The sequence below is a fragment of the Acidovorax sp. NN32 genome, assembly GCF_057597245.1.
In genome coordinates, this window is record NZ_CP199679.1 from 3,922,523 (window position 1) to 4,151,658 (window position 229,136).

Annotated in this window: 198 protein-coding genes and 1 tRNA gene (2 of these 199 running past the window's edge); 107 read left to right on the plus strand and 92 right to left on the minus strand. The window is 64.8% G+C overall.

What is annotated here, in order from left to right:
- From ACT89O_RS18090 to queF, 4 genes are all read left to right on the plus strand, one after another.
- Positions 1-929: the 3' portion of an Rne/Rng family ribonuclease gene (locus ACT89O_RS18090; RefSeq protein ID WP_487260768.1), read on the plus strand. 2,203 nt of this gene lie to the left of the window's left edge; only the last 929 of its 3,132 coding nucleotides appear in the window; its start codon lies off the left edge, out of view; the stop codon is at positions 927-929.
- 218 nt (positions 930-1,147) lie between these two features.
- Positions 1,148-1,933, plus strand: coding sequence for a peroxide stress protein YaaA (gene yaaA, locus ACT89O_RS18095; protein ID WP_487260769.1), 786 nt, complete (start codon positions 1,148-1,150; stop codon positions 1,931-1,933).
- Between the two features lie 33 nt (positions 1,934-1,966).
- Positions 1,967-2,881, plus strand: coding sequence for a 2OG-Fe(II) oxygenase (locus ACT89O_RS18100; RefSeq protein ID WP_487260770.1), 915 nt, complete (start codon positions 1,967-1,969; stop codon positions 2,879-2,881).
- Positions 2,882-2,938: 57 nt separating this feature from the next.
- Positions 2,939-3,784, plus strand: a complete 846-nt coding sequence (queF, locus tag ACT89O_RS18105; RefSeq protein ID WP_487260771.1) for an NADPH-dependent 7-cyano-7-deazaguanine reductase QueF — start codon at positions 2,939-2,941, stop codon at positions 3,782-3,784.
- A 25-nt stretch (positions 3,785-3,809) separates the two neighbouring features.
- Here the strand turns inward: queF and ACT89O_RS18110 are convergent, their stop codons facing one another.
- The 11 genes from ACT89O_RS18110 to amaB all read right to left on the minus strand — a co-directional run bounded on the left by ACT89O_RS18110 (position 3,810) and on the right by amaB (position 16,224).
- Positions 3,810-4,076, minus strand: coding sequence for a hypothetical protein (locus tag ACT89O_RS18110; RefSeq protein ID WP_121505738.1), 267 nt, complete (start codon positions 4,074-4,076; stop codon positions 3,810-3,812).
- A gap of 100 nt (positions 4,077-4,176) precedes the next feature.
- Positions 4,177-5,736 (minus strand): methyl-accepting chemotaxis protein, encoded by a 1,560-nt coding sequence (locus ACT89O_RS18115; protein WP_487260772.1) that lies wholly within the window; start codon positions 5,734-5,736, stop codon positions 4,177-4,179.
- Between the two features lie 242 nt (positions 5,737-5,978).
- Positions 5,979-6,467 (minus strand): tetratricopeptide repeat protein, encoded by a 489-nt coding sequence (locus ACT89O_RS18120; RefSeq protein WP_121420787.1) that lies wholly within the window; start codon positions 6,465-6,467, stop codon positions 5,979-5,981.
- Between the two features lie 150 nt (positions 6,468-6,617).
- Entirely contained in the window at positions 6,618-7,400 is a 783-nt protein-coding gene (locus tag ACT89O_RS18125) for an anti-sigma factor (protein WP_487260773.1), read from the minus strand.
- Positions 7,397-8,035: an RNA polymerase sigma factor gene (locus ACT89O_RS18130; protein WP_487260774.1), complete on the minus strand. Its 639-nt coding sequence runs from the start codon at positions 8,033-8,035 to the stop codon at positions 7,397-7,399. The genes ACT89O_RS18125 and ACT89O_RS18130 overlap by 4 nt, the downstream gene beginning before the upstream one ends.
- 117 nt (positions 8,036-8,152) lie before the next feature.
- Positions 8,153-9,391 carry a Y-family DNA polymerase gene (locus tag ACT89O_RS18135; RefSeq protein ID WP_487262883.1) on the minus strand — a complete coding sequence of 413 codons (1,239 nt, stop codon included), beginning with the start codon at positions 9,389-9,391 and terminating at the stop codon, positions 8,153-8,155.
- Positions 9,392-9,544: 153 nt separating this feature from the next.
- On the minus strand, positions 9,545-11,230 hold the full coding sequence (locus ACT89O_RS18140) for a thiamine pyrophosphate-binding protein (protein ID WP_487260775.1): 1,686 nt from the start codon (positions 11,228-11,230) through the stop codon (positions 9,545-9,547).
- Between the two features lie 23 nt (positions 11,231-11,253).
- Positions 11,254-12,480 (minus strand): pyridoxal phosphate-dependent aminotransferase, encoded by a 1,227-nt coding sequence (locus ACT89O_RS18145; RefSeq protein ID WP_487260776.1) that lies wholly within the window; start codon positions 12,478-12,480, stop codon positions 11,254-11,256.
- Positions 12,477-13,394: an amino acid ABC transporter substrate-binding protein gene (locus ACT89O_RS18150; RefSeq protein WP_487260777.1), complete on the minus strand. Its 918-nt coding sequence runs from the start codon at positions 13,392-13,394 to the stop codon at positions 12,477-12,479. The genes ACT89O_RS18145 and ACT89O_RS18150 overlap by 4 nt, the downstream gene beginning before the upstream one ends.
- A 74-nt stretch (positions 13,395-13,468) precedes the next feature.
- The gene (locus ACT89O_RS18155; RefSeq protein WP_487260778.1) at positions 13,469-14,665 is read right to left on the minus strand and encodes an NAD(P)/FAD-dependent oxidoreductase; all 1,197 of its coding nucleotides are present in this window, start codon (positions 14,663-14,665) and stop codon (positions 13,469-13,471) included.
- A 23-nt stretch (positions 14,666-14,688) separates the two neighbouring features.
- Complete coding sequence (amaB, locus tag ACT89O_RS18160) at positions 14,689-16,224, minus strand: L-piperidine-6-carboxylate dehydrogenase (protein WP_487260779.1); 1,536 nt, start codon at positions 16,222-16,224, stop codon at positions 14,689-14,691.
- 244 nt (positions 16,225-16,468) lie between these two features.
- Between amaB and ACT89O_RS18165 the strand changes: the two genes are divergently transcribed.
- Positions 16,469-17,380 (plus strand): LysR family transcriptional regulator, encoded by a 912-nt coding sequence (locus ACT89O_RS18165; RefSeq protein WP_487260780.1) that lies wholly within the window; start codon positions 16,469-16,471, stop codon positions 17,378-17,380.
- A gap of 359 nt (positions 17,381-17,739) precedes the next feature.
- Here the strand turns inward: ACT89O_RS18165 and ACT89O_RS18170 are convergent, their stop codons facing one another.
- Both ACT89O_RS18170 and ACT89O_RS18175 read right to left on the minus strand, forming a co-directional pair.
- Entirely contained in the window at positions 17,740-18,078 is a 339-nt protein-coding gene (locus ACT89O_RS18170; RefSeq protein WP_487256253.1) for a carboxymuconolactone decarboxylase family protein, read from the minus strand.
- A 434-nt stretch (positions 18,079-18,512) separates the two neighbouring features.
- A complete protein-coding gene (locus ACT89O_RS18175) occupies positions 18,513-18,902 on the minus strand; it encodes a TipAS antibiotic-recognition domain-containing protein (protein WP_288850907.1) in 390 nt (129 codons plus the stop codon).
- A 454-nt stretch (positions 18,903-19,356) separates the two neighbouring features.
- On the opposite strand from ACT89O_RS18175, the gene ACT89O_RS18180 reads away from it, so the two are divergent.
- Both ACT89O_RS18180 and ACT89O_RS18185 read left to right on the plus strand, forming a co-directional pair.
- Complete coding sequence (locus ACT89O_RS18180; protein ID WP_487260781.1) at positions 19,357-19,962, plus strand: TetR/AcrR family transcriptional regulator; 606 nt, start codon at positions 19,357-19,359, stop codon at positions 19,960-19,962.
- A gap of 9 nt (positions 19,963-19,971) precedes the next feature.
- A complete protein-coding gene (locus tag ACT89O_RS18185; protein ID WP_288850904.1) occupies positions 19,972-20,769 on the plus strand; it encodes an alpha/beta fold hydrolase in 798 nt (265 codons plus the stop codon).
- Positions 20,770-20,904: 135 nt separating this feature from the next.
- Here ACT89O_RS18185 and ACT89O_RS18190 read toward each other — a convergent pair whose 3' ends face one another.
- Entirely contained in the window at positions 20,905-21,771 is an 867-nt protein-coding gene (locus tag ACT89O_RS18190) for an IclR family transcriptional regulator (protein WP_288850903.1), read from the minus strand.
- 285 nt (positions 21,772-22,056) lie between these two features.
- On the opposite strand from ACT89O_RS18190, the gene ACT89O_RS18195 reads away from it, so the two are divergent.
- From ACT89O_RS18195 to ACT89O_RS18230, 8 genes are all read left to right on the plus strand, one after another.
- Positions 22,057-23,166, plus strand: a complete 1,110-nt coding sequence (locus ACT89O_RS18195) for an ABC transporter ATP-binding protein (RefSeq protein ID WP_228896687.1) — start codon at positions 22,057-22,059, stop codon at positions 23,164-23,166.
- Positions 23,163-24,035, plus strand: coding sequence for an ABC transporter permease (locus ACT89O_RS18200; RefSeq protein WP_228896684.1), 873 nt, complete (start codon positions 23,163-23,165; stop codon positions 24,033-24,035). Before ACT89O_RS18195 ends, ACT89O_RS18200 begins: the two co-directional genes overlap by 4 nt.
- Positions 24,036-24,039: 4 nt before the next feature.
- Positions 24,040-24,834, plus strand: a complete 795-nt coding sequence (locus ACT89O_RS18205) for an ABC transporter permease (protein WP_487260782.1) — start codon at positions 24,040-24,042, stop codon at positions 24,832-24,834.
- A 15-nt stretch (positions 24,835-24,849) separates the two neighbouring features.
- Positions 24,850-25,146, plus strand: a complete 297-nt coding sequence (locus ACT89O_RS18210) for a (2Fe-2S)-binding protein (RefSeq protein WP_487260783.1) — start codon at positions 24,850-24,852, stop codon at positions 25,144-25,146.
- A complete protein-coding gene (locus ACT89O_RS18215) occupies positions 25,143-26,543 on the plus strand; it encodes an FAD/NAD(P)-dependent oxidoreductase (RefSeq protein WP_487260784.1) in 1,401 nt (466 codons plus the stop codon). Before ACT89O_RS18210 ends, ACT89O_RS18215 begins: the two co-directional genes overlap by 4 nt.
- Positions 26,540-27,697, plus strand: a complete 1,158-nt coding sequence (locus ACT89O_RS18220) for an NAD(P)/FAD-dependent oxidoreductase (RefSeq protein ID WP_487260785.1) — start codon at positions 26,540-26,542, stop codon at positions 27,695-27,697. The genes ACT89O_RS18215 and ACT89O_RS18220 overlap by 4 nt, the downstream gene beginning before the upstream one ends.
- Positions 27,698-27,747: 50 nt before the next feature.
- Positions 27,748-28,818: an ABC transporter substrate-binding protein gene (locus ACT89O_RS18225; RefSeq protein WP_487260786.1), complete on the plus strand. Its 1,071-nt coding sequence runs from the start codon at positions 27,748-27,750 to the stop codon at positions 28,816-28,818.
- A gap of 180 nt (positions 28,819-28,998) precedes the next feature.
- Complete coding sequence (locus tag ACT89O_RS18230; RefSeq protein WP_487260787.1) at positions 28,999-30,051, plus strand: c-type cytochrome; 1,053 nt, start codon at positions 28,999-29,001, stop codon at positions 30,049-30,051.
- 258 nt (positions 30,052-30,309) lie between these two features.
- Here ACT89O_RS18230 and ACT89O_RS18235 read toward each other — a convergent pair whose 3' ends face one another.
- Together ACT89O_RS18235 and ACT89O_RS18240 are read right to left on the minus strand one after the other, a co-directional pair.
- The gene (locus tag ACT89O_RS18235) at positions 30,310-31,629 is read right to left on the minus strand and encodes a tetratricopeptide repeat protein (RefSeq protein WP_487260788.1); all 1,320 of its coding nucleotides are present in this window, start codon (positions 31,627-31,629) and stop codon (positions 30,310-30,312) included.
- Between the two features lie 14 nt (positions 31,630-31,643).
- On the minus strand, positions 31,644-32,183 hold the full coding sequence (locus ACT89O_RS18240; RefSeq protein ID WP_055400622.1) for a hypothetical protein: 540 nt from the start codon (positions 32,181-32,183) through the stop codon (positions 31,644-31,646).
- Positions 32,184-32,365: 182 nt separating this feature from the next.
- Here ACT89O_RS18240 and ACT89O_RS18245 point away from each other — a divergent pair, with 182 nt between their 5' ends.
- Together ACT89O_RS18245 and ACT89O_RS18250 are read left to right on the plus strand one after the other, a co-directional pair.
- Positions 32,366-38,338 carry an alpha-2-macroglobulin family protein gene (locus tag ACT89O_RS18245; RefSeq protein ID WP_487260789.1) on the plus strand — a complete coding sequence of 1,991 codons (5,973 nt, stop codon included), beginning with the start codon at positions 32,366-32,368 and terminating at the stop codon, positions 38,336-38,338.
- A gap of 52 nt (positions 38,339-38,390) precedes the next feature.
- Positions 38,391-38,759 carry a hypothetical protein gene (locus ACT89O_RS18250; RefSeq protein WP_487260790.1) on the plus strand — a complete coding sequence of 123 codons (369 nt, stop codon included), beginning with the start codon at positions 38,391-38,393 and terminating at the stop codon, positions 38,757-38,759.
- Positions 38,760-39,286: 527 nt separating this feature from the next.
- On the opposite strand, the gene ACT89O_RS18255 is transcribed toward ACT89O_RS18250, so the two are convergent.
- From ACT89O_RS18255 to ACT89O_RS18295, 9 genes are all read right to left on the minus strand, one after another.
- A complete protein-coding gene (locus ACT89O_RS18255; protein WP_487260791.1) occupies positions 39,287-40,939 on the minus strand; it encodes a GTPase in 1,653 nt (550 codons plus the stop codon).
- An 11-nt stretch (positions 40,940-40,950) separates the two neighbouring features.
- Positions 40,951-42,774, minus strand: a complete 1,824-nt coding sequence (locus tag ACT89O_RS18260; RefSeq protein ID WP_487260792.1) for a dynamin family protein — start codon at positions 42,772-42,774, stop codon at positions 40,951-40,953.
- Positions 42,775-42,786: 12 nt separating this feature from the next.
- Complete coding sequence (locus ACT89O_RS18265) at positions 42,787-43,386, minus strand: hypothetical protein (RefSeq protein ID WP_487260793.1); 600 nt, start codon at positions 43,384-43,386, stop codon at positions 42,787-42,789.
- A 10-nt stretch (positions 43,387-43,396) separates the two neighbouring features.
- Positions 43,397-44,218, minus strand: a complete 822-nt coding sequence (locus tag ACT89O_RS18270) for a GTPase (protein ID WP_487260794.1) — start codon at positions 44,216-44,218, stop codon at positions 43,397-43,399.
- Positions 44,219-44,634: 416 nt separating this feature from the next.
- Positions 44,635-44,967, minus strand: coding sequence for an SHOCT domain-containing protein (locus ACT89O_RS18275; RefSeq protein ID WP_116749259.1), 333 nt, complete (start codon positions 44,965-44,967; stop codon positions 44,635-44,637).
- Between the two features lie 56 nt (positions 44,968-45,023).
- Positions 45,024-45,881, minus strand: coding sequence for a helix-turn-helix transcriptional regulator (locus tag ACT89O_RS18280; protein WP_487260795.1), 858 nt, complete (start codon positions 45,879-45,881; stop codon positions 45,024-45,026).
- A gap of 398 nt (positions 45,882-46,279) precedes the next feature.
- Positions 46,280-47,269, minus strand: coding sequence for a hypothetical protein (locus ACT89O_RS18285; protein WP_487260796.1), 990 nt, complete (start codon positions 47,267-47,269; stop codon positions 46,280-46,282).
- Between the two features lie 4 nt (positions 47,270-47,273).
- Positions 47,274-47,618, minus strand: coding sequence for a hypothetical protein (locus ACT89O_RS18290; protein ID WP_116749262.1), 345 nt, complete (start codon positions 47,616-47,618; stop codon positions 47,274-47,276).
- A 12-nt stretch (positions 47,619-47,630) separates the two neighbouring features.
- A complete protein-coding gene (locus ACT89O_RS18295) occupies positions 47,631-48,182 on the minus strand; it encodes a TM2 domain-containing protein (RefSeq protein WP_116749263.1) in 552 nt (183 codons plus the stop codon).
- Positions 48,183-48,426: 244 nt separating this feature from the next.
- Between ACT89O_RS18295 and pbpC the strand changes: the two genes are divergently transcribed.
- From pbpC to ACT89O_RS18355, 12 genes are all read left to right on the plus strand, one after another.
- On the plus strand, positions 48,427-50,769 hold the full coding sequence (pbpC, locus tag ACT89O_RS18300) for a penicillin-binding protein 1C (protein ID WP_487260797.1): 2,343 nt from the start codon (positions 48,427-48,429) through the stop codon (positions 50,767-50,769).
- An 84-nt stretch (positions 50,770-50,853) separates the two neighbouring features.
- Entirely contained in the window at positions 50,854-53,139 is a 2,286-nt protein-coding gene (locus tag ACT89O_RS18305; RefSeq protein WP_055400615.1) for a bifunctional diguanylate cyclase/phosphodiesterase, read from the plus strand.
- Between the two features lie 240 nt (positions 53,140-53,379).
- A complete protein-coding gene (locus tag ACT89O_RS18310) occupies positions 53,380-54,543 on the plus strand; it encodes an alpha-hydroxy acid oxidase (RefSeq protein WP_055400613.1) in 1,164 nt (387 codons plus the stop codon).
- A 148-nt stretch (positions 54,544-54,691) separates the two neighbouring features.
- Complete coding sequence (locus ACT89O_RS18315) at positions 54,692-55,267, plus strand: RNA polymerase sigma factor (RefSeq protein WP_121420810.1); 576 nt, start codon at positions 54,692-54,694, stop codon at positions 55,265-55,267.
- Positions 55,268-55,283: 16 nt separating this feature from the next.
- Positions 55,284-56,075 carry an anti-sigma factor gene (locus ACT89O_RS18320; protein WP_121420811.1) on the plus strand — a complete coding sequence of 264 codons (792 nt, stop codon included), beginning with the start codon at positions 55,284-55,286 and terminating at the stop codon, positions 56,073-56,075.
- A gap of 168 nt (positions 56,076-56,243) precedes the next feature.
- Positions 56,244-57,797: a DUF4331 domain-containing protein gene (locus ACT89O_RS18325; protein WP_218300516.1), complete on the plus strand. Its 1,554-nt coding sequence runs from the start codon at positions 56,244-56,246 to the stop codon at positions 57,795-57,797.
- A 16-nt stretch (positions 57,798-57,813) separates the two neighbouring features.
- Complete coding sequence (locus ACT89O_RS18330) at positions 57,814-58,065, plus strand: hypothetical protein (RefSeq protein WP_487260798.1); 252 nt, start codon at positions 57,814-57,816, stop codon at positions 58,063-58,065.
- A 99-nt stretch (positions 58,066-58,164) separates the two neighbouring features.
- Positions 58,165-59,307 carry a hypothetical protein gene (locus tag ACT89O_RS18335; protein WP_487260799.1) on the plus strand — a complete coding sequence of 381 codons (1,143 nt, stop codon included), beginning with the start codon at positions 58,165-58,167 and terminating at the stop codon, positions 59,305-59,307.
- Positions 59,307-60,599, plus strand: a complete 1,293-nt coding sequence (locus tag ACT89O_RS18340; protein ID WP_487260800.1) for a HupE/UreJ family protein — start codon at positions 59,307-59,309, stop codon at positions 60,597-60,599. Before ACT89O_RS18335 ends, ACT89O_RS18340 begins: the two co-directional genes overlap by 1 nt.
- Positions 60,600-60,723: 124 nt before the next feature.
- Positions 60,724-61,656 (plus strand): DUF3034 family protein, encoded by a 933-nt coding sequence (locus ACT89O_RS18345; protein ID WP_487256265.1) that lies wholly within the window; start codon positions 60,724-60,726, stop codon positions 61,654-61,656.
- Between the two features lie 12 nt (positions 61,657-61,668).
- Positions 61,669-62,127, plus strand: coding sequence for a group I truncated hemoglobin (locus tag ACT89O_RS18350; protein ID WP_487260801.1), 459 nt, complete (start codon positions 61,669-61,671; stop codon positions 62,125-62,127).
- A 10-nt stretch (positions 62,128-62,137) separates the two neighbouring features.
- On the plus strand, positions 62,138-62,884 hold the full coding sequence (locus tag ACT89O_RS18355; RefSeq protein ID WP_487260802.1) for a cupredoxin domain-containing protein: 747 nt from the start codon (positions 62,138-62,140) through the stop codon (positions 62,882-62,884).
- A gap of 138 nt (positions 62,885-63,022) precedes the next feature.
- Here ACT89O_RS18355 and ACT89O_RS18360 read toward each other — a convergent pair whose 3' ends face one another.
- Positions 63,023-64,489 carry a rhomboid family intramembrane serine protease gene (locus tag ACT89O_RS18360; protein ID WP_487260803.1) on the minus strand — a complete coding sequence of 489 codons (1,467 nt, stop codon included), beginning with the start codon at positions 64,487-64,489 and terminating at the stop codon, positions 63,023-63,025.
- A gap of 226 nt (positions 64,490-64,715) precedes the next feature.
- Here ACT89O_RS18360 and ACT89O_RS18365 point away from each other — a divergent pair, with 226 nt between their 5' ends.
- Positions 64,716-66,842 carry a catalase gene (locus ACT89O_RS18365; RefSeq protein ID WP_487260804.1) on the plus strand — a complete coding sequence of 709 codons (2,127 nt, stop codon included), beginning with the start codon at positions 64,716-64,718 and terminating at the stop codon, positions 66,840-66,842.
- A gap of 41 nt (positions 66,843-66,883) precedes the next feature.
- Positions 66,884-67,492 (plus strand): hypothetical protein, encoded by a 609-nt coding sequence (locus ACT89O_RS18370; RefSeq protein ID WP_055400597.1) that lies wholly within the window; start codon positions 66,884-66,886, stop codon positions 67,490-67,492.
- Positions 67,493-67,627: 135 nt separating this feature from the next.
- On the opposite strand, the gene arsA is transcribed toward ACT89O_RS18370, so the two are convergent.
- The gene (gene arsA / locus ACT89O_RS18375) at positions 67,628-69,445 is read right to left on the minus strand and encodes an arsenical pump-driving ATPase (RefSeq protein ID WP_487260805.1); all 1,818 of its coding nucleotides are present in this window, start codon (positions 69,443-69,445) and stop codon (positions 67,628-67,630) included.
- A 119-nt stretch (positions 69,446-69,564) separates the two neighbouring features.
- Positions 69,565-70,584 (minus strand): AraC family transcriptional regulator, encoded by a 1,020-nt coding sequence (locus tag ACT89O_RS18380; RefSeq protein ID WP_487260806.1) that lies wholly within the window; start codon positions 70,582-70,584, stop codon positions 69,565-69,567.
- Positions 70,585-70,834: 250 nt separating this feature from the next.
- Here ACT89O_RS18380 and ACT89O_RS18385 point away from each other — a divergent pair, with 250 nt between their 5' ends.
- A complete protein-coding gene (locus ACT89O_RS18385) occupies positions 70,835-72,508 on the plus strand; it encodes an IPTL-CTERM sorting domain-containing protein (protein WP_487260807.1) in 1,674 nt (557 codons plus the stop codon).
- A gap of 26 nt (positions 72,509-72,534) precedes the next feature.
- Here ACT89O_RS18385 and ACT89O_RS18390 read toward each other — a convergent pair whose 3' ends face one another.
- Entirely contained in the window at positions 72,535-73,371 is an 837-nt protein-coding gene (locus tag ACT89O_RS18390) for a ZIP family metal transporter (protein ID WP_121420823.1), read from the minus strand.
- 286 nt (positions 73,372-73,657) lie between these two features.
- Complete coding sequence (locus tag ACT89O_RS18395) at positions 73,658-74,554, minus strand: dienelactone hydrolase family protein (protein WP_487260808.1); 897 nt, start codon at positions 74,552-74,554, stop codon at positions 73,658-73,660.
- 150 nt (positions 74,555-74,704) lie between these two features.
- Between ACT89O_RS18395 and ACT89O_RS18400 the strand changes: the two genes are divergently transcribed.
- Together ACT89O_RS18400 and ACT89O_RS18405 are read left to right on the plus strand one after the other, a co-directional pair.
- On the plus strand, positions 74,705-77,098 hold the full coding sequence (locus ACT89O_RS18400) for a sensor domain-containing diguanylate cyclase (RefSeq protein ID WP_487260809.1): 2,394 nt from the start codon (positions 74,705-74,707) through the stop codon (positions 77,096-77,098).
- 110 nt (positions 77,099-77,208) lie between these two features.
- Positions 77,209-78,099, plus strand: a complete 891-nt coding sequence (locus ACT89O_RS18405) for an NAD-dependent epimerase/dehydratase family protein (protein ID WP_121422815.1) — start codon at positions 77,209-77,211, stop codon at positions 78,097-78,099.
- Between the two features lie 25 nt (positions 78,100-78,124).
- Here ACT89O_RS18405 and ACT89O_RS18410 read toward each other — a convergent pair whose 3' ends face one another.
- The 3 genes from ACT89O_RS18410 to ACT89O_RS18420 all read right to left on the minus strand — a co-directional run bounded on the left by ACT89O_RS18410 (position 78,125) and on the right by ACT89O_RS18420 (position 80,868).
- The gene (locus tag ACT89O_RS18410; RefSeq protein WP_431150164.1) at positions 78,125-79,087 is read right to left on the minus strand and encodes an amino acid ABC transporter substrate-binding protein; all 963 of its coding nucleotides are present in this window, start codon (positions 79,085-79,087) and stop codon (positions 78,125-78,127) included.
- Between the two features lie 101 nt (positions 79,088-79,188).
- Positions 79,189-79,965, minus strand: a complete 777-nt coding sequence (locus ACT89O_RS18415; RefSeq protein ID WP_055401531.1) for an aspartate/glutamate racemase family protein — start codon at positions 79,963-79,965, stop codon at positions 79,189-79,191.
- 12 nt (positions 79,966-79,977) lie between these two features.
- Positions 79,978-80,868, minus strand: a complete 891-nt coding sequence (locus ACT89O_RS18420) for an amino acid ABC transporter substrate-binding protein (protein WP_121420826.1) — start codon at positions 80,866-80,868, stop codon at positions 79,978-79,980.
- A gap of 313 nt (positions 80,869-81,181) precedes the next feature.
- On the opposite strand from ACT89O_RS18420, the gene ACT89O_RS18425 reads away from it, so the two are divergent.
- Complete coding sequence (locus ACT89O_RS18425; protein ID WP_487260810.1) at positions 81,182-82,399, plus strand: D-amino acid dehydrogenase; 1,218 nt, start codon at positions 81,182-81,184, stop codon at positions 82,397-82,399.
- 20 nt (positions 82,400-82,419) lie between these two features.
- Here ACT89O_RS18425 and ACT89O_RS18430 read toward each other — a convergent pair whose 3' ends face one another.
- From ACT89O_RS18430 to polA, 5 genes are all read right to left on the minus strand, one after another.
- A complete protein-coding gene (locus ACT89O_RS18430) occupies positions 82,420-83,346 on the minus strand; it encodes a LysR family transcriptional regulator (protein ID WP_121420828.1) in 927 nt (308 codons plus the stop codon).
- An 86-nt stretch (positions 83,347-83,432) separates the two neighbouring features.
- On the minus strand, positions 83,433-84,065 hold the full coding sequence (locus tag ACT89O_RS18435; protein ID WP_487260811.1) for a glutathione S-transferase family protein: 633 nt from the start codon (positions 84,063-84,065) through the stop codon (positions 83,433-83,435).
- Positions 84,066-84,086: 21 nt separating this feature from the next.
- Positions 84,087-84,986 carry a glutathione-dependent disulfide-bond oxidoreductase gene (gene yghU, locus ACT89O_RS18440; protein WP_487260812.1) on the minus strand — a complete coding sequence of 300 codons (900 nt, stop codon included), beginning with the start codon at positions 84,984-84,986 and terminating at the stop codon, positions 84,087-84,089.
- 167 nt (positions 84,987-85,153) lie between these two features.
- The gene (locus tag ACT89O_RS18445) at positions 85,154-85,759 is read right to left on the minus strand and encodes a hypothetical protein (RefSeq protein ID WP_487260813.1); all 606 of its coding nucleotides are present in this window, start codon (positions 85,757-85,759) and stop codon (positions 85,154-85,156) included.
- Between the two features lie 108 nt (positions 85,760-85,867).
- Positions 85,868-88,666, minus strand: a complete 2,799-nt coding sequence (gene polA / locus ACT89O_RS18450) for a DNA polymerase I (RefSeq protein ID WP_487260814.1) — start codon at positions 88,664-88,666, stop codon at positions 85,868-85,870.
- 53 nt (positions 88,667-88,719) lie between these two features.
- Between polA and ACT89O_RS18455 the strand changes: the two genes are divergently transcribed.
- The 4 genes from ACT89O_RS18455 (at position 88,720) to ACT89O_RS18470 (ending at position 91,883) form a co-directional block, all read left to right on the plus strand.
- Positions 88,720-89,079 (plus strand): hypothetical protein, encoded by a 360-nt coding sequence (locus tag ACT89O_RS18455; protein ID WP_055401044.1) that lies wholly within the window; start codon positions 88,720-88,722, stop codon positions 89,077-89,079.
- A 114-nt stretch (positions 89,080-89,193) separates the two neighbouring features.
- Entirely contained in the window at positions 89,194-90,144 is a 951-nt protein-coding gene (locus tag ACT89O_RS18460) for a homoserine kinase (RefSeq protein WP_121420833.1), read from the plus strand.
- Between the two features lie 124 nt (positions 90,145-90,268).
- Positions 90,269-91,111, plus strand: a complete 843-nt coding sequence (locus tag ACT89O_RS18465) for a BPSS1780 family membrane protein (RefSeq protein WP_487260815.1) — start codon at positions 90,269-90,271, stop codon at positions 91,109-91,111.
- Entirely contained in the window at positions 91,068-91,883 is an 816-nt protein-coding gene (locus ACT89O_RS18470) for a FecR family protein (protein WP_487260816.1), read from the plus strand. The genes ACT89O_RS18465 and ACT89O_RS18470 overlap by 44 nt, the downstream gene beginning before the upstream one ends.
- Positions 91,884-92,010: 127 nt before the next feature.
- Here ACT89O_RS18470 and ACT89O_RS18475 read toward each other — a convergent pair whose 3' ends face one another.
- Positions 92,011-94,236: a PhoX family protein gene (locus ACT89O_RS18475; protein ID WP_487256279.1), complete on the minus strand. Its 2,226-nt coding sequence runs from the start codon at positions 94,234-94,236 to the stop codon at positions 92,011-92,013.
- Positions 94,237-94,558: 322 nt separating this feature from the next.
- Between ACT89O_RS18475 and ACT89O_RS18480 the strand changes: the two genes are divergently transcribed.
- The 4 genes from ACT89O_RS18480 to ACT89O_RS18495 all read left to right on the plus strand — a co-directional run bounded on the left by ACT89O_RS18480 (position 94,559) and on the right by ACT89O_RS18495 (position 99,672).
- Positions 94,559-95,764: an imelysin family protein gene (locus tag ACT89O_RS18480; protein WP_487260817.1), complete on the plus strand. Its 1,206-nt coding sequence runs from the start codon at positions 94,559-94,561 to the stop codon at positions 95,762-95,764.
- A 2-nt stretch (positions 95,765-95,766) separates the two neighbouring features.
- A complete protein-coding gene (locus ACT89O_RS18485) occupies positions 95,767-97,269 on the plus strand; it encodes a di-heme oxidoreductase family protein (RefSeq protein ID WP_487260818.1) in 1,503 nt (500 codons plus the stop codon).
- Between the two features lie 164 nt (positions 97,270-97,433).
- Positions 97,434-98,540, plus strand: a complete 1,107-nt coding sequence (locus ACT89O_RS18490; protein WP_487260819.1) for an imelysin family protein — start codon at positions 97,434-97,436, stop codon at positions 98,538-98,540.
- Entirely contained in the window at positions 98,530-99,672 is a 1,143-nt protein-coding gene (locus ACT89O_RS18495; protein ID WP_487260820.1) for a DUF1513 domain-containing protein, read from the plus strand. Before ACT89O_RS18490 ends, ACT89O_RS18495 begins: the two co-directional genes overlap by 11 nt.
- Before the next feature lie 81 nt (positions 99,673-99,753).
- Here the strand turns inward: ACT89O_RS18495 and ACT89O_RS18500 are convergent, their stop codons facing one another.
- Positions 99,754-100,668: an AraC family transcriptional regulator gene (locus ACT89O_RS18500; RefSeq protein ID WP_228896617.1), complete on the minus strand. Its 915-nt coding sequence runs from the start codon at positions 100,666-100,668 to the stop codon at positions 99,754-99,756.
- A gap of 116 nt (positions 100,669-100,784) precedes the next feature.
- On the opposite strand from ACT89O_RS18500, the gene ACT89O_RS18505 reads away from it, so the two are divergent.
- Complete coding sequence (locus ACT89O_RS18505; protein ID WP_228896616.1) at positions 100,785-101,549, plus strand: SDR family oxidoreductase; 765 nt, start codon at positions 100,785-100,787, stop codon at positions 101,547-101,549.
- 52 nt (positions 101,550-101,601) lie between these two features.
- Here ACT89O_RS18505 and ACT89O_RS18510 read toward each other — a convergent pair whose 3' ends face one another.
- Both ACT89O_RS18510 and ACT89O_RS18515 read right to left on the minus strand, forming a co-directional pair.
- Entirely contained in the window at positions 101,602-102,090 is a 489-nt protein-coding gene (locus tag ACT89O_RS18510; RefSeq protein WP_487260821.1) for a hypothetical protein, read from the minus strand.
- 37 nt (positions 102,091-102,127) lie between these two features.
- On the minus strand, positions 102,128-104,590 hold the full coding sequence (locus tag ACT89O_RS18515; RefSeq protein WP_487260822.1) for a UvrD-helicase domain-containing protein: 2,463 nt from the start codon (positions 104,588-104,590) through the stop codon (positions 102,128-102,130).
- Between the two features lie 44 nt (positions 104,591-104,634).
- On the opposite strand from ACT89O_RS18515, the gene ACT89O_RS18520 reads away from it, so the two are divergent.
- Both ACT89O_RS18520 and ACT89O_RS18525 read left to right on the plus strand, forming a co-directional pair.
- Positions 104,635-105,354 carry a hypothetical protein gene (locus ACT89O_RS18520; RefSeq protein ID WP_487260823.1) on the plus strand — a complete coding sequence of 240 codons (720 nt, stop codon included), beginning with the start codon at positions 104,635-104,637 and terminating at the stop codon, positions 105,352-105,354.
- Positions 105,355-105,579: 225 nt separating this feature from the next.
- Positions 105,580-106,557 carry a GMP reductase gene (locus ACT89O_RS18525; RefSeq protein ID WP_121420842.1) on the plus strand — a complete coding sequence of 326 codons (978 nt, stop codon included), beginning with the start codon at positions 105,580-105,582 and terminating at the stop codon, positions 106,555-106,557.
- A 30-nt stretch (positions 106,558-106,587) separates the two neighbouring features.
- On the opposite strand, the gene ACT89O_RS18530 is transcribed toward ACT89O_RS18525, so the two are convergent.
- The gene (locus ACT89O_RS18530) at positions 106,588-107,469 is read right to left on the minus strand and encodes an alpha/beta hydrolase (RefSeq protein ID WP_228896605.1); all 882 of its coding nucleotides are present in this window, start codon (positions 107,467-107,469) and stop codon (positions 106,588-106,590) included.
- A 129-nt stretch (positions 107,470-107,598) separates the two neighbouring features.
- Here ACT89O_RS18530 and ACT89O_RS18535 point away from each other — a divergent pair, with 129 nt between their 5' ends.
- The 4 genes from ACT89O_RS18535 to ACT89O_RS18550 all read left to right on the plus strand — a co-directional run bounded on the left by ACT89O_RS18535 (position 107,599) and on the right by ACT89O_RS18550 (position 111,353).
- Positions 107,599-108,483 (plus strand): NAD(P)-dependent oxidoreductase, encoded by an 885-nt coding sequence (locus tag ACT89O_RS18535; RefSeq protein WP_487260824.1) that lies wholly within the window; start codon positions 107,599-107,601, stop codon positions 108,481-108,483.
- Positions 108,484-108,567: 84 nt separating this feature from the next.
- Positions 108,568-108,643: transfer RNA gene (locus ACT89O_RS18540), tRNA-Lys, on the plus strand.
- A 228-nt stretch (positions 108,644-108,871) separates the two neighbouring features.
- Positions 108,872-110,038, plus strand: coding sequence for a cellulose synthase complex periplasmic endoglucanase BcsZ (gene bcsZ, locus ACT89O_RS18545; RefSeq protein WP_487260825.1), 1,167 nt, complete (start codon positions 108,872-108,874; stop codon positions 110,036-110,038).
- Positions 110,039-110,120: 82 nt separating this feature from the next.
- Complete coding sequence (locus ACT89O_RS18550; RefSeq protein WP_487260826.1) at positions 110,121-111,353, plus strand: multidrug effflux MFS transporter; 1,233 nt, start codon at positions 110,121-110,123, stop codon at positions 111,351-111,353.
- Between the two features lie 383 nt (positions 111,354-111,736).
- On the opposite strand, the gene ACT89O_RS18555 is transcribed toward ACT89O_RS18550, so the two are convergent.
- From ACT89O_RS18555 to orn, 3 genes are all read right to left on the minus strand, one after another.
- Positions 111,737-113,203, minus strand: a complete 1,467-nt coding sequence (locus ACT89O_RS18555; RefSeq protein ID WP_305000483.1) for a sensor domain-containing diguanylate cyclase — start codon at positions 113,201-113,203, stop codon at positions 111,737-111,739.
- Between the two features lie 143 nt (positions 113,204-113,346).
- A complete protein-coding gene (locus ACT89O_RS18560) occupies positions 113,347-115,230 on the minus strand; it encodes a DEAD/DEAH box helicase (protein ID WP_487260827.1) in 1,884 nt (627 codons plus the stop codon).
- Positions 115,231-115,540: 310 nt separating this feature from the next.
- The gene (gene orn, locus ACT89O_RS18565; protein ID WP_008904975.1) at positions 115,541-116,119 is read right to left on the minus strand and encodes an oligoribonuclease; all 579 of its coding nucleotides are present in this window, start codon (positions 116,117-116,119) and stop codon (positions 115,541-115,543) included.
- Between the two features lie 37 nt (positions 116,120-116,156).
- Between orn and ACT89O_RS18570 the strand changes: the two genes are divergently transcribed.
- From ACT89O_RS18570 to rsgA, 3 genes are read left to right on the plus strand one after another with little or no spacing between them, the layout of a single operon-like run.
- Entirely contained in the window at positions 116,157-117,464 is a 1,308-nt protein-coding gene (locus ACT89O_RS18570) for a M48 family metallopeptidase (protein WP_228896597.1), read from the plus strand.
- The gene (locus ACT89O_RS18575; protein WP_121505674.1) at positions 117,461-117,796 is read left to right on the plus strand and encodes a 4a-hydroxytetrahydrobiopterin dehydratase; all 336 of its coding nucleotides are present in this window, start codon (positions 117,461-117,463) and stop codon (positions 117,794-117,796) included. Before ACT89O_RS18570 ends, ACT89O_RS18575 begins: the two co-directional genes overlap by 4 nt.
- A gap of 29 nt (positions 117,797-117,825) precedes the next feature.
- Positions 117,826-118,770, plus strand: a complete 945-nt coding sequence (rsgA, locus tag ACT89O_RS18580; RefSeq protein WP_121420850.1) for a ribosome small subunit-dependent GTPase A — start codon at positions 117,826-117,828, stop codon at positions 118,768-118,770.
- Positions 118,771-118,893: 123 nt separating this feature from the next.
- On the opposite strand, the gene ACT89O_RS18585 is transcribed toward rsgA, so the two are convergent.
- The 6 genes from ACT89O_RS18585 to rpsP form a co-directional block, all read right to left on the minus strand.
- Positions 118,894-119,880, minus strand: a complete 987-nt coding sequence (locus ACT89O_RS18585) for a CobD/CbiB family protein (protein ID WP_055403047.1) — start codon at positions 119,878-119,880, stop codon at positions 118,894-118,896.
- Positions 119,881-119,937: 57 nt separating this feature from the next.
- Positions 119,938-120,657 (minus strand): CoA pyrophosphatase, encoded by a 720-nt coding sequence (locus ACT89O_RS18590; RefSeq protein WP_055403048.1) that lies wholly within the window; start codon positions 120,655-120,657, stop codon positions 119,938-119,940.
- A gap of 83 nt (positions 120,658-120,740) precedes the next feature.
- Positions 120,741-121,130 carry a 50S ribosomal protein L19 gene (gene rplS / locus ACT89O_RS18595; protein WP_055403050.1) on the minus strand — a complete coding sequence of 130 codons (390 nt, stop codon included), beginning with the start codon at positions 121,128-121,130 and terminating at the stop codon, positions 120,741-120,743.
- Positions 121,131-121,258: 128 nt separating this feature from the next.
- The gene (gene trmD / locus ACT89O_RS18600; RefSeq protein WP_487260828.1) at positions 121,259-122,017 is read right to left on the minus strand and encodes a tRNA (guanosine(37)-N1)-methyltransferase TrmD; all 759 of its coding nucleotides are present in this window, start codon (positions 122,015-122,017) and stop codon (positions 121,259-121,261) included.
- Between the two features lie 29 nt (positions 122,018-122,046).
- Positions 122,047-122,616: a ribosome maturation factor RimM gene (rimM, locus tag ACT89O_RS18605; RefSeq protein WP_055403096.1), complete on the minus strand. Its 570-nt coding sequence runs from the start codon at positions 122,614-122,616 to the stop codon at positions 122,047-122,049.
- 75 nt (positions 122,617-122,691) lie between these two features.
- Positions 122,692-122,943 carry a 30S ribosomal protein S16 gene (gene rpsP / locus ACT89O_RS18610; protein WP_008904984.1) on the minus strand — a complete coding sequence of 84 codons (252 nt, stop codon included), beginning with the start codon at positions 122,941-122,943 and terminating at the stop codon, positions 122,692-122,694.
- Between the two features lie 147 nt (positions 122,944-123,090).
- On the opposite strand from rpsP, the gene ACT89O_RS18615 reads away from it, so the two are divergent.
- Both ACT89O_RS18615 and ACT89O_RS18620 read left to right on the plus strand, forming a co-directional pair.
- Positions 123,091-123,612, plus strand: a complete 522-nt coding sequence (locus tag ACT89O_RS18615; protein WP_487260829.1) for an N-acetyltransferase family protein — start codon at positions 123,091-123,093, stop codon at positions 123,610-123,612.
- A 106-nt stretch (positions 123,613-123,718) separates the two neighbouring features.
- A complete protein-coding gene (locus tag ACT89O_RS18620; protein WP_055403056.1) occupies positions 123,719-124,165 on the plus strand; it encodes a TM2 domain-containing protein in 447 nt (148 codons plus the stop codon).
- A 113-nt stretch (positions 124,166-124,278) separates the two neighbouring features.
- Here ACT89O_RS18620 and ACT89O_RS18625 read toward each other — a convergent pair whose 3' ends face one another.
- From ACT89O_RS18625 to ACT89O_RS18675, 11 genes are all read right to left on the minus strand, one after another.
- Positions 124,279-125,289 carry an inorganic phosphate transporter gene (locus ACT89O_RS18625; protein ID WP_055403058.1) on the minus strand — a complete coding sequence of 337 codons (1,011 nt, stop codon included), beginning with the start codon at positions 125,287-125,289 and terminating at the stop codon, positions 124,279-124,281.
- A gap of 18 nt (positions 125,290-125,307) precedes the next feature.
- Positions 125,308-125,955, minus strand: coding sequence for a DUF47 domain-containing protein (locus tag ACT89O_RS18630; protein WP_063461305.1), 648 nt, complete (start codon positions 125,953-125,955; stop codon positions 125,308-125,310).
- 148 nt (positions 125,956-126,103) lie between these two features.
- Entirely contained in the window at positions 126,104-126,472 is a 369-nt protein-coding gene (locus ACT89O_RS18635) for a DMT family protein (protein WP_487260830.1), read from the minus strand.
- 216 nt (positions 126,473-126,688) lie between these two features.
- The gene (locus ACT89O_RS18640) at positions 126,689-127,417 is read right to left on the minus strand and encodes an ABC transporter ATP-binding protein (protein ID WP_055403062.1); all 729 of its coding nucleotides are present in this window, start codon (positions 127,415-127,417) and stop codon (positions 126,689-126,691) included.
- A gap of 2 nt (positions 127,418-127,419) precedes the next feature.
- Positions 127,420-128,214, minus strand: a complete 795-nt coding sequence (locus ACT89O_RS18645; protein ID WP_055403064.1) for an ABC transporter ATP-binding protein — start codon at positions 128,212-128,214, stop codon at positions 127,420-127,422.
- 20 nt (positions 128,215-128,234) lie between these two features.
- The gene (locus ACT89O_RS18650) at positions 128,235-129,311 is read right to left on the minus strand and encodes an ABC transporter permease subunit (RefSeq protein WP_055403066.1); all 1,077 of its coding nucleotides are present in this window, start codon (positions 129,309-129,311) and stop codon (positions 128,235-128,237) included.
- A gap of 13 nt (positions 129,312-129,324) precedes the next feature.
- Complete coding sequence (locus ACT89O_RS18655) at positions 129,325-130,254, minus strand: branched-chain amino acid ABC transporter permease (protein ID WP_055403068.1); 930 nt, start codon at positions 130,252-130,254, stop codon at positions 129,325-129,327.
- Positions 130,255-130,567: 313 nt separating this feature from the next.
- Positions 130,568-131,920 (minus strand): replication-associated recombination protein A, encoded by a 1,353-nt coding sequence (locus ACT89O_RS18660; RefSeq protein WP_487260831.1) that lies wholly within the window; start codon positions 131,918-131,920, stop codon positions 130,568-130,570.
- Positions 131,921-132,014: 94 nt separating this feature from the next.
- Positions 132,015-132,647, minus strand: a complete 633-nt coding sequence (gene lolA, locus ACT89O_RS18665) for an outer membrane lipoprotein periplasmic chaperone LolA (RefSeq protein WP_487260832.1) — start codon at positions 132,645-132,647, stop codon at positions 132,015-132,017.
- Positions 132,648-132,693: 46 nt separating this feature from the next.
- On the minus strand, positions 132,694-135,030 hold the full coding sequence (locus ACT89O_RS18670) for a DNA translocase FtsK (protein ID WP_487256291.1): 2,337 nt from the start codon (positions 135,028-135,030) through the stop codon (positions 132,694-132,696).
- A gap of 59 nt (positions 135,031-135,089) precedes the next feature.
- Entirely contained in the window at positions 135,090-135,767 is a 678-nt protein-coding gene (locus ACT89O_RS18675) for a Crp/Fnr family transcriptional regulator (RefSeq protein WP_121505666.1), read from the minus strand.
- Positions 135,768-135,958: 191 nt separating this feature from the next.
- On the opposite strand from ACT89O_RS18675, the gene trxB reads away from it, so the two are divergent.
- The 3 genes from trxB (at position 135,959) to rpmG (ending at position 137,514) form a co-directional block, all read left to right on the plus strand.
- A complete protein-coding gene (gene trxB / locus ACT89O_RS18680) occupies positions 135,959-136,912 on the plus strand; it encodes a thioredoxin-disulfide reductase (RefSeq protein ID WP_055403077.1) in 954 nt (317 codons plus the stop codon).
- 186 nt (positions 136,913-137,098) lie between these two features.
- A complete protein-coding gene (rpmB, locus tag ACT89O_RS18685; RefSeq protein ID WP_007859763.1) occupies positions 137,099-137,332 on the plus strand; it encodes a 50S ribosomal protein L28 in 234 nt (77 codons plus the stop codon).
- Positions 137,333-137,343: 11 nt separating this feature from the next.
- The gene (rpmG, locus tag ACT89O_RS18690; protein ID WP_008904999.1) at positions 137,344-137,514 is read left to right on the plus strand and encodes a 50S ribosomal protein L33; all 171 of its coding nucleotides are present in this window, start codon (positions 137,344-137,346) and stop codon (positions 137,512-137,514) included.
- Positions 137,515-137,599: 85 nt separating this feature from the next.
- Here the strand turns inward: rpmG and ACT89O_RS18695 are convergent, their stop codons facing one another.
- On the minus strand, positions 137,600-139,105 hold the full coding sequence (locus tag ACT89O_RS18695; RefSeq protein WP_487260833.1) for an aminotransferase-like domain-containing protein: 1,506 nt from the start codon (positions 139,103-139,105) through the stop codon (positions 137,600-137,602).
- A gap of 235 nt (positions 139,106-139,340) precedes the next feature.
- Here ACT89O_RS18695 and ACT89O_RS18700 point away from each other — a divergent pair, with 235 nt between their 5' ends.
- Complete coding sequence (locus tag ACT89O_RS18700; protein ID WP_487260834.1) at positions 139,341-139,754, plus strand: hypothetical protein; 414 nt, start codon at positions 139,341-139,343, stop codon at positions 139,752-139,754.
- A gap of 62 nt (positions 139,755-139,816) precedes the next feature.
- Here the strand turns inward: ACT89O_RS18700 and ACT89O_RS18705 are convergent, their stop codons facing one another.
- From ACT89O_RS18705 to ACT89O_RS18715, 3 genes are all read right to left on the minus strand, one after another.
- Entirely contained in the window at positions 139,817-141,031 is a 1,215-nt protein-coding gene (locus ACT89O_RS18705; RefSeq protein ID WP_121505663.1) for a DesA family fatty acid desaturase, read from the minus strand.
- A gap of 134 nt (positions 141,032-141,165) precedes the next feature.
- Positions 141,166-142,440 carry an RsmB/NOP family class I SAM-dependent RNA methyltransferase gene (locus ACT89O_RS18710; RefSeq protein WP_487260835.1) on the minus strand — a complete coding sequence of 425 codons (1,275 nt, stop codon included), beginning with the start codon at positions 142,438-142,440 and terminating at the stop codon, positions 141,166-141,168.
- An 81-nt stretch (positions 142,441-142,521) separates the two neighbouring features.
- Entirely contained in the window at positions 142,522-144,375 is a 1,854-nt protein-coding gene (locus ACT89O_RS18715) for a M48 family metallopeptidase (RefSeq protein WP_487260836.1), read from the minus strand.
- 68 nt (positions 144,376-144,443) lie between these two features.
- On the opposite strand from ACT89O_RS18715, the gene ACT89O_RS18720 reads away from it, so the two are divergent.
- The gene (locus ACT89O_RS18720; RefSeq protein WP_121420860.1) at positions 144,444-144,698 is read left to right on the plus strand and encodes a DUF1653 domain-containing protein; all 255 of its coding nucleotides are present in this window, start codon (positions 144,444-144,446) and stop codon (positions 144,696-144,698) included.
- A gap of 11 nt (positions 144,699-144,709) precedes the next feature.
- On the opposite strand, the gene ACT89O_RS18725 is transcribed toward ACT89O_RS18720, so the two are convergent.
- Together ACT89O_RS18725 and ACT89O_RS18730 are read right to left on the minus strand one after the other, a co-directional pair.
- Positions 144,710-145,825, minus strand: a complete 1,116-nt coding sequence (locus ACT89O_RS18725; RefSeq protein WP_487260837.1) for an ATP-binding protein — start codon at positions 145,823-145,825, stop codon at positions 144,710-144,712.
- Positions 145,813-146,541 carry a response regulator gene (locus ACT89O_RS18730; RefSeq protein WP_055398505.1) on the minus strand — a complete coding sequence of 243 codons (729 nt, stop codon included), beginning with the start codon at positions 146,539-146,541 and terminating at the stop codon, positions 145,813-145,815. Before ACT89O_RS18730 ends, ACT89O_RS18725 begins: the two co-directional genes overlap by 13 nt.
- Positions 146,542-146,778: 237 nt before the next feature.
- Here ACT89O_RS18730 and xopAW point away from each other — a divergent pair, with 237 nt between their 5' ends.
- Entirely contained in the window at positions 146,779-147,762 is a 984-nt protein-coding gene (xopAW, locus tag ACT89O_RS18735) for a XopAW family type III secretion system calcium-binding effector (RefSeq protein ID WP_487260838.1), read from the plus strand.
- 255 nt (positions 147,763-148,017) lie between these two features.
- On the opposite strand, the gene purN is transcribed toward xopAW, so the two are convergent.
- Complete coding sequence (gene purN, locus ACT89O_RS18740; protein ID WP_121420864.1) at positions 148,018-148,599, minus strand: phosphoribosylglycinamide formyltransferase; 582 nt, start codon at positions 148,597-148,599, stop codon at positions 148,018-148,020.
- A 283-nt stretch (positions 148,600-148,882) separates the two neighbouring features.
- Between purN and ACT89O_RS18745 the strand changes: the two genes are divergently transcribed.
- The 4 genes from ACT89O_RS18745 to ACT89O_RS18760 all read left to right on the plus strand — a co-directional run bounded on the left by ACT89O_RS18745 (position 148,883) and on the right by ACT89O_RS18760 (position 153,431).
- The gene (locus tag ACT89O_RS18745) at positions 148,883-149,593 is read left to right on the plus strand and encodes a YceH family protein (RefSeq protein ID WP_426304881.1); all 711 of its coding nucleotides are present in this window, start codon (positions 148,883-148,885) and stop codon (positions 149,591-149,593) included.
- A gap of 45 nt (positions 149,594-149,638) precedes the next feature.
- Positions 149,639-150,820, plus strand: a complete 1,182-nt coding sequence (locus ACT89O_RS18750; RefSeq protein ID WP_008905006.1) for an acyl-CoA dehydrogenase family protein — start codon at positions 149,639-149,641, stop codon at positions 150,818-150,820.
- Positions 150,821-150,832: 12 nt separating this feature from the next.
- Positions 150,833-151,948 carry an acyl-CoA dehydrogenase family protein gene (locus tag ACT89O_RS18755; RefSeq protein WP_426304882.1) on the plus strand — a complete coding sequence of 372 codons (1,116 nt, stop codon included), beginning with the start codon at positions 150,833-150,835 and terminating at the stop codon, positions 151,946-151,948.
- An 88-nt stretch (positions 151,949-152,036) separates the two neighbouring features.
- A complete protein-coding gene (locus ACT89O_RS18760; protein ID WP_487260839.1) occupies positions 152,037-153,431 on the plus strand; it encodes an alpha/beta fold hydrolase in 1,395 nt (464 codons plus the stop codon).
- Between the two features lie 413 nt (positions 153,432-153,844).
- Here ACT89O_RS18760 and ACT89O_RS18765 read toward each other — a convergent pair whose 3' ends face one another.
- Positions 153,845-154,402, minus strand: coding sequence for an HNH endonuclease (locus tag ACT89O_RS18765; protein WP_055401504.1), 558 nt, complete (start codon positions 154,400-154,402; stop codon positions 153,845-153,847).
- Between the two features lie 167 nt (positions 154,403-154,569).
- On the opposite strand from ACT89O_RS18765, the gene ACT89O_RS18770 reads away from it, so the two are divergent.
- From ACT89O_RS18770 to ACT89O_RS18815, 10 genes are all read left to right on the plus strand, one after another.
- Entirely contained in the window at positions 154,570-155,619 is a 1,050-nt protein-coding gene (locus ACT89O_RS18770; RefSeq protein WP_487260840.1) for a bifunctional riboflavin kinase/FAD synthetase, read from the plus strand.
- Between the two features lie 109 nt (positions 155,620-155,728).
- On the plus strand, positions 155,729-158,608 hold the full coding sequence (ileS, locus tag ACT89O_RS18775) for an isoleucine--tRNA ligase (protein ID WP_487260841.1): 2,880 nt from the start codon (positions 155,729-155,731) through the stop codon (positions 158,606-158,608).
- Complete coding sequence (gene lspA, locus ACT89O_RS18780; RefSeq protein ID WP_121420870.1) at positions 158,608-159,111, plus strand: signal peptidase II; 504 nt, start codon at positions 158,608-158,610, stop codon at positions 159,109-159,111. The genes ileS and lspA overlap by 1 nt, the downstream gene beginning before the upstream one ends.
- A gap of 160 nt (positions 159,112-159,271) precedes the next feature.
- Positions 159,272-160,291 carry a LacI family DNA-binding transcriptional regulator gene (locus tag ACT89O_RS18785; protein ID WP_487260842.1) on the plus strand — a complete coding sequence of 340 codons (1,020 nt, stop codon included), beginning with the start codon at positions 159,272-159,274 and terminating at the stop codon, positions 160,289-160,291.
- Positions 160,292-160,308: 17 nt separating this feature from the next.
- Positions 160,309-161,322, plus strand: a complete 1,014-nt coding sequence (locus tag ACT89O_RS18790; RefSeq protein WP_487260843.1) for an ABC transporter substrate-binding protein — start codon at positions 160,309-160,311, stop codon at positions 161,320-161,322.
- A gap of 19 nt (positions 161,323-161,341) precedes the next feature.
- Positions 161,342-162,175, plus strand: coding sequence for an ABC transporter permease (locus ACT89O_RS18795; protein WP_487260844.1), 834 nt, complete (start codon positions 161,342-161,344; stop codon positions 162,173-162,175).
- 8 nt (positions 162,176-162,183) lie between these two features.
- Entirely contained in the window at positions 162,184-162,981 is a 798-nt protein-coding gene (locus ACT89O_RS18800; protein ID WP_121420874.1) for an ABC transporter permease, read from the plus strand.
- Complete coding sequence (locus tag ACT89O_RS18805) at positions 162,971-164,032, plus strand: ABC transporter ATP-binding protein (RefSeq protein WP_487260845.1); 1,062 nt, start codon at positions 162,971-162,973, stop codon at positions 164,030-164,032. Before ACT89O_RS18800 ends, ACT89O_RS18805 begins: the two co-directional genes overlap by 11 nt.
- A 37-nt stretch (positions 164,033-164,069) precedes the next feature.
- The gene (locus tag ACT89O_RS18810) at positions 164,070-164,897 is read left to right on the plus strand and encodes a phosphodiesterase (RefSeq protein WP_487260846.1); all 828 of its coding nucleotides are present in this window, start codon (positions 164,070-164,072) and stop codon (positions 164,895-164,897) included.
- Between the two features lie 320 nt (positions 164,898-165,217).
- Positions 165,218-166,870: a Na/Pi cotransporter family protein gene (locus tag ACT89O_RS18815; RefSeq protein ID WP_121422825.1), complete on the plus strand. Its 1,653-nt coding sequence runs from the start codon at positions 165,218-165,220 to the stop codon at positions 166,868-166,870.
- Between the two features lie 121 nt (positions 166,871-166,991).
- Here ACT89O_RS18815 and ACT89O_RS18820 read toward each other — a convergent pair whose 3' ends face one another.
- Positions 166,992-167,903 (minus strand): LysR family transcriptional regulator, encoded by a 912-nt coding sequence (locus ACT89O_RS18820; RefSeq protein ID WP_487260847.1) that lies wholly within the window; start codon positions 167,901-167,903, stop codon positions 166,992-166,994.
- A 95-nt stretch (positions 167,904-167,998) separates the two neighbouring features.
- On the opposite strand from ACT89O_RS18820, the gene ACT89O_RS18825 reads away from it, so the two are divergent.
- On the plus strand, positions 167,999-169,048 hold the full coding sequence (locus ACT89O_RS18825; RefSeq protein ID WP_055401484.1) for an NAD(P)H-binding protein: 1,050 nt from the start codon (positions 167,999-168,001) through the stop codon (positions 169,046-169,048).
- On the opposite strand, the gene ACT89O_RS18830 is transcribed toward ACT89O_RS18825, so the two are convergent.
- Together ACT89O_RS18830 and ACT89O_RS18835 are read right to left on the minus strand one after the other, a co-directional pair.
- A complete protein-coding gene (locus tag ACT89O_RS18830) occupies positions 169,002-169,859 on the minus strand; it encodes an NUDIX hydrolase (RefSeq protein WP_487260848.1) in 858 nt (285 codons plus the stop codon). The genes ACT89O_RS18825 and ACT89O_RS18830 overlap by 47 nt on opposite strands.
- Positions 169,856-170,839 (minus strand): quinone oxidoreductase family protein, encoded by a 984-nt coding sequence (locus ACT89O_RS18835; protein ID WP_121505643.1) that lies wholly within the window; start codon positions 170,837-170,839, stop codon positions 169,856-169,858. Before ACT89O_RS18835 ends, ACT89O_RS18830 begins: the two co-directional genes overlap by 4 nt.
- A 140-nt stretch (positions 170,840-170,979) precedes the next feature.
- Between ACT89O_RS18835 and ACT89O_RS18840 the strand changes: the two genes are divergently transcribed.
- Positions 170,980-171,879, plus strand: a complete 900-nt coding sequence (locus ACT89O_RS18840; protein WP_121505642.1) for a DMT family transporter — start codon at positions 170,980-170,982, stop codon at positions 171,877-171,879.
- Positions 171,880-171,891: 12 nt separating this feature from the next.
- On the opposite strand, the gene ACT89O_RS18845 is transcribed toward ACT89O_RS18840, so the two are convergent.
- The 3 genes from ACT89O_RS18845 to ACT89O_RS18855 form a co-directional block, all read right to left on the minus strand.
- Entirely contained in the window at positions 171,892-174,573 is a 2,682-nt protein-coding gene (locus tag ACT89O_RS18845; RefSeq protein WP_436129912.1) for a bifunctional diguanylate cyclase/phosphodiesterase, read from the minus strand.
- Positions 174,570-175,679, minus strand: a complete 1,110-nt coding sequence (locus ACT89O_RS18850; RefSeq protein ID WP_228896551.1) for a TRAP transporter substrate-binding protein — start codon at positions 175,677-175,679, stop codon at positions 174,570-174,572. Before ACT89O_RS18850 ends, ACT89O_RS18845 begins: the two co-directional genes overlap by 4 nt.
- Positions 175,680-175,987: 308 nt before the next feature.
- Complete coding sequence (locus ACT89O_RS18855; protein WP_487256306.1) at positions 175,988-176,818, minus strand: SDR family oxidoreductase; 831 nt, start codon at positions 176,816-176,818, stop codon at positions 175,988-175,990.
- 64 nt (positions 176,819-176,882) lie between these two features.
- Between ACT89O_RS18855 and ACT89O_RS18860 the strand changes: the two genes are divergently transcribed.
- Positions 176,883-177,494: an SH3 domain-containing protein gene (locus tag ACT89O_RS18860; RefSeq protein ID WP_121505639.1), complete on the plus strand. Its 612-nt coding sequence runs from the start codon at positions 176,883-176,885 to the stop codon at positions 177,492-177,494.
- A gap of 10 nt (positions 177,495-177,504) precedes the next feature.
- Positions 177,505-178,482, plus strand: a complete 978-nt coding sequence (locus tag ACT89O_RS18865) for a M48 family metalloprotease (RefSeq protein WP_487260849.1) — start codon at positions 177,505-177,507, stop codon at positions 178,480-178,482.
- Positions 178,483-178,524: 42 nt separating this feature from the next.
- On the opposite strand, the gene ACT89O_RS18870 is transcribed toward ACT89O_RS18865, so the two are convergent.
- The 9 genes from ACT89O_RS18870 to ACT89O_RS18910 all read right to left on the minus strand — a co-directional run bounded on the left by ACT89O_RS18870 (position 178,525) and on the right by ACT89O_RS18910 (position 189,325).
- On the minus strand, positions 178,525-179,454 hold the full coding sequence (locus tag ACT89O_RS18870) for a DMT family transporter (protein ID WP_487260850.1): 930 nt from the start codon (positions 179,452-179,454) through the stop codon (positions 178,525-178,527).
- Between the two features lie 179 nt (positions 179,455-179,633).
- Positions 179,634-181,256: a gamma-glutamyltransferase family protein gene (locus ACT89O_RS18875; RefSeq protein WP_487260851.1), complete on the minus strand. Its 1,623-nt coding sequence runs from the start codon at positions 181,254-181,256 to the stop codon at positions 179,634-179,636.
- Positions 181,257-181,402: 146 nt separating this feature from the next.
- Positions 181,403-182,659: a DUF3422 family protein gene (locus ACT89O_RS18880; protein ID WP_228896822.1), complete on the minus strand. Its 1,257-nt coding sequence runs from the start codon at positions 182,657-182,659 to the stop codon at positions 181,403-181,405.
- Positions 182,660-182,822: 163 nt separating this feature from the next.
- On the minus strand, positions 182,823-184,334 hold the full coding sequence (locus ACT89O_RS18885) for a tripartite tricarboxylate transporter permease (protein WP_055401467.1): 1,512 nt from the start codon (positions 184,332-184,334) through the stop codon (positions 182,823-182,825).
- Positions 184,335-184,349: 15 nt separating this feature from the next.
- Positions 184,350-184,838: a tripartite tricarboxylate transporter TctB family protein gene (locus tag ACT89O_RS18890; RefSeq protein WP_055401465.1), complete on the minus strand. Its 489-nt coding sequence runs from the start codon at positions 184,836-184,838 to the stop codon at positions 184,350-184,352.
- 285 nt (positions 184,839-185,123) lie between these two features.
- On the minus strand, positions 185,124-186,917 hold the full coding sequence (gene tfpB, locus ACT89O_RS18895) for a type IV pilus assembly ATPase TfpB (protein WP_487260852.1): 1,794 nt from the start codon (positions 186,915-186,917) through the stop codon (positions 185,124-185,126).
- A gap of 40 nt (positions 186,918-186,957) precedes the next feature.
- Positions 186,958-187,722 (minus strand): class I SAM-dependent methyltransferase, encoded by a 765-nt coding sequence (locus tag ACT89O_RS18900; protein WP_487260853.1) that lies wholly within the window; start codon positions 187,720-187,722, stop codon positions 186,958-186,960.
- Between the two features lie 9 nt (positions 187,723-187,731).
- On the minus strand, positions 187,732-188,382 hold the full coding sequence (locus ACT89O_RS18905; RefSeq protein ID WP_487260854.1) for a DNA-deoxyinosine glycosylase: 651 nt from the start codon (positions 188,380-188,382) through the stop codon (positions 187,732-187,734).
- 115 nt (positions 188,383-188,497) lie between these two features.
- Positions 188,498-189,325 (minus strand): TatD family hydrolase, encoded by an 828-nt coding sequence (locus ACT89O_RS18910; protein WP_487260855.1) that lies wholly within the window; start codon positions 189,323-189,325, stop codon positions 188,498-188,500.
- Positions 189,326-189,456: 131 nt separating this feature from the next.
- On the opposite strand from ACT89O_RS18910, the gene ACT89O_RS18915 reads away from it, so the two are divergent.
- Genes ACT89O_RS18915 through ACT89O_RS18930 form a run of 4 tightly spaced genes read left to right on the plus strand, consistent with a single transcriptional unit; the run spans position 189,457 to position 193,528 of the window.
- Positions 189,457-190,398 (plus strand): S1C family serine protease, encoded by a 942-nt coding sequence (locus ACT89O_RS18915; RefSeq protein WP_487260856.1) that lies wholly within the window; start codon positions 189,457-189,459, stop codon positions 190,396-190,398.
- Between the two features lie 24 nt (positions 190,399-190,422).
- Positions 190,423-191,442, plus strand: coding sequence for an AAA family ATPase (locus ACT89O_RS18920; protein ID WP_228896529.1), 1,020 nt, complete (start codon positions 190,423-190,425; stop codon positions 191,440-191,442).
- Positions 191,423-192,448, plus strand: coding sequence for a DUF58 domain-containing protein (locus tag ACT89O_RS18925; protein ID WP_487260857.1), 1,026 nt, complete (start codon positions 191,423-191,425; stop codon positions 192,446-192,448). The genes ACT89O_RS18920 and ACT89O_RS18925 overlap by 20 nt, the downstream gene beginning before the upstream one ends.
- Positions 192,449-192,484: 36 nt before the next feature.
- Entirely contained in the window at positions 192,485-193,528 is a 1,044-nt protein-coding gene (locus ACT89O_RS18930) for a VWA domain-containing protein (protein ID WP_121420892.1), read from the plus strand.
- Between the two features lie 208 nt (positions 193,529-193,736).
- Here the strand turns inward: ACT89O_RS18930 and ACT89O_RS18935 are convergent, their stop codons facing one another.
- Together ACT89O_RS18935 and ACT89O_RS18940 are read right to left on the minus strand one after the other, a co-directional pair.
- Complete coding sequence (locus ACT89O_RS18935; protein ID WP_218300448.1) at positions 193,737-195,845, minus strand: sensor domain-containing diguanylate cyclase; 2,109 nt, start codon at positions 195,843-195,845, stop codon at positions 193,737-193,739.
- Between the two features lie 317 nt (positions 195,846-196,162).
- The gene (locus ACT89O_RS18940) at positions 196,163-196,786 is read right to left on the minus strand and encodes a Crp/Fnr family transcriptional regulator (RefSeq protein ID WP_121420894.1); all 624 of its coding nucleotides are present in this window, start codon (positions 196,784-196,786) and stop codon (positions 196,163-196,165) included.
- 264 nt (positions 196,787-197,050) lie between these two features.
- Between ACT89O_RS18940 and ACT89O_RS18945 the strand changes: the two genes are divergently transcribed.
- The 4 genes from ACT89O_RS18945 (at position 197,051) to ACT89O_RS18960 (ending at position 201,439) form a co-directional block, all read left to right on the plus strand.
- Positions 197,051-198,895 carry an EAL domain-containing protein gene (locus ACT89O_RS18945; RefSeq protein WP_487262884.1) on the plus strand — a complete coding sequence of 615 codons (1,845 nt, stop codon included), beginning with the start codon at positions 197,051-197,053 and terminating at the stop codon, positions 198,893-198,895.
- A gap of 436 nt (positions 198,896-199,331) precedes the next feature.
- Positions 199,332-199,739, plus strand: coding sequence for a DUF6896 domain-containing protein (locus tag ACT89O_RS18950; RefSeq protein WP_487260858.1), 408 nt, complete (start codon positions 199,332-199,334; stop codon positions 199,737-199,739).
- Between the two features lie 707 nt (positions 199,740-200,446).
- Positions 200,447-200,830, plus strand: a complete 384-nt coding sequence (locus tag ACT89O_RS18955; protein ID WP_487260859.1) for a RidA family protein — start codon at positions 200,447-200,449, stop codon at positions 200,828-200,830.
- A gap of 174 nt (positions 200,831-201,004) precedes the next feature.
- Positions 201,005-201,439: a DUF2267 domain-containing protein gene (locus ACT89O_RS18960; protein ID WP_487260860.1), complete on the plus strand. Its 435-nt coding sequence runs from the start codon at positions 201,005-201,007 to the stop codon at positions 201,437-201,439.
- Positions 201,440-201,506: 67 nt separating this feature from the next.
- On the opposite strand, the gene ACT89O_RS18965 is transcribed toward ACT89O_RS18960, so the two are convergent.
- Together ACT89O_RS18965 and xdhC are read right to left on the minus strand one after the other, a co-directional pair.
- Positions 201,507-202,748: a urate hydroxylase PuuD gene (locus ACT89O_RS18965; RefSeq protein ID WP_487260861.1), complete on the minus strand. Its 1,242-nt coding sequence runs from the start codon at positions 202,746-202,748 to the stop codon at positions 201,507-201,509.
- A 212-nt stretch (positions 202,749-202,960) separates the two neighbouring features.
- A complete protein-coding gene (gene xdhC, locus ACT89O_RS18970) occupies positions 202,961-203,791 on the minus strand; it encodes a xanthine dehydrogenase accessory protein XdhC (RefSeq protein WP_487260862.1) in 831 nt (276 codons plus the stop codon).
- Positions 203,792-203,858: 67 nt separating this feature from the next.
- Here xdhC and ACT89O_RS18975 point away from each other — a divergent pair, with 67 nt between their 5' ends.
- Complete coding sequence (locus ACT89O_RS18975; RefSeq protein WP_121505624.1) at positions 203,859-204,401, plus strand: energy transducer TonB; 543 nt, start codon at positions 203,859-203,861, stop codon at positions 204,399-204,401.
- Positions 204,402-204,570: 169 nt separating this feature from the next.
- Here ACT89O_RS18975 and uraH read toward each other — a convergent pair whose 3' ends face one another.
- Entirely contained in the window at positions 204,571-204,921 is a 351-nt protein-coding gene (uraH, locus tag ACT89O_RS18980) for a hydroxyisourate hydrolase (RefSeq protein ID WP_487260863.1), read from the minus strand.
- 108 nt (positions 204,922-205,029) lie between these two features.
- On the opposite strand from uraH, the gene ACT89O_RS18985 reads away from it, so the two are divergent.
- From ACT89O_RS18985 to ACT89O_RS19000, 4 genes are all read left to right on the plus strand, one after another.
- Complete coding sequence (locus ACT89O_RS18985; RefSeq protein ID WP_055394876.1) at positions 205,030-205,707, plus strand: GntR family transcriptional regulator; 678 nt, start codon at positions 205,030-205,032, stop codon at positions 205,705-205,707.
- Between the two features lie 24 nt (positions 205,708-205,731).
- Positions 205,732-206,682 (plus strand): allantoinase PuuE, encoded by a 951-nt coding sequence (gene puuE, locus ACT89O_RS18990; RefSeq protein WP_426304915.1) that lies wholly within the window; start codon positions 205,732-205,734, stop codon positions 206,680-206,682.
- A gap of 77 nt (positions 206,683-206,759) precedes the next feature.
- Complete coding sequence (gene uraD, locus ACT89O_RS18995) at positions 206,760-208,538, plus strand: 2-oxo-4-hydroxy-4-carboxy-5-ureidoimidazoline decarboxylase (protein WP_487260864.1); 1,779 nt, start codon at positions 206,760-206,762, stop codon at positions 208,536-208,538.
- A complete protein-coding gene (locus tag ACT89O_RS19000; protein WP_487256319.1) occupies positions 208,535-209,779 on the plus strand; it encodes a M20 family metallopeptidase in 1,245 nt (414 codons plus the stop codon). Before uraD ends, ACT89O_RS19000 begins: the two co-directional genes overlap by 4 nt.
- 60 nt (positions 209,780-209,839) lie before the next feature.
- Here ACT89O_RS19000 and ACT89O_RS19005 read toward each other — a convergent pair whose 3' ends face one another.
- Positions 209,840-211,180 carry a glycerate kinase type-2 family protein gene (locus ACT89O_RS19005; protein WP_487260865.1) on the minus strand — a complete coding sequence of 447 codons (1,341 nt, stop codon included), beginning with the start codon at positions 211,178-211,180 and terminating at the stop codon, positions 209,840-209,842.
- Positions 211,181-211,400: 220 nt separating this feature from the next.
- Here ACT89O_RS19005 and ACT89O_RS19010 point away from each other — a divergent pair, with 220 nt between their 5' ends.
- From ACT89O_RS19010 to otnI, 15 genes are all read left to right on the plus strand, one after another.
- The gene (locus tag ACT89O_RS19010) at positions 211,401-212,729 is read left to right on the plus strand and encodes a C4-dicarboxylate transporter DctA (protein WP_055394897.1); all 1,329 of its coding nucleotides are present in this window, start codon (positions 211,401-211,403) and stop codon (positions 212,727-212,729) included.
- On the plus strand, positions 212,726-213,430 hold the full coding sequence (locus ACT89O_RS19015) for a GntR family transcriptional regulator (RefSeq protein WP_055394866.1): 705 nt from the start codon (positions 212,726-212,728) through the stop codon (positions 213,428-213,430). Before ACT89O_RS19010 ends, ACT89O_RS19015 begins: the two co-directional genes overlap by 4 nt.
- Before the next feature lie 200 nt (positions 213,431-213,630).
- Positions 213,631-215,118 (plus strand): nucleobase:cation symporter-2 family protein, encoded by a 1,488-nt coding sequence (locus tag ACT89O_RS19020; protein ID WP_487260866.1) that lies wholly within the window; start codon positions 213,631-213,633, stop codon positions 215,116-215,118.
- Between the two features lie 178 nt (positions 215,119-215,296).
- A complete protein-coding gene (locus ACT89O_RS19025) occupies positions 215,297-217,603 on the plus strand; it encodes an NADP-dependent malic enzyme (protein WP_487260867.1) in 2,307 nt (768 codons plus the stop codon).
- A gap of 293 nt (positions 217,604-217,896) precedes the next feature.
- Positions 217,897-218,928, plus strand: coding sequence for an ABC transporter substrate-binding protein (locus ACT89O_RS19030; RefSeq protein WP_487260868.1), 1,032 nt, complete (start codon positions 217,897-217,899; stop codon positions 218,926-218,928).
- A gap of 163 nt (positions 218,929-219,091) precedes the next feature.
- Entirely contained in the window at positions 219,092-219,916 is an 825-nt protein-coding gene (locus tag ACT89O_RS19035) for an ABC transporter ATP-binding protein (protein WP_121943596.1), read from the plus strand.
- A gap of 18 nt (positions 219,917-219,934) precedes the next feature.
- Entirely contained in the window at positions 219,935-220,702 is a 768-nt protein-coding gene (locus ACT89O_RS19040; RefSeq protein ID WP_055394856.1) for an ABC transporter permease, read from the plus strand.
- A 269-nt stretch (positions 220,703-220,971) separates the two neighbouring features.
- Positions 220,972-222,060, plus strand: a complete 1,089-nt coding sequence (locus tag ACT89O_RS19045) for a patatin-like phospholipase family protein (protein ID WP_487260869.1) — start codon at positions 220,972-220,974, stop codon at positions 222,058-222,060.
- Between the two features lie 109 nt (positions 222,061-222,169).
- Positions 222,170-222,949 (plus strand): FadR/GntR family transcriptional regulator, encoded by a 780-nt coding sequence (locus tag ACT89O_RS19050; RefSeq protein WP_487256324.1) that lies wholly within the window; start codon positions 222,170-222,172, stop codon positions 222,947-222,949.
- A gap of 308 nt (positions 222,950-223,257) precedes the next feature.
- Positions 223,258-224,634, plus strand: a complete 1,377-nt coding sequence (locus ACT89O_RS19055) for a GntP family transporter (protein ID WP_218300438.1) — start codon at positions 223,258-223,260, stop codon at positions 224,632-224,634.
- Between the two features lie 37 nt (positions 224,635-224,671).
- Positions 224,672-225,583, plus strand: a complete 912-nt coding sequence (gene ltnD, locus ACT89O_RS19060; protein ID WP_487260870.1) for an L-threonate dehydrogenase — start codon at positions 224,672-224,674, stop codon at positions 225,581-225,583.
- Complete coding sequence (gene otnK / locus ACT89O_RS19065) at positions 225,580-226,851, plus strand: 3-oxo-tetronate kinase (RefSeq protein WP_055394848.1); 1,272 nt, start codon at positions 225,580-225,582, stop codon at positions 226,849-226,851. Before ltnD ends, otnK begins: the two co-directional genes overlap by 4 nt.
- 17 nt (positions 226,852-226,868) lie before the next feature.
- Positions 226,869-227,558, plus strand: coding sequence for a class II aldolase/adducin family protein (locus tag ACT89O_RS19070; protein ID WP_487262885.1), 690 nt, complete (start codon positions 226,869-226,871; stop codon positions 227,556-227,558).
- A gap of 56 nt (positions 227,559-227,614) precedes the next feature.
- Positions 227,615-228,682: an alpha/beta fold hydrolase gene (locus tag ACT89O_RS19075; protein WP_487260871.1), complete on the plus strand. Its 1,068-nt coding sequence runs from the start codon at positions 227,615-227,617 to the stop codon at positions 228,680-228,682.
- Positions 228,683-228,706: 24 nt separating this feature from the next.
- Positions 228,707-229,136: the 5' portion of a 2-oxo-tetronate isomerase gene (gene otnI / locus ACT89O_RS19080; RefSeq protein WP_487260872.1), read on the plus strand. It continues 368 nt past the right edge of the window; 430 of the gene's 798 nt are visible here — the first part of the coding sequence; it begins with the start codon at positions 228,707-228,709; the stop codon falls past the right edge of the window.

The window sequence follows — 229,136 nt, forward strand, 5'->3', positions numbered from 1 at the left end:
ACGCTGGCAACCCCGGCAACAGCACAGAAGGCCAACCCACCCAGCAGCCCCGTGGCGAACGCGGCCCACGCCGTGAACGTGGTGATCGCGGCAACCGTGGCGAACGTGGCGAGCGCACACCCCGCGCGGTGGAAGCCCAGGAAACAGCCGCTGCCGCAGTGCCTGGCGACTTTGCCGACACAGCGCCACTGGCTGCCTTGCCCGATCTGGACCTGTCCGGCAACGACGCTCAGCCCAACGGCAATGGTGCCGCTGCAGAAGAACAGCGCCGCGAGCGCCGTTCGCGCGACCGCTACGGCCGTGACCGCCGCGAGCGTGGCGAACGCGGTCCGCGCGACAACAACGGCAATGCCGAAGCCGCCGCACCGGCGATGCTGGATTTCGACCCCACGCAGGCCGAGCCAGCACCCGCGCAGGACGAAGCGCCACGCCGCAGCTACTTCACGGCCCCTGTAGCGGAGCCAGCGGCAGCGGCACCCGCTCCAGCGCCTGTGGCAGCACCCGTGCCCGCCCCGGCCCACGCACCGGCCCCCGTTGCTGCACCTGTCGCCGCGCCGGTAGCAGCCCCGGTGGCGGCTGCGCCGGCACCTGTGGCGGCACCAGCGCCTGTTGCAGCACCTGCACCCGCTGCGGCACCCGTCGCACCGGTGGTACCCGCTGCGAACGGTCTGCCCCGCGTCCAGGCGTTCGCACTGCCCATCGACGAGCTGCAGCAAGTGGCTGCCGCGTCGGGCCTGCAGTGGGTCAACTCCGACATGGACAAGATCGCTGCTGTGCAAGCTGCGATTGCCGCCGAGCCCAAGCCCATCCGCGTGCCACGTGAGCGGCCACCTGCGGTAGTGCTGGATGAAGGCCCGCTGGTGCTGGTGGAAACTCGCCGCGACCTGTCTGCCATGAAACTGCCGTTTGAGCAGACTCCCTCGGCCTGATGCGCTGAAAACGGCTGCTGCCCCTCCGGGTGCCGCAGCTATGCAAAAAGAAGGCGGCCCAGGCCGCCTTCTTTTTTTTGCGGGAGCCTGCCAATGCCCGCAAGGGCGCGAAGACAGTCCTTCAACAGGTACCATTTCAAGCCACCGCCTCCCCAGAATCGCAGCAGCCCACCCGGCCACCTGCTTCACCTTCCGAGATCCACGGACCTTCTGCCTCCATGCTGTTCCTGCTGTCTCCCGCCAAATCGCTCGACTACGACACGCCCTTGCCCGAAGGCCTGCCACACACCACGCCCCAGTTTGTGGCGCAATCCACCGCGCTCATTGAGGTGCTGCGCGAGCAATCTCCGCAGCAAATCGCTTCGCTGATGGACCTGAGTGACAAGCTTGCCCTGCTGAACGTGGCGCGCTACCAGGCCTGGCGCCCCCGTTTCACGGCCGCCAACTCGCGCCAGGCGCTGCTGGCCTTCAACGGCGATGTGTACGAGGGACTGGACGCCCGCACGCTCGCCCCGCAGGAACTGGACTGGGCACAAAGCCATGTGGCCATCTTGAGCGGCCTCTATGGCGTGCTGCGGCCGCTGGACCGCATGCAGCCCTATCGCCTGGAAATGGGCACGCGCCTGGCCACCAGCGCAGGCAGCAACCTGTACCAGTTCTGGGGCAGCCAGATTGCCGAGCACCTCAACACCCGCCTGCGCGCCGACACGACCCCCGTGGTGGTCAACTTGGCATCGCAGGAGTACTTCAAGTCCGTCGACCGCAAGGCGCTCAAGGCCCGTGTCATCGAATGTGTGTTCGAAGACTGGAAAGGCGGCGCTTACAAGATCATCAGCTTCCATGCCAAACGTGCGCGGGGCCTGATGGCGCGCTATGCGATCACGCACCGCGTGGCCACGCCGCACAAGCTCGAAGGGTTTGATCTGGACGGCTATGCCTTTGCCCCGGCATCATCCGAGCCCGAGCGCCTGGTCTTCCGGCGCAAGACCCTGCCCACCGCCTGACTCTGCTAACCCCATTCACGTTGAAGGACCGCCATGGCATCGCGTTCTGAGCAGCACCCCGACAGCAGCACCCCAACCACCCACCAGCGCGCCAGCACCGCGCGGCAGGCCATCACGCCCGAGCTGCGCCGCTGGATCATCGAACAGGCCCAGGCCGGCTACGCCGCGCCCGTGGTGCTGCAGTCCATGCGCGATGCGGGCTGGGATGAAGACGTGGCCGCCGACGCCTTGGAGGTCACGCTGCAGGACCACCTGAACGAACTGGCCGTACAACAAGGCCAGCCCGCCGCCGTGCCTGTGCCCGAGCCCCAGCTGGATGCATCGCCCGCCCAGGTGGACTGTGGCGACCGCACCGTGAATGTGCTGCTGGCCATGGCCCAGCCGCGCATCGTGGTGTTTGGCAACCTGCTCTCGCCCGAAGAATGCGACGCCCTCATCGCGGACGCTGCGCCGCGCATGGCGCGCTCGCTCACCGTGGCCACCAAGACGGGCGGCGAGGAAATCAATGACGACCGCACCAGCGACGGCATGTTCTTCCAGCGCGGCCAGAGCCCGCTGATCCAGCGCATCGAAGAACGTATTGCGCGCCTGCTGAACTGGCCCATCGAGAACGGCGAGGGCCTGCAGGTGCTGCACTACCGCCCAGGCGCCGAGTACAAGCCGCACTACGACTACTTCGACCCCGCCGAGCCCGGCACACCCACCATCGTCCAGCGCGGCGGGCAACGTGTGGGCACACTGGTGATGTACCTGAACACCCCCCAAAAAGGCGGCGGCACCACCTTCCCCGACGTGCACCTGGAGGTCGCGCCGCAGCGCGGCAATGCGGTGTTCTTCAGCTATGAGCGCCCGCACCCGTCCACCCGCACGCTGCACGGCGGTGCGCCGGTGATCGCGGGCGAGAAGTGGATCGCCACCAAGTGGCTGCGCGAACGGGAATTCAAGTAAAAACAGGCTCTAGCGCTTATCCATAAGGCGCTATTAGCTATAAATTTAATAGCACCTATGAACACCCCGGAACAATCCCAACTCGGCAAGTCCTCCGCCTACGTGGACCAGTACGACGCATCGCTGCTGTTCCCCATCCCCCGCTCTAGCAAGCGCGCCGAAATCGGGATCACCGGCGCCGCGCCGTTCTTCGGGGCCGACCTGTGGACAGCGTTCGAGCTGTCGTGGCTGAACCTGCGCGGCAAGCCGCAGGTGGCGCTGGCGCACATCACCGTGCCGTGCGAGACGCCCAACATCGTGGAGAGCAAGTCGTTCAAGCTGTACCTCAACAGCTTCAACAACACCCGTTTTGCCGATGCGGCCGAAGTGCAGGCCCGCATCCGCACCGACATCAGCGAAGCCGTGTGGCGCGGCGCCGACCACCCGGCCACCGTGGGCGTGAAGCTCATCGCCCCCGAGCTGTTCGACCAGGAACCCGTGCACGAGCTGGACGGCCTGAGCCTGGACCGCCTGGATGTGGAATGCACGCAGTACCAGCCAGCCCCCGAATTGCTGACAGCCACGTTCAACGAAGCACCCGTGACCGAAACCCTGACCAGCAACCTGCTCAAAAGCAACTGCCTGGTGACCGGCCAGCCCGACTGGGGCAGTGTGCAGATCAGCTACAGCGGCCCGCAGATCAACCAGGAAGGGCTGCTGCAGTACCTGGTGAGCTTTCGCAACCACAACGAGTTCCACGAGCAGTGCGTGGAGCGCATCTTCATGGATGTGTGGACGCGCTGCAAACCCATCAAACTGACTGTGTACGCGCGCTACACGCGCCGGGGCGGGCTGGACATCAACCCGCTGCGCACCAGCCACCCGCAGGGCCTGCCGCGCAACGTGCGCACGGCACGGCAGTAGGCCCAGCCGCCGTCAGTCGCGACCATCAGCTCCGCGCATCGATCCAGTCGCACCGCAGGGTGTGGCGCAGGTGTGCACGCGTTCGCCAGGTGACATAGAGGCTGGGCCCGAAGATACCCATCAGGCACAGCGGCGCAGTCCACGGCTCGCCAAAAGCGATGATGGGAAACCAGCCCACCCAGCCCAGCATCCAGACCGTCAACACCAGGTCCCACAGGTGGTATTCGAGCGGGTGGTCTGCCTTGTGCGCGACATGCCACTGCTTGATGCGTTGCAGCTCGTTGAGGGTCATGGTGATCTCCCGGAAAACGGGAAAATCACTGTAAGTTACGAGTAAGCATTCGTCAAGGTCTGCGTGGCTGGCGGTCGCTCGCCACAGCACCCGTTACCCGTTACCCCAGCCGGAACACATCCACCGAGCGGCCCAGCGACACCGCACTCTCCTTGAGCCCCTGCGCCGCCGCCGCAGACTCCTCGACCAGCGCCGCGTTCTGCTGCGTCACGGTGTCCAGCTGCGTCACCGCCTCGTTGACCTGGGCGATGCCTTGCGACTGCTCTTTGGTTGCACTGCTGATCTGCTGCACCAGCGTGCTCACGCGCTCCACTGCATCGACCACGCCCTCAATGGTGGTGCCTGCATGGCCCATCTGCTGGGCACCGCTGGCGATCTGGTTCACCGTCACGCCGATCAGACCGCTGATCTCCTTGGCGGAGCTGGCGCTGCGCTGGGCCAGCGCCCGCACCTCACCCGCCACCACCGCAAAACCCCGCCCCTGCTCACCGGCACGGGCCGCCTCGACGGCGGCGTTCAGGGCCAGCAGATTGGTCTGGAAGGCGATGCCCTCGATCACGCCCACGATTTCGCTGATCTTGGTGGACGACAACTTCATCTGCTGCATGGCGGCGCCCACCTCTTGCACCGCTTGGCCGCCGCGCTTGGCGATGTCGCTGCTCTGTGCGCTCTCGCGCGAGACCTTGGCGGCAGTCTCGGAGGTCTCCAGCACCGTGCTAGCCAGTTGCTCCATGGCCGCAGCAGTCTCTTCCAGACTGCTGGCCTGCGATTCGGTGCGGGCCGACAGGTCGAGGCCGCCGCGCGAGATCTCGTCGGCCGATTCAATGAAGTTGCGCACCTCGGTGCGCACATCGCCCACCACTGCGCGCAGGTTGACCTGGGTCTGCAGCAGGCGCTGCATCAGCGCGCCCAGGGGTTGGGGATAGTCAGTGCCCACCGACGTGGCCAGGTTGCAGGCCGAGATGTCGGACGCGAAGCGGGTGGCATCGTGCACGCCCTGCAACACGGTGGCCTGAAAGCGCCACAGCGTCCACCCCGCCCCCAGCAACAGCAACACCAGGCGGGCTACCCAGGCGGTGGTGCCTTGCAGACCCATCACATCGGGCAACAAGGCCAGCAGCACCGTTACCAGCAGCAGGATCGCCATGCGCGGCAGCAACGCCATCTGCGCCAGGTGCTGCTGCCAGCCACGCACTCCCCGGTAGCGCACATTGCCCGAGTCCAGGTAGAAGCTGCTCGCGCCCGATGCCGCCTCGCTGCGCATCTGGGCATACAGGGCTTCGGCAGCAGAAATTTCTGCCGCGCTGGGCTTGGTGCGCACCGACATGTAGGCACGTGGCTTGCCGCCCTCCATGATGGGGGTGACATTGGCGCGCACCCAATAGTGGTCGCCGTTCTTGCGGCGGTTCTTGACCAGGCCCGTCCAGGGCTCCCCCCGGCCAATGGTGCGCCACATGTCCTTGTAGGCCTCGGCGGGCATGTCGGGGTGGCGGATGAGGTTGTGCGGCTGGCCAATGAGTTCGTCGTAGCTGTAGCCGCTCACGCGAACGAACGCTGGGTTGCAGTGGGTAATCTCGCCCTTGGTGTTGGTGCTGGACACCAGCAGTTCATCGCCGGAATAGTCGAAGTTCTGCTGGGTCACGGGCAGGTTGATGCGCATGTTGGCTCCTGATGGGCCTGCAGCATGGGCAGGCAGCGCGGCACGCTTTTCGTTACCGCTTGATACCAATCAAGTCTAACGGGCCAACAGGGCCTTACACACCAAAAAACCAGGCGCCTGAAAACGATATAGAGCGGATAACAAAACCCAGCGCAGCGGTTCTGGCGAGGCGCCACGTCGCAGGCAGTACGGGTAGTACGACAAGACGCAGCAACGACGCCAGAAGGGTTTTTTAGCCGCTCTTACTGCGCCGGCTTGTAGGCCGCAATGGCCTTGGCCAGATCGGTGGTCTCCTCGCACTGCGCGCAGATGGCCTGCAGCTTGGCGAGCTGGGCTTCGGCCTGCGCCTTCTGGCCAACCTTGAGGTAGCCCATGCCCGAGTATTCCAGCGCTCCCTTGTGGCGGGGGTCCAGCGCCAGTGCCTTGTTGTAGGCCGCAAACGCCTCGTCGTATTTGCCGAGCCAACGGTTGGAGTAGCCCAGCAGGTTGTAGGCATCGGCGTTCTGCGGATTCTGGGCCACCACCTTGCTGAAGCTGCTGGCCGCCAGCGCCCAGTTCTTGGCTTCGATGGCTTTTTTGCCCACGGCAAAATCATCGATGCGTGCGTTCTCCACTGGCGTGGTGGGCATATCGGCCGCGTGGGCCATGGGCAGTGCCAACACGGGCACCAGCACCAGCGCCAGGCTCAGCAGGGGCGCAGACATCAAGGGGCGAACAGGGAATGAAGGCATGGGAAGCTCCTGAAAACGTGAAGTTGGAATGGTCGGAGGCCGCGCTGGCCCCATGCCGGAGACCGGCACCTCAGATAAACGACACGGAATGCAAAACGGATGCAGCGCTGGACAGTTATTTTTGCAAAGCCGACGGGAGCCTCGCGCCGCTCACCACAGCTTGGCGCAGTTGCCGGTGAAAAACACGGTGCTGCTGGGCACCTGCGGCGTTGCCGATGTCTCCAGCGTCACCATGAGTTTGCTGACCTTGAGCAGCAGCTTCTCCGACGTATCGGGCAACACCGACACCGCAGAACCTGCCACCGGCACCGTGCCCAGCACAAACGGGGCACCGTCAGCTGGCACCGCCCACAGCACGAGCTGGGGGGCTGCACCCGCCATCGTCGCTGGCTTCGCTGGCATCGCTGGAAGCGTGATAGGCCCGATGACCTTCACCGTCAGCGTGCGTCCATGGCGCAGCGAACTCACCAGCACCTTGCCGTTGCCCGCCTCGTCCGTCAGCAGGCCCACATAGGCCTGCGGCAGTTTGTCCCCTGCGCGCAAGGCCACCTGGTCGCTCGACACAAACAAGGTTGGCACCGCAGCCACCAGGGCCACGGTGGCCACCACACCCAACACCACACCCGCCAAGCCCTGCAACACACCATGGCGCCGCCACAGCACACCGGCCCAACCGCCCTGCGGGGCTGCGTCTTTCACATCGCGCGGCCGGGTGCGCGCCTCTATGGCGGCCCACACGCGCTGCGGTGGCTGTTGCACCGGCACCGAACGGGCCAGCATCCCCAGCCGCCCTTCCCACTGCGCCACCAGCAACTGCACGTCGCCGCGATCGCGCAGCAGCCGCTCGAAGCGGCGGCGCGCGCCACCGCCCAGCGTGCCCAGCACATAGGCAGACGCCAGGTGGTCCAGCAGCGCGGGGTGGGTGTACCTCATGCGCCCACCCCTTGCGCGGACAGGCAGCTTTTCAGGCGCTCCAGGCCCCGCCGGATCCACGCCTTGACCGAACCCAGGGGCGCGCCCATCTGCGCCGCCACCTCGGAATGCGACAGGCCCTGGTAGTAAGCCAGTGCCAGGCTTTGCCGGTAGCTTCCGTCCAGCGCATTCATGCAGCCTTCGATGCGCAGCGCCTGGGTGGCCTGCTCCAACAAATGCATCGCGCTGGGTGCGGGGGCCAATGCAGACGCAGCACCCGGCGGCGCGTCGCGGCCATCCCCATCACTGCCTGCAAGCTCTGTGGTGTCGTTCCAGGCGCTTTCAGGCCGCCGGGCGCGGGCACGCAAGGCGTCCAGCGCCTTGTTGCGCACGATGGCAATCAGCCACGTCATGGGCTGGATAGGCTGCCCGCCCACTTCGCTGCGGTAGCTCCCAGCGTTCTTCCAGATGCTCACATACGCCTCTTGCAGCACATCCTCGGCCGCCTGTCCTTGTCCCAACATACGTACGGCAACGCCGAACAGATGCACGTGGGTGCGCTGGTAGATCTGCGCGAAGGCGGCATGGTCTCCCCCGGCTGCGGCGCGGATCAACGCTTGCAGGTTGGCGGAAGGAACATCGGTGGCAGTGGCCATATGCGGGCGAGTATAGGAACGCAACAGGCGGTGCAGGCAGGTCCCACTCTGGGTGTTTACGCCGATTGCCACGACCCCACCGGGCCGTGAACTGGCAGGAAACGACGTCAACCCGCGCTAAAAAAGCTGCGCCGTGCCACCCACACCCTCTGCGCCATCTGCGCGATCTGCGGAGCCTGGCTCGCGTCGGCGCGCTTCTGCCGTTGCCCCAGCCCGTGGCTCCAGCACGGGCTCTTCGCCCCGCCGCGCCAGCGTGCTGGCCCGCACGCCCAGCAGCCGCAGGCGCTTGTCCAGCGGCACGCGTTTGAGACACTGCCCGGCCAGCTGGCGGATGGTGGCGCCGTCGGCCGTGTAGAGGTTCGCCGTGTGGTCGCGCGTGGCGATCTTGAAGTCGTCGTAGCGCAGCTTGATGCCGATGGTGCGCGCCACATAGCCCTTGCGCTGCAGGTCTTCTGCCAGGCGCATACACAGGTCGGTGAAGATCGCGCCCAGTTCAGCGCGGTCTCGCACTGCGTGCAGATCGCGGTCGAACGTGGTCTCGCGGCTCATGCTCACGGGCTCGCTCTCGGTCACCACCGGGCTGTCGTCCCGCCCCCAGGCCACCCGGTGCATCCACGCCCCGGTGGACTTGCCAAAGTGGCCCATCAGCCATTGCTCATCCTGCGCCGCCAGCTGCCCGATGGTTTCGATGCCCAGCCGTGCCAGCTTCTCACCGGCCTTGGGGCCAATGCCATTGATTTTGCGCACATTGAGCGGCCAGATCCTGGTCTGCAGGTCTTCCTCGTAAACGATGGAGATGCCGTTGGGCTTGTTGAACTCGCTGGCCATCTTGGCCAGCAGCCGGTTGGGCGCCACGCCAATCGAGCAAGTCAGCCCGGTCACGTCAAAGATGCTCTTCTGGATGAGCCGCGCCAGCACCCTGCCCCCTTCGCGCTGGCCGCCGGGCACGTCGGTGAAGTCGATGTACACCTCGTCCACGCCCCGGTCTTGCATCACGGGGGCTATCTCCATGATGGTGCTTTTGAACAGGCGTGAAAACCGCCGCACCTCGTCAAAATCCACCGGCAACACAATGGCCTGCGGGCACAGCTTGGCGGCCTTCATCATCCCCATGGCCGAGCCCACACCAAACTGCCGCGCGGGGTAGGTGGCGGTGGTGATCACGCCCCGGCCCACATAGTCCTTGAGCAGCGGAAAGTCCTCCACCGGGATGAAATGCCGCTCCCGCAAGCCCGTGCCATCCGGTCCTTGCAGCAACAGTTCATCCACCTTGCGCCGCCCGCCCCCAATCACCACGGGCAGGCCCTTGAGCTGCGGGTAGCGCAGCAGTTCGACAGATGCGAAAAACGCGTCCATGTCGAGGTGGGCGATGCGGCGCAGCCGCTGCCCCTGGCGCTGAGGCGGGGCTGCAGTTGCGGGGTCGGTATCGGGGAAATCGGGCGCTGAAACGGTCACGCCCGCTATTGTGCGCGGCAGAGTGACAGACTGCTGCCACCGGGCATGACGGGACTATCGCCTGGCCATCGCCGCGCTGCGAATGCCCTGCAGCGTGCCCGTGGGCGTGATCGCCTCGGGGTCGATCAGGCAGTGCAACACGCTGGGCAGGCCGCTGGCGCGTGCACGGGCAAGAGCCGGTGCGAAGTCTTCGGTGTGCTCTACCCGCTCTCCATGCCCGCCAAAGGCCTGGGCGTAGGCTTTGAAGTCCGGATTCCTGAGCTGGGTGGCGCTGATGCGGCCGGGGTACTCTCGCTCCTGGTGCATGCGGATGGTGCCGTACATGGCGTTATCGAGCAGCACCACGATGATGGGCAGGCCGTACTGCACAGCGGTCGCAAACTCCTGTCCGTGCATCAAGAAGTCGCCGTCGCCCGCAAACACCACCACCTCGCGCTGCGGCCACAGGCGCTTGGCACCCACACCCGCAGGCAGGCCGTAACCCATGGAGCCACTGGTGGGCGCCAGCTGGCTGGCATAGGTGGTGAACGGCCAGAAGCGGTGCACCCAGGTGGCAAAGTTGCCTGCGCCGTTGCAGAAGATGGTGTTGGCAGGCAGCGTGGACTTGAGATGCTGCATGACCTGGCCCATCTGCAGCTCGCCGGGAATCTGGATGGGGTTGGTGTCGCTCCACAGGATGTACTCGGACCGTGCCATCTCCGCATGGGCATGCCAGGCCACCGCCCCCGCTGGCCGCACACCCGCCAGCGCCGCCGTGAATGCCTGCGGCGTTGCGTGGATGGCCTGCGCGGGCCGGTACAGCTTGCCCAGCTCATCGGCATCGGCATGCACATGCACCAGCGGCTGCGTGGGGTTGGGGATGGCAAACAGCTCGTAGCCCTGCGACGGGATCTCTGACAGGCGCCCGCCCACCACCAGCACCAGATCGGACTCGCGGATGCGTGCCAACAGGCGCGGGTTCACCCCCAGGCCCAGGTCGCCGCCATAGCAAGCGTGGTTGGCCGGGAAGAGCATTTGTCGCCGGAACGAGCAATACACCGGCAGCGACCAAGCCTCGGCAAACGCCACAAACTCGCGCACCGCCTGCTCGGACCAGCGGCTGCCGCCCAGAATGGCCACGGGCTGGTGCGCGGCCTTCAGGCGCTGGGCCAGCTCGGCCATCTGCGCAGCCCCTGGGTGCGTCTCGGTCACTTGGTAGGGCAATGCATCGGCCACGCTGGCGGCTTCGGTCAGCATGTCTTCGGGCAGCGCCACCACCACCGGGCCGGGGCGGCCCGAGGTGGCGACGTGGAAGGCGCGCGAGATCAGCTCGGGCACACGGGCCGGGTCGTCAATCTGCACCACCCACTTCGCCATGGTGCCAAACACCGCGCTGTAATCCAGCTCCTGAAACGCCTCGCGCCCCATGGCACCGCGTGCCACCTGGCCCACGAACAGGATCAGGGGGGTCGAGTCCTGGTGCGCGATGTGCACACCGGCCGACGCATTGGTGGCGCCGGGCCCGCGCGTCACAAAGCAGATGCCGGGCTGGCCGGTGAGCTTGCCCTGCGCCTCGGCCATCATGGCCGCACCGCCCTCCTGGCGGCACACGGTCACGCCGATGTCGGCATCGTGCAGCGCATCGAGCACGGCCAGGTAGCTTTCGCCGGGCACGCAGAAGAGCTGCTTCACACCATGGGTGATGAGCTGCTGCACCAGGATCTGGCCGCCGGTGCGGGGGGTGAGGGAGGTCGTTGTCATATCAGCGGTATCGGGTCAGGAAATCAGAACAGGGCCTGGCAGGCACGCTGAATGCGCGCGCAGGCTTCTTGCAGGTCGGCCGTGGACGCAGCGTAAGAGATACGGAAGTACGGCGCCAGCCCCAGCACGCCGCCGGGCACCACGGCCACATGGTGCTCGCGCAGCAGGTAGGCGCAAAAATCAGCATCGGTGCGCAGCAGCAAACCGCCTGGTGTGGTGCGGCCCAGCAAGCCTTCGCAGCTCGCAAAGGTGTAGAACGCGCCCTCCGGCACGCGGCAGCGCAGGCCGGGCGATGCATTGAGCGACGCCACCACCAGGTCACGCCGGTCTTGGAACGCTTGGCAGCGCTCGCGCACCACGTCTTGCGGCCCCGTCAGCGCCGCCACGGCCGCCGCCTGGCTGATGGACGAGGGGCAGGACGTGGCCTGGCTCTGCACCACCGCCATGGCGGCAATCAGCGCCTTGGGCCCTGCGCCGTAGCCCAGGCGCCAGCCCGTCATGGCATAGGCCTTGGAGACACCGTTCACCGTCAGCGTGCGATCGCGCAGCGAGGGCAGCACAGCGGCGGGCGTGGCAAAAGCGCGGCCGTCGTACAGGATGTGTTCGTAGATGTCGTCCGCCAGCAGCCACACCTCCGGATGGCGCTCCACCACCTCCAGCACCGGCCACAGCTGCTCGGCGCTGTAGGCCGCGCCGCTGGGGTTGGAGGGCGAGTTGATGAACACCCACCGCGTGCGCGGCGTGATGGCGGCCTCCAATTGCTCGGGCGTGATGCGAAAGCCGTTGGCCTCGGTGCAGGGCACCACCACCGGCACGCCGCCCGCAATCAGCACCATGTCGGCATACGAGGTCCAGTACGGCGCGGGCAGGATCACCTCGTCGCCAGGGTTCACCGAGGCCATCAGCGCGTTGTAGAGGATCTGCTTGGCACCCGCGCCTGCGGTGATCTCGTTGAGCTGAAAGTCCAGGCCGTTGTCATGCTTGAACTTGTGCTGAATGGCGGCCTTGAGTTCGGCCGTTCCGTCCAGCACCGTGTAGTGGGTCTCTCCCCGCGCCATGGCCTGCTGCGCGGCCTCCAGGATGTGCGCGGGCGTGTCGAAGTCGGGCTCGCCCAGGCCCAGCACGATCACGGGCTGGCCCTGGCGCTTGAGCTGGTTGGCCTCTTGCGTCAGGCGCACGATTTCCGAGACGCCGATGGCGCCGAGGCGGTCGGCCGCGCGGAAGGCCGTGGCGGGGATGGCAGCATTCATTGCTGGTAAGTCTCCAGGGGCTTGTCGTTGGGGGTGGCGAACAGCTGGCGCAGCGTGGTACCCAGCGGCAGGTTCAGGCTCATGTTCTTGGGCGGGATGGGGTTTACAAACCACTTGGTGTAGATCTTTTCCATCTCGCCGCTTTGCATGAGCTTGGTGAGAACACCGTCCACCGCGGCCTTGAAGGCGGGGTCGTCCTTGCGAAACAGCAGCGCAATGGGCTCGGCACCCAGCGGCTCGCCCACGATGCGGTAGGCCGAGGGGTCCTTGGAGTTGGCAATCATCCCGGCCAGCAGGTTGTCATCGAGCACAAAAGCGTCGGCGCGGCTGGTTTCAAGCAGCAAGAAGCTCTCATGGTGGTCCTTGCCCAGCACGGTCTTGATGGGCGCGCCACCCAGCGCGCGCTCTTGCTTGCGCAGCAACTGCACGGCGGTGGTGCCGGTGGATGCCGCAATGGTGCGGCCTGCGAGCTGGCTGATGGACTTCAGGTCCGAATCCTTGCGCACCGCCATGCGCACTTCGCTCACATAGGTGGTCACCGCAAAGGCCACCTGCTGCTGGCGCGCCGTGTTGTTGGTGGTGGGGCCGCAGCCGATGTCGAGCGTGCCGTTTTGCACCAGCGGCAGCGTGTTTTGCGCCGTCACGGCCATGTATTCAAGCTTGGCGTCGGGCGCGACTTCTTTCAGCACGCGCTCGCACAGCTCCACGTGATAGCCCACGTATTTTTCGTTGGCGCCCAGCGCGTAGGCCATGGGTGGCGAAGTCTCGCGCACGCCCAGCACGGCCTTGCCCGATGCCTTGATCTTCTCCAGCGTGGGCTGGGTGACCGTCTGCGCCAGCGCGGGGGCCGTGGCCATGCAGGCCAGGGCCAGGCCTGCTGCGAGCGCAGTGAAGGTCTTGCGGAAAATTGCCATGTCGTTGTCTCCTGGTGTGTTGTAGTTGGCAGGTTGAGAAAAGGGTGAGGGAAAACTGGCGGTACCGATGGCGCTCAAATCACGTTCTTTTCGAGCAGCGGCGCGTTGCGCGCGATGCGTTCAATGGACAGCGGCGACAGGTCCAGGCTTTGGTAGCGGCCCGTGAGCAACAACTCGGCCACGCCCCGGCCCACGGCAGGGCACTGCTGCAGGCCGTGGCCCGAAAAGCCGTTGGCAAACACCAGGTTGTCGCAAGCCGGGTGCAGGCCCACGATGGCGTTGTGGTCAAAGGTGTTCATCTCGTAGTAGCCCGCCCAGGCGCCCTGCATGCGCAGTGCTTCAAAGCCAGGGATGCGCTCAGCCAATGTGGGCCAGATGTGGTTGTCAAACGCGTCGTACTCGGGCTCCAGCGGGGCAAAGTCGGCGTCGTTGTCCGCATCCGGCGCAAAGCCGCAGATGAAGCCTTTGCCCTCGGGCCGCAGCCAAATGCCACTGGTGTCGATGAGCAGTGGGCAGCCCGGCAGCGCTGCGGGGCTGGCCAAGTTGAAGACCGTGCGGCGCTTGCCCACCACGGGCAAATCAATGCCCGCCCAGCCCGCAATGGCTGCCGCCCAGGGGCCACCGGCGTTCACGGCGTAGCGGCACGGCAGCACGGCGCCGCTTTGCAGGCGTACTGCGTTCACATGCAACACGCCGTCGCTGGCCGCAGTGTCCAGCCCCACAGCCTCATCGGCCACATAGCGCACGCCCTGGTTCTGTGCCTTCTTGCGCAGCGCTGTCAGCAGCAGGTAGCCATCAAACCAGCCTTCGCCCGACAGGCCCAGCGAGCCCAGCGCCACGTCCTGCAGCGCCAGCCAAGGAAAGCTCTCTGCCAGTTGCTGCGGGCTGAGCAGCGCCACATCGGCGCCGTGCTGCTTTTGCAACGCATGGTTCTCGCGCAGCGTGGCCTCGCCTGCCTGCGTGGCCAGGTACAGGTAGCCGCCTTCGTGCAGACCGATGTTGGGCACATCGCCGTTGCAGGCCAGGAGCGTGCCCACGTTGCGCAGAAAGCCAATGCCGTAGGCCGATATCTGGATGTTGATGTCGGTCGAAAACTGCTGGCGGATGGAGCTGGCCGACAGCGCCGACGAAGCGCGCGCATAGGTCGGGTCGCGCTCGACCACCACCACCTCGCAGCCCGGTTGCTGCAGCGTGAGGAAGTACGCAATCGCACTACCAATGACACCACCGCCGATGATGACGATGGGGTGTGATTCCTTAGCGATAGACATGAACGGTGCAACCAGCGCGTGGGTTACACGTCAAACGTCACGCCCTGCGCCAGCGGCAGTGCGGTGGAGTAGTTGATGGTGTTGGTCGCGCGGCGCATGTAGGCCTTCCAGCTGTCTGAGCCCGCTTCGCGGCCACCGCCGGTTTCCTTCTCGCCACCAAACGCGCCGCCAATCTCGGCGCCGCTCGGGCCAATGTTCACGTTGGCAATGCCGCAGTCCGAACCCGCGGCCGACATGAACTGCTCGGCCTCGCGCACATTGAGCGTGAAGATGGACGATGACAGGCCCGCTCCCACGGCGTTGTTCATGGCAATGGCTTCGTCGATGGTGCTGTAGCGCACCACGTACAGGATGGGCGCAAAGGTTTCGTGCAGCGCGGGGCCTTCATGGGCTTTCAACTCCACCAGAGCGGGGCGCACGTAATACGCATCCGCACCGCCCACGCCTTCCACGCGGCCACCACCGTGCACCGTGGCGCCCAGCGCGCGGCTTTGCTCCAGCGCTTTTTGCATGCCGTCAAACGCAGGGCGGTCTATCAGCGGGCCCACCAGCGTGCCGGGCGTGCGCGGGTCGCCCACCTGCACGTTGGCGTACACCTTGGTCAGCTGGGGCACCAGCTGGTCGTAAATGCTCTCGTGCACAAACAGACGGCGCAGCGTGGTGCAGCGCTGGCCCGCCGTGCCCATGGCGGCGAACGCAATGCCGCGCAGGGCCAGGTTCAAATCGGCCGAGGGCGCCACGATGGCGGCGTTGTTACCGCCCAGCTCCAAGATGCCGCGCGCAAAACGCGCTGCAAGGCGCGGGCCCACGGCGCGGCCCATGGCGGTGGAGCCCGTGGCCGACAGCACGGGCACGCGGGCGTCATCCACCAGCACCTCGCCAATGTCGCGCTGGCCCACGATCAGCTCCAGCAGGCCTTCGGGTGCGTCGGCACCAAAACGGGCGATGGCACGCTGCGCAATCGCGTGCGTGGCCAGGGCCGTGAGGGGTGTTTTCTCCGACGGTTTCCACACCACCGAATCACCGCACACCAGTGCCAGCGCGGCGTTCCACGACCACACGGCCACCGGGAAGTTGAAGGCCGAGATCACGCCACACACGCCCAGCGGATGCCAAGTTTCCATCATGCGGTGGCCGGGGCGCTCGGTGGCAATCGTCAGGCCATACAGCTGACGCGACAGGCCCACGGCGAAGTCACAGATGTCGATCATCTCCTGCACCTCACCCAGGCCTTCGGACGGGATCTTGCCCGCCTCGATGGTCACCAGCAGGCCCAGGTCGGCCTTGGCGGCGCGCAGCTCTTCGCCCAGCAGGCGCACCAGCTCGCCCCGGCGCGGTGCGGGCACATTGCGCCACGCCTGGAAAGCCGCATGCGCGCGGCCGATGGCGGCCGTGGCATCGGTCGCGCTTTGCTGTGGCACCTGGGCCAGCACCTCGCCCGTGATGGGCGAGCGCGCCGCCAGCGTGCCGCCGGTGTACGCCGTGCGGGGCACGCCCAGGCGTTGCAGCAGTTGATCGACTTCGGACACGAGGGAGGTGGCGACAGGGGTGGCGGACATGGCGGCTCGCTAGCTTGGATGGAGGCAGAGAAAGGGAAACAACGTGGGAAATCACACGCAGTGAATGCGCCAATATCCGCCAATCGCGCCGCGCTGGATAGCAAAAAAATGGAACTACTTAATCACAAATCAGCATGAAGTACCTGAAAATATCAGGACCGCCACCCTATACCCAATGGGCGACAGGGGCTCAAAAGGCTCAATTTTTGGCGTCACCCATCATTCCCCCAACGCATGACCCAGTATGACCCTGCTGCGCCGAACCTTCCTGCCCTCTACCGCCGACCTGCTGGCCTTTGAGGCCGCCGCCCGTCACCAGAGCGTGTCGCGCGCGGCTGAAGAGCTGCACCTCACCCAAAGTGCCGTGTCGCGCCAGATCCGCCAGTTGGAAGAGCAAATCGGCACCGCCCTCTTCCACCGCGTGCGCCAGCGCGTGGTGCTGACCGACGCGGGCCGGGTCTACGCGGCCGACGTGCAAAACGTGCTGCAGCAGCTGTCAGCCAGCACACAAAAAGCCATGGCGTTCTCCAGCACCGACGGCCTGCTCAACCTGGCCGTGCTGCCCACGCTGGGCACCCGCTGGCTCATCCCGCGCCTGGGCGGCTTCATGGCACTGCACCCCGAGGCCATGGTCAACTTCTCGGCCCGCACCGAGCCGTTTGACTTTGCGGGCACGCCGTTTGACGCCGCCATCCACTTCGGCACCCCGCACTGGGCAGGTGCCGTATGCGAATACCTGATGCACGAAGAAACCGTGCCCGTGTGCAGCCCCACCTACCGCGACCGCAACAACATTCACACACCGCAAGACCTCACGCGCGTGGTGCTGCTGCAGCAAAGCACCCGCCCCACCCAATGGGCCGAATGGTTTGAGCTGGTGGGCGTGCCCACGGCCCTGGCCCTGCGCGGCCCGCAATCCGAACACTTCGCCATGATTGCGCAGGCTGCAGTCTCGCACCTGGGGGCGGCGCTGCTGCCACGCTTTTTGATTGAGCAGGAGCTGGCTGCCGGGAGTTTGGTGGAGCTGTCAGACCAGGTGCTGACGAGCACCGATGCGTACTACTTGGTGTACCCGGAGGCACGGGCGCAAACACCGTTGGTGAAGGCGTTCAGGGATTGGGTGGTGGGGGAGTGCGGGGGCCAACGCCCTACTTAACCCTGCGCCCCGAGGCTGAAATGGGAAACATGGGGAAAAAATGGCGCTAGCACTTAGGGGCAAAGCGCTAGAAGCTATAAAAATTAGAGCGCCATTAGCCACTGTATCGGTGGCGTGGTTCGGGCACAAAGCAACGGCCGATGGGCCAACGTGCAGGGATTGTCTCGACACTGGCGCGGCCATTGACGGTGGCCGGAAGCGCGCTTCAACCGGTATAGATTGAACAGCCGGATGTGCTCATCGGCATCGCCAAAAAATTCTATTGATGTCGACGCTGCAGAACATGCCGTCAACGTTGAAATGCGAGGCGAAGCCCGCCACCCCGGGTGGTGTCTTCTCGATGGCAGGGTTGGGCCGCTTCAGTTGCTCTGTGCATTGCCAAATAGTCGAAGTGCGAGCAGGCCGTGCCCGACAGCTGCACCTGCCTGCAGAGCAGAAGCAATGAAGATGGCTTCGGCGAGCTCTTCACCGGTGACACCTGCTTTGACTGCATTCTTGGTGTGAGCTTCAATGCAATACGGGCATTGCGTGGTGATCGCCACTGCTACGGAAATGAGCTCACGGTACTTCGGCGGAATTTTCCCATCTGGCCTCTCAGCAGCAGCTTTGAGGTTGAGAAACGCCTTGGCTTCAATGGATGCTAGCTGTACGAGTTTTTGCGCGTACTGAAGATCTTGAGGTTGTTGATAGCTCGACATGATTGAACCCAGAGTCACGGGAATAGCCCCAGGGACTAAGAGGCGGCTTCGCGGTGTTTGGATTCATAGTCGCGAGAATTTGGTGGGCGCAGACTTTGAGAGCGGCCTGGTCTAGCTACGACTGGCGGGCTGTGGGCTGGCGGACCCCAGCCTACAGGACGTCTGTGCAAACCTCATCCCAGAGAACTGGGCCAGCGGGCCACACCATACCGGCCAAGACAGCGCCGAATGCCCGACGGTGGCCGAGGTGGCAGTGCGCTATCGGCGTTGCCGATTCAGGCGGTCAGCAATCGCCCCCACTCTCAGCGCCGCCACGGTACGGCCTTCGTGGTTGCAGCTGGGCTCGGCCACGCCGTCAACGCCTTGGAGCAAGCCCATGTCGTGTCCCGTTACGCCGGCTGTCGCACGCTCGATTCGGCCCGCAGTCTCTCGTGCTACTTCAGGCTCTGCTGCGCATACGCGTACACCGCATCCCCCAAAAACTCCACCATCCGCGGGTGGTACGCGTTGTGAAACGCCTTCATGTCCGCGTTGTCTTCATAGAACAGCGCGGTGCCCACATACGCGTCGCCCGACGGCGCGTAAAAGCGCGATGCGATGGCGTAGTGCTGGGCCATCAGTGCCTGGATGGTGCGGGACGCAGGCTCGTTCGCGTCGATCAGCGGGGCCAGTTCTTTGTAGAACGCATCGAAATCGGCATGCGCCTGGGCCTTGTCAACGTGCGCCCAGTTGTTGGTGCTGGCCAGGGATTGCGCTTGCTCGGCGCCCTGTGCGGCGCGGCATTGTTCGAGGTATTCGGGGGTGGCTTGTTGAAGAAGACCCATGGTGTTGTGTGTTCGTTTACGAAGATGTTGAGTGCTCTGCGGCGTGCGCCATTGTTGGCAATGCGGCGCAGACGCGGAAGAGCGCGGACTATAGCGGCGCATCTGCGCAAGCCACAACCGCATTGGCAAGCCGTGCTTTTCAGGCCACAGGACTCGCGCGAATGGGTGGCGGGTGTTGCGGGCTGAGCCACCACCCGCTCGCACAGCACAGCACAGCACGGCGCAACGCGATGGGTCACGCTTCAGTCGAGTTGCCGGAATCCTGCAACGCGGTCTGTGCCGGGCGAAACCCGCTGCCGTGGCGACTAGCCCGCCAAGCCCTGCGCAGGCCTTCTCAACGTCGCATCAAACGGATTGATCTTCCGCCCAATAGCCGCCGCCTCGGAGCTTGAGTTCTTATTGCATCAAAGTAATTTACATTGTACATTTACATCGTAAATTACATGGAGATGCGATGCCGAAGGCGTTGACAGAAGCAGAGGTTCAGGACTTTCGCCTCCGGCTACTTTCAGTGGCCGAGCGTGCATTTGCCGATCACGGCGTCGAGGGGGTCTCCGTGCGGCAGCTTGCGCAGGAATTGGGCTGCAGCGCGATGACGCCCTACAGGTACTTTCGCGACAAGAACGAAATCCTTGCCGCTGTCACGGCCGCCGCACTCGACCGCTTTTCAGAATCCCTGGAGCTTGCCTTTGCCACAGAGGCGGGCGCCTGGGAGCGTTCAGCCGCTGTGCGGCAGGCATACCTTCGCTTCGCGTATGAAAACCCCAGGGCCTACAAGCTGATGTTCGATCTTCCGCACCCTGACGTGGCGGGATTTCCAGACCTTGCGCGCGCCGCCCTGCGTGCCGAACAAATCATGACTGCGCCCATGGAGCTTCTGGTGAAAGGCGACTTCCTGGCCGGAGACTCGCGCCTTCTGGGGCGGATTTTCTGGAGCGCCATCCACGGAGCCGTTTCGCTGCAGTTGGCCGGAAAACTCGATTCCGACCCGGCCTTTGAACATGTTCTTGAGAACATGCTGCGCTTTCTCGTTGCTGGCGCCCGTGCTGGCCACCCATAAGGAGCCGGAATGTTGAATGTCGAAGGAAGCCAGGTGCACCTGGTGGACAAGGGCATGGGGCCCCCCGTGTTATTTCTGCACGGCAACCCAGACACCTCTGAAGTGTGGAGCGGCCTCATCGAACACATCCAGTCGGAGCACCGGTGCCTTGCACCTGATCTGCCAGGCTACGGACGATCCATCGCTGCGCCGCACTTCAACTGCTCGCTGGAGCACTTGGCAGGGTTCGTTGATGGTCTGCTCTTGCAAGCGGGGCTGACGGAGCCGCTTCATCTGGTGGTCCATGACATTGGCGGCCAATTTGGCTTGGCGTGGGCCGTCAAGTGGCCTGAAAAGGTCAGGTCGCTCACCATCTTCAACACGGCGTTCTCGCCGGACTATCAATGGACAACGCTACACAAGATCTGGCGCACGCCCTTCGTCGGTGAACTGGCCCAGCGCCTGACAAGCCGCCGGGCCTTCACGCGCGAGATGAAGAAAGGCGCCAGCCGGCTCTCCACCGCGCAAATCGATCAGATCTACGACCGGATCACCCCCGCGATGAAGAAAATGGCGCTGCGCTTCTTTCGCGCCAGCGAACTCTCTCACTTCCGAGGGTGGGACACGCAGTTGTGCGATCTTGCGTCTCGCATTCCCTCTCAGGTGTTGTGGAGCGATGACGATCCCTACATCGCCCCCACGTTCGCGGATCGCTTCGGCGCGCAGGTAGTACACCGATATCCGGGCTATGGACATTGGCTCGCGCTGGAGGCGACAGACCTTGTGGGTCGTGAATTGAAAGCGTTTCTCGCGCGGACACGTGGTTGACGCCAAGGGCGCGGGTTACCTGTCGATTGGAGGAAGGACCACGCAATCTGTACACGTTCTTTGGAACAGCTGTTTTTGAACTGTTTGTGAGATCGGCGACCGACTCAAAACAGCGTCCCTGGGCGCCACTTTCGATCAATCCCTTTGCGTGGAGGTTGCCATCCCGACAGGGTTGATCTGCCGTTCTCCACTCCCGCCTGACAGACTTTGCGCAGGCCGCCTCAACGTCGCATCAAACGGATTGATCTTCGGCCCGATCGCAGCCGCCTCGCGCTTGAGCAACTCCACCACCGTGGGAAGTCGGTCGTCGTTCAGTCGCGCAGAGATGGTGCCCACGCTCAGCGCCGCCACCGCACGGCCCTCACGGTCCAGGATAGGCACAGCCACACCGGCCATGCCTTCGAGCAAGCCGGTATTGCGGCCCGCGTACCCCAGCTGGCGCACCCGCTCGATCTCGGTACGCAGATACACCTCGTCAAACACACCGTACTCGCGCACGCGCGAGAGGTTGAAGCGGATGACCTCTTCGCGCTCGGCCTCGGGCAAGAAGGCCAGGATGGCCAGCGCACCCTGCCCCACGCCCAGGGCCACGCGGCCGCCGATGTCGCCGGTGAAGGAGCGGATGGGGAAGGGTCCCTCGCTGCGGTCCAGGCACACGGCATCGAACCCGCTGCGCACCAAGAGAAAGATGCTGTCGCCCAGGCTGGCGCACAGGCGCAGCAGCGCGGGGCGGCACAGGCTGCGCAGGTCGCCGGGGTTGCCCGCTTTGGCAGCCAGGGCGAAGAAGTCCATGCTCAGTCGGTAGAGCTTGCTGCGCTCGTCCTGCTCGACCATGCCCTCTGCCACCAGCGATTGCAGCAAACGGTGCGTAGTGCCCTGCGTCAGGCCCACAGCACGCGCCAATTGGGTGACTCGCCCGCCCTCGGCCTGCACGGCCGACAGGGCCCGGATGACGGCAAACACCCGGGGTACGCCGCCGGTGGCGGTGGATGCGGCTTCCATACCTCGCTCCTGTGGAATTCGTTGATCAAACTGAAGGCATCATATTTCATTGAACGGAATAAATTCAATAAAAATTCTGTTTAATGGAATACCCGAAGCATTCTGGTTTGTTTATTGCAATAGATTCAATTGAATCGAGCGGCTGTTCCAGCTTTTGTATGGCACTTGCACCACCCCGGTGCACGCACACCGAAGGCCCGCAGCCCATCCCTGCAACTCCACAGCAGGTGGCACGCATGGCCCCCAGGCAAACCGTGCGATGCCACTACCGGAAAGGCTTTCGCCATGTCGTTTCTCAAGCTCACGGATGTGACCAAGTTCTATGGCAGCACCTGCGCGGTGCAGTCCATGAACCTCACGGTGCAAAAGGGTGAATTTGTGTCGCTGCTGGGCCCTTCGGGCTGCGGCAAGACGACCACGCTGCAGATGGTGGCGGGGTTTGAGGCCGTGACCAGCGGGCGCATCGAGCTCGATGGCAAGGACATCACCCACGCCAAGGCCAACACGCGCGGGCTGGGCGTCGTGTTCCAGAGCTATGCGCTGTTCCCGCACATGACGGTGGCGGCCAACGTGAGCTTTGGGCTGGAGATGCGCAAGGTGCCCAAGGCCGAGCGCGCCGAGCGCGTGGCCCAGGCGCTGGCCCTGGTGCACCTGGAAAAGCATGCCACGCGCTACCCGCGCGAGCTGTCCGGCGGCCAGCGCCAGCGGGTGGCGCTGGCCCGTGCGCTGGTGATCGAGCCGCCCGTGCTGCTGCTGGACGAGCCCCTGTCCAACCTCGACGCCAAGCTGCGTGAGGAGATGCAGTTTGAGCTGCGGCAGATTCAGCGCAAGGTGGGCACCACCACCATCATGGTCACGCACGACCAGAGCGAAGCCATGTCCATCAGCGACCGTGTGGTGGTGATGGAAGCCGGCCGCGCCACGCAGATCGACCACCCGCACCGCGTATACGAGCACCCGCGCACGCGCTTCATCTCCACCTTTGTGGGCAAGGCCAACCTGCTGCCCGGTCAGGTAACGCATGCAAGCGGCATGCACACGCAGGTGAAGGTGGGCGCCCTCACGATGGAGGTGGACGGTGCCCGCTACCGCCCCGGCGCCGCCGTGCTGCTGAGCGTGCGGCCTGAAAAAGTGCAACTGGTGCCCGCCGTGCAGGGCCGGATGGATGGTCAGGTGTGCGAGCGGTTCTTCCTGGGCAGCCAGTGGCTGTACCGTGTGGGCACCCCCGTGGGCGACCTGATGGTGCTGGTGCCCAACGACGGCCGCGCTGCGCTGGCCGAGGGCGAGCACACGGGCGTGGACTGGCCCGACCACTGCATGCGCCTGCTGCCCGCCGATGAAACCGCCATGGCCGAGCTGGAGGCCGAAGACACCGCCGCCGAGGTGACGCCATGAGCTTGGCCACCACCTTGCTGCACAAAAAGGCCGCGCCCTGGTGGTTGTCCGGCCCGGCGCTGCTGCTGTTCACGGTGCTGTTGCTGGTGCCGCTGGCACTCACGGCCGTGCTGTCGTTCAACGCGTTCGACCCGGCCACGGGGGTGAAGGCGGGCGAGTTCACGCTGGAGCACTACGCCCATGTGTTCACCGATTCTTACTACCACGCCATCTTCTGGCGCACGTTCTGGATTGCGGGGCTGGTCACGCTGATCTGCGTGCTGATTGGCGCGCCCGAGGCCTACATACTGAGCCGCATGGGCAACCCGTGGCGCTCCATCTTGCTGCTGGTGGTGCTGGCACCGCTGCTGGTATCCGTGGTGGTACGGGCCTTTGGCTGGAGCATGCTGCTGGGGCCTGAGGGGCTGGTGAATGGGTTGTTCGGGCTACTTGGATTCGGCCCCGTGAAGATGCTTTACACCGAGATCGCCGTGGTGATTGCGCTGGTGCATGTGATGCTGCCGTTCATGGTGATCCCGGTGTGGACATCGCTGCAAAAGCTCGACCCGGGTGTGGAGAACGCCGCCCTGTCGCTGCAGGCGACGCCCTTCACCACGCTGCGACGCATTGTCTTGCCGCAGGTGCTGCCAGGCATTTTGTCGGGCAGCCTGATCGTGTTTGGGCTGGCGGCCAGTTCGTTCGCCATCCCCGGCCTGCTGGGCGGGCGGCGCCTGAAGATGGTGGCTACGGTGGTGTACGACGAATACCTGCACGAGCTGAACTGGCCCCTGGGCGCAGCGATTGCGCTGACGCTGCTGGTGGCCAACCTGGTGGTGATGCTGAGCTACAACCGGCTGGTTGAGGGCCGGTACAAGAAAGCGTTGGGCTGAAGTTATGCAGAAGAACGGACCTTTGGCCCTCGCGTTCAACGCGCTGGTCATCACCTTCATGCTCGCCCCGCTGCTGGTGGTGTGCATCGTGGCGTTCACGCCGCACAACACGCTGACGCTGCCCACCACTGAGTTCTCGCTGCGCTGGTTCAAGGCAGTGTTCGCGCATTCGGACTTTGTGCAGTCGTTCTGGAACAGCCTGTGGCTGGCGCTGGCATCGGCCACGCTGGCCACGGTGCTGGCCGTGCCGGCGGGCATTGCCATCACACGCTACGAGTTTGCGGGGCGCGGCTTTCTCAACGGCCTGTTCCTGTCGCCGCTGATCATTCCGCACCTGGTGCTGGGTGTGGCCCTGCTGCGCCTGTTTGCACTGCTGGGGGGCACGGGCAGCTTTGGCTGGCTGGTGTTTGCGCATGCGCTCATCGTTACGCCCTACACGCTGCGGCTGGTGGTGGCCGCACTGGTGGGGTTTGACCGCAGTGCCGAGCATGCCGCGCTGTCGCTGGGTGCCAGCCAGGCCACGGTGTTCACACGCATCACGCTGCCGATGATTTTGCCCGGCGTGACGGGCGGCTGGTTGCTGGCCTTCATCAACAGCTTTGACGAAGTGACGATGTCGATCTTTGTCACCTCGCCCAGCACGGTGACGCTGCCGGTGCGCATGTACATGTACGCCACCGAGTCGATTGACCCGCTGATGGCGGCGGTGTCGGCGCTGATGGTGGGCCTGACGGCCTGCGCGATGGTGATTCTTGACCGCGTGTACGGCCTGGACCGTGTGCTCGTAGGGCGCAAATAAATGGGCACGACTTCCATGACTGTGAACACAGCCCTGCTCCACCGCGTGGCCGAGAAAGACCGCGCGCCCGTGCCCTTCCTGCTCGACGGCGAACCCGCCACTGCGCTTGAAGGCGACACGGTGCTCACGGCCATCCTCACGCACCGCGCCCAACTGCGCCGCAACGAGTTCAGCCATGAGCCGCGTGCCGGCTTTTGCCTGATGGGTGCGTGCCAGGACTGCTGGGTGCAAACCGCCACGGGCGAACGCCTGCGGTCTTGCGCCACATTCGTGAAGGCAGGCATGCAACTGACCACAGGGGAGCCCCAATGACCGCCCCCACCTTGCAACCCGTGATCGTGGGCGCAGGCCCTGCGGGCATCCGCGCTGCGCAAACCCTGGTGGCGCATGGCGTGCGGCCCGTGGTGATCGACGAGGCCGTGCGCGGCGGCGGTCAAATCTACCGCCGCCCACCCGCGCACTTTGCCCGCAACGCACAAACGCTGTACGGCACCGAGGCATCACGCGCCACGGCGTTGCACAGTACCTTCGACGGGCTACGGTCCCACATTGACTACCAACCCGACAGCCTGGTGTGGAACGCCCAGGGCGGCCAGCTTGATGTGCTGCACGGCCCCACACAAACCACGCGCACGGTGCCCTACGGCCAGCTCATCGTCGCCAGCGGCGCTACCGACCGCGTGTTGCCCATACCCGGCTGGACGCTGCCCGGCGTGTACACCCTAGGTGGCTCGCAGGTGGCGCTCAAGTTCCAGGGCTGCACCATTGGCCGCAATGTGGTGCTGATGGGCACCGGGCCGCTGCTGTACCTGGTGGCGTACCAATATGCCAAGGCGGGTGCCAAGGCGGGCGTGAAGGTGGCTGCAGTGCTAGACACCGCCCGCTTTGCCGACCAACTGGCCGCGCTGCCCGGCATGCTCACCCAGCCTGCCGTGCTGGCCAAAGGGATGTACTACGTGGGCTGGCTGCGCGCGCATGGCGTAGCGGTGCACACCGGCGTGCGGCCTTTGCGCGTGGAGGGCGAAACGCGGGTGAATGCCGTGGTGTGGAGTGACGGCCAGGCCGAGCACACCGTGCCCTGCGATGCCGTTGGCTTTGGCTACGCACTGCGGTCCGAAACCCAACTGGCAGACCTGCTGAGCTGCCGCTTTGCCTGGGCGCCCATGCACCGCGCCCACCTGCCCGAGCGCGACAGCGCAGGGCGCACCAGCGTGGCAGGCGTGTACCTGGCGGGGGATGGCGCGGGCATCATGGGCGCCGATGCGGCCGAATGGGCGGGTGAGCGCGCTGCGCTGGCGCTGCTGGCAGACCATGGCGTGAAGGTGGATACCGCACGCGCTGCAGAGCTGGAACGCAAGCTCGCGGACTTGATGCCCTTCCGCCAAGGGCTGGAGCGCGCCTTCCCCTTCCCTTCAGACTGGGCAACGCACGCCCCCGACGCGCTGGTGGTGTGCCGCTGCGAGAACATCACGGCCGGCGAGCTGCGCGCCTGTGCCCGCGATGCGGGCGCAGACGAGATGAACCGTCTTAAAGCCCTGACCCGCGTGGGCATGGGCCGCTGCCAAGGCCGCATGTGCGGTGTGGCCGCTGCAGAAATTCTGGCCCACGCCACAGGCAAGCCGATTGACACGGTAGGACGGCTGCGCGGACAGGCGCCGATCAAGCCGATTCCCATCCACCTGCAACGCCAGGCGGAGGCCCGCGCATGACCGCCACCCCAACGATTGACACCGACGTCGCCATTGTGGGCGGCGGCATCATGGGCGCATCGGCCGCACTGGCACTGCGCCGCAAAGGTGTGGCGGTGGTGCTGCTGGAGCGCGACCTGTGCGGCTCGCGCTCCAGCGGCGTGAACTACGGCGGCGTGCGCCGCCAGGGCCGCCCGGTGAGTCAGCTGCCGCTGGCGCAGCGCGCTCACAAGGTGTGGGCCGACCTGCCCGCGCTGATTGGCACCGATGGCGAATACCAGCGCAGCGGGCACTTCAAGATCGGGCGCAGCGAGGCGGACGTGGCTGCGCTGGAGGCCTATGCCAACCTGAGCCGCGACTTCGACCTGGGCATACAACTCATCTCGGGCACCACGCTGCGCGAGCGCTGCCCTTGGCTGGGCGGGCGCGCCGTGGGTGGGTCGCTGTGCCCTGATGACGGGCAAGCCAACCCGCGCCTGGTGTCGCCTGCGTTTGCGCTGGCGGCCAAGCGCGCGGGAGCGCAGATTCTGGAGCGCACACCGATGACCTCGGTGGAGCACGACGGGCAGCTGTTTACCGTGCGCTCCGGCACCACCGTGGCGGTGCGTGCGCCCGTGCTCATCAACTGCGCTGGTGCCTGGGCCGGTGCGCTGGCCGCGCAGTTTGGCGAGGCTGTGCCTATCCATTCCGGCCATCCGGCCATGGCCGTGACAGAGCCCCTGCCCTTTTTCATGCACTGGAGCCTGGGTGTGGAAGGCGGCGGCATCTACTGCCGACAGGTAGCGCGTGGCAATCTCGTTCTGGGTGGTGGCGCAGGTGTGGCGCTGGATGCCGACCGCGCCCGCTCCGAGCGCAGCGCCATCGCTACCTTGGCAGTGCAGGCCGTAGAGCTGTTGCCCGCCCTCAAGAATGCGCATTTCATTCGCACCTGGAGCGGCACCGAAGGCTATCTGCCTGACCGCCAGCCGGTGCTGGGCAAGAGCCACACCACGCCCGGCCTGATCCATGGCTTTGGCTTTGCGGGTGCAGGCTTTCAGATCGGCCCCGGTGTGGGCGAGGTGCTGGCAGAGCTGGCACGCGATGGCCGCAGCACCACGCCGATTGATGCCTTCGCGATTGAGCGATTTCTCCCAACGACGGTGGCTGACGTGGCCAGCACTGCCGCTGCCCACTGACCCCGTTTGCCACCGAAAAAACTCCCCTCCCCACCAGAAAGGAAACCACCATGACCTTCTCCCCCCGCTTTGCCAGCCGCACCCGCAGCGCCCTTGTGACGGCCGCTGCACTGACCGCCGTGGCCGCCACAGGCACCGCCACCGCGCAGACCAAGACGCTGTACATCGGCATGAATGGCGGCACGATGGAGAAGGCGTACACGCAGTACGTGTTCCCGGCGTTTGAAAAGCTGCATGGCGTAAAGGTGGTGGTGGTGCCTGGCACGTCCTCGGACATCCTGGCGAAGGCCCAAGCCAACAAGGACAAGCCGCAGATGCACGTGATGTTTCTGGACGACGGCATCATGGTGCGCGCCATGGGCATGGGCCTGTGCGAAAAGCAAAAACCCAACCCGCACCTGAACGACATCTACCCCGCCGCCCGCTTCAAGGACGACCTGGCCAGCGGAGTCAGCGTGGGTATGACGGGCATCGCCTACAACACCAAGATGTTTGCCGAAAAGGGCTGGGCCGCGCCCACCTCGTGGATGGACTTTGCCGACCCCAAGTACAAGGGCAAGGTGGTGTTCCAGTCCATGCCCTCCTCATCGTTCGGGCTGCACGGCTTCTTGATGTTCAACCGCATCCAGGGCGGCAACGACAAGAACGTGGAACCCGGCTTTGCCAACTGGGCCAAGACCATCGGCCCCAACGTGCTGGAGTACATCCCGAGCTCGGCCAAGATTTCGGAGATGGTGCAAACGGGCGAGGCCGCGATCTTCCCGCTCACGCCCACGGCCGTGGCTGCACTCAAATCCAAGGGCATTCCGGTGGAATACGCCCAGCCCAAGGAAGGCTCGGTGGTGCTGATGACAGGCCAGTGCGTGATCGCCAAGAACAGCGAGCCCGAGCTGGCGCAAAAACTGGCCGAATTTCTGCTGAGCCCCCTGGCGCAGGCCAACGTGCTGCAGTTTGGCGCGCAGATCCCCACCAACCCCAAGGCCCCGGCCGTGGGTGAAGGCGCCGAGCAGGTGGCCAAGATCAACCAGTGGATGAAAAACGCCGTGACCCTGGACTGGGACAGCGTCAACGCCAACCGCCCGGCCTGGAACACGCGCTGGAACAAGACCATCGAGCGCTGAGCAACGGGGCCGTTGACGCGCGCCGCACCACACTGGCGGCGCGTTTGTGACAAATGTCACCGGCTGCGCCACGCCCTGCGGCAGGAGGGTGTCACAAACCGCTTCTTCGAATCCAGAATCCGGCGCCTGAACACGCTGATTCGTTCAGTTGCCATTCATTCGAAGAAGAGGGATACCACCATGAAACGCTGGATCAAATGGACCGCAGGCGGCGCGCTGCTGCTGGGCGTGGTCGTTGTGGCCACAGCCACCAGCGGCCTGTACCTGGCCGAGCAAAAGCGCAACCGCTACATCGACATCAAGCCGCGCCCCGTGGCCTACACCACCGACGCGCAGACCATTGAGCGCGGGCGGTACCTGTATGCGTCGCGCGGCTGCACCGACTGCCACGGCGCGCAAGGCACGGGCCGCGAGTTTGTGAACGATGGCAAGGGCACGCGCATCGTGGGCCCCAACATCACCCCCGCTGGCGTGGTGGCCCGCTACCAGCCCGAAGACTGGAACAGCGTGATCCGCCACGGCGTCAAGCCCAATGGCCGCCCGCTGCTGGTGATGCCCAGCGAGGACTACAACCGTTTTACCAACGACGACCTGAATGCCCTGGTGTCCTACGTACGCCAGTTCAAGCCGCAGGAGGGCACGCAGGCCGTGGTGGAACTGCCCCGCCCTGCCTGGGTGCTGTACGGCCTGGGCGCGATCCCCGACGCAGCCGCGCGCATCGACCACCAGCTGGCGCCATCGCGCCCCGTGCCTGCGGGTGTGACGGTGGCCAACGGCCAGTATGTGGCCAACATGTGCATCGGCTGCCACGGCGCAGACCTGTCGGGCGGCAAGATCCCGGGCGGCCCGCCGGACTGGCCCGCCGCTGCCGACATCCGCCCCGGCGCCAACAGCGCCATGGCCCGCTACCCCAATGCCGCCAGCTTTGTGGCGATGCTGCGCACTGGCAAGCGGCCGGATGGCACACCGATCCAGGTGATGCCGTTTGAGTCGCTGGGGCAGTTGAGCGACGTGGATGCGAAGGCGCTGTATCTGTTCTTGACAGCCCCTGGTGCCCTTGCCAAGGCGGGGGGCGCCGGGGCGGGCGTGGGCCATGCACCGGCGAGTGGGGAGGTGGGGCTGAACGGTGGAGTTGCAGACGCGCATCTGGTGCGGGTGGAGCAGCCAAAGGGGCCGCAGCATCGGCCGTCGAACGTGCCTTCGGTGTCTTCGGGGTTGCGGATGCCGGGGTGATGTTTGGTCTTGTATTTTTGATGTTTTAGGCCGCTAGCGCTTGTGTATAAAGCGCTAGCAGCTACTATTTTTATAGTGGTCGCGGGTAGGTGCCCCGCCCGTTCGGGCCGAGCTTGCCGAAGCCGGGATGGCTTGCTGGTTTGTGAGGCGTGCCTGTTCAGAGCACAAGCCCGGCCGGTTCAGTGAACATCCGGCAGTCACTATCAATACCATAGCTGCTCACGCTTTATAGATAAGCGCTAGAGCCCCATAGCACCCTTAAACCCCCGCTGCCCCCTGCGGCACATGGTTGCGCAGCAGCCACCGCGTTTCCCGCGTGGCCTCGGTGTCTGGGTGGCGGGACTCCAGCGTGGCCAGCACGCGCAGGGCCATGTCGGCGCGGTTCATGCCTTGCAGCAGCACGCGGGCCACCAGTTCATAGGCGGCGGGCACGCTGTCGTGGTTTTTGAAGCGGCGGTCAAAGCCCTGCAGCAGGGCCAGCGCGTCTTTGGCGTTGTTGGCATTCCAGGCGGCTTTGGCCAGGTTGAGGGTGGCGTTGGCGTCCTGCAGCGCAAACTGGGCGTCCTGGGCCCGGCAGGTTTGAAAGACCTTGAGCGCTTCGCCGCCCTGGCCCGAGCGCAGCAGCAGCGGGATGTAGCGCTGGGCATGGTCCAGCAGGGTGGCGGTTTTGCCTTCGGCCAGCGTCAGCACACGGTGGTAACGGCGCTGTGCGGGCACTTCGTCGCTGCGGGTGCGCTGGTCTTCGTAGGCTACACCCAGGGCGCCGACCATGTCGCCCGCGGTGATCAGTGCGGCCACGTGTGCGTCGGTGGCGTCTTGCTCGATCTGGCGGGGGCTGCGGCGGTCCACAGGGGCGCCGTCGTCGTCCAGGCCTGCGCCGGGCAGCAGGTCAATGCCAAAGGCTGCATGGTTCTGGTACATCGCGTAGCCCAGCAGGCTGGCCATGACCCAGCTGAAATAGATCAGCAGCCAGTTGACGATGGGCAGCAGGATCCAGCCCTTGAAGATGGGCACCAGCATGCCCAGTGCGATGAAGGTGCCCTGGCTCAGCAGGAAGAGGAACAGGCACAGCAGCAGGTAGGGCCAGCCAATGGTGCGCACGGCGTTCCAGGCGTTGGCGGGGTTCAGGGTTTCGGTAAAGCTGCAGGTCTGCACCAGCACGATCTGCGTGGCGGGCAGCAGGAAACACATGGCCAGCCAGGCCAGCGTGCCCAGCACGGGGTTCAGGCGCTGCAGCCAGCCCACGGCCATGGCTTGCACGATCAGGATGGCGAACAGCTTCCAGGGCAGGTTCTTCCAGTCCGGGTCCAGCTCGGAAGGGTAGTCCTCGGCCTTGTAGATGCCGCGCGAGCCCAGGGCCGTGACTTTGAATCCGTAGCGCGATGCGGCCAGCAGGATGCCGATCTCCACGATCAGGATGCCCAGGGCGTCGGGCACAAAGAAGATCAGCTTGAACAGCAAGCTGGAGAGCGCCAGCAGCACGCTGTACATCAGCGGCTTGGGTTGCAGCGGAAACGCGAAAAAGGTGTTGATCTGGTGCCAGAACGGGCGGGGCGTCTTTGCGGTTTCGCGCTGCATGGGGTGCCCCGGGCTTATTTGGAGAAGAAGTCGGACTGCGACATCCCGCGCCCGCCCGCCATGCGCACCACGGTGCGCTGGTCGGAGCGCAGGAGCTTCATTTGCCCCATTTCGCGCACGAGTTGCTCGTTGAAGGTGGAGCTGAACTGCATGACGGTTTCTCCCATCTTCAGCAGGCTGGTGCCTTTGACCTTGGCGCTTTTGCGGCCCGGTTCGATCTCGATGCTGTCGATGTGGAATTCGAACTCGACCGTCAGGATGCCGCCCATGCGGTCACCGATCTGCTCGAACATCTGCATGCTGGCCTTGAAGGCCTCGCACTGCTGGTCGTGGTTGAGTGTGCTGCGCTGCGTCTGGCCGTTCATCACCGTCTCGTCCTGGATGATGGCCTTGCTGCTGAGCTGTTTGCACATCAGCTCAGCGTCTCGCTTGTAGAGGGCGTGCGCGCTCTGGTCGTAGTAGGCGCGCACCATTTTTTCGTCCAATGTGCGCCCACCGACAAAGTAATACCAGGCGCCCGCGCACAAGGCCGCCAACAAGACGATCTTTTTCATGATTCCCTCTCTCCCGCTTTATTTTGCGGCGCAGTATACCGGTGGGGTTTGTGCGCACTGCCCGCCAGCCTTGGCGCGCGGGGGCTGCGAACGAGTTGTTACCTTCCGTGTCATCGCAGCAGGGGGCGGTCCCCGGCATATCGGCTACCCTCGCGGTCGAGTCGGATAGAGGGATGTCAAAAATGAATGTCTTGCAACGTGCCCTGGTGTTGTTGTCGGGGGCTTTGGTTTCCATGGGCGCACACGCCCTGCAGATCACCAGTTTTTCACCGCAGGGCGAAGTGGCCCGGGTGCGGCAAGTGGTGGCCAAGTTCGATGCGGCGGCCGTCAACTTCGGCGACCCCAAGGCGCCCGCGCCCATCAACCTGAGCTGCAGCGATGCCAGCGCCACCAAGGGCACGGGCCGCTGGACAGGCGAGCGCGAGTGGGTTTTCGACTTTGAAAGTGACCTTCCACCCGGCGTGCGCTGCACCGCAACGGTCAAACCCGGGTTCAAATCGGCCTCTGGCGCTGATCTGACGGGCGCCAAAAGCTATCAGTTCAATAGCAGTGGCCCGTTTGTGCAGAGCATCCGCCCCAACCCCTACCAGGCCATCGACGAAGAGCAGTTCTTCGTGCTGCAGTTGAACGGGCCCGCCACCACCGCAAGCGTTCAGGCGAATGTGTGGTGCACGGTGGAAGGCGTGGGCGAGCGCGTGCCGGTGCGGCTGATTGAGGGCGCGCAGCGCGCCGAAATATTGAAGACGCTGGGCCTGGAAAAAAGCGCGGCGAAAGAACCCCTGCAGTACGCCACGCTGGCCTGCAACCGGCGGTTCACCTCGGGCTCACGCATGCAGATCGTGTTTGGCAAGGGCGTGGCCACACCCAGCGGCGTGGCCAACACGGTGGAGAAGCGCTTTGACTTCAAGGTGCGCGAGCCGTTTGCGGCCGAGTTCAGCTGCGAGCGCGAGAACGCGCAGGCGGCGTGCCTGCCCATCCGGCCGATGCAGCTGTCCTTCAACGCCCCGGTGCCGCGCAGCCTGGCCACCGCCATTCGCCTCAAGTCCGCCAAGGAGACCCTGAAGCCCCAGACCGATGGCGGCATCGAGGGCCAAAAGGGGGATGCGCTGGTCAACAGCGTGCAGTTTGCGGCGCCCCTGGCCGAAAACACGGCCTTCACGCTGGAGCTGCCCAAGGACTTCAAGGACGCCTCGGGCCGCCCGCTGCGCAACGCAGACAACTTCCCGCTCAAGGTGGCCACCGGCGGCATGCCGCCCCTGGCCAAGTTTGCGGCCGCGCCGTTTGGCATCGTCGAGCGTTTTGCCGAAGGCCCGCGCTCTGACAACCCCCCAGCGCTGTTGCCCGTGACACTGCGCAACGTGGAAGCCGCCTTGCGCGTGCAGGGCCTGCAGCCGGGCACCGTGAGCACGCTCAAGCCGCGCACCGACGCCGACATCATTGCGTGGTTCAAGAAGGTGCAGCGCTACGACAGCTACGTGGTGGATCGCAAGCAGGCGCGGCGCGATGTGACCGGACCGCTGCCCAAGGTGCTGGACGAAGACAAGGAGTATGTGCAGTCACGCATGCTTTCGCTGCTGGCGGGCAAGGGTGGCGTGAAGACGCTGGACTTGCCCAAGCCAGCGAGCAACGACCCGCGCCCGTTCGAGGTGGTGGGCATTCCGCTGCCGCCCGGCTTCCACGTGGTGGAGATCGCCTCGCAAAAGCTCGGCGCTTCGCTGCTGGATGAGCGCCACGGGGACGCCCGCACGATGGTCGTGCGCACCTCGGCCCTGGTGACCAACCTGGGCGTGCATTTCAAGCTCGGCCGCGAAAACGCCATGGCCTGGGTGACCACGCTGGACAAGGGCCAGCCGGTGCAGGGCGCCACGGTGCGTGTGAGCGACTGCAAGGGCAATGAGCTGGCCAACGCGCTTACCGATGCTCAGGGCGTGGCCCGCATCGAAGGCCTGTCGTCCGACCCCACCCGCTGCGGCGATGGCGGCGACTACGGCGACGGCGGCAACGCCTACTTCGTGAGCGCGCGCCACAAGGACGAGGGCGGCGTGGAGGACATGGCTTTCACCTGGAGTGACTGGCAGCGCGGCATCGAGCCCTGGCGCTTCAACGTGCCCACGAACAGCGACCCGCGCCCCAGCGAACGCGCCCACACCATTTTTGACCGCACCTTGTTTCGCGCGGGCGAGACCGTGTCGATGAAACACGTGCTGCGCTCGGAAACCCGCCAGGGTTTTGCGCTGCCCAAGGCACGGCCCGAAACCCTGGTCATCACCCATGTGGGCAGTGGCCAGCAGTTCACCCAGCCCATCGTCTGGCGCGACACGGCCACGGGTGGCCTCAGTGCGCTGAACAGCTTCGCCATCCCGCCCGCCGCCAAGCTGGGGGTGTACCAGGTGGAGCTGCGCAAGGATTCCGGTGATGAACGCAGCTTCGGCTCCGGCGAGTTCCGGGTGGAGGAGTTCCGCCTGCCCGTGCTGGAGGGGCGCATCACCCCGGTCGAGAAGAAGGCCCTGGTGCGCGTGCGCTCGGTGCCCACCGATGTGCAGATCAACTACGTGGCGGGCGGCGGGGCCGCCAACCTGCCGGTGCGCGTGTCGGCCATGGTGCGCGGCAAGGCGCTGCAGTACAGCGACTACGAGGCCTTCCGCTTCACACCGCCCCGCAAGCGCGAGCAGGAAAGTGCGAACAGCGACGACGAAGAAGCTGCGGCCCGCCAGGATGCACGCGTGATTGCCGACAAGCTGCCGCTCACGCTGAACAAGGACGGTGCGGGCAAGGTCACCATCGACAACGTGCCCCAGGCCCGCCAGCCGCAGGAGTTGCTGCTGGAAGCCACCTACGCCGACCCCAATGGCGAGGTGCAGACCATCCGCAGCACGCAAGCGGTGTGGCCCGCCGGTGTGGTGGCGGGCATCAAGACCGAGGGCTGGGTGTCTGCCCGACAGAAGATCCGCTACCAGGCGCTGGCCTTGCAGCACAACGGCAAACCCGCAGCCGACACCTCGCTGCAGGTGCAGGCCATTGCCCGCATCACCACCAGCACACGCAAGCGCATGGTGGGCGGCTTCTACAGCTACGACAACCAGACCGAAACCAAAGACCTGGGCACGCTGTGCAGCGGCAAAAGCGACGCACGCGGCCTGCTGCTGTGCGAATCCAAGCTCGACGAGCCCGGCGAGGTGGAACTGGTGGTGACCGCCACCGACAAGGACGGAAACACCAGCGTGGCCGCATCCTCCGTATGGGTCACGCGCCAGGGCGAGCTGTGGTTTGGCGGCGAAGACCACGACCGCATCGACCTGCTGCCCGAAAAGAAAAGCTACCAGCCCGGCGAGACCGCCAAGTTCCAGGTGCGCATGCCGTTCCGCTTTGCCACGGCCCTGGTGGCTGTGGAGCGCGAAGGCATCATCGACACCCAGGTGGTGCAGCTCAACGGGCAAGACCCCACGGTGAGCCTGAAGGTGCAGCCCGACTGGGGCCCCAATGTGTACGTGAGCGTGCTGGCCCTGCGTGGCCGCCTGCGCGAGGTGCCGTGGTACAGCTTCTTCACCTGGGGCTTCAAGGCGCCGCGCGAGTGGTGGACCTCGTTCTGGTACGAAGGCAAGGAGTACCAGGCGCCCACGGCGCTGGTGGACTTGTCCAAGCCCGCGTTCCGTCTGGGCATGGCTGAGATTCGCGTGGGCACAGCGGCCCATCAGATCGACGTGAAGGTGACGGCCGACAAGGAGAGCTACGCCGTGCGCGGCAAGGCCCAGGTCACCATCACCGCGACCCTGCCGGGCGGCAAGCCCGCTGCCAATGCCGAGGTGGCCCTGGCCGCTGTGGACCAGTCCCTGCTGGAGCTGATGCCCAACACCAGCTGGAACCTGCTCGAAGCCATGCTGCAGCGGCGCAGCTGGGGCGTGGAGACATCGACCGCGCAGATGGAAATCATCGGCCGCCGCCACTACGGCAAAAAGGCCGTGCCTGCAGGCGGTGGCGGGGGGCGCGCGCAGACGCGTGAGCTGCTCGACACGCTGCTGCTGTGGGAGCCCTCCATCCAGCTCGACGCCAACGGCCAGGCCAAGGTGACGGTGCCGCTGAACGACGCACTCACCACCTTCAAGATCGTGGCCGTGGCCGATGCGTCCACCGGCCTCTTCGGCACCGGCAGCACCAGCATCCGCGCCACGCAGGACTTGCAGATCATCAGCGGCCTGCCGCCACTGGTGCGCGAGGACGACCAGTTCCGCGCCCAGATCACGCTGCGCAACACCACCAAGACGGCGATGAAGGTGGAGGTAACGCCCCGCGCCACGCTGCTGGACTTGAAGCCGCAGACCATCGACATCCCGCCGGAGGAAGCGCGTGAGGTCGCGTGGAACGTGACGGCGCCAGCGCAACTGGCGCAGACCCGCGCCGAGTCCATCCTGTGGGAGATCGAGGCGAAGGACACGGTGGGCGGCGCGCGCGATGCGCTCAAGGCCCGCCAGCGCATCATCCCGGCTGTGCCACTCACGGTGCAGCAGGCCACGCTGGTGCAGGTGGACGGCAGTTTCAACCTGGATGTGAACCCGCCAGCGGACGCCATCCCCGGCCGGGGCGGCCTCAAGATGTCGCTGCAGCCCAAGCTGGCCGAAGGCCTGCCGGGCGTGCGCGACTGGTGGGCCCGCTACCCCTTTGCCTGCCTGGAGCAAAAGACCAGCAAGGCCGTGGGCCTGCGCGACGGCGCGCTGTGGCAGACCGTGGTGGCGCAGTTGCCCACCTACCTCGACAGCGACGGCCTGGCCAACTACTTCCCACCGCGCGATGGGGATGGCAACCGGGGCAGCGACACGCTCACGGCTTACGTGCTGGCCGCCACGCACGAGGCCGCCAGCATCAACCCCGCGTTTGCATTGCCCGACGCCGCCCGCGCGCCCATGGAGCGTGGCCTGATAGCGTTTGTGGAAGGCCGCATCCAGCGCAGCTTCTGGAGCCCGCGCAAGGACCTGGACATGCGCAAGGTGGCCGCGCTCGAAGCGCTGTCGCGCTACGGTAAGGCCCAGGGCCGCATGGTCAGCAGCATCACCATCGCGCCCAACCAGTGGCCCACGCACACGGTGATCGACTGGGTCAACGTCTTGAAGCGCGTGGCCGATGTGCCGCAGCGCGACCAGCGCCTGGCCGAGGCCATGCAGATCCTGCGCAGCCGACTGTCGTTCCTGGGCACCAAGCTCATCTTCAGCACCGAGCAGGACGACTACTGGTGGTGGCTGATGCAAAACGGCGACGTGAACACCGCGCGCCTGATGCTCGCGGTGATGGACGACCCCACCTGGAAGGACGACATGGGCCGCCTCGCCAACGGCTTCATCAGCCGCCAGCAGGCGGGCGCCTGGCACACCACCACCGCCAATCTGTGGGGCGGGCTGGCGCTGGAAAAATTCAGCGCCAAGTTCGAGGCCGTGCCAGTCTCGGGGACCACCAAAGCCGCGATGTCTGGCAACACCGCCAGCGTGGACTGGAGCAAGGTCGAACGCGTGAAGGCCAGTGACGCCACGGGCGCCGCGCACCAGACGACCTGGTTCGGTGCGCCCGCATCGCCCGGCAACCTCAAGAACAACGACATGTTCCTGGCCTGGGGCAAGGCCGGTGGCAAGGAGAACCTGGCGGTGACCCACCAAGGGCCCGGCAAGCCGTGGCTCACCCTGCAATCCGTCGCCGCCATCCAGCTCAAGGCGCCCTTTGCTGCGGGCTATGCCATCACCAAGACCGTGACACCCGTGGAGCAGGCCAACAAGTCGCTGCCCGCAGGCCAGTACACGCGCGGCGACGTGCTGCGTGTGACGCTGGAGGTGAACGCCAGCGCCGACATGACCTGGGTGGCCATCACCGACCCGATTCCGGGCGGTGCCACCATCCTGGGCAGCGGCCTGGGCCGGGATTCGGCCATTGCCACGCAGGGCGAAAAGGCCCGCAGCGGCGCGGGCTGGCCCGCGTTCGAGGAGCGCAGCTTCGAGGCCTTCCGCAGCTACTACGAATACCTGCCCAAGGGCACGGTCAAGATGGAATACACCGTGCGCCTGAACAACGTGGGCGACTTTGCGCTGCCCCCGAGCCGGGTGGAAGCGATGTATGCGCCCGAGATGTTTGGCGAGGTGCCCAACGCGCGGGTAAAGGTGGAGGCGGCTCGGTAAACCGCAGCGCCATGCAGCCTTCCGTTTTGAGCCTGCCCTTCAGAACAACGCCATGAGCCTCAGTGTTTTTGTGGAACTGCGGTTCTGGGTGCTGGTGGCGTTTTCGCTGGTTTTGCCTGCGGGCATTTACGGGTTGCTGCTGGCGACCCGGTCCATCTCCCGCGTGGCCGTACTCGGCTTTGGTGTGGCGCTGGTGCTGATCGCAGGGGTGGACGTGTACCTGCTGCAGTCGCTCGCGTCCCTGGCCAAAACCACGCCGTCGCTGGCCGACGACGCGGTGTTCATCTCCGAGCTGTCCATCGCGCTCTATGTATTGCCCGTGGTGTTTGGTGGCATTGGCGTCAACCTGATTTCGCACGTGCTGCTGCGCCACCTGACCGAGGCGGAGAAGCGGTTTGATCGGGAGCACCCGAATGAGTGAGTGGGCAGTGGCAATCGGTGCATGGTGGCGTCTTCGGTTGCTGGTGCGATCATGTGCAGCCCTTAGCTGGACCCGAATCAGTTGTCAAGGAATCCGTGACAACTGCCGCAGATGGCAAAAAGTACAGCACCCAGCACTCCCCTGCGCGCTGCGGCCAGCTCAGATTTGGGCGTATGCGTAGGGAGAATGGGTAGCGTTGCTGGTTATGAGGCTTGATGGCGTTGCGTGAGAGCTATATACAGGGCCAAATGCTAGAACTCACAAACTCTGACAAACCTCTGAATTGATCTTCACAAAATCATCCCATTCAAATAAATGGGAAAGATTCTGAGAATAATATTCCTCAACCCGGCAGACCAGTGGGCGATCTGTATAGATCAGGCACATATTGTTGGCTTCATTGAAATGCCTGCATATCGAATCACCGCGATCCAACCAAGATGTTTCCGGGCTCCTATCCACCTGTCTGCAACACTTGCCGCAGCCATTGCATGGAAAGGGTCGCCGGGTTGCGTCGGCGCTTGCTGTCACGCGCTCAATGCCTGTTGCTGGATAGTCACCCATTTTTGCAGGCGTTCGCTGGCCAGTCTTTCTTTATCGCTGAAACCTTCGCGCAGCTTGTCCACTTGGGCGTTTAACTGGGCAAAGAATCCATCGATTTCTTGCAGGATATTTTCGCGCATGAATTGCTTGAAGCCATCGGCCAGTTCTTGCGCAAAGTCATCCATTTGTTGCTCTGCCCGCTCACGTGTAAGGCGTTGTTTTTCCATGTGTTCGCGCATTGCTTTTTCTTCAGGGTCGCCGGAGAACATATCGAATACCGCCATCCCCACCGTGACGACGGTGCCAATGTAGGGAACGTATTTGGTCATCACGGTTCCGGCCCATTTTTCCATGGTCTTGGGGCCAATCCCCTTCATGAGTGATGGCAATATTTCCTTGACTGTTTTCAGTGTGCTGACGATGTGCTCCGGCCTGACCATCGAGGCCATTTGCTTGGAAGCCTGTGCCGCCATCTCGGCGGAAATACCTGAGGATTTTTGCGCTCGTGGCATGGGTTGCTCCAAGTCTGGCGCATTTTCTGTTGCCGGAATCTCATCGGCATGGGTGTATGGCCCCACCTGAGGCATGGTCGCCTGCAACTCCTCGATGTCTGCTTGTGCGATGGCGACAACCTCCTGCAGTCGGTTGCTCAGGTGCCTTTGCATCTGTTCGCTGGCCTGCTGCAGGATGCCTTCGATTTTCTGTTGGCAATCTTCCGGGCTGGTGCGCAGGGCACGTTTGGTTTTATCGTAAATCGCTTGTCGTTCCCTCTCGATTTCATTCACCATGTCAGAAGACAGTCGCGATTTATCCCGAACCATTTGACGCAGAAATTTGTCGAATTTTTTCGTGATGTCTGTATCGCCTTTTTGGCTGCCCAGCACTTGCACCTGGGTATTCAAAAATTCCACGAGCTGGTGCTTGAGGCGGTCATATACATCGTCGGGAGAAATACCGTCCAAAAAATCCGTGAGCTGGTTTTTAAATGCGAGGTAACCACTCAATTCCACCAATTCGGGCTTGCCCTTCAATTGTCCTTGCAAGGCGCGTTTGGCATTGATTTTGACAATTGGCACTTCCTTGAGGATATTATCCATGCCGCGTTGCGTTGCAATCCGCTGGAGTTGCTCGCGGGTTTGGTCTTTGAGCTTGATGTAATCCTCGTCGCTCAATCCCTTCTTGTCGTTGAACACCATGAACACCTGCTTGTGCGCCGCCAGCAGATCCACCAGCACTTCCAACGTCTTGGATTCTTCAACAGTGCCCAGCGGATCGACCACAAAGATGATCGCATCTGCCTTGAGCATCTGGGCGTTGGTTACGTCTTCATGCGCAATGGGGGCGTCCACGCCGGGGGTGTCGAGAATGCTGTATTTGTCCCAGGCGTAAGCCGTTACCTGGTCGGTCAAGGGAATGTCATCCATTGCGGCCTCTTCCCGGCCCAGCAGCACATTGATCAAGGTGCTTTTGCCTGCGTTGTAGACTCCATAAACCATGATGCAGGCATCTGGCTTGCACTTTTTCTCTTCAAATACGTGCTCAACTGGCGCGAAGGGTGTGGCTAATTCTGAATCGATTGCGGCGTAAGCACGGGCCTGTTCGTAGGCGCCTAGCAATTGGGTGGAATTGATTTTCATGATCTTGGATTTCAAAGTGCGAGCTGGGTTTTGTTGAGAATTTTCTGCAACTCTGAATCGAATTGCGCCATTTCGGCAGACAGTTTTTTCAAAAGGGTTTTGATGCTGCCCTCAAACTCCTGCCATAGGTTGGTGGAGTTTTTCTGCAACAGTACGTCGAGCGCTTCGCAGTGGGTGTGCAGCAGTTTGCGTCGAATGTCCTGCAAGTTGTCGCCCACGGTGATCTGAACATCGCGGTAGCGAATGCTGGCGCTATCGCCAGTGGCACTCCCCAGCCCGCCTCCCACCATCGAGCCGACAGCCGCTCCAGCAGGTCCTGCGACCAAAAAACCGATTCCTGCACCCAAGAGAGAGCCTATGCCTGCATTGCGCTTTTTGGTGCCCGAGCGTGTGCCAGCCTCCACCTGTTCAGTAATGGTGTCGAGCTTGAAATCGGGAATCCGGGTCAACAGGCTGTGCTGGTAGGTGCTTTTGACGCTGGCTTGAAACTCTTTGGTTAAATCATCCGCAATAGCTTGGAGTCGCTCGTTGGTGATTTCCTGGAATTTCTCTCCGAGCTTGCTGTTGAAATTTTTTAATTGGCTGTTAATACGATCCGCATCGTCCCGGCTATTCTCCATGCCGACAAAGAATGTGTCGATGAAACGTTTCAGATCGTTTTGACCCTCGCGGCTGTGCTGAGAGATTTGGTTTTCGAGGCTTTCATCCAATTTCCGCATTACTGGACTGAAGTCGGCAATCAGCTTCTGGTAGGGCTCCAGATCGTTCTCGCAGTCCACCAGAAAATGGTGCAGATTTCTCATGGGGACGCTCTGCTTGATCTTGACACCTTCGGATTGGCAAATGTCTTGCAATGTTGCGCAAAAGGGGCCTATACCGCTGTCTAGAAAGGCTGCCTGGTCATTGGCGTGCTCTTGGGCGTAGCGCGACGAGATGGAGACGATTTCCAGCTTGTTGGAATCTGGGAGCTCCTTTAATTCCCCGCGTACATAGTCTTGCTGTTTAGCGCGCCGTGCAGCGCCTTTCATGACGATGCATTGAATCAAATCACCGCTGTCGTCGACATCTTCCTCAATGTCGTCGCTGCCCGTGAGCAGCAGCAGCGTTCTTTTGTCTTTGTGGATGAGATCTCGGATTTCTGCCAGATCGCTGGCGCGTCCCGGCGCATCCGACTTCATGGTGTAGAGGATCAGGTCGGCATGGTCTAGGTATTCACGGGCCAGGTTGCCATTTTCTTCTTTCAGGGAGTGCAGGCCCGGCGAATCCACCCAAGTCAGACCCGGCAGGCTGAAACTCTGGATGGAACTGGTAGCCTCAGTGGCGCCGACCCGGAATTCACGCTTTTTCTCAGCCTCTTTGGGGCGGTCTCCACCTTCTACCTCCACCTTGGCGTGCGATTGGTACTTGGGGTAGCGCTCTGGTAGCGTCTGGCGTTTGGTGTCGTCCGTGGGGTCGGTGTGGCCCCAGGCCATGTAGTTGCCCAGCGAGCTTTTGCCAGACTTGACTTTGCCAGTGACAAAAACCAGCAGCGAATCTTCAAACCCTTGACGGAATTCGACACCTTTTTGACGCCCTGCCACCTTGACGTCCCACTCGCGACTGGTTTGCGTCATGGTTGCCACGAAGTTGTTCAACGGCGCTTGCAGGGGGTTGGCTAGGGGCAAGCTTTTTTGCGCATTCTGCAAATGGCTGGAGATGGCCTGCACCAGTTTGGCGCGCGAGGCGTCGAATCCCTGTTCTAACGCCTGGGCATTTTTCAGTGAGCTGGTGAATTGCGATTCCAGCGCGCCGAACGATGCCAGCAGTGCCTCTCGGGTGATGGATTTTTCTGTCATGGTGAGATTTTTTTATGTGTGGGTTGATGCAGTTTCGTTCCCCAGCTTCTGGAGCTGGGTCTTGATTTTTTTCAGTGTTTCGATGCTGTCATCGATGCGTTCAACCCGTTCTTCCTTTTTTCTCAATGCCGCTCCGTATTGAAATGCTGGTTTGTATAGTTCAGAAAATATGGCTAGGTTTTCAATGGTTTTTTGGTGCGATGCCCTCTTGGTGAGAATCGTCTCTAGGCTGTCAATGGTGGCGAGGAGATCGGCGTCTCTTATGGATGCCTCTTCCATATCAAATTGCATGCTGCGTTTTTTCAAGTCGAAATCCAGCGCAAAGGCGTCGCGCGAGCTGACTTTTACGAAGTCAGAAGGCAGCGCCTGCGCCAGGTTTTTGCCAAATACTTGACCTTCTTTCTGAAAGTCTTCGTGCGCGGCCTCCAGCTTTTGCGTGCGCTCACGCTCTTTGCGCTCTTTGTCTGCGGCCTCCTTGCGGCGACGCTCTGCGTCATCGCTGTCGCTAGAACTGCCTGAATTGCTGGATTTGTCGTCGTCGCTGAGGGCGTAGGCGGCAACTGCTGCGGCTGCGGCTGCGACAAGGCCACCAATCAGAAAAGGAATTGGCATAGGAGTCTCCTTAAATCTTCTTGAAATTGGATGCGCTCTCGCTCAGGAAAGCCTGTAGCTGCTCCATCTGCGCATTGAAATGGCAGAACTGTTCGCTGATGTCTTGCTGTATGGCGGCTTTCTCATCGCGCAGCTCTTGCGTCAGGGTGTCTATTTCGACCAACAGCGTCTCGATACTCGTGGCCAGTTTGTTCTGACGTGCCTGGCGGATTTTGGGGGTTGTTCTTTTCAGATGCTGCGCCAGTGCGTCGATATGACTGGCCTGAATCAGTCCATCTTTTTGTTGACTGATACCTGTTTTGTAGCGGGTGTTTGATACCTGAAAGGTGGTGAAGACGGTGCCCAACTTCTCTTGGCACTGTTTCTGGATTTCCTTGTCGATGGCATCTATTTTGGATTCGGGCTCTTTGTCGATCTTGCTGATGACGATGACGACGCTGTTCTGGGCAGATTTTCCGAAGCTATCTTTCAATTGACGCAGAAAAGCCAGTTCACGCGGATCCAGTTCACCCTGTGGTTGATGAACGAAAAGCACGATATCGGCCTCAGCGATGCCTTGCTGCGCAATGGCATCGTCTTGGGCGTTGGCATCCAGACCTGGAGTGTCCAGGTAAATGTATTGCTCGGTTTCCAGCGTTTTGTTGGCGGTGGTTTCACGCTGATCGGCAGTTTTGAAATATTCCTGATCAATTTGCTGGGTGAGCATGTTGAGCAAATAACTTTTGCCCGCATTCATGAGCCCGCAGACTGCAATGACCGGTTTACTGGGCGTTGAATGCGCAACCAGCGCAATACTCGCTGAGCGGTTTTTAATGTCGAGAATTTTTTTCATGAACTATTTAGGCAGAGGTTCAGGTTTTCTACAAAGAATTTCTTTGAACTCTTGAAACTCTTGGCTCAGCGTTTTCTTGTCATTTCGATCAGCACACAGGCGGCTGACCACAAAATCCTGGGTATGGGGAAAGGTTGATGGGCGGGTTCGACGGCCGTGCCGTCACAAACAGTGCACCCCGCCGCCCAAACAACGTCCGAATTCCCGGGAATCCATTGCGTGCTCCCGCATTTCGCGCACCGAAGGCGCATGGGGCCGGTGGGAACTGGCATTTATTTCCTCCTTTTCTCGGTTTTGGTGTGTATCACTATTGATCCGACGCGGTTTATTCCAGAGTATCGAAAGCGATGTCACTCAGCTTGCCCTGAGCTTGGGCTACCTCAGCCCGAAGGGGCTCATGAATAAATTCCGCCGGATCAATAGCGCTGCCGCGCAGTGGTCTTGGTACCGACCAGCAGGCATTGCTTCATGCCATCGAACTCTTCCTGCGTCAGGGCGCCCTGCTGATATAGCGTGAAGAGTTCGCGCAGCACCTCTATGCTGTGTTGGAGGGGTGAAGAAGCCTCGGTAGCTTTCACCGTGACCGGGGATTGCGAGTTGGGTGAGGATGGCGCCGCTGGTGCGCTGTCGTTTGCCCCTTCGGTCAGCCGCGAGATCCCGTGCTGAATAACCTGCACCCCTGCCGAAATCCCATACAGCACACAGCCAATGGCGAACAGCCCCAGCAGAAAAAGAATGAATTGGCCCATGGTGCTTGCTCCTTGTTCGGTTCAGTCAATCAATGTGTGAATGGGGTTGGTTCGGCTCAGTCGCCCCACTTAGCCATCGCCTGCCGTAGCCCCTCCACCAGCGCTGCATGCCACTCCACTGGCTTGACGATCCGCACATTCGGCAGCCAAAACCGCACGACCGGCAGCAACTGATTCACATGGTTGATATGGGTTGTCACCAGCAGCGAGCCATCGGCATCTGCCCGGTGCTGCTGCTGGGGCAGCAACTGGCGACGGGCGAAGTAGTGGGCGGCCTCGGGCGCCACGCGCAGCAGCACTTCGGTGGTGCTTTCGGTAAACCACACGTCGTCCTTGGTGTTGATGTAGTCCAGGTGCTTAGGCTTGGGTGCAAAGCGGCTGGTTTCATTGACCCGTAGCGCTTCGATCAGCGCCACGCTGAAGTTTTTGAGCCGTCCGGCTTCTTCAGCGGCCAGGTACCACACACCGTTCTTGTGGATGAGCCGGTACGGTTGAGCGTGGCGCGGCGTGCCCTTGTAAGTAAAGTGGCATTCGCGGTGCTGCTCCACGGCAGTTTGCAGTTGGGCGAATGCCGGGCCTTGCGCGCGCAGGTCTTCGTGCGGTATGGGTTGCACATGCGTGGCACGGCGGGGTTCGGGGGTATCGAGCTGTTCCAGCAGGTACGGCAGGCTGCGGTCTGGAAACAGTTGCGCGGTGCCCGCCATGCGGGTGTAGTCGTGCAGGTGCCGGGCCGGGATGGTGCTGCGTTGTTGAGGGACCAGCTGCCAGCGCCCGTCGGCGGTGTGTTCAACGATGCCGTGCAGGCGGTCAGACAGGTCGCGCTCGATGGTGCGCACGCTGACCTTGTATTTCTCGGCGAGCCAGCGCTTGTCGATGTCATCGCCTTGGTGCAGTAGCGCCAGAATTTTTGACAAGCGCAGGGCGAGTTTGGTGACCGTGGGGCCTCTGGTGGATTTTGGCTTTGACTCAGGCAGTGGCTTGGCGGCGGGCATGTATTTGGGCTGGGCGGTAGTGTTGCGACAGAAGGCTGGTTGCAGGGCGCGACACGCCGTGTCGCGGCGCGAGGTGAATCTTTCTGTCGGTATTTGTAACGCAATGCGTCTTTGCATTCTGCCCGCATATTTTTGAAAGTCACGACACGCTTGCGCATGCGTGAAAAGAGCAGGGATGGAGTCATTCCGATGCGCGTGCAGTTGAAGTGTTGACGAACATGGTGCGGCACGCATCGGAGCAAAAGTGTCGGAAGGATTTTTCAAAAATTAGCCTGTAGCACTTTCTGGATAAGCGCTGGTAGCTATGCTTTTGGGGTATTTCAGTTTCGTACAGATATCTCATGCACCTGCCCCTGGCGCAGCACGAAACGATGCAGCTGCATGTGGGCGCGCCGTTGTTCCTCCTCGGGTTCGAACGGGCCGCGTGAGCCATTCATCGTGACGATTGGTTCGTGCGAGCCGCCGTGGCCTTCGTCGATTGCGATGGTGGCGATGTTGGTGCAGGTGCCGAACTCCGGTGTCACCCCGATGCCCTGGGGCGACAGGGTTGCGAAGCGGTAGAGCGCGGGGCACGCGGTGCCTCCGGTGTCCTGCAACAGCACGATGTCCTGCCCCTCCAGCTCGAAGTGCGCCACGATGTGGAGGGCCGAATTGCCTTGTACTGGTTCAGCAGCGGCTGGCGACGGGACGGGCGTGGATGCCTGTGTCTGGGGCGGCGTGCGTCCTAGCAGAGCGAGCAGCTTTCCGCGTACTTGGCTCCACCAACCTTGCCACCATGCTCTGACGTGCTCCAGCAGTGTGAGCGGGGCATTGTTGGGTACCGGGCTGGCTTGTGGTGCAGGCCCGGCGGTTTGGGGCTGGCTGGCCAGCACGGGGCGGTCATTGAACAGCAGCAGGTGTTCTTCAGTAATGGCAAGTTGCCCGTGGCGGGTGCTGAGTTGGCGCTCGCTCATGGGCAGGCTGGGCTGCATGTAGGCGTTAGTCGCCTGCGTGATGAGCCACCAGCCGGAAGGTTGGATGCTAAATGGCAGTTGTCCGGTCAGGCTTTCAGGCGGCTCAACGCTGCTGGCGCCTTCGGCGACGCAGTGCAAACCGGGCAGGCAGTGGGCAAGGATGGCCTTCCCGGCTTGAGAGGCGTTGGCGAAGACTTGGCCGATCAGGTCGCCCGATTCGGGGCTTACGGCCCACAGCACAGAGTGGACTGGGCCGCGTTCGAGCGTGCCTTCCAGCGTTTCAGCCCGAGCACTGGGGCACCCCAAGGCCAGGGCCAGCGCCGCAACCTGTGGAATGAAGGGATGGAGAAGTTTCATGGGTTCAGCTTTCCAGGAGTGCGCCGAGCAGAAAGATCAGCACGGTACCGATCAGCCCTGTGGAGGCGAACACGGTGCCAAGCACACCGAAAAGCTTGCTGCGCCCCGCTTGCACCAGGGCGGCGATTCCAAGTCCCAGTGCCAGGACGTGGGCCAGTGCCGTCAGCGCCAGTAAGAGACCCACCAGGACGGCTCCGGCGGATTCCTCGTCCATGCCGCCGGGTTGGGATTCGATGACGCCCGCAATGCCGAGAAGAACGACCAGCGCAGCGCCCGCCGCCAGGCTGATGATGAAAGATGCGATGCCCAGCCCCGAATGGGGCCGAGTGGGGATGACGTTGTAGTGCATGGTGGCCCCGGCTTACCAGAAGAAGGCGAAGGGGCCGGGCCGTGCGGCCTGATAAGCGAGTACCTTGGCGTCGAACTCGACATCGCTCATCCAGATGTAGCGGATGCTTTCCACCACGATGAACGCGAAGGCGGCAAAGTACAGCAAGCCGCCCAGCGGTGGCACCAGCGCGAACAAGATGCCGATGACCATGGGCACGCCCAGCAGTTGCACCAGCCCCCAACCCCAAGCACCCATGTAGAAGCGGTGTGCACCGAAGAAGCCCAAGAACAGGGCGAGCAAAGTGACCACGGGTTTACGCTTCGGCCGCAGTGCTAGCGGCGGGCCGGACGGTGGCGCGGGAATGGGGGCCGCTGGAGCAGCGGTTGGCATGGGGTCGGGCAGGGCAAGTTGCACCTGGCGCGGACGGTTTTCGGAGTCAAGCATGAAGCTCACGGCCATGCCACGGTCCGGCGGCACGACGTCCTGCCAGTCGCTGATGTGAAAGAGAATGCGCCGCCCGTCTTCTGTGACGATTGCGCCTGCTTCCTTTTGTTCGTTGAAAACAAGAATCTGTCCTCTCATGCTGCGTCCTTTGGGATTGGTATTTGTTTTGGCCTTCGGGCTCTGTCCAGCAAGCCCAAGCAGCTCCTATTTTTGATAGTCGATGCTTGTTGATGTCGCTGTGAACGAGACTTTAAAAAGCCGGTGCGACAGGGTGTGTCGATGCGTGGCTGCGTTGCGTCGAAATGCCCCGGTGAACACAGGGGGCCATGAGCCACCGCACACCTCCGCGCATTGAGCCCCTTGGCGTCTGCTACAAACCGGAGTGGCCTTTCTTCATTCCTCATTCGTTTTATGTAGTCGTGCACGGGCCATCGTCCTGGCGCTGGCAGCTTGCGCGCCTGCGGCCTGGGCGCTGCCAGTCTTCGACGAAGTGCGCGCCGACTTCCGCCCCTCCGACACCCTCATCCTCTCCCGCGAAGGCGAGGTACTGCAGCGCCTGCGCACCGACACCATCGTGCGGCGCGGCCAGTGGGTGCCGTTGGCCGATGTGTCGCCCGCGCTGCGCACGGCCCTGGTGCTCAGCGAGGACAAACGCTTTTTTGAACACAGCGGGGTGGACTGGCGCGCCGCATCGGCCGCTGCCTGGGGCAACCTGTGGAACCAGCGCACGCGCGGGGCCAGCACCATCACCATGCAGCTGGCGGGTTTGCTGGACGGTGACTGGCGCCAGGGCCCTGGCGGGCGCACCGTGGTGCAAAAGCTGGGGCAGACGGTGGCCGCACAGGTGCTGGACCGGCGCTGGCGCAAAGACCAGATCCTGGAGGCCTACCTCAACCTCGTGCCGTTTCGCAGCGAGCTGGTTGGCATTGATGCCCTGAGCCGCACGCTGTTTGGCAAGGCCGCGCACGGGCTGGACGACCGCGAGGCGGCAGTGGCTGCTGCGTTGGTGCGCGCGCCCAATGCCCGGCCCGCGCTGGTGGCGCAACGGGCGTGCGGGGTGCTGCGCGATATGCAGGCCACCAGCGGCGCGCGCCCCGCGCAGCGCGCCACCCCAGCCCCGGCCCGTGGGGATTGCGATGCGCTGGACCTCTTCACCACCGCCGCCCTGCAGCGCCGCGCATTTGATGCGAGCGAAGGCGTGGCGCCGCACTTCGCCCGCTACCTGCTTCGCCAGCGCTCTGGCAAAGACGGCGCCGTGCCCGAGCGTGTGCCCAGCACCCTGCGCGCGCCGCTGCAGCGTTTTGCCGTGCAGAGCCTGCAGCAGCACCTGCGCGAGCTGCGCGGGCGCAATGTGGAAGACGGCGCCGTGCTGGTGCTCGACAACGCCACGGGCGCGGTGCTGGCCTGGGTGGGGTCTTCAGGGCAACTGAGCCAGGCCAGCGAGGTCGATGGTGTGCTGGCGCTGCGCCAGCCGGGCTCCACGCTCAAGCCGTTTTTGTATGCGCAGGCGATTGCCGAGCGGCGCCTCACGGCGGCCTCGCTGGTAGAGGACTCGCCCGCGCAGATCACCACTGCCAGTGGCCTGTATATCCCGCAGAACTACGACCGGCAGTTCAAGGGCTGGGTGTCGGTGCGCACGGCGCTGGCGGCATCGCTCAACGTGCCGGCGGTGCGCACGCTGGTGATGGTCACGCCCGACGCATTCCACCGCCAGCTCGGCGCCGTGGGCTTGCCGCTGCGCGAAAGCGGCGATTATTTTGGCTACAGCCTGGCGCTGGGCAGCCCCGAGGTGCCGCTGCTGCACCTGACCAACGCCTTCCGCACGCTCGCCAACGGTGGACGGTCGAGTGCTGTAGCGCTCTCGGATGTTGCCAAGCCGCGCTTTGCCCCTGCGCTGGACGCCCGTGCCGCCTTCATCGTGGGCGACATCCTCTCAGACGGCAATGCACGCGCCCGCACCTTTGGCACCGACAGCGTGCTGGCCACCCGCTTCTGGACGGCCGTGAAAACCGGCACCAGCAAGGACATGCGCGACAACTGGGCCGTGGGCTGGTCCGAGCGCTACACCGTGGGTGTGTGGGTGGGCAACGCCAGCGGCGCGGCCATGCACGACGTGAGCGGTACCAGCGGCGCGGCCCCAATCTGGTCGGCGGTGATGGGTTTTTTGCATGCCCGCGAGCCCAGCCGCGCCCCCAAGGCCCCCCTAGGCCTGGCCCGCACAGCGGTGCAATTTGGGCCCGTGGCGCAGCAGCCCGGCAGCCCGGACCCACGCGGCGGCGGCCAGCCGCTGGAGGCCGCGCGGGACGAATGGTTTGTGCAGGGCACCCAGCAGGCGTTTTTTGCTATTGATTCTGTAGCTATTAGCGCTTATCCATCAAGCGCCAGCGGCCAAAATGATGCTAAAAAATCTGCGCCCGATGCGGCCGCATCTCCTGCGGGTCTGCCCCCGCGCATCACCGCCCCCGCCCCGGGCACCATCATTGCGCTGGACCCCGACATCCCCCCGGCGCGCCAGCGCCTGCAGTTCACCGCCACGGGCAACGCGGTGCAGTGGCGGCTGGATGGCAAAACCCTGGGCCGAGGCCCTCGGGTGGCCTGGTTGCCCTGGCCCGGGCGCCATGTGGTCCAGCTCACCGACGCGCAGGGCAAGGTGCTGGACGAGGTCCGTTTGGAGGTGCGCGGCGCAGGTGTGGTGGCCCAGCCTCTCCGGGCAGGTGCGCATTGACGCTGACAAGTCCGAGGAATACGGTGTGACTTGGGGCCAAGTCCCTGTTAAGGCGGCTGTTTAAAATAGTTACAAACTATCCCTATGCCCTCCCTTCGCCAGTTTTTCTCTCACCGCCTCATATGGCTGGCTTTGCTGGTGGCTCTGGGCATTGGTGCCTTGTTTGCCCGCACCATCTGGACCATTCGCAACGACGAATGGAGCTACGCGGTGCAGACCAACTCCAACCTGGCCCGCACCATGGAGCAGGGCCTGGCCTGGTCGCTGGACTCGTTCGACAAATCCCTGGAGGGCGTGGCCCGCGAGGTGGCGCGGCCCGAGGTATGGGCGCTGCCACCCGACCTGCGTGCGCGGGTGGTGTTTGACAACTCGCTGCGTGCGCGCGGCGCGGGCGATGTGCTGGTGCTGGACGCTCAGGGCAACGTCATTCTGGACTCGGGCTCCCTGACCCCTCGCCGCACCAACTTGGGCGACCGCGACTACTTTCTGGCATTCAGTGAGCGGGGCGAGCGGGAGCTGTTCTTCGGCAAGCCCGTGCCTTCACGGGTGACAGGTCTGAACATCCTTCCCATTTCTCGTCCGTACTTCCATGCAGACGGAAGCTTTGCCGGGGTGGTGGTCGGCGCTATCCGCCTGAGTTATTTCAACGAACTGTTTGGTTCGCTGGACCTGGGCTCCAACAGCGGGGTCAACATGTTTCGGCGGGACGGGGTGGTGATCTCCCGCTTTCCGTATGGTGATGCTGATGTCGGCAAAACCATCGCTGGTACGCCTAACCTGCTGCGTTTTCAGGCCGAGGGCACAGGCTCTTTTGTCGGTAAGGCCGCGCTCGACGGCGTGGAGCGTTTGTACTCCTTCCGGCCTGTGGGCAACTACCCCCTGATTCTGAACGTGGCCCAGTCCACCGACACCATCTTGGCCAAGTGGAGGAGCAGTGCCTGGGTCCTGGGTGGTTTTGCTGCGCTGTTGATGGCTGGCTGCCTTGGGTTAGCGCTGCTGTTCGTGCGTGAGCTGGTGCTGCGCCAGCAGGTTTCGGCGCGTTTGGCCGAGGCTGAGCATGACCTGCGCACCATCCTCGACAACGTGCCTTCGATGATTGCCTACTGGGATGCCAGTATGCACAACCGCTTTGCCAACCGGGCGGCACTCGAGGAGTTCGGCACCTACCCGGTGCCTGTGCGCGGCCGGCATATCAGCGAGCTGCTCAGCGAATCCCGCTACGCGGCCAGCAAGCCCTACTACGACCTGGCGTTGGCGGGTGCACCGCAGCGCTTTGAACGTACGGACCAGAACCCGAAAGGCCAGCCGCGGCACAGTATCGTCTCCTACCTGCCCGACGCAGACGCGCGCGGCGTGGTCACCGGGCTCTTCGTGCAAGTGACGGATATTACCGAGCGCAAGCACATGGAGAACGAGCTGTTCGACGAGAAAGAGCGCGTGCGCCTGATGCTGCAAGCCATTGGCGACGCAGTGGTCTGCTCGGACGCGAAGGGCATGGTGACCTACCTCAACCCCGTGGCAGAACGCCTGACGGGCTGGCAGGCGTTTGATGCAGCAGGCCACACTGTGGACGAGGTGGTGAGCCTGCGCAGCCCTGACAACGATGAGCCTTTGACCAACACGCTGCGTGCGGCCATCCAGTGCGGCATGGCGACTCCCCCCGTGCGGGGTGTGCTGTTGCACCGCACCAATGGCCAGCGCTTCCAGGTGGAGGAAACCGCCAGCCCCATCACCGACCGCCATGGCACGGTGACCGGCGCCGTGGCCGTACTGCGCGACGTGACCGAATCGGTGGTCATGGCCGAGCGCATGGCCCACCTGGCCCAGTACGACGCACTGACCGACCTGCCCAACCGCGTGCTGCTGCAAGACCGCGCCCAGCTGGCCATCTCGCAGGCCCGCCGCGACGGCAAGTGCCTGGCCGTGATGTACCTGGATCTGGACGGCTTCAAGGACGTGAACGATACCCTGGGCCACGATGTGGGCGACCTGCTGCTGGTGCAGTTTGCGCAGCGCCTGAAGGCTGCCGTGCGCGCGTCCGACACCGTGTGCCGCCAGGGCGGGGATGAGTTTGTGGTGCTGCTGCCGGGGCTGGACGGCGCCGAGGCCGCCTGCCAAGTGGCGCGCAAGATCCTTGCGTCGTGCGACGCGCCCTTCGCGCTGGCGGGGCGTTTTCTGCAGGTGGGGCTGAGCGGCGGCATTGCGCTCTTCCCCCAGCACGGCGATACGTTCGATGCGCTCTCGCGCCATGCCGACAGCGCCATGTACGCCGCCAAACGCGGCGGGCGCATGCGCTTCATGCTCTACCGGGGCCCGGACGCCGAGCCCGAGGTGGTGTTGGCCGCTGTGGAGGCTGGGCAGGATCCATAAGCCGCCAGAGTTCTGGCGTGGGATTTTGCTATAACATTTATAGCTATCAGCGCTTTCCAAATAAGCGCTAGCAGCCAATTTCTTTGAAGTTCTTGCCCCTCCAAGGCCCCCGCTCTCCCACCGCCTTGGAAATTTGTTGCAGCCCGCACAAATAATTTTGATGGCCCACCCGCAGGCAAGTGCCTACCATTCGGCGCAGTCCTGTCTGCCCCCTGTGCAACCCCTTTCTGGAGTGTCCGCGTGCCCGATCTGTCCAAAATCACCTGCATTGAAGACCTGCGTGTCATTGCCCAGCGCCGTGTGCCGCGCATGTTTTATGACTACGCCGATTCGGGTTCGTACACCGAGGGCACCTACCGCGCCAACGAAAGCGACTTTCAGCGCATCAAGCTGCGCCAGCGCGTGGCCGTGAACATGGAGGGCCGCAGCACCCGCACCACCATGGTCGGCCAGGACGTGGCCATGCCCGTGGCCATTGCGCCCACGGGTCTCACCGGCATGCAGCATGCCGACGGCGAGATCCTGGGTGCCAAGGCGGCCAAGGCCTTCGGCATCCCGTTCACGCTCTCGACCATGAGCATCTGCTCCATCGAAGACGTGGCGCAGCACACGGGCAACCACCCGTTCTGGTTCCAGGTGTACGTGATGCGTGACCGCGATTTCATCGAACGCCTGATCGACCGCGCCAAGGCCGCCAACTGCTCGGCACTGCAGCTCACGCTGGACCTGCAGATCCTGGGCCAGCGCCACAAGGACATCAAGAACGGCCTGTCGGCCCCGCCCCGCCCCACCGTCGCCAACCTCATCAACCTGGCCACCAAGCCGCGCTGGTGCCTGGGCATGCTGGGAACGCCGCGCCGCAGCTTTGGCAACATCGTGGGCCATGCCAAGGGCGTGGGCGATTTGTCGTCGCTGTCGTCGTGGACGGCCGAACAGTTCGATCCGCAGCTCAACTGGGGCGATGTGGAGTGGATCAAGAAGCGCTGGGGCGGCAAGCTGATCTTGAAGGGCATCATGGACGCCGAAGACGCGCGCCTGGCCGTCAACAGCGGCGCCGATGCGCTCATCGTCAGCAACCATGGCGGCCGCCAGCTCGATGGCGCCCCATCCTCCATCGCCGCGCTGCCCGGCATTGCCGCTGCGGCGGGCAAGGACATCGAGGTGTGGATGGACGGCGGCATCCGCAGCGGGCAGGACGTGCTCAAGGCCCGCGCGCTGGGCGCGCAGGGCACGCTGATCGGCCGCAGCTTCCTGTATGGCCTGGGGGCCTTTGGTGAGGCAGGCGTGACCCGCGCGCTGCAGATCATCCAGAAGGAGCTGGACATCACCATGGCGTTCTGCGGCCACACCAACATCAACACGGTGGACCGCTCCATTCTGTTGCCAGGCACCTATCCGACCTGAGTCTTGCCGACTCGCCCTTGCAAAGGCCGCGCTGCGGCCTTTGTTGTTTCTGGCTTCCGGGTGAATCCATCCTCCCTTTTGTGGCGTATTCAGCTACAGCAAAGCCCCGCAAGTCCTTGAAACCCGATCCATCCCAGAGAATGGGCGCATGAGCACCCCCCAACCAGACCGTGAACTGATGGAACTCCTTGACCGCATCGCCGCGCAGGAAGACTCTGCGCTCAAAAGGCTGTACGAGCGTACCTCGTCGCCGCTTTTTGGCCTGGCCTTGCGCATTGTGCGCAACCGCGATGTGGCCGAGGACGTGCTGCAGGAGGCCTTCCTGAGCATCTGGCGCGGCGCCGGCAACTACCGCGCATCACTCAGCCCGCCCATGGCGTGGATGGGGCTCATCGTGCGCAGCCGGGCGCTGGATGCGCTGCGCAAGCGCAGCAGCGACCGGGCCGACCTGATGAACGAGCTGGACGACGAGCTGGCCCAGACGCTGGAGGGCGATTCGCCCAACCCCATGGACACGGCCGATGCCAGCGAGCAGTCGTTTGCGCTGCACCACTGCCTGGGCAAGCTCGACCACAAACAACGCGAGGTGGTCAGCCTGGCCTATCTGCGTGACCAGAGTCACGGCGAACTGGCCGAGCAGCTCAAGTTGCCGCTGGGCACCGTGAAGACCTGGATCCGCCGGGGGCTGGAGCAACTGCGCACCTGCATGGCGCGTTACGCCTGAGCACGGAAGGTCCACCATGAACATCACCCAACACCCCGACCTGCTCGACCGCCTGGCCGCCAGCTATGCCCTGGGCACGCTGCGCGGCGGCGCCCGCCGCCGCTTTGAAACACTGGCACGCGAACACGCCACCGTGCGCGCCGCCGCCCTGGTGTGGCAGACCCGCTGGTCGGGCCTGACCGAGCTGCAACCTGCCATCGACCCCGCCCCCGCCGTGTGGACCCGCATCGACAACCTCGTGCAGGCCGACAAGGCTGCGGCGGCCATGCAGGCTGCGCGTGTGCCCCCGGCTGCTGCGGCCCCCGGTGGCTGGTGGCGCAACCTGCTGGTGTGGCGCGGTGCTGCCGCTGCGGGGGCCATCGCCACACTGGCTGCCGTGGTGGTCGGCGTGCAGGTCAATGGTGGCCTGCGTGCCACCACCGGCGCGCAGATTGCCACGCTGCAGCAGCAACTGCAGGCCACACCCCAGATCCAGTACGTGGCCGTGCTGGCCGACGACAAGGCGGACGCGTCGATGCTGGTCACCTTCGACCCCAAGAACAACCAGCTGGTGCTGCAGCGCGTGGGCGGCTTTCAGGAGGGGGCGGACAAGTCGCTGCAACTGTGGGCGCTGCCACCCGGCCAGGGCCCACGCTCGCTCGGTGTGCTGGGGCATGACAAGCTGCTCAAGCTGGTGGCCCAGGAAGGTGATGTGAAGGAAGTGCCCACACTGGCCATCAGCCTGGAGCCGCTGGGCGGCGTACCCAGCGCCACAGGCCCGACCGGGCCGGTGCTGTTCAAGGGTGCACTGATCCGCAAGGCCACCTGAACGGCACGCAGCGGGCTACTGCATGGGATTGCCGCGTGGGGTTGCCGCATGGGGCGCCGGGACGCCTCCCACAAAGAATCGTCGCAGCCGCTGAATCCAGAGGGTTCTCTTCGCCGTATAGGTGGTGGGGTGCTTGGCACCTCTCTATCCACCTACGAGGAGATCTCCATGCCATTGAGAAGAATCAGTCTGGCCGTGCTGGCTGCCCTGGCGGCCAGCGCAGCGGGCGTCAGCCTGGCGTCCAGCCACCGCGAAGCACCGTTCATCACGACCCAGCCCAAGGTTGACGGCGCCGATTTCTACCTGTTCAACAGCTACGAACCGGGCCGCGCGGGCTTTGTCACCATGATCGCCAACTACCTGCCGCTGCAGGATGCCTATGGCGGCCCCAACTACTTCAGCCTGGACCCGAATGCGCTGTATGAGATCCACATCGACAACAACGGCGACGCGGCGGAGGACATCACCTTCCAGTTCCGCTTCAAAAACACGCTGAACAACGGTGGCAACGGCATCACCCTCGACATCGGCCCTGACGGTGCCCGCAAGAAGGTAGCGATCCCGCTGCGCAACGCCGGGGGCATCAGCGGCGCGGCGGCCGACCCGCTGGCCTACCGCGAAGAGTACGAGATGTTCATCGTGCGCGGTGACCGCCGCACCGGCAAGCGCGAGCAGATCAGCATGGCTGGCGGGGGCACCACCTTCACCAAGCCCATCGATTACATCGGAGAAAAATCCCTGGGCAATGCCGCTGCCTACGACGCCTATGCCAGCAAATATGTGTATGGCATCAACATCCCCGGCTGTTCCACGCCCGGCAAGGTGTTTGTGGGCCAGCGGCAGGACCCGTTCCCTGTGTCGCTGGGCACCATCTTTGACCTGGTGAATGCGCCCGCTGCGGTCATCACCAGCGAGTCGAATGCAGCGGCTTTTGGTGCCGGCCAGATTGCCGACAAGAACGTGACCTCGCTGTCAGTGGAAGTGCCCACCAGTTGCCTCACGGCTGCATCGGGCGAGAAGGTCATTGGCGGCTGGACCACTGCCAGCCTGCGCCAGGCCCGCCTGCTCAACGGCAAGCCGGACTCGGGCCTGCAGGCCAGCGAGAAGGCCGGTGGCGCATGGACGCAGGTCTCGCGCCTGGGCATGCCGCTGGTCAACGAGGTGGTGATCGGCCTGAAAGACAAGGACAAGTTCAACGCGTCCAAGCCCAAGGACGATGCCGCCAACTTTGCGGACTATGTGACACACCCCACGCTGCCCGCGCTGGTCGAGACGCTGTTTGGCGCCAAGGCCCCCACCAACTTCCCGCGCACTGATTTGATGACGGCGTTCCTCACGGGCCTGCCCACTGTGAACCGCCCCGGAAACATCACCGGCCTGGGCGCAGGCGGGCCCCTGGCCGAAATGCTGCGCCTGAACACCGGCATTGCGGCCACGCCAGTGGCTGCACAAAGCTCCCTGGGCGTGGTCGCCGGCGATGCGGCAGGCTTCCCCAACGGGCGCCGCCTGGGCGACGATGTGGTGGACGTCTCCCTGCGTGTGGCCATGGGTGCGCTGTGCACGGTGACCGGTGCCTCGGACGCACTCAAGGTGGGCTGCAAGCCCGGTGACGCCCCGGCAGGAGGCGTTGCATTTGTCGATGGCTCGCGCACGAAAGCCACCGACTACCGCACAGCCTTCCCCTACGTGAACCCACCGCTGCCCGGTGCCAAGAACTTCTGATCCGAAGGAGCCAACCATGCAAAAGAACCTTCGGATTCAGCACCTGGCGCTCACCTCGGTGGTGGCATTGGCCATCACCGGCTGCGGCGGGGGCGGAGGCGGCGACAACACGGCAGACCCTGGCAATGGGGGCCCCGTGATGGTGAACGCGTTCGCTTACGTGCAGCCCATTGTGGCCAGCGGCGCGTCGGACACCACCGAGCCTCAGGCGGTGGACCAGCTGGTGCTGTCCAGCACCGAGACCGAAGAGCCCGATTCGCGGCTCTGACCTTCGCGCGATGCCCCTGGCAGCGCCCTGAATGGGCGTAGCCAGGGGTATCCGTGGGTGAGTCTGCCTCCTCCCATACCCGTTTGTTATCACGAGCCCATGAAGAAACCTTCTCACCTTTTGTGTGCGGCCATGTGCCTTGTGTTCTGGGCTGGCACGGCCCTGGCTGCCTTGCCGCAGGACTTGCCCCCCGGCCTGGATGCCGATGTTGTCGAGCGCCTGCCCGAGCGTGTGAGTGCAGCTCCCGCCACCCCCCAGGCCGCCGCCGCCACCGCCCAGCGCTGGATCAGCTTGTCACGCGAGACGGCGGACCCGCGCTACCTGGGCCGGGCTCAAGCGGCCCTGGCACGCTGGTGGGGCCAGGCCGATGCCCCCGCCGATCTGCTGGTGTTGCAGGCCACCGTGGAACAAGGGCGCCATGAATTTGCAGCAGCGCGCGCCACGCTGGAGCGTGCCTTGCAAGCCAACCCCGCGCAGGTGCAGGGCTGGCTCACGCTGGCCACGCTGGAGCGTGTGGCCGCGCGCTATGAGGCCGCCGAGGCCGCCTGTCGCAACGTGGCGCGCTACGGCGCCACGCTGTATGCCACCGCCTGCCTGCTTGAAACCCGTTCACTTCAAGGTCAGCACGATGCTGCGCGCAGCGGTCTCACCGCCCTGTGGCAGCAGGCTGCGGGGGATGCCACCCAGCGGGCCTGGATTGGGTCACTGCTGGCCGAGAGCGAAGAGCGCGCAGGGCGCGATGATGCCGCCGACGCTGCCTACCGCCGCAGCCTGGCCGATGCCCCCGACGGCTACACCGCGCTGGCCTATGCCGACCAGCTGTTGCGCCGCAACCGTGCGAGCGCCGCGCTGGAGGTACTCAGGCCCCAGCCCGACAGCGATGCCGTACTGCTGCGGCGCGCGCAGGCCCTGCGGCTGATGGGGGACGCCGCGTGGCAGCCCCTGGCGCGCGACCTGGAAGCGCGGTTTGCCGCCATCGCGGCGCGCGGCGAGGGGCTGGATGCCCATGCCCGGGAGCGTGCCCTGTTGGCGTTGTGGTTGCACGGGCAACCCGCCGCCGCGTGGAAGGCGGCCCGCACCAACCTTGCCCTGCAAAAAGAGCCACTCGACTGGTGGCTTGCACTGCAGACCTCTGAACAATCGGGCGACGCTGCCGCCCACCAAGCGGTGCGGCAGGCCCTCCTGCAAACCGGGCTGCAGGACGTGCGCCTGGCGCGCTGGCAACCCCGGGGAGGCCAATGATGCGCTGCGAACACTGGACAACGGCCCCCCTGCGAGCCATGGTTGCGGTCGTGTTGCTTGCCGCGGCGCTGGTGCCCAGCGCACGGGCCCACAAGGCCAGCGACGCCTATCTGCGGGTGGCGGATGCCCCGGCACCCCAGGGCGCTGCAGGGGCAGGCGCATCGGTAGGCCTGGTGCTGTCGGTGGCGTTGAAGGATGTGGACGCCGCGCTGGAGCAGCTCGATGCCAATGGCGACCGCCAACTCACCTGGGGGGAGGTGCGGCAGTCCGCGCCCGCCATGGCCCAGTGGGTGGGCCAGGGCATGTTGTGGCAGTGCGATGGAACGGCGACGGCCCCCGCCTGGCGCTTTGAAGCACTGGAGCAGCGCACCGATGGCCGTTACGCGCGACTGGCTGCCACGCTCCCCTGTGCGCCCGCCCAGGCAGTCACACTGCGCTACGGGCTGATGCAGGGCATCGACCCCACGCACCGTCTGCTGGTGGGCGGTGTGCTCGGCGGCCAGCCGCTGGCGGCCGTGCTGGCCCCCGATGGGCGCGCCAGCACCGACCTGCGATCCGCAGGCAGCGGTGTCGCACCCCAAGGGGAGCCAGGTGCGCAAGGGGCTGGAGGTGCAGACGCCCAGGAGCCCGCATCCCCACGCAGTGGTGTGGCAACACTGCTGCAATTTGTGGCCGAAGGGGTGCACCACATTCTGCAAGGCTATGACCACCTGGCCTTTTTGCTGGCGCTGTTGCTGCCCATTTCGCTGGTGCTGCAGCCTCTGCCTCGCAGCCCGCAACCGATGACAAAGCAGCTGCCTGCGTCCCGGACGACTGACGCTCTGGATCGCCGTACCGGGATGAAGACGCTTTTGCTCACCGTCACGCTCTTTACCCTGGGCCACTCGGTCACGCTGGCACTGGCGGGCCTGGGCTGGGTGACGGTGTCGGGCAATTGGGTGGAACCTGCCATTGCGATCAGCATTGGTATCTCGGCGCTGCTGAATCTGTTCCCCGTCCGGGGCCTGCGCGGCCACTGGCTGGCGCTGGGCTTTGGCCTGATCCACGGCCTCGGCTTCTCGGGGGTGCTGGTGGAGGCAGGGATTTCAGGCAGCTCGCTGGTGTGGGCGTTGGCGGGGTTCAACCTGGGGGTCGAGGCGGGGCAACTCCTGGTGGTGGCCCTGTGGTGTGCTGCATCCTTGGTGCTGGCGCGTTGGGCGCCTTACCGCACGGTGGTGGTGCGGGGGGGCTCGGCGGCGCTGCTGGTGTTGTCGCTGTACTGGACGGTGCAGCGGATCGCTTTTTCGGGCTGAGCCACCGCGCCAGCGGCGGCGTGGTTCAAAGACCCTCGGCAGCGCTCTGGAATATGCATCCGCTGGTGGCGCCCTGACGTAACTCCATCGGTGTAGCATTTATTTACAACCCAGGAGCGACCCCATGAAGAATCCACGCTGGCTTGCGGTGTCCGCCACGCTTGCCTTGGCCGCCACCGTGGCCCATGCCGACACCGGCAAACTGCTGCTCACAGGGGGCGTCAGCACCATCGCCGGGTCGGCCGGTGGCGGGCTCACCCCCTGGGCGGTGATCGGCAGCAACGCCACCGAAGGCGAGGTGGGCTTTTCCGGCTACGCCACGCGCGCCGCCACGCAGGACTACGGCCTCAATGGCTACGGTGTTGCGGTGGGTTTGCATGACCGGGTGGAGCTGTCGCTGGCGCGGCAGGACTTTGACGCATCACCCGCCATCGCGCTCAATGGCATTGCGCCGTTTGGCGTGACCCCCGGGCAGCACATCCAGATGGATATCGTGGGCATCAAGGTCAAGGTGGCAGGCGATGCTGTGCTGAACGCCGACAGCTGGATGCCGCAGATCGCCGTGGGGCTGGAGCACAAGCGCGTGCGCCCTGGCTCCATCGGGTCGGTGCTCGACTTTCTGGGCACCCAAACCAGCGGCACCGACGTGTATGTGAGCGCCACCAAGCTGCTGCTGGCGCAGAGCCTGCTGGTCAACGGCACGCTGCGCTCCACCAACGCCAACCAGAACGGCCTGCTGGGCTTTGGCGCTGCCGCACCCGGCAAGAACCGCCGCAGCCTGCAGCCCGAGTTCTCGGTGGCGTACCTCATCAATAAGAACCTGGCGGTGGGCGCCGAAGTCCGCTTCAAACCCAACAACCTGCAGGCGCTGGGCGCCGCCGCCGGCCTGGGCGCCGCGTTGCGCGAGGACGACTGGAAAGACATCTTCATCGCCTGGGCGCCCAGCAAGAACCTGTCACTGACGCTGGCCTATGTAGACCTGGGCCGCATCGTGCCGGGCATCACCAACCACCGCCGCCAGACGGGCTACTACCTGTCGGCCCAGGTCGCTTTCTGAAGAGACTTTTCCATGACCCACCCCAAAACCCTCATTGCCCTTGCACTCGCCCTGGGCGGCCTGCTGGCCCAGCCAGCGTTGGCCCAGACCAGCGCCGCCAAAGCCACGGCCCCGGCAGGCCTCTACCAGGCCCTGGGTGAAAAGCCCGGCATCACGCGCCTGATGGACGATTTTGTGAACCGTCTGGTGGTGGACCCACGCATCGGCGGCCACTTCAAGGACACCAAACCTGCCGCGCTCAAGGAAAGCCTGACCGACCAGATCTGCCAGCTCAGCGGTGGCCCTTGCAAATATGAAGGCGCTGACATGAAATCAGCCCATGCCGACATGGACATCACCAAGGGCCACTTCAACGCCCTGGTGGAGGTGCTGCAAAGCGCCATGGATGCCCAGGGCATACCGTTCGCACAGCAAAACCGCCTGCTGGCCTTGCTGGCGCCCATGCACCGCGATGTGATCACCATCCGCTGAGAATGTACCTATGAAAAATACTATGATTTTTGTAGCTGCTAGCGCTTTGTGGACAAGCGCTAGCGCCGGAAATGTTCAAATCCAGGTGCTGGACCGCGACGGCAAGCCCGTGCCCGAAGCCGTGGTGGTGGTGTATCCCGGTGGCACGGGCGGCACATCGCCCAGCCTGCTGCAGGCCAACCCCACCATCGAGCAGGAAAAGATGCGCTTTGTGCCCGCCGTCACGGTAGTCGAGCCCGGTGCCACGGTGCGCTTTACCAACCAGGACCGCTGGGACCACCACGTGCGCGGTGCGGCGGCGGGCCTGGCGGCTGCGGCGGGCACAGCCAACAGCGGTTTTGAACTGCGCCTGGCGGGCAAGGCCGACGGCAAGCCTGCAAACTCCTTCGAGGTCAAGCTCGATACGCCGGGGGTGGTGCTGTTGTCATGCCACCTGCACGGCTCCATGCGCGGCCATGTGTTTGTGACGGATTCGGGCTGGACGCTGAAGACCGATGCCGATGGCATTGCCCGCTTTGCGGGCGTGCCGGATGGTGCCGCGCAGGTGCGGGTGTGGCATGCCGAGCAGTTGATTGATTTGCCGCGCAAGGCACTGAACGTGGTGCCGGGGCCGGTGCTGGACACCGTGCAGTTGAGCGTGGTGCCGCGCGTGCGGCGGGCGCCACCGGCTGCGCCTCCCACTGCGCCTGGAGGGCCGATGGGGGGATACAGCCAGGGGCCTGCCGGGCATCTGCAGCAGGTGGCGCATCGGCATTGATGGGCCGGTGGACCAGGCTCCGACCAGCTCAGCCCAACCGATAAAAATTAGCAATGCGATTTCGAAAATTGCTATCAATTTAATAGCTGCTTGCGCCTACTCAATAAGCGCTAGCACCAAATTTACCCACAACAATCCTCACCCCAGGCCCCGCAACGCCGCACTCCCAGGCGCCAGCCGTTGCAACTGTGGCCCCAAAGCAGCCGCCTGCTCGCGCCGCCCCGCATGGCACAAGGCCGACACCAGCATGCCCAGCGTCTCGCCCAGCTCGGGGTGCGTGGGGGCAGTCGTGTGCAAGGCGTTGAACAGCTTTTCGGCATCACCCCATTGCTGCGCACGCGCAAAGCGGCGTGAGAGGCGGGCCATGTCGTCCGGCTGCAAACGGGCACCGGGCTTGGCCTTTTCAAAATACGTGCGGTAACTGGCGTGCTGAAACTGCAGCGTCTGCTCGTCGTGGGCGTGCAGGCGAAAGATGCGGCGCGCGGCGCGGTGGAAGTCTTCGCCGTCGGGCCACAGCGATGCCGTTTTGAACCAGGCGCTGAGCACCGCCTGGTCTTGCGGGCGCAGCTTGGCTGCAGCGCGCCACTGGGCCAGGGCCTGTTCGAACTTCATGCCCTGCGCCAGGCGCTGGGCGTTGGCCACATGGGCGTCAAAGCCGTCGTCGAGCGCGGCGTCCTGCGTCACCGGCACTTCCATCGGTTTCTTGCGCAGCAGCATGGCCAGCGCCATCAGCGATGCGCCGGTCACCAGCCCGCCCAGGTGGGCCATGTAGGCCACACCCTTTCCGCTCAGCCAGTGCTGCAGCAACTCGTTGGCAATCCACGCGGGCAACAGCAGCAACGCCGGTGCGGTCACGTAGTTGAAGTAGAAAAACAGCTGGTAGAAAAACCGCACGCGCCGCAGCCGGTACAGCACCGCGTACATGCCCATCAGGGCCGACACGGCGCCCGAAGCGCCCAGGCCGTAGCTGCCCATGCCCGCATAGGCCCAGCCCGCCAGCAGCGAGCCGCCCAGGCCACCCAGCAGGTAAAACGCCAGGTACCAGCCCCGGCCCAGTGCCAGCTCCACCGAAAAGCCGAACAGAAACAAAAACACCATGTTGCCGATGAGGTGCCCGGTGCTGCCGTGCAAGAAGGTGGCCGTGAGCCAGGTGACGGGGCGCAACTCCGCGTCTTTTTCAAAGTTCTGCGCCCACTTGCGGGTGAAGGGGGCTGGCATCCGGGCTTCGTACTGAGTGCGCGCGGCATTCCAGTCGGTGTACTGCGGGTCTTCGGGTGGCACAAAGCGCGGGCTTTTCAGCCGCTGCTGAAAGCCGTCTTCCTGCTCCATCCAGCGCAACAGCATGCGATGGTCGCCCGCCTTCTGCAGGGCGCGGGCCTCTTTGAGGTGCTTGTCGCCGGTCTCTTCCAGCCAGGCCACAAAACGCGGGACTTCGATGGCGGGCAAGGGGCTGGCCACGTAGAAGGCGGCCGCCCGGTCCTGCGCCTTTTCTTCGGAGCGCTGCGGGCCCCAGAACACGAGCATGTTCACCAGGATCAGCAGCACCGTCATCCAGGGCGGGTTGCGCCAGGTGGGCCGGTTTTCGAGGGGGATGGCGTAGAACATGGATCAGTCTGGCAAGGGCAAAGGAGAGGGTCGCGCCACAAGGCAATGGGCCCTGCAGGATGGGCGCAAGCGTAGCAAACACCGAGAGGCTTTAGCGCACAGGCAACGGGCCATTGCCTGACGACGACGACGCCCGGATGGGGCGGCGTCCTACTCCTCGAAAAGCACGGCAGTCCAACGATGTTGGTTGGTCTTGTTTCATTACCCAGAACCCCCAGGAGCGCCCATGGCCCAAACCCCCACTTCGCGCGGCGCGGCAAAAAAATCGCCGTCTGCCCTGCCCTCTTCCACCCAGTCAGACACCTTTCGCGGCAACGCAGGCGAATTGCAGCAGCAAGCCGGTGGCAAGCACCCGGTGCTGACCACGCAGCAGGGCATCCCGGTGGCAGACAACCAGAATTCCCTGCGCCCGTCGCCACGCGGCCCCACGCTGCTCGAAGACTTCGTCCTGCGCGAGAAGATCACGCACTTTGACCACGAGCGCATCCCAGAGCGAATCGTGCATGCGCGCGGCTCGGCAGCCCACGGTTTCTTTGAACTCACGCATTCGCTCAAGCAATACACCACCGCCAAGGTGCTGACGGAAGTGGGCGTGCAGACGCCCGTGTTCACGCGCTTTTCGACCGTGGCAGGCGGCGCGGGATCGGTGGACACACCGCGTGACGTGCGCGGCTTTGCCGTCAAGTTCTACACGCCCGAAGGCAACTGGGACCTGGTAGGCAACAACATCCCCGTGTTCTTCATCCAGGATGCGATGAAGTTCCCGGACCTGGTGCACGCGGTGAAGATGGAACCCGACCGCGCGTTCCCCCAGGCGGCCAGTGCGCACGACACCTTCTGGGACTTTGTCTCTCTGATGCCCGAAACCATGCACATGATCATGTGGGCCATGAGCGACCGCACCATCCCGCGCAGCCTGCGCATGATGGAGGGGTTTGGCGTGCACAGCTTCCGGCTCGTCAATGCTGCGGGCGACAGCACGTTCGTGAAGTTCCACTGGCGCCCCAAGCTGGGCATCCAGTCCACGGTGTGGGACGAAGCCGTCAAGCTGCAATCGGCCGACAACGACTTCCACCGGCGCGACCTGTTCGAAGCCATCGAGGCGGGCGACTTCCCGGAATGGGAGCTGTCGGTGCAGCTCTTCACCGAAGAAGACGCCGAGCGCTTCCCCTTCGACCACCTGGACCCCACCAAGCTCATCCCCGAAGAACTGGTGCCCCTGCAGCCTGTTGGCCGCATGGTGCTCAACCGCTGGCCCGACAACTTCTTTGCAGAAACCGAGCAGGTGGCGTTTTGCCCCGCCAACGTGCCGCCTGGCATCGACTTCAGCAACGACCCGCTGCTCCAGGGCCGCCTTTTCTCGTACGTGGACACGCAGCTGTCCCGCCTGGGCGGGCCCAACTTCACGCAGATCCCCATCAATGCGCCCAAGTGCCCGTTCCACAACATGCAGCGCGACGGTCACATGCAGATGCAGGTGCCCAAGGGCCGCGTTGCCTACGAACCCAGCAGCCTGCAGGGTGACACGCCACGCGCCTCACTGGCACAGGGCTTCCGCCACTTCGCTCAGGCCGACGACGGCGACGGCCGAGGAAAAGGCCGCATCCGCCCCGAGAGTTTTGCCGACCACTACAGCCAGGCGCGCATGTTCTTTCGCAGCCAGAGCCCGCTGGAGCAGGCCCACATGGCGTCGGCCTTGGTATTCGAGCTGTCCAAGGTAGCCACCGTGCATGTGCGTGAAGCCGTGGTGGGCCACCTGCAGCATGTAGACCACGACCTCGCCCAGCGTGTGGCCGACGGCCTGGGCATGCAGGCGCTTCCCCCCGCCCCGACTGCCGCCGAGCCAGTGCAGGACCTGCCCCCGTCACCCGCGCTGCGCATCATCGACCGCATGAAGCCTACGCTGCAGGGGCGCTGCATCGGCATCCTGGTGGCCGATGGCTCCAACGGCAACACGATCGCCAACCTGCGCAAGGCGCTGGAGAAGGTGGGCGCCACCGTCAAGATCGTGTCGCCCAAGGTGGGCGGAGCCGTGCTGAAAGACGGCACGCTGTTGCCCGCCGACGGACAGCTGCAAGGCACGCCATCGGTTGTGTTTGACGCTGTGGCCTCCATCCTGTCGCCCGACATGGGCGCATTGCTGGCCAAAGAGGCCGCCGCCGTGGACTGGTTCCGCGACGCGTTCGGCCACCTCAAGGCGATTGCCGCCTGCAAGGGCACCCAGGCCATCTTGCAAGCCGGTGGCATCGAGCCCGACGCGGGCGTGGTGGACCCCGCCGACGCGCAGGGCTTCATCGCCGCTGCACAGACCCGCCAGTGGGAGCGCGAACCCAAGGTCCGCACCCTCGCATGACGCATCCATCCCGTTCCCAACCCCCCACCCAAGGAGAAACCATGCCCAAAGCCCACTATGACAGCCACCAGCTTGATGATCTTGTGCTCCAGATGATGGAAACCGAACTCGGGGGCGAGCAGGTGTACCGCACCGCGCTCACCTGTGCCGTGAACCCCGATCTCAAGAAGGAATGGGAAAGCTATCTGGAAGAAACCTTGACCCACCAGGATGTGGTGCGCAGCCTGTGCGACACCCTGGGGCTGGACCCCGATGCGCAGTCGCCCAGCCGGGCGGTGGTCAAACACATCGGCGAATCCCTGGTCAAGGCCATGCTGCTGGCCAAACAGGGCGGCAACCCCGCCGCCGCCCAGTTGGTGGCCTGTGAATGTGTGGTGCACGCCGAGACGAAAGACCACGCCAATTGGGAGCTGCTGGGCAAGGTGGCCGAGGTGGCCACGGGCGACGTGGGCCAGACGTTGAAATCGGCCCACAAGGCGGTGGAGAAAGACGAGGACCACCACCTGTACCACACCAAGGGCTGGTGCCGCGAGCTGGCCCTGGAGGCGCTGGGCCTGCCTGCCGTGCTGCCCCCTCCCGAAGAGGTCAAGAACGTGGAAACCGCCATTGGCGCATCGCGCGCCGAGCAACAGCGCGAAACCATGCTCTGACCGCAGCAATGCCGCAAGGCGGTGGCACACCGCCCGGCATTCGCTATTAAAAATATAGCTGCTTGCGCTTTACTGATAAGCGCTGGCAGCTATTTTTCTTTGGCACTTGCCCCCCATTCCCTATTCCTGTTTGCCTCAACGGATCGTGGCTGGGGGCGCCGACGCCAGTTGGCCCAGTGCAGCCACCCCCACCGGCGGCGTAGCCAGCCAGGGCAGCACATAAGTGCGCTGCGCCAGGCCGTTGGCAATGCGCGCGGCCTGCTGTTGCTCGCCGACCAGGCGGGCCTGCAGCAGCGGGTCGCTGGTGCCCGTGGCCGCCACGCTTTTGTTGATGACCCAGGCCCATGGCTCGATGTGGGCGCGGCGCAGGTCGTCCTGCAGCGCTGCCGCCTGGCTCACGGGGGTGACTTCGGGCAGCGTGACGATGACCACATGGGTCATGTCAGCGTCCTGCAGCCGCATGAGCGGCGTGATGATGTGTTTGGAGTTTGCGCTGCCTTCGTACTGCTGCGTCATCTGCCGGTGGTAGGCGCCGGTGGCATCCATCAGCAGCAGGCTGTGGCCGGTGGGCGCCGTGTCCAGCACCACAAAGGCGCTGCGCGCTTCGTTGACCACGCGGCTGAAGGCATGGAACACGGCCACCTCTTCCGTGCAGGGCGACTGCAGGTCTTCCAGCAGCAGCGCGCGGCCCGCGTAGTCCAGGGCCTTGCCGCGCGTGGCCATGATCTTGTCGATGTAGGCCTGGGTTTCGGCCTGCGGGTCGATGCGCCCCACTTTCAGCCCCGGCAGGCTGCCATCAAGCTGGCTTTGCACATGGGCTGCCGGGTCGGTGGTGGTGAGGTGGACGCTGTGCCCGCGCTGCACCAAGCCCACGGCCAGCGCGGCGGCGATGGTGGTCTTGCCCACGCCGCCCTTGCCCATCACCATGATGAGACCGTGGCCCTTGGCGGCCAGCGCGTCAGCCAGGGACGAGAGGGGTTCGGCTTGCAACGACGCGCCGACAACGGCAGAGGGCGCGCTCAATGGCACCGCGCCACCCGCCAGCAATGCCCTCAGCGCAGGCAAACCCACGGTGTCGAAGGCGCGCAGCGGCACCTCGTCGCGGGGCAGGTGCGCCAGCGCATCGGGCATCTGGTCCATGGCCTGACGGCCCAGGGCCTCGATGGCATCGGCCACGGCGTCATGCCCCGGCTGGCTGGCATGGAACACGCCGTTGATGGCCAGGCGCTGGTTGGCCAGGCCCAGGGCGCGCAGCTCCAGCGCGGTGCGCGCAGCCTCTTGCATGGGGCGGGGGTCGGGGCGGGTGACCAGCACCACGGTGGTCAGGGCCGGGTCGCTCAGCGCGGCCAGGGCGGCGTTGAAGCGCGCCTCCTGCATCTTGAGCCCCGAGTGCGGGCCCAGGCACGACGCCCCCCGGTCGTTGCCCGCCAGGAATCCGGTCCAGGCCTTGGGCAGGCTCAGCAGGCGCAGCGTGTGGCCGGTGGGCGCGGTGTCGAACACTACATGGTCGAACACGTGGCCGATGGCGCTGCCCTCGCTGGCCAGCAGCGCTGCAAATTCGTCGAACGCCGCGATCTCGGTGGTGCAGGCGCCCGAGAGTTGTTCGCGCACTGTCGCGCGTTCGTCGCTGGTGGCCGTGGCCTCCAGCTGCGCCAGCACACGCTGGCGGTAGGCCTCGGCGGCCGTGTCGGGGTCGATGTTGAGCATGTGCAGCCCCGGCACCCCGGGCACGGCCACCGGCTGGTTGGACAGCGGCACGCCCAGCATTTCATCGAGGTTGGAGGCTGCATCGGTGCTGACCAGCAGCACCTGCCGACCAGCATCCGCCAGGGCAATGGCCGCAGCCGTGGACAGCGAGGTCTTGCCCACGCCGCCCTTGCCCGTAAAAAACAGAAAACGCGTGGGCTGGGCGAGCAAGCCCAGGGTGACGGTGGCGGCGTGGGGGGAGGTCATTCCACCAGAATGGCACAACAGGCGGGCTCAGGCTTGAGGCAGGTCAAGCTTTCTTGGGGCTTCGCCAAGTGCGTACGCCCCCAACACGGCACATCCGGCGCACTGCGCCACACGGTCTTTCATTTTTTGGCGCCCATCCCACCCTCCCACCGCGCCTGCCCCGGCGTCATCCCATAGTGCTGCCGGAACGCCCGGCTCAGCGCCGACGCTTCTGAAAAACCGCACGCATGCGCAATGGCCGTGATGCTCAGGCCCGCGTTGCGCGGCGCTTGCAACAAGGCCCGGGCGGCCTCCAAACGCGCATGGCGCACGGCGTCCTGGTAGCTGGTGCCCTGGGCAGCCAGCAGGCGCTGCAGGTGCCGGGCTGAGATGCCCTGGCGGGCGGCCAGCCATTCCAGGCTGAGCCGGCTGGTGCCCAGGTGGGCGGCAATGTCAGCCCGCACGGCCTGCAGGCGGGCCGCCGCCAGGCTGTGCTGCTCGGCCCAGGCGGCAAAGTCGGGTGACTGGCCCACCGCCACCGCCAGCATTTCCTGCAGCTGTCGGGCTGCCAATTGTTGGCTGGCAGCGCCCTGCAGGGGGTCGGACTCCAGCAACCGGCCAAAGCGCTGCAGCAGCTGCAGCATCGGCGTGCCTTGGCGCAGAGCCAGCACCGGCGCACTGGACAGGCGCGGCAGCATGCGCGCCATGTCGCGATGCGGCACGCGCAGCGCCCAGGACTCCCCCGCTTCCTCCAGCATGATCTGCAGGGGCCGCGCCTGCGACAGCAGCACGGCGTCGCCAGACTGAATGCGCAGCGCGCTGTGCCCCGGCTGCTCGATGGTCATGGGGGCTGAGGACATGACGAGCATCAGGTCGTCCTGCCCGTCCTTGCACAGCGCTGCCGTGCGGGTAGTGCGCACGGGGCTGGCCTGCGAGCTGCCCCAGCTGGCGCCCGACACCATGCGCAGCGCGGCACGGTAGTGCAGGGGTTGGTCGGGGTGCAGAGGTGCCAGGTCCACCCGCATCATTTCGGCCAGGTACTCGCGCATGCTGTGCAGTTGGCTGTCCCCTGGCAACGCGCTCAGGCTCAGCGCCGCAGTGGGCGCGGCATCCGCCGCAGGCGCGGCTTGGGTGGTGGGGGCCGGTACGGGTGCCTTCACGCGCTGCTCCTTTTTCCCTCGTTGTTGTGCTCAGAAAAGAGTGTTGCAGATTGCGGACCAAGTCGCGTGGGGTCAATGGCAGGTCGTGCAGCGTCAAGACAACAGCCGGGGCTTTCCCAAGAATCACCGACGGATGGCACCCTGCGCGCCGCGTTCGCGGCAGAGCCGCCATTCGCTATCAAAAATGGAGCTGCTAGCGCAATACCTATAAGCGCTAGAGCCCAAAAACACCAAAACCTCAAACAGCACCATGCCGCACAACCCGTCTTTCCCCACAGCACCGCTGCGCCCCCTTGCCATGGCCCTGGCCGGGCTGCTGTTGTCCAGCGCCTCCTGGGCAGCCACTTTTGTGGTCAATGATCTTGGCGATGCCCCACTGGGCGGCGCCATGTGCACCGGCGTGCCCAACCCCTGCACCCTGCGCGCCGCCATCCAGGCCGCCAATGCCAACGCGGATGCCGATACCATCCAGTTCGATTTCAGCGGTGGGCAGGTCACGATTTCGCCGACCTCAGCACTGCCTCCCATCGTCAATCCGGTGACCATCGACGGCTATGCCCTGGGCGCAGGCAACCCCAACACGCTGGCGGTGGGCACCGATGCGTCCATCAGCATCCGTATTGATGGCCAGAATGCGGGGCCCAACGTCCCTGGGCTGGTGTTTCTGAGCGGAGCCTCCAACTCCATGCTGCGCGGCGTGGCCATCACGCGTTTTGGAGCACACGGCGTCATGCTGTCCGGTCAGAACATTGCCAATAGCCTCATCGAAGTATCCGTGACGGGCAATTTCATCGGCACGGATGGCACGGGCGTGGGCGATGACGCCACCGGGTTACTGGCCAACGCAGGCAGCGGCATCTTCATCAATGACCTGGCCCGCAATGCCATGGTGGGCGGCGACCTGCCCGCAGAGCGCAACCTCATCGTTGCCCATGGCACCCAAGCTGGGGTTGCCCTTTTCAACGCCCCTCAGAACCAGATCCGCAACAACTACATCGGCACCAACCGTGCGGGCGACAGCCGACGCGCCACCGCTGTGGGCGTCAGCCTCCACTCCAGCAACAACGCCCTGGTCAATAACAACACCGTCGGTGCCAGCCACCGGGGTGTCTTCATCACAGGCGATTCGGGCGCCAACAACTACAGCTTTCTGCAACGCAACCGCATTGGCGTGGGCACCAACGGCACACCCATCACCGCACCCGGCAGTCAGCACGGTATCTACATCATCAACTCCGGTACGGCCAGTCCCCAGCGCGTCGAGGTGGGTGGCTCCGACCCCGGGGAGGGCAACCTCATTGCGCACTGGGGGGGCGACGGCATCCGTGTGGAACGCAACGCTGCCGCTGCACCTGCCATGCGGTACCACCAGTGGTCAGGCAACAACATCCACAGCAACGGCGGTCTGGGCATTGAGTTGATCGACACTGCCACGGGTGTGGGCGCCGGCCCAATGGCCGCCGCCCCCACCACGGTGAATGCCAGCCCAAGGTACCCGCTGATCCTTGGCGCCACGGGCGACGCGGCAGGCACCCTGGTGAACTTTGAATTCGCGGGCGCGAGCAACGCGTCCTACCGCATGGAGGTTTTCGCCAACGCCACCTGCGACGCGAGCAACTTCGGAGAAGGCCAGACCTACCTGGGTGCGGTGGAAGTAACCACCGATGCTGGCGGCGCCCACACCGGCACGGCCGCCATGCCCGCCGTATCGGCAGGCAGCCGACTGACGATGACTGCCACACGCGACTACCAAGATGGCAATGGCACGAAGGAAAGCTCAGAGTTCTCGCCATGCGTCCCTTTGGCGGCAGGCCCTGGCGGTGGTTCCGTCACCGCCGTACCCACCCTGGGTCATCTGGGCCTGATCCTGCTGAGCACGCTGCTGGGCGCCATGGGCCTGCGCGCGCGGCGGCATTCGCGCTGACGAGCGCGGGCACCGTGGCCATGGCCTCAATGGCTGTGCGCGGCCCCGCTCACCAGCGTCACGATCACCATGCCCGCAATCAGCCAGGCGATCTGCGCAATGGTTTCGCGCGCCGTGAGGCGCTTTTGCAGCTGGGGAATCAGGTCGGCCAGCGCCACATACACAAAACTGCTCGACGCCACGGCCAGGAAGTAGGGCAAGAAGTCTTGCAGCTGCCCCACCAGGAAGTAGCCCACCACGCCGCCCAGCGCCGTCACGGCGCCCGCCAGCGACACCTTGACCAGCGCCATGCGGCGGTTGGGGCTGGTCTGGCGCAGCACCACCAGGTCGCCCATGTGGTGCGGCACCTCGTGCGCCAACACTGACACGGCGGCAATCACGCCCAGGCGGATGTCGGCCATGAAGGCCGAGGCGATCAGGATGCCGTCGCCAAAACAATGCACGCTGTCGCCCGTGAGCACCGCCCATCCGCCAGAGCGCGGCCCGTGGTGATGGTGGTGCGCATGGCCGTGGTCATGGGCGTGATCGTGGTCTGCATGGACGTGGCCGTGGGTGGAGGGCTGTGCGTGGCTGTGCTCATGCCCGTGGTGCCACAGCTCGGCCTTGTCCAGCAAGAAGAAAAACACCACGCCCACCAGCAAGGTGGCAAACAGGTCGTGAGCGCCCGCCTGGCTCTCGAACGCCTCGGGCAGCAGGTGCATGAAGGCCGTGGCCAGCAGGGCGCCCGCCGCCAGGCTCAGCAGGTGCTGGGGGCCCACGCTGTCGGTGCGCCCGCCCAGGCCCAGCCGCATCAGCAGTGCGGCCAGCCACACGCTGCCAATGCCCGCAGCCAGCGTGGCCAAGATGATTGCTACTAAAGTCATAGCTTCTTACGCTTTATAGATAAGCCACAGAGCTTATTTTCGTTCAAATCCCACGCCCCGGACGCGAGATTAAAAAAGCCGCCCCGGTGAGGGGGCGGCTGCGGGCGGATTGCAGGGTACCGGCTCAGAGGCTGAGAGTTTTTTGACCGAGCCCGAAAGGTGCGTCAAAACGCAGCTGATCGAGGCGCAAAGCGCAGCCATAGCTCGGGCTATGGCGAGCATTTGCAACGACGAGCAGCGGTGCTTTGGCGCGCAAGGCGGGCATAGGCAAAAGACTCTCAGCCTCTCAGACTACGCCGTGCGTCTTGAACCAGGCCAGCGCCCGCTTCCAGCCGTCTTCGGCGGCTTCCTTGCGGTAGCTCGCGCGGTAGTCGGCATGGAAGGCGTGGGGCGCGTCGGGGTACACCACAAATTCCGATGCCTTGGCCTGCGGCGAGCCACTGGCCAGGGCAGCTTTCATCTTATCAATCGTGTCAAGGGGTATCCCGGTATCTTTTTCGCCATACAGCCCCAGCACCGGGGCCTTGAGGATGGGGGCGATTTCCACAGGGTGCTTGGGCGTGAGCTCGCTGGCCTGGCCCACCAGCCTGCCGTACCAGGCCACGCCCGCTTTCACGGGGCCATGGGCTGCGTACAGCCAGGTGATGCGGCCGCCCCAGCAAAAGCCGGTGATGCCCATGCGCGCGGCATCGCCGCCGTTGGCAGCGGCCCATTGCACCGCACCATCGAGGTCGGCCATCACCTGGGCGTCAGGAACCTTGGAGACCACTTCGGCCATGAGCTTGGCAATGTCGGTGTACTGCGACGGGTCGCCCTGGCGCGCATACAGCTGGGGCGCAATGGCCAGGTAGCCTGCCTTGGCAAAGCGGCGGCAAGTGTCGGCGATGTACTCGTGCACGCCAAAGATTTCCTGGATCACCAGCACCACGGGCAGGCCCGTCTTGCCGGCAGGTGCCGCGCGGTAGGCGGGCACCTTGAAGCCGTTGACGGTAAAACTCACCTCCCCGGCCGTCAGGCCGTCGCTGGGCGTGGCGATGGCCGTCTGCGCCATGATGGGTGCGGCTGCCGCCGCATAGCCCAGGCCAAGGGCGGTCTGTAGCGCCGTGCGTCGGGTGGCGCCCGCCTCGGTGGTGCGGCCAGGCAACAGCGCGCGTGCGTCGGAGTGGAGGTCTTCAGTGAGCATCGGTTTCTCCAGGGTGAAAGAAGAGGGGGCCAACAAGGGCGGTAACGGGCGGAAGCCGCAGTCTAGGCGGTTTGGAGCCTTGCCGCATTTGCCGGTACCGCAAACAGGGGCGCACTGCTAGACTTTCTGCGAACCTGGGACCTACCAACCATGCCCCCTGCTCCACCGCCAGCGCGCGAAGAACCTCCGGCTCTGCTGACGGCGGTCGTGTGCGGGGTCTGCGGCATGGGTGGGCTGGGGCTGCTGGCCTGGGCGCTGGCCAGCCATGTGCTGGAGGCGCCAGTGCGCGCGGCGCTGGTGGCTGCCGGGCTGGCGCTGTGGGCCATGGCCGGCCTGCACTGGCAGCTTGCACGGCGTGCGCAGCGCTGCCAGGTGGCGGCAGAGGCTGCGCAGCAGGCAGCCCAGCAGGCCAGCGCACAGCTGTCGGCCACGCTCGACATCCTGCCCGACGGCCTGGCCATCTACGACGCGGACGACCGCCTGGTGCTGTGCAACACACGCTACCGCGAGGTGGCCCCGGGCATCACGATGGCGGTGGACTATGGGACACGGTTTGAAGACGTACTGCGCCGGGCCGCCGCTTCGGGCGAGATCCGGGACGCGCGACCAGACCTGGAAACCTGGCTGGCGGGCCGCATGGAACGCCACCGATCACCGTGCGGCCCCGAAGTGCAGGAGGTTCGGGGCGACCGCTGGATGCAGCTGACCGAGCGCACGCTCGACGGTGGCGGCGTGGTGGTGCTGCGCACCGACATCACCGACACCGTGCACAAGGAACGCGCGCTGAAACAGGCGCTGGCCGACGCCGAACGCGCAGAGCGCCGCCTGCACGAGGCGGTGGACGCCATGCCCGCCGGCCTCGATATCTATGACGAGAACGACCGGCTGGTGCTGTGCAACAACTTCATGGCCAACCTGCGCCCGCACCTGCCCGTGCAGACATCGCTGGGCAAGACCTATGAAGAACTGCTGCGTGAAGGCCTCCAGCACGGCATTCCCGAAGAAGCGCGCGGCCAGGAAGAGCTGTGGCTGGCCCACGAGCTGGCGCTGCGCGGCCACCGCCCTGGCCCCGAGGTGCGCCACTACCCCAATGGTGCATGGATGCACATGCACGAAAGCCGCACCCCCTCGGGCATGACCGTTGTGGTGCGGCTGGACATCAGCGACCTGATCGAGCAGCGCCAAAAGGCAGAGGAAGCCCGCCAGGAAAGCCAGCGCATGCGCCAGTTGCTGGAGCGCGCGGTGGAGGCCCTGCCCGTCAGCATCGAGATCTTTGACGAGCAGGACCGGCTGGTGCTATTTAACCAGCAGCTTTCGCGCATGTACCCCCACATGAACTACGCAGAGCATCTGGGCAAAAGCTTTGCCGACATCCTGCGGTATTCGGTGCAGCGGGGGCTGGTCCCCTCTGCCAACGGCCGCGAGGAAACCTGGATTGCCGAGCGCCTGTCAGAGCACGGCAGCCGCACGTCCAACCTGGTGCAGCGGCTGGCCGATGGGCGCTGGATCAACATTTATGAAACCCGCACCCCTGAAAACTATGTGGTGGCGGTGCGCCTGGACATCACCGACCTTATCGAGCAGCGCCAGGCACTCGAAGCGGCGCAGGACGAAGCCCAGCAGGCGCGGCAACTGCTGCAGGACGCCATCGAATCGCTGCCCGAGGGGTTTGCGCTGTTCGATGCCGACGACAGGCTGGTGGTGTGCAACGCGCAGTACCGACGGCTGTACCCCATCTCGGCACCCATGATCGTGCCCGGTAGCACCTTTGAGCAGATTGCCCGCTACGGCGTTGAGCGCGGGCAGTACCTGGACGCAGTGGGCAACGAAGAGGCCTGGCTGGCCCAACGTGTGGCCGACCACCAGGCCGCCATCCAGTCCGTTTTGCAGCACCTGACCGACGGCCGGTGGGTGCAGGCCGACGAACGCCGCACCCCCCAGGGCGGCATTGCCGGTGTGCGCACCGACGTGACCCAGTTGGTGCGCAAGGAGCAGGAGCTGGCCGCCGCCAACGCCAAGCTGGCGCTGCTGTCCACCACCGACGGTGTCACCGGCATCGGCAACCGGCGCCGTTTTGACGACCGGCTGGCCACGGAATGGATGCGCTGCGGCAGGCACGGCCTGCCGCTGACCGTCATCCTGATCGACATCGACCACTTCAAGCTCTACAACGACCACTACGGCCACCTGGCTGGCGACGAATGCCTGCGCCGCGTGGCCCAACTGCTGCAAGCCACCATCCGACGCGCGGATGAGGTGGCCGCACGCTATGGCGGCGAAGAGTTTGTGCTGCTGCTGCCCGACGTGCCGCTGCCCGAGGCCGTGACCGTGGCACAGCGCTGCATGGACAACCTGCGGGATGCCGCCCTGGCCCACCCCCGCTCCCCCACGGCGCCCATCATCACGTTCAGCATGGGCATTGCGAGTGTGGTCCCACGCCCGGAGGCCGGGTCTGACACACTGGTGCAGGCGGCCGATGCAGCCCTGTACCGCGCCAAGTATGGGGGCCGCAACCGCTTTGAGGTGTTTGACCCGGGCGCATGAACAGGCCCGGCGCCGCTGACAGCAGCGGAGCACTCAGCGTTTTTTTTCGTGCACCGCTCCAAGAACCCGCACCCGCCGATGACCTTCTTTTCCTTTCAAAGGCACTGTTGATGCACATCCTGCTGACCGGCTCCACCGGATTCATTGGCCACACCGTGGCAGCGGCACTGACCCGCGCAGGGCACACGGTGCACGGCGGGGTTTCGCCCCGCCAGCGCACCGCGCAGCCGCTGCAGATCCCCATAGACTTTGCCCGCGACACCACGCCCGATGCGTGGCTGCCACGCCTGGCGGGGATCGACGCCGTCGTCAACGCTGTGGGCGTGCTGCGCGACAGCAGCGCACGCCCTATCGACGCCGTCCACCAGCACACCCCCGTGGCCTTGTTCAACGCCTGTGCTCAGGCGGGTGTGAGGCGGGTGGTGCACATCTCGGCGCTGGGCATTGAGGGCAGCACCACGCGCTACGCCAGCACCAAGCGCGCGGCCGACGTGCATTTACAGGCCCTGGCCGCGCGGGGCGCCCTGAACCCCGCCATCCTGCGGCCCAGCGTGGTGTTTGGCAAAGGCGGCGACAGCAGCGCCCTGTTCATGAATCTGGCCCGCCTGCCCGTGGCGCTGTTCCCCGGCCCGATGCTCACGGCGCGCGTGCAGCCCGTGTCGGTGCACGACCTGGCCGCTGCCATCGTTGCCCTGCTGGGCCCAGCCATGGCCACCCAGGGCCTCATTGAATGTCCGGGGCCGGAAGCGCTGACCATGGGAGATTTCGTCGCCAGCCTGCGGCAACAACAGGGCCACGGCCCCGCCCGCGTGCTGCGCCTGCCCGACGCGCTGACGCAGCTCAGCGCCCGCATGGGCGATGCGGTGCCCAGCGTGCCCTGGTGCACCGAAACCCTGAGCATGCTGGGCAGCGACAACGTGGGCAATCCGGCCGTGTTCGAGCAGTTGCTGGGGCGCAAAGGCGTGCATTACAGCCAGCTGGTGGCTACGGCCTGGCGTTGAAGGCCCACCCCGCGCGCCACCGTGCCTACTGCGGCACGTAGTCCGACGGGTACTTGAGCGAATCCACCAGCAGGTGCGGCATGCGCATGCCCAGGTTGATGCCTTGGGGGGGAATCGGCTGAGTGAACCACTTGTCATACAGGCGGTGCAGCTCGCGGGTCTGGATCAAACGGCGCAGCTCGGCATCCACCACGGCCTTGAGTTCGGGGTTGTTGCGCTCAAACGCCACGGCATAAGGCTCGATGGTCATGGGCTTGCCGATGACCTTCAGGTCCTGCGGCTTGGTGTGGCTGGCGCGCAGGCCGTAGAGCAGCACGTCGTCCATCGCAAAGCCTTCGACCTTGCCGCTCACCACCCAGCCGAAGCCTTCGGCGTGGTCCTTGGCGGGCTCGATGCGCACGCGCACCGACTTGGTGGCAGCCTCGCGCGCCAGCGAATCAATGTTGGTGGTGCCCGCTGTGGATGCGAGTGTCTTGCCATCCAGGTCTTCGATGCGGGAATAAGGCTTGTCGCTTTGCACCACGATGCGCGACGAGGCAATGAAATGCGCAATGGTGAATGCCACGCGCTCACGGCGCGCTGCCGTGTTGGTGGTGGAGCCACATTCCAGGTCCACCTCGCCTTTTTCGATGGCATCGAAGCGGCTGCTGGAAGTGACCAGGCGGTAGGCCACCTTGGTCTCGCGCAGCTTGAGATGGCGCCCCAGCGCCTGCGCAACTTGCAGACAAACATCCACGCTGTAACCCATGGGTGTTCCGTGGGCCACATAGGACATCGGCATGGACGATTCGCGGTGGCCGATGACCACCACGCCGCTGGACTGGATGCGTTGCAGCGTCTTCCCCAGGGATGGTGACGACGGCGCCGCCTGCGATGGTGCCGCCGCCTGTGCCAGCACCTTGCCGCCACCCGCCATGCCGAACGCAAGCGCAAGCACGGCCGCGCTCATGCTCCCGCCCAGCCTTTTTCCGACCGTCGCAACTGTCATGGTGTTCACCTTCAATCAAGAAGTCGCCACCCCAGGCAGACTGAGGACATGGCAAGAAAAAGGATTCGGCCGCTCACCAAGCCGACGGCAGTGCGCTGGGCTCAGCCCGCAGGATGGATGTGCCAGTAGGCATGCCGGGCCAGGGCCGAGGCCAGCACCACCGAGGGATTCACCAGCGAGAGCCCTTCGAGCCGGGGGTGCTCCGCCAGCGCCAGGGGAATCTCGGTGCAGCCCATGATCAGCGTGGACACGCCGTAGCGCTCCTGCAGCGCAATCGACACGGCCTCAAAGCGCTGTCGCGCCAGCGGATAGTTGCCCGCCTTCACGCCGTCGTAGATTCCCTGCATCAACTGCTCGCGCTCATGGTCGTCGGGTACAAAGCAGGCGATGCGCGCACGCTCCAGCTCACGCTGGTACAGGCCCGCGTCGTAGGCGCCGCGTGTGGCCAGTAGCCCCACGCCCTGCACCTTGCGCGCCGACAGCTCGGCCACCACCTCCTGCACGCCGTGCAAGACCACCATCTGTGGAAACCGCTGCTGCAGGATGCCGTGCCAGGCATGGGCCGTGTTGCAGGCAATCGCCACCACTCGCGCGCCCAGCGCAGCCAGCCGCCCGGTGGCCTGCAGCATGGGGTCTGCGGGCTGGTGCGCGCCGGGGCGCGTGTCGTTCAGCGCGGCCGTGCGGTCCGGTATGGGCACCTGCGCCAGCCAGTGCTCGGGGTAGGCCTGGTCGTGCACCGGAATGCCCAGCACCTCCATGCGGTCGGTGCAGGCCTGCACGAACAGGCGCACAAAGTCAGCCCCGGCGGCCGGGCCCATCCCGCCCAGAATCCCCACCACCTGCGGGGCGTGGGGGTGGCTTGCAGACACTAAAGACATGCGCGCTCCGGCTTACTGTGCGGGCTTGTCGCTTTGGGCCACCAGGTTCTCGCGCAGCTCCTTGCTCATGGCCAGGTTCAGGTTCTGGTTGCGCGGTGGCACTGGCGACATGAACCACTTGGTGTAGAGCTTTTCGAATTCGCCCGACTTCATCATCCCGCCGATCACGCCGTTGACCAGCGCCTGGAACTGCGGGTCATCCTTGCGCAGCATGCAGGCATAGGGCTCCACCTGCAGCGAATCACCCACCACCGTCCAATCGGCCGGGTTGCGCTGGTTGCCCATCAGGCCGAACAGCAGGATGTCATCCATCGCAAACGCTTCCGCCCGTCCCGTTTCAACCAGCAACACGGAGTCGTCATGGTCCTTGCCCAGCACGATGTCCATGTCGAGGTTGTTGTCGCGGTTGTACTTGCGAATCACCTGTGCATTGGTGGTGCCCGAGGTGCTGGCCACCTTCTTCTTGGCCAGGTCTGCGTAGTTCTTGACGCCCGATGTCTTCTTGGTCAGCAGGCGCGTGCCGGTGTAGAAGTAGTTGATGGCAAATTGCACATCCTTGCCCCGCGCCGTGTTGTTGGTGGTCGATCCGCACTCCAGGTCGATGGTGCCGTTGGTCAGCAGCGGAATACGGTTCTGCGATGTCACCGCCTGCAGTTCCACCTTGAGGGCGGGGTTGTTCACACGCTTCTTCACGGCATCAACCACCGCGTTCGAGATGTCCACCGCAAAGCCCACCGGGGCACCGGGGCCCGAGAGGTAGCTGAAGGGCACCGATGACTCGCGGTAGGCCAGCGTGATCTTGCCCGACTCGGCAACCTTCTTGAGGGTGTCGGCACTGGCCATGGTGCTGGCCAGCAGGCCGGTGAGCACGATGGCGGCGGAGGTGACGGCGGAGAGCTTCATGGGAATCCCTTTGCGAAAAATCAGGTGGACGGTTGAAAAAGCGAAACGCAGGGGCACTGTAAAAATTCGCGCCGCACTTGAACAATTCATTTGCACGGGTACGTCATGACCAAAAGTTATGCCGCCGATCTGGTGCACACCGCCGCACCATCCAAGTGCCATTTTTCCCATTCCGCGCGGCAGTTCCGTGCTATGTGCCTTCCATCGGTGCACACGCATAACTTCCCGGCATGGCTGCGCATGGCATTGGCATTGTTCAAAGGCCCGCCCTCACCCTACATTGACTTTCAGTCAACAACGTAGAACACACAAGATGCAGGTATGTGTCCTTGGCGCGGGCATCGTGGGCCTGGCCACCGCCTATGAGCTCCACCAGCGTGGCATGCAGGTGACCGTGATCGACCAGGCCCAGCCCGGTGCTGGCGCCAGCGGCGGCAATGGCGCGCAATTGAGCTACAGCTATGTGCAGCCCCTGGCCAATGCCGGCCTGTGGCACCAGTTGCCCGAACTGCTGCTGTCGCCCCGCTCGCCGCTCAAGATGCGCCCGCAGTGGGACGTGCACCAGTGGCGCTGGGGCCTGGAGTTTTTGCGGGCCTGCAACCGGCGCACGTCCGAGTGCAGCACCCAACACCTGCTGGCCCTGGCCGCACTCAGCCGCCAAGCTTTTGAAGCCATGCTGCAGGCCGAGCAGCTGGACTGCAATTTCTCCAACACTGGCAAGCTCGTGCTGTACAGCACCCCTGCGGGCCTCGCCGCAGCGCAGCAGCAGATGGAACTGCAGCGCGACTGGGGCAGCGAGCAGGAAGCCGTCTCGCCCCAGCGCTGTGTGGAGATCGAGCCCGCGCTGCAGCACTACCACCGCAGCATTGCAGGCGCCATCTACACCCCCAGCGAATGCGCGGCCGATTGCCTGGCCGTGTGCCAGGGGCTGCACAGGCTGCTGGCGGCACGCGGGGTGCGCTTTGTGCTGGGCACGCGCGTGGAGGGCTTTGTGCACCATGCGCGGCGCATTGCAGCCGTCCAGACCAGCGCTGGCGCCATCGAGGCGCAGCAATTTGTGCTGGCCCTGGGGAGCGCCAGCCACCAGGCGGCAAAGACCCTGGGCTTTCGCCTGCCCATCTACCCGCTCAAGGGCTACAGCGTCACGCTGGATACGACGGACGCTGCCGGTGCAGCGCCCCGCGTGAACGTGACCGATGCGGCGCGCAAGGTGGTCTTTGCACGCATCGGCCAGCGCCTGCGCGTGGCCGGCATGGCCGAGCTTGTGGGGCACGACGACCACATCCCCCCCGCGCGCATCCAGAGCCTGTGCGAGGCCACCCGCGCGTTGTTCCCCGGCTGCAGCGACTTCAGCGAGCTGCGCCCCTGGACCGGCATGCGCCCGGCCACCCCCACGGGCGTGCCGCTGGTGGGAAGGCACACCCACGCCCCCGACAACCTGCTGCTGAACACGGGCCACGGCGCTTTGGGCTTTACGCTGGCGTTTGGCACGGCCGCGCAGGTGGCCGAGCTGGTGGTGCCGACAGCCTGAGCAGCCCTCCCCAAACGGCGCTATTCGGCCTCCCGCAGACCCACAGACTCCAGCGTCTCGGCCACCGCTTGGCGCATGCACTGCGTCATGGCGCTGGCCAGCAGCGAGCTGGGCCGGTTCACGGTGCGCAATGACTTGATGGGCACGGCAATGTGCGGCGCCAGCGCCAGCACATCCACCTTGCTGCGGTCGGCCGAAGCAGCTGTGCAGGTGTCCACCACCGCCACCGCATGGCCGTGGTGCGCCAGGGCCAGCGCGGCGTGGTAGGTCTGCACCGTGATCGCCGTCTGCAGGCCTACACCGGCTTCACGGCAGGCATGGCTGACCACCGTGCCGATAGGGTCGCGCACGTCGAGCCGCACGACCGGCGTGTCGGCCAGATCGGCCAGGTGCGCCACGCCCGCATCCACCAGCGCCGCACCCAGCATGCCCTTGGGCGCCACACACACCATGCGGCCATCGGCCAGGTGCTCCTGCGTGAGCGCAGGGTGGGCGATGGCGCTGAACACAAAGCCCACATCCGCCTCCTGCAGCACCAGGGCCGACACGATCTGCGGAGAATGGAGCGCGTCGATGGTGACCTTCACATCCGGGTGCTTCTGCCGAAAGAACCGCAGCGCGCGCGGCAGCACCTCGTAGCTCAGCGCCAGCACGCTGAGGATGTGCAACTCGCCCTCGCGCTGGTCGCCCTTCAGGCTGTTGGCCAGGCGCTGCACATCATCGAGCTGGGTGAACAAACGCTCGATGTGCGGGTACAGCGTCTGCGCCTCGGTGGTGGGCACCAGCTTGCCCTTGAGGCGATGGAACAGCGGAAAGCCCAGCTGCAGCTCGGCATGCGCCAGGATGCGGCTGACCGCAGGCTGCGTGACGTTGATGAGGCGGGCCGCCGCGCTCACGCTGCCGGTGAGCATGACGGCGTTGAAAACTTCTATGTGGCGAAGGCGCATGGGCTAACAATGCAAGGAACAGGCCCGATGCGCAATCCTTGCATCCACCCATTGCGACTCAAACGGGGACTGGAGCAGCGCGATAGTTAGAGCGACATCGACAGCCGCTGCGCCATGGCCGCACGCCAACGCAGCAAGTGCGGGTGCTGCTCGCCCGGCTTGTGCTTGACCACGCGCGCAAAGTCCACCGCCACCACCGCCGTGATGTCGGCCACGCTGAAGCGGTCGGTAGCAATGAAGTCGCGGTCCACCAAGCGCTCGTTGAGCAACTGAAAGAATTGCCCCACGCGCACCAGCCCCCGCTCGGCGAGCGCCGGTATTTGCGGGTAGTCCACCGCGCCGGGCAGCGCCCGGTTGGCCATGGCGGGTGCGCTGTTGCGCAACGCCTCGGCAATGGCCAACAGGCCCTCGAACTCCATGCGCCAGTTCCAGCTGGCAATCTCGGCCTTTTCTGCAGGCGTTTCGCCCAGCAATGCAGGCTGCGGGTAGCGCGCCTCGACATACGCGGTGATGGCCGCGTTGTCGGTCAGCAGCAAACCCTCTTCGGTGCGCAGCGCGGGCACCGTGCACTGCGGGTTGATCTGGCGGTAGGCATCGCCCAGTTGCTCGCCATTGCGCAGGTCCACCTGCACGGTGTCGTGGGCCACACCCTTTTCTGCCAGCAGGATGCGCGCGCGGCGCGGGCTGGGCGCGGTGGCGCAGTCGTACAAAGTGATCATGGTGACGCCTTGCAAAAACACTCAGCGTGCGGGTGAAGAAGCTGCTGCCGCAGCCTCGATCTTGTCCTGCGTCTTGGTGTCAAAGTCGCTGGCGTCATGCCGCTCGCGCAACTGGCTGGCCAGGTCGCCCTGCACGCGGTTCACCTTGCGCCCCCGCTGCACCGCCGGGCGCTTGGCCACCTGTTCGGCCCAGCGCACCACATGCTTGTACTCATGCACCTGCAAAAACTCACCCGCGTTGTAGGCCTGCCCTTTCACCAGCAAGCCATACCAGGGCCAGATCGCAATATCCGCCACCGTGTACTCATTGCCCGCCACGTACTCGGTCACGGCCAGGCGCTGGTTCAGCACATCGAGCTGGCGCTTGGCCTCCATCGCATAGCGGTCGATCGCGTACTCGATCTTGACCGGCGCGTAAGCATAAAAATGCCCAAACCCGCCGCCCACAAACGGCGCACTTCCCATCTGCCAGAACAGCCACGACAGGCACTCCGCCCGCGCCGCGCCGTCTTTGGGCAAGAAGGCGCTGCCAAACTTCTCGGCCAGGTACATCAGGATGGCGCCGGACTCGAACACACGCACCGGGTGGGCCGGGTCGGTGCGGTCCAGCAGCGCCGGGATCTTGGAATTGGGGTTCACAGACACGAACCCGCTGCCAAACTGCTCGCCCTCGTTGATGCGAATCAGCCACGCGTCGTACTCCGCCCCGCCGTGGCCCAGCGCCAGCAGCTCTTCCAGCATGACCGTGACTTTCACGCCATTGGGCGTGCCCAGCGAGTACAGCTGCAGTGGGTGCCGCCCCACGGGCAGCTCCTTGTCGTGCGTCGCCCCGGCAATGGGCCGGTTGATGCTGGCGAACTGGCCGCCGTTTTCTTTGTTCCATTGCCAGATGGCGGGGGGGGTGTAGGGGGTGGTAGACATGCAGACTCCAGGCTGATAAATGAGAGCAAACTAAGTCGCTAGCGATTACCGAGCCAGTTTAGCGATGGCGACAATTTACGGCTGGCATGCACGAATCACCCGCAAAAGCTTCCTTCAGAATTGACTCTCACAACGCGCACAGTGATTCATTCGGTTAGGCGGCTTGCTTAGCTGCTGCGTACGTCATTGCGACCATGCTCAGTCACCTTTTCGCGCTCTTCTGAAGACATGTTCAACGGAGGAAGAGCAACTTCAGCCAGTATGACGTTAGGCGCTGATGTGATCTTTTTCCAGTTTTCCGAAACCGCTTCGGCAGGGGCTCTAGAGGACAAGAAACTTTCATGCCGCGCCGCAGCCCAGAGGGCGTCATAGAAAGCCTGAGCGCTCTTCGGCCCGAGATATACGCAGTTGCGCTCCCACCATTGAAGACACCTTCCCGCGACTACCCCAGCTTCCTTTGTATGCATCGCATTGAATTGCTCACGCATCAAAGCAAATGCGTCCTGATGTGCCTGCAAACGTCTTTCAGCAGCAACCATTCGGAGTTGATGCCCGGCCTTCAAGTCCTCTAGGATCTCTAGGTGCTGCCGCTTAATGCCCTCTACTTTGTTCGTGAGGTTCTCAACATCCTCTTTAGTCGCCAGACCTTTTCCTTTCTCGCTCAGATAGGAGCCAAGGAAAGCGGCTACCCAAACGAGAATCAACATAAGCGGATAGGACCACCAAGGAGGTACACCCAAAGCGCTGGCAATCTCCACAGCAAGGACTTTCAACTGACCTGAATCCAATCTGCACCTCCACAGCAAGTACCTATGTGTTGACGCTTTAGGCGACGGCTAGAAACCGGACATGACGGCTAACGCCGTCTCGCATGTCTCTTATCAATGCGCCTTATCCCAATTAGCCCCCACGCCCACCTCGGCCAGTAACGGCACCTTCAGCGCCGCCACGTCCGCCATCAGGCGCGGGATGTGGGTCTTGAGCCAGTCCACCTCGCTCTCGGGCAGTTCGAACACCAGTTCGTCATGCACCTGCATGATCATTTGGATCTCCGGCTTGTGCGCGTCCAGCTCTTTTTGCACAGCCACCATGGCCAGCTTGATGAGATCAGCCGCCGTGCCCTGCATGGGCGCATTGATGGCGGCGCGCTCGGCCCCGGCGCGGCGGGGACCGTTGGGGGAGTTGATTTCGGGCAGGTACAGGCGGCGGCCAAACACGGTTTCGACATAGCCCATGGACTTGGCGGCGGCCTTGGTTTCGTCCATGTACTGCTTCACGCCGGGGTAGCGCTGAAAGTACTTGTCGATATACGCGGCGGCGGCCTTGGTTTCTATACCCAGGTTCTTGGCCAGGCCAAAGCTGCTCATGCCGTAGATGAGGCCAAAGTTGATGACCTTGGCGTAGCGGCGTTGCTCGCTGGTGACCTGATTGACCTCCACCCCAAACACTTCAGCGGCAGTGGCGCGGTGCACGTCCAGCCCGGCGTGGAAGGCGTGCAGCAGCGAGTGGTCGCCGCTCAGGTGGGCCATGATGCGCAGCTCGATCTGGGAGTAGTCGGCACTGGCAATCACGCGGCCTGCGGGGGCCACAAAGGCCTCGCGCACACGGCGGCCTTCGGGGGTGCGGATGGGGATGTTCTGCAGGTTGGGGTCGTTGCTGGACAAGCGCCCGGTCACCGCCACAGCCTGCGCGTAGTGCGTGTGCACGCGGCCTGTACGTGGCAGGGCCAGTTGCGCCAGCTTGTCGGTATAGGTGCCTTTGAGCTTGCTCAACGACCGGTGCTCCAGCAGCTTGGCGGGCAGGGGGTAGTCCTCGGCCAGCTTTTCCAGCACTTCTTCGTCGGTGCTGCGGGCGCCAGTGGCCGTCTTTTTCACCACCGGCATGCCCAGCTTGTCGAAGAAGATTTCGCCCAGCTGCTTGGGGCTGCTCAGGTTGAAGGGCTGGCCTGCAATCTCGTAGGCCTCGGTTTCGAGCTGCAGGATGCGCTGGCCCAGTTCGTGGCTTTGGGCGGCCAGGGTGGGGGCGTCAATGAGCACGCCGTTGCGTTCGATGCGGTACAGGGCCTCGCTGCTTTGCATCTCCAGTTCGTAGATGAAGCGCAGTTTGTCATCGGCCTGCAGCAGGGGCCACAAGGCGTTATGCACGTCCAGAGTTTGGTCGGAGTCTTCGCACGAGTAGGCGGCGGCTTTGTCCACCGGCACCTGGGCAAACGGAATTTGGTGCGCGCCTTTGCCGCACAGGTCTTCGTAGGTGATGCCTTTGCGGCCAGTGTGGCGCTCGGCCAGGCTGGTCAGGTTGTGGGGCTTGTGCACTTCCAGCACGTAGCTTTGCAGCATGGTGTCGTGCGCGTAGCCCTGCACCTCGATGCCGTGGTTGGCAAACACATGGCGGTCGTACTTGATGTGCTGGCCCAGCTTGTGGTGCTTGGGGTTTTCCAACCAGGGCTTGAGGCGGGCGAGCACATCATCCAGCGGCAGTTGCGCGGGCGCGTCGGGGCCTTCGTGGCGCAGGGGGATGTAGGCGGCCTCGCCGGGCTGTACGCTGAAAGAGATGCCGACGATTTGCGCACGCATTTCGTCGAGGGAGTCGGTCTCGGTGTCGATGGCCGTGAGCGGGGCTTTGTGCAGACGCTCCAGCCACTGGTCAAAGTCCGCCCAGTTCAGGATGGTGTCGTACACCACGGTGCGGTGCTGGGCTTCTTCGGCCACGGTGCTGGCGGAATGGTCGGCAAACAGGTCGCCGCTTTGGCCGGGCATGGCGACGGTGGGGGCTGTAGCGGCGGGGGCTGCGGCCCCCTTGATGGCAGCGGCCAGGCCCTTGAAGCCGTATTGTTCGTAAAACGGCAGCAGGCCAGCGTTGTCTGGCGCGTCGAGCGTGATGTCGTCAAACGCGGGCAGGCCGGGGATGTAGTCGGCCAGCGCGCAGTCGGTCTTCATGGTGACGAGCTGGCGGCTCAAGGCCAGCTGGCCGCTGGCAATGGCCTCGCGCAGGTTGTTGCCCGCCACGCCCTTGATGGCGTCGGCGTTGGCAATCAGATTGTCGAGCGAGCCATATTCCTCCAGCCACTTGGCGGCCGTCTTGGGCCCCACCTTGGTAACGCCGGGCACGTTGTCCACGGTGTCGCCCACCAGTGCCTGGTAATCCACCATCAGCGCAGGCGGCACGCCAAACTCTGCCGTCACGCCCGCCACATCGCGGCGCTTGCCGCTCATGGTGTCGATGATGGTGATGTGCTCATTGACCAGCTGGCTCAAATCCTTGTCGCCGCTGGACACGATGACCTCAATGCCCTGTGCGGCCGCCACGTGGGCCAAGGTGGCGATCACGTCGTCGGCCTCCACGCCGGGCACGGCCACTACCTTCCAGCCCAGCAGGTCCACCACCTGGTGGATGGGCTCGATCTGGCTGCGCAGGTCGTCGGGCATGGGCGAGCGCGTGGCCTTGTATTCGGTGTACAGGGCGTCACGGAAGGTGGGGCCCGAGGCGTCGAACACGCACACGGCGTAGTCGGCCACCACCTCCTTGCGCAGGGCCTGCATCATGTTGATCATGCCGCGAATGGCACCGGTGGCAGGGCTTGTGGGGTCGCCCGGCACCGCCCGCAGGTCGGGCATGGCGTGGAAGGCGCGGTAGAGGTAGCTGGAGCCGTCCACCAGCACCAGGGTCTTTTTGTCAGTCATGCACGGATTGTGCACGGCCGGACTCCACCCAGGCAGCGCTCTACAATCGCCCGATGCGCGCTCTCTACCTCCTTTTGCTGCTGGGCATTGCCTCCGGCACCGCCCTGGCCCAAAATCCAAGCCAAAATGCCCCTCAGGGCACGACGGACAAGCGCGAAGCGCTCTCAAATCAAGAGCAATCTGCAGGCCGCACCAACCAGCGTACCGAGCGCATCCAGGTGGAAGACGCGGGCAGCCGCGTTGATGAGCTGCGTGTGGGCGGGCAAACACAGACGATTTCGGTGCAGCCCAAGACCGGCAACATGCCCGGCTATGAAGTGCAGTCGCCCGATGGCGCACGCAGCCGCGCAGGCAGCAACAGCGGCGCCGAGACCACCACCGCCCCGCGTGTCTGGAACGTGCTGAAGTTCTGAGGCCCCTGCGGCGACTGCGGTATTTGGCAGCGCCACCGCGCGGCCCCCATGAAGCCGCTGCACGCCCTGCCCTTCTTCTGCCAGTTTTTCATTTCTTTGTAACCCCCCTGAGCGATGGCCGTTTTTACCGAAGTCTCCAACACCGAGGCGCGCGAGCTGCTGCGCCGTTTGCAACTGGGTGAGCTGGTAGAGCTGCGCGGCATTGAGGGTGGCATTGAGAACACCAACTACTTTCTGACCAGCGACCAGGGCGAGTTCGTGCTCACGCTGTTCGAGCGCCTCACGGCGGCACAACTGCCGTTCTACCTGTACCTGATGAAACACCTGGCGCACGGCGGCGTGCCCGTGCCCGACCCGCGTGCTGACAAGAACGGCGACATCCTGCACACCGTGTGTGGCAAACCCGCTGCGGTGGTGAACAAGCTGCGCGGCAAAAGCCAGCTCGCACCCCAGGGCGTGCACTGCGCGGCCGTAGGCACCATGCTGGCCCGCATGCATCTGGCGGGGCGTGGGTTTGACCGGCACCAGCCCAACTTGCGCGGCCTGCCCTGGTGGAACGAAACCGTGCCCGTGGTGCTGCCCCACATCGATTCGGCCCAGGCCGCCCTGCTGCGGTCCGAGCTGGCCTACCAGAACCATGTGGCGGCCAGCGCCGCGTATGCCGCACTGCCCAGGGGCCCCGTGCACGCCGACCTGTTCCGCGACAACGTGATGTTCGATGGCGAGGAGCTCACGGGTTTCTTCGACTTCTACTTTGCGGGCGTGGACACCTGGCTGTTTGACCTGGCGGTGTGCCTGAACGACTGGTGCATCGACCTGGCCACCGGCGCGCACGACGCCGAGCGCGCCACCCGCATGCTGGACGCCTACCAAGCAGTGCGCCCGCTCAACGCGGCCGAACGCGAACTGCTGCCTGCCATGCTGCGCGCCGGTGCCTTGCGGTTCTGGATCTCGCGCCTGTGGGACTTTTACCTGCCGCGCGAAGCCTCGATGCTCACGCCGCACGACCCCACCCATTTCGAGCGCGTCTTGCGTGCTCGCCTTGCACACCCAGTGCACGCCTGAGCCCTTGTGCAGTGGCCGGAATGGGCCGCTGGGGTAAATTCCAAGCTATTGCACTGCCATGGGCGGCCTTCTGGCTGCCGGCAATGCCCGGGCGCAGGCCCCACCTTTCTTCAGCAGCACCTTCATGAAACTCCACATCGTCCCCGCCCGCACTGGCATGACCTGGGTCAAGCTTGGTATACGGACGTTCTGGAAGCAGCCCATGGCATTGGCAGCGCTGTTTTTCATGACCATGGCGTCCATGTCGCTGGCCTCCATGATTCCGCTGGTCGGCCCTGCGGTGGCGCTGATGCTGTTGCCATCGGCCACCCTGGCCATGATGGTGGCGGCGGCGCAAGCCTCGCAGGGGCGGTTTCCCACACCGGCCGTGCTGCTGGTGGCGTTTCGCACCGGGCAGCGGCGGCTGCGTGACATGCTGGTGCTGGGCGCCCTGTACGCGGCTTGCTTTCTGGCGGTGATGGGCCTGTCGGCCCTGATCGACGGCGGGCAGTTCGCCAAGGTGTACCTGGGCGGTGCCCAGCTCAGCAAGGAAGTGGCCGAAGACCCGGCGTTCCAGAGCGCGATGTGGCTCTCCATGGTGCTGTACCTGCCGCTGTCGCTGCTGTTCTGGCACGCCCCGGGGCTGGTGCACTGGCATGGCGTGCCGCCGGTCAAGGCGCTGTTCTTCAGCATCGTGGCCTGTGTGCGCAACTTCAGCGCATTCCTGGTCTATGGGCTGGGCTGGCTGGGCGTGTTTCTGCTGGGGGGGCTGGTGGTGGCGCTGGTGTCGGCACTGCTGGCTACGGCGGGACTTGCGGCATCGGCGGCTGGCGGCATCATGGTGGGTGCCGCGTTGATGATGGCGGCGATGTTCTTCACGTCGGTGGTGTTCACCTTCCGTGACAGCTACGAGCCCCCTTCCACCCCAGAACCCGAGCCGTCCCATGACACACCACCACCCGACTCCCCTGCTCCTGGGCCGGACTGACAACGAGCTTCTCTGGCACCGGCGGCGCAGCCTGTTGCAGGCCGCCGCCGCGTGGGTGGCCGCAGGCGGGTGGATGGCCGCGCAGGCGCAATCGGGCAGCAACATCGTCGAAGTGCGCGGGGATGTGCTGCGCAATGGGCAGCCGCTGACGGCACAGGGCAGCATCGCCGCCGGTGACCGCATCGAAACGGGGCCGGGCTCCACTGCCGTCTTTGCCGTGGGCAACAGCGCTTTCATGGTGCGGCAGAACACACGCCTGGCGCTGGAGGGCGACACGCCGACCGCCGTCAAGGTGCTGCGGGTGCTGACCGGCGCGGTGGCCAGCGTGTGGGGGCAAGGCACCGACCGGCAGGTGATTTTGCCCACCGCCACGGCGGGTATCCGGGGCACCGGTGTGTATGCCGAGGTGTTCCCCGAGCTGGACCACCGGGGCTACTTCTGCAACTGCTATGGAACGGTGGACCTGGCCGCTGGCAACGAAAGCGTGGTCAGCCAGTCGGTCTACCACCAGTCGTTCTGGGCCGAGCCTGCGCCGCGCGACGGCCGCCTTCTGACCCCTGCAGGTGCCATCAACCACACCGACGAAGAGCTGGAGTTTCTGGCCGGCCTCATCGGCCAGCGCACGGCCTGGCAGCTTGCCGGGCGCAAGGGCACCAAAGACGGCAGCGGGCAGATGAACTACCCCGCGCCCGGCGGCACAACGCCGGAAACCACACCGCCGGCACCCACCCGCGCCGTGCCACCGCCCCCCGGCGACACCAGCACCTACTGACTGCCGACCGCGCCCCTGGCAACGCGCCAACCGCAACGCACAAGGCCCACTGGCCAGTGGGTTGCCCTGTTGGTGGCAACCCTCTGGCCAGCGGGCCGGGTCGGTCAAAAAACGAACTAACGGGGGATCAGGTCCCGATCACGCCGCCGTCGTTCTTGGTGATCACGATGGTGGCAGAGCGGGGGCGCTTGCCTGCGCCGTAACCTGCGTTGGCGGGCCACTGGCTCTGGTACTTGGTGGCGTCGCCCACATTGGCCAAGGCGGTGCCTTCACCGGGGTGCTGGATGTTCACGAAGATGGCCTTGCCGTCGGGCGTTTCAGCCACGCCGGTGATTTCGCTGCCCTTGGGGCCGACCAGGAAACGCTTGAGCGTGCTTTCGGTGGCAGCCTTGCCCACGGGGGTCACGATGTCCAGCTTGGTGCCGTCGGTCTTGGTGTAGCTCAGCGTCTTCTTGCCGCCGTCACCCACCTGGCCGGGCACAGCGGCCAGCATCATGCAGTTGGTCACGTCGGTGTAGGCACCGTCGTCGGTCTGGATCCAGCAGATGCCGGTGGCCTTGCTGAAGGCCAGGCCGTCGGGGCTGGAGAAGTCTTGGTCAGCAGTCAGCGACGAGATGTTGACCAACGCCTTGTCGGCCCCGGCTTCGGCGCCGAACAGGTACACGTCCCAGGTAAAGGCCGAGACCGAGGCGCCTTCCTTCATGCGCACCAGGTGGCCATTGGGGTTGCCGGTCTGTGCCGAGGTGCCCTTCATGTCGGTGTAGGCACGTGGGTTCGCGGCATCGGGCAGGTACTGGCTGCCCGTGGGGTTCACACTGCGGTTGCTGTTGTTGGTCAGCGTGAAGTAGATCTCGCCGTTGGCGGGGTTCACGGCATTCCATTCGGGGCGGTCCATCTTGGTGGCGCCCACGGCATCGGCCGCCAGGCGCGTGTTGATGGCGATGTCGGCTGCGTCGGCAAACTTGTAGGCTGCATAGCCGCTGATGGCGGTGTTGGCCAGCGCCAGCTCGACCCAGGTGCCCGTGCCATCGGCATTGAACTTGGCCACATACAGCTTGCCGCTGTCCAGGTACTTGTCGCCCACGGCCATGCGGTCGGCGGCATTGGCATCGGCGGCATTCCACAGCGCGGTGGACACAAACTTGTAGATGTATTCGCCGCGCGAATCGTCACCCATGTACACCGACAGCGGCTTGCCTGCCTCAACCTTGCCAAACGCCGCGCTTTCGTGCGCAAAGCGGCCCAGGCCCGTGCGCTTCTTGGCCATGCGGGTCTTGTCGTAGGCATCGATCTCGACGATGTAGCCCATGCCATTCATCTCGTTGCGGTAGTCGTCGCTGCCGTCCACCGAGGTGCCGGTCTTGCTGTTGTTCCAGCGCTGGTACTGGTCGGCGGCGCCGCCACTCTCCCAGCCGTGGCGCGATGCAGCACCCTGGTTGCGGCCATAGCGCTTGAGGGCCGTGACGCTCTTGTCGTTGCCGCGTGCGGCATCGTCGGCAGCGCCACGCGTGAAGTAGCCAAACCAGTTTTCCTCACCGGTGAGGAACGTGCCCCAGGGCGTCTTGCCCGTGCCGCAGTTGTTCAGCGTGCCGCGTGTGGTGGTGCCCGTGGGGGAGAATTTGGTGATCATCTGCGCATTGCCACGCGCAGGGCCCGAGATCTCGATGGGGCTCAGTGCCGTGAGGCGGAAGTTGAGCGCAGAGTTCTGCACGTAGGCCCACTTGCCACCCGACTTGGCGACTTCGATCACGGCAATGCCGTGGATCGCCGTTTCCTTGTCGATTTCGGCCGCAGGGCGTGGCAAGGTGGTCGTGCCGCCGTTGGCATGCAGGAAGTGGGATGACAGCTTTTCGTCGGTGGTGGCTTCGTGGTTGATGGCCAGCAGCCCGCGCTCGATGGCGTTGTCGTTGCGCTTGCCGTCAGCACCCAGGCCAAACCATTCCATGCCGTCGTGGTGGTCACCACCGCGCTTGTCGAAGTCACCATCGGTGCCATCGTTCTTGTAGGCAGCCACGCCTGCTGCAATGGGGTCGCCCAGCGCAAACAGCACACTGGCGGTGTAGCCTGCAGGCACGGCCACCACGTCGGCCAGGCTCTTGGGCACCGCGCCAAAGCCCAGCAGCTTGGGGCCGGCAGGGGGTGGAGTCACTGCTGGGTCGTCGCTGCCGCCGCAGGCCGACACGCCAAAGCCCGCCAGCACTGTGGTGCCCACCGTGCCCACGCTGCCCCGCAGAAGGCCACGGCGCGACAGGCGAGCGCCCAGCACCGCATCAAAGCTGGGGTTGGCAGAGGTGTTGGAGTTCTCGTTGTTGAAGTCAATCGCCTGCTCGGGCGCAGCCACACGGTGGTTCATGGGGTTCCTCGGGTTGTTGGTTACAAAACCCATGGAGCGTAGAAACCGTGGGTGACATCGCCGTGAAGCTTTTGCGGCGGTTTGATGACAGCAAATCCCTGCAAGCTGGTGGTGGCACCAGAGGTGGACATACACAAATACGAATCACTACTATTTGTATAATCAAAACCTGCCCTCGCCCACCCAGCCACGCCCTCGCACCTTGTGGTGCACAGGCTCCCTCAGCCAGTGCGGCCCCTTCGTTGACCACCGCAGCGCCCTTGCAGGCCCACCCGCCTTCCATGCCATGGCCTGCGCGCCCCTTTGCCCCGGAGACCTCTGCATGCCCCATTCCTTTCTGAAGACCTCGGTCCTGGTGGCCGCTTTGGCCCTGTGCACCTATGGCACTCACGCAGCAGCGCAGACAGGTGGGGCGCCGGCCCCGTCGGCCAACGCACAGGCGGTAAACACCAACATGGTGGCCGCGCACTACGGCCACCTGGTGCATGCCAACTACACCGACACGCTGAATGCCGCCAAGGCCCTGCAGACGGCTGTGCTGGCATTCACCGCCAAGCCCTCTGCAGAAACGCTGGCCGAAGCCCGCAAGACCTGGTTGGCCGCACGCGAGTTCTACGGGCAGACCGAAGCCTTCCGCTTCTACGGCGGCCCCATTGACAACGACAACGGCCCGGAAGGCCGCATCAACGCCTGGCCCATGGACGAATCGTTTGTGGACAGCGTGCAAGGCAAGGCCAACGCCGGGCTGGTGAACAACCGCAAGTTCACCATCAACAAGAAGAACCTGTCCGCGCAGAACGAGCGTGGCGGCGAGGAAAACATTGCCACTGGCTGGCACGCCATCGAGTTCTTCCTGTGGGGCCAGGACCTGTCAGACAGCGGCCCGGGCAACCGCAGCTTTGAAGACTTTGTGGATGGCAAGACCCCCAATGCCGACCGCCGCCGCCAATACCTGAACGTGGTGACAGAGCTGCTCATCGACGACCTCACCACGCTGGTGAAGGCCTGGGCGCCAGATGCCAAGAACAACTACCGCGCCCGCTTCGTCAAAGGCGGCCAGGAATCGGTGCGCAAGATGCTGGTGGGCCTGGGCTCGCTGTCGCGCGGCGAACTGGCCGGCGAACGGCTGGAAGTGGCGCTGAACAGCCAGGACCAGGAAGACGAGCACTCGTGCTTTTCGGACAACACCCACCGCGATGCGGTGACCAACGCACTGGGCATCCAGAACGTGTGGCTGGGCCAGTACAAGCAGGCCAACGGCACGGTGCTGCAAGGCCCGTCGCTGCGTGACCTGGTGGCCGCCAGGGACGCCGCGCTGGCCGACAAGACCACGCAGCAGATCGCCGCATCGGTGGTCGCCGCAGAAGGCATTCAGGCCCCGTTCGATCGCGAAATCATCGGCGGCAAGGACGCCCCGGGCCGCCAGCGCATCCAGAAGACCATCGACAGCCTCACACAACAAAGCAAGGACCTGGTCGCTGCCGCCAACGCCATTGGCATCACCAAGTTGACGCTGGTCCAGCCTTGAACATGCAGATCTCGCGAGCCAAACGCCGCCAGCGCGCTGTGCGCCTGGCGGCTGCCAGCACCGCCATCGTCGCACTCGCCGGCTTCGGCAGCCTGGGCATTCCATCGCTGACGGCAACCCCCCAGCCCGACCCGCAGGGCGAAAAAACCGGCGGCGAGACCACCGTATTCGCCACCGGGCGCAATGCCTTCTCGTTCCCAGCCGCCAACCTGACCGATGAGGAACGCACGCGCTTTGTCATCGGCAACTCGTTCTTTCGCCGCAACTGGGTCGAGGCCCCTGCCTCCACCAAGGCCCGTGATGGCCTGGGTCCGCACTTCATCGCGCGCTCGTGCGGTGGCTGCCATGTGCAGGACGGCCGGGGCGAGCCGCCAGCGATCTTCAACCGCCTGGGCGAGACCAAGGACCCGACCGTGGCCCTGCTGATCCGCCTGTCCATCCCCGGCAAAGACGCGCATGGCGGGCCCCAGCCCGAGCCAGTGTATGGAGACCAGTTCAACAACGCGGCCATCCAGGGCGTCAGCCCTGAAGGGCGCGTCACGCTGCGCTACGAAACGATCAAAGGCCAGTTTGCCGACGGCACGCCCTACACACTGCAAAAGCCCGTGTATGGCTTCGCCGACCTGGGCTACGGCCCCATGCACCCGGACGTGATGAGCAGCCCGCGCATTGCGCCGCAGATCATCGGCGTGGGCCTCCTCGAAGCGATTGCCGAGGCCGACATCCTGGCCAACGCAGCCGACCAGGCCGCCGCGCCCGGCCCCATCAAAGGCCAAGCCAACAAAGTGTGGGACGCGCCCTCGGGCAGCATGATGACAGGGCGATTTGGCTGGAAGGCCAATGTGGCCAGCATCGCGCACCAGACGGGTGGCGCCTTTCTGGGCGATATGGGCATCACGTCCCGCCACTTCGCGCACGAGACCTGCACCCCCGCACAAAAGGACTGCTTGGCTGCACCCAGCGGCAAAAGTGGCAAGGAGGGCGCCAGCGTGCAAGGCCAGCCGGCTGTGGAGATCGACGACAAGACCCTCGCCGACGTGATCTTCTACCAAGCCACGCTGGCACCGCCCGCGCGCCGTAACGTCAACGACGTGCAGGTGCAACGCGGTCAGGCCTTGTTTGCCCAGGCCCAGTGCGCCACCTGCCACCGGCCCAGCTACGTGACCAAGGAAGGCCCCTTCCCCACGCTGACCAGCAAAGCCCTGAACGGCCAGCGCATCTGGCCCTACACCGACCTGCTGCTGCACGACATGGGCGAACGCCTGGCCGACAACCGGCCCGACTTTGGCGCCAACGGCCGCCAGTGGAAGACTCCCGCACTGTGGGGCACCGGCCTGATCAAGGACGTGAACGGCCACACGCGCCTGCTGCACGACGGCCGCGCGCGCGGCGTGCTGGAGGCGGTGCTGTGGCACGGCGGCGAGGCCGAAGCAGCCAAGGACCAGGTGCTGAAAATGAAGAAGGCCGACCGCGATGCGCTGGTGAAATTTGTGGAGTCGCTATGAGTATTGACCCCCACGCTCCGCCGCTGCGCGGGTCGCTGCCCCCCGAGGGGGCCGCGTTTTCATCTTGGGGCGGCCCGGCGATGAAAACCAGCCCCCACGCTCCGCCGCTGCGCGGGTCGCTGCCCCCCGAGGGGGCCGCGTTTTCATCTTGGGGCGGCCCGGCGATGAAAACATCCCTCCTTGCTGCCGCCCTGCTGCTGACCGCAGTGCCCCCCGTAGCTGCGCAGGCCCAGACAGCGGCTGCCGCCCCCGCCTGGCAGCGCGAGGCCGTGCCGTTCTACGACACCGTACACGCGCTGCAGGGCATCTACGGGCATTGGGCCCTGCCCCGCGCCAAAGACTTTGACCAGAGCGCCCGCGCCCTGGCGCCCGCCGTGGCCGCACTGTGCCAGGCCCCGGCCAGTGACAGCAAGACGGCTCTGGCCGCCGCGCGCACAGCTTGGCAGGCCACAGCGCGCGCATGGGAGCAGCTGACCGCTGTGTCGATAGGCCCCGTCATCGCCCGCCGCAGCCAGCGCGCCATCGACTTCACACCCACCCGCCCCGCGTTGATAGAAAAAGCCATCGTCACCCAGCCCCAGGGCGCCAAGGCCTTCGAGCGCATCGGCACCCCCGCCAAGGGCCTGCCCGCGCTGGAATGGCTGCTGTGGACCCGCCCCGTGCAGCCCGGCAGCCCTGCCTGCAGCTACGCACACGAAGTGGCGCAGGACGTGGCCCGCGAATCCGCCGCCTTGCAAGCCGCCTTCACCACCGCCGCAGGCACCGACTGGGGCGCCGAGGACGAACAAGAGCAGTCCACCCAGGCCATCAGCGAGTTTGTGAACCAATGGGTGGGCGGCATCGAACGCCTGCGCTGGGCGCAGATGGAAAAGCCCTTGCGCGCCGCTGGATCGGGATCTGGCAGCCGCACCCCCGACTACCCCCGTTCTGCCAGCGGCGACACCCTGGCCGCCTGGGCCGCCACCTGGGCAGGCCTGCGCAGCGTGACCGCCCTGCCTGCGAACGCCGCCACACCCGCGCCCGGCGAGGCGCTGGTGCCGCTGGAGATGTATTTGCGCGGCAAGGGCCTGAACCCGCTGGCCGACAAACTGCACAAGGCCGCCAGCAAGGTCGATGCATCGATGGCGCAGGTGCAAAAAGCGGGCGTGCAGAACAAGGCGTCCATCCAGCAAACCGCCAAGGATCTGGCCGCACTCAAGTTTCTGGCCGAATCCGAAGTGGCACCGGCGCTGCAGGTGAGCATTGGTTTTTCTGACGCCGATGGTGATTGACCTCCACCGCCGCCAAACGCTGGCAGGGCTGGCCGCGCTGGCAGGCCTGGGAGCGTGGGCGTTCGCTCCGACCTCCGCGTTCGCCAGAAACAACGGCACCATGCACTTGGCTGCCGCCTGGGAGCGCGAGGGCAGCTTTCACATCGGGCTGCTGTCCACGCAACCGGGCGCCGGGCAGCCGTTGCAGATCCACGTATCGCTCGAAGTCCCCACCCGCGCCCACGGCCTTCTTGTGCTGCCCGATGGCTCCGTGCTGGCCACCGCCCGCCGCCCCGGCGACTGGCTGGTACGCTGGTGGCCCGGCCAACGCGCGGAGCCTCAATGGCTGTGGCAGGACGGTGAGCGCAGTTTCAACGGCCATGTCATCGCCAGCGCAGACGGTGCCCACTTGTTCACCACCGAAACGGATGCAGAAACCGGCGCCAGCTGGGTCGGCGTGCGCGACACCCGCACCCTGCAAAAAATCGCCGAATGGCCCACCCACGGCATCGACGCGCACGAGCTGACCTGGGACATGCGCACCACCCACAACGGCGCGCCCACCCTCATCGTTGCCAACGGCGGCGTGCCCACCGCACCCGAAACCGGCCGCGTCAAGCGCGACCTGCAAACGATGGATTCGTCCATCGTGCGGCTGGACGGCCACACCGGCCGCCTGCTGGGCCAATGGCGCCTGCAAGACCAGCGCCTGAGCCTGCGTCATCTGGCCTGGGCCCCCGATGATCGGACCCTGGGCATCGCGCTCCAGGCCGAGCATGACCACAGCACCGCCAAAGACGCCGCCCCCGTGCTGGCCCTGTTCGACGGCACCGCTCTGAGGGTGATGCCCACGCCCGAGCGCATCGCGCAAAGCATCCACGGCTACGGCGGCAGCATGGCCGCCACACCTGCGGGCTGGGCCGTCAGCTGCCCGCGCGCCAACGGTATTGCCACGTACACGCCACAGGGCGAATGGCGGGGACTTGTGCCGCTGCCCGACGTCTGCCCGCTGGCCGTGCACGGCGGCGCGCTGTGGGCGGGCGGTTTGGGCGCCAGCCTGCAGAACGCGCAGGCCGCAGCGCCTGCGAGCCACGCGCATGGCCGCAGCCTGCGAGGCGTGCGGCTGGACAACCACTGGGTGTTGGCAGCGTAGAAAATTGAAGCAAAAAATGCCTCTAGCGCTTGTTGGTAAATCGCTAGTAGCTATAAATAACTGAGCAATCCGCCTGCGCGCCTACGGCTGGCGCGCATAGCGCCCGGGCGCCAGCCCCACATGGCGGCTGAATGCGGTGCTGAAGGTGCTGGCCGAGCTGTAGCCCACGCGCGCGGCCACTTCGTCGATGCCTATGCGGCCGTCGCTGCCGCGCAGCAGCTTCTTGGCCAGCGCCATGCGCCAGGCCAGCAGGTATTCCATGGGCGGCACCCCCACGGCGCGCAAGAAGCGCTCAAAGAATGTGGATCGCGACAACGCCGCCTCGCGCGCCAATGCATCCACTGTCCACGACTGCTCTGGCGCGCTGTGCATCAGGCGCAGGCCCACCGCCACGCGGGCGTCTGCCAGGCCGCGCAGCAGCCCGGGGGGCGCACCCGCCTCGTCGCTCGACCGCAGGGCCTCGATCAGCAGCAACTCCACCAGACGGTCCAGCACCAGGTCTCGGCCGGGCAGCATGGCCAGGCATTCCTGCCGCACCAGTTGCACCAGGGTCGGCAGCCGCGCCACCCCGCGCACATGCAGCAGGTCCGGCAGCAGCGACACCAGCAACGCGGCGTCGGGCGAATCAAACTCAAAGTAGCCGCCCAGCATGCGCATGTCCGGCGGGCCGTCGGGCGTGCCATGGCGCAGCCCGTGCTCGCCATCGGGCGCTGGCAAACGGTGGGGGTCCATGAACACCGGCTGCGCCAGTGGCTGCTCCATGCCCGACAAGGTGAACCCCGGCGTCGCGGGCATCAGCACAAAGTCGCCCGCCTCCAGCGTCACCGGCTCTTGCCCCGCCACGGCCAGCACGCACTGGCCTTCCAGCATGGTGCAAAAGCTCGGACTGCCGAACTCCCCATAACGCACGGCCCAGGCGCCCGCGCCGCTGATCACCTTGGAGAACACGGCGCGCGGCCGCAGCAGCGCAATCACTTGGGCGAGGGGATCCACCACAGCCGGACTCCTGCAAACAAAAATTAGACGTTTGATTGTAGTTAATCCAGACTTGGCCCGATATCGTTGCACCACCTTCCATCTGTTCCCATCCACCATCCCCAAGGAGTTTCACCATGAAGACCATTCTCATTACCGGCTGCTCGTCTGGCTACGGGCTGGCCACCGCCCGCCACTTTCACGCCCAGGGCTGGAACGTGATCGCCACCATGCGCACCCCGCGCGCTGACGTGTTGCCCGCATCAGACCGCGTGCGCGTTCTACCGCTGGACGTCACAGCGCCCGACAGCATCGCCCAGGCTTTACAGGCCGCTGGCCCCATCGACGTACTGGTGAACAACGCGGGCCTGGGGCTGTTCGGCGCCTTTGAGGCCACGCCCATGACCACGGTGCGTGACATCTTCGACACCAACACCTTCGGCACCATGGCGATGACCCAGGCCGTGTTGCCGCAGATGCGCGAGCGCGGTGCAGGCCTGGTGGTCAACGTCACGTCCAGCGCCACGCTGGCCCCCATGCCGCTGGTGGCAGCCTATACCGCCAGCAAGACGGCCATCGAGGGGTTCACAGCGTCGCTGGCGTTTGAGCTGGCGGCATTTGGCGTCCGCGTGAAACTCGTCGAGCCCGGCTACGCGCCCACCACCCAGTTCACCGCCAACGGCGCGGAGCGCATGCAGGGGTTGATCCCGTCCGCCTACGCTCCCTACGCCCAGTCAATCTTTGCAGCCCTGGGGCAGCCAGCCGCCGTGACGACCGAACAGGATGTGGCCGAGGGTGTGTGGGCGGCGGTGAATGATGCGTCAGACCGCCTGCGGTATGCGGCGGGGGCAGATGCGGTGGCGCTGGCGGAAGCGACGGTGGGTGAGCTTACTGTGGCTTAAGAGCACCCAGCAAACCATTGCCACGCACCGGGCACCCGGCACCTTGGTCAAGTCACTCGTAATGGCTGACCGTGACGCTGTACAACACCCCTGGGCGTACCGGCTGCACCGTCACAGCAACAACCCCATCCGCCACAGACGCGTATTCGGCATAACGCACAAAGTAGCCGTTGTGCGCTTGCACAGCCTCCAGTTCCGATGGCTCCAACGCACGCTCTTGCAGGCCGTTTTGCAGCAGGTAGGCGTTGACGGCAACCACAGCCCGGCCCATATCGTTGCGAGAAACTTCAAACGACACCTCCGAGCGTGGTTGCTTGTTGCCGTCACCCACTGTTCCAAAGTACTCCGGCTCCGTCGCAACCCCCACCGCAGGAGCGCCGCGCACCAGCGAGGAAATCCCGAGGTAATAGGTGAGCGTGCCCCGCTTAGGCGTGAAGTCCTCTTGGGAGATGAGAAAGAGCCATGCACTCACCCAGAGTGCCAACGACGCGCAAGCCACCACGGTCAAGGCGATGCCGAGCACGCGCGGACGAAAATGCAAGCGCATAAACCTGCCGACAAAAACGATCGCCTTAGCGTCAATCCACCACCGTCAACTTGGCCACGCTGAGCGCCAGCCACTTGGTGCCATGGCGCGGGAAATTGACCTGCGCACGCGCGTCGTCGCCCGTGCCCTCGATGGCCAGCACCTTGCCTTCGCCGAACTTGGTGTGGAACACGTTGATGCCTGCGCGCAGGCCGTGGGACGGCGCGGTCTTCTGCACGGGCACCGGTGGGCTGGCAAAGGTCTCGGATTTAAAGCCAAATTGACCTCTAGCGCTTGATGGATAAGCGCTACCAGCTCCTGAATTAGGAGCATACGATCCAAACCCTTGCTGCTTGGGCGTAATCCACTTGAGTGCGGCCTCAGGCAGCTCGTCAAAAAAGCGGCTCTTGATGTTGTAGCGCGTCTGCCCATGCAGCATGCGCGTTTGCGAGTGGCTCAGGTACAGGCGCTTGCGGGCGCGGGTGATGGCCACATACATCAGTCGGCGCTCTTCCTCCAGACCATCGCGCTCGCTGGCGGAGTTTTCGTGGGGGAACAGGCCCTCTTCCATGCCGCCGATGAACACACCGTCAAACTCCAGGCCCTTGCTGGCGTGCACGGTCATCAACTGCACGGCGTCTTGGCCAGCCTGGGCCTGGTTGTCGCCCGCTTCGAGCGCGGCGTGGGTCAGGAAGGCGGCCAGGGGTGAGAGGGTTTCGCCGGTGTCGGCGTCCACGATGCCCGGCACGGCGGGCTTCAGGGGTTCGTCCAGCACCGGTGCGTTGGGGTCCAGCCCCTGGCTGACCGGGCTTTGGGCGCTCTGGGTGAGCGGCGTGCCATGCTCGTCCAGTGGCAGGGCCACGGCGTCGCGGCCAAAACCTTCCTGCGTGACAAAACTCTCGGCAGCGTTGACCAGTTCCTGCAAGTTCTCGATGCGGTCGGCGCCTTCCTTCTCCGTGCGGAAGTGCTCCACCAAGCCCGTGGATTCGAGCATCTGCTCGATGATGCCGCGCAGGTTCAGGCCTTGGGTCTGCTCGCGCAGCACATCGACCATGGCGACGAACGCGCCCAGGTTAGCGCCCGCCTTGCCGGGCACGGCGCTCACCGCGTCGTGCAGCGAGCAACCTGCGGCGCGGGCTGCGTCCTGCAGCACTTCGATGCTGCGCGCGCCAATGCCACGCGGCGGAAAGTTGACGACGCGCGTGAAGCTGGTGTCGTCGTGTGGGTTCTCCAGCAGGCGCAGGTAGGCCAGCGCATGCTTGATTTCGGCGCGCTCGAAGAAGCGCAGACCGCCGTACACGCGGTAGGGCACGCTGGCATTGAACAGTGCCGATTCGATCACCCGGCTTTGCGCATTGCTGCGGTAGAGCACGGCGATTTCCTTGCGCTCAAAGCCGTCGTTGCGCACGAGTTGCTTGATCTCATCGACCATCCACTGCGCCTCCGCCAGGTCGGAGCTGGCTTCGTACACGCGCACGGGCTCGCCCGCACCCTGCGTGGTGCGCAGGTTCTTGCCCAGGCGGCGGCTGTTGTGGCTGATGAGGGCGTTGGCCGAATCAAGGATGTTGCTGTAGCTGCGGTAGTTCTGCTCCAGCTTGATCTGGCGCTGCACATCAAACTCGCGCACAAAGTCGGTCATGTTGCCCACGCGCGCACCGCGAAAGGCGTAGATGCTCTGGTCGTCGTCGCCCACGGCAATCACGCTGCCGCGCGCTTCAAAGCGCCCGCCCACCTCGTTGCCCGCCAGCTGCTTGAGCCAGGCGTACTGCAGCTTGTTCGTGTCCTGAAACTCGTCCACCAGGATGTGATGAAACCGGCGCTGGTAGTGCTCGCGAATCGGGTCGTTGTCGCGCAGCAGCTCGTAGCTGCGCAGCATCAGCTCGCCAAAGTCCACAACGCCTTCGCGCTGGCATTGGTCTTCGTACAGCTGGTAAATCTCGACCTTCTTGCGCGAGTCGCTGTCGTGCGCCTCCACGTTGGCAGGGCGCAGGCCTTCTTCCTTGCAATTGGCAATGAAATACGCCAGCTGTTTGGGCGGAAAACGCTCGTCGTCCACGTTGTGCTGCTTGCACAGGCGCTTGATGGCCGAGAGCTGGTCTTGCGTGTCCAGAATTTGAAAGGACTGCGACAGGCCCGCCGCCTTGTGGTGCGCGCGCAAAAGGCGATTGCACAGGCCGTGGAAGGTGCCGATCCACATGCCGCGCACGTTCACCGGCAGCATGGCGGACAAACGCGCCACCATCTCTTTGGCGGCCTTGTTCGTGAAAGTGACGGCCAGAATGCCACCGGGTGTGGCGTAGCCGTTTTGCAGCAGCCAGGCAATGCGGGTGGTGAGCACACGCGTCTTGCCCGAGCCTGCGCCCGCCAGAATCAGTGCGTGGCCTGCGGGCAGCGTGACGGCCGCCAGTTGCTCGTCGTTCAGATTGGCCAGGAGGGGCGATGCAGCCGAGGCCGCAGCAGCGTGTGGGGGCACCAAGGCTTCGGGTGCACCCGGGAACGGGTCTTGTGGGAACATGCGGCCATTGTAGAAAGCGCCCCGGCACCCTCCCCCACCCGACCATGAAAAACATTGCCCGCACCCTGGCCAGCGTCCTGGTCCTCACTTACACAGCCTCAGCGCTGGCCCAGGCCAGCTGCAGCAGTGACGGCGTCCCACAGCCCGTGGCCATTTTCGAGCGCTTCATCAGTGCCGACTGCGAAGCCTGCTGGAGCGATGCGGCCACCCCCGCGCCCTCTGCCACGGCGGGCGTGGCGGTGCTGGACTGGATCGTGCCGGGCAAGGCCGGTGACGAAGCGCCCTTGTCGGCCGCCGCCACCAACGACGCCCTGGCCCGCCTGCAGACCCTGGGCCGCAAGCCCCCTGTCACCACCGATGTCCACACTGCGGCCATCGAGGCCGCCACGCCCGCCCGCCTGCGCGTGGCCCACGGCATGCCGTTCAACGACTACCTGGGCGCGGCCATCGCGTTCACGCCCGTGCAGCGCGCTGCACAGCGCAACGTCGCAACGCCCGGAGCCATGGACTTCTACCTGCTGCTTGTCGAATCCGTGCCTGCAGGCACCGAAGGCACGAGAGTGGCACGAAATATGGTTCGAAACATGCTCCACGGCACGTGGGAAAAGCGCGAAAAGCTATCAAAAAAAGAGCAAATGAAATGGATGGAAACCCGGTCCATGCGCATCCCGGAAGGCGCACAGGCCGAGCGGCTGCGTTTGGTGGGCTGGGTGCAGGACGCCCAGGGCAGCGTCCTGGCGGCTGCGCAGTCCACCTGCCGATGACATCGGTGATACCGGTCATACCCGCACGGTTATAGGGTCTGCCAGGCAGGCGGGTAGAATCAATCACCGGGCCCAAGTTTCTTGACGCCCGGTTTTTTGTGCCCGCGCAATCTGCGGGGTTCGGAGCTGGCCACCACGCCAGTGCCCACAAAGCCGGTCCCAAGCCAAGCGCCCACGCCCGCGAAATCCTTCGCAGGCGACCTTTTCAAAGGAGCTTGGAATCTCATGGAAATCTTCGATTACGACAACGTTTTGCTGCTGCCCCGCAAATGCCGCGTGGAAAGCCGCTCGGAATGCGACGCCAGCGTGGAGCTGGGCGGCCGCTCGTTCCGCATCCCCGTGGTACCCGCCAACATGAAAACGGTGGTGGACGAAAAGATCTGTACCTGGATGGCCCAGAACGGCTACTTCTACGTCATGCACCGGTTTGACCTGGACAATATTCAGTTCGTCAAGGACATGCACGCCAAGGGCTGCTACGCCTCGATCTCACTGGGCGTCAAACAACCCGACTACGACACCGTGGACCAGTTGGTGGCACTGGGCCTCACGCCCGAATACATCACCATCGACATCGCCCATGGGCATGCCGACAGCGTGAAGAACATGATTGGCTACCTCAAGCAGCACCTGCCCAAGGCGTTTGTGATTGCTGGCAACGTGGCCACGCCTGAAGCCATCATCGATCTGGAAAACTGGGGCGCCGACGCGACCAAGGTAGGCGTGGGCCCGGGCAAGGTGTGCATCACCAAACTCAAGACCGGCTTTGGCACGGGCGGCTGGCAGTTGTCAGCCCTCAAGTGGTGTGCCCGCGTGGCCACCAAACCCATCATTGCCGACGGCGGCATCCGCAGCCATGGCGACATCGCCAAGAGCATCCGTTTTGGCGCCAGCATGGTGATGATCGGCTCGCTGTTCGCAGGCCATGAAGAGTCCCCCGGCAAGACGGTGGAGGTGGACGGCGCTCTGTTCAAGGAGTACTACGGCTCAGCCAGCGACTTCAACAAGGGCGAGTACAAGCACGTGGAAGGCAAGCGCATCCTGGAGCCCATCAAGGGCAAGCTGGCCGAGACGCTGATCGAGATGGAGCAGGATGTGCAAAGCTCCATCAGCTACGCTGGCGGCACCAAGCTGATGGACGTGCGCAAGGTCAACTATGTGATCCTGGGCGGCGACAACGCGGGTGAGCACCTGCTGATGTAAACCAGCACCCGGGCCGAGATCAACGCGAGGTCAGGCCCGCAGCAGGTTCTGCGCCATGTGGTGCAGGTCGTGCCCCGGCTGGGCCAGCGCATCGACGATGCTGAAGTGGTGCAGTCCGGGTAATGCCACGCTACGGGGCACGAAGTGGCTGCCCCAGGCGTTCTGCATCAACTGGTTCTGCCGTAGGAACTCGGGGCTTTCATCCGCCCCCACGGCGCAATAGAGCGTACCGATGGCGGGCTCCAGCAGGCGCGCCGGGCTGCACTGCAGCACTTGCTGCTCCGTGAGGTTCAGCACCGTCTGGTACATGGGGGTGTGCATGATGGGCTCCAGATCGTGGACCCCGGAGATCGACAGCGCATTGCGCACCAGCCCATCCGGCAGACCGTCACCGATCAGCGGCCACACACTGGTGAGCAGCAGGGCCGCCAGTTGGCCTCCCGCCGAATGCCCTGCCACGGTAATCCGCTTCGGGTCGCCCCCATGGGCGGCAACGTGGTGCCACACCCAACCCAGTGCTTTCTCCATTTGCCGCACGATGTGCGGAATGGTCACCGGCGCCTCGGGGGTGCCTGGGCACAACGCATAGTTCACCACTACCACACAAAACCCGGCCTGGGTAAAAGGCGGCGCAATGAACGAGTGATCGGATTTGTCGAGCGACCGCCAGTAGCCGCCATGGATGAACACCAGCACAGGCACCGGCCCGCCCGTGGTACGCGCAGACGGAAACACGTCCAGGGTTTCCCCTGCACCGCTGCCATAGGCCACATCCAGCACACAAGGGACGTTGGCCCGCACCTGCGCAGAATCCCGTGCCCAGCGCTGCAGGTAGTCCATGTGGTCGGGCACCAGAGCGCGGTTGTTGTACATGCGCTCCAGCCAGGCGGGGTCATGCAGGGGCAAGGTCATGGGTAGGGTCTCCTGGGGCTGTGCGGCATCATCATTCCAATCTAGCCATGCTGCAAGCTCCGTGACAGGGTGATGCACCAAAAAGGCACATGATGCACACAGAGACAACGATCCCGGATGAATGACGCCATGACCACCACCCCGCTTCGCATTGCAGTCCTGGGCATTGGCATGATGGGCCGCCCCATCGCACGCCGCCTCAAGGAAGCTGGCCATCAGGTCCAGGTGTGGAACCGTACCCGAGCCAAGGCGGAGCCCCTGGCAGCGTTTGGCATCACCGTCCATGCCTCGCCCACCGAAGCGGTCCAGAACGCCGATATGGTGATCAGCCTGCTGGAAAACGGCCCTGTCGTAGGACACGTCCTGTTCGAATCCGGAGCGGCCAAGGCGATGCGCAAAGGCGCCCTCTTCATCGACATGGCCTCTATCCAGCCCCGCGAAGCACGGGACCACGCCGCCCGCCTGGGCGAGATGGGCCTGGCCCACCTGGATGCACCTGTATCAGGTGGGACGGTGGGAGCAGAAAACGGCACGCTCGCCATCCTGGTGGGCGGGCGCCCTGAAGACTTTGCGCAGGCCCAGCCCGTGTTCGCCGCCTGCGGCCGCGCCACCCATGTGGGCCCGCACGGCGCGGGCCAGCTCACCAAGTTGGCCAACCAGATGATCGTGGGCATCACCATCGGCGCAGTGGCCGAGGCATTGCTGTTTGCAGCCAAGGGCGGCGCAGACATGGCCAAGGTGCGCGAAGCCATTCAGGGAGGTTTTGCAGACAGCCGCATCCTGCAACTGCATGGCCAGCGCATGGTGGAGCGTGACTTTGCCCCACGCGGCCGCATGGCAGTGCAGCTCAAGGACATGCGCAACGCCCTGGCGACGGCCGGCGAGATCGGCTTCGACGCGCCCATCACAGCCCTGTTCGAGACCCTCTATGCCGAAGGCGTAGATCATGGCTTGGGCGAACTGGACCACAGTGGCCTGTTTGTCGAACTCGCCAGCCGCAATGCCATGCAATAATTTTCTGGGTTGCTTGCCAAGGCACAAAAAACTAGTGCATAATTCGAGGCTCTGCAGCAATGCAGACAGATTTGTAAAAAGTTTGGGTTCTTAGCTCAGTTGGTAGAGCAGCGGACTCTTAATCCGTAGGTCGAGTGTTCGAGTCACTCAGGACCCACCAAACAAAAGCCGTAAGGCGCACAAAGCCGGTGCTACTTCAATGTAGCGTCGGCTTTTTTGTTTTTTCTGGCTACGAAAGAGGCACAACACACCCCTTCCTCGGCCGGCTCCGTTCTCAGCAGCATCTTCAGGTTACAACATAGCCTCATCGTGCTCGCACATATGCGCTGTGCACCATAGGCTATCCAGAAGAACCCGTTCCTGTTGGTATTGCAACACGAGGATTTTCATGACTCCAATGCTCCTGAGACGGACAGCACTTCTCACAGGACTGAGCCTGCTCGCGCCCGCCACGCTGTCACGCGCGCAAGGGCAGGAGCGCGCAGTGGCGGGTTTGGCGCGCGGCGGTCAATGGCCTGCCTGGGATACCTTCAAGGCCCAATTCACCAGCGAGGAAGGCAGGGTGATCTCGGACGACGGGGAGGGAGGGCGCACCTACTCGGAAGGCCAAGCTTACGGACTTTTCTTTGCCCTGGTCGCCAATGACCGCAAGGGTTTCAGCACCCTCCTGCGCTGGACCGAGAACAACCTGAGCGGTGGAGACCTGGGCGCACGCCTGCCCGCGTGGCTGTGGGGCCGTCGGCCGGACGGAACCTGGGGCGTTATTGACAGCAATGCGGCCTCCGACGCTGACATCTGGATTGCCTATGTCTTGGGCGAGGCGGCACGCCTGTGGAACGCCCCGCAATATCGCGCCTTGGGGGCTCGTCTGGCCGCCCGCATCATTGCAGAGGAGACCGCAGACCTCCCTGGCCTGGGGCCGAGTCTGCTCCCTGCGCCAAGCGGCTTTGTGGAGGCCGAAGGCCGATGGAAACTCAACCCAAGCTATATGCCGTTGCAGGTAATGCAACGGCTGGCCACGCTCTACCCCCTCCCTGCCTGGAGGCAGCTCATTCATAGTTCTGAAAAAATCATCGTGGGAGCCTCCCCCAAAGGCTACGCCCCTGACTGGACCTTGTACGACGCACGGCAAGGCTTTCTCATTGACGACAAAGGCAAGGAAAAAGGCCAGGGCGCCTACAACGCGATTCGCGTCTACCTGTGGGCAGGCATGCTGCACCCTGCCGCACCTGGCCGCAAGCCCTTGCTTTCTGCATTGGCCCCCATGGCGAGATACGTGCGCGAACAGGGGTACCCACCTGAATCGATTGATGTACTGACAGGACAGGGCTCAGGCCCCGGTCCGGCAGGCTTTACGGCAGCGATGCTGCCCTTTTTGCAGGCGCAAGGCGATAGTGCTGCATTGAAAGCGCAGCTCAGCCGCCTCGTCGCGAATCCCGTGCGATCCACGGCGTACTATGAACAGACTCTGGCCCTGTTCGGACTGGGCTGGATGGAGGGGAGGTACCGGTTTTCATCCGGGGGCCAACTGCTGCCGCAGAGAACCAAGTCCTGACAGCGGCTCTTGCCGCAACAGCCGTCATCGGCCCTGTCCGAGCCCCCTGCCCACGCCCGATGTTCTACCCGTTGCCCACCCGATGAATCCCAACGCCCACACACTTTGGCGCGCCCCCCAATGGACCCTCGCTGCCCTCCTCGCCGTACTGGGCATGCTGGGGCCTTTCTCGATTGACACCTACATACCCGCCTTCACAGGCATTGCCAGTGCTCTGGGCGCCACCCCGGTGGAGATGCAACAGACCCTTTCGGCCTATCTCTTTGGTTTTGCGTTCATGAACCTCTTCCATGGAGCACTCGCAGACAGCTTTGGCCGGCGACCGGTGGTCCTGTGCGGGATCGCCATGTTCACGCTGGCCTCGGCTGGATGCGCGCTGTCACAAAGCATCGGCCAGCTCATAGCGTTCAGGGCATTGCAGGGCTTGTCTACGGGCGCTGGCATTGTGGTGTCGCGTGCTGTCATCCGCGACATGTTTCCCCCAGCGCGCGCGCAGCAGGTGATGAGCCAAGTGACGATCTACTTTGGCATAGCCCCAGCCATCGCTCCCATCGTGGGCGGCTGGCTTTTTGTACATGCAGGCTGGCACAGCATCTTCTGGTTTCTAACCTGCGTGGGTCTGGTGCTCTGGGTCGCAAACTTCAGGCTCCTGCCCGAAACATTGCAGGCCGAGCATCGCCAGCCGTTCAATGTGCCCCATCTTATGCGGGGGTACTGGCAGCTGGGGTCAAGCCCTCGATTTGTGCTGCTGGCGCTCGCAAGCGGCGTTCCTTTCAATGGAATGTTCCTGTACGTACTGGCAGCACCTGCCTTTCTGGGCGAACACCTTGCACTTGCCCCCACGCAGTTCTTCTGGTTCTTTCTACTGACCATTTCGGGCATCATGGGCGGCGCGTGGCTGAGCGGGCGTCTGGCCGGCAAGATCGCTCCAAAACGACAGATACGGCACGGCTTTGTGATCATGTTCACCGTAGCCGTCTTCAACCTGGGAGCTAATCTGCTCTTTTCAGTGCACGCGGCCTGGTCGCTGCTGCCGATTGCGGTCTTTGCGTTTGGCTGGGCACTGATGGTGCCGGTAGTGACCCTGCTGGTGCTGGACCTTCACCCCGAGCGCCGCGGCATGGCCTCGTCCATGCAAGCGTTTGTCGGCTCTACTGCGAACGGCATTGTGGCGGGCATCCTGGTCCCTTTGGTAATGCACTCAACGGTCTTGCTGGCCTTCGCATCGCTGCTCATGATGTGCGTGGGCATGATGGCTTGGATCTATCTGCACCACCGCTGGCCCGATATTGGAAGGACTGCAACGCCAGGTTGAGCCCCTGGCGTTCGTGAATTGCCCTGCGCGCTAGCAACAATGAGACCTCACTCTACGCCCCGCCAAGTCAGTGCGCACCCGCGAGAGTGGGATTCCAGGCGCCCGAGTACAAAGCCCAGCCTAACTGGAAGCTTGGCAAGTTTGTCGATGTCGAAGCGTTCAAGGCGGTAGAGGCACAGGTAAAGGCACAGTAGTCACCCTGGCGAAGCCTCTGGAAAGCCGCTACGCCCGCCAAGCACTGGGGCCATCGATGCCTCGGAGCGCAACTTTCTAGCCAGGGCGCCAACCGGGTGGCTCTACGGCTACGCAGTTCACGCGGGCTGAGTTCTGAAGTACACCCCACGGCACCTGACGCCAAGCTTCCGTGCAACCCGGAAGGGGTCCTATGACAGTTGCCGCCGGTCCACCCCTTTTTCCTGGTAGTACCGGATTTTTTCGGCATACATGGCCTGGTCGGCACGATGGATGGCCGCTTCCACCATGTCGCCCGAACGGCACGAAGCGACGCCCATGGCCAGGCTGATAGGCTGACCCGGATAGAACTGGTTGTTCAAGTCCAACATGGAGAGAATGCGCTCCTGCAACGCAAAGGCGCTGCGCTCGTCCATGCCGGGCAGCAACACCGTGAATTCGTCTCCGCCAATGCGCGCGGCGCAGGCTGGCGGGTCCACCGCCTTGGCCAGTACTTCGCCCACCCTGCGCAGCATGGAATCGCCCGCAGCATGGCCCTGCTCATCGTTCACAACCTTGAGCCCGTTCAGATCAATCGCAATGATGGACAGAGGCCACGGCCCCTTGCGGGTGACACGATTGAGTTCTTCCGCATAGAAGGCCCGGTTGCGCAGCTGCGTCAGGACGTCATGCTTGCCAAGGTACTCCAGGTAGGCTTCGGCCTTTTTGCGCGCCGTGATGTCCACCAGCGACAGCAGCACCAGCCCCCAGTCCGCAAGATGGTCTGCCAACACAGAAAACTGCATGTGGATATGCACCGCATCCCCCGACAGCGCGTAGTTGACCACTTCGCGCTGCTGAAAGGTCTTGCCCTCCCACAGGTCCAGCAACTGGTCCGCGAAGGACTCATGCATCTCACCCCTAAACACCCGCCCGATGTTGTTCAGAAGCATCTCCTTGCTGGACGCACCGAACATGCGCAACGTCTGCTGGTTGACATCGATCACGCGGATCTCCTGCATGCAGCGCGTGACGAATTCAGGATGCACCGTGATGAAGGTCTTGAAGTCGTCAATGCCCTGCGCGCGAACGCCGTCGAGCAGGCTTTTCACGGCACTGAAATCCTCGACCCACAACGAGACCGGGGAGTGCTCAAACAAATCCCGCGCATATTGTTCGCTGCGCCGAAGTTGGCTGGCACTCCGCACTTGGGCCGTGATGTCTTCCAGCGAAAGCAGAACGCGGCTCCAGTCCGCTTCATACCCTGGAAGGATGCGTGCGCGAATCTGAACGTCAAGACGCCGGCCATCCAGCGCATAGTTGACCGTCTGGTTCGAAAACTCCAGCTGCCCGGACCACAGCGCCGCCAGCTCATGGAAGACCGCATCGTGCATGTCATCCCTGAAGACCTGGTCCAGATTCGCTTCAAGCACCTGTTGGTTCTCGGCCGCAAACAGCTCCAGCGTGCGGCGATTGACTTTCAACACCTTGAGGGCAGCGCTGCATTGCCGCACCCTTGCGGAGTCCTGAGCAAGGTGGGCACGAAGATCGGAAACCCCCGCAGCGCGCCAGCGATCAAAAAGTTGCTTCAGGGCGCTGTAGTCCTCCAGCCAGAGAGACACAGGCGCCAGTTCGAACATGTGTTCGAAGTCTGCCTCGGAAGATAACGAAGACGACACTGCAGATTCCTCCCTGGGCAATTATTGTCGAGCTACTCTGCGTATTCTTGGTCCAGGGTCCCCACAACAACAAAAAAGGCCAGCACCTTGCGGTACCGGCCTTTGCAACAGGGGTGGCGCTAGCGCCACAGACCTGTCAGCGATCAGCGCGCGGGGCGCGCAGGGCGCTTGCGGGCATCGTGTGCCACGAACGGCTTGCCGCCACCACCAGCTGGCTTGGCAAACGCTGGCTTGCGGGGAGCGAAATCACCACGCGGTGCACCTGCATCACCACGGGGCGCAAAGTTGCCACGGCCAGCGTCACCAAAACCAGGTTTGCGGCCATAGCCTTCACCATCACGACGCGGCGCAAAACTACGGTCACCACCACGGTCATCACGACCCGCAAAACCGCCAGCGCCTTCACCACGTGCAGGAGCACCACGGTTGTCACGGCCAGCGAAACCACCGCCAAAGCCACCACCGAAACCACCACGGTCATTGCCACCACGTGCAGGACCACCGAAGCGGCCACGCGACTGGTTGTCACGGTTGTCGTACGAACGGCCCGGGGCGCCACGGCCACCACCAAAATCGCCACCGCGAGGTGCCTGCGGCGCGCGCTGCGAGGGCTCCATGCCGGGAATCACTTCGGCCTTGAACTGCTGGCGGCTGTACGACTCAATGTCGTAGATCTTGCGGCGATCGCGGAACTCGGCAAACGTGATGGCCAGGCCATCGCGACCCGCACGGCCAGTACGGCCAATGCGGTGGGTGTAGTCCTCGGCCTTCATGGGCAGGCCGAAGTTGAACACATGGGTGATCGTGGGCACATCGATACCACGTGCTGCCACATCGGTAGCCACCAGAATCTGCACCTGGCCAGCGCGCAATGCCATCAAACGGCGATTGCGCAAACCCTGGCTCAGGGCACCGTGCAATGCAACGGCCGAAAAGCCTTCTTGCTGCAGGTCGTTGGCCAGGCCATCGCACTCCACCTGGGTGCTGGCAAAAACGATGGCTTGGTTGATCGTGGTGTCACGCAGCCAGTGGTCCAGCATCTTGCGCTTGTGCTGGGCGTTGTCGGCCCAGTACAGCATTTGCTTGATGTTGGCATGCTTCTCTTGCGGAGAGTCAATGGTGACCTTCTGCACAGACGAACCTCCGTCGTGCATCACGCGCATGGCCAACTGCTGGATGCGGGGCGCGAAGGTAGCGCTGAACATCATGGTCTGCTTGCGCTGGGCGGTCAGCTGGTTCAGTTCGGCCAGGTCGTCCGAGAAACCCAGGTCGAGCATGCGGTCGGCTTCGTCAACGACCAGGAACTGCACCTTGTCGAGCTTGATCTGCATCGAGCGCTGCAGGTCCAGCAAGCGGCCAGGGGTGGCCACCACCAGGTCGGCGTTTTGCAGCTTGGCGATCTGCAATTGGTAAGGCATGCCACCCACCACGTTAGCGACACGCAGGCCACGGCAGTGCTTGACCAGGTCGATAGCATCGTGCGCGACTTGCTGCGCCAGTTCACGCGTGGGGCACAGAATCAGGGCACCAGGGGTGGCGGCCTTGAAATTGCGCGAGCTGGTGGGGTCCTTGCGCTTGGCGCGCTTGGGGGCAGGTTCACCACGGGCGGCAGCTTCGGCCACTGCGCGCTCGAAAGCAGCGCGTTCTTCGGCTTCGGCAGCAGCCTGCTGGTTGATCAGCGTGTGCAGCACGGGCAGCAGGAAGGCGGCAGTCTTGCCGCTGCCGGTCTGGCTGGAAACCATCAAGTCGATGAACTTGGTGGAGTCGTTGCCACCGCCCATTGCCAAGGGAATGGCCTTGAGCTGCACGCTGGTGGGCTGGGTGTAGCCCAGGTCAGCTACGGCTTGCACGAGTTCAGGGGCCAGGCCCAGTTCGATAAAGCCGTTGGGTTCAGCGGTCACGGCAACGTCGACCTCGGTGGCAGCTGCCACCACGGCGTCCAGAGGGGAAGACTGCACGGAAATGTCGGCAGCAAAGGAAGTGTCGGCAGGCGCGAATTCGCCCTGCACCAAAGAGGTGTCGGTCATGATTTTTCTCTCACGAAGACGATCGCAAGCGTAGCCTGCGAGTGGCTTCGTCAATGGTTAAAAAACATCAACCATCAAACGAAACCTGCATTGCTCTGGGCGGATGCTGGTGGGCGTTGTTCGCTAGTCCTGCACTGCGTTGAAAACAGTCGGCTGGCAAGCCCGGTGTGTGAGGGGAGATGCACAATCTGCGAGGAATGGATTCCTGCGCAGCCGCTGATTATGGCATGGATAGGTATTTTCCCGCAAGCCCCTCTCAGTTCTTGCGATACAAACCCACAAGGTCTTCAGCCGCCCTCCCCGGAATCCGTCACACCGAAAGCAGGTGCTTGCGGTAGTGCGCCAGTTCGTCAATGGACTCATGCACGTCTGCCAGGGCCGTGTGCTTCTGCGCTTTCTTGAAGCTGGTGTAGGCCTCGGGCTTCCAGCGCTTGGCCAACTCCTTAAGGGTGCTCACGTCCACGTTGCGGTAATGGAAGAATCGCTCCAGCTTGGGCATATAGCGCACCAGAAAGCGCCGGTCCTGGCCGATGCTGTTGCCGCACATAGGCGCAGTCCCTTTGGGAACGTACTTGCTCAGGAAGGCAATGATCTGCTGCTCTGCCTCCTCCTCCGTCACGGTCGAGGCCTTCACCTTGTCGATGAGGCCGCTGCGGCCGTGGGTGCCCTTGTTCCAGGCATCCATCTTGCCCAGCAGTTCATCGGACTGGTGGATCGCAAAAACTGGCCCCTCGATGCGCGGCTCCAGGCTCGGTCCCGTCACGATGACGGCGATTTCAAGAAGGCGGTCGGTATCGGGCTCCAGGCCAGTCATTTCGCAATCGAGCCAGACCAGGTTCTGGTCGGATTTGGCAAGTGCGTGAGGGGTGGGGTTGTTGGCTTCTGACATGGCGCGCATTGTCGCCGATGGCCTAAACTCGCCGCTCATGCCCACTTCCGACGCCTTCTCTCCCGCCCTGGCGCTGACGCTTGCGTTTGCCGCAGCTCTCACCCTGGGCCTTGTGCTCAAGTTCTGGCTGGCTACGCGCCAGATCCGGCATGTGGCGCGACACCGCAGCGACGTTCCCGCACCATTTGCCGAACGCATCGCGCTGGCGGCGCACCAGAAGGCCGCGGATTACACGATCACCAAGGCGCGCCTGGGCTTGCTGGAAATGGCACTGGGTGCGGCCGTGCTGCTGGGCTGGACACTGCTGGGTGGACTGGATGTGCTGAATCAGGCCCTGCTCAGCGCCCTGGGCGGCGGGATGTGGCAGCAGTTGGCGCTGCTGACCGCCTTCGCCGCCATCAGCGGCCTGATCGACCTGCCGCTGTCGCTGTACCAGACCTTCGTCGTGGAAGAGCGCTTTGGTTTCAACAAGATGACCTGGCGCCTGTGGGTTGCCGATGCGCTCAAGGGCCTGCTGGTCGGCGCACTCATCGGCCTGCCCATCGCCGCGCTGATCCTTTGGATCATGGCGGCGACCGGTCCGCTGTGGTGGCTATGGGCCTGGTGCTTCTGGATGGGTTTCAATCTGCTGCTGATGGTGGTGTATCCCACCTTCATCGCCCCGCTGTTCAACAAGTTCCAGCCCCTCGAAGATGAATCGCTCAAGGCCCGTGTCACTGCCCTCATGCAGCGCTGCGGCTTCTCGGCCAAAGGGCTGTTCGTGATGGACGGCAGCCGCCGCAGCGCGCATGCCAACGCCTACTTCACGGGCTTTGGCGCAGCAAAGCGCGTGGTGTTTTACGACACCCTCTTGCGCCAGCTGGCCCCGGGCGAGGTCGAGGCGGTGCTGGCCCATGAGCTGGGGCATTTCAAGCACCGCCACATCATCCAGCGTATCGTGACCATGTTCGCATTGAGCCTGGCAGGCTTTGCACTGCTGGGCTGGCTCTCCAACCAGGTGTGGTTCTACACCGGGCTGGGCGTGCGGCCGAGTATCTCGTTGGACCCCACCCTGGCCGCAGCCCCCAATGACGCATTGGCCCTGCTGCTTTTCATGCTTGTGGTGCCAGTCTTCACGTTTTTCATCTCGCCGCTGTTCTCGCAACTTTCGCGCCGCCACGAATTCCAGGCAGACGCCTACGCCGTCGCCCAGGCCAGCGGCGCCGACCTGTCCTCCGCCCTGCTCAAGCTCTACGAAGATAATGCCTCCACGCTCACACCCGACCCGGTGTACGTGAAGTTCTACTACTCGCACCCACCCGCCACCGAGCGGCTGGCGCGCATGCACAACCCCTCCCATCCATGACTACCATGTTGAAGAAAAAAGACTGGTCAACGCTTACACGTCGTGCGTTGACAGCTACCGAAGTTGTAGCAAACCTGGCCAAACTCGAAGGCTGGAGCCTGACGGGCGATGGCGCTGACGTCGCCATTGAGAAGACCTACCATTTCGCCAACTACTACGAGACCATCTCGTTCGTGAACGCCTTGGCCTTCATTGCCAATGCCCAGGATCACCACCCCGATCTGTCGGTGCACTACAGCCGCTGCGTGGTGCGCCTGAACACGCACGACGTGCATGGCATTTCATCCACGGATTTCGAGTGCGCAACGCAGTTCGATGCCCTGGTGGCCTGACCCCATGACCTTGCGCACCACAGGCTCCCATGGCTGAACGCAGCGCGCTCATGGACGGCACCGTGGTCGCCAGCCATGGGCGCCACTGCATGGTGGAGACGCCCGACGGCGAACGCCGCATCTGCCACCCACGCGGCAAAAAGAGCCAGGCAGTGGTGGGCGACCATGTGCTGTGGCAGGCGCCCCCGCCCGGCCAAGGCGAAGAGGGCACCATCGAAAAGGTCAAGGAACGGCGCAACCTCTTTTACCGACAGGACGAGATCCGCACCAAGTCGTTTGCCGCCAACCTCGACCAGGTGCTCATCCTGATCGCGGCAGAGCCGGTGTTTTCGGAAAGCCAGCTAGCCCGCGCCCTGATTGCCGCCGAGGCCGAGGGCATCAAGCCCATCATTGCACTCAACAAGAGCGATCTGGTCGAACCTTTCGCCCGCGCCTGGGAGCGCTTGCTGCCCTACCGGCACATGGGCGCCAGCAAGCACTATGGCGTGCTGCCGCTGTCGCTGGCGCTCTCCAGCGACGTGGACCGCGCGCTGCTGATGGAACATCTGCAGGGCAAGACCACGCTGGTGCTGGGGCCCTCAGGGTCCGGCAAGAGCACCCTCATCAATCTGCTGGTGCCAGGCGCTTCCGTGCTCACCGGTGAAATCTCGCAGGCGCTGAACTCGGGCAAACACACCACCACCAGCACGCACTGGTACTGGATGGACAAGGCCCGTACCACCGCGCTCATCGATTCACCAGGCTTTCAGGAGTTTGGGCTGCACCACATTGCCCCCATGCAACTGGCAGCCTGCATGCCCGACATTGCAGCACATGCGACAGCCTGCAAGTTCTACAACTGCACGCACCTGCACGAGCCGGGCTGTGGCGTGCTGGATGCAGTCAAACTGGGCCCCAGCGCAGGCGGTATAAGCGCAACACGCTATAAAATTTATAGCGATCTATTTGAAGAACTGCGCCACACCCGGTACTGAGCCGGGCGCGGCCTTCACTCCTGGCGCGGCGGAAACCAGCGCACCCGTGGAACTGGCTTGCATGGTTGAGGGTGCGCCCCCTCCTCCGAGGGCAGCCGCATTGCGGTTCAGGGGGCTTGCCAGCTACCCCAGCAAACGCGCCAGCGTGAGCAACGCCAGCAGCAGCATCCAAACCACTACCGAGCGCCACACCAACCCCACAACGCTGCGCAGGTGGCCCACCTCGGGCTCGCGCCCGGGGGTGGAATCGCTGTCGCCCATGTCGGCGTCAATCTCCAGGCCCTGTGGCGCGTGCAATTCAGTGCGCGCCTTCAGTGCCTCGCCCCCCAGGCGTACATTGATGGCACCTGCCGTGGCGGCCAGCACCACGCCGTCGTTGTCATTGGGGAAACGTTGTGCGTGAAACCGCCAGCCCTCAATCGCCTCTTCAAAGCTGCCCACCACCGCAAAGCTCAGTGCCGTGAGCCGGGCCGGAAGCCAGTCGATGGCAGTCCACGCCTGCGCAGAGGCCTGCTGCAGGGAGGCGCTGGCAGGCTGAGCGCCCGTGCGCTGCTTGTAATGCCAATAGCGCGATACAAACTCAGCCAACCGGTACAGAACAGCCCCGGTCGGCCCCAGGCCCAGGGCAGCCAGCACGGAGAACCATGCCAACACGCCGAACACATGCCGGTGGGCCGCCAACACTGAATACTCGATCACATGGCGCACGATCTCGCTACGCGGTAGCGCCCCTACATCCACCTGCTGCCAGTGGGCCAGGCGCTCGCGGGCAGCATCTTCATCGCCCTCCTCCAACGCGTCGCGGATGCCCGTGAAGTGGTGGCTGAACTGCCGAAACCCGAGCGTGATGTACAGCACGGCCACACTCCACAGCACCGCAAAGGGCCACCCCAGTCCCCAAAGCAACAGCCAGTGAATGGCCAGGGTCACCAGGGCCGGAACCAGCACCGCAAGGCTCCAGGCCACCCAGCCGTGGTGCGGCTTGCCCGCATCAAAATTGCGACTCACGGACAGCGCCCACGCTCGCAGACCCGCATGAATGGGATTGCTGCGTGCCAGCGGGCGGGCCTGCTCGATCAGCAGAGCGAACAGGATGGCGAAGAAACTCATGGGGGGCAATGATACTGGTGCTTTGCCCCGATGCACCCTATCGCACGCGGGCCCGGTTTACGCCTGCATGAAACGGTAGAAGTTGCGCAGCATGCCTGCTGTCGCACCCCAGATGTAATGGTTCTTGCCGCCGTCCTGGTAGGGCATCGAGAACCACTCCCGGTGTACGCCATCCCGGTCGAACACATGGCGCCGGTGGTTGGCGGGATTGAGCAGAAAATCGAGCGGCACCTCGAAAAGGTCGGCCACTTCATACGGATTGGGTTGGAGCACGCAGTCCGGCTGCACCAGCGCCACCACGGGCGTGATGATGAACGATGAGCCGGTGACATAGATTGGCAACGTGCCGAGCACTTCGACAAAATCCCGAGCAAGCCCCACCTCTTCCTGCGCCTCGCGCAAGGCCGTGTCGGCAGGCGTTGCATCTCCCGCGTCTGCCCGCCCACCGGGGAAGGCCACCTGCCCCGAATGGGTGGACAGGTGGGCCGTGCGTTCGGTCAACAGCACCATGGGCTGTTCGCGCAGCACGATGGCAATCAGCACAGACGCACGGGCGGGCTCGCGGTTCATGAACTTCTTTTCCAGCAGCACCTCAGGCTCCCACTGCGGCGGGTGCGCAAAACGCGCCCGCAGCGCTTCAGCGGTCTGCGCCTGAACCGGCACCGCAGGCAGGTGCGCATCCACCCCCACCACCGGAACAAGGCGGGGGTCAAAGTCGGGCAGGCTCGACAAAGGAGCGATCACCGACGAGACAGCAGGACTGGAAGAAGGGTCCACAAGAAGGGGGAGGTGAACAAGCCAAAAAACAAAAAGCCGCTACAGGCAGACGCTGTAGCGGCTTGTGAGGTCGAGCCTGCGCCTTATGCGGCGGTGGCGGCTGCAGCCTTGTTGACACGCGAAGGCAGCTTTTCCTTGATACGTGCCGACTTGCCGCTGCGGTCACGCAGGTAGTACAGCTTGGCACGGCGCACATCACCACGGCGCTTGACTTCAATGCTGGCGATCAGGGGGCTGTAGGTCTGGAACGTACGCTCCACGCCTTCGCCGCTGGAGATCTTGCGCACGGTGAAGCCGCTGTTCAGGCCGCGATTGCGCTTGGCAATCACCACACCTTCGTAGGCCTGCACGCGCTTACGGGTACCTTCCACCACATTCACGCTCACGATGACGGTGTCACCAGGGGCGAATTCGGGGATGGTCTTGTTCAAGCGGGCGATTTCTTCCGCTTCCAGGGTCTGAATCAGGTTCATGTTTGATATCCAACGATCTTGTCCGCGCCAAAAATGGCTGCGTCGGGATTGACGTCTCAGTGTTTTGCGGGAGAACTCCCTGTCAAAACGGCCGGCCAGAGGATCGAAAAGCCTTTGATTATAGCAATTCAGCTGAGCTTGGCCAATACTGCTTCATCCGCAGCGGCCAGATGCCCTGCTTTGCGCGCCGCCTCGATGAGATCGGGCCTGTGCCGGGCCGTGGTGGCCAGGCGCTGGTCGCGCCGCCAGCGCTCGATCTGCGCATGGTGGCCAGACATCAGCGCGGCAGGCACCTGCTGCCCTGCCCATTCTTCAGGGCGCGTGTAGTGCGGGCAATCGAGCAGGCCATCGAGCGCCGGGTTGAAGCTGTCGAGCTGGTGGCTGCCCTCATCATTGAGCACACCGGGCTGCAAGCGCGCCACAGCGTCCAGCAGGGCCATGGCGGCGATTTCGCCACCCGACAACACAAAGTCGCCCAGACTCATCTGCAGATCGACATGGGTATCGATGAAGCGCTGGTCAATGCCTTCATAGCGCCCGCACAGCAGGATTGCACCCGTACTTGCAGACCAGCGCTCCACGGCAGCGTGGTTCAGCGTTTCGCCAATGGGCGAAAAAAGGACCAGCGGCGCCTCACCACTCTCGGCCTCACCACGCTCCACCCGGATAGCTGCAAGACACCGGGCGAGGGGCTCAGCCATCATCACCATGCCCGGCCCGCCGCCAAAGGGCCGATCATCAACACGACGATAGTTGCCATCGGCGTAATCGCGCGGGTTCCACAGGCGTACATCGACCTGGCCGCCGGCATACGCGCGGCGGGTCACGCCGCTGGCCAGGAACGGCGCAAACAGCTCGGGGAACAGGGTGATGATGTCAAAGCGCATGGTGGGCGGCGCCAGGGCGGGAGTTCCGATCAGTAGTCCGGCTGCCAGTCCACCGTGATGCGCTTTTCGGCCAGGTCCACGTTGTCAATGAAGGCCGAGACAAAAGGGATCATCCGCTCCTGTGCCTTGCCGTCCTGCTCATAAGTCAACACCAGCACCGTCTGCGGACCGGTGGACATCAATTCCTGCACCTGCCCCAGCGCCACACCTTCGCGGTTGACGACCGCAAGACCGATCAGATCGATCCAGTAGTACTCGCCCTCCGTGGTGGACGGAAAGCTGGAGCGCGGCACAAAGATGCGCGCGCCGCGCAAGGCTTCGGCGGCATCGCGGTCATCAATGCCCTGCGCCCAGGCAACCACGGTGTCCGAATGGTCCTTGGCCTGGCGGATGGACAACAAAACGGTGCCCGCAAAGGTCTTGGCGCCGCGTTCGGAAGGCTGCAGGTACCAGCGTTTGGATGAAAACAGCGCCTCAGGGCTGCTGCTGTGCGACAGCACCTTGAACCAGCCCTTGACACCCCAGGCATCGGCAATGCGCCCCACTTCAACGGCGTCTGTGGGCAGCTCTGCGGGTTCGAGGGTCAGGTTGGTGGCCATGGCGGGGGATTCCAGAATAGGAAAAGGGCGGGTTTCGCCAGGCATGCCGACGAAACCCGCCCTTTTCAGGGAGCTTTAAGCAGCCTTCTTGGCGGCTTGCTTGATCAGGCGGTCCACGGTAGGCGAGGACTGGGCGCCCACGCTCTTCCAGTACGTCAGACGGTCTTGCACGATGCGCAGGCCTTCTTCGGATTCCTTGGCGGTGGGGTTGTAGAAGCCGATGCGCTCGATGAAGCGGCCATCACGGCGCACGCGCTTGTCAGCAACGACGATGTTGAAGAAAGGACGGCCCTTGGAGCCGCCGCGGGAGAGTCGAATGACGACCATGATTTATCCTTCGGGTGGTGAACTCCGGCAACATTTGCCTTGAGCCACTGTGTTCGCAACCATATTCGCAACGCTTGAGACACGCGACATGGCCACCCGGCCAGCGACACGCTGCAAAGCCCGCGATTATATCCATTTCCCTCTTCCATGCCCAAAATTCGTTCCAGCACCGACAGCGATATTCCCGCCATCACGGCCATTTACCGACACCATGTGCTTCACGGTACAGGTACCTTCGAGATCGATCCACCATCTGAAGCCGACATGGCAGGCCGCCGTGCCGACGTGCTGGCCCGGGGCCTGCCCTGGCTGGTGGCCGAAAAGGACGGCCAGGTGCTGGGCTATGCCTATGCCAACTGGTTCAAGCCCCGTCCAGCCTACCGGTTCTCTGCCGAGGACTCGATCTACGTGGCCGACAGCGCCCGCGGCATGGGCCTGGGCCGCAAGCTGCTGACCGAGCTGGCGGCCCAGGCCGAAGCAGCTGGGGTACGCAAGCTGCTGGCCGTGATTGGCGACTCGGCCAACGCGGGCTCGATCGGTGTGCACCGGGCGCTGGGCTTCACCGACGTGGGTGTCATGCGTTCGGTGGGATGGAAGTTCGGCGCTTGGCGCGACATCGTGCTCATGGAGAAAACCCTGGGCGCGGGCGACACCACATCGCCCGAATGAAAACGGCCCCCATGCTCGCCCCGCAGCACAGAGCGCAGCCCTCCGAAGCGGCCCCCTTGGAGACCACTTGTTCATCTTGGGGCGGCCCGACGATGAATAATGCCCCATGAAAAACAAAACTTTGGCGGCATGGCTTGCCTTCGTGGGCGGGCCGCTGGGCCTTCACCGCTTTTACCTGCACGGGATCACCGACATGCTGGGCTGGCTGCTCCCGATACCGACGGCCCTCGGTATCTACGGCATCCAGCGCGTGCAGCAGCTCGGCCAGGACGACCACACCAGCTGGATGCTGATTCCTTTGCTGGGCTTCACGATTGCGGGCTGCGCCTTGCAAGCCATCCTGTTTGCACTCAAGACGCCCGAGGCGTGGAACGCGCGCTACAACCCCACGGCCGCACCCGACGCCCCGGCGGGCAGGACCCAATGGATCACCATCGGCGCCATCGTGGTCTCGCTGTTGGTGGGCACGGCGGTGCTGATGGCCAGCCTCGCGTTCAGCTTCCAACGGTACTTCGAGTACCAGATCGAGGAAGCTCGCAAGATCTCGCAGTGACCGACACCCACCAAGCGGACGCCCCATTAAATTCACATTCAAATGGGGCGTTAGCGCTTTTCCATATTGTCTGATTAGCTATACATTCAATAGCAAATCAGGAATCAGGGCATTCAGAATATCTGCAGACTGATCCAGTACGCCACGGCAGCCACAAACGCACTGGCGGGGATGGTCAAGATCCACGCCCAGACGATATTGCCTGCCACACCCCAGCGCACTGCGCTGGCGCGCTGCGTGGAGCCCACGCCCACGATGGCGCCTGTGATGGTGTGGGTGGTGGACACCGGAATACCCAGCGTTGTTGCCAGGAACAGGGTCAGCGCCCCGCCCGTCTCGGCACAGAAGCCGCCCACGGGCTTGAGCTTGGTGATCTTCTGGCCCATGGTTTTGACGATGCGCCAGCCGCCGAACATGGTTCCGAGACCGATAGCCACGTAGCAGCTGACAATCGTCCAGGTGGGCGGCGAAGCATCGCTTGCCGACGAATACCCTGTGGCAATCAGCAGCAGCCAGATGATGCCGATGGTCTTTTGCGCATCGTTGCCGCCGTGGCCCAGGCTGTAGGCCCCTGCGGACACGAGTTGCAGGCGCCGGAACCATTTGTCCACCCGGCTTGGCCGCGTTCGCCGAAAGATGTGCGCCACAGCCACCATCATGAGAGAGCCCAGCAGGAAGCCGAGCAAGGGCGAAACGAAGATGAACGCCACGGTCTTGAGGATGCCGGTGGAGATCAGCGCGCTGGCGCCCGCCTTGGCGATCACCGCCCCCACGATGCCGCCGATGAGCGCATGCGATGAGCTGCTGGGGATGCCGTAGTACCAGGTGATGACGTTCCAGGTGATGGCGCCCACCAAGGCACCAAACACCACATGGGTGTCCACGATGCCGGGCTGAACGATGCCCTTGCCCACCGTGGCGGCCACGCTCAGGTGGAAGACAAAGATCGCTACAAAGTTGAAGAACGCGGCGAAAAGCACCGCCTGTGCGGGCTTGAGCACGCCGGTGGACACCACCGTGGCAATCGAATTGGCAGCGTCATGGAACCCGTTCATGAAGTCGAACAGAATCGCCAGTGCCACGAGCAAGACCACAACCCAGAGGGCCGTTTGTACGGTTTCCATACTGGTCAGCCTGCCGGATCAGGAGTTTTCGAGGACGATGCCCTCGATGCAATTGGCCACGTCCTCACACTTGTCGGTGATGGTTTCCAGCAGCTCGTAGATGGCCTTGAGCTTGATCACCTCGCGCACATCGGGCTCTTCACGGAAGAGCTTGCTCATGGCGCTGCGCATCACGCGGTCCGCGTCGGACTCGAGCCTGTCGATCTCTTCGCAGGTCTTGAGCGCGGCTTCAGCCACGGCCGGATCGGCGATCTTGTCGAGCAACTTGACGGCATCACGCAGGCGTTCGCAGCACTTGAGGCTCAGGTCGGTCAGGCGAGTGATCTCTTCCGTCATGTGGCGCACGTCGTACAGCGCCATGGTCTCGGCAGAGTCCTGAATCAGGTCGGCCACATCGTCCATGGTGTTGATCAGCGTGTGGATCTGCTCGCGGTCAATCGGGGTGATGAAGGTCTTGTGGATGGCCTTGTTCACCTCGTGCGTCACGCGGTCGGCAGCACGCTCGGCGTTGTCCACATCCTGGTTGTATTTGTCGCGCAGGTGCGGGTCGCTGTAGTTGGCCACCAGTTGCGAGAAAGCCCGGGCCGCCTCGACGATGCGGTCTGCATGCTGGTTGAACATTTCGAAAAAATTGCCTTCGCGTGGCAACAGCTTGGCAAACAGCATGGAGGCTCCTGGATCGGTATCGATTTTTTGAAAATGAGACAAAGCCATGACAAAACCATGACTTTTAAATGACAAGCGAGTTTAACCGGCCGCCCTCACCCGCAGCCACGGGCGCCCGGCGCGGATACCGGGCAACACGCACCATTCATCAGGCACTGCGGAAAATGAAATACACAGCCCCCACCAGGCACAGGCCTGCCCAGAGGTAGTCCCACTTCAGGGGCTGGCCCATGTAGAACACCGCGAACGGCACAAACACCGCCAGCGTGATCACCTCCTGCATGATCTTGAGCTGCCCCACGTTGAACTGGGTAAACCCGATCCGGTTGGCAGGCACCTGCAGCAGGTACTCGAACAGTGCAATGCCCCAACTCACCAGCGCTGCGGTGTACCAGGGTGACGTGGCCAGGTTCTTGAGGTGCCCGTACCAGGCGAAGGTCATGAAAACGTTGCTGGCAATCAGCAGCAACACGGTCTGTAGTGATACGGGCAAGGATTGCAGAGCGGACATCGACATGCGGCGACAGGTGGTGGCGGGGTGGGTGCAAATTATGAACAAAATTGGCCTCTGGTGCTGGATATACATCCGCCGAAAGCTATAAAAAACATAGCAATCAATTCATGCAAACGCCAACGCCTGCGCCAAAAAAAAAGGGCACCGCCGTGTGGCAGTGCCTTGTGCGACGCACCATGCGCCTGCCCCACGCAGGGCGGGCCGGGCGGGGGTGTTGCCTTATTCGCCCAGGTAGGCGGCGCGCACCTTGGGATCGTTCAGGAGTTCCTGGCCGGGGCCGGCCATGGTGATCAGGCCGGACTCCATCACGTAGCCACGGTCGGCAATCGCCAGCGCCCGGCTCGCGTTCTGCTCCACCAGCAAAATGGTGACGCCAAGGGCGTACACATCGCGCACCACTTCAAAGATCTTGTCCACCATGATGGGCGACAGACCCATGGAGGGCTCGTCCAGCAGCAGCACCTTGGGCTGGCTCATCAGCGCACGGCCCATGGCCAGCATCTGCTGTTCACCGCCCGACATGGTGCCAGCGAGTTGGTCCTTGCGTTCGCGCAGGCGCGGGAAGATGGTGAACATCTTTTCGATGTCGGCCAAGATGCCTGCCTTGTCGCGGCGCGTGTAGGCGCCCATCTGCAGGTTCTCGGTGATGGTCATGCGAGCGAACACGCCCCGACCTTCCGGCACCATCACAAGACCCTTCTTCACCAGATCCCAGGCGCCTTTGCCCTTGATGCTTTCACCCAGGTAATGGATGTCGCCATCGTTCATGCCCAGGGTGCCGGTGATCGCCTTCATGGTGGTGGTCTTGCCAGCGCCGTTGGAGCCGATCAGCGAAACCAATTCCCCCTCGCGCACTTCAAAGTCCACGCCCTTCACGGCCTGGATACCGCCGTAGGCCACTTTCAGGCCCTTGACCTGCAGCAGTACCTTGTTGGATTTTTCGGCCATTCTCAATGTCCTCCGGTGCCCAGATAGGCCTCAATCACTTTTTCGTTCTTCTGCACGGTGGCAGGCGTACCTTCGGCGATCTGCTTGCCGTAGTCGAGCACCGTCACGCGGTCGCACAAGCCCATCACCAGCTTCACGTCGTGCTCGATGAGCAAGATGGTGCGGTTGTCGTTGCGGATGCGGTCGATCAGCTCGCGCAGCAGCACCTTCTCGGTGGCGTTCATGCCGGCTGCGGGCTCGTCCAGCGCAATCAGTTGCGGATCGGTGGCCAGGGCCCGGGCGATCTCCAGGCGGCGTTGGTCACCATAGGAGAGGGTACGCGCCTTATAGTCGGCGAACTTGCCAATGCCCACGTAGTCGAGCAGTTCCTGCGCGCGCTTGGCAATGGCCAGCTCTTCTTCCTTGAAACCCTTGGTGCGCAGCACCGCGCCCAGCAGGCCGGACTTGGTGCGGATGTGGCGGCCCACCATCACGTTTTCCAGCGCCGTCATTTCTGCAAACAGGCGGATGTTCTGGAAGGTGCGGGCAATGCCCGCCTTGGCCACTTCATGCACGGCCGTGGGCTCGTAAGGCTTGCCGGCCAGCTCAAAAGTGCCGCTGTCGGGGGTGTACAGGCCCGTGATCACGTTGAAGAACGTGGTCTTGCCAGCCCCGTTGGGGCCGATCAGGCCATAGACCTGGCCACGCTCGATGGTGATGCCCACGTCGGAGAGGGCTTGCAGGCCACCAAAACGCTTGGAAATACCTGCAACCCGCAGCACCACGTCGCTGGCTGATTTCTGAATGTTCTCTGCCATGTTCTAACTTTCTGCGGTGTTCAGGTCTTCTGCGTGAGGCTCTTGCCATGGTCGGGCGCTGGCCACAGACCACGGGGACGCATCAGCATGATGATGATCATGGCCAGTGCGATCAGCAGCTGGCGCAGGATGGCGGAGTCCAGACGGCCGTCCGTCATGGCCTGCAGCGGGCCTGCCACGTAGCGCAGCACTTCGGGCAGGGCCGACAGCAGCACGGCACCCAGGATCACGCCAGGAATGTGGCCGATACCGCCCAGCACCACCATGGCGACGATCATGACCGACTCCATCAGGCTGAACGACTCGGGCGACACGAAGCCCTGGAACGCACCGAACATCGCACCCGACACACCGCCGAACGAAGCGCCCATGCCGAAGGCCAGCAGCTTCATGTTGCGGGTGTTGATGCCCATGGCCTTGGCGGCAATTTCGTCTTCGCGGATGGCCATCCAGGCGCGGCCGATGCGTGAGTCCTGCAGGCGATAGCAAATAACGATGGAGATCACCACCAGAACCAAGAACAGGTAGTAGTACAGCGTGACGGAGCTGATATCAAAGCCGAACACCTCCAGGCGCTTGCCCAGGTCCAGGCCAAAAATCTTGACCGAGTCGATCTGGCCCAGGCCCTTGGGGCCGTTGGTCAGGTTGACGGGGTGGTCCAGGTTGTTCAGGAAGATACGGATGATTTCGCCGAAGCCCAAGGTCACGATGGCCAGGTAGTCCCCGCGCAACTTGAGCGTGGGCGCCCCCAAAAGCGCTCCGAAGAACGCCGCCAGTAATGCCGCCACCGGTATCACAAGCCACAGCGAGGTGTGCAAGCCGTTGGGGAACATGGCGGCAAACGCCGCAAAGTTGTCCGCAAGGTGCGGCGAGGCCATCAAGGCAAACAGGTAGGCACCCACGGCGTAGAACGCCACGTAGCCCAGGTCCAGCAAGCCGGCGTAGCCCACCACGATGTTCAGGCCCAGGGCCAGCAGCACATACAGCAGCGCCAGGTCGGCGATACGCACCCAGGCGTTGCCGAAGGATTGCAGGATCAGCGGCAGCACCAGCAGCGCGACGGCGCCGAGGATCCAGTTGGTTTTGGTGTTCTTCATGGTGTGAGGCTCCTCAGGCGCGATCGGCCACACGCTCACCCAGCAGGCCCGAAGGACGCAGCGTCAGGATGATGATGAGCACGATGAACGCAAAGATGTCGGTGTAGTGGCTGCCCAGCAGACCGCCCGTGAGCGTGCCGATGTAGCCCGAGCCGATGGCTTCGATGAGACCCAGCAAAATGCCGCCCACCACGGCACCGGCCAAGTTGCCAATGCCGCCGAAGACCGCCGCCGTGAAGGCCTTGAGGCCCGGCAGGAAGCCCATGGTGTGCTGCGCCGTGCCGTAGTTGGAGGCATACATGATGCCGGCCACGGCGGCCAGAATGGCGCCGATGATGAAGGTGGCGGAAATCACCATGTCGGGCTTGACACCCATCAGGGAAGCAACGCGGGGGTTCTCAGCCGTGGCGCGCATCGCGCGGCCCAGGTTGGTGTGGTTCACTAGGTACACCAGCGAGGCCAGGGCAACAGCGGTCACGCCCAGGATCAGGATCTGTGTGGGGGTGATGTAAGCGCCACCCACCTCGAACGGCGCGCTGGGCAACATCGTGGGATAGGGCTTGTAGTTGGGCTTCCAGATGATCATGGCCAGCGTCTGCAGCAGGATCGACATGCCGATGGCGGTGATCAGGGGGGCGAGTCGAGGACTGTTGCGCAGAGGGCGGTAGGCCACCTTCTCGATCACAAAATTGAGCGTTGCGGCAACCACGCAGGCAATGAGCGTGGCCAGCAGCAGGATGAGCCAGCCCGGGGCGCCAGGCATTGCAGCCTGCATCATTCCTATACAGCTCCAACTGGTCAGAGCCCCGATCATGAGCACTTCGCCGTGGGCGAAATTGATCAGCTGAATAATGCCGTACACCATCGTGTAGCCCAAGGCTATCAAGGCGTACATGCTGCCGAGTACCAGACCGTTGATGATCTGTTGCAGCAAAATGTCCATAAGAGAAGTCCTTCGTTTGTAACGTACCCACCGCTTTGGCACCGGAATCGGTACAGCCTTGTGGGCCCGACTGCCATCTAGCAAAAAACCCGCCAGAAGTGCAGCTGTGCGGGTTTGTGGACGGGATTGTAGCGAGTAGTCACAAGCGGCCCCCACCAAGCCGGGCGGGGTTTTCCCTCGGGTTGGCGGCACATCAGCGGGCAACGCAATCCATAAGCTCACATGATGCAAGCAGGAAAATTGATGTGCAAACTTATTACCAGCCTCATGCCAAATCAGCATGACGCGGGGTGCGGCTCCCACGGGCAGAGGTTCAGGACTTTTCGTCCGGCCCATCCTCCAGATCGGCTGAAACATTGCGCGCACGCAGCTCACGCAATTTCTGTGCAATCTTGATTTCGAGCCCACGCTCCACCGGCGCGTAAAAACCGGGCTCCGGCATGCCCTCGGGCAGGTAGTTTTCGCCTGCGGCGAAGCCGCCCTCTTCGTCGTGCGCGTAGCGGTAGCCCTTGCCGTATTCAAGCTGTTTCATGAGCTGTGTTGGTGCGTTGCGCAGGTGCATGGGCACGGGGCGGGTGCCGTCCTGCTTCACCCAGGCGCGGGCTGCGTTGTAGGCCTTGTAGACCGCGTTGGACTTGGGCGCCACGGCCAGGTACACCACACATTCGGCCAGGGCCAGCTCACCCTCGGGGCTGCCCAGGCGCTCGTACACCTCGGTCGCGTCCAGCGCCAGGCGCAGCGCACGCGGGTCGGCCAGGCCGATGTCCTCGCTGGCCATGCGCACTAGGCGGCGCGCCATGTAGCGCGGGTCGGCACCGCCGTCGAGCATGCGCACCAGCCAGTACAGCGCAGCGTCGGGGTCGGAGCCGCGCACCGACTTGTGCAGCGCGCTGATGGTGTCGTAGAACTGCTCGCCGCCCTTGTCATAGCGGCGCATGCGCTCGCCCAGCACCTTGAGCAGCCAGGCGTCGGTAATCTCGGACAGCTTTTCCTGCGTGGCCGCCATGGCCAGGGTTTCGAGTGTGTTGAGCAATCTGCGGGCATCGCCATCGGCGTAGGCCACCAGGCGGTCGATTGCTACATCTTCGATAGCTGGCAGCGCTTTCTCCGCCTGCGCCAGAGCCACTATTTGCTTCAAATCCTGTTCGGACAGCGGCTGAAGCACGTACACGGCGGCGCGGGATAGCAGCGCCGAGTTCACCTCGAACGACGGGTTTTCGGTAGTCGCACCAATGAAGGTAAACAACCCGCTCTCCACATGCGGCAAGAAGGCATCTTGCTGGCTCTTGTTGAAGCGGTGCACTTCATCCACGAAGACGATCGTGCGCTGCTGCATCAGACCATCACGCGCGGCCTCGGCACGTTCGACCGCTTCGCGGATGTCCTTGACCCCGCCCAGCACGGCACTGATGCTGATGAACTGCGCGTCAAAGGCATCGGCCATCAGGCGTGCGATGGTCGTCTTGCCCACACCCGGCGGGCCCCAGAGGATGCAACTGTGCGGGCGGCCCGATTCGAACGCGAGCCGCAGCGGCATGCCCGGGCCCAGCACATGCTGCTGCCCGATCACCTCGCCCAGCGTGCGGGGCCGCAGGCGCTCGGCCAGGGGCTGGTGGGCCGAGGGGTGGGCCTGGGAAGGTGCTGCGGAGGCACTGCGTGCTGCCATGTTCGTATCCTGTCTACATCACGCTGATTTTTAAGCCAAATTGGCCTCTAGCGCTTATCTGATAAGCGCTGGCAGCTATATTTTTCGCAGCAACTTACTGCTTCACCACATCCGCTCCAGCGGGCGGCTTGAACTGGAAGGTGCTGGCGGACAGCGCTGCGTTGGCCTGCATGCCATTGAAACGAATCAGGGAGCGCTGGCCAAAGCTGTCCAGAATGTCGAGGGCCGCCAGTTGCTCACCCGCAAAACCCACGCGCACGCTCTTGAGCTGACCATCCTTGGTCTTGGGGCTGGCCAGCACCCACTGCAGGCCATCCTGCTCAGGCGCTGCTTCGAGCGTGAACTCGGCCTTGAGCGCCGACAGGTCGGGGGCCGATGCGAGCAGCGCGGCGGGCGTGCTGCCCAGCGCCTGTGACTGCGAACGCTGGGTGACCTGGTTCAGGTCCACGTCGTACAGCCACAGGGTCTGGCCATCGGCCACGATGGTCTGCTCGAAGGGTTTCTTGTAGACGAACTTGAAACGCCCGGGGCGCTGGAATTCAAAACTGCCGCTTGATGTCTTGGTGCGCGCGGTCTGGCCGTCCTTGGGGGGCGAAGTCACGGTCTGCGTGAAATCCGCCTTGCCCGTTTGTGTGCCCTTCATGAACGATTCAAGGCTTTTCAAGCCATCAGCGCTTGCCAGCGTTGCGCTGGCAGCTATCAAAATTGCAGTAACGGTCTTTTTCAAAAGGAACTCCTGTGGGGCATGGGCTGGGCTCATCGCCCTGCCCTTGTCATTCGCTGCGCGCGGGAACCAGCACTTCGCGCTGGCCGCTGGTGGTCAGGCCACTCACGAGGCCCGCCTTTTCCATGTCTTCCAGCAGCCGCGCCGAGCGGTTGTAGCCAATGCGCAGCTTGCGCTGCACGTACGAGATGCTGGCCTTGCGGTCCTTGAGCACCACTTCGACGGCCTGGTCGTACATGGGGTCCTTCTCGCCCCCTTCGCCACCACCGCCCTCCCCTGACAGATCACCCTCGCCATCCACAGTTCCACCTTCGAGCACGCCTTCTATGTAGTCCGGCTCCCCTTGTTCCTTGAGATAACTGACGACACGGTGTACTTCTTCGTCCGACACAAAGGCGCCATGCACCCGGATCGGCAGGCCCGTGCCGCTGGCCATGTAGAGCATGTCGCCCATGCCCAGCAGGGCTTCTGCGCCCATCTGGTCGAGGATGGTGCGGCTGTCGATCTTGGAGCCCACGGAGAACGCGATGCGGGTGGGAATGTTGGCCTTGATCAGGCCGGTGATCACATCCACACTGGGGCGCTGCGTGGCGAGGATCAGGTGGATGCCGGCCGCACGCGCCTTCTGCGCCAAGCGGGCGATCAGCTCTTCGATCTTCTTGCCCACCACCATCATCAGGTCGGCCAGCTCGTCGATGATGACCACGATGTGCGGCAGGCGCTGCAGCGGTTCGGGCTCTTCGGGCGTCAGGCTGAAGGGGTTGTAGATGAACTCCTCGCGCGCCTTGGCTTCATCGATCTTGACGTTGTAGCCCGCCAGGTTGCGCACGCCCAGTTTGGACATGAGCTTGTAGCGCCGCTCCATCTCGGCCACGCACCAGTTCAGGCCGTGGGCGGCCTGTTTCATGTCGGTGACCACCGGGGCCAGCAGGTGCGGGATGCCTTCGTACACCGACATTTCCAGCATCTTGGGGTCGATCATCAACAGGCGCACATCGCGCGCCTCGGCCTTGTACAGCAGCGAGAGGATCATGGCGTTGATCCCCACCGACTTGCCTGAGCCCGTGGTACCAGCCACCAGCACGTGCGGCATCTTGGCAAGGTCTGCCACCACCGGGTTGCCCACGATGTCCTTGCCCAGGCCCATGGTGAGCATGCTCTTGGCCTCGTGGTACACCTGCGAGCCCAGGATTTCGGACAGGCGGATGGACTGCCGCTTGGCGTTGGGCAGCTCCAGCGCCATGAAGTTCTTGCCGGGGATGGTCTCCACCACGCGGATCGACACCAGGCTCAGCGAACGCGCCAGGTCCTTGGCCAGGCCCACGATCTGCGAGCCCTTCACGCCGGTGGCGGGCTCGATTTCGTAGCGCGTGATAACCGGTCCGGGCATGGCCGCGACCACGCGTACTTCCACGCCAAAGTCCTTGAGTTTTTTCTCGATAAGGCGGCTGGTCATCTCCAGCGTCTCGGGCGCCACGGTTTCCTGGCGCTGCAGCGGGCCATCGAGCAGGTCCACCAGTGGCAGCTTGCTGTCGGGCATCTCGGTGAACAGCGGCTTCTGGCGCTCCTTCACCACGCGGGTGCTCTGCGGCACGTCTACCAGCACGGGTTCGATGATCTGGATCGGTTGGGGGTGGTGCACCTCGCTTTCGGTGCGTTCCTCGAGCACCACCACTTCACGCTCACGCGCGGCCTTGCGGCCCACAGCCACGTCCTTGGCCACTTCGCGCTTGGCCAGACGCGACTGCACCAATGCGTCGATGCGCCCTCCCACAAATTCCGCGACATGGCCCCAGGAGAAACGGAACACCAGCGCCGCCCCCAGCACGGCCAGCACGATCGCCAGCAGGCCCGAGCCTGTAAAACCCAGCCACTTCACACTGGCAGGCCCCGTGATGTAGCCCAGCACGCCCCCAGCATGCCCCGGCAGGAACGCTTCAAACCGGTACAGGCGCGACCACTCCAGCGCAGTGCTGGCACACATCAGCACCACCAGCCCCACCCAGAACATGGCCCGCCTGCGCATCGGGCTTACCGCGCCCGGGGCCGATTCGCCGCCACGCATCCACCGCGCCAGCGACGACAACCAGGCCCGCACACCGGCCGCCACACACCACCACACCGAAAAACCCAGTGCAAAGTAGCTGCCATCGGCCAGCCACGCACCAAACCGGCCTGCCCAGTTGGCGACCAAACGCCCACCCCGGGCGCCCGAGGTGGACCAAGCGGCATCCTGCGCGGAATAGCTCAGCAGGGCCAGCAACCAGAAAACCAGGGCCAGCAGCCCCACCATCAGGCCAATTTCGTGGCCAAAACGGGCAGCGCCCGTACGCGGCGGCGACTTCGCCGCAGCCGATGCATTCAGGGTATTGAGGGAATAGGTCATAAGCGTGCCGGGCGAGCTTACCGCAAGCCCCCGGGCATGACACCCGGGCTGAAGCGTTGCTAACTCAACGCGTTCAATCGGTCCTTGAGCACAGTGGCGCCACTGGGCAATGCCTCGATAAAGCCACGCTCTTCCAAATCTTTCATCACGCGGCTGACCATCTCGCGGGAGGCGCCCACCATCTTGGCCAGGTCCTGCCGGGAGATTTTGTCTTTGATCACCAACTGGCCCTGAGCGTCGGGCACCGCAAAGTCCAGCAGGGCATGGGCCACACGCCCATACACATCCAGCAACGCCAGTGACTCAATCTTGCGGTCGGCATGGCGCAGACGCTTGACCAGCCCCCGCATCACCACCAGCGACATGGAGGCGTTCTCTGTAAGGCAACGCGCGAACTCTGCGCGCCCGAGCATGAGCACATCGGTCTGCACCTCGGCACGCACCGTGGCCGAGTGGGGTTCGTTGTCGATGATGCTCATCTCGCCGAGGTAGTCGCCCTGCGCGAGGGTGGCCAAAATCACCTCACGCCCCCGGCTGTCCGATGTCATCACGCGGGCGCGCCCCGTGAGCAGGATGAACAGGGCGTTGGATTTTTGCCCTTGCTCCACCAGCGCCTCGCCACGCTTGAAGCGGCGCTTGATCACCGCACCACTGATCACCTCGGCCTGGGCCACCGTGAGCAGCGAAAACAAGGGCACCCGGCGCAGCAGGTCCAGGTTGGACAACATCGTCGACATGAAAACTCCTCTCTAGAGCGACCCAACCGGAGCCGCACGGGTTGTGCAAGGGGTATCAATGGGTTCTTACAATCGCCGTGATTGAAAAAGGGACCGCTCGCGTGAGCGGTGCACGGTTGATACTTGCCAGTTCAACCCCCAGCTTCCCCAACAGCGCCGCATGTAGCAGGCGCAAAACACAGGCTTTTACCATGTCCACCACCCAACACGCGAAAGTTCTGATCCTTGGCTCTGGCCCTGCGGGCTACACCGCAGCGGTTTATGCCGCCCGCGCCAACCTGAACCCGGTGCTCATCACCGGCATGGCCCAAGGTGGCCAGCTGATGACCACGACCGAGGTGGACAACTGGCCGGCCGACGTGCATGGCGTGCAGGGGCCGGAGCTGATGCAGCGCTTTCTGGAGCACGCCGAGCGCTTCAAGACCCAGATCATCTTTGACCACATCAACAAGGTCGATTTCAGCCAGCGCCCCTTCACCCTCACCGGCGACAGCGGCACCTACACCTGCGATGCGCTGATCCTGGCCACTGGCGCATCGGCCAAGTACCTGGGCCTGCCTTCGGAAGAGGCCTTCATGGGCAAAGGCGTGTCGGGCTGCGCCACCTGCGACGGCTTCTTCTACCGCGAGCAGGACGTCTGTGTGGTCGGTGGCGGCAATACGGCGGTAGAAGAAGCGCTGTACCTGTCGAACATCGCCCGCAAGGTCACCCTGGTGCACCGACGCGACAAGTTCAAGGCCGAGCCCATCCTGGTGGACAAGCTCAACGAAAAGGTCGCGGCCGGCAAGATCGAGCTCAAGCTATTTCACACGCTCGACGAAGTGCTGGGCGACAACACGGGCGTGACGGGCATCCGCATCAAGAGCACCAAGGACGGAAGCACGGAAGACATCAAGCTGCAGGGCTGCTTCATCGCCATCGGCCATGCGCCCAACACCGAGATCTTCCAGGGCCAGCTGGAGATGGAGAACGGCTACATCATCACCCAGGGTGGGCTCAAGGGTTTTGCCACCCAGACCAGCGTGCCCGGCGTGTTTGCCGCAGGCGATGTGCAGGACCATGTGTACCGCCAAGCGATCACCAGCGCAGGCACGGGCTGCATGGCTGCACTGGACGCCCAGCGCTTCCTGGAACAAGAGTCTTGATGAAAAACTGGGCAGCAGGCTATAATCTGCGGCTTTGCTGAATTCGGCCCGTTTTTGCGGTCCTCCGAAACAGGCAAATCAATCGGGTTACCGCCACCCTTTCTGGCGAGGTGAGGCCGCAAGCCAACCTGGGCACACAAGCCCAGGGCCCAGCGAACGGCCGTTAAAAAGTATCGGAGTGTCCTCATGGCACGCGTCTGCGACGTAACGGGCAAGAAGCCCATGGTCGGGAACAACGTTTCCCACGCCAACAACAAAACCAAGCGCCGGTTCCTGCCGAACCTGCAATACCGCCGTTTCTGGGTCGAGACCGAAAACCGCTGGGTTCGCCTGCGCGTTTCGAGCGCTGCCCTGCGTTTGATCGACAAGAACGGTATCGACTCGGTGCTCGCAGACCTGCGCGCACGTGGTCAGGCTTAAGGAGAAGCACCATGGCAAGCAAAGGCGGACGCGACAAGATCAAGCTGGAATCCACTGCGGGTACCGGCCACTTCTACACCACGACCAAGAACAAAAAGACCATGCCCGAGAAAATGCTGATCATGAAATTTGATCCAAAAGCTCGCAAGCATGTGGAATACAAGGAAATGAAGCTGAAGTAATTCAGCCCGTTCCCCCTAAAAAAACCGCCCGTCCAGGGCGGTTTTTTTATGCCTGCTGCGCAGACCTTTCACCCAGACTCTTTGCTCAAGCAACCTTGCGCGGCACGGGCAACTCGGCCATCTGCTCAGCCAGCAAGGCGCCCAGCGTGCGGTAGCCCGCCTCCACTTCGGCCGTGAACGGCATCCCACAGCTCAGCCGCAAGAAGTGCTCATACCGCCCGGTGTTGGAGAACATGGGGCCCGGGGCCACACGGATACCGTTTTGCAGCGCCTCATCGTACAGGCGCGTGGAAGAGATGCCGACCGGCAGCTCCAGCCACAGGCTCAGGCCACCCGGCGGCAGGCTCAGGCGTGTGCCCATGGGAAAGTAGCGCGCTACGGCCCTCGCCGCCTGTTCTCGCTGGATGCGCAGCTGCGCCCGCATGCGGCGCATGTGGCGCTCGTAGGCCGGAGAGTCCACACTGCGCGCCGCCAGCAGCTGCGACCAGGTCTGCATGTTGCGCGTGCGAGCGAACTTGATCATCTGCACACGGGCCTGCCAGCGCCCCGCGCTCATCCAGCCCTGGCGCAAGCCGGGAGCAAAGCTCTTGCTGAGCGATGCGCAATAGATCACCTGCCCGGCATCGCCCTGCCGGTCCCAGGCCTTGGCGGGCCGCAGCACGTGCGGCGACTCCACGAACTCCCGGTAGATGTCGTCCTCGATGAGGGCTAAGCCATGCTCCACGCACAGAGCCACCAGTCGCTCCTTGTGCGCATCGGGCATCACGCTTCCCTGCGGCATCTGCAGGTGGGGGACCACCACGACACCCTTGAGCCGTGGCTCGTTGCGCGCAGCCAGTTCCAGGGCTTCAAGCGACATGCCCGTGTGCGGGCTGCAGGGGATCTCCAGCGCGCGCAGCCCGCGCACCTCGATGGCCTGCAGGATGCCAAAGAAGGTGGGCGATTCGACGGCGATCACGTCGCCCGGCTCGGCGACGGCGTCCAGCGCCAGGTTCACCGCTTCGGAGTTGCCGAGCGTTGCGCCAATATCGGCCGGCGCGACACACACGCCGAAGGTGAGCGCATGCCGGGCCATGGCCTGCTGGAATTCGGGGTGGGTGGTGGGCGCGGACGGGCCGTACACCAGGACGTCGGGTTGCTCGCGCAACAGGCCGTGGGCCAGGCGGTTGAGCGCTGCTGCATCAAACAGGCTCGGCGCGGGCATGGCGCTGCCCAAGTCCAGCGGCAGCGGGCCTGCGCGGCGGGCTTTTTCGAGAAAACCGGAAATGCGCTCGTTGATGCCCGCAAACACCCGCGGGTCGTGGGCCAGCGGCTCGTGCAACTCGGGCTCGCGCGCCCGGGGCAACGCTACATCGCCCGGCTCCCGCACAAAGTAGCCCACCCGCTCGCGCGCCTCCACGCAGCCCAGGGATTCGAGATGCCGCAACACCTGCAGCGCGGTGGTCAGGCTCACTTGGTGCCGCTGGCACAGCTCCCGCACCGACGGCATGCGCATGCCAGGCGTCAGGCTGCCAGCGGCTATGGCCTGTTCGTACAAAGCTGCCAGTTGGCGGTAGAGCGGGGCATCCCGCGAATCGGAAGAATGTGACATGGCGGGTATGGGGTACTGCTGCCGAGCCGTGGCGCAGGCTCAGAAGCCTAGAGGTGCATCGTGCCCGAGCCCTATCTGCGGGTACAGATACAGGAACGCACAGATCGGACCATAACAGCACGCCATTAATCTGCGCTGTTCTAGCCGTTCCTGCATCGCCGTGTACCTGCCGGGGCAACGCTGCTTTTTTTACGCTACAGCCTCACAGCAGCCCTTCCTTCAGGAGCCCCGCACCATGCCACAGCGCAATCCATCCACCATACCGCCCACCACCCCATCGGCCGCAGTCACCTTGGGCCTCACACCCGGCCAGAGCCTGTGGCTGTGCCTGCCGCCCGGCAGCGCACTGCACACCACTCAGGGAGAGGTGTCACTTCGCTTTGCTCCACGAGACTGTGAGCTCGCTTTGCACACTCTGCCGCAAATGCGGCTTGGGGCGGGCGAACATCTGCCAGAGGGCTGGAACACCAAGGCCGCCTGGGTGCAGGTGGGCAACGCCCTGCACTGCCGCTCTGAGATCCTGGTGATCGAAGCCCCCCCCAGGCCGGGGCTTTGGCACCAAGTACGGCACCTGCTGCGCTCAGCCTTTGCAGGCCGGGACAAAACCGCAAAGAACCGCGCTTTTGGCAAGGTGCCCGCAATGCGGTAACCGCTGCACCAAAGAAAAAGGCCTTGCCAGATGGCAAGGCCTTGGACAATGAGCGGCCCGCTTCAGGCCTGCGCCGCACGCAGCCGTAGCGAGAACTCACGCAGGGCGGCTATACCGCTTTCTTCCGCGCGGCGGCACCAGGCTTGCAGGTCCGCGGTGAGCTGCTCGCGCGATTGCGAGGTGTTGAGCCACAGCTGGCGCAGCTCTTCGCGCATGGTGACCATCTTGTCGAGCGCGGGGTGCGCGGCACGGGCCTGGGCCAGTTGCGGCAATGCGATGGCCGGCACCTTCTCGGCATCGCGGTGCAGCCAGCGCTTGGCGGCCTGGAGCACCGAGGCATCGGCATTGCGTGCCTTGAGCGCTGCGATTTCGTCCTTGCAGGCCTGGCGCACGCCACGTGCATAGCCAGCCATCACCTCATAGCGGTTGGCAATCAGGGCCTCCAGCGTCTTTTCATCGGCTACAGGCTTGACGTCACCCAACTGGAGCTTGGGCGGCACCTTCTTGACCGTGGCCCAGCCAATCTTCTTCATCATGGTGATGTAGACCCAGCCGATGTCGAACTCATACGGCTTGACCGAGAACTTGGCCGACGTGGGATAGGTGTGGTGGTTGTTATGCAGCTCTTCGCCGCCAATGATGATGCCCCAGGGCGAGAGGTTGGTGCTGGCATCCTGCGCCTCAAAGTTGCGGTAGCCCCAGTAGTGGCCCACACCGTTGACCACACCCGCCGCCCAGAACGGAATCCAGAGCATCTGCACCGCCCACACTGCGGCGCCCAGAGCGCCGAACAGTGCAAGGTTCAGGATCAGCATGAGGCCCACACCCTGCCAGCCGTAACGGGTGTAGACGTTGCGCTCCATCCAGTCATCGGGCGTGCCGTGGCCGAACTTCTTCATCGTCTCCTGGTTCTTGGACTCGGCGCGGTACAGCTCGGCGCCACGCCACATCACGGTGTCCAGCCCCCGGGTCTGGGGGCTGTGGGGGTCGTCCACGGTTTCGCACTTGGCGTGGTGTTTGCGGTGGATAGCGACCCATTCCTTGGTGACCATGCCCGTACCGATCCACAGCCAGAAGCGGAAAAAGTGCGAAGGGATGGCGTGCAAGTCCAGCGCGCGGTGCGCCTGCGCGCGGTGCAGGAAAATCGTGACCGCCGCAATGGTAATGTGGGTCGTCGCCAGGGTGTACAGAATGATCTGCCACCAAGCCAGGTTCCACAACCCATGGCCCAGCCAGTCAATGGCAGCGTTCAGTACGGCCCAATCGGGTAACAGCATATTCAGAAAGCCTTACTTCTACAGAGAACCCGTTCGCCAACGGACCGGGTATCTGATTTTAGAGTGGTCCCCACGAAATAGGTTCGGGGGTATCCATGGTATTTACGCTGATTTAGCGCCTTTAGAAGGCCAAGTCAGGCCTTTTTGGACCAGATTGCGGCAAAGAACCCATCCGTTTGGTGCACATGGGGCCACAGGCGCAAATAACCACTGCCCGACTCACCACCGCTGCACAGACCCTTGGCCCCCTCCACCTTGAGCTGCTCCAGCAGTTCGCCCGCGTCGAGCAGTTCAAAGTCCGGGTGCGATGCGCTGAATGCATCTGCGATGGCCTCGTTTTCCTGCGGCAGGATGCTGCATGTGGCATACACCAGACGGCCGCCGGACTTGAGCAGGCGCGCTGCGCTGTCCAGAATGGCGGCCTGTTTGGCCACCAGCTCTTCGATGGCTTTGGGCGACTGGCGCCATTTGAGGTCCGGGTTCCGCCGCAGAGTCCCCAGGCCCGAGCACGGAGCATCGACCAGCACGCGGTCGATCTTGCCCGCCAGCCGCTTGACGCGGTCATCGCGCTCGTGGGCAATGGCGGCGGGGTGCACGTTCGACAGGCCGCTGCGGGCCAGGCGCGGTTTCAGAGCATCCAGACGGTGCGCCGAGACATCAAACGCATACAGGCGCCCGGTGCTGCGCATGCCCGCGCCGATGGCCAGGGTCTTGCCACCTGCACCTGCGCAAAAATCCACCACCATCTCGCCGCGCTTGGCGTCAAGCAGCAGGGCCAGCAACTGCGAGCCTTCATCCTGCACCTCGATGGCACCGCGCGTGAACGCATCCAGCTTGGTCAGCGCAGGCTTGTCGTCAATGCGCAGGCCCCAGGGCGAATACGGCGTGGGGCTGGCCTTGATGCCGGCCTTGGCCAGCTCCTTTTGCACGTCGGCACGCTTGTCCTTGAGGGCATTGACGCGCAAATCCAGCGGGGCGCTCTGCGCCAGGCTTTCCACCAATGGCCAGAAGCCGTCGCCCAGCTGGTCCTTGAGGGGCTTCACCAGCCATTCGGGCAGGTTGTGACGGTGGCGCTCCATCAGGTCATCGACCGTGACCGCATCGCACTGGTCCAGCCAGTTCTTTTCCTGGTCGGTCAGTGCGCTCTTGAGGAAGTCGCGCGGGCCGTAAAACCCCAGGATGGCCAGACGGCGCTCCTTGGGTCCCGAGCCCGAGGGCGCCATGTGGTCGAACAGGAGCTTCTTGCGCAGCACGGTGTAGACCGTTTCGGCCAGGGTGGCCCGCTCGCGGGGGCCCAGGCCCCGGTTATCGCGGAAGAATCGTGACACCACCGCATCGGCGGGGTGTTCAAACGTGAGGGTGAGCCTGACCAATTCGGCACAGGCGTCGAGAAGAACTTTGGGATGCATCCCCCGATTGTCCCACTGTGGTCTGATCCACAGCCAACCACAAGGCTCCTTCAAACGACCCGCATCGATCCGTTCGGTTTGTCAACGCGTGTAGACCGGATCAAACGCATAGCGCTGAATCTCCTTCAGGCTGGGCGATTCACCCGCCCACAGCGCCAGCGCGGGGCCGGGAAGGCTCAGATTGCGCTCCAGGGCGCGGCACAGGTGGTAACGGCTTTCGTCGTCCATCCCCGGCAGCTCGACAAAGATCAGGTACGCACGGCGCTGCGGATGCTCGCGCAGGTTCTTGCGCACTAGCCAGCAGCGGGCAAGGGGCGCACAGCGGGCCAGTTCCGATTGCAGCTCGGCCAGTTCGAAGGGGCTCAGGTCGTGACGCGTGATCTGGCTGAAGAAGGAGGTGCCCGACAGCTCTTCCCAGGCGCGCTCTTCGGATTCCTGCGCGCGCTCCAGCCGCTTGCGCCACTGTTTGAAGGCCGCCGCATCATGCTCCATGCCCATGCGGGGAGTTTCCAGCTCGGCCAGCGCGGTGCGTGCGGCCCAGTAGCGGTCGTTGCTGCCCGCTTCCCACACCCGGTGCAGCAGCAGAAGCTTGCCGTCGCGATCGTCCTCGGGCAGGCAAGGCACCAGTCCACACAGGGCGGGCGCGTACTCGGGGCTGCGCTCCAGCGCCAGCTCATACAAGGCGCGCACATCGGCACGGGGGTCCAGATGGCGCTTGAGGCGGGCCAGCTCCACCAGCTCAGCCGCACTGTTCTGAGCGATGGAAGCCTGCAGCGCCTGGGCGCGTGCGCGCACACGTTCCAGCCACGCGTGGTGCTGCTTCCACTCCGTAGCGTTGTCGCGGCACCATTGTTTGTCGAAGTGTTTGACCCACCGTTTGGCCTCATCGCCCAGCAGGGTCAAGGCACTGCCACGCGACCAGTCGGGCAGTGTGGGCGTGGCATCGAGTGCTTCGATGCGGTCCCGCAAGCCGGGGTGGGTGTCGTCCACACTGCTCAGGCGCTTGAGCGCTTGGCGCAGTGCGTCGTTGGCAAAAGCGGCATCCGGGGCCTCGGCCAGGAAACGGCGCATGCTGCGATAAGGCCCCACCGGCAGCGGATTGCCAGCGGCACCGCACCAGTGGTTGCCCCAGAACTCTGCCTGCAACGCTGCGCCCCGGATCTCGATCTCGGCCAGGGCGGCGGCGGTCACATCACGGCCCAGCAGCTTGCCCGCAATGCGGTCGGCCTCGTATTCGTCCTGGCGGGCCAGCGCAAACGTCTTGGCCGAAAAGCGCGGAAAGTACCAGCGCATGAACGCCTGCGTGGCCGCGGCCACCGGGCCTTCGTCGTCGGCCAGACTGTGGTTCAGGCGCATCCAGGACAGGCGTGTGCGATAGATCCAGGCCGCAAACCGGCCATGGTCGCCGCGCAAATGGCCGTACTCGTGTGCCAGCACGGCGAGAAAACGCGGCCGGTCCAACGCCATCAGCAAAGGCAGCCCGATGCTCAGGTGGTTAACGGCGCCACCCAGCAGGCCGTACTTGGGCAGCTGCTGGATGCTCGCATTGAACTCGTCGTTCAGCGTGACCTTGTGGATGGGCGGGCCCTTGATCTTGCGGCGGATGCGCTCCAGCGCCTCAAAAAGCTCCGGTGCCTCCAGCGCCGTGATCTCCACGCCCTCAGGCGCGTCAAAACGCACCCACAGCGCCCGCAGGCTGACCCACAGCAGGCCCGCAGCCCCCAGCAGCAGCCACACCATGGCAAAGCGAAACTTCCCCTGCAACATCTGCGGCACCACCCACAGCACAATGCCTGCGGCAAGTCCCAGGCACCCCAGCACCCAGGCATAGCCCAGCGCCGCAAACACGGCCACACTGCGGCGGTATGCGCGGCTGTTGTCAGCACTGGCATGCTCGCTCATGCGCACCAGATGCACAAAATCTGCCTGATCCACGGGCTTCCCTCACTCTTGGGTTGTTTTCAACCGCCATCCTAACCACTCACGACCCCACACCCACCACCATGACCGACGACGACCTGCCAGCACTCATTCGCACACCGCCCGGCCTGTACCGCCACTACAAGGGCATGCTCTACGAGGTGATTGATACCGTGCGCCACAGCGAAACGCTGGAGCCCATGACGCTGTACCGCGCGCTCTATGGCCAGCGTGGGCTGTGGGTGCGACCCGCCGCCATGTTTGAAGAGCAGGTGCTCGTTGACGGTGTGATGCGGCCACGGTTTGAGAAATGCGGGGATGAAACCCCAGCGGGCTGAGCCCGGTGGGCTCACGCCGCAGTACGCGGAAAAATGGCTGCTGCCACCAAACCACCACCCGCAGCATTGCGCAAGGCCAGCCTCCCTCCGTGCCGCCGCACGATATCGCTGGCAATGGTGAGCCCCAGCCCGGCCCCGCCACTCTGGCGGTTGCGCGAGGCCTCGACGCGGTAAAACGGCTCCATGACCCGCTCCAGCTCTTCGGCAGGCAAACCGGGGCCATGGTCACGCACCTCGATGGTCAGCGCATCAACCGCATCGTGCAGGGTGACCTCGGCACTGCCGCCATAGCGAATCGCGTTGCCCACCAGGTTATCCAGACAGCGCCGCAGCGCCACGGCCTGCACCCGCAGCGGGGTCGCCTGCCCCGCCACCGTGACCCGATGGCCCATGGCGAGTTGGTCGTCGGCCATGCTGTCCACCAGGGCCTGCACATCCAGCAGCACCCAGGCCTCGGCGCCAGCCACGCCGCGCAGGTAGTCCAGCGTTGAGGCGATCATGGCGTCCATCTCGGCAATGTCGCGGCGAAACAGCTGCTGGGCGTGGCTATCGTCCAGGCATTCGGTGCGCAGGCGCAGCCGGGTCAGCGGCGTGCGCAGGTCATGCGACACCGCCGCCACAAACCGGTCGCGCTCGGCCAATTGCTGTCGGATGCGCGCCTGCATCTGGTTGAACACACGGCTGGCGTCGCGGCATTCCAGCGTGCCGTCCTCGGGCAGCGGGGGCCGGTCGATATCGCGGCCCAACTCTTGCGCCGCCGTGGCCAGCCGGTGCATGGGGCGCGACAGCCAGCGTGCCGCCCACCAGGCCACGGCCACCAGCGCCGCCAGCCGCACGCTGATGTCGAGCAGCAGCCCCAGTTGCAGCGACGGCGGGGCATTCCACAAGCCCTGCTCTGGCCCCGGCGGCGGCAACCGCAAAGAGTGCCCATCGGCTGCCACCCCGGGGGGCTGCGGGCCAGGCGGGTGCCCGGGGTGCGCGGGGCGCAGTTCAAACATCAAAGTCAGCGCCAGCACATGGCTCACGATGACGGCCACGATAAGCAGCAGAGCGAGCCGGCCAAAAAGGGTGTCAGGCAGCCAGCGCTGCAGCGCCGCACGCCAGCGCGCAACCATCAATGCGGCCATCCCACCTGCCCCTGCAGCGACTGCACGTTGAACACGTAACCAGCGCCCCGCACAGTGCGGATCATCGAGGGCGAGCGCGGGTCGTCCGAGAGCTTGCTGCGCAGGCGCGAGACCAGCAGATCGATGCTGCGCTCGAATGCGTCCATGGCCCGGCCTCGCGCCTGCTCCATGAGCTGGTCGCGGCTGAAAACGCGGCGAGGCATGCGCAAGAAGGTGCAGAGCAGGCGAAATTCGGCGTTGGACAGCGGCACCACCACACCCTGTGGGGATACCAGGTGCCGCTCGATGCTGTGCAGGGTCCAGCCATCAAAGCGCACCACCCCGTCAGGCTCCTGGGGGGCCGGGGCACTCTCGCCGCGCGTGCGGCGCAGCACGGTCTGGATGCGTGCCACCAGCTCGCGCGGCTCGAAGGGTTTGCCCATGTAGTCGTCAGCCCCCATCTCCAGCCCCAGCACGCAGTCGTAGGGGTTTGCGCGGGCGGTGAGCATGATGATCGGCACCCGGGAGCGTTCACGCAGCTCCCGCGCGAGGGTGATGCCGTCGGTGCCGGGCAGCATCACATCCAGCACCACCAGGCCGATGGGGTGCGCGAGCATCTGCGCGCGCATCGACGCCGCATCACACGCCGCGTGGGCGGCGTGGCCAAAGCGGGCGAGGTATTCGGTGAGCAGTGTGGTGATCTCCACATCGTCGTCCACCACCAGGATGTGTTGCATGGGCTCTGTCGTGCAAAAGAACACCCAAGTTTAGGCAGCTACAAACCACCGCTGGCGACGATCTGGCGGGCATTTCCGCCATTGTTCGGTCCTTGTGGACGCCCTTTGTATCGACCTTGGTACAAAGCAGACAAACCCCGGAGACACGCACAACCAAGAATGGTTACGGGCCATGGCTGAGGGCTTCCGTTTTGGGGGACCAGGCACCGACCCACCCTTGGAGCGAAAGGAACGACGATGACGACCATCAGTAGCGTCAGCAGTGCCTGGTCCAGTGCAAGTGTGCAGCGGGCATCACGCCCGGCGCCCACGCCGGAGCGGCTGCTGTCCAAAATCGATGCCGACGGTAACGGCGGCGTGAGTGACACCGAACTGCAGGGCCTTCTGGACGATGTGGCCCAAAAAACCGGCGTCAGCAGCCAGACCAGCGCTGCAGACCTGGTCAAGCAGTACGACAGCAATGGGGACGGCAACCTCAACGCCGACGAGCTGGGCAAGACGATGCAAAGCGTGTTGCCCCCGCCACCGTCCACCATGGCTTTTGCCCAGTCGCGGGGCGACAGCGACACCGCCACCGGCCAGGCGGGCGACGACCTCTTTGGCAAGGTTGACAGCGACGGCGATGGCGCCGTGAGCAAGACCGAGCTGCAGGCCCTGCTGGAGGCGATGTCGGGCGGCACGGCGAGCCAAGCGGGCGTCAGCAGTGACGACGTGTTCAGCCAACTGGATGCAGACGGCGACGGCAGCCTGACCCAAGCCGAATTCGACGCGGGCCGCCCTTCCGGCGCGGCGGGTGAAGCAGGCGGCGGCATGCAGGCCATGGGTGGCATGCCACCGCCACCCGGAGGCCCAGGTGGTGCAAGTGCCTCCGCCGACAGCACCACCACCTACGACGCCCTGGACACCAACAAGGATGGTGAGGTCTCGCTGACAGAACGGCTGGCTGGCAGCCCCAGCAGCGTGGAGCAGGACGTGATCACCGCGCTGTTCAACGCCATCGACACCGATGGCGACGCCAGCATCAGCGCCAGCGAATCCAGGACTTTCATCGACCAGTTGACCAGCCAGCTCCAGCAGCCCGCCAGCCAGGCATCAACATCGGACACCAGCCAACGCAACGACCTGGCGCGGCTGGCCGACTTTGCGCGCCAGCAGTACGCAATGGCGGCCAATGACTGGAATTCGCCCGCCAGCACCGGCAGCCTGAGCGCAATGGCCTGATCAAAAGGAAGGGGCTGGCTTGCCACCAGCCGCAGGTTTTCTGGCCACGCAGTGCGATTCGCCCGTCAGTTGACGAGCTGCGTGCGCCGGGATCTTTGAGCCATCCGGCAGCAGAAAATATGAACAAAAAAGGCTCTATCGCTTCATGGACAAGCGCAGTTAGCTACTAATTTAATAGCAAAAAATATACCCCCTGAGCTCACCAAGGCCTGTGGGAGCGAAAGCCGGACGCTCCCAAACCGATCAGCCTGTGGGCTACAAGGCCTGAATCAGCGCCCGCACGGCCCGGGGGTAGATCACATGCTCCTGGGTCAGCACCCGGGCCGCCAGCGTCTCGGCCGTGTCACCCGGCAGCACCGGCACCACGGCTTGGTCCAGGATGGGGCCCACATCCAGCTCGGCCGTCACCTGGTGCACCGTTACGCCCGCAAACTTGCAGCCTGCATCGATGGCGCGCTGGTGCGTGTGCAGCCCGGTAAACGCGGGGAGCAGCGAGGGGTGGATATTGATAAGCCGCCCCGCGTAGTGCGCCACAAAACCCGGGGTGAGGATGCGCATGAACCCGGCCAGCACTACCAGGGCGGGCTGGTGGCGGTCAATGGTGGCGGCCAGTTCCGTGTCAAATGCTTCGCGGCTGGCAAAGGCCTTGTGGTCCAGCGCCTCGGCGGCGATGCCCTGCTCCCGCGCAAACACCAGCCCGGCGGCATCGGGCTTGTTGCTGATGACGGCCGCGACGCGGGCGCCGTAGCGCTGCTCCCAGTGCTCCTGTTGTGCGGTACGCACGATGGTGGCCATGTTGGAGCCGCCGCCAGAGATCAGAATGACGATGTTCTTCATAAATTGCCACGGATTATCGAGGAGGCTGTCGAGCATGGGGCTGGCTCTGTGCCACCGCGTGGAACTGCCAGGCAAGGCGCGGGTAAGGCCGTGTGGCCCAGCCATACAACGAACCCGCAACGCGGCATGGCAGTTCCAGGCGGCGGCCCGAAGGGTTGTGCGACAGGGCACGCAGGCGGCGTTGCCCATGCTCGCTGCACAGCCAGTGCAGCTTGCGCTGGGCGCCTAGCCTGCATACTCTGTCGCACAACGCAGCGCCAACCCCAAGCCCGACAGCCTCCTCATGCCCTTCGATCCCGCCACCCGCCCCCTCACCCCCTACGAAGCCCGCGTGCTCGCCACCCTGATGGAGAAGGCCCGCACCGTGCCCGACAGCTACCCCATGTCGCTCAACGGCCTGGTCACCGGTTGCAACCAGAAAACCAGCCGCGACCCGGTGATGAACCTGAGTGACGCCGATGCGCAGGAAGCGCTGGATTCGCTCAAGCTGCTGACGCTGGCGTTTGAGAGCAGCGGCAACCGCACCACACGCTGGGAACACAACTTTCAGCGCGGCGTGGGCGTGCCCGAGCAGTCGGCCGTGCTGCTGGGCTTGCTGATGCTGCGCGGCCCGCAGACGGCGGGTGAACTGCGCATCAACGCCGAGCGCTGGTACCGCTTTGCCGACATTTCGTCGGTCGAAGCTTTTCTGGACGAGCTGCAGGAGCGCAGCGCCGAAAAGGGCGGCCCGCTGGTCGTGCAGTTGCCCCGCGCGCCGGGTGCCCGCGAGCAGCGTTGGGCGCATCTGATGTGTGGGCCTGTAGACACCAGCGCCGGTGTGTCAGCCCCCAGCAGTGGCGGCGGTGGCAGCACCGGCACGTCTGCCGCACTGCAAGCGCGGGTGGACGCACTGGAGACCGAGGTGGCCAACCTGCGCACCACGGTGCAGCGGCTGTGTACAGAACTGGGCATTTCCCCAGACTCCGCGCCGATGTCGCCACCCGGACAGGACTAAAACGAACGACCGTGCTACAAATGCGGATCACTTGGAGACAAACCGATGGATCTCGCATTCACCCCCGAAGAACAGGCGTTCCGCGAAGAAATTCGCGCCTGGGTTCAAGCTAATCTACCGAAAGAAATTTCGCACAAGGTCCACAACGCCCTGCGCCTGACCCGCGACGATCTGCAGGGCTGGGCCAAGATCCTGGGCAAGAAAGGCTGGCTGGGCTTCGGCTGGCCCAAGGAGTTTGGCGGCCCCGGCTGGACGGCCGTGCAAAAGCACCTGTTCGAAGAAGAATGCGCGCTGGCCGGCGCGCCCCGTATCGTGCCGTTTGGCCCGGTGATGGTGGCCCCGGTGATCATGGCGTTTGGCAACGCCGAGCAGCAAAAGCGCTTTTTGCCTGGCATCGCCAGCGGCGAAGTCTGGTGGAGCCAGGGCTACAGCGAACCCGGCTCGGGCTCGGACTTGGCATCGGTCAAGACCCGCGCCGAGCGCGTGGGCGACAAATACATCGTCAACGGCCAAAAGACCTGGACCACTCTGGGCCAGCATGGCGACTGGATGTTCAACCTGGTGCGCACCAGCACCGAGGGCAAGCCCCAGACCGGCATCTCCTTCCTGCTGCTCGACATGAAGTCAAAGGGCGTCACCGTGCGCCCCATCAAGCTGCTGGACGGCGAATGCGAGGTGAACGAAGTGTTCTTCGACAACGTCGAAGTGCCTGCCGAAAACCTGATCGGCGAAGAGAACAAGGGCTGGACCTACGCCAAGCACCTGCTGAGCCACGAACGCACCAACATCGCCGACGTGAACCGCAGCAAGCGCGAGCTGGAGCGCTTGAAGCGCATCGCCAAGACCGAAGGCGTGTGGGATGACCTGCGCTTCCGCGACCAGATCGCACTGCTCGAAGTGGACATCGTCGCGCTGGAAATGCTGGTGCTGCGCGTGCTGTCGGCCGAGAAGTCGGGCAAGAACTCGCTCGACATCGCGGGTCTGCTCAAGATCAAGGGCAGCGAGATCCAGCAGCGCTACGCCGAGCTGATGATGCTGGCCGCAGGTCCCTTTGCCATGCCCTTCATCGAAGAGGCCATGGAAGCTGGCTGGCAGGGCAACTTCCCCGGCGGCGTCACTGCCAACGCGCCACTGGCGTCCACCTACTTCAACCTGCGCAAAACCACCATCTACGGTGGCAGCAATGAAGTTCAACGCAACATCGTCGCGCAGACGGTTCTGGGCTAAGGAGACAAGAACATGGATTTCGATTTTTCTGACGACCAGGAGCAACTGCGCGACGCCGTGCGCAAGTGGGTGGACAAGGGCTACACGTTCGAGCGCCGCCGCGCCGCCGTGGCTGCCGGCGGCTTCGACCGCGCCGCCTGGGGCGAACTGGCCGAGCTGGGCCTGACGGCCCTCACCGTGCCCGAAGCGCACGACGGCATGGGCCAGGGCGCCATCGATGCCATGGTGGTGGCCGAGGAACTGGGCCGTGGCATCGTTCTGGAGCCCATCGCCCAGGCCTTCATGGCCAGCAGCGTGCTGTCGCACTACGCACCGGCCAACGTGCAATCGGCCTGGCTGCCCCGCGTGGCCAGTGGTGAAGCCTTGGTGGTGCTGGCCCAGCAGGAGCGCAAGGCGCGCTATCGCCTGGATGTTTGCGAGTCAAAAGCGGCCCCAGCGCAAGATGGATATGCGCTGACAGCTATCAAAAGCGTAGTAGCTGCCGGCGACAAGGCCGATGCGTTCATCGTGCCTGCCCAACTGGACGGCAAGATCGCCCTCTTCCTGGTCGAGCGCACCGCCACTGGCGTGACCACCCAAGGCTACGTCACACAAGACGGCAGCCGCGCCGCCGAGGTGAAGTTCACCAACGCCCCCGCCACGCTCATCACCACCGATGGCCTGGCCGCGCTGGAACTGGCCGTGGACACCGGCATTGCCGCCACCTGCGCCGAAGCCGTGGGCGTGATGGACAAGACCGTGGCCATCACCGTCGAATACATGAACCAGCGCAAGCAGTTTGGCGTGTTCATTGCCAGCTTCCAGGCGCTGCGCCACCGCGTGGCCGACATGAAGATGCAGCTGGAACTGGCCCGCTCGATGAGCTATTACGCCAGCCTCAAGCTGGGCGCCCCTGCCGCAGAGCGCCGCGCCGCCATGGCGCGCGCCAAGGTGCAACTGGGTCAATCGATGCGCTTTGTCGGCCAGCAGGCCGTGCAACTGCATGGTGGCATCGGGGTGACGGACGAGTACATCGTGAGCCACTATTTCAAGAAGCTCACCCAGCTGGAAGTGGCCTTTGGCGACACGCTGCACCATCTGGGCGAAGTGTCCGCCCGCATGCAAGACACCGCAGGCGTGTTTGCCTGATGTGAACTGACGCAGCCATGTAACGCTCGCATGCCATGCTCGTGGATTCACCGATCCACGGGCATTTTTTCTTGTCGGAGACACCTTCATGAACAACAAATTCTGGCTGCAACGCCGATCTCTTCTGCTGGCAACCGCTGCAGCAGCTACCCTGGCCCTGGCCGGTTGCGCCACCAAGGGTCCCAGCCTGGCCGAAGCGCCGCCCATCGTCTTTGTGCACGGCAACGGCGACACCGCCGCACTGTGGCAAACCACCGTGTGGCGGTTTGAATCGAACGGCTGGCCGCGCGAACGCCTGCACGCCATTGACGTGCCCTACCCCCTGTCGCGTGATGAGGACGCCAAACCCCAGGCGGGCCGCACCTCGGCCGCAGAGCACATGGCCTACCTCAAGGCCGAAGTGGACAAGGTGCTCAAGGCCACGGGTGCAAGCCAAGTGGTATTGGTGGGCAACTCGCGCGGCGGCAACGCCATCCGCAACTACATCTACAACGGCGGCGGCGACAAGACGGTGAGCCACGCGATCCTCGGCGGCACGCCCAACCACGGCGTGTGGGCGATACCGGGGTTCCGAGAAGGCAACGAGTTCTCGGGCACGGGCCCTTTCCTCAAAGCCCTGAATGCTCCCAAGAACGCGGCGGGCGACGAGGTGAGCGGCCCCGTGAAATGGATGACGATCCGCTCGGACAACAACGACAAGTTCGCCCAGCCCGACGGTCTGTGGATAGGCCAGAAAGGCAAGCCCACCTACGTGACCGCCGCAGGCCCCGAACTCAAGGGCGCCACCAACGTGGTGATTCCGCGCATCGACCACCGCGAGACGTCGTACTCCCCCGCCGCGTTTGAAGCCACCTACCGCTTCATCACCGGCAAGGCACCGCAGGTCACCACCATTGCGGCTGAAAAGCAGGTGGTGCTCAACGGCAAGGTCACCGGCCTGGGCGTGGACCCGGCCGACCCCAAAACCGGCAACTTCAGCAACAACCTGCCCCTGGCGGGCGCGCAGCTGGAGGTGTATGCCACCGACCCCGCCACGGGCGCCCGCGCGGGCAATGCCTTGCTGCGCAAGACCGTGGGTGTGGATGGCCAATGGGGACCGCTGACGGTGCCCAACGGCTCGCCCGTCGAGTTCGTGATCAGCGCACCCGGCTATGCCACCACCCACATCTACCGCAGCGGCTTTCCACGCAGCAGCAACCTCATCCACCTGCGCGCAGAACGCATGGCCGATGCCGACAAAAGCGCCGAGAGCGTGGTGACACTGACCCGCCCGCGCGGCTACCTGGACCCGGCACGCGACAAGATGCTGCTGGATGGCGCAGCACCTGCTGGTGTGCCCGCTGGGGCAGGTGTTGCATCTGCCAAGGTCAAGCCCGCGGGGGGCGTGCGCAGCATTGCGGGTGAATTCAATGGCGAACGCGTGGTGGGACAGACCTGGCCCGCTGCCAGCGGCCATCTGGTGTTTCTCGAACTGACTTACTGATGGAATAGGCGTTGCTCGGTGCCTGAGCTCCGTGCAGCACACCACCAAGAGCGGTCAAGACGGCCCCGATGGCTAGGCGCTCCGTCGCAGACAGTACGAAGGGCCTGCCAACCCTCTTTTCGGGGTCGCGAAGGCCCTTGCGGGCGTGCCAATCTAGGCGCGCGACGCAGCGTGCGCTCTTGCACACGTAAGGAGCGGAACGACGAGTGGCGCGCCCGCAGGGGCCTTCCCTTCGGGTTGCCCGGCCTGGGGGCCGTCTGCGGCGTTGCCCGCGCTTGCAAGGTGCCTACCTTGCTGCGCACAGGCGCCTTGCATCCCACCCCCAGGTCGGGCAACGCGATCCCCGAAAAGAGGGTTGGCAGGCCCTCACGGCAAGACGAAGCAACGACGCCAGCGGGGTCGTATTGACCGCTCTACGCCAAAAGACGCGAGGACTTGGGGACGTGCGCCATCAGGAACTCCATCTGATCGGCCAGGATGCGCCGGTTGCGCAGGATGAAGTCCTCCCACAGACTCGGCACATAGGGCGCATACAGCAGCGGCATGTGTGCCTGCTCTGGAGTGCGGGGGCCCTTGCGGTGGTTGCAGGGGCGGCAGGCCGTGACCACGTTCATCCAGTGGTCCTGGCCGTTGCGTGCAAACGGCACGATGTGCTCGCGCGTCAGGTCTTCCTCATGAAAATGCCCGCCGCAGTAGGCGCACACATTACGGTCGCGGGCAAAGAGCTTGCTGTTGGTCAGGCTGGGCTTGAGCTCGAACGGATTGATGCTGGGCACGCCCTTGGTGCCGATGATGCTGTTGATGGCGATCACCGACTGCTCACCCGATATGGCGTTGTGCCCGCCCCGGAACCGGGCAATCTGTGCACCAGACTCCCAGCGCACTTCCCCGGCGGCGTAATGAATCACCGCCTGCTCCAGCGAAATCCACGATTGGGGCAGCCCTTGGGCTGACAGCTTCAAGACCTTCAAAACACGCCTCCTGGAACACAAAGTACACAAGGATCGGAACGCAGATGTCTCGCGGGCAGCCCTGCGCGGGGCCAGCCGTGGGTCACAATATACTCCGTTTTCATGACAAATTGGCGTCCTGCGCTTGATGGACTTGCGCATTCTGCTATCAAAAAGATAACAAACCGATGAAGATCTTTCGCGGATTCCACCACCCTGGCATTGCCAATGCCTGTGCGCTGACCATCGGCAATTTCGATGGTGTGCACCGGGGCCACCAGGCCATGCTGGCCTTGCTGAACAGCGAGGCTGCACACAGGGGCGTGGAAAGCTGCGTGCTGACGTTCGAGCCCCACCCCCGCGACTACTTCGCGGGCGCCCACCAAAAGCCCGAGCTGGCACCCGCACGCATCGGCACCCTGCGCGACAAGCTCACCGAACTGGCCCGCTGCGGTGTGCTGCAGACCGTGGTGCTGCCGTTTGACGCGCGGCTGGCCGCCCAGTCGCCCGACGCTTTCATCGACGAGGTGCTGGTGCGTGGCCTGGGGGCCCGGTATGTGCTGGTGGGCGACGATTTCCGCTTTGGCCGCCAGCGCGCCGGCGACTACGCGATGCTGGACGCCGCCGGGCAAGCCAAGGGCTTCGACGTAGCGCGCATGAACAGCTACGAGGTGCATGGGCTGCGCGTGTCCAGTTCCGCCGTGCGCCAGGCGCTGGCCGCAGGCGACATGGAAGCCGCGGCACGCCTGCTGGGACGGCCCTACACCATCAGCGGCCATGTGGTGCATGGCCGCAAGCTTGGGCGCGAACTGGGTGCTACCGCCGCCGGTGCAGGCGACGGCTTTCGCACCCTGAACCTGCGCTTTGCCCACTGGAAGCCTGCCGCCAGCGGCATCTTTGCCGTGCTGGTGCATGGCCTTGCCACCGAGCCATTGCCAGGGGTGGCCAACCTGGGCGTGCGCCCCTCGCTGGACCCGAACGACGTCAACGGCGGGCGCGTGCTGCTGGAAACCCATTGCCTGCATTGGCCCGCCGATCTGGGGCCCGAGGGGGCGTACGGTAAAATCGTGCGCGTGGAACTGCTACACAAACTGCACGACGAGCTGAAATACGACGGTCTGGATGCCTTGACGAAGGGCATCGCCAAAGACTGCGCCGACGCGCGTGCCTACTTTGCCTCGGCCCAGGCACCCAACCACACCGAAACCCGGCGCCAGACCACCCGCGACCGAATTTGAGGGAGCTGCTTCTCGCAGCGCCCGCCTGACGGGCCCGCCATCCTTCGCGCTCCAACCCCGTTCTTGCTCCGGGCCTTGCCCCGGAATGCCCCGTTTTTAAGGCTCCCTCATGTCCGACGACAACGCCAGCACTCCTTCCACGGATTACCGCAGCACCCTCAACCTGCCCGACACCTCCTTCCCCATGCGTGGCGACCTGCCCAAGCGCGAGCCGGGCTGGGTCAAGGACTGGGAAGACCAAGGCATCTACAAGCGCCTGCGGGATGCCCGTCGGGGTGCGCCCAAGTTCATCCTGCACGACGGCCCGCCCTACGCCAACGGCCAGATCCACATGGGCCACGCGGTCAACAAGATCCTGAAGGACATGATCACCAAAGCGCGCCAGCTCGAAGGCTTTGACGCGCTGTACGTGCCTGGCTGGGACTGCCACGGTCTGCCGATCGAGAACGCCATCGAGAAGAAACACGGCCGCAACCTGAGCCGCGATGACATGCAGGCCAAGAGCCGCGCGTTTGCCACCGAGCAGATCGCGCAGCAGATGGTGGACTTCAAGCGCCTGGGCGTGCTGGGCGAATGGGACAACCCCTACAAGACCATGAACCCCGCCAACGAGGCGGGCGAGATCCGCGCCTTCAAGCGCGTGATGGAGCGCGGCTTTGTGTACCGGGGCCTCAAGCCCGTGTACTGGTGTTTTGACTGCGGCTCGTCGCTGGCCGAGTTCGAGATCGAATACCAGGACAAGAAGAGCACCACGCTGGACGTGGCCTTCAAGTCGCACGACCCCGCCAAGCTGGCAGCCGCCTTTGACCTGCCCGCATTGGCCAAGGATGCGTTTGTGGTCATCTGGACCACCACTGCCTGGACCATCCCTGCCAACCAGGCGCTGAACCTCAACCCCGAGATCAGCTACGCGCTGGTGGACACGGGCGAGCGCATCCTGCTCGTGGCCGAGCCGCTGGTGGCCTCGTGCCTGGAGCGCTACGGCCTCACCGGCAGCGTGCTGGCCACCACCCTGGGCAAGAACCTGGGCGGCCTCGAATTCCAACATCCGCTGTACGACGTGGCCAGCGAAGACGGCAGCTTCGGCTACCGGCGCCTCTCGCCCGTGTACCTGGCCGACTACGCCACGGCCGACGACGGCACGGGTATCGTGCACTCCTCGCCCGCCTACGGCCTGGAAGACTTCAACTCCTGCCGCGCGCATGGCATGGCACTGGACGACATCCTGAACCCCGTGCAGGGCAACGGCACCTATGCGGCCGACTTCCCGCTGTTTGGCGGCCAGCACATCTGGAAGGCGGTGCCCGTCATCATCGAGGCCCTGCGCAACGCAGGCCGCCTGATGACCACCAAGGACATCACACACAGCTACCCGCACTGCTGGCGCCACAAGACGCCGGTGATCTACCGCGCCGCCGCACAGTGGTTCGTGCGCATGGACGAGGGCGAAGGCGTATTCACTAAAGCAGGCATGAAGCCCGCCAAGACGCTGCGCCAGATCGCGCTGGATGCCATCGAGCACACCAGTTTCTACCCCGAGAACGGCAAAGCCCGCCTGCACGACATGATCGCCGGGCGGCCCGACTGGTGCATCTCGCGCCAGCGCAGCTGGGGCGTGCCCATCCCGTTCTTTCTGCACAAGGATTCGGGCGAACTGCACCCGCGCACCATGGAAATCATGGACCAGGCCGCCGACATCGTCGAAAAGGGCGGTATCGAGGCCTGGAGCCGCGTGACGACCGAAGAAATCCTGGGTGCGGCTGACGCGCCCCACTACACCAAGAGCACCGACATCCTCGAAGTGTGGTTCGACTCCGGCTCCACCTTCAGCCATGTGCTGCGCGGCACGCACCCCGAGGTGCACCACGACACCGGCCCCGAGGCCGACCTGTACCTGGAAGGCCACGACCAGCACCGGGGCTGGTTCCACAGCTCGCTGCTGCTGGCCTCCGCGCTGGAAGGCCGCGCGCCCTATCGCGGCCTGCTGACCCATGGCTTCACCGTGGACAGCCAGGGCCGCAAGATGAGCAAGTCGCTGGGCAACGGCATCGACCCGCAGGAAATCAACAAGAAGCTGGGCGCCGAGATCATCCGTCTGTGGGTGGCCGCCAGCGACTACTCCGGCGACATCGCGGGCGACGAGAAGATCCTGGCCCGCGTGGTGGACGCCTACCGCCGCATCCGCAACACACTGCGCTTCCTGCTGGCCAACGTGAGCGATTTCGACCCGGCCAAGGACGCCGTGCCGTTCGACCAGATGCTGGAGATCGACCGTTACGCCCTCACCCGCGCATCCGAGTTCCAGGCCGAGGTGCTGGCGCACTACAAGGTCTACGAATTCCACCCCGTGGTGGCCAAGCTGCAGCTGTACTGCTCGGAAGACCTGGGCGGGTTCTACCTCGACGTGCTCAAGGATCGCCTGTACACCACGGCGCCCAAGAGCCTGGCCCGCCGCAGCGCGCAGACCGCGCTCTACAACATCACGCACGCCATGCTGCGCTGGATGGCGCCGTTCCTGTCGTTCACGGCCGAAGAGGCGTGGAAGGTGTTTGGCAACTCCGACTCCATCTTCCTGGAGACCTACGGCAACGTGGCGGGCGTGGGTGCCGGTGCCGACGAAGGCCTGTTGGCCAAGTGGGCGCGCATCCGCGAGATCCGCGACGCGGTGAACAAGGAGATCGAAGCGCTGCGCGCCGATGGCAAGGTGGGCTCGTCCCTGCAGGCCACCGTTACCCTCACGGCGGCGCCCGAAGACCATGCGCTGCTGGCCAGCCTGGGCGATGACCTCAAGTTCGTGTTCATCACATCTGCTATCGAATTGGTAGCTGTTAGCGCATTACAGATAAGCGTCAAGCCCAGTTCTGATGCCAAATGCGAGCGCTGCTGGCACTACCGCAGCGATGTAGGGCAGGACGCCGCCCACCCGACGATCTGCGGCCGCTGCACCAGCAACCTCTACGGCGACGGCGAGCGCCGGGAGCACGCCTGATGGACCGCACATTGCAGGCCGGGCGTTCCGGCGCGAGCATGTGGCCCTGGCTGGCCTGGGCTGTGGTGCTTGTGGTGGTCGACCAGATCACAAAGACCCTGATCCTCAACCACTACCAGTTGGGCGATTCCACGTTCATCACCAGCTTCTTCAACATCGTGCGGGCGCACAACACGGGTGCTGCGTTTTCGTTCCTGTCGGACGCGGGGGGCTGGCAACGGTGGCTGTTCACCGGCATCGGCGTGGCAGCCACGATCTTCATCGTGTGGCAGCTGCGTGCCCACCCGGGGCAAAAGCTCTTCGGCTTCGCGCTGTCGAGCATTCTGGGCGGCGCGGTGGGCAACGTGGTGGACCGGCTGATGCACGGCTATGTCGTGGACTTTCTGGACTTCCATGTGAGCGGCTGGCACTTTCCGGCGTTCAACGTGGCGGACTCGGCCATCACGCTGGGGGCAGCGTGTCTCATTCTGGATGAGCTGCTTCGCGTGCGGCGCGAGCGCTGACGCCACCGGCATCCCCCCTGCAACCTTTGCAACAGCCCGCCTCGTGCGGGCTGTTTGCTTTGTAGCGCCAGTTGCTCTTGCCGCATGCCGTGTCATGCGCATGTCACGGTCAGCGGTTGCAATGTAAACGTTTACATCAAACGTATTGCACCAAACTGCCATGAGCATTCTGGAGGTCGCCCGCGAGGCCGGTGTGTCGGTTGCCACCGTGTCGCGTGTTTTCAACGTGCCTGACAAAGTGGCCCCGGCCACGCGCGAGCATGTGGAGCACATCGCCCGCACCCTGGGCTATCTGCCCAACGCCAGCGCGCGCACCTTGCGCACCCAGCGCAGCCGCGTGCTGGGCGTGGTGTTGCCCACGCTCACCAACCCCGTGTTTGCCGAATGCCTGGAAGGCATTGCCCAGGCCGCCGTAGCGGGTGGCTACGCCATCTCGCCGTTCACCACCGACTACCGCCTGGACCAGGAAGACCGCGCCGTGAACCTGCTGCTGGCGGGCAACGTGGACGGGATGATCCTGGTGGTTTCGAACCCCGCCACCTCCACCGCACTGCAGCGGCTGGCCGAGGTGGGTCTGCCCTATGTGCTGGCCTACAACCACCACCCCGATCACCCCTGCGTGTCGGTGAACAGCGAGCTGGCTGTGGCCGACGTGGTGACCCATCTGGCCACGCTGGGGCACCGCCGCATCGCCATGGTCAGCGGGCTGCTCAGCGCCTCTGACCGCGCGCAACAACGCTGCCGGGGCTACGCGCGCGGCATGGAGCAGGCAGGCCTGCGGGCCCAGCCTGTGTTGCAGGTGCCCTTCGTGGCCGCTGCGCCAGAGGTGTTGGGCGAAGCCCTGAACAGCCAAGACCGCCCCACGGCCCTGGTGTGTTCCAACGACCTGCTGGCCATCCGCAGCATCCGCGCCGCGCACCTGGCGGGCCTGGCGGTGCCGCGCGACCTGAGCGTGGTGGGCTTCGACGGCATTGCGCTGGGGCAAGACCTCACTCCGCAACTGAGCACCGTGGTGCAACCCAATGCCGACATCGGCCGCCGCAGCGTGGAGCTGCTGGCCCAGGCCGTGGCCAGTGGCAACCCGCTGGGGCCCGACATGGGTCTGACGCTGGCGCACCAGTTCCGCGCTGGCGAGTCCTGCGCACCGCCCGCCTCTTCCCTTGTTCCTCCCCTCACCTGAACCCAAGGAGCTGATCCATGAAAACCACCCTCAAAAACCTCACCCGCGCCACGCTGCTGGCCTGGGGCCTGGCAGCCGGTGCCACGGCCATGGCGCAAAACGCCATCTGCTACAACTGCCCGCCCGAATGGGCCGACTGGGGCAGCCAGATCAAGGCCATCAAGGCAAAGACCGGCATTACCGTGCCACCAGACAACAAGAACTCCGGCCAATCGCTGGCCCAGCTGGTGGCAGAAAAAGCCAGCCCCGTGGCGGATGTGACCTACCTGGGCGTGACCTTTGCCATCCAGGCGCAAAAGGACGGCGTGGTGGCTGCCTACAAGCCCGCTGCATGGGCCGAGATTCCCGATGGCCTGAAGGACCCTGCAGGCCACTGGTTCACCATCCACTCGGGCACCCTAGGCTTCATGGTCAATGTGGATGCCTTGAAGGGCAAGCCTGTGCCGCAGTCCTGGGCGGACCTGCTCAAGCCCGACTACAAGGGCCTCATCGGCTACCTGGACCCGGCCTCGGCCTTCGTGGGCTATGTGGGCGCTGTGGCAGTGAACCAGGCGCGCGGCGGCACGCTGGACAACTTCGGCCCTGGCATCGACTACTTCAAGGCGCTGCAGAAGAACGAGCCCATCGTTCCCAAGCAAACGTCTTACGCCCGTGTACTGTCGGGCGAGATCGCGATCCTGCTGGACTACGACTTCAACGCCTACCGCGCCAAGTACAAGGACAAGGCCAATGTGCAGTTTGTGATCCCCACTGAAGGCACGGTGGTGGTGCCCTACGTGATGAGCCTGGTGGCCAACGCGCCGCACGCCGACAACGGCAAGAAGGTGCTGGACTTTGTGTTGTCGGACGAAGGCCAGGCGCTGTGGGCCAATGCCTACCTGCGCCCCGTGCGCTCCAGCGCCATGTCCAAGGAGGTGCAGGCCCGCTTCCTGCCTGCCAGCGAATACGCACGCGCCAAAACGGTGGACTACAGCAAGATGGCCGCAGTGCAAAAGGCCTTCTCGGACCGCTACCTGAAAGAAGCCCAGTAAGCCGGGGCGAGCTGGAGAGATGCACATGCGCCACAACAGCTTTGCTCCATCCCGCGCGCTGCTGCTGGCGTGTACCGCACCTGCCGTGGCATTCTTTGCAGCGTTCTGGCTGCTGCCCATCGTGCAGCTGATTGCGCTGCCCGCCAGCAAGGGCTGGGAGACCTACTTGGTGGTGCTCACCCACCCGCGCTACCTGCAAAGCCTGCTGCAGACACTGGGGCTGTCCCTGGCGGTGACGCTGGCCACCCTGGTGCTGGGCGCGGCCGTGGGCATCACGCTGGCGCGGCACCGTTTTACAGGGCGGCAGCTGCTGCTGTCGCTGCTGACGTTGCCGCTGTCGTTTCCAGGCGTGATCATTGGTTTTTTCATGATCTTGCTCGGTGGCCGCCAAGGCCTGGTGGCCGACCTGACGGACGCCCTGGGCCTGGGCCGCATCACGTTTGCCTACGGCCTGGCCGGGCTGTTCCTGGCCTATCTGTACTTCTCGCTGCCACGGGCCGTTGCGACCTACACAGCGGCGGCCGGGGCCATGGATGCGGCACTGGAAGAAGCCGCCCGCTCGCTGGGCGCGCCGCGCTGGCGGGTGGTGCGCGACGTGTGGGTGCCCGAACTCGCACCCACCACGATGTCGTGCGGGGCCATTGTGTTCGCCACGGCCATGGGCGCGTTTGGCACCGCGTTCACGCTGTCCAGCAAGTTCGAGGTGCTGCCCATCACCATCTACAACGAGTTCACCAACTACGCCAACTTTGCACTGGCCGCCAGCCTGTCGATCACCCTGGGGCTCATCACCTGGGTGGTGCTGTGGCTGTCCCGCCGTGTTGCGGGCCCGGCACCGGCTGCCGGGGCGTAACCACCACCATGCGCACGACCCAACAAGCCTCCTTCCCCCTGCTGGCGCTCACGGCGCTGGTGGCGGCGTTCATGCTCGCCCCCATCGCGCTGTCGGTGATGGCGGGGCTCGTCAACAACTACAGCACTGGCATTTCCAGCGGGCTCACCACACGCTGGCTGCACGAGGTGTGGGACCTGTACGGCGGCACCGTGGGCTGGTCGCTGGGCCTTGCGCTGCTGTGTGTGCTGGGCAACCTGCTGCTGGGCGTTCCCTGCGCGTATGCGCTGGCACGCAGCCGCTCGCGCGCCGCACGCCTGTTTGAAGAACTGCTGACCTTGCCAGTGGCCGTGCCCGGCCTGGCCAGCGCGCTGGCCTTGATCCTGGCCTACGGCACGCTGCAAGGCTTTCGCACCAGCTTTGCGTTCATCCTGGTGGGGCACATGGTGTTCACCCTGCCGTTCATGGTGCGCACCGTGGGCGCTGCATTCCAGCGCAAGGAACTGCTCTCGCTTGAAGAAGCGGCACGCTCGCTGGGTGCCAGCTTCGGGCAGCGCTTTCTGGGTGTGCTGGTGCCCGCCGTGTTGCCCGCCATCGTGGCGGGCAGCCTGATGGTGTTCACGCTGTCGGTGGGCGAATTCAACCTCACATGGATGCTGCACACCCCGCTGACCCGCACCCTGCCAGTAGGTCTGGCCGACAGCTATGCGTCCATGCGCATCGAGATCGGCTCCGCTTACACGCTGGTCTTTCTTATCGTCATCCTGCCCGTGCTGTGGGGCCTGCAGGCCGTCGGCACCCTGATCGAAAAACACCATGGAACTTGAACGCACGCGCGTGGAGATAAACCAATGCGCCAAAACCTACCCTGATGGCACGCGGGGCCTGCGGCCGACCGACCTCACTGTGGAGCCCGGCGAGGTCGTCGCCTTGCTGGGGCCATCGGGCTGCGGCAAGACCACACTGCTGCGCCTGATCGCCGGGCTGGAGGCGCCCGATGAAGGCAGCCGCATTGCCTTTGGCGGCACCGACGTGACGCGCCTGCCCATCGAGCAGCGTGGCATCGGCATGGTGTTCCAGCACTACGCCTTGTTCCCGCAAATGACGGTGGCAGCCAACATCGGCTACGGCCTCAAGATCCGCAACGTGCCCGAGGCCGAGCGCCGCCGCACCGTGGGCGAGCTGGTGGACCTGGTGCGCCTGCAAGGGTTGGAGCACAAGCGCCCCGCTGAACTCTCCGGCGGGCAACGCCAGCGTGTGGCCCTGGCCCGCGCCGTGGCGGTGCGCCCCCGCGTGCTGCTGCTGGACGAGCCCTTGACCGCGCTGGATGCCAAGCTCAAGGAGTCTCTGCGCGACGAACTGGCCGACCTGCTGCGGCGCCTGCACATCACCGCCATCCACGTCACCCACGACCAGCAAGAAGCCCTGGCCATTGCCGACCGCCTGGCGGTGATGCACGCGGGCCAGATCGTGCAGGTGGGCGATGGCGAGACGCTGTACCGCGCGCCCACCCACCCCTTTGTGGCGCAGTTTCTGGGCCGCGTGAACCGGCTCCAGCGGGACGCCGCCGCAAGCGCCCAGGCCGTGTTGATGCTGGGTGGGCTGCCTCTGCCCTGCCCTGCCGCCGTGCAGGCCCACACGGCCTTGCTCGTGCGGCCTGAAGACATCGAGGTGTCGGCCCTTCAAACTGGCTGGGGTCAGGCCGAAGTCACGCGCCGCAGCTTTCTGGGCGACCGCGTGCAACTGGTTCTGTCCCTGGCCGACCAGCCCCCGCTGATGGCCGATGTGCCGCGCGACCACCCCGCCCGCACGGGCGACACCGTGGGCGTGCGCATCGCCCCCGAGCGCCTCATGCCCTGCCACGAAACCAGCGACTGACCCAGCCAGCCCTACCCCGCCTGCACGCCTTTTAGCCATGACCACCACACTGCTGCTCCAACTGTCTGACCCCCACATCCGCGAGCCCGGCCGCCTGGCCTATGGCCGCATCAATACCGCGCCCTATCTGGCCGAGGCCGTGGCCAGCGTGAACCGGCTGCCGCAGGCGCCCCATGCCGCCGTCATCACTGGCGACCTGACAGACTTTGGCCGCGCCGCCGAATACGAGCACCTGCGCGCCCTGCTCACGCCGCTGAACATGCCGGTGTACCTGCTGCCCGGCAACCACGACAGCCGCGAGCAGATGCGCGCGAGCTTTCCGCAGCACCACTACCTGGGGTCCGAGGGCTTCATCCAGTACAGCGTGCCGGTGGGCGGCATGCAGCTCATCGCGCTCGATACCGTGGTGCCCGGCGCCAGCGAGGGCAGCCTGTGCACAGAGCGCCTGCAATGGCTGGAGGAAGAGCTGGCATGCCACACCAGCCGCCCGGTGGTGATCGCCATGCACCACCCACCGTTTCGCACGCTGATTGGCCACATGGACGACATCGGCCTGCGCGAAGGCGCCGATGCGCTCGAAGCCATCGTGGCCCGCCACCCACAGGTGGAGCGTGTGATCTGCGGGCACCTGCACCGGGCCATCCAGGTGCGGTTTGGCCGCACCATCGCGGCCACCGTGCCATCGCCCGCGCACCAGGTGCGGCTGGACCTGGCGCCCGACGCCGCCTCGGCCTGGATGCTGGAGCCGCCCGGCTTTGCGCTGCACGCCCTGCCTGCGGGGGGGCGGCTGGTCAGCCACACCGTGGCCAGCGGCCAATACGCGGGGCCCTACCCGTTTCATGACGGCGGGCAGCTGATCGACTGAAAAAACGGGCCCTGGCGACAAGACCTCCACCGCCGAGCACCCAGCCGCGACAGGGTCATCGCTGCACAACTCCTCAATCAGGAGTATGCTTATATGTCAGTTTTGTGACAAATGGTCCGGGTGCCGCAGTATTTTCTGCGCGCTCTTCATCCCGGAAGCCGAGCAGCCAGGCTCATGCCTCCCCGCCTGCCGCCGCCTACGGGCACAGAAATGAATGAAACCGCTTCCCTGCACGGGCGCCAGCTTTAACGCTTGCGTCGGCGCAGTGCATGGCGCATGCTCGTTTGGGTGGACACAAGAAGAAGAAACAACGGTTTTTCATGAAGCATCTCTTGAATCTGTTGGCAGCGGTGTCGCTGCTGATCTGGGGCACCCACCTGGTGCGCACCGGCATCCTGCGTGTCTTTGGCGCCAATTTGCGCCAGTTGATCGCGCACAGCGTCAGCAACCGGTTCACGGCCGTGCTGTCGGGCATCGGGGTGACCGCCGTGGTGCAGTCGAGCACGGCCACGGCGCTCATCGTGTCCTCCTTCGTGGGCCAGGGCCTGGTGGGCCTGCCCGCCGCGCTGGCTGTGATGCTGGGCGCCGACGTGGGCACCAGCGTGATGGCGGTGGTGTTCTCGATGGATTTGTCCTGGCTGTCGCCCCTGTTCATCTTCGCGGGTGTGGTGCTGTTCATCTCGCGCAAGGACACGGCCGTGGGTCGGGTGGGCAGGGTGCTGATCGGCCTGGGGCTGATGCTGCTGGCGCTGCGCCTCATCACCGAATCGACCACGGTGCTCACCCAGTCACCCACGGTGCGTACGCTGCTCGGGGCGCTGACCAGTGACCTGCTGCTGGAGATCTTCACCGGCGCCATCCTGGCCATCGTGGCGTATTCGAGCCTCGCCACCGTGCTGCTCACCGCCGCGCTGGCAGGCTCCGGCGGCATCCCGCCCGACGTGGCGCTGGGCCTGGTGCTGGGTGCCAACCTCGGCAGCGGCGTACTGGCGGTGCTGACCACGATGAAGGCCAACGTGCAAACGCGCCAGGTGCCACTGGGCAACCTGTTCTTCAAGATCATTGGCGTCATCATCATGACCCCGCTCACCGGGCTGTGGCTGCAGCATGTGCGCCCCTACGTGCCCGAAATCGCAGCACTGGTGGTGCTGTTCCACCTGGCATTCAACGTGGTGGTGGGCATCATCTGCATCGGCCTGACGGGCACAGTGGCGCGCGTGGTGCAACGCCTGCTGCCGAAGGAAAAGGCGCAGGCTGCGGGCACCCGACCCCAGCATCTGGACCCCTCTGCCCTGGCCACGCCCTCGCTAGCCATCTCGTGCGCCGCGCGCGAGGCCCTGCACCAGGCCGACGTGGTCGAATCCATGCTGCTGGGCCTGCACAAGGTGATCCGCACCGACGACCTACAGCTGGCGCAGGACCTGCGCAAACTGGACGACGAGGTGGACGGCCTGTACTCGGCCATCAAGTACTACATGACCAAGATCTCGCGCGAGGCCCTGGATGAACGCGAGGGCCGCCGCTGGGCCGACATCATCAGCTTCACGATCAACATGGAGCAGATCGGCGACATCATCGAGCGCGTGCTGATCGACATCGAGGACAAGAAGATCAAGAAGGGTCGCCAGTTCTCCGAAGCGGGCATGGAAGAAATCAACGAACTGCACGCCCGCCTGATCGACAACCTGCGCCTGGCGATGAGCGTGTTCCTCAACGGCAGCGTGCGCGATGCGCAAAAGCTGCTCGAAGAAAAAGCCCGCTTTCGCGACCTGGAACACGCGTATTCCGCCACCCACCTGGCGCGCCTGTCGGACAACACGGTGCAAAGCATCGAGACCAGTTCGCTGCACATCGACCTGATCAGCGAACTCAAGCGCATCAACTCGCTGCTGTGCTCGGTGGCCTACCCGATTCTGGAATCGGCCGGAGCACTGGCGCCCAGCCGGCTAAGGGCGATGGCGGACCAGGCTTGAGAAGCGCCTTCAGCAGAAATTCAAGCCTTTTCTGGTCTCTAGCGCTTTATCCATAAGCGCTAAAAGCTATTATTTTTATAGCAACACCTCACCACCGTCGCTGTGCGGCGTTGTCTCGCCGTCACTCCACGTCCGCCACGTAGCGCTGCAGCCCCGTCCACAACGCATCCAGCGTGACCTTGCAGCGCGGGCTGGCGCGCAGGTCTTCGTGCATCACCACCCAGGTTTCCAGCCCGTACACAAACTGCTGTGGCAACACATGCACCAGCGCCGGGGTGCTACGGCGCGCCAGTGCCACCTGGCAAACGCCAATGCCGCCCCCGGCGCGCATGAAAGCCAGTTGCGCCACATCGCTGTCGCTGCGCACTGCAAACTGGTCGCGCCGCCACGCGGGCACCGCCTTTTGCGCGGCGCGCAAAAAGGGCGTTTCTGCATCAAAACCAATCAGGCGGTGGTGCGCGAGGTCGGCCAGCGTCTCGGGCACGCCGTGCGCCTGCAAGTAGCTGGGGTGGGCGTGCAGTCCCAAGGGAATGCTGCCGACGCGGCGGGCGATCAACGCGTCCTGGCGGGGCTCGGTCATGCGGATGGCGATGTCGGCCTCGTGCTGCAGCAGGTCCTGCACGCGGTTGCTGAGCACCAGTTCCACCGTCAGCTCCGGGTGCTCGGCCTGCAGTTGCGCCAGAACGGGCGGCAGCACCTCCACGCCGATCACCTCGCTGGCAGTCACCCGCACCGTGCCCCGCACGCCGCCGCCATGGCTGTCGGCTGCGCGCACCAGGGCAGCGGCGGTGTGGCCCATGGCTTGCGCGTAGGGGCGCAGCGCCAGCGCCGCCTCGGTCGGCAGCAGGCCCTGCTGCGAGCGGGTGAACAGCACCAGTCCCAGCGCCTGCTCCAGCGCCGCAATGTGGCGCCCCACCGTGGGTTGTGTCACCCCCAGCGCGCGGGCTGCGCCCGAGAGCGACCCCTCTTGCACCACGCCCAGATACGAGCGGTACAGCTCCCAGCCAATGTCTTTGTGTCCAGGTTGTGTCATACATAAATGTATAGCTATGCACTGATTTTCGGCAATTCCATTTCACAACACCCACGACCACACTGCATCCATCACCACTTTTTTTGGAGCAAAACATGGCAAACGCAGGCAATACGGTTCTGGTTCTCGGCGCGACCGGGGGCATCGGTGGCGAAGTGGCGCGGCAGCTGCGCGACCGGGGATGGCAGGTGCGCGCACTGCACCGGGGCGTGGCGCAGGCCGGGGAGCAACGCGACGGCATGGCATGGATTCGCGGCGACGCGATGCGGCGCGAGGACGTGGTGGCCGCTGCCGCAGGCTGCGACGTGATCGTGCACGCGGTCAACCCGCCCGGCTACCGGCGCTGGAGCGAGCTGGTGCTGCCGATGATCGACAACACCATTGCGGCGGCCACCGCAGTGGGTGCCACCGTGGTGCTGCCCGGCACGATCTACAACTACGGGCCCGACGCCTTCCCGGTGCTGCGCGAGTACTCACCGCAGCGCCCCCACACCCGCAAGGGCACTGTGCGCGTGGAGCTGGAGCGGCGCCTGCAGCAGGCGACCCAGCCCCACCCGCTGAGTGCGGGCACCTGCCGCGTGCTCATCGTGCGGGCGGGGGACTACTTTGGCCCCCAGGTGGGCAACAGCTGGTTCTCGCAAGGCCTCGTCAAGCCCGGCCAACCCGTGAAGGCGGTGAACCTGCCCGGCGCACCCGGCGTGGGCCACCAATGGTCATACCTGCCCGACGTGGCGCGCACCATGGTGCAGTTGCTGGAGCGCCGCGCCACACTGCCCGCGTTTGCACGCTTTCACATGGCCGGGCACTGGGACGCCGACGGCACGCAGATGGCCGCCGCGATTGGCCGCACCGTGGTGGCACATGGTGGTGCGGCCCCGCACGTGCGGGCCTTTCCGTGGTGGCTGGTCACACTCGCCTCGCCGTTTGTGGCCACGCTGCGCGAACTGCGGGAGATGCGCTACCTGTGGAGGCAACCGGTGCGCATGGCCAACGACCCGCTGCGCGCCGTGCTGGGCGAAGAGCCCCACACGCCGCTGGACGCGGCGGTGCAGGCCACGCTGTTGGGTCTGGGCTGCCTGCCAGGGGCCAAAGCGCCGCTCACAGCCCCAGGAAACCCGCAATCACCAGCCCGGCTTCCAGCGTGAACCGGCCCTGGGCAACCTGCGCGCGCACCTCTTCCAAGGGCAGCAGTGCAAACTCGTCCACCTCGCCGTCCTGGTTGTCGGGCGCCATGCCCTCTGGCACCACGGCGCGGAACCAGTCGATGCGCTCGACCATGTACCCCGCGCCGCCCCCCTCGCTGCTGGGGCGGCTGAACAGCACATGGCCACCGTGCGCCACGCCGGCAAGGGTGTGCACATGCAGCCCGGCTTCTTCCCAGGTCTCGCGCACCAGAGCTTGGGGCAACGAGTCGGCGGCCGAGATCATGCCGCCCATCAGCGTGTCCCACAGGCCTGGGTCGTTGGGTTTGTTCAGCGAACGCTTTTGCACCCACATGCGCCCATCGGGCGCCAGGCCCACCAGGTGCACGGCGCAGGTGGTGATGCCCAGCACACGCACGGCACCCCGCTCCACGGTGCCCACGACTTCGCCGCTGGGGTTGGTCACCGCCAGTTGCTCGTTGCGCCACGGGCCACACAGGTTGGCGTCGCGCAGCGCTTCGGCCAGGGTGTTCAGGGCATCGGTGGTGGCGTTGACGTTGGCATCAGAGGCCGCTTGGGGCGGCAGGTGCAGACTCCATGCAAGGGCGCCGCCATGCTCACCCATTGATAGCTGGTAGCGCTTATCCAATAAGCGCTGGAGGCTTATTCTGCTTAGAAATCCTTCCGCCACCGACCCTACCACCTGCCCCGCCACCCGCAGGGGTTGGCGTGGCTGGCGGGCGGGCTGGTGCGCCAGTTGCAGCGCGCCCACCAGCCACTGGTCGAACGATGCGCCGGGGTAGGAGGCTGTCACAGCGTGAGGATGGTGCAGCCCGTGGTCTTGCGTGCTTCCAGGTCGCGGTGCGCCTGCTGCACGTCGGCCAGCGGGTAGCGCTGGTCGATGTGGATCTTCACCTGTCCACTGGCCACCACGGCAAACAGGTCGTCAGCCATGGCCTGCGTGCTTTCGCGCGTGGCGATGTGGGTGAACAGCGTCTGGCGCGTGACGTAGAGCGAGCCCTTGGCGCCCAATGAACCCGGCGCAAACGGTGCCACGGGGCCCGAGGCGTTGCCAAAGCTGGCCATGAGGCCAAAGGGACGCAGGCATTCGAGTGACTTGTCCCAGGTGTCCTTGCCCACCGAGTCGTACACCACCTTCACGCCCTTGCCGCCGGTGATCTCTTTGACCCGGGCTGCGAAATCTTCTTTTTGATAGTTGATGGCATGCGCCGCGCCGTTGGCCAGGGCGAGCTGGCACTTGGCATCCGTGCCTGCCGTGCCGATGAGCTGCAGGCCCAGCGCCTTGGCCCACTGGCTGGCGATCAGGCCTACCCCACCCGCAGCGGCGTGGAACAGCACATGGTCGCCGGGCTGCAGGCCTTCCACGGGCAGCGTCTTCTTGAGCAGGTACTGCGCCGTCAGGCCCTTGAGCATCATGGCCGCGCCCGTCTCAAAGCTGATGGCATCGGGCAGCTTGCACACACACTTGGCGGGCATCACCCGCACTTCGCAATAAGCGCCGGGGGGCTGGCTGGCGTAGGCAGCGCGGTCGCCCACCTTCAGGTGCGCAACGCCCTCGCCCACGGCTTCGACCACGCCCGCGCCTTCCATGCCGATGGTGGCGGGCATGTTCAGGGGGTACAACCCCGTGCGGTGGTACACGTCGATGAAGTTCAGGCCGATGGCGTGGTGGCGGATGCGGATCTCGCCGGGGCCGGGCTCGCCCACGGTGACGTCAACGATGTGAAGTTCTTCGGGACCACCGTGCTGGCGGATCTGGACGGCAAGGCTCATGGCAAAACGCTCCTGGATAACGGGTGTTGAACGGGTCCCCAACGGGCATGGATGGGGCCTGTAACGGGCGAGACAAACGGCGGCCATCCTGCCATGAATCTGAAAGCCTTGTCCTGCCCTGCACCGTTACAGTGCAGCCCATGACTCAAAGACTCACGCCCGGTACGGCGGCGCTGCTGGTGATACCGCCGCTGCTGTGGGCTGGCAACGCCGTCACAGGCCGGCTGGTGCACGACCTGATCCCGCCCATCACGCTCAATTTCATCCGCTGGGTGCTGGCTTTCTTCATCCTGCTGCCGCTCGCGTACAACGTGCTGCGCAAGGACAGCCCGCTGTGGCCCCACTGGCGCCGCTATGCACTGCTAGGGCTGCTCGGCATTGGCCTGTACAACGCGCTGCAGTACATGGCGCTGCAGACTTCCACGCCCATCAACGTGACGCTGGTGGGCTCCAGCATGCCGGTGTGGATGCTGGCCGTGGGGGCGCTGTTCTTTGGCGCGACGGTCACGCGGCGGCAACTGCTGGGCGCGCTGCTGTCGATGTGTGGCGTGCTGCTGGTGCTCAGCCGGGGCGAGTGGTCGCAGCTGCTGGCTTTTCGCCTCGTGCCAGGCGATGTGTTCATGCTGCTGGCCACCATCTCGTGGGCGTTCTACAGCTGGCTGCTGTCGCGCACCAGCGAGCCCGCCCGCATCCGGGGCGACTGGGCCGCTTTTTTGATGGCGCAGATGGTGTTTGGCCTGGCATGGTCGGGCAGCTTCGCGGGCGTGGAATGGGCGATGGGCCACACCCACATCGCATGGGGCTGGCCGCTGATCGCAGCGCTGGCTTTCATCGCCGTGGGCCCCGCCGTGCTGGCCTATCGCTGCTGGGGCGTGGGTGTGGAGCGCGCCGGGCCTGCAGTGGCGGGCTTCTTCGTGAACCTCACCCCGCTGTTTGCGGGCATCCTGTCGGCCGCCTTTTTAGGGGAAACCCCACAGCTATTCCACGGTGTGGCATTCGCACTGATCGTGGGCGGGATCGTGGTGTCGTCGCGGCGATAGCGACAGGCGGGGTCAACCTGCTGCGCCTTCGGCCGAGGCTTGTGTTGCGGCTTTCTGCAACAAGACTTCGAGCTCCGATACCGGCCCGGGCATGCCCAGCAAATAGCCCTGAAAGAGCTGGCAGCCATAGTCTGCCAGCAGGGCTTTCTGCTGTGCGGTTTCCACACCTTCGGCAATCACATCCAGCTCCAGGTTGCGCGCCATGCCGATGATGGTCTGCACGATCACGTCGTCGGTGTGCCGCACACCCAGGTTGCGCACAAACGACTGGTCGATCTTGAGCTGGTCCAGCGGCAGCCGCGTGAGGTAGGCCAGCGACGAGTAGCCCGTGCCGAAGTCGTCCACCGAAAAGCGCACACCCTTGGTCTTGAGCAGGCCCATCTTGGCAATGGTGTCGTCCACGTTGTCCAGCACCAGCGACTCGGTCAGCTCCAGCTTGAGCAGGTGGGGCCGCGCGCCGGTCTCGCGCAGCACCTCAACTACGCGGGCCACGAAGTCGCGCTGGCGGAACTGCCGGGCGCTCACGTTGACCGACAGCGGCACATGCCGGTAGCGGGCATCGTTCTCCCACGCCGCCAGCTGCTCGCACGCGGTGCGCAGCACCCAGTGGCCCATGGGCACGATGAGTTCGCTTTCTTCTGCCACGCCAATGAAGGCGCTCGGCGCAATCAGGCCGCGCTCGGGATGGATCCAGCGGATCAGCGCCTCGGCGCCCACGATGCGCCCGTCCAGATGGAACTGGGGCTGGTAGTGCAGCGCGAACTGCCGCGCGGCCAGCGCGGCCTGCAGATCCCCCTCCAGCTGCGCGCGCACGCTGATGGCAATCTGCATCTGCGGATCGAAAAAACACAGCGCATTGCGGCCCTGCGACTTGACCTGGTACATGGCGATGTCGGCCTGTTTGAGCAGATCGACCGAGGGCTGCAGCGCCCCGCCCATGAGCGTGGCCCCGATGCTGGGCGTGCTGTGGTGGCTGAGCCCGGCCAGCGAGTACGGCATGTTGAGCGTGCGCAGGATCTTTTCGCCCACGCGGCGCGCATAGGCAGCCGCCTCTTCGCTGTGCAGCGACAGCTCGTGCAGCATGACCACGAACTCGTCTCCCCCCAGGCGCGCCACGGTGTCCTCGCGGCGCACGCAGGTCTTCAGGCGCTCTGCCACCTGGCGCAGCAGCATGTCGCCCACCTCATGGCCCATGGTGTCGTTCAGCGTCTTGAAGTGGTCCAGATCCAGGAACAGCAAGGCCCCGTACTGCCCGCTGCGCACACTGGCCGCAATCACCTGCTGCATGCGGTCCATCAGCAGCCGGCGGTTGGGCAGATTGGTCAGAGGGTCGTAGAAGGCCAGGCTCTCAATCTCAGCGCTGGCGCGGCGCAGGGCCGTCACGTCGTGGTAGGTGATGACCAGCCCGCCTTCGGGCGTGGGCCGTTCGGTGATCTGGATCGTGCGGCCATTGGGCAGCACCTGCTCATGGGGCTCATGGTGCTGGTTCTGCTTGAGCAGCCGCAGCTCCACCCAGCGCATGCGTTCTTCCTCGCTGGCGCGCGGCAGATGGTGCCGGGCGGTCTCTTCCATCACGCGCCGAAACGGCACCATGGGCGCCATCACGGCGCGCAGCCAGGGGAAAATTTCCTCAAACCGGCTGTTCCATTGCACCACGCGCTGCTCGCCGTCGAGCAGAACAAAACCACTCACCATCGACTCCAGTGCCTGGTCGAGGGTGGCCTTGGACTGCGCAATGGCAAGCCGCGCCTGGGACATGCGGTCCAGGTAGCGCAGCGCCAGGTTGCCCGCTGCCACGATCATGGCCACAAACAACAGACCCGTCAGTGCAATGGCGTTGCGCTGGTCGCGCCAGCCTGCCAGCGCATCGCGCAGCGGAATGCTCGCCGAGATGCGCAGGTCCTGGTACAGGATGGGTCGGTAGACCACCAGCGCCGGCTCGCCACTCAAGCGGGCGGGTGCCTTCCACGCCTGCCCCAGGGCGGCCACCTCCTGCAGTGGCGGGGACAGCACGGGCGTGATCGCCTCTTCGCGGTTGGGCGCGCTCAGCAGCAGCAGCCCTCCGGCACGCTCCAGCGTCACTTGCAGGCCTGTGATGTCCACACCCTGGACCAGCACCGAGCTGAGCGCCCCCACCGGCAATTCGGCAATGGCCACCACAAGGGAACTGTCGGCCATGCGCAGGTGGCGCGCAAAATACAGCACGCGCTCGGCAGTCGCAAAGCTCACCACCGGCGGGCTGATCATCAGGGTGGAAACGGGCTGCTCCAGCACAGACGCCAGAAAACCGGGAGGCAGCTGCAGCGGCAGCGCACTGCCAGCCGCATCGGAAGAGGCGATGGTCTTGCCGTTCGCGTCCAGCAGCGCCACATAGCGCACCATCAGGTTCTGCCGAGCGGAGCTGCGCAGGCGCTGGCTTGCAAGGTCAGGGTCCACCCATTCGCTCATCGAACCCGACAGGCCCAGCAGTTCGTCCATGCTGGCCAGCAGCACGTCCACCGCCAGCAGGGAACGATTGAGCGCCGCTTCGGCACCCGCCACAAAACGGGTGGCCTGGGCTTCGTAATCGTCCAGCGCCACCTTGCGGGCGTTCCATACCAGCGCGGCAGACACCATCACCACCGCCGCAATGAACACCGCCGCCCCGGCCCATACAAAGGCCCTGATGCGCAGTGGGGTCGTGGTATCCCTCATTTCGCCGGGGCCGCAGCCAGGCCACGGACGGGACCGATCGTCTGGTTCCACACCTGGGCGCAACGCGGCCCGCAGCGCTGCACCCAGCGCGGCAGCACGGTGGAGGCAAGGATCTCCTGGCGGCTGCGTTCATCCTGCGCAGACACCGGCACCACCACCATGCTGCCCTTGCGTCCCCCCACACAGGCGGGGATGCCACGGTTGCAGGCCATGCCGTCGGAGGTTTCGCGCTCGGACTCCTCCCAGATGGCGGCCTCCAGCCGGGGCAGCTCGCGCCGCAGCAGGGCCCGCAGATCGGGTGGCAGCGCCTCCCAGGCGGCCTTGTTGGCGCTGAACACCGCCAGTCCCCAAGTCACGGGCAGCGCATGCACATGGGAGGTCATGGTATGCAGCCCCAGCGTGTTGCCCGACATGGTGCCGGTGATGGCGCACTCGGTATTGCCCGCCGTGAGGCTGGGCACGATCTGCGCGAAGCCAGTCAGCACGGGGATGCCGCCGAGCGCCCCGACAAAATCCGCCTGGGTGGATGACGACACGCGCGTGCGGCGCCCGGCCAGATCGGCCAGCCCGCGCAGGGGCTTCTTGCAAAACACCACCTGGGCCGGATACACATACATCGCCAGCGCCTCCACGCCGTGCTGGTCACGCAGACTCTTCTCCAGGTAAGGGCGAAACGCCGCCAGCGTGGTCTTGAGCGTGGCAATGTCGGGGTTCAGCCCCGCCAGATCGGGTGCGGTGTACTCGGGGTACTGGGCCGTGAACGAGCTCATGAGCGTGGTGCCAAAAGGCACCACACCCAGCTGCAGCAGGCGCAGCATTTCGGCGCCAGGCACGCCCGCTCGGTCAAAGGGCACGATTTCAGCGTCAAACCGGCCACCGCTCAAGCGGAGCAGTTCCTTGCTCCAGAAGGGCTCTTCCTGCCGGGTGTACTGGTTGATACCTGCCAGCCCCCCCACGATGCGCAGCTTGTAGGGCGCAGTGGCCGCTGCCGGGGTGGCCGCAGGCTGGCCCACAGCCTGTGGCGAACAACCCAGCGCGGCCCATGCCACGCACAGTGCAGCGATGCGGTGCAGAAGGCGGGAAGTCACAGCGGGTTTGGGCTGCATGGCAACTTCTGGCTCGTCAACCGGGGGGCAGTGGACGGCCACCGCCGCGCACCCTTCATGCCCAGGGCCATGCCAGCGCCCCAGCGGCATCCATGGATCGCATAGAGGTCTGGAAGGCCGCCCTGGGGAGGGATGCGCGGTGTCATGTTCCGGTACTTTCGGGTTGGAATGCTGGGGCACCATTCTTCACCAAGTTTTCCCCCTCGGCGGGCAAAGCTGTCTGCAAAACGCCACGCCCTGCCGCCAGGGAATCTCCTTCGCCCGCCAGTGACCACAGACGACGGGTTGACCTTCTGTCTCAACCCGGGTCAGAAGGTCCCAGGATAAGCGCCGCCGTCCGCCAGCACGTTCTGCCCGGTCATATAACCCGCCTGCTGGCTGCACAGGAAAGCGCAGATGGCACCAAACTCCTGCGCCGTGCCATACCGCCCTGCCGGAATCTGGGCCTGCTGTTGCGCGCGAACATCGTCCACGCTCTTGCCAGCCTTACCGGCAGCAGCGGTCACGGTGGCGGCCAGTCGGTCGGTGTCGAACTTGCCGGGCAAGAGGTTGTTGATGGTGACGCCCCGTGCAGCGATCTTGCTGCGCGAGACCCCCGCCACAAAGCCCGTGAGCCCGCTGCGCGCGCCGTTGGACAGGCCCAGGATGTCGATGGGCGCCTTCACCGCGCTGGAGGTGATGTTGACGATGCGGCCAAAGCCTCGCGCAGCCATGCCGTCCACTGTGGCCTTGATCAGTTCGATGGGGGTGAGCATGTTGGCGTCCACGGCCTTGATCCATGCATCGCGGTCCCAGTCGCGGAAGTCGCCCGTGGGCGGGCCGCCGGCATTTGTCACCACGATGTCAAAGTCACGGCCCGGGCCACCTGTCACGGAGAACACGGCAGCACGGCCCTCGGCGGTGGTGATGTCAGCAGCTACCGCCAGCACCGTCGGTTTGGAGCTTTTTTGGCCGCCAGCGCTTTCCTGCATTGCGCCTTCAGCTACCAATTGTGTAGCAGCCTGCTCCAGCGCCTGGGCATTGCGGGCGTTGATGACCACATTGACGCCCTCACGCACCAGGGCCAGCGCACAGCCATAGCCCAAACCCTTGCTCGCGCCACACACCAGCGCCCATTTGCCTGCGATACCCAAATCCATAACAATCTCCGGTTCTGCTGCAAGCCGCAGCATTCACAGATCATCATAAGTGGAGAGCTGCAACATGAATTGGCTGCACCGCGGAGCCCTGGCCACCTGGCTGGCATGGGCCGCATTGGCACCCCTGGCAGGTAGCGCGCATGCGCAGGAGGCGGCCGTGGTCAAGCGTGCCACCCAGTTGCGCGACACCCCCGCCGACAGCGGTGCGAGCGTGGCCCCGCTGGAGGCCAACACCGTGGTCACGCGCAGCAACGAGCGCAAGGGCCCCTGGACCAAGGTGAGCACACAGCAAGGCGCCACCGGCTGGGTGCACATGTTCGACCTGGGACCGCAGTCGGGGTCGGCCACGCCCACCAACAACGCCGCCACCAGCGGCCTGCGAGGCCTGGGCGGGCTGTTTGGCGGCAACAGCGGCTCCACCACCACGGCCACGTCCACGGTGGGCATTCGTGGCCTGGATGCTGAAGACATCGCCAATGCGCAGCCCAATCCTGCCGCCGTCGGCCGGGCAGAAAGCCTGCGGGTGAATGCCGACCAGGCGCGCCAGTTCGCCAGCTCGGCGTCCCTGCAATCCCGGGATGTGCCCGCCCTGGCGCAGCCCGCACTGCCCACATCCAGTCGGGGCTCCGGCAGCGGGTCCAGCAACCCCTCCGACCCCAACTACAGCCCTAACTGAGGAAATGGCCATGAACCGGAATTCCACCTGGAAACGCCGCGCGCAGACGGCAGCCTTGTGCGCGCTGCTCGCCGCAGCGCCCCTGGCCGCCCACAGCCAGAACGTGATGAACATCCTCAACTCCCTGGGGGGCGGGCTGGGCTCGGCCATCACGGGGGGCAAAGCCGCTCCGACGGCGCAGGGTGACGATCTGATCAGCCTGCTCACACAGTCGATGGAGAACATCGACGAGGCCAAGGAAATCGAGATCGGCCGCCAGCTGGCCGCCCTGCTGCTGGGCGCCAAGCCCGCCCACCCGGACATGGCACTGCAGCGCTATGTGAACCGCCTGGGCCGGTGGGTGAGCCTGCAGTCGTCGCGCCCTGGCCTGCCGTGGACCTTTGTGGTGCTGGACGACGCAGGCTACAACGCCTTTGCCGCGCCGGGCGGCTATGTGTTCGTGACCAAGGGGCTCATTGACCGCTGCGCCGACGAGTCCGAGCTGGCGGGCATCCTGGCGCACGAGATCACGCACGTGACCTCCAAACACCACCTCCAGGCCATCCGGCAAAGCGCCATGGCGGGGGTCGGCACGCAACTGCTGGCCTCGCAGATCCGCACCAGCAACATCGCCGGGCAGCTCGTCAAGGACCAGCTGCTGTCGCTGTTCCGCACCGTCTACACCAAGGGGCTGAGCCAGTCCGACGAATTCGAGGCGGACCGCACCGGGGTGTCGCTGGCGGCCAAGGCGGGTTTTGACCCCTACGGTCTGGTCTCAGTGCTGCAGCAGCTGCGCACCGTCACGCCGGACAACCCCATGTTCACGCTGACGATGTCCACCCACCCCGCCGCACAGGCCCGTCTGGATTACCTGGAGCAATCCATGGGCCGCCAGCTCGATGGGCTGGGCGGGTCGCGCGCATCGATTGCACAGCGCCTGGGCGGCAGTGCGCCTGCCAATGCTCCGGCACCCTCTGCCCGGCCTGCAGCGGCAAAGAAGGCGGGATAAGTCACCCCCAAGGAGAGCGCGCACCCGCTCTCCGCTGCCAGGTCAGGGCGCTTGGCGGCGCGCCAATTGGGTGAACACAAAAATACCCGTGATCACCAGTGCCGTGCCCGCAGCCACCCACACCGTGAACGGCTCACCCAGAATCCAGACCCCCATGAGGATGGTGGACAGCGGCCCCACCATGCCGGTCTGTGCGGTCATTCCAGCGCCCACGCGCTCAATGGCCATCATCACCATGAGCACGGGCGCAGCCGTGCAGAGCGTGGCGTTGAGGATAGACAGCCAGATCACCTCGGGCGCCACCACGGCAGCGCTGAAAGGCCGCAGCACCACAAACTGCAGCAGACACAGCAGGCACGCCACGGTGGTGGCCAGTCCCACCAGCCGCAGCGAACCCAGGCGCCGCACCATCTCGCCGCTGTAGACCAGATAGATGGCATAGCTCACCGCACTCAGGAACACCAGCAGGGTGCCCCAGGCTGCGTTGGTGCCCTGCAGATTGGCCTCGTGGCCGAACACCAGCACCACGCCGCAGTAGCTGATCAGCATGCCCACCGCCTGCCCCCAGGTGATGCTGCGCCGGTACAGCACCCAGCCCAGCATCACCACCAGCGTGGGGTTGAGATACAGGATCAGGCGCTCCAGGCTGGCACTGATGTAGGCCAGCCCTGCAAAGTCCAGAAAACTCGCCAGGTAGTAGCCCGTGAGCCCCAAGCCCAGCACACCCAGCCAGTCATTGCGGGTCAGTGGGGGCTTGCCCCGGCTGGCCCACCAGGCCATCACGGCAAAGATGGGCAGCGCAAACAGCATGCGGTACATGATGAGCGTGACCGCATCAACACCATGGCGGTACGCCAGCTTGACGATGATGGCCTTGCCGCTGAAGGCGATGGAGCCCAGCAGGGCCAGGGCGAGACCAGTTGCTACGTTTTTTGTAGCTGCTTGCGCTTGTTCAGATTGCGATGGAGCCACTTTTTTCTATATTCAGTTATTCATTGCGCTGCGCGACAGCACAGCCCATGAAACTGGCACGTCCTGACGCGAGGTGGCCGCGGAACTGGCTTTGCCAGGCCGCTGGCCGCGTCCCCCTCCCGTAGCGCGCAGCGCGTAGAGAGAGGGGGAAGGCGCGAAGCGACTCAGGGGGTGTTCCATCAATACCCCGCCACCTGGCCGTCGCGACGCGGATCGCTGGCGGCCAAATAGCCCTGCACCTTGGGGTCGCCCATGCGCCAGATGAACTGGCCGGCGCCAAAGTCCTGGTAGGAATCCTGGATCACCTCCATGCGGTGCCCCAGGCCCAGCAGGCCCTGCACCGTCGCGGCGGGCATGGCGGCCTCGACGTTGATCGACAGCCCTTCATTGAAGCGCCAGCGTGGTGCGTCGCAAGCCACCTGCGGGTTCTGGCCGTAGTCCAGCATGCGCACCAGGGTTTGCATGTGGCCCTGTGGCTGCATGTTGGCGCCCATCACTCCGTAGCTCATCACAGGCTGGCCGTTTTGCGTGAGGAAGGCGGGGATGATTGTGTGAAACGGTCGCTTGCCGGGCGCCACCAGGTTGGCTGGGTTGGGGCCCGCCGGGTCGGTGCTGAACGCCTGGCCCCGGTTCTGCAGGCTGATGCCAAAGGTGGGCTCCACACAACCCGAGCCGAAGCCCATGTAGTTGCTCTGGATGAAGCTCACCATCATGCCGTTTTCGTCGGCCGCAGTGAGGTAGATCGTGCCACCCTTGACCGGATTGCCAGCCCCGAAATCCTGCGCCTTGTTCATGTCGATGAGTTTGGCACGGGAGGCCAGGTACGCGTCATCGAGCATTTGCGCGGGGGTCACCTCCATGGACGATGGCTCGGCCACATGGCGGTACACATCGGCAAATGCGAGCTTCATGGCCTCGATCTGCAGATGCTGGGACGCTGCGCCATCCACGGGATGGCTCGCCAGATCGAATCGGTCCAGTATGCCCAGCGCAATCAGCGCTGCGATGCCCTGCCCGTTGGGCGGGATCTCGTGCAGGGTATAGCCTCGGTAGTTGCGGGCAATGGGCGTAACCCATTCAGGGCGGTGTGCTGCCAGATCCGCCAGCGTCAGGCTGCCGCCCTGGGCCTGCGAGAAGGCGACCAGCGCCTGGGCAATTTCGCCCCTGTAGAACGCCTGGCCCTGTGTGGCCCCGATGGCGCGCAGCGCACGGGCTGCGGCGGCAAACTGGAAGAGCTCACCCACCTGCGGCGCGCGGCCCCAGGGCATAAAGCTTTGCGCAAACCCCGGCTGCGACTGCAGTTCAGGCACTGCAGCAGCCCATTTTTGCTGCACCACCACCGGCACCAGGTAGCCACGCTCGGCAATCTCGGCGGCGGGCTCCATCAGCGCGGCAAAGGGCAGCTTGCCGAAACGCTCGGACAGAGCGACCCACGCGCTGACGGCACCCGGCACAGTGACGGAATCGATCCCGCGTTTGGGAGGGCTCGCCGGGCTCTTGCCGTAGCGGCTGTGAAAGTACCCGGGTGTCCAGGCCGCAGGGGCGCGGCCCGAGGCATTGAGCCCGTGCAGGGCCTGTCCGTCCCACAGGATGCAGAACGCGTCGCTGCCCAGCCCATTGCTCACGGGCTCGCAGATCGTCATGGCCGCTGCCGCCGCCACAGCAGCATCAACGGCATTGCCGCCCTGCTGCAGCATGCGCAGGCCCGCCTGGGCGGCCAACGGATGCGAGGTGGAAACCACATTGCGCGCAAACACCGGCAGGCGGGTGCTGGCATAAGGGTGGGTGTAGCTGAAGTGCATCGAGCCATTATGGGTCGCGTGCCATGTCCGCACACCGGGCGTGCGACAAGGGCCTGCCTGCCCGTAGGGCTTGGCCCCACCCCCAGCATCCCTGCTCAGCACTCAGCACGCCGCGGTGCGCTGAGCTGTCTTCTTGTGGATCCCTGCTAGCCGTGCTTGCGGAACACCCGGTGGTGCAGCCGCCTCAGCGACCACCACACGCCGCCCGCCACCACCGGAATGGCGATGGCCGCCGTGGTTTCCGGCGACAGGGGCCAACCAAGCTTCTGCGCCCCCTTGGCCAGGTAGCTCACCAGGCCCACGATGTAGTACGTGATGGCCGCCACCGACAGGCCCTCCACCGTGGACTGCATCTGCAGCTGCAAATCCTGCCGGTGGTTCATGGTGGTCAGCAGCGCCTGGCTGCTTTGCTGCTGCTCGATCTCCACGCGGGTGCGCAGCAGGTTGCTCATGCGCGAGACACGTTGCGACAGCGCATCCTGGCGCCGCGCCGCCCATTCGCAGGTGCTGCGTGCAGGCGTGAGGCGCCGGTCCATGAATTCCCGAATCGTCTGCATCCCGGCCAGGCGCGATTCGGCAATGTCCTGAATGCGCTTGTCCAGCAGTTCGAAGTACGCGCTGCTGGCCGAAAAACGCGAGTGGGTGGCCGCATACTGGCTCTCCACCTGCCCGGCCAGACGGGTCAGGCGGTCCAGCAGCGCAGGCTCTGCGTCGCGGTTGGCGGTGCGGATGGCGTCGGCCAGTTCGGCCAGTTCGCGTTCGGCAAAAGCCAGCACACTGGCGGCCTCGCGCGCAGCGGGCAGGCCCAGCAAGGCAGCCATGCGGTAGGTCTCGATTTCGAGCAGGCGCTGCACCAGGCGGCCCAGGCGGCGCTGCGTCATGCCGCCCGCGAGCAGCACCATGCGCGAGAACCCATCGGCGTGGATCGCAAAATCGGTGTAGACCTCGCCATGCCCGTCGGCCACCGTGGAGGCCACCAGCGTGTCCTCATGCAGCACATGCTTGACCAGCGACCCCGAACCAAAGGTGTGGGTGGGCAGTACCCACAGGTTCAGGCTGCACAGACAATGCCCGGGCAAAGCCGCCAGCCACCCGCGGGGCACCGCGTCTGCGGCGCTGGCCGGCTCCCGCTCGCCAAAGGCGTCGGCCGCCATGGGCACCATGAAGGTCCAGGACACAAATTCGGTGTGCAGCTCCCAGCGCATGCGGTAAGCCCCCAGGTCCATGCGCAGGTGCGTGGTGTCCGCATCGGGCAATGCCAGGTGGTGGTCGCGCAACAGAGCCGCCACATGGGCCCGGCTCGCTTCACGCCCTGCGGCATCGGCCAGCATCACGATGTGTGCAATGGCCAGCGGGGCCGTCATGGCTTCGGGCGGACGGGCGTGGATTTCGTTGTGCAGCATCGCCCGGTGGGGATGCTGTGGCAGATGGAATGGAGTGGACATGCGGGCCTCTTGCCCGCCATTGTGTACTGGCGCTGAGGGCGTGCTGCGGCTGCAGATCACCAAAAAACAACGGCACCCGAAGGTGCCGTTGTTCTGGAGTCGGATGGAAAAGGCCGTGCCGTCAGTCTTCGACGAAGGCTTCCTCGCGCTTGCTCTTCACCGAAGGCAGCAGCACGATGATGAGCAGCAGTGCCGCAGCAGCCAGCAAGCCTGCCGACAGCGGACGCGTGACGAACACGCTCCAGTCGCCACGCGACAGCAGCAACGCGCGGCGCAGGTTCTCTTCCATCATCGGGCCCAGGATGAAGCCCAGCAGCAGAGGTGCGGGTTCGGTGCCCAGCTTGTGGAAGATGTAGCCCACCAGACCAAACGCACCCACCATCCAGATGTCCCAGGTGTTGTTGTTGGTCGAATACACACCCACGGCGCAGAACAGCACGATGGACGGGAACAGCCAGCGGTAGGGCACCGTGAGCAGCTTGATCCAGATGCCGATCAGCGGCAGGTTCAAGATGATCAGCATGGCATTGCCCAGCCACATCGAGGCGATCAGGCCCCAGAACAGCTCGGGATTGCTCGTCATCACCTGGGGACCAGGCTGGATGTTGTGGATCGTCATGGCACCCACCATCAGCGCCATCACGGCGTTGGGGGGGATACCCAGCGTCAGCAGCGGGATGAAGGAAGTCTGCGAACCGGCATTGTTGGCCGACTCGGGCGCTGCCACACCACGGATGTTGCCCTGGCCAAAAGGCACTTCACCGGGCTGGAGCTTGGTCTTCTTCTCCACGGTGTAGGCCGCAAACGCAGCCAGCAATGCCCCACCACCGGGCAGGATACCGAGGGCGGCACCCAGCGCCGTACCCCGCAGCACGGCAGGAATCATGCGCTTGAAGTCGTCCTTGGTGGGGAACAGGCCTTCCACCTTGGCAGTGAACACTTCGCGCTCATCGTCAGGGCGCGAGAGGTTGGCAATGATCTCGCCGTAGCCGAAAACACCCATGGCGATGGTCACAAAGCCGATGCCGTCGGTCAGTTCAGGAATGTCGAAGCTGAAACGGGCCACACCCGAGTTCACGTCGGTACCCACCAGGCCCATCAGCAGGCCCAGCACGATCATGGCCACGGCCTTGAGCAGCGAGCCCGAAGCCAGCACCACGGCGCCAATGAGGCCCAGCACCATCAGCGAGAAGTACTCGGCAGGGCCGAACTTGAACGCCACTTCGGTCAACGGAGGTGCGAAGGCCGCCAGGATCAGCGTACCCACGCAGCCGGCAAAGAACGAGCCCAGGCCCGCCGCCGCCAACGCAGGGCCCGCACGGCCCTTGCGCGCCATCTGGTAGCCGTCGATCACGGTCACCACCGACGAGGACTCGCCCGGCAGGTTCACCAGAATGGCAGTGGTCGAGCCACCGTACTGCGCACCGTAATAGATACCGGCCAGCATGATCAGCGCAGCCACGGGTGGCAGCGCGTAGGTGGCTGGAAGCAGCATGGCGATGGTTGCCACCGGGCCGATGCCGGGCAACACGCCAATGAGCGTGCCCAGCAAGCAGCCCACAAAGCAGTAAATGAGGTTTTGGAACGTGAACGCGACGCCAAAACCCATCGCGAGGTTGTCAAATAATTCCATGGTCGGTGCTCCTGCTCAACCCGTGATGAAACTCGGCCACACAGGGAACTGCAGCTTGAGCGCCCAGACGAATGCCACGTAACTGCCAATGGCCAACACGGTGGCCAGGATGAACACGGACTTCGCGTGGAACTCCTGGCCCGCCAGGCTTGCGATGAAGGTCAGTGCATAGATGCCCACGATGAGGCCCATCGCCGGGACACCTATGCTGGGCAAGCCGCCCAGCAGGATACCGAACGCAAAGTTGGCAGCCAAGATGAAGAACAGCGGCTTCCAGGCCCACTTTCCAATCTTGTCACCGTCTTGGGTTTCGACCGTAGTGGCCTTGAAGGTGATCGCGCCGCCGATGATGGCCAGCAAGATACCCAGCAGCAGCGGGAAGTAACCCGGGCCCATGCGGGCCCCGTTTCCGACGTTGTACGTGGTGGCTCCCCACGCAAACGCAACACCAACCCCCATGAACATGAGGCCGGCAAAGAAGTCTTTTTGACTTTTGATTTTCACGAATTGTCTCCTTGGCGGGAAATCTCGACTGCGCGATTGTGCGTGCAACCAAGGCCCGCGCGGATGTGGATTCCACCTACATCCGGTAACGCTTGGGATGTCCTGCATAACCCTCGCGCGTCGGTGGTAGTGCGGATCGGGAAAGGCCGCAAGGCGTCTTTTTGCGGCCAATAGCATGGCTATTGGCAAGAAAAGCAACGCAGCGGACTGCCCGAGACCGCGCTATCACAGACCGCAGGGAGTTATGCAGGACATCCCTAGCTCCTGCGGAGCTGGTTCAAGGTCTTACTCCAGCGGCGGTGTCGCAGCAATCACCTCGTCCAGCGTGGTCAGGCCCTCTGCCACCCGCAGCGCGCCCGCCAGGCGCAAGGGCCGCATGCCATCCTGCACGGCCTGGCGGCGCAACTGGTCGATCGAGGGCGCCTGGTTGATCTTCTCCTTGAGCGCCTCGGTCACGGTGAGCAATTCATACAGGCCCATGCGCCCCCGAAATCCACCCATGCGGCAGTCCACGCAGCCCACGGGCTTGTAGGGGTGGTAGCCGCCACTGAGCTTCCAGGGCTTGACCACCTCCACCAGCGTTTCGCGCTGCGCCGTTTCGTCCTTTTGTTTGCACTGCTTGCACAGCGTGCGCACCAGCCGCTGGGCCAGCACCCCCAGCAGCGTGGCATTGAGCAGATAGGGGGGCACCCCCAGTTCCATCATGCGGGTGATGGCCGACGGGGCGTCGTTGGTGTGCAGTGTGGAGAACACCAGATGCCCGGTCAGCGCAGCCTGGATGGCCATCTCGGCCGTCTCCAGGTCGCGGATTTCGCCCACCATGATGATGTCCGGGTCCTGGCGCATGAGGGCACGCAGGCCCTCGGCAAAGTTGAAGTCGAGCTGGGGCTGCACCTGGGTCTGGTTGAAGCTGGGCTCGATCATTTCGATCGGGTCTTCCACCGTGCTCACGTTCACCTCTTCGGTCGCCACGCGCTTCAAGGTGGAATACAGCGTGGTGGTCTTTCCCGAGCCCGTGGGCCCCGTCACGAGAATGATGCCGTGCGGGCGCTTGACCAGCGCCTCCCAGCGCTCGGCATCGTGCTGGGCAAAGCCCAGGGCGTCCAGATCCTTGACGGCATTGTCCGGGTCAAAGATCCGCATGACCATCTTCTCGCCAAACGCCGTGGGCAGGGTGGACAGGCGCATTTCCACCTCGTCCCCGCGCTGGTTGCGCGTCTTGATGCGGCCATCCTGCGGGCGGCGCTTTTCCACCACGTCGATGCGGCCCAGGAGCTTGATGCGCGAGACCATGGCGTTGTGCACACCCATGGGCATCTGGTAGACCGGGTGCAACACGCCGTCAATGCGAAAGCGGATCACGCCCTGGTCGCGCCGTGGTTCCAGGTGGATGTCGCTCGCGCGCTGGTCAAAGGCATATTGCCAGAGCCAGTCCACCACCTTGACCACGCCCTGGTCGTTGGCGTCGAGCTGCTTGTTGCTCTTGCCCAGTTCCACCAGCTGCTCGAAGCTGCTGCCCCCGGAGTTGCCCCCTGCCTTCTGCGCGGCACGCACGGACTTGGCCAGGGCAAAAAACTCTGCAGTAAACCGGTGAATGTCCAGCGGGCTGGCCACCACGCGGCGCACCGTGCGCCGGGACTGACGCTCCACCTCCGCCACCCAGTCCTCGATGAAGGGCTCGGCCGTAGCCACCACCACTTCCTTGGGGGTGACCTGCACGGGCAGCACCTTGTGGCGCTCTGCATAGGTGGCGCTCATGGTTTCGGCCACGCGCCCCACGTCCACCTTGAGCGGATCGATCCGCAAATAAGGCAGGCCTGCCCGCTTGGCCAGGTATTCAGACAACGCCTCGATGTCCAGCGGCTTGCCATCGCTGGCACGTTCCATGGCCACGTTGGCCAGGCGCACCAGCGCATGCTGGGAGCTTTCCGCCTGCGAGCAGCGGGCGATGGTGCGTTGAGCTTCTTGCTGGGAGATGACTTCGTCATCGCTGAGCCACTGCACCATGCGTCGCCAGTCCACGGGACCGACGTAGGGTCGCGCCGCAGTGCTGGCCAGGGAAGCGGAGATTGTTTTCATCAGATACCTTTCCGAAACGGGGCTGTGGGCGGCCCGGGGCTCAGGCCACGACGGGCTTGAATGCCCGCAGCCATTTGGTGGTCGGCAGGTCCCAGCGCGCCTGGATGGCCTGCGCCTGCACGTCGAGTTCCGCCCGCTTGGGGCGCGTTGGCGTCTTCTGGGCCAGCACCACGGTGTTGCCTTCTCGCGTGGGCTTGAAGGCCCAGAGTGCCCTGTCACCAAAGGCCGCCGCCATGCTCTGCAGGCTGCGCTCAAAGCTGGACGCCCGCCCGAACAGGTTGACCGTCATGCACCCCGTGTCGGTCAGCAAGGCGCGGCAGTCGGCGTAGAAGTCTGCGCTGTCGAGCACCGGCGCTGCGGCCTCATGGTCGTACAGGTCCACCGCCAGCGCATCCACCGTGCCCTGCCACATGGGGTTCTTGATCTCTTGCGCCGCATCGGCCAGCACCACCCGCAGCTTGGGGCCATCGGGCGGCAGCTTGAACCACTGCCGGCACACCGCCAAGACCTGTGGGTTGAGCTCGATGGCCGTGGTGCAGATGCGCAGCTTCTTGTGGCAGAACTTGGTGATGGCACCGGCCCCCAGCCCGAGCTGCATGGCGTGCCCCTTGGACACCTGGGGCAGGTCGGCAAACAACAGCCACGCCATCATGCGCTGCACGTACTCCAGTTCCAGTTCAAAAGGCTCTGCAACGCGCATGGACCCCTGAATCCACGGGGTGCCCAGGTGCAGGTGGCGCACTTCGCCGTCATCAGAGACGCTGACTTCGGGCAGTTCTTGTGATTTTTCTTTTTTGCGGGTCATTCACAACAATCAAAGCAGGCGGTGGGCCGCCATCAGGTCCGCCCAGGCAGCCAATTTACGTTCAAAACTCCAGGAGGCATTGGCCGGGCTGGTCGAGGGCAGACGGTGCGATGCGATAGAGCGGGTGGAACCAGGCCCGGAACCCGTGCCCACGCTCTGATCGAGAAGCACATCATCATGCGCCGCAGCGCGGGGGGGCCGGAAGCTGCCGAGCACCGCCGGGGCATGCTTGAAGCTCTCACCCCCATTGTGGGCGACGGCGGCGAGCTGCGGACACACCGCCTGCAGGTGCGCAAAGTCGTTGACCCGCGCATTGCGGATGCTGGTGTCCAGGCTGCCCTCCCGCTCGCAGCTCTCATACACATCCCACAGGCCAAGCCCCCGTGCCAGCAACCAGTCGCAACGTGCGGCATACCCTTCGGCCCCTGCGGGCGGCAAGGGATGCTGCGGCCACAGCGCTTGCAAGATCTTCCAGAAATGGTTTTGCGGGTGTGCGTAGTACTGGCGCAGCCGCAAGGAGGCAGCCCCCGGAAAACTTCCGAGGACCAGCACCACCGTGCCTGCAGACACCACCGGCGGCAGCCCCTGGAGGCGCACCGGCAGGGCTGGCGCCGGAGCATCAGGGAGCGAAGGGGGCTGCGTCAGAGCGGCGTCGGGCATCCGCCGATTCTGAACCGAAACCCGTCAGCAACCCCGCGACATCCTCAAAAAAAACGATAGCTGTAAACCCTTTACCACAAAGCGCTGGCCTCCTAAAAACCTACCAATTGGTGGATCAGACGGAGACCAGAGCCTGCAACCGGGGCAGCGCAACCAGCGCATTGGCACAGGTGATACCCGCCAAATCCTCCAGCGGCTGACTGCGCAGCTCGGCCAATGCGCTTGCAATGCGCGGGAGTTCGCCGGGTGCATTGCGCCCTTGGGGCAGGCCTTCGAGCCGCTGGGCGGCGGTGGCATACAACCAATGGGGCGGGATGTCCGGCGCATCGGTCTCCACCACCAGGGCCTCTGCGGGCAGTTCTGCCGCCAGGCGACGCAGCTGCAGCGCCCGGTCGTAGGTCATCGCGCCGCCAAACCCCAGCTTGAAGCCCAGGGCGATGAACGCCTGCGCCTGCTGCAGGCTGCCGTTGAAGGCATGGGCGATACCGCCTTGTACCGGCAGCTCCCGCAGGCCTTTGAGCAATTTGTCGGACGAGCGGCGCACATGCAGGATTACGGGCAGGTCGAACCGGCGCGCCAGCTGAAGCTGCGTGCGATAGAACTGCTCCTGCCGGGCTGGGTCCAGGCCGGGCACGAAGTAATCCAGGCCAATCTCTCCGATGGCCACCAGGCGCTGGTCAGCCCGGTGTTGCTCCAGTTCCTGCGCCAGCAGCTCCAGATCTGCGTCGTGCGCGCGCCCTGTGTAAAGGGGGTGAATGCCCAGCGCATAGCTATCGCCATGCCGATGGGCCAGGGCGCGCACCGTGGCCCAGTTGCTGCGCTCCACCGCCGGAATCACACAATGGGCTACGCCCTGGGCCCGCGCCTGGGCACGCACGGAATCGCGGTCGGGGTCAAATTCGGGCGCATCCAGGTGGCAATGGGTATCGATCCAGACAGTCATGGAGTGATGATGCCCCATCAGCCCCGACCGCTCCCTCGGCGTGAAACCTTGCAAGTGCACTCTGCAGCGATCCGTGCTAACGTGAAAACCGTGCGCCGTCTCGCGGCGTCTTCCGTAGAAAAGGTGACAGGATGCCCCGGCCCGCCCTCTACAGCAGCTCCCGCCACACCCGCCGCGCCCCACCCGAGCCGGTTGAAAAAGTGCCTGCGCCCACCGAACAACCAGCGGCCAGTGTGATGGAGCCCTCTCCAAACCCTGCCACCAAGCCTGTGGCGGGCACGGCTCTGTCGCGGCGCCATCTGTACGCCCTGTGGGCATTGGTCGCGTTGCTGGCCACACTGCTGCTCTACAGCCTGTGGCTGCACCAGCGCCCCGCCGCCCAGCGGATCACCCAGGAAGACATCGACGCCGCCGTGCTGCGCACGCTGGAGACGACCACCCCGCCCTCCGCCGCCGCCCGCGCTGTGGAATCGATCTCTCCCTCGATCGTGCGCGTGGTGGGCTACGGCCGCAGCAAAAACGGCAAGGAAGAGGTGGAACGCGGCATTGGCACGGGCGTGGTGATTGTGGACAAAGGCATCATCCTGACCAACCTGCACGTGGTGGCGGGCTCAGACCGCATTGCAATCACCTTCCACGATGGCCTGGAAACCACCGCCAGCATCACGGGCGCCCAGCCCGAAAACGACCTGGCCGTGCTGCAAGCCCACAAAGTACCCGATGACCTCTTCGCAGCCCCGCTGCGCTCCACCCAGGACCTGCGCCCCGGCGACCACGTGGTGGCCGTGGGCTTCCCGTTCGGCATCGGGCCTTCGGCCTCAGCGGGCGTGGTCTCGGGCCTCCAGCGCGAATTCACCTCGCCCGAAGGCAAGCGCCAGCTCAGCAACCTGATCCAATTCGATGCTGCGGCCAACCCCGGCAACTCCGGTGGCCCACTGGTCACGCTCGATGGCGAGGTGGTGGGCATCGTCACCGCCATCCTGAACCCCACGTCGGCACGCACCTTTATCGGCATCGGGTTTGCGGTGCCCATCGAGAACGCCGCTTCCGCCGTTGGCATGCCCCCCTTCTGATCCCGAACCTTCACAAGGAGCACCATGGAAACCACCCCATCGCCCTCTGCCATGAACAACGCCGCCACCGCCACCCTGATGGAGCAGGTGCTCTACGAAGTCAAGCGCGTGGTGGTGGGCCAGGACCGCTTTCTGGAGCGGGTCATGGTGGCCATGCTCGCCCAGGGCCATCTGCTGGTCGAAGGTGTGCCGGGCCTGGCCAAGACGCTGACGGTGAAGACGCTGGCCAGCACCATCCAGGGCAGCTTCAAGCGCATCCAGTTCACGCCCGACCTGGTGCCCGCCGATCTGGTGGGCACGCGCATGTACAACCAGAAGACCGGCGAGTTCAGCACCACGCTGGGCCCGGTCTTCACCCACCTGCTGCTGGCCGATGAAATCAACCGCGCCCCAGCCAAGGTGCAAAGCGCCCTGCTGGAGGTGATGCAGGAGCGCCAGGTGACCATTGCGGGCGAGACCCACAAGGTGCCCGAGCCCTTCCTGGTCATGGCCACCCAGAACCCCATCGAGACCGAAGGCACCTACGCGCTGCCCGAAGCCCAGGTGGACCGCTTCATGATGAAAGTGCTGCTGGGCTATCCGTCCGAGGAAGAAGAGTTCGTGATCGCCCAGCGCGCGCTCGATGTGCCCGTGCAGGTGCTGCCCGTGGCCACCACCGCGCAGCTGGCGGCGCTGCAGGCCGAATGCCGCACCGTGTATGTAGACCCGTCAATGCTGCAATACGCCGTGAAGCTGGTGGCCGCCACCCGCGAGCCCACGCGGCATGGCCTCAAGGACCTGGAGGGCTACATAAGCTGCGGCGCCAGCCCGCGCGCCACCATTGCCCTCGCAGAGGGCGCCCAGGCCCTGGCCATGCTGCGCGGGCGCAACTATGTTCTGCCCGAAGACATGACCGACCTGGCGGCCGACGTGCTGCGCCACCGCATCGCGCTGTCGTACGAAGCGCTGTCCGAAGGGCTGGATGCCGATGCCCTCGTCAAGCGCATCATGGCCAAGATACCGGCGCCGGCTCGGCCTCTGCATCATGAGCAAAAAGTTGCCTGACACCACTTCAGCCACGGTCCACACGCTGCCCACCCTGCCGGGGCAGGCGGACCGGCTACTGCGCGAGCTGGAGTGGAAGGTGATCCGCCGCCTGGACGGCCTGCTGCAGGGCGACTACCGCACGCTGATGCGCGGCAGCGGCCTGGACCTGGCCGACCTGCGCGAGTACCAGCCGCATGACGACGTGCGCCACATCGACTGGAACGTCACTGCACGCCTGAACATCCCCCACGTGCGCGTGTTCACCGAAGACCGCGAGATGTCCGCCTGGTTTTTGCTGGACCTGAGCCCGTCCATCAACTTCGGCCCGCAGGGCAACGCCAAGCGCGACATCCTGACCGGCTTTGTGGCCGTGCTGTCGCGCCTGCTGACGCGCCACGGCAACCGCGTGGGCGCCATGCTCTACGGCGCAGGCAATGCACCCGCCCGCGCTGTGGATGCGGTGTTACCGCCCCGCAACAGCCGCGCCCATGTGCTGCATCTGGTGCACCGGCTGTTGACACCGCCCGCCCCTGCCACCGGCACAACCAAACCCGGCGGAGGCGCCACAGAACTGCACCGTTTGCTGCAAACGGGCCTGGCCAACCTGCGCCGCCGCTCCACGGTGTTTGTGGTGTCCGACTTCATCAGCGCACCCGGCTGGGAAAAGCCCCTGGCCCAACTCGCCCAGCGGCACGACGTGGTGGCCGTGCGCCTGCTCGACCCGCTGGAGCTGGAACTGCCCGATGTGGGCCTGATCACGCTGCGCGATGCCGAAAGCGGCGAGCAGCTGCAGGTGGACACCCACGACGCGGGCTTTCGCCGCCGCTTCGCCCGCCTGGCGGCCGAACGCGAGGCCGTGCTGCGCGAAGGCCTGACCCGCGCGGGCGCCGACACGCTGGAGCTGTGCACCGACGACGATCTGGTCGATGCCCTGCTGCGTTTCATGGACCTGCGCCAGCGCCGGGTACGCACCTCCCGAGCCGCGCCCTCCCGCGCTGCAGACCCGGCGCAGCACGCCGCCTGAACGAACCAAAACGCGCCCCGCCCGAAGGAACACACCATGGTTTTTCTCTGGCCCACCCTGCTCTGGCTGTTGCTGGTCGTGCCCCTGCTGGTACTGATGTACTGGTGGCTGCTGCACCGGCGCAAGAAAACGGCGCTGAGCTATTCCAGCCTGTCGCTGGTGCGCGAGGCCATGGGCCCCGGCCAGAACCTGCGCCGCCACATCCCGCCCGCACTCTTTCTGCTGGCGCTGGTGGCGCTGCTGCTGGCCACCGCACGCCCGCTGGCCGTCATCACCCTGCCCTCGCAGGACCAGACCATCATGCTGGCCATGGATGTCTCGGGCAGCATGCGCGCCGCCGATGTGGAGCCCGACCGCCTCACTGCTGCGCAGAACGCCGCCAAGGCCTTCATCGCCGAGTTGCCACGCCATGTGCGTGTGGGCATCGTGGCGTTTGCTGGCAGCGCCCAGCTGGCCCAGCTGCCCACGCAAAGCCGCGAAGACCTCGTCAAAGCCATCGACAGTTTTCAGCTCCAGCGCGGCACGGCCACGGGCAACGGCATCATGCTGTCGCTGGCCACCATCTTCCCCGACGCGGGCATCGACATCTCGGCCCTGGGCGGCCGCCAGGCCATGCGCCCCAAGCCCATTGACGAAATTGGCAAACAAGACCCTGCCAAGGCGTTCACACCTGTGGCGCCCGGCTCCTACACCTCGGCCGCCATCATCATGCTGACCGACGGCCAGCGCACCACTGGCGTGGACCCACTGGAGGCCGCTAAATGGGCGGCCGACCGGGGGGTGCGGGTGTACACCGTGGGCGTGGGTACGGTGGCGGGGGAGACCATCGGCTTTGAAGGCTGGTCCATGCGGGTGCGGCTGGACGAAGAAACCCTGAAGGCCGTGGCCACGCGCACCAACGCCGAGTACTTCCACGCGGCCACCGCCGCAGATTTGAAGAAGGTGTACGAGACGCTCAGTTCACGGCTGACGGTGGAGAAGCGGGAAACCGAAATCTCGTCATTGCTGGCGTTGCTGGGGGCGACGTTGGCGTTGCTGGCAGCCGGGCTGTCGGTGTGGTGGCACGGGCGGATTTTGTGAGATTTTTTGGCTCTACCGCTTACTAGACAAGCGTAAATAGCTACCATTTTTATAGCATATAGCCTGTAGTGCTTGTCTCGGGCGTGCTTGGGATGCGAGTAAGCGCCACCGTGCACTCATCAGCATTCTCCAAACCATAGACTTCAAAAAAGATAGCTGTCAGCGCATTACCAGCCAGCGCTACACCCCAAAATCTCTTGAAATCTGCTCACGCCGCTCCCAGCGCCATCCGCCCCGACGCCGTCGCCTGGCTCGCATGGCGCGTCTCTACCCGGTTGCGCCCCGCGCGCTTGGCGTCGTAGCACGCCATGTCGGCCGCATACAGCACCGACGGCACATCCTGCAGACTCGCATCGAGCACCACCAACCCGATGCTCACCCCCAGCGTGAAGCTGCGCCCCTGGTACGAAGGCTCCCACGCCTGTACCGAGGCGCGCAGCTGCTCCGCCACCGCCTGGCCCCGTGCCAGCGCGCATCCGGGCAGCACCACCGCAAACTCGTCGCCGCCCAGCCGCGCGGCCCAGCCTATCTGGCGCACCTGGGATTCGAGCAAGCGGGCCACATGGCGCAGCACGTCGTCGCCCGCGTCATGCCCGGCAATGTCATTGACCACGGTGAAGTGGTCCAGATCCAGAAACAGCACCACGCCGTCCCCGGCTGCTTCGCTGCTGTCTGCATCCGGTGCGCGCGGGCGCATCGAGCGTTCGGCCAGCAGCAGGCCCAGACGCTCGTCAAACGCATTGCGGTTGTAAAGCTGGGTCAGGGCATCGTGCGTGCGCTCCCACGCCTGCTGCATCTGTGCCTCGCGTGCAGCGGTGATGTCCTCCAGAATCCAGACGGTGCCGCCTGCCATCTCGTCGGGCCGCACACCACGGCCCTGCACGCGGGCCCACACGGGGGTGCCATCCTTGCGCATGAAGCAGACATCGCCATCGAAGGCGCCATGTGCGGCGAACTCGGCCTGCACACGCTCGCCAATGCGGCCGTATTCGGCATCGTTGGCATACAGGGTGCGCGCCGGATGGCCCTGCAGTTCGCCCTCGGTGTAGCCCAGCATCAGGCAGGCCTGCCGGCTCACCACCTCCAGGATGCCGTGGCGCGAGATGACGATGCCCACCGAGGCACTGTCGAGCACGGCCTGGAACTGCCCGTCCAGCGTGGCCTTGTGCTGCTGCTGCAGGCTGCCCTGCTGCACCATGCCCTGGAACATTTGCACCAGTTCGCCCACTTCACCCCCCGCACGCGGCCAGGCGACGGTGCCTTGCGGCGGGCCAGCACGCGTGCTGCGCCGCAGCAGCTGGCGGGCACTGTGCGTGAGCTGCGCCAGCGGCTGCGCCATCCAGGCCATCAGCCCGGCCACGAGCAGCATGCACAGCGCCATGCTGGCGGCGGCCAACCACCAGGCTTCGCGCTGTGCGCCCTGCAGTGGCGCCAGCAGCGCCTGCGAGGGGCTGACCCGCGCCACGATCCATTGCGGCAGCGGCATGCCCGCCATGCTGACGATGTGCTGGTCTTCAAGATGGGTCGTGCCCCGCCCTACCACTGGCTGGGCCTGCTCCAGCCAGCGGCTGTAGACGGGCGCCAGGCCCGTCTCGTCGCTCACCTTGCCCATGATGCGGGTCGGGTCCGAGTGCGAGAGGATGGTGCCGTCGCGCGTAAACACCAGCAGCCGAGAATCATCGCGCGCGGGCAGTGTCATGGACGGCGGCAGCAGGCCCTGCGATTGCAGGCGCAACGCACCCGCCACCACACCCAGCACAGTGCCGTCTTCGCGGTGCAGCGGCATGGTGAACATCACACGCGCGTCGCTGGTGCGCCCGGCAATCAACTCGGACACCAGCGGCTTGCCGTCGATGAGCGTGCGGCGCAGCGCATCGCGCTCGGCGGGGTCCAGGTTGGAGGCCTTGTCCAGCCGCCCCCCACGCAAGTTCAGCCGCAGTTCGCCGTTGTCGCGGGCGACCTGCATCGCATCAAAGAACTGAACGGCGGGCAGGCCCTGCTGCAGCAGCCATTCGAGGGCCGAGGGTGATTCGAGCATGGCGGGCGTAATACCAGCAGCCACCGTGCGCAACACCTTCTGGCTTTGCTCGATCTTGCTGGCCAGCAGGCGGGCCACCACCTCGACCTCATCGGTCTGCTGGCTCACCACCCGCCGCATGGCCTCTTGCCCGGAGGCCCGCGTAACCAGCCACGCCGACACCGCCCCCGACAGCCCCACGGCCAGCACCGCCACCAGCACCAGCCGCAACACCAGCGGACCGGGCATTGACCAGCCCGGCGCGTCCTGTGGCGGCGCAGGGTGGGTCGGGGGCGTCATGGACACTCCGCGCAGGGAGCGCCCGATGGGCGCGAAGGGGTGGCGTTGGGCATGGGGACAGGTCAAACCGGACAGGTCCCAACAAATATACGCAGCCCCTGCAGCCCAGGGCTTGGGTAGAACCCTCAGTGAAACCCAAGGACAAACCCTGACGAGGAAGCCTCCCTGAGCCGCTGCGCGGCTTCCCCCGGAGGGGGACGCACCCAGTGGCCTGGCAAAGCCAGTTCCACGGGTGCGCTGGCGGACGGCGCGCCAGTAGCAGAGGCGGTGCGCGCTATTTTTCGCGCGGCGCCGAAGCCATCCACACTGGGTTCAGTTCAGCAACCCGCCATCGACTGCAGCGCCCGGGGCTGGGGCAGGTTCAGCACATTGCCCGTGCCGTGGATCAGGCCCAGCTCCCGCAGATGGCGCAGCACGCGCGAGAAGGTTTCGGGGGCGATGCCCAACTGCGCCGCAATCAGGCGCTTGCGCTGGTGCAGCGTGACCTGCATGGTGCCGCTGTGGTCAGGCTCGGCGTGGTTGAGCAACCACTGCGCGCAGCGCGATTCGGCATCCTGCGCGAGGCGGCTCACGGCCAGCTCGGACTGCTGGCGGTAGCCCTGCGCCATGTCAAGCAACAGGCCCCGCGCACCCGCCGGCATTTCTGCAAGGCTGCGGCGAAACTCCTCGATGGGCAGGCGGCGCACCTGCACACGGGTGTCGGCCACCATGTCCACCGGCAGCGGCATGCCCATCAGGGCCGACGCGGCATCGAGCCAGAACGGCCCTTCCACGGCCCCCAGCTGGTGGCGCAGGTAGCCATCGTCGAGCACACCGCGCAGCACGCGGCCACTTTCGAGGTGCAGCACAGACGTCAGCACCTCGTTGCGCCTGCGCAGCACTTCACCGGCGGCAATCACCTCGGTTTCGGCGGGCAGTGAGAAATAGGTAGAGGGCAGCATGGGACGGACTGTGCCGCGCCCCGGACCGCTGGGCATTGAGCAAGATCAAACCGAACCCTCGCGGCAGCCCTGCCGCTGCGCCAGGGTTGAGCCAACGCATGAACAACCTGCATGCCCCCCGAACGTCCACCCCAGGGAATGGCCTGTCACCTCACGGAAACAGTGTGTAACAAGGTTGTCACACCCGGCCGATATCGTGGGCACCTTGCTCAGAGCCCCCCATCTACCGTGACGCACAACCCCCTTTGGAGCCGACTGGAGGCGATGATGGCCTTGCTGTCCCCGGCTGCGCGCCATGGCAAGGGCCCTCTGGCACAACTCATGCGCGAAGGGGGCCTGCACTGCGTGTTCCAGCCCCTGGCCGACCTGCGCGAGGGCAGCGTGTATGCCCACGAAGCCCTGATCCGGGGCCCCGAGGGCACCCCTTTGCACACGCCCGATGCCTTGCTGGAGCTGGCGCGGCGCGAGCACATCCTTCAGGACTTCGAGCTGCTGTGCGTGTTCACCGCCTTGCAGCAGTGGGGCGTTCAGAAGGCGCCGGGCCGCCTGTTTGTGAACATCAGCGCCGACGCGCTGGTGCACGGGGTGGCCCTGGTGGGCGCGCCGATGCTGGGCGAGGCCGTGCGCAGCTTTGGCGTGAGCGCACGCCTTCTGGTGCTGGAAATCACCGAGCACGAGCGCGTGACCGACATGCCCCAGCTGCGCCAGGCCATCAAGGCGGTGCACGCCTGCGGCGCGCGGCTGGCGCTGGACGACTTTGGCGACGGCCGCTCCAGCCTGCGGCTGTGGTCCGAGGTGAAGCCCGACTTCGTGAAGATCGACAAGTACTTCATCCGCGACATCAGCAACCAGCCCGAGAACCTGCAGATGCTGCAGGCCATCAAGGGCATAGCCCATATGTTTGGCACCAAGCTGATTGCCGAAGGCATCGAGACACGCGACGACCTGCGCGCGCTGCGCGACCTGGACGTCCCTTACGGCCAGGGCTGGCTGCTGGGCCGCCCTGCCAAGGCCCCGCGTGAGGCCGTGGAGAGCCCGGCACAGGAAGTGATGCAGGACCGCCGCGTGGCCGTGCTGCCGCACCTGGGCCAGACCGCACGCCCCGGCATCCTGCGCAGCCTGCTGGTGGTGCAGGCGCCCACCGCCTCGCCCGCCACCAGCAACGATGCAGTGGCCGCCATGTTCCATGAGCGCACCGATTTGCACGCGCTGGCCGTGGTGGACGGCACGCGCCCCGTGGCGCTCATCAACCGCCAGCAGTTCATGAACCACTACGCCACGCTGTACTTTCGCGAGGTGCATGGCCGCAAATCGTGCCTGGCGTTTGCCAACCAGGCACCGCGCGTGGTCGAGCTGGACTGTGACGTGGACCAGCTCGTGGGCATCCTCACCTCACAGGACCAGCGGTATCTGAACGACGGCTACATCGTCACCGACAACGGCCGCTACCTGGGCCTTGGCACGGGCGACCAACTGGTGCGCGCTGTGACAGAAACCCGCATCGAAGCCGCGCGCCACGCCAACCCGCTGACCTTCTTGCCCGGCAACATCCCCATCAGCCTGCACATGCAGCGCCTGCTGGACCACCACACCGAGTTTGTGGCGTGTTATGCCGACCTGAACAACTTCAAGCCCTTCAACGACCACTACGGCTACTGGCGCGGCGACCAAATGATCCGACTGGTGGCCCGCCTGGCCACGGCGCACTGCGACGCGCGGCGCGACTTCGTGGGCCATGTGGGGGGCGATGATTTCATGCTGATCTTCCAGAGCAGCAACTGGCTGCAGCGCTGCAAGAACATCGTGGACGCCTTTGCCCGCGAAGCGCTCACGCTATTTGACGACGAGGCCCGGCGCGCCGGTGGCATCCAGGCCGAAGACCGGCATGGGGTGCCACGGTTCTTTCCGTGTACCACGCTGGCCATTGGTGCGGTGCGCATCACGCCCGGGCGTTTTCGGCATGCCGAGGAAGTGGCCAACCTGGCAGCCGTGGCCAAGCACGAGGCCAAGCAGGCAGCGACCGGGGTGGTGCTGCATGGCGGCTTCACCGAATCCAGCCTGGGGGCGCTGGCGGCTACGCGGGCGCTGCAGGATGTGCTGGCGGCATAGGGAGTGGAAGTGCCGCAGCGCGAGCGTTGGGCCTGTAGCGCGACTACACCGCAATGAGCATTCGTACGGCGCAGAGGCCCGCGCCCCCAGCGCAGCTTCCGTCGGCTACTGGGACTGGACGATCAAGAGGTAGGCTTGTCCGCTTGGAGCCCAGGCGCGCCTGTGAGCGCCACTCCCACACCCGATCATTCACCCTGTTCGCGGCTGAAATCTGAGTCTCGGTCACCCAGCCTTGCTGCGATGTCGCAGGCTATAGTTTGCTCGGCTGAGGCGTGCCGGGTTTCGCGGAATTTTTATACCTGGATATTTGCACAGCACAGCGACCGCAATCCCAGGCTGTAAGCCAATTTCAGGAGGAATCCGTGTCCAGAATATTTCGCAAGCGCAAGGTCCAGTGTATTTCGCAAGGTTTGCGGGATACATCACGTTAGGCAGCATGGATAAGCGCCTCGCTCTGCTCATTGAAGACTACCTCTCGTCAGTCGCGTCTGCTGTGCGGCTCCTTGAAGAAAACGGCATTGCTCGCCCGAAAAGCAATGATGCGTGGGCTTGTAATGAAGTCCCGCAAACAGGTGTCCTTGCGGGCGGAGTGAAGTACTTCAAACACGGCTATGGCTGTGCAGTACACCTCAAAGGTGGTTCGGTAGATTTTGATTTCGGTGCAAACGGCGAAACAAATGGGTTCGACACTTGGCGTCTATCGAACTTTGCCGATGAACGCCTCGCTCAATACGGGTTCAAGTCAGAGAAAGAACTTGAGGCTTGCTTCAAGGCAGAGGTCGAGGCTGGCTCAATCATCTATTCCGGCTACATCCTTCACTACCTTCGCGAAAATGCTGCCTAACCCGTCAATCGAGGCGACAAACACCGGCGTTCAACGTTTGCGCGCATTTGCCAAGGCCGTGCCGCCGGTGTTTGCGCCTCATCTCCAACGTTAGGTTCGCAAGTCATGCCTTGTCCCACGCCTGAAGAGATCAACATCCATGACTCTCTTGATGAGCGAGTCGCGCTAGAGATTTTCCAGGGAAAATCCCAAAGGGAGGCAATTGCGTTGTTCCATGAGAACGCGATGCTGTGCGCAGAGGCGCTGGTCCACATGGGGCCGCGCGCCCGACTCTACTATCTCGACGCATACTTACAGTACCTTGCGTCAGACGCATCGAGAGGCAATGAGTGGGCTTCATCAAGTCTGCCGCCCGTTGCACAAGCTGTCATCGAGTCCGGCCTCGCTAGTGCCCAGACTCAAGAGAAGCTTCTCGTAGCTCTTGAGCGGGTTCACTCCCAGTTTGCTAGCTATGTACCCGACAGAATGACTCAGCGCATCTACCATCAAGTTCCGGGTGAGGTTCGCAGAGTGATTGCCCTATTGCGTCCAGGAGTGCAAACCTAACTATGCGTTCAAGCGGACCGCGGGGAGAGACTTTCGTGTTTCCTGATGTTGTATCGGCCCGCGGCCGCTTAACGCAGCGTTAAGCGTCAGGACAATGGATAGTTCGATGAGCGCCACTTTGAGCAACAGCTCATCCCAACCCAAATTTGCACCGTTACGCCATGAATGAAGCCGAAGTAGCAGCTGGCCTTGCAAGCACACCGATGTACCGATACGCGCAACAGGTAGGCGATCAGCTCTTCGTCGCAGGCCAAGTGCCTCTGAATTCTTGCGGAGAACTGGTGGCACCCGATGACCCGGCTGCCCAAGCGACGCAGTGCCTACGGAATCTGGAGCTACTCCTGTCGGTGCATGGCTTCTCGATCACGGACATCCGGCAAATCGTGGTTTACGTCGTCGGAGATCGAATCCAACTCGAAAGCGCTTGGGCCGCCGTCACTGCATGGTTCGCTGAGGATGTTCCGCCAGCTACCCTGCTGGGTGTTGCCTGCTTTGGCTACGAAGGTCAACTCGTTGAAATCGATGCCCGAGTCATCAAGGCCTAACCACCCTACGCTCTGGGCGTCGCATAGCCCTCACATCGATTGGACTCGCTCCGGCAGGCTGCTCATGTCAAACCTTGAGCGTCAGCCTCCGTTTGCCGCCACCGCAGTTCCTGACCGAATCCTGCTGCCGCACGCTGCGCTTCGCAACCACCCAATTCTTACGCCCCAAACCTCATGCCCTGGCCTCCAGAATACCAACGAGCATCCGTCGATTTCGAGAAGTTCATGGTGGCAGCCCGCGATCAAGCCGGCCTGGCGACGACGAACATGGCCTGGAACATGGTCGAAGGCGTGCTCCATGTTTTCCGTCGCAGGCTTACTCTCGAGCAAGCGCTTCGTTTTGCAGATCAGTTGCCCCCTGCTGTAAGAGGTCTCTTCGTCGAAGGCTGGAGACCTGGCGATCACGTCGCCAGCGTCGGCACCCGGGCCGATTTGCTGGAAGAAGTCCGCTCGCTGCGCCGCGAACACAACTTCTCCCCTGACAACGCCATTGAGTCAGTTGGATTCGCGTTATTCGCTGTACTCCCTTCGGATACCTTCGCTCGTGCGTTAGAGGCACTGCCACCCGAACTGCGCGAGCTTTGGAGTGGAGTTGGCAAGCCCGCCTAACCCCTGCCAGGCTCGTCGTCGAGCGAGGCCTCGCCTCTGCATTGGTCGGACCAATCCCTGCGAAATCTCAAGGCCCCGTAGGCGCCCCCGCCTCAAACCAGCGCCCGATCAGCGCCCGCTCCGCGTCGGTGATCTGCGTGGCGTTGTTCATGGGCATGAGTTTTTGCACCACCACCTGCTGGTAGATGGCCTGGGCGTGTTGCTTGACGCTGTCGGGTGAATCGAGCCGCAGGTTCTTCATCTGCACCGCCTCGCCGTGGCACAGGTAGCAGCGTTGCTCCAGCACGGCTTGCACCGACTTGTAGTCATTTTGGCCGCTAGCGCTTGCTGCAATTGCGCTAGCAGCTCCTGAAACAGGAGCACCACTGACAGCAGCCATGGGCGCGGGGCGCATCCACACGATGGCGCCGACGATGACGGCCACGCCCACCAGCGCATAGGGCAGCGGGTTGCCGTTGCGGCCCAGCTTGTAGCCGTGGCGCATCACAAAGAACTGGCGGATGGCGGCGCCCGCAAACATCATCAGGATCAGCACCAGCCAGTTTTGCGGGTGGCTCCAGGTAAAGCTGTAGTGGTTGCTCAGCATGGCAAACAGCACCGGCAGCGTGAAGTAGGTGTTGTGCACGCTGCGCTGTTTGCCGCGCTTGCCGTGGATCGGGTCCACCGGTTCGCCCGCCTTGATCTGTGCGATCACGGTGCGCTGGCCGGGGATGATCCAAAAGAACACGTTGGCACTCATGGCCGTGGCGATCATCGCGCCCACCAGCAAGAAGGCTGCGCGGCCAGCAAACCAGTGGCAGGCCAGCCACGAGGCGATGCACACCAGCACGAAGACGAGCGCACCCACGATGGCGTCGCCGTTCTTCCTCTGGCCAAAGATGCGGCAGATCGCGTCGTACAGCAGCCAGAACACGACGAAGAACGCCAGCGCGACGACGATGGCCGTGGCAGGCGCCCAGTCCATCTTCGACTTGTCGATGAGGTAGGTGCTGGCGCTGTAGAGGTACGACACGGTGAACAGCGCAAAGCCGCTGATCCAGGTGCTGTAGCTTTCCCAGAAGAACCAGTGCAGGTGGCCGGGCAGCTTGGGCGGCGACACGGCGAACTTGACCGGGTGGTAGAAACCGCCGCCGTGCACGGCCCAGAGTTCGCCGCTCACGCCCTGTTTCTTGAGGTCGTCGTCCTCAGGCGGCGTGAGGCTGCTGTCGAGGAAGACGAAGTAGAACGACGAGCCAATCCAGGCGATGGCGGTGATGACGTGGACCCAGCGCAACAGCAGGTTGGCCCAGTCGAGAAAGTAGCTTTCCATATCTCAACCTTGATGGCGCGTCAGCGCCAAACAGCAAACCTGCTCACCACTGCGGGCGCTCTGAGCAGAAATTTTGGTCGCGCACCTTGGCGGGCAAACCCGCCGGGGCACCGCTGCGACCCGTAAACCGTCAACAAATCCGTTGAAAAGTGTATGCAGGAATTGTTCCCGACTCCAGCCCCAATCCGAGGCATGGAGGCCCGGAATTACCCTCAGCCCGCCCCCTTCAGCGTCTGCAGCAGCTGCGCAGCCACCGCGACGGCGATCACTTCGGGCTCCTTGCCCTCAATGCCGGGGATACCAATGGGGCAGGTGACCTGGGCCAGTTCGTCCTGTGCAAAGCCGCGCCCGTTCAGGCGATTGCGAAACGTCGCCCATTTGGTCTTGCTGCCTATGAGGCCGATGAAAGGCAGGTCGCCCTGTTCACGCTGGCGGCGCAGGCAGGCGGCCACCACGTCCAGGTCTTCGGCATGGCTAAAGCTCATGATCAGCACGCGGCTGCCCGGCGCCAGGCGGGGCACGGCCAGTTGCACGGGCTCGGAGTGTTCGCAGACCACGGCCTCGGGCGTGGGGCTAGGGAAGATGCCGTCGCGGCTGTCGACCCAGGTCAGCGCAAACGGCAGCGGCGCCAGCACCCGCGCCAGCGCGTGGCCCACATGGCCGCCACCGAACAATGCCACGGGGTGCTGGTGCGGCGACAGGCGCGCGCGCAGACCCGCAGCGGGGGCCAGGTCGGCAGCGGTCAGCACCTCAAAACCCAGGTACACCACGCCCCCGCAGCATTGCCCCAGCGCCGGGCCCAGTGCAAAACGCATGGGTGGCTGCCCCGGGGCCGGGCCGGGCACACCGCCCAGGCGGCGGCGCGCTTCGGCAATCGCCTGCAGCTCCAGATGGCCGCCGCCGATGGTGCCCACGATACGGTCTGCGAACACGGCCATCCACGCGCCGGGTTCACGCGGGGCCGAGCCTTCGGTAGACTCCACCCTTACCAGACAGGCGGGGGCGGCTGCAAGGCCGTCCAGCAACAAAAGTACATCAGTCAATCCAGATCCTTCACGCCACCAAGGGTCGCCCGCCCCACGGGGCATCGTTCAGTTCACAAAAGCCATCATGCCGCCCACCCCCACCGAGCGCTCCTCCAGCCACCGCAGCCACTGGCTGCTTGCCGGACTCATGGCCGCCGTTGCATCGCTGGTGGCGGCCTGTAAGTCGGCCCCCGAGCCACCAGCCCCGGCGCAGGACAGCACCATGCCCAGCCCGGACACCGCCAGCGTCAAGGGGCCTGTGCCCGCTGCCGCAGGCTCGGCCCGCGCGTCTGCCGCCAGCACGGCACGCGCCTACCGCGAAGACGCCGCCACCCACCTCTATGGACTGAACGCACAGCGTGTGTACAAGGGCAAGCTGCCGCCCATGCTGTATGCCATCGGCGTGCTGGAGGTGGATATCGACCGCGCCGGCAAGGTCACGCGCCTGCGCTGGATGCGTGCACCCAAACACGCCCCCGAGGTGGTGGCCGAAATCGAACGCACCGTGCGCGCCGCAGCCCCCTTCCCTGCGCCCACGCGCATGGGCAAGGTCACCTACACCGACACCTGGTTGTGGGACAAAAGCGGGCATTTCCAGCTCGATACGCTCACCGAAGGGCAGCATTAGGTACATCCCCCTGAGCGGCTACGCCGCTTCCCCCTTCTCTCGAAATCGCTCCGCGACTTCGGGAAAGGGGACGATGCCTTCGCTGCGGGGCGGCCCTTGCTTGGCATCCCTGGTCCGGGCAGCGCCAGTAAAGACGGCCACGCGATGCCACGCACCGCAGCAGTACCTCTCACGACCCACGGTAGGTCGAATAGCTCCATGGGCTGACCAGCAAGGGCACGTGGTAGTGCTGGTCGGCGCGCGCAATGCCGAAGTCCAGGCTCACCTGGTTCAGAAAATTGGGTTCGGGCAACTCCACACCCCGGGCCTTGAAGTATCCCGCCACATCAAACCGCAGCCGGTAGGTGCCGGTGCGCAGGCTGGCGTTGTCAAACAGCGGGGCATCGGTGCGACCATCGTGGTTCAGCACCAGGCGCTTGATGAGGGTGGCGTTGTCGCCGTCGGTGGAGTACAGGGCCACCTCCATGCCAGCGGCGGGGCAGCCGTTCATGGTGTCCAGAACGTGGGTGCTCAATCCCATAGGGAATCTCCTGAAGTGGGGACCACGGCCCGTCAGCGAAGGCTGCCGGATTGCAGTGTGTAGACCAAAAGTGTATACACTTTTCACCATCCACCGTATCATGCCGCCATGGAATCCTCATCCACCAGCGCCATTGTTGACGCTCTGACCCGCGCCATCGTAGAGCACCGCCTGCAGCCAGGCACCAAATTGGCCGAGCAGAAACTGGCCGACCACTTCGGCGTGTCGCGCACGCTGGTGCGCCAAGCGCTGTTCCAGCTCGCACAGAACCGCCTCGTCACGCTGGAGCCTGCGCGCGGTGCGTTCGTGTCCACCCCTTCGGTGGAAGAAGCGCGCCAGGTGTTTGCCGTGCGCCGCATGCTGGAGACCGAGATGACCCGCGCATTCGTGCAGAGCGTAACCCCCGCCAAGATCAAGGCGCTGCGCACCCATGTGGCCAGCGAGAAGGCCGCCATGGACACCGCCGACGCCAGCAGCCGCACCGAGTTGCTGGGCGACTTCCATGTGCGCATGGCCGAGCTGATGGGCAACGAGGTGCTGGCACAGATGCTGGGCGACCTGATCTCGCGCTGCGCGCTCATCACGCTGATGTACCAGTCGGCCAGCGCCGCAGAACACTCGCACGAGGAGCACGCCGACATCGTGACAGCCCTGGCCGCGCGTGACGAAGAACGCGCCGTCGCCCTGATGCAAAGCCACCTCGAACATGTCGAAGCCAGCCTGACCTTTGACCGCAAGCGCCCGGCCAGCGACCTGGCCGCCGCCCTGGCCCCCATCACTGCCTGACCTTCCGAAGTTTTCCGCATTCCCATGATCTACGACTCCACCCAAGCCTACCCCCGCGACCTCATCGGCTACGGCAAGACTCCGCCCCACGCGCAGTGGCCGGGCGGTGCGCGCATTGCCGTGCAGTTTGTGCTGAACTACGAGGAAGGCGGCGAAAACGCCGTGCTGCATGGCGATGCAGGCAGCGAGCAGTTCCTCTCCGAAATGTTCAACCCCGCCAGCTACCCCGAGCGGCACATGAGCATGGAGGGCATCTACGAATACGGCTCGCGCGCCGGCGTGTGGCGCATCCTGCGCGAGTTTGAAAAACGCAATCTGCCGCTCACGGTGTTTGGCGTGTCCACTGCTCTGCAGCGCCACCCCGAGCTCACAGCCGCCTTGGTGGAGCTGGGCCACGAGATCGCCTGCCACGGCCTCAAGTGGATTCACTACCAACACATCCCTGAAGAGGTGGAACGCGCCCACATGCAAGAGGCCATGGACATCCTCCAACGCATGACGGGCGCGCGCCCCCTGGGCTGGTACACCGGCCGCGACAGCCCCAACACCCGCCGCCTGGTGGCCGACTTTGGCGGCTTTGAATATGACAGCGACTACTACGGCGATGACCTGCCCTTCTGGATGAAGGTGCGCAAAACCGATGGCAGCACGGCACCGCAGCTCATCGTGCCCTACACGCTGGACTGCAACGACATGCGCTTTGCCCTGCCACAGGGTTACTCGCACGCCGACCCGTTCTTTCAGTACATGAAGGACACCTTCGACGCACTGTATGCCGAGGGCGACCCCGACGGTGACAACGCCCCCAAGATGATGAGCATCGGCATGCATTGCCGCCTGTTGGGCCGCCCCGGCCGCATCACGGCATTGCAGCGTTTTCTGGACCACATCGCACAGCATGACAAGGTGTGGGTGGCGCGGCGCATCGACATTGCGCGCCACTGGGCGCAGCATCATCCCGCGCCAACCGTGTGAGCCACATTGATGAACCAAATTGGCCTCCAGCGCTTATCCGATAAGCGCTAGCAGTTCACTTTTTTGAAGCACCCACCATGCCACTGACCCTGGAACAACTCAATGCCGCCAGCCCCGCCGAGGCCTTGGCGCTGCTGGACGGGCTGTACGAACACTCGCCCTGGATTGCCGAGCAGGCCCTGGCGCAGCGGCCCTTCCGAACGCTGGCGCACCTGAAGCACGCGCTGGCGCAGGTGGTGCGCACCGCCGAGCTGGACGCCCAGCTGGGCCTGATCCGCGCCCACCCCGAGCTGGCGGGCAAAGCCATGGTGGCGAAAAACCTCACGGCCGAATCCACCAACGAGCAAAGCACGGCGGGCCTGACCCAATGCACGCCCGAGGAGTTCGAGCGTATCCAGCAACTCAACGCGGCCTACAACGAGCGCTTCGGCTTCCCGTTCATCCTGGCCGTGCGCGGGCCGCGCGGCACGGGCCTGCCCAAGCGGGAGATCATCGACACCTTTGCGCGGCGCCTGGACAACCACCCCGAGTTCGAACTGGCCGAGGCCCTGCGCAACATCCACCGCATTGCCGAGATTCGCCTGAACGACAAGTTCGCCGCAGAGCCCGTGCTGGGCAACGACGTGTGGGACTGGCAGGAAAAACTGGCAGAACACTCCGACCCCGGCTTTGCCGAAAAAGGCCAGCTCACCGTCACCTACCTCACCGACGCACACCGCGCCTGCGCACAGCGCATCAGCCACTGGATGCGCGACTGCGGCTTTGACGAGGTGGAGATCGACGCCGTGGGCAACGTGGTGGGCCGCTACCACCCGGCGGCCACAGGCGCACGCTACCTCATGACCGGCAGCCACTACGACACCGTGCGCAACGGCGGCAAATACGACGGCCGCCTGGGCATCTTCGTGCCCATGGCCTGCGTGCGCGAGTTGCACCGCTCCGGCAAGCGTCTGCCTTTCGGCATCGAGGTGGTGGGCTTTGCCGAAGAGGAAGGCCAGCGCTACAAGGCCACCTTCCTGGGCTCGGGCGCTCTCATCGGCGACTTCAACCCCGCCTGGCTCGACCAGAAGGACGTGGACGGCATAACCATGCGCGCGGCCATGCAGCACGCGGGACTGTGCATCGACGACATTCCCAAGCTGCAGCGCGACCCTGCGCAGTACCTGGGTTTCATCGAGGTGCACATCGAGCAGGGCCCGGTGCTCAACGAGCTGGACCTGCCCCTGGGCGTGGTCACCTCCATCAACGGCAGTGTGCGTTTTCTGTGCGAGATGATCGGCACCGCCAGCCACGCGGGCACCACCCCCATGGACCGCCGCCGCGACGCGGCCGTGGCCGTGGCCGAGCTGGCGCTGTATGTGGAGCAGCGCGCCGCGCAAGATGGCGACTCGGTGGGCACCATCGGCCAGCTGCAGGTGCCCGCTGGCTCCATCAACGTGGTGCCGGGGCGTTGCCTGTTTTCACTGGATCTGCGCGCCCCCACCGATGCCCAGCGCGATGCGCTGGTGAGCGATGTGAAAGAGCAGCTCGCCCACATCGCGGCCCGGCGTGGCCTGCGCTACACCCTGGAAGAATCCATGCGCGCCGCCGCCGCGCCCAGTGCGCCCGCCTGGCAGCACCAGTGGGAGCGCGCCGTGGACACTCTGGGCGTGCCCGTGTTCCGCATGCCCAGCGGCGCGGGGCACGACGCGATGAAGCTGCACGAAATCATGCCCCAGGCCATGCTCTTTGTGCGCGGCCAGAACTCCGGCATCAGCCACAACCCGCTCGAATCCACCACCAACAACGACATGCAGCTGGCCGTGGACGCCTTCACCCAGGTGCTGCGCCAACTTGCCGAGGAACCACAATCATGACAACGAACAACAACTACGCCGCGCTGGACGCCTGGATCGACCAGCACTTCGACGAGGAAGTGCGCTTTCTGCAGGCCCTGGTGCGCGTGCCCACCGACACACCGCCCGGCAACAACGCACCCCACGCCGAACGCACGGCCGAGCTGCTCAAGGAGTTTGGCTACGAGGCCGAAAAACACGCGGTGCCCGCTTCCGATGTGCTGGCCTACGGCATGGAGTCCATCACCAACCTCATCGTGCGCCGCAAGTACGGTGCGCAGGGCGACGGCGGCAAAACCATTGCCCTGAACGCCCACGGCGACGTGGTGCCCCCCGGCGAAGGCTGGACGCACGACCCCTATGGCGCCGAGATCGTGGATGGCGCCATGTATGGCCGCGCCACTGCCGTGAGCAAGAGCGACTTTGCATCGTTCACCTTCGCCGTGCGCGCACTGGAAGCCGTGGCCAAGCCCACGAAAGGCGCGGTCGAGCTGCACTTCACCTACGACGAAGAATTTGGCGGCGAGCTGGGCCCCGGATGGCTGCTTCAAAAGGGGCTGACGAAGCCCGATCTGATGATTGCCGCAGGCTTCAGCTACGAAGTGGTCACCGCCCACAACGGCTGCCTGCAAATGGAAGTGACCGTACACGGCAAGATGGCCCACGCCGCCGTGCCGCACACTGGCGTGGACGCGCTGCAGGGCGCGGTGCACATCCTGAACGCGCTGTACGCGCAGAACGACGAATACAAGAAGGTCACGTCCAACGTCACGGGCATCAAGCACCCCTACCTGAACGTGGGCCGCATAGAAGGCGGCACCAACACCAATGTGGTGCCCGGCAAGGTGATGTTCAAGCTCGACCGCCGCATGATCCCTGAAGAGAACCCGGTGGAAGTCGAAGCCGCCATCCGCCGCATCATTGAGCAGGCTGCGGGCGAACGCGCTGGCATCAGCGTGGAGATCAAGCGCCTGCTGCTGGCCAACGCCATGACCCCGCTGGCGGGCAATGCACCGCTGGTCGAGGCGATCCAGAAACACGCCCAGGCCGTGCTGGGCGAGCCCGTGCCCGCCGTGGGCACGCCGCTGTACACCGACGTGCGCCTGTATGTGGAGCGCGGCATCCCCGGCGTGATCTACGGGGCCGGGCCACGTACGGTACTCGAATCCCACGCCAAGCGCGCCGACGAGCGACTGCAGCTGGAAGACCTGCGCCGTGCGACCAAGGTGATTGCGCGGGCGCTGTGCGATCTCCTGGCGTGAACTGTCAGGCAGAATCTGGGTGAAATTAGCCTCTAGCGCTTATCCATCAAGCGCTGGAAGCTACAAAATTAATAGCGCACGGAAATCGTTTACGTTGGTGTGGGTAGGCCCCGTCACCACCAGATCCCCCAGGGGCTCAAAGAAGCCATAGGCGTCGTTGCGGTCCAGGTGGGCTGCGATGCGCAGGCCCGCCGCCTCGGCCCGCGCCAGCGTGTCGGGCGCCACGCGGGCACCCGCGTTGTCCTCCACGCCGTCGATGCCGTCGGTGTCTGCGGCCAGCGCCCACACACCCGGCTGCCCCTGCAGCGCCTGCGCCAGGCCCAGGCAGAACTCGCCCGCGCGGCCACCCCGCCCCCGGGGTGTGCCTGGCGGCTGTGGGCGTACCGTCACGGTCGTCTCGCCGCCCGACAGGATCACGCACGGCCTTGTGAAGGGCTGACCATGCCGCGCCACGGCCCGCGCCAGCGCGGCGTGCACCTTGCCCACCTCGCGCGATTCGCCTTCGATTTCGTCCGACAAGATGTGCGCCTGCACACCCGCCGCCCGCGCGGCCTCGGCCGCAGCTTCCAGCGACTGCTGGGGCGTGGCGGTCATGTGCACCACATGGCGGGCAAACACGGCGTCGCCGGGCTTCGGGGTTTCCGGCGTGCCCGCTTCGAGGGCTGAGCGCACTGCAGTGGGCACCTCGATGCGATAGCGGTCCAGGATCGCCAGCGCATCAGTGCAGGTGGTGGCGTCAGGCACCGTGGGGCCGCTGGCAATGACCGAGGGGTCGTCCCCCGGCACATCGCTGATGGTGAGCGTGACCACCCGCGCAGGCGCGCAGGCCGCCGCCAGCCGCCCGCCCTTGATGCGCGAGAGGTGCTTGCGCACACAGTTCATTTCGTCGATGGCAGCGCCGCTTTCGAGCAGCGCCTTGTTGATGCGCTGCTTGTCCTCCAGCGTGAGGCCGTCGCCCGGGAGCGTGAGCAGGGCGGAGCCCCCGCCCGAGATGAGGCACAGCACAAGGTCGTTTTCAGTCAGACCCTGCGTCAGCGCCAGGATGCGCTGCGCAGCAGCCAGGCCCGCCGCATCGGGCACGGGGTGGGCGGCCTCGACCACTTCGATGCGCTGCGCCAGGCCTAGCGGCCGGGGCGGTGTGTGGTGGTAGCGCGTGACCACCAGCCCCGACAAGGGTGCATCCGCAGGCCACAGTGCTTCGACGGCCTGCGCCATGGCGCCGCCCGCCTTGCCAGCACCCAGCACCAGCGTGCGGCCTCCGCTTTCGCGGCTGGGCGGCGGGGGCAAAAAGGCTGCGGTGTTGTGCAGCGGCAGCGCGCGGCGCACGGCAACACCGTAGAGATATTCGAGGAATTCGCTGCTCTGGCGAACGGGGTCCGGCACGGTGGGGGGGGTGGTCATGAATGGGCGTCTCCGCGAGCGATTGTGCGGGCACGGCCAGGGCATGACCGTGCGCAGAAGTCAAAACTACTTCAACCCAGCCCACGGCGGCATGACGCGGTGGCGACGCGGTTGCCACGCGCAGCGCGGGATAACCCCATGTTCTGGCCCGCAACTGTTGTCTACAGTTCTTGTATGCAAGATTGACCAACAGTATCGCCTTCCTATCCAAAGGGTTCACATGCTCCGCTTTCTCAACTCCTTGTTTGGCCGGGTGGTCCTGGCCTTGATTGCTGGCGTGGCCATCGGGCTGCTCTGGCCCGACACGGCCGTGCAGCTCAAGCCGCTGGGCGACGGTTTCATCAAGCTCATCAAGATGCTGATCCCGCTCATCGTCTTTTGTGTGGTGGTTCACGGCATCGCGGGCACGGGCGACCTGAAGCGTGTGGGCCGCGTGGGCATCAAGTCGCTGATCTACTTCGAGGTGGTCACCACCATCGCGCTGGTGCTGGGCCTGGCGCTCGCGTTCTGGTTTGAACCCGGTGTGGGCATGAATGTAGACCCGAAGGCGCTCGACCCCAAGGCGATGGGAGCCTATGCAGACAACGCCAGCAAGCTCACGGGTGGCGGCTTCAGCGACTTTTTGCTCAAGCTCATCCCCACCACCGCCGTGAGCGCCTTCGCCAATGGCGATGTGCTGCAGGTGCTGCTGTTCTCCATCGTCTTTGGCTGCGCGCTGGCGTTGATGGGCGAGCGCGGCGCGCGCGTCACCAGCCTCATCGAAGACCTGTCGCACGTGCTGTTCAAGACCATGGGCCTGATCATCAAGCTGGCGCCGCTGGGTGTGTTGGGTGCGATTGCGTTCACGGTGGGCAAGTACGGCATTGGCTCGCTCAAGCAGCTGGGCATGCTGGTGGTGCTGTTCTATGCGGCAGTGGCCATCTTCGTGGTGGTGGTGCTGGGCCTGATCATGCGGTTTTCGGGCTTCAGCCTGTTCAAGCTGCTGCGCTACCTGCGCGAGGAGCTGGCCGTGGTGTTCGCCACCACGTCGTCCGACAGCGTGCTGCCGCAGATCATGGCCAAGCTCAAGCACATGGGCATCCGCGACTCGACCGTGGGCCTGGTGATCCCCACGGGCTACTCGTTCAACCTGGACGCGTTCTCGATCTACATCACGCTGGCGGCCGTGTTCATCGCCCAGGCCACGAACACGCCCATCTCGATGGCCGACCTGCTGACCATCCTGGCGATCTCGCTGGTCACGTCCAAGGGCGCTCACGGTGTGCCGGGCTCGGCCATTGTGGTGCTGGCCGCCACGCTGCACGCAATCCCGGCCATCCCCGCCATCGGGCTGGTGCTGGTGCTGTCGGTGGACTGGTTCATGGGCATCGCCCGCGCCCTGGGCAACCTGATTGGCAACTGCGTGGCAACCGTGGCCATCGCGGCCTGGGAGGGCGACATCGACCGCGAGCGCGCACATGCCGTGCTGGACGGCCGCAGCACGCCGCCGCTGGCCCCCGAGGTCTCGCCAGAGATGGCGCCCCCGGTAGCGCCACAATCGGCCGCATGAGCATCAACCAGACCCAGATCGCCCAGCAGGTGGTGGAATCCATCCTTGCGCAAAAGCTCTCACCCGGCGAGCGCCTGGGCGAGCAGGAACTGGCCGACCTCTTCGGTGTGAGCCGTACCCTGGTGCGCGAGGCGCTCATGCAGCTGCAGGCCCGTGGTTTTGTCGAAGTGCGGCCACGCCGGGGCTGGTATGTGGTGGAGCCTACGGTGGAAGACGCACGCGATGCGTTCTCGGCCCGGCGCATCATCGAGTCGGGCATCCTGGCCGATGCGGGCCGCCCGCTGCAGAGCGTGACCCGCCGCCTGCGGGCGCACATCGCCGAAGAACAGCAGGCCATCGAAGGTGCAGATGCCGCCACACGCGCCTTTCTGCTCGCAGACTTCCACGTCTGCCTGGCCGAGGCGATGGGACACCGCAGCCTGAGCGACATCCTGCGCGACCTCACGGCGCGCACCACTTTGGCGGCCTCGCTGTACCAGTCGCAGCACGCGGCCAGCCAGTCGTGCGCCGAACACGCCGCCATCGTCGAAGCGCTGGAAGCAGGCAACACCACGCTGGCCCGCGAACGCATGCTGGCCCACATCGGGCATGTGGAAGGCGCCCTCAACCCCGGCCAGCCGCTGGTGCGGGACCGGCTGCGTGAATCCCTCGCACCGCTGACCAGCCAACGCACCAAGGCGGCATCGACAGCCCTGAGCTAGCCCAAGCCGGTCGCGCCCCGGCCACAAACCTTCCAATCGCCTGCATCCACGGCAGGCGGGTATTTTGCTGCGCCCCTCTAAGGGTTTACCGGGATAAGCGCGTCCGGTCATTTTGTATACGATTTTTGTATGGACACTTGTGCACCATCCGGCTCAGGTATCCCTTCCGTATTCATACCCCCAACCCCCGAAAGACTCGCATGAACCCGCCTGTACACCCCGTGGACGAACACCTACCTTTGGGGCGACTCACGGCGCTAGGCTTGCAGCATGTGCTGGTGATGTATGCGGGCGCTGTGGCGGTGCCGCTCATCGTGGGCCGCGCCCTCAACCTCACGCCCGATCAGGTTGCCAAGCTGATTTCGGCCGACCTGTTTGTATGCGGGCTGGTCACGCTGATCCAGGCGCTGGGCGCCTCGCGCTGGTTCGGCATTCAGCTGCCCGTGATGATGGGGGTGACCTTCGCATCGGTGGCGCCTATGGTCTCGATGGCGCAGACCACGGGCGGCACGGCCGGGGCCGGGCTTATCTTTGGCTCGGTGATTGGCGCGGGCGTGATTTCCATCCTGATCGCTCCGCTGGTCAGCCGCATGCTCCGGTTCTTCCCGCCGGTGGTCACGGGCACCATCATCGCGGTGATCGGCATCAGCCTGATGCGCGTGGGCATCAACTGGATCTTTGGCAACCCCGTGGGCCCCACGGCGCCCAGCGTGCCCAACCCCGAGCACCTCAAGTGGCTGGCCGATGCCCAAGCCGCTGCCGGAGCCCCTGGCTCTTCGCTGCCGCCGGTGCCCAAGGGCTTTGCGGTGGTGCCCACGGTGCCCAACCCCAAGTACGCGGACCTGACCGGTGTGGGCATCTCGGGCCTGGTGCTGCTGTCCATCCTGCTGATTGCCAAGTTTGCCAAGGGCTTCGTCGCCAACATCTCGGTGCTGCTGGGCATCGTGATCGGCGCAGTGGTGGCCGTGGGCATGGAACTGATGAACTTCGACAAGGTGGCCAAGGCACAGTGGTTTGACCTGGTGCTGCCGTTCGAGATTGCCAGCCCTGTCTTCGACCCCATCCTGATCCTGACCATGACCCTGGTGATGATCGTGGTCATGATCGAATCCACCGGCATGTTCCTGGCCCTGGGGGAGATGACCGACCGCAAGGTGGACCAGGCGGCCCTCACGCGCGGCCTGCGCACCGACGGCCTGGGCACGCTGCTGGGTGGCATCTTCAACACCTTTCCGTACACCAGCTTCTCGCAGAACGTGGGGCTGGTCGCCGTCACCGGCGTCAAGAGCCGCTTTGTGTGCGTGGCCGGCGGCGTGATCCTGATCGTGCTGGGCGTGCTGCCCAAGATGGCCGCGCTGGTCGAGTCGCTGCCCACCATGGTGCTGGGCGGCGCGGGCCTGGTGATGTTCGGCATGGTGGCGGCCACAGGCATCCGCATTCTGGGCGGGGTGGACTTCAAGACCAACCGCTTCAACGCCATGATCGTGGCCGTATCCATCGGCGTGGGCATGGTGCCGCTGATCGCGCCCAACTTCCGCCAGTGGATGCCGCATGCCATCCACCCGCTGATCGAATCCGGTATCCTCCTGGCCTCGATCACGGCGGTGGCCCTGAACGTTTTCTTCAATGGCGCCAGCCGCGACACCTCCGCCGCTGTCAACGCCGCACGCCAGGCCGACGCCCACTAGGCCTGACGCCTGCACGCTGCCGAAAACCTGACACCGCCCGCGTGGCTCCGCCCCCTGTCCGCCATGGCTGCCAGGGGGTTTTGGCTTCATGCTGCATACGCATAAACCTGCATGCCAGCCGCCCACGCCATCGGGTACCCTTGTTTTGCATTCCGCCGAGGACTTCCAGGATTTCCGTATGACACAGAACATTTCCGCCGCCGAACAGGCCCTGCGCGACGCTGCGCGCGAATACCACCGCAATCCCACCCGGGGCAAGATTTCGGTCACCCCCACCAAGCCGCTGTCCAACCAGCGCGACCTGTCGCTGGCCTACTCGCCAGGCGTGGCCTATCCGTGCCTGGACATCGCGGCCGACCCCTCCAAGGCGTTTGACTACACATCGCGCGGCAACCTGGTCGCGGTGATCACCAACGGCACGGCGGTGCTGGGCCTGGGCGACATCGGCCCACTGGCCAGCAAGCCGGTGATGGAAGGCAAGGGCTGCCTGTTCAAGAAGTTTGCCGGTGTCGATGTGTTCGACATCGAACTGGCCGAGCGCGACCCCGACAAGCTCATCGAGATCATTGCGGCGCTGGAGCCCACGCTGGGCGGCATCAACCTCGAAGACATCAAGGCGCCCGAGTGCTTCTACATCGAGCGCGAACTCAGCAAGCGCATGAACATCCCGGTGTTCCATGACGACCAGCACGGCACGGCCATCATCAGCAGCGCCGCGCTGCTCAACGGCCTGGAGCTGGTGGGCAAGCAGATCGGCGAGGTGAAGATTGCCGTTTCTGGCGCGGGCGCGGCCGCCATTGCCTGCCTGAACGTGATGGTGGGCCTGGGCGTGAAAATCGAGAACGTCTTCGTGTGCGACTCCAAGGGCGTGATCTACGAAGGCCGCCCCGGGGGCTACGATGAGTCGAAGGCGCGCTACGCGCAAAAGACCGATGCCCGCACGCTGGCCGATGCCGTCAACGGCGCCGACGTATTCCTGGGTTGTTCGGCACCGGGCGTGCTCACGGCCGAAATGGTCAAGACCATGGGCCCCAAGCCCATCATCCTGGCGCTGGCCAACCCCGAGCCCGAGATCCGCCCCGAACTGGCCAAGGCCGTGCGCCCCGACTGCATCATTGCCACGGGCCGCTCGGACTACCCCAACCAGGTCAACAACGTCCTGTGTTTCCCGTACATCTTCCGCGGCGCGCTGGACTGCGGCGCGACCAAGATCACCGAGGCGATGAAGCTGGCCTGCGTGCGCCAGATCGCCGACCTGGCCAAGGCCGACATCAGCGAAGAAGTGGCCAGCGCCTATGCGGGCAAAGAGCTGACCTTTGGCCCCGACTACCTCATCCCTACACCGTTCGACTCGCGCCTGATCCTCAAGATTGCTCCCGCCGTGGCCAAGGCCGCAGCCGAATCGGGCGTGGCCACGCGCCCCATCGAAGACATGGAGGCCTACAAGGAAACGCTGTCGCGCTTCGTCTACCAGACCGGCATGCTGATGCGCCCCGTGATCATGGCTGCCAAGGCCCTGCCCAACGCGCAAAAGCGCGTGGCCTACGCCGACGGTGAAGACGAACGCGCCCTGCGTGCCGCGCAGATGGCCATCGACGACAAGATCGCGCAACCCATCCTCATTGGCCGCCCCGCCGTGATTGCTGCGCGCATCGCCAAGGCCGGCCTGCGCATGCAGCTGGGCAAGGATGTGGAGGTGTGCAACCCCGAGGACGACCCACGCTTCCGACAGTACTGGGAGCACTACCACCAGCTCATGAAGCGCAATGGCGCATCGCCCGAAGTGGCCAAGGCCGCCGTGCGCCGCTCCAACACCATCATTGCCTCGCTGATGGTCAAGCTGGGCGATGCCGACGCGATGATCTGCGGCCTGGTGGGCACGTATGAAACGCACCTGGAACGCATCCACAGCATCATCGGCCGCCAGGAAGGTGCCCACAACTACGCTGCCCTGAACGCGCTGATGACCAACCGGGGCACGCTGTTCATTGCCGACACCTACGTGAACGAAGACCCCACGTCCCAGCAACTGGCCGACATCGCCTGGATGTCGGTGCAGGAGGTGCAGCGTTTTGGCATTCCGCCCAAGGTCGCCTTCCTGTCGCATTCGAGCTATGGTTCGTCCAAGCGCGCATCGGCCAAAAAGATGCGCGAGGCGCGCGACCTGTTCGTGGCCGCCCACCCCGAGATCGAGTGCGATGGCGAGCTGCACGGCGACGCCGCGCTGGAGCCGAACATCCGCAACGCCTACATGGCGGATTCGACCCTGACGGACTCGGCCAACCTGCTGATCTGCCCCAACCTGGATGCTGCCAACATCCTCTACAACGTGCTCAAGACGACCACCAGCGGTGGCGTCACGGTGGGCCCCATCCTGATGGGCGCCGCTGCCACGGCCTACATCCTGACCCCGGCCGCCACTGTGCGCCGCGTGCTCAACATGACGGCCCTGGCCGTGGCCAGCGCTGCTGCTCGGCCACGCTGAGCGCGTTGTGCCGTGCTGACCGTGCGCAGTCCATGATCAGGCCTGCCCACACACCGTTTCAACGGGGCCCACGGGCCCCGTTTTTCATGGGCAAGCCAACCCCTCACCCGGCGCATGCACCATTTCGGGAAACCCAGCATGCTGGCGTGCACCACTTCGGTGAACAATGGGGCACAGCAAAGCACCCGCGTACACAAACCGGGCATCGTTTTTGCTGACTGCAGGTGTATGGCCCCTGAATGGGGCCCATGCCTTCCCTCACCGCATTTCCCCTCGCCCGACAGGAGCCCCCGATGAAAAAGAGACTGTTCATGCAAACCGCTGCCGCCCTGGCCCTGATCGGCAGCACCTCGCTGGCCCAGGCGCAGGTCACCACGCCCATCAAGTTCCAGCTCGACTGGCGTTTTGAAGGCCCTGCCGCGCTGTTCCTGCAGCCCGTGGCCAAGGGTTACTTCAAGGCCGCAGGCCTGGATGTGGCCGTGGATGCTGGCAACGGCTCGGGTGGTGCAGTGCAGCGCGTGGCCTCGGGCACGTACGACATGGGCTTTGCCGACCTGGCCGCCGTGATGGAGTTCCACGCCAACAACCCCGACGCGCAGAACAAGCCCGTAGCGGTGATGATGGTCTACAACAACACGCCCGCATCGGTCATGGCGCTGAAAAAGAGCGGCATCACCAAGCCCGCCGACCTGGCCGGCAAGAAGCTGGGCGCCCCCGTGTTCGACGCAGGCCGCCGCGCGTTCCCCATCTTCCAGAAGGCCAACGGCATTGGCGCTGTGACCTGGACGGCCATGGACCCGCCCCTGCGCGAAACCATGCTGGTGCGCGGCGATGTGGACGCCATCACCGGCTTCACCTTCACCTCGCTCCTGAACCTGGAAGCCCGTGGCGCCAAGGCCGCCGACGTGGTGGTGCTGCCCTATGCCGATTTCGGCGTAAAGCTCTATGGCAACGTGATCATCGCGTCTCCAAAGCTCATCAAGGAGAACCCGGCCGCCATCAAGGCGTTCCTGTCGGCCTTCACAAAGGGTGCCAAGGAAGTGATCGCCAACCCCGCAGCCGCCATCGAGCATGTGAAGGCGCGCGACGGCATCGTGAACGTGCCGCTCGAAACCCGCCGCCTGCAACTGGCCATCGACACTGTCATCAACAGCCCCGACGCCCGCGCCGAAGGTTTTGGCCAAGCCAAGCCCGGCCGCCTGTCGCTGATGGCATCGCAGGTGTCGGACGCGTTCAACACCAAGACCCGCGTGAACGCCGACGATGTGTGGAACCCCAGCTTTCTGCCCCCTGCAGCCGAGCTGAACATCCTGCCGAAGAAGTGACACCCCCTGAGTCGCTTCGCGCCTTCCCCCTCTCTCGACTCGCTGCGCGAGTCGGGAGGGAGACGCCCCCGGTGCGGCGGGGCGGCCCTTGCACGGGGGCGCTGGCCTGGGCCGCGCCCAGCATCAACCTCGGTGCACAAACACTACTCACTACGGACCTCTGATGCAGGCTGCTGATTCCTACTTTGTGGACTTCCGCGATGTCTGGCTCGCCTACAACGACGAGCTGCGCGCCAAGAACCAGTTTGCGGTGGAGGCCATCGACCTGCAGGTACGCCAGGGCGAATTCATCGCCATCGTCGGCCCCTCGGGCTGCGGCAAGTCCACCTTCATGAAGCTGGCCACGGGGCTGAAGATGCCATCGATGGGCAAGATCCTCATCGACGGCCAGCCGGTGACGGGGCCGCTCAAGGTGTCGGGCATGGCGTTTCAGGCGCCCTCGCTGCTACCCTGGCGCACCACGGTGGACAACGTGTTGCTGCCGCTGGAGATCGTGGAGCCCTATCGCAGCAACTTCAAGCAAAAGCGCAAGGAGTACGAAGAACGCGCCCGCAAGCTGCTGCAGAAAGTGGGCCTCGCGGGCTACGAAGACAAGTTCCCCTGGCAGCTGTCGGGCGGCATGCAGCAACGCGCCAGCATCTGCCGCGCGCTGATCCACGAGCCCAAGATGCTGCTGCTGGACGAGCCGTTTGGCGCGCTCGACGCATTCACCCGCGAAGAGCTGTGGTGCATCCTGCGCGACCTGTGGACCGAGCAGCAGTTCAACGTGATCCTGGTCACGCACGACCTGCGCGAGTCGGTCTTTCTGGCCGACACGGTGTATGTGATGAGCAAGAGCCCCGGCCGGTTTGTGGTGCGCAAGGAGATCGAGCTGCCCCGCCCGCGCGACCTGGAGGTGACCTACACCAAGGAGTTCACCGACATCGTGCATGAACTGCGCGGCCACATCGGTGCCCTGCGAAAAGCAGGCGCGCCCATCCAGCAGTAACCCGAAGACCTTCCCACCATGCACAAGAAAACCGTAGAGCGCTGGTCCCCCTGGCTGCTGCTGACCGCCACCATTCTGCTGTGGCAAATCATCTGTTCGGCCTTCAGCGTCCCCGAATTTCTCTTCCCCAGTCCCTGGGTCATTGCCACGCAGCTGGTCGAGTTCAGCGGCGTGATCGCCGCACACGCTTGGCGCACCTACTGGGTCACGATGGCGGGCTTTGGCATTGCCATCGTGGTCGGCGTGCTGCTGGGTTTTGTGATCGGCAGTTCTCGCCTGGCCTATGCCGCCGTGTACCCGCTGATGACAGCCTTCAACGCACTGCCCAAGGCGGCCTTTGTGCCCATCCTGGTGGTGTGGTTCGGTATTGGCGTGGGGCCTGCCATCCTCACGGCGTTTCTCATCAGCTTCTTCCCCATCATGGTCAACATCGCCACCGGCCTGGCCACCCTGGAGCCCGAGCTGGAAGACGTGCTGCGCGTGCTGGGCGCCAAGCGCTGGGACGTGCTGACCAAGGTGGGCCTGCCGCGATCCATGCCGTACTTCTACGGCTCGCTCAAGGTCGCCATCACGCTCGCGTTTGTGGGCACCACGGTGTCGGAGATGACCGCCGCCAACGAAGGCATCGGCTACCTGCTCATCAGCGCGGGCTCGTCCATGCAGATGGGCCTGGCCTTTGCGGGCCTGATGGTGGTGGGTGCGATGGCCATGGTGATGTACGAGCTGTTCAGCTGGATCGAAAAGCGCACCACAGGGTGGGCACACCGGGGTTCGCAAGGCGAGTAGGTAGGGTACATCCCCCTGAGTCGCCTTCGGCGCCTTCCCCCTTCTCTCGAATCGCTGACGCGACTCGAGAGAAGGGGGACACCGCCAGCGCGGCGGGGCGGACCTTGCGCGGCGGTTCTCGACCAGGCCGCGCCGGTTTCGACGATTGCGCTCCTTGCCAGTGCAAAGGATGCGCCGGCACTCCCTCTTCAGAAGCAATGGGCCGTCTTTCCAGCGCTGCCAAAACGCCGCCGATATACTGCCCGCCCGTTGACCGCAGGACTCCCGGCATGCACCTGACCGCCCTTTTCCACCCCATCGCGGCGTTTGCAGCGCCCCCCGCCATCCGGATCGCCATCGTCACGGCGGCGACCCTCTGTCTGGCGGCATGCGGCAGCACGAGCACCAGCACCGCCCCCGCGCGCGCCGACGATTCCCCCAGCGCGCCGCTGGTGACATCTACCCCCGCCCCCATCCGCATCGGCATCGCCCTGGGCGGCGGCGCAGCCAAGGGTTTTGCGCACATCGGCGTGATCAAAATGCTGGAAGCCAACGGCTTCGCGCCCGCTGTGGTCTCTGGCACCAGCGCAGGCAGCGTGGTCGGTGCGCTGTATGCCAGCGGCATGAATGCGTTCGAAATGCAGGAAAAGGCTGTGGCGCTGGACGAAGCCAAGATCCGCGACCTGCAGCTCTCGCCTGGGGGCCTGGTGCTGGGCCAGAAACTCGAAGACTATGTGAACGAGCAGGTGCGCCGCAAGCCGCTGGAGCAGATGGCCAAACCGTTTGTGGTGGTGGCAACGCGCCTCGAAGATGGCGAGCGCACGGTGTTTGCACGCGGCAACACGGGGCAGGCGGTACGTGCATCGAGCAGCGTTCCCGGCGTGTTCCAGCCCGTCACCATCGGCAAATACCATTTTGTGGACGGCGGCATCGTGAGCCCGGTGCCGGTGGACGCCGCGCGCCAGCTGGGTGCGGACATCGTGATTGCGGTGGATATCTCCAACAAGGCCCGGGGTCAGACACCGGGCAACATGCTGGGCGCGCTCAACCAGTCGATTGCCATCATGGGCCAGAAGCTGGGCCAGGCCGAGCTGGCGCGGGCCGACGTGATCGTGCGCCCGCAGGTGCTGGACATCGGCGCCGCCGACTTCAGCCAGCGCGCCAACGCCATCGTGGAAGGCGAGAAGGCCGCGCTGGCCGTGATGCCGCAAATCCGCGAGCGTGTGGCCCAGCTCCAGGCCGAACGCAGCAAGGCGGCGGCGCAGGCCCAGCAGAAGGCGGCCGAGGCGCAGTACCAGGCCTGTCTGGACAACCGCAGCCGGCTGCAGAAGCTGGCGGGCCTCGCCAAACTGGACGACTCCTGCCCGGCGCCCAAGTAGCGCGGCAAACAAACGATTCCGGCGCAGTGCCCTTCGGGTAAAGTCACCTGCGCCCCGGCCTGCCCGCACATCCCGGCACCGACTTCACGCCCCACTGCCCGCCCCGCCCATGTCTTCGCCGTTCTCCGCCGTCAAACCCAGCGCCAAGCTCTCCGACCAGGTGGCCAGCGCGCTGGAGGCCGAGATCCGTGCGGGCCGCATCCAGGCGTCCGACAAGCTGCCCACCGAGGCGGTGCTGGCGCAGCAGTTTCAGGTCAGCCGCACGGTGGTGCGCGAGGCCATCTCGCGCCTCAAGTCGCTGGGGCTCGTGGACTCGCGGCAGGGTAGCGGCGTGTATGTGCTCGCGCCGGGCATCGAGCCGCTGCAGTTCGATGTGCCCCTTGCCGCATCGCGCGAGGCGGTGATGCAGATCGTGGAAGTGCGCCGTGCGCTGGAGGCCGAGGTGGCCGAGCTGGCAGCCCTGCGTCGCACCGATGAAGACATTGCCGCCATCCGCGCCGCCATGCAGCACATTGCCGACGCCGTGCGCGCAGGCCGCGACGGGGTAGAGGAAGACGTGCTGTTCCACCGCGCCATCGCCCAGGCGGCAGGCAACCCGTTCATGATCAGCACGCTGGACTATCTGGCGCAGTTTCTCAAGGGCGCCACCCGCGTGACCCGCGCCAACGAGGCGCGGCGCGCCGACTTTGCCGACGCCGTGACCCATGAGCACACGCAGATCGTGCTGGCCATCGAGGCAGGCGATGCACTAGCTGCCCGCGCTGCGGCGGCGCAGCACATGAAGAACGCACTGGCCCGCATCGAACAGGCCGACCTGGCCTTCTGGGCCCAGGACGGCGCGCGGCTGGCACAGCCGCTGGTGGCGGCATCCGGTCCACTGATCTTCTGACCTTGTTGGCCGCCCAGCGGCGCGGGGACCTTGAGGCGGGAAAAGGCCTCTCCGAATTGCTATTAAATCAATAGCTATTAGCGCTTAACAGATAAGCGCTAGATAGCAAAAAACCTTGTAAACACGAGCGTAGCGCCCGCCGCAGATGGCTACCGATACGGGTTAACCCGAAGCGGAATAGAACGCGGTAATTTGTATGATAACCATATAAACACATCAATCAAGGTGCCGACAGGAGCTGCAAATCGGCCGCTTGCACTGACCCGTTGCTCCGTCTGCCACCCTTCCATCCTGGAGATATCCCTCACATGTCCACCCTCGCACTTCTCGGAATCGGCGCCGGCAGCATTGCCCTGCTTCTGTTGCTCATCATCCGTTGGCAAGTCCACGCCTTCGTGGCCATGATGCTCGTGAGCTTTCTCGTCGCCTTCGCCACGGGCATGCCCATCGGCGACATCATCAGCACGCTGATTGCGGGCATGGGCGGCACGCTGGGTTCGGTCGCCATCCTGGTGGCGCTGGGTTCCATGCTGGGACGGATGATCGAGGTCTCGGGCGGCGCAGCCAGCCTGGCCAACCGCTTCACGCAGCTGCTGGGGCCCACGCGGGTGCCCACGGCCCTCACGGCCGCCGCGCTGGTGCTGGCCATCCCGGTGTTTTTTGATGTGGGCTTCATCATCCTGGTGCCCATCGTCTACGGCTTTTGCAAGGCGGCGGGGGTCAACCCCATCAAATTCGGCCTGCCCGTAGCGGGCATCATGCTGGCCGCACACGTGGTGGTGCCACCGCACCCCGGCATCGTGGGTGGGGCAGCCATCGTCAAGGGCGATATTGGCTGGATCACCATCATTGGCCTGGCCATCTGCATCCCGCTCGCAGCGCTGTCGCAGGTCGTGTCGGGCTGGCTCAACCGCAAGGGCTACCCCATGCTGCCAACCACGGCAGAGCAGTTTGCGGCCTTTGGCAGCAGCCAAGAAGGCGCGGACTCCAAGGCCCCCAAGGCTGCCGTTGCCCCCGGCGTGGGCACCATCATGGCGCTCATCCTGATCCCACTGGCCCTCATCATGGCTGGCACCACCGGCGCCACGCTGCTGCCCAAGGGCGACAGCCTGCGCAACGTGCTGGGCTTCATCGGCTCGCCCATCTTTGCGCTGATGGTGGCCGTGGGCCTGGCCATGTTTCTGCTGGGCCGCAACCAGGGCTGGAACCGTGAACGCACCAACGCCATCATGGAATCCGCCCTGCCCCCTGCCGCCACCGTGATCCTGGTGACGGGCGCAGGCGGCGTGTTTGCCAAGGTGCTCACCGCCAGCGGCATTGGCACGGCGCTGTCGCAAAGCCTCACCGCTACTCATCTGCCGCTCATCCTGCTGGCGTTCATCATCTCTCTGGCCCTGCGCGCCGCCCAGGGCTCGGCCACCGTGGCCATCATCACCACCTGCGGCCTGCTGGCCGATGCGATGGCGGGTGGCGGGTATTCCCCCTTGCAAGTGGCGCTGCTCACGGTTGCCATCGGCTTTGGCAGCCTGGGCCTGTCACACGTCAACGATTCGGGCTTCTGGATCGTGACCCGCTACCTGGGCCTGAGCGTGGGCGATGGCCTGCGCACCTGGACCGTGCTGACCACCGTGCTGGGCCTGGCGGGTTTTGCCCTCACGGCTTTGCTTTGGGTGCTGGTCGCCTGAGTGCCCTCGTATTGAATTTCTTTGAAGGACTGACAACATGACAAAACCCACCGTCGGCATCATCGGCCTGGGCGCCATGGGCGCTGGCATTGCCAAGACCCTGCGCAACAACGGTTTCACCATCCACGTGTGTGACGTGCGCCCCGGCGTGGCAGATGCCTTTGTGGCGGACGGTGGCACCGCCCACGCCACCACCGCGTCGCTGGCGGCGGTGAGTGATGTGGTGGTGTCGGTGGTGGTCAACGCGGCGCAGACCGAGAGCGTGCTGTTCGGCGACGATGGACAAGGCGGCGCAGCAGCGGCCATGCGCCCCGGCAGCACCTTTGTGATGTGCTCCACCGTGGACCCCAACTGGTCCGTGGCGCTGGAAGCGCGCCTGAACGCGCTGGGCCTGCACTATGTGGACGCGCCCATCTCCGGTGGCGCCGCCAAGGCCGCATCGGGCCAGATGACCATGATGACCTCGGCCAAGCCCGAGGCCTATGCCGCAGCGGGCGCCGTGCTCGACGGCATGGCCGGCAAGGTGTACCGCCTGGGCGACAAGGCGGGTGCGGGCAGCAAGGTCAAGATCATCAACCAGCTGCTGGCCGGTGTGCACATTGCCGTGGCCGCCGAAGCCATGGCCCTGGGCCTGCGCGAAGGCGTGGAAGCAAGCGCCTTGTATGAAGTGATCACGAACAGCGCGGGCAACAGCTGGATGTTTGAAAACCGCATGGCCCATGTGCTGGCGGGCGACTACACGCCGCTGTCGGCCGTCGATATTTTTGTGAAGGACCTGGGGCTGGTGCTGGACACCGCACGCGCCAGCAAATTCCCCCTGCCACTGGCGGCCACCGCGCACCAGATGTTCATGCAGGCATCCACGGCAGGCTTTGCCAAGGAAGACGACAGCGCCGTGATCAAGATCTTCCCTGGCATCACGTTGCCCGAAGGAAAGGAGAAGGCATGACACGCGCGTTGCTGGGCTGCATTGCCGACGACTTCACGGGCGCGACCGACCTGGCCAACAACCTCGTGCGCGCAGGCATGCGCGTGGTGCAGGCCATGGGCGTGCCCACCGCACCGCTCGACGCCGAGGCAGACGCCATTGTGGTCGCGCTCAAGTCGCGCACCATTCCCAAAGACGAGGCCATCGCCCAGTCCCTGGCCGCGCTGCAATGGCTGAAAGCGCAAGGCGCCGAGCAGATCTACTTCAAATACTGCTCCACCTTTGACAGCACGGCCGAAGGCAACATCGGCCCCGTGACCGATGCGCTGATGCAGGCCCTGGGCACCGACTTCACCATCGCCACGCCCGCCTTCCCCGACAACAAGCGCACCGTGTTCAAGGGTTACCTATTTGTGGGCGATGTGCTGCTGAACGAGAGCGGCATGCAAAACCACCCGCTCACGCCCATGACCGACCCCAACCTGGTGCGCGTGCTGCAAGCGCAGACGGCCAGCCGCGTGGGCCTGATCGACCACGGTGTGGTCGCACAGGGCGAGGCTGCCATCCGCGCGCGCATCGACCAACTCAAGGCCGAGGGTGTGCGCATGGCCGTGGTCGATGCGGTGTCCAACGCCGACCTGCTGCGCCTGGGCCCTGCGCTCAAGGGCATGCCGCTGGTGACGGCCGGCTCGGGCGTGGCCATTGGCCTGCCGGGCAACTTTGGCGTGGCTCCCAGCAACGAGGCCGCCCGCCTGCCCGCAGCGCAAGGGCTGCAGGCCATCGTTTCGGGCAGCTGCTCGGTGGCGACCAACCAGCAGGTGATGGATTTCATCAAGGCAGGCAAGCCAGCCCTGGCCATCGACCCGCTGCGCATCGCCGCAGGCGTGGACGTGGCCGCCGAAGCGCTGGCATGGGCGGAAGGCCACATGGGCCAGGGGCCGGTGCTGGTGTATTCCACCGCCGAGCCCTCGGCCGTGCGCGCCATTCAGGGCAAGCTGGGTTCCGAGAAAGCCGGTGCCATGGTGGAAGACACCATTGCCGCCATTGCACGCGGCCTGGTGCAGCGCGGTGTGCGCCAACTCATCGTGGCAGGTGGTGAAACCTCCGGTGCCTGCGTGCAGGCCCTGGGCATCACGCAAATGCGCATTGGCGCGCAGATCGACCCCGGCGTGCCGTGGTGCCATGCCGTGGCCCCCGACGCCAAGGACGGTCTGCACATCACGCTGAAGTCGGGCAATTTCGGCAGCACCGACTTTTTTACCAAGGCTTTTGCACAATTGTTGGCATGACCTCTACCCCCGCCTTCATGGATGAGCCACAAGCCCGCGATGAGATCTGCCGCGTGGGCCGCAGCCTGTTTGAGCGGGGCTATGTGCATGCCACCGCAGGCAACATCAGCGTGCGCCTGGCCGACGGCTACCTCATCACCCCCACCGATGCCTGCCTGGGCACGCTGCAGCCCGAGCGGCTGGCGCGTCTGGACGCCCAAGGCCAGCAGGTGGCGGGCGACCGGGCCAGCAAGACCATTGCGCTGCACCGGCAGATTTACGAGGCCTCGGCTTCGACTGCGGCCCCGGCGCGCTGCGTGATCCACACCCACAGCACGCACCTGGTGGCCTGCTCGCTGCAAGCCGACACGTCTGCAGACGGCCGGTTGGCGCCCGACGCGCAATTGCTGCCTCCCGTCACGCCCTACTTCGTCATGAAGGTGGGCCGCGTGCCGCACATTCCCTACCACCGCCCCGGTGATGCTGCAGCGGCAGCGCAGGTGGCGCAGACCATCACCCGCTATGCCGCACAGGGCAGCCCCGTGCGTGCCGTGATGCTGGCGCGCCTCGGGCCCAATGTGTGGCACGACACGCCTGCCGCCGCCATGGCCGTGCTGGAAGAGCTGGAAGAAACCGCACGCTTATGGATGCTGTGCCAGCCCCGCCCCACGCCGCTGACCGAGCCCCAGATTGAAGAGCTGCGCCAGAGCTTTGGTGCCCACTGGTAACGGGCGGGCTGCGCCCATGGCGCGGGGACGAAAGAACACACACAAGGAGACAAACCATGACCCTTTCTTTCTGGCGCAAAGCCTTTGCCCCCGTGCTGCTGGGCGTGCTGGCCACAGGCGGCGCATCGGCTGCGGATTACCCTGCCCCCAAGCACGGCGAGTGGGTCGTCAAGGATTTCCGCTTCCACACCGGCCAGACCCTGCCCGAACTCAAGCTGGCCTACTCCACCGTGGGCGAGCCCACCGGAGAGCCGGTGCTGGTGCTGCATGGCACCAATGGCTCGGCAGAGAGCATGCTCACGCCCGGCTTTGCAGGCACGCTGTTTGGCCCCGGCCAGCCGCTGGATGCGCGCAAGTACTTCATCATCCTGCCGGACGCCATCGGCACCGGCCGCTCCAGCAAGCCGTCAGACGGCCTGCGTGCCGCCTTTCCGGCCTACAACTATGACGACATGGTGCAGGCCCAATACCGCCTTCTGACCGAGCACCTGGGCGTGCGCCATGTGCGCGCCATCATTGGCAACTCCATGGGCGGCATGCACACCTGGGTGTGGGCCCAGCGCCGCCCCGACTTCATGGACATTGCCGTGCCCATGGCCTCGCTGCCCGCTGCCATGTCAGGCCGCAACTGGATGATGCGCCGCCTGCTGGTGGATGCCATCCGCAACGACCCCGAATGGCAGGGTGGCAATTACACACGCCAGCCCCGCAGCCTGCAGTTTGCGTCGGTGTTCTTTGGCACCGGCACCAACGGGGGCAACCAGGGCCTGCAAAAACTGGCCCCCAACCGCGCTGCGGCCGATGCCCTGGTGGAGCAACGGCTCAAAGCCCCTTTCCGCGGCGATGCCAACGACCACATCTACCAGTGGGAAGCCTCGCGCGACTACGACCCCGAGCCCGGGCTGGAACGCATTACTGCGCGCGTGCTGGCCATCAACTCGGCAGACGACGAGCGCAACCCGCCCGAGCTGGGCGTGCTGGACAAAGCCATCGCCCGCATCCCGCACGCACAGGCCTACGTGATCCCTGCCAGCGCCGACACCCTCGGCCACAGCACGGTGGGCCTGGCGCGCTTTTACCAAGACCGGCTGGCACAGGTGCTCACCAGCGCACCGCGCCGCTGATCGCTTTTTTCTCAGGAACATTTCATGCCCCGCTTTGCCGCCAATCTGTCCATGCTCTACAACGACGTGGACTTTCTCGACCGTTTTGCCGCCGCTGCCCGCGATGGCTTCAAGGCGGTGGAATACCTCTTCCCTTACGCCTACCCGGCGCAAGAACTGGCCGCGCGCCTGCAGGCCAACGGCCTGCAGCAGGTGCTGTTCAACGCCCCGCCCGGCAACTGGGATGCGGGCGAGCGCGGGCTGGCCTGCCTGCCCGGGCGTGAGGCCGAATTCCGCGAGGGCATTGCCAAAGCCATCGGCTATGCCCATGCCCTGCAATGCCCCCGCATCCACGTGATGGCCGGGCTGGTGCCCCAAGGGACCGATGCGGCTGCCGTGCGCGCCACCTACATCGCCAACGTGCGCTACGCGGCTGAGCAAGCCGCGCCGCACGGCATCCAGATCCTGCTGGAGC

What these genes read in the sequence shown, in the direction of transcription:
- ACT89O_RS18720 (WP_121420860.1), top strand. Translation starts at nt 144,444, where the DNA reads ATGACCGACGACGACCTGCCAGCACTCATTCGCACACCGCCCGGCCTG.
- ACT89O_RS18755 (WP_426304882.1), top strand. Translation starts at nt 150,833, where the DNA reads ATGGATTTCGATTTTTCTGACGACCAGGAGCAACTGCGCGACGCCGTG.
- lspA (WP_121420870.1), top strand. Translation starts at nt 158,608, where the DNA reads ATGGACCGCACATTGCAGGCCGGGCGTTCCGGCGCGAGCATGTGGCCC.
- ACT89O_RS18345 (WP_487256265.1), top strand. Translation starts at nt 60,724, where the DNA reads ATGAAGAATCCACGCTGGCTTGCGGTGTCCGCCACGCTTGCCTTGGCC.
- ACT89O_RS18820 (WP_487260847.1), bottom strand. Translation starts at nt 167,903, where the DNA reads ATGACACAACCTGGACACAAAGACATTGGCTGGGAGCTGTACCGCTCG.
- ACT89O_RS18615 (WP_487260829.1), top strand. Translation starts at nt 123,091, where the DNA reads ATGCCCAAAATTCGTTCCAGCACCGACAGCGATATTCCCGCCATCACG.
- ACT89O_RS18145 (WP_487260776.1), bottom strand. Translation starts at nt 12,480, where the DNA reads ATGAATGCTGCCATCCCCGCCACGGCCTTCCGCGCGGCCGACCGCCTC.
- ACT89O_RS18515 (WP_487260822.1), bottom strand. Translation starts at nt 104,590, where the DNA reads ATGTTCCCACAAGACCCGTTCCCGGGTGCACCCGAAGCCTTGGTGCCC.
- ACT89O_RS18815 (WP_121422825.1), top strand. Translation starts at nt 165,218, where the DNA reads ATGAAGCATCTCTTGAATCTGTTGGCAGCGGTGTCGCTGCTGATCTGG.
- ACT89O_RS18910 (WP_487260855.1), bottom strand. Translation starts at nt 189,325, where the DNA reads ATGACTGTCTGGATCGATACCCATTGCCACCTGGATGCGCCCGAATTT.
- ACT89O_RS18650 (WP_055403066.1), bottom strand. Translation starts at nt 129,311, where the DNA reads ATGAAGAACACCAAAACCAACTGGATCCTCGGCGCCGTCGCGCTGCTG.
- rpsP (WP_008904984.1), bottom strand. Translation starts at nt 122,943, where the DNA reads ATGGTCGTCATTCGACTCTCCCGCGGCGGCTCCAAGGGCCGTCCTTTC.
- ACT89O_RS18505 (WP_228896616.1), top strand. Translation starts at nt 100,785, where the DNA reads ATGAAGACCATTCTCATTACCGGCTGCTCGTCTGGCTACGGGCTGGCC.
- rpmB (WP_007859763.1), top strand. Translation starts at nt 137,099, where the DNA reads ATGGCACGCGTCTGCGACGTAACGGGCAAGAAGCCCATGGTCGGGAAC.
- ACT89O_RS18185 (WP_288850904.1), top strand. Translation starts at nt 19,972, where the DNA reads ATGTTGAATGTCGAAGGAAGCCAGGTGCACCTGGTGGACAAGGGCATG.
- ACT89O_RS19020 (WP_487260866.1), top strand. Translation starts at nt 213,631, where the DNA reads ATGAACCCGCCTGTACACCCCGTGGACGAACACCTACCTTTGGGGCGA.
- ACT89O_RS18495 (WP_487260820.1), top strand. Translation starts at nt 98,530, where the DNA reads ATGGTGATTGACCTCCACCGCCGCCAAACGCTGGCAGGGCTGGCCGCG.
- ACT89O_RS18200 (WP_228896684.1), top strand. Translation starts at nt 23,163, where the DNA reads ATGAGCTTGGCCACCACCTTGCTGCACAAAAAGGCCGCGCCCTGGTGG.
- ACT89O_RS18155 (WP_487260778.1), bottom strand. Translation starts at nt 14,665, where the DNA reads ATGTCTATCGCTAAGGAATCACACCCCATCGTCATCATCGGCGGTGGT.
- ACT89O_RS18655 (WP_055403068.1), bottom strand. Translation starts at nt 130,254, where the DNA reads ATGGACATTTTGCTGCAACAGATCATCAACGGTCTGGTACTCGGCAGC.
- ACT89O_RS18425 (WP_487260810.1), top strand. Translation starts at nt 81,182, where the DNA reads ATGCAGGTATGTGTCCTTGGCGCGGGCATCGTGGGCCTGGCCACCGCC.
- ACT89O_RS18325 (WP_218300516.1), top strand. Translation starts at nt 56,244, where the DNA reads ATGCCATTGAGAAGAATCAGTCTGGCCGTGCTGGCTGCCCTGGCGGCC.
- ACT89O_RS19015 (WP_055394866.1), top strand. Translation starts at nt 212,726, where the DNA reads ATGAGCATCAACCAGACCCAGATCGCCCAGCAGGTGGTGGAATCCATC.
- ACT89O_RS18695 (WP_487260833.1), bottom strand. Translation starts at nt 139,105, where the DNA reads ATGTCACATTCTTCCGATTCGCGGGATGCCCCGCTCTACCGCCAACTG.
- ACT89O_RS18620 (WP_055403056.1), top strand. Translation starts at nt 123,719, where the DNA reads ATGAAAAACAAAACTTTGGCGGCATGGCTTGCCTTCGTGGGCGGGCCG.
- ACT89O_RS18965 (WP_487260861.1), bottom strand. Translation starts at nt 202,748, where the DNA reads ATGGAAAGCTACTTTCTCGACTGGGCCAACCTGCTGTTGCGCTGGGTC.
- ACT89O_RS18750 (WP_008905006.1), top strand. Translation starts at nt 149,639, where the DNA reads ATGGATCTCGCATTCACCCCCGAAGAACAGGCGTTCCGCGAAGAAATT.
- ACT89O_RS19055 (WP_218300438.1), top strand. Translation starts at nt 223,258, where the DNA reads ATGTCCACCCTCGCACTTCTCGGAATCGGCGCCGGCAGCATTGCCCTG.
- ACT89O_RS18270 (WP_487260794.1), bottom strand. Translation starts at nt 44,218, where the DNA reads ATGAAAAAAATTCTCGACATTAAAAACCGCTCAGCGAGTATTGCGCTG.
- ACT89O_RS18295 (WP_116749263.1), bottom strand. Translation starts at nt 48,182, where the DNA reads ATGAGAGGACAGATTCTTGTTTTCAACGAACAAAAGGAAGCAGGCGCA.
- ACT89O_RS18410 (WP_431150164.1), bottom strand. Translation starts at nt 79,087, where the DNA reads ATGACAGTTGCGACGGTCGGAAAAAGGCTGGGCGGGAGCATGAGCGCG.
- ACT89O_RS18560 (WP_487260827.1), bottom strand. Translation starts at nt 115,230, where the DNA reads ATGACCGACACCTCTTTGGTGCAGGGCGAATTCGCGCCTGCCGACACT.
- rimM (WP_055403096.1), bottom strand. Translation starts at nt 122,616, where the DNA reads ATGGCCACCAACCTGACCCTCGAACCCGCAGAGCTGCCCACAGACGCC.
- ACT89O_RS18535 (WP_487260824.1), top strand. Translation starts at nt 107,599, where the DNA reads ATGACCACCACCCCGCTTCGCATTGCAGTCCTGGGCATTGGCATGATG.
- ACT89O_RS18570 (WP_228896597.1), top strand. Translation starts at nt 116,157, where the DNA reads ATGCCCACTTCCGACGCCTTCTCTCCCGCCCTGGCGCTGACGCTTGCG.
- ACT89O_RS18455 (WP_055401044.1), top strand. Translation starts at nt 88,720, where the DNA reads ATGCGCGCTCTCTACCTCCTTTTGCTGCTGGGCATTGCCTCCGGCACC.
- ACT89O_RS18130 (WP_487260774.1), bottom strand. Translation starts at nt 8,035, where the DNA reads ATGGCCACTGCCACCGATGTTCCTTCCGCCAACCTGCAAGCGTTGATC.
- tfpB (WP_487260852.1), bottom strand. Translation starts at nt 186,917, where the DNA reads ATGAAAACAATCTCCGCTTCCCTGGCCAGCACTGCGGCGCGACCCTAC.
- ACT89O_RS18710 (WP_487260835.1), bottom strand. Translation starts at nt 142,440, where the DNA reads ATGCATCCCAAAGTTCTTCTCGACGCCTGTGCCGAATTGGTCAGGCTC.
- ACT89O_RS18110 (WP_121505738.1), bottom strand. Translation starts at nt 4,076, where the DNA reads ATGACCCTCAACGAGCTGCAACGCATCAAGCAGTGGCATGTCGCGCAC.
- ACT89O_RS18265 (WP_487260793.1), bottom strand. Translation starts at nt 43,386, where the DNA reads ATGCCAATTCCTTTTCTGATTGGTGGCCTTGTCGCAGCCGCAGCCGCA.
- rplS (WP_055403050.1), bottom strand. Translation starts at nt 121,130, where the DNA reads ATGAACCTGATTCAGACCCTGGAAGCGGAAGAAATCGCCCGCTTGAAC.
- ACT89O_RS18860 (WP_121505639.1), top strand. Translation starts at nt 176,883, where the DNA reads ATGAATTGGCTGCACCGCGGAGCCCTGGCCACCTGGCTGGCATGGGCC.
- ACT89O_RS18530 (WP_228896605.1), bottom strand. Translation starts at nt 107,469, where the DNA reads ATGACCTTGCCCCTGCATGACCCCGCCTGGCTGGAGCGCATGTACAAC.
- ACT89O_RS18575 (WP_121505674.1), top strand. Translation starts at nt 117,461, where the DNA reads ATGACTACCATGTTGAAGAAAAAAGACTGGTCAACGCTTACACGTCGT.
- ACT89O_RS18840 (WP_121505642.1), top strand. Translation starts at nt 170,980, where the DNA reads ATGACTCAAAGACTCACGCCCGGTACGGCGGCGCTGCTGGTGATACCG.
- xopAW (WP_487260838.1), top strand. Translation starts at nt 146,779, where the DNA reads ATGACGACCATCAGTAGCGTCAGCAGTGCCTGGTCCAGTGCAAGTGTG.
- ACT89O_RS18635 (WP_487260830.1), bottom strand. Translation starts at nt 126,472, where the DNA reads ATGTCGATGTCCGCTCTGCAATCCTTGCCCGTATCACTACAGACCGTG.
- ACT89O_RS18195 (WP_228896687.1), top strand. Translation starts at nt 22,057, where the DNA reads ATGTCGTTTCTCAAGCTCACGGATGTGACCAAGTTCTATGGCAGCACC.
- ACT89O_RS18315 (WP_121420810.1), top strand. Translation starts at nt 54,692, where the DNA reads ATGAGCACCCCCCAACCAGACCGTGAACTGATGGAACTCCTTGACCGC.
- ACT89O_RS19025 (WP_487260867.1), top strand. Translation starts at nt 215,297, where the DNA reads ATGACACAGAACATTTCCGCCGCCGAACAGGCCCTGCGCGACGCTGCG.
- ACT89O_RS18900 (WP_487260853.1), bottom strand. Translation starts at nt 187,722, where the DNA reads ATGACCCGCAAAAAAGAAAAATCACAAGAACTGCCCGAAGTCAGCGTC.
- puuE (WP_426304915.1), top strand. Translation starts at nt 205,732, where the DNA reads ATGATCTACGACTCCACCCAAGCCTACCCCCGCGACCTCATCGGCTAC.
- ACT89O_RS18985 (WP_055394876.1), top strand. Translation starts at nt 205,030, where the DNA reads ATGGAATCCTCATCCACCAGCGCCATTGTTGACGCTCTGACCCGCGCC.
- ACT89O_RS18805 (WP_487260845.1), top strand. Translation starts at nt 162,971, where the DNA reads ATGGAACTTGAACGCACGCGCGTGGAGATAAACCAATGCGCCAAAACC.
- ACT89O_RS18220 (WP_487260785.1), top strand. Translation starts at nt 26,540, where the DNA reads ATGACCGCCACCCCAACGATTGACACCGACGTCGCCATTGTGGGCGGC.
- ACT89O_RS18700 (WP_487260834.1), top strand. Translation starts at nt 139,341, where the DNA reads ATGCCACAGCGCAATCCATCCACCATACCGCCCACCACCCCATCGGCC.
- ACT89O_RS18645 (WP_055403064.1), bottom strand. Translation starts at nt 128,214, where the DNA reads ATGGCAGAGAACATTCAGAAATCAGCCAGCGACGTGGTGCTGCGGGTT.
- ACT89O_RS18625 (WP_055403058.1), bottom strand. Translation starts at nt 125,289, where the DNA reads ATGGAAACCGTACAAACGGCCCTCTGGGTTGTGGTCTTGCTCGTGGCA.
- ACT89O_RS18215 (WP_487260784.1), top strand. Translation starts at nt 25,143, where the DNA reads ATGACCGCCCCCACCTTGCAACCCGTGATCGTGGGCGCAGGCCCTGCG.
- ACT89O_RS18175 (WP_288850907.1), bottom strand. Translation starts at nt 18,902, where the DNA reads ATGGGTCTTCTTCAACAAGCCACCCCCGAATACCTCGAACAATGCCGC.
- ACT89O_RS18100 (WP_487260770.1), top strand. Translation starts at nt 1,967, where the DNA reads ATGGCATCGCGTTCTGAGCAGCACCCCGACAGCAGCACCCCAACCACC.
- ACT89O_RS18845 (WP_436129912.1), bottom strand. Translation starts at nt 174,573, where the DNA reads ATGAGGGATACCACGACCCCACTGCGCATCAGGGCCTTTGTATGGGCC.
- ACT89O_RS18855 (WP_487256306.1), bottom strand. Translation starts at nt 176,818, where the DNA reads ATGGATTTGGGTATCGCAGGCAAATGGGCGCTGGTGTGTGGCGCGAGC.
- ACT89O_RS18235 (WP_487260788.1), bottom strand. Translation starts at nt 31,629, where the DNA reads ATGCAGCGCGAAACCGCAAAGACGCCCCGCCCGTTCTGGCACCAGATC.
- uraD (WP_487260864.1), top strand. Translation starts at nt 206,760, where the DNA reads ATGCCACTGACCCTGGAACAACTCAATGCCGCCAGCCCCGCCGAGGCC.
- ACT89O_RS18480 (WP_487260817.1), top strand. Translation starts at nt 94,559, where the DNA reads ATGCCCCATTCCTTTCTGAAGACCTCGGTCCTGGTGGCCGCTTTGGCC.
- amaB (WP_487260779.1), bottom strand. Translation starts at nt 16,224, where the DNA reads ATGTCCGCCACCCCTGTCGCCACCTCCCTCGTGTCCGAAGTCGATCAA.
- ACT89O_RS18205 (WP_487260782.1), top strand. Translation starts at nt 24,040, where the DNA reads ATGCAGAAGAACGGACCTTTGGCCCTCGCGTTCAACGCGCTGGTCATC.
- ACT89O_RS18420 (WP_121420826.1), bottom strand. Translation starts at nt 80,868, where the DNA reads ATGAAGCTCTCCGCCGTCACCTCCGCCGCCATCGTGCTCACCGGCCTG.
- ACT89O_RS18245 (WP_487260789.1), top strand. Translation starts at nt 32,366, where the DNA reads ATGAATGTCTTGCAACGTGCCCTGGTGTTGTTGTCGGGGGCTTTGGTT.
- ACT89O_RS18320 (WP_121420811.1), top strand. Translation starts at nt 55,284, where the DNA reads ATGAACATCACCCAACACCCCGACCTGCTCGACCGCCTGGCCGCCAGC.
- ACT89O_RS18335 (WP_487260799.1), top strand. Translation starts at nt 58,165, where the DNA reads ATGAAGAAACCTTCTCACCTTTTGTGTGCGGCCATGTGCCTTGTGTTC.
- ACT89O_RS18475 (WP_487256279.1), bottom strand. Translation starts at nt 94,236, where the DNA reads ATGAACCACCGTGTGGCTGCGCCCGAGCAGGCGATTGACTTCAACAAC.
- ACT89O_RS18520 (WP_487260823.1), top strand. Translation starts at nt 104,635, where the DNA reads ATGAAAAACATTGCCCGCACCCTGGCCAGCGTCCTGGTCCTCACTTAC.
- ACT89O_RS18850 (WP_228896551.1), bottom strand. Translation starts at nt 175,679, where the DNA reads ATGCAGCCCAAACCCGCTGTGACTTCCCGCCTTCTGCACCGCATCGCT.
- ACT89O_RS18490 (WP_487260819.1), top strand. Translation starts at nt 97,434, where the DNA reads ATGAAAACATCCCTCCTTGCTGCCGCCCTGCTGCTGACCGCAGTGCCC.
- ACT89O_RS18875 (WP_487260851.1), bottom strand. Translation starts at nt 181,256, where the DNA reads ATGCACTTCAGCTACACCCACCCTTATGCCAGCACCCGCCTGCCGGTG.
- ACT89O_RS18810 (WP_487260846.1), top strand. Translation starts at nt 164,070, where the DNA reads ATGACCACCACACTGCTGCTCCAACTGTCTGACCCCCACATCCGCGAG.
- ACT89O_RS18470 (WP_487260816.1), top strand. Translation starts at nt 91,068, where the DNA reads ATGACACACCACCACCCGACTCCCCTGCTCCTGGGCCGGACTGACAAC.
- ACT89O_RS18285 (WP_487260796.1), bottom strand. Translation starts at nt 47,269, where the DNA reads ATGAAACTTCTCCATCCCTTCATTCCACAGGTTGCGGCGCTGGCCCTG.
- ACT89O_RS19010 (WP_055394897.1), top strand. Translation starts at nt 211,401, where the DNA reads ATGCTCCGCTTTCTCAACTCCTTGTTTGGCCGGGTGGTCCTGGCCTTG.
- ACT89O_RS18370 (WP_055400597.1), top strand. Translation starts at nt 66,884, where the DNA reads ATGCCCAAAGCCCACTATGACAGCCACCAGCTTGATGATCTTGTGCTC.
- ACT89O_RS18485 (WP_487260818.1), top strand. Translation starts at nt 95,767, where the DNA reads ATGCAGATCTCGCGAGCCAAACGCCGCCAGCGCGCTGTGCGCCTGGCG.
- ACT89O_RS18760 (WP_487260839.1), top strand. Translation starts at nt 152,037, where the DNA reads ATGAACAACAAATTCTGGCTGCAACGCCGATCTCTTCTGCTGGCAACC.
- ACT89O_RS18630 (WP_063461305.1), bottom strand. Translation starts at nt 125,955, where the DNA reads ATGCTGTTTGCCAAGCTGTTGCCACGCGAAGGCAATTTTTTCGAAATG.
- ACT89O_RS19005 (WP_487260865.1), bottom strand. Translation starts at nt 211,180, where the DNA reads ATGACCACCCCCCCCACCGTGCCGGACCCCGTTCGCCAGAGCAGCGAA.
- ACT89O_RS18435 (WP_487260811.1), bottom strand. Translation starts at nt 84,065, where the DNA reads ATGATCACTTTGTACGACTGCGCCACCGCGCCCAGCCCGCGCCGCGCG.
- ACT89O_RS18170 (WP_487256253.1), bottom strand. Translation starts at nt 18,078, where the DNA reads ATGTCGAGCTATCAACAACCTCAAGATCTTCAGTACGCGCAAAAACTC.
- rpmG (WP_008904999.1), top strand. Translation starts at nt 137,344, where the DNA reads ATGGCAAGCAAAGGCGGACGCGACAAGATCAAGCTGGAATCCACTGCG.
- ACT89O_RS18950 (WP_487260858.1), top strand. Translation starts at nt 199,332, where the DNA reads ATGGATAAGCGCCTCGCTCTGCTCATTGAAGACTACCTCTCGTCAGTC.
- ACT89O_RS18945 (WP_487262884.1), top strand. Translation starts at nt 197,051, where the DNA reads ATGATGGCCTTGCTGTCCCCGGCTGCGCGCCATGGCAAGGGCCCTCTG.
- ACT89O_RS18135 (WP_487262883.1), bottom strand. Translation starts at nt 9,391, where the DNA reads ATGGACGCGTTTTTCGCATCTGTCGAACTGCTGCGCTACCCGCAGCTC.
- ACT89O_RS18405 (WP_121422815.1), top strand. Translation starts at nt 77,209, where the DNA reads ATGCACATCCTGCTGACCGGCTCCACCGGATTCATTGGCCACACCGTG.
- ACT89O_RS18745 (WP_426304881.1), top strand. Translation starts at nt 148,883, where the DNA reads ATGCCCTTCGATCCCGCCACCCGCCCCCTCACCCCCTACGAAGCCCGC.
- ACT89O_RS18120 (WP_121420787.1), bottom strand. Translation starts at nt 6,467, where the DNA reads ATGCCTTCATTCCCTGTTCGCCCCTTGATGTCTGCGCCCCTGCTGAGC.
- ACT89O_RS18955 (WP_487260859.1), top strand. Translation starts at nt 200,447, where the DNA reads ATGAATGAAGCCGAAGTAGCAGCTGGCCTTGCAAGCACACCGATGTAC.
- queF (WP_487260771.1), top strand. Translation starts at nt 2,939, where the DNA reads ATGAACACCCCGGAACAATCCCAACTCGGCAAGTCCTCCGCCTACGTG.
- ACT89O_RS18115 (WP_487260772.1), bottom strand. Translation starts at nt 5,736, where the DNA reads ATGCGCATCAACCTGCCCGTGACCCAGCAGAACTTCGACTATTCCGGC.
- ACT89O_RS19030 (WP_487260868.1), top strand. Translation starts at nt 217,897, where the DNA reads ATGAAAAAGAGACTGTTCATGCAAACCGCTGCCGCCCTGGCCCTGATC.
- ACT89O_RS18390 (WP_121420823.1), bottom strand. Translation starts at nt 73,371, where the DNA reads ATGACTTTAGTAGCAATCATCTTGGCCACGCTGGCTGCGGGCATTGGC.
- ACT89O_RS19040 (WP_055394856.1), top strand. Translation starts at nt 219,935, where the DNA reads ATGCACAAGAAAACCGTAGAGCGCTGGTCCCCCTGGCTGCTGCTGACC.
- ACT89O_RS18230 (WP_487260787.1), top strand. Translation starts at nt 28,999, where the DNA reads ATGAAACGCTGGATCAAATGGACCGCAGGCGGCGCGCTGCTGCTGGGC.
- ACT89O_RS18180 (WP_487260781.1), top strand. Translation starts at nt 19,357, where the DNA reads ATGCCGAAGGCGTTGACAGAAGCAGAGGTTCAGGACTTTCGCCTCCGG.
- rsgA (WP_121420850.1), top strand. Translation starts at nt 117,826, where the DNA reads ATGGCTGAACGCAGCGCGCTCATGGACGGCACCGTGGTCGCCAGCCAT.
- ACT89O_RS18925 (WP_487260857.1), top strand. Translation starts at nt 191,423, where the DNA reads ATGAGCAAAAAGTTGCCTGACACCACTTCAGCCACGGTCCACACGCTG.
- ACT89O_RS18330 (WP_487260798.1), top strand. Translation starts at nt 57,814, where the DNA reads ATGCAAAAGAACCTTCGGATTCAGCACCTGGCGCTCACCTCGGTGGTG.
- ACT89O_RS18365 (WP_487260804.1), top strand. Translation starts at nt 64,716, where the DNA reads ATGGCCCAAACCCCCACTTCGCGCGGCGCGGCAAAAAAATCGCCGTCT.
- ACT89O_RS18675 (WP_121505666.1), bottom strand. Translation starts at nt 135,767, where the DNA reads ATGTCGACGATGTTGTCCAACCTGGACCTGCTGCGCCGGGTGCCCTTG.
- ACT89O_RS18585 (WP_055403047.1), bottom strand. Translation starts at nt 119,880, where the DNA reads ATGAGTTTCTTCGCCATCCTGTTCGCTCTGCTGATCGAGCAGGCCCGC.
- ACT89O_RS18125 (WP_487260773.1), bottom strand. Translation starts at nt 7,400, where the DNA reads ATGAGGTACACCCACCCCGCGCTGCTGGACCACCTGGCGTCTGCCTAT.
- ACT89O_RS18940 (WP_121420894.1), bottom strand. Translation starts at nt 196,786, where the DNA reads ATGCTGCCCTCTACCTATTTCTCACTGCCCGCCGAAACCGAGGTGATT.
- ACT89O_RS18400 (WP_487260809.1), top strand. Translation starts at nt 74,705, where the DNA reads ATGCCCCCTGCTCCACCGCCAGCGCGCGAAGAACCTCCGGCTCTGCTG.
- ACT89O_RS18920 (WP_228896529.1), top strand. Translation starts at nt 190,423, where the DNA reads ATGGAAACCACCCCATCGCCCTCTGCCATGAACAACGCCGCCACCGCC.
- ACT89O_RS18525 (WP_121420842.1), top strand. Translation starts at nt 105,580, where the DNA reads ATGGAAATCTTCGATTACGACAACGTTTTGCTGCTGCCCCGCAAATGC.
- ltnD (WP_487260870.1), top strand. Translation starts at nt 224,672, where the DNA reads ATGACAAAACCCACCGTCGGCATCATCGGCCTGGGCGCCATGGGCGCT.
- ACT89O_RS18395 (WP_487260808.1), bottom strand. Translation starts at nt 74,554, where the DNA reads ATGCTCACTGAAGACCTCCACTCCGACGCACGCGCGCTGTTGCCTGGC.
- ACT89O_RS18730 (WP_055398505.1), bottom strand. Translation starts at nt 146,541, where the DNA reads ATGCAACACATCCTGGTGGTGGACGACGATGTGGAGATCACCACACTG.
- ACT89O_RS18260 (WP_487260792.1), bottom strand. Translation starts at nt 42,774, where the DNA reads ATGACAGAAAAATCCATCACCCGAGAGGCACTGCTGGCATCGTTCGGC.
- ACT89O_RS18255 (WP_487260791.1), bottom strand. Translation starts at nt 40,939, where the DNA reads ATGAAAATCAATTCCACCCAATTGCTAGGCGCCTACGAACAGGCCCGT.
- ACT89O_RS19045 (WP_487260869.1), top strand. Translation starts at nt 220,972, where the DNA reads ATGCACCTGACCGCCCTTTTCCACCCCATCGCGGCGTTTGCAGCGCCC.
- ACT89O_RS18800 (WP_121420874.1), top strand. Translation starts at nt 162,184, where the DNA reads ATGCGCACGACCCAACAAGCCTCCTTCCCCCTGCTGGCGCTCACGGCG.
- ACT89O_RS18165 (WP_487260780.1), top strand. Translation starts at nt 16,469, where the DNA reads ATGACCCTGCTGCGCCGAACCTTCCTGCCCTCTACCGCCGACCTGCTG.
- ACT89O_RS18550 (WP_487260826.1), top strand. Translation starts at nt 110,121, where the DNA reads ATGAATCCCAACGCCCACACACTTTGGCGCGCCCCCCAATGGACCCTC.
- ACT89O_RS18795 (WP_487260844.1), top strand. Translation starts at nt 161,342, where the DNA reads ATGCACATGCGCCACAACAGCTTTGCTCCATCCCGCGCGCTGCTGCTG.
- ACT89O_RS18660 (WP_487260831.1), bottom strand. Translation starts at nt 131,920, where the DNA reads ATGGCAGCACGCAGTGCCTCCGCAGCACCTTCCCAGGCCCACCCCTCG.
- trmD (WP_487260828.1), bottom strand. Translation starts at nt 122,017, where the DNA reads ATGCGCTTTGACATCATCACCCTGTTCCCCGAGCTGTTTGCGCCGTTC.
- ACT89O_RS18140 (WP_487260775.1), bottom strand. Translation starts at nt 11,230, where the DNA reads ATGACAACGACCTCCCTCACCCCCCGCACCGGCGGCCAGATCCTGGTG.
- ACT89O_RS18210 (WP_487260783.1), top strand. Translation starts at nt 24,850, where the DNA reads ATGACTGTGAACACAGCCCTGCTCCACCGCGTGGCCGAGAAAGACCGC.
- ACT89O_RS18340 (WP_487260800.1), top strand. Translation starts at nt 59,307, where the DNA reads ATGCGCTGCGAACACTGGACAACGGCCCCCCTGCGAGCCATGGTTGCG.
- otnK (WP_055394848.1), top strand. Translation starts at nt 225,580, where the DNA reads ATGACACGCGCGTTGCTGGGCTGCATTGCCGACGACTTCACGGGCGCG.
- ACT89O_RS18385 (WP_487260807.1), top strand. Translation starts at nt 70,835, where the DNA reads ATGCCGCACAACCCGTCTTTCCCCACAGCACCGCTGCGCCCCCTTGCC.
- ACT89O_RS19070 (WP_487262885.1), top strand. Translation starts at nt 226,869, where the DNA reads ATGGATGAGCCACAAGCCCGCGATGAGATCTGCCGCGTGGGCCGCAGC.
- ACT89O_RS18190 (WP_288850903.1), bottom strand. Translation starts at nt 21,771, where the DNA reads ATGGAAGCCGCATCCACCGCCACCGGCGGCGTACCCCGGGTGTTTGCC.
- ACT89O_RS18725 (WP_487260837.1), bottom strand. Translation starts at nt 145,825, where the DNA reads ATGGCCGCATTGATGGTTGCGCGCTGGCGTGCGGCGCTGCAGCGCTGG.
- ACT89O_RS18460 (WP_121420833.1), top strand. Translation starts at nt 89,194, where the DNA reads ATGGCCGTTTTTACCGAAGTCTCCAACACCGAGGCGCGCGAGCTGCTG.
- ACT89O_RS18250 (WP_487260790.1), top strand. Translation starts at nt 38,391, where the DNA reads ATGAGCCTCAGTGTTTTTGTGGAACTGCGGTTCTGGGTGCTGGTGGCG.
- ACT89O_RS18885 (WP_055401467.1), bottom strand. Translation starts at nt 184,334, where the DNA reads ATGGAATTATTTGACAACCTCGCGATGGGTTTTGGCGTCGCGTTCACG.
- yghU (WP_487260812.1), bottom strand. Translation starts at nt 84,986, where the DNA reads ATGTCTACCACCCCCTACACCCCCCCCGCCATCTGGCAATGGAACAAA.
- ACT89O_RS18360 (WP_487260803.1), bottom strand. Translation starts at nt 64,489, where the DNA reads ATGTTCTACGCCATCCCCCTCGAAAACCGGCCCACCTGGCGCAACCCG.
- purN (WP_121420864.1), bottom strand. Translation starts at nt 148,599, where the DNA reads ATGAAGAACATCGTCATTCTGATCTCTGGCGGCGGCTCCAACATGGCC.
- ACT89O_RS18960 (WP_487260860.1), top strand. Translation starts at nt 201,005, where the DNA reads ATGCCCTGGCCTCCAGAATACCAACGAGCATCCGTCGATTTCGAGAAG.
- ACT89O_RS18430 (WP_121420828.1), bottom strand. Translation starts at nt 83,346, where the DNA reads ATGCGCCTTCGCCACATAGAAGTTTTCAACGCCGTCATGCTCACCGGC.
- ACT89O_RS18415 (WP_055401531.1), bottom strand. Translation starts at nt 79,965, where the DNA reads ATGTCTTTAGTGTCTGCAAGCCACCCCCACGCCCCGCAGGTGGTGGGG.
- ACT89O_RS19000 (WP_487256319.1), top strand. Translation starts at nt 208,535, where the DNA reads ATGACAACGAACAACAACTACGCCGCGCTGGACGCCTGGATCGACCAG.
- bcsZ (WP_487260825.1), top strand. Translation starts at nt 108,872, where the DNA reads ATGACTCCAATGCTCCTGAGACGGACAGCACTTCTCACAGGACTGAGC.
- ACT89O_RS18905 (WP_487260854.1), bottom strand. Translation starts at nt 188,382, where the DNA reads ATGCCCGACGCCGCTCTGACGCAGCCCCCTTCGCTCCCTGATGCTCCG.
- ACT89O_RS18290 (WP_116749262.1), bottom strand. Translation starts at nt 47,618, where the DNA reads ATGCACTACAACGTCATCCCCACTCGGCCCCATTCGGGGCTGGGCATC.
- ACT89O_RS18835 (WP_121505643.1), bottom strand. Translation starts at nt 170,839, where the DNA reads ATGAGCCTTGCCGTCCAGATCCGCCAGCACGGTGGTCCCGAAGAACTT.
- ACT89O_RS18975 (WP_121505624.1), top strand. Translation starts at nt 203,859, where the DNA reads ATGCCGCCCACCCCCACCGAGCGCTCCTCCAGCCACCGCAGCCACTGG.
- ACT89O_RS18785 (WP_487260842.1), top strand. Translation starts at nt 159,272, where the DNA reads ATGAGCATTCTGGAGGTCGCCCGCGAGGCCGGTGTGTCGGTTGCCACC.
- ACT89O_RS18355 (WP_487260802.1), top strand. Translation starts at nt 62,138, where the DNA reads ATGAAAAATACTATGATTTTTGTAGCTGCTAGCGCTTTGTGGACAAGC.
- ACT89O_RS18240 (WP_055400622.1), bottom strand. Translation starts at nt 32,183, where the DNA reads ATGAAAAAGATCGTCTTGTTGGCGGCCTTGTGCGCGGGCGCCTGGTAT.
- orn (WP_008904975.1), bottom strand. Translation starts at nt 116,119, where the DNA reads ATGTCAGAAGCCAACAACCCCACCCCTCACGCACTTGCCAAATCCGAC.
- ACT89O_RS19035 (WP_121943596.1), top strand. Translation starts at nt 219,092, where the DNA reads ATGCAGGCTGCTGATTCCTACTTTGTGGACTTCCGCGATGTCTGGCTC.
- ACT89O_RS18865 (WP_487260849.1), top strand. Translation starts at nt 177,505, where the DNA reads ATGAACCGGAATTCCACCTGGAAACGCCGCGCGCAGACGGCAGCCTTG.
- ACT89O_RS18350 (WP_487260801.1), top strand. Translation starts at nt 61,669, where the DNA reads ATGACCCACCCCAAAACCCTCATTGCCCTTGCACTCGCCCTGGGCGGC.
- ACT89O_RS18880 (WP_228896822.1), bottom strand. Translation starts at nt 182,659, where the DNA reads ATGCTGCACAACGAAATCCACGCCCGTCCGCCCGAAGCCATGACGGCC.
- yaaA (WP_487260769.1), top strand. Translation starts at nt 1,148, where the DNA reads ATGCTGTTCCTGCTGTCTCCCGCCAAATCGCTCGACTACGACACGCCC.
- polA (WP_487260814.1), bottom strand. Translation starts at nt 88,666, where the DNA reads ATGACTGACAAAAAGACCCTGGTGCTGGTGGACGGCTCCAGCTACCTC.
- trxB (WP_055403077.1), top strand. Translation starts at nt 135,959, where the DNA reads ATGTCCACCACCCAACACGCGAAAGTTCTGATCCTTGGCTCTGGCCCT.
- ACT89O_RS19075 (WP_487260871.1), top strand. Translation starts at nt 227,615, where the DNA reads ATGACCCTTTCTTTCTGGCGCAAAGCCTTTGCCCCCGTGCTGCTGGGC.
- ACT89O_RS18670 (WP_487256291.1), bottom strand. Translation starts at nt 135,030, where the DNA reads ATGACCTATTCCCTCAATACCCTGAATGCATCGGCTGCGGCGAAGTCG.
- ACT89O_RS18465 (WP_487260815.1), top strand. Translation starts at nt 90,269, where the DNA reads ATGAAACTCCACATCGTCCCCGCCCGCACTGGCATGACCTGGGTCAAG.
- ACT89O_RS18790 (WP_487260843.1), top strand. Translation starts at nt 160,309, where the DNA reads ATGAAAACCACCCTCAAAAACCTCACCCGCGCCACGCTGCTGGCCTGG.
- ACT89O_RS18305 (WP_055400615.1), top strand. Translation starts at nt 50,854, where the DNA reads ATGCCCTCCCTTCGCCAGTTTTTCTCTCACCGCCTCATATGGCTGGCT.
- ACT89O_RS18150 (WP_487260777.1), bottom strand. Translation starts at nt 13,394, where the DNA reads ATGGCAATTTTCCGCAAGACCTTCACTGCGCTCGCAGCAGGCCTGGCC.
- uraH (WP_487260863.1), bottom strand. Translation starts at nt 204,921, where the DNA reads ATGGGATTGAGCACCCACGTTCTGGACACCATGAACGGCTGCCCCGCC.
- ACT89O_RS18915 (WP_487260856.1), top strand. Translation starts at nt 189,457, where the DNA reads ATGCCCCGGCCCGCCCTCTACAGCAGCTCCCGCCACACCCGCCGCGCC.
- ACT89O_RS18770 (WP_487260840.1), top strand. Translation starts at nt 154,570, where the DNA reads ATGAAGATCTTTCGCGGATTCCACCACCCTGGCATTGCCAATGCCTGT.
- ACT89O_RS18705 (WP_121505663.1), bottom strand. Translation starts at nt 141,031, where the DNA reads ATGCTGTTACCCGATTGGGCCGTACTGAACGCTGCCATTGACTGGCTG.
- ACT89O_RS18640 (WP_055403062.1), bottom strand. Translation starts at nt 127,417, where the DNA reads ATGGCCGAAAAATCCAACAAGGTACTGCTGCAGGTCAAGGGCCTGAAA.
- ACT89O_RS18825 (WP_055401484.1), top strand. Translation starts at nt 167,999, where the DNA reads ATGGCAAACGCAGGCAATACGGTTCTGGTTCTCGGCGCGACCGGGGGC.
- ACT89O_RS18930 (WP_121420892.1), top strand. Translation starts at nt 192,485, where the DNA reads ATGGTTTTTCTCTGGCCCACCCTGCTCTGGCTGTTGCTGGTCGTGCCC.
- ACT89O_RS18225 (WP_487260786.1), top strand. Translation starts at nt 27,748, where the DNA reads ATGACCTTCTCCCCCCGCTTTGCCAGCCGCACCCGCAGCGCCCTTGTG.
- arsA (WP_487260805.1), bottom strand. Translation starts at nt 69,445, where the DNA reads ATGACCTCCCCCCACGCCGCCACCGTCACCCTGGGCTTGCTCGCCCAG.
- ileS (WP_487260841.1), top strand. Translation starts at nt 155,729, where the DNA reads ATGTCCGACGACAACGCCAGCACTCCTTCCACGGATTACCGCAGCACC.
- ACT89O_RS18275 (WP_116749259.1), bottom strand. Translation starts at nt 44,967, where the DNA reads ATGGGCCAATTCATTCTTTTTCTGCTGGGGCTGTTCGCCATTGGCTGT.
- ACT89O_RS18935 (WP_218300448.1), bottom strand. Translation starts at nt 195,845, where the DNA reads ATGACGCCCCCGACCCACCCTGCGCCGCCACAGGACGCGCCGGGCTGG.
- ACT89O_RS19050 (WP_487256324.1), top strand. Translation starts at nt 222,170, where the DNA reads ATGTCTTCGCCGTTCTCCGCCGTCAAACCCAGCGCCAAGCTCTCCGAC.